161 protein-coding genes, 1 tRNA gene, 1 other RNA gene and 1 riboswitch are annotated in these 194,217 nt (G+C 68.5%); of the genes, 64 read left to right on the forward strand and 99 right to left on the reverse strand.

Annotated elements, in window-relative coordinates:
• Window positions 1-117 precede the first annotated feature (117 nt).
• From kdpB to MJ605_RS16505, 6 genes are all read right to left on the reverse strand, one after another.
• Window positions 118-2,199 (reverse strand): potassium-transporting ATPase subunit KdpB, encoded by a 2,082-nt coding sequence (gene kdpB / locus MJ605_RS16480; protein WP_243042560.1) that lies wholly within the window; start codon window positions 2,197-2,199, stop codon window positions 118-120.
• 14 nt (window positions 2,200-2,213) lie between these two features.
• Window positions 2,214-3,992 (reverse strand): potassium-transporting ATPase subunit KdpA, encoded by a 1,779-nt coding sequence (kdpA, locus tag MJ605_RS16485; protein ID WP_243042561.1) that lies wholly within the window; start codon window positions 3,990-3,992, stop codon window positions 2,214-2,216.
• Window positions 3,989-4,081, reverse strand: coding sequence for a K(+)-transporting ATPase subunit F (gene kdpF / locus MJ605_RS16490; RefSeq protein WP_114238801.1), 93 nt, complete (start codon window positions 4,079-4,081; stop codon window positions 3,989-3,991). Before kdpF ends, kdpA begins: the two co-directional genes overlap by 4 nt.
• Window positions 4,082-4,625: 544 nt before the next feature.
• Window positions 4,626-5,600, reverse strand: a complete 975-nt coding sequence (locus MJ605_RS16495; protein WP_243042562.1) for a DedA family protein/thiosulfate sulfurtransferase GlpE — start codon at window positions 5,598-5,600, stop codon at window positions 4,626-4,628.
• 92 nt (window positions 5,601-5,692) lie between these two features.
• Complete coding sequence (gene ggt / locus MJ605_RS16500; RefSeq protein ID WP_243042563.1) at window positions 5,693-7,483, reverse strand: gamma-glutamyltransferase; 1,791 nt, start codon at window positions 7,481-7,483, stop codon at window positions 5,693-5,695.
• Between the two features lie 163 nt (window positions 7,484-7,646).
• On the reverse strand, window positions 7,647-8,870 hold the full coding sequence (locus MJ605_RS16505; RefSeq protein ID WP_243042564.1) for an MFS transporter: 1,224 nt from the start codon (window positions 8,868-8,870) through the stop codon (window positions 7,647-7,649).
• A 133-nt stretch (window positions 8,871-9,003) separates the two neighbouring features.
• Between MJ605_RS16505 and MJ605_RS16510 the strand changes: the two genes are divergently transcribed.
• A complete protein-coding gene (locus MJ605_RS16510; RefSeq protein ID WP_243042565.1) occupies window positions 9,004-10,005 on the forward strand; it encodes a polyprenyl synthetase family protein in 1,002 nt (333 codons plus the stop codon).
• Between the two features lie 70 nt (window positions 10,006-10,075).
• Here the strand turns inward: MJ605_RS16510 and MJ605_RS16515 are convergent, their stop codons facing one another.
• From MJ605_RS16515 to ubiH, 3 genes are read right to left on the reverse strand one after another with little or no spacing between them, the layout of a single operon-like run.
• Entirely contained in the window at window positions 10,076-10,864 is a 789-nt protein-coding gene (locus MJ605_RS16515) for a dienelactone hydrolase family protein (RefSeq protein WP_243042566.1), read from the reverse strand.
• A 37-nt stretch (window positions 10,865-10,901) separates the two neighbouring features.
• Window positions 10,902-12,125, reverse strand: a complete 1,224-nt coding sequence (locus MJ605_RS16520; protein WP_243042568.1) for a UbiH/UbiF/VisC/COQ6 family ubiquinone biosynthesis hydroxylase — start codon at window positions 12,123-12,125, stop codon at window positions 10,902-10,904.
• On the reverse strand, window positions 12,122-13,357 hold the full coding sequence (ubiH, locus tag MJ605_RS16525) for a 2-octaprenyl-6-methoxyphenyl hydroxylase (protein WP_243042569.1): 1,236 nt from the start codon (window positions 13,355-13,357) through the stop codon (window positions 12,122-12,124). The genes MJ605_RS16520 and ubiH overlap by 4 nt, the downstream gene beginning before the upstream one ends.
• A gap of 91 nt (window positions 13,358-13,448) precedes the next feature.
• On the opposite strand from ubiH, the gene MJ605_RS16530 reads away from it, so the two are divergent.
• From MJ605_RS16530 to MJ605_RS16540, 3 genes are read left to right on the forward strand one after another with little or no spacing between them, the layout of a single operon-like run.
• On the forward strand, window positions 13,449-14,057 hold the full coding sequence (locus MJ605_RS16530) for a hypothetical protein (RefSeq protein WP_243042570.1): 609 nt from the start codon (window positions 13,449-13,451) through the stop codon (window positions 14,055-14,057).
• Between the two features lie 8 nt (window positions 14,058-14,065).
• Window positions 14,066-14,632, forward strand: coding sequence for a cob(I)yrinic acid a,c-diamide adenosyltransferase (locus tag MJ605_RS16535; RefSeq protein WP_243042571.1), 567 nt, complete (start codon window positions 14,066-14,068; stop codon window positions 14,630-14,632).
• A gap of 12 nt (window positions 14,633-14,644) precedes the next feature.
• Window positions 14,645-15,562: a histone deacetylase family protein gene (locus MJ605_RS16540; RefSeq protein WP_243042775.1), complete on the forward strand. Its 918-nt coding sequence runs from the start codon at window positions 14,645-14,647 to the stop codon at window positions 15,560-15,562.
• Between the two features lie 13 nt (window positions 15,563-15,575).
• Here MJ605_RS16540 and msrB read toward each other — a convergent pair whose 3' ends face one another.
• Window positions 15,576-15,974: a peptide-methionine (R)-S-oxide reductase MsrB gene (msrB, locus tag MJ605_RS16545; protein WP_243042572.1), complete on the reverse strand. Its 399-nt coding sequence runs from the start codon at window positions 15,972-15,974 to the stop codon at window positions 15,576-15,578.
• Window positions 15,975-16,078: 104 nt separating this feature from the next.
• On the opposite strand from msrB, the gene MJ605_RS16550 reads away from it, so the two are divergent.
• The 6 genes from MJ605_RS16550 to MJ605_RS16575 all read left to right on the forward strand — a co-directional run bounded on the left by MJ605_RS16550 (window position 16,079) and on the right by MJ605_RS16575 (window position 23,158).
• On the forward strand, window positions 16,079-18,589 hold the full coding sequence (locus MJ605_RS16550) for an LPS-assembly protein LptD (RefSeq protein WP_243042573.1): 2,511 nt from the start codon (window positions 16,079-16,081) through the stop codon (window positions 18,587-18,589).
• Between the two features lie 39 nt (window positions 18,590-18,628).
• A complete protein-coding gene (locus tag MJ605_RS16555) occupies window positions 18,629-19,975 on the forward strand; it encodes a peptidylprolyl isomerase (protein ID WP_243042574.1) in 1,347 nt (448 codons plus the stop codon).
• A 7-nt stretch (window positions 19,976-19,982) separates the two neighbouring features.
• Window positions 19,983-21,020 carry a 4-hydroxythreonine-4-phosphate dehydrogenase PdxA gene (pdxA, locus tag MJ605_RS16560; RefSeq protein ID WP_243042575.1) on the forward strand — a complete coding sequence of 346 codons (1,038 nt, stop codon included), beginning with the start codon at window positions 19,983-19,985 and terminating at the stop codon, window positions 21,018-21,020.
• 37 nt (window positions 21,021-21,057) lie between these two features.
• On the forward strand, window positions 21,058-21,843 hold the full coding sequence (gene rsmA, locus MJ605_RS16565) for a 16S rRNA (adenine(1518)-N(6)/adenine(1519)-N(6))-dimethyltransferase RsmA (RefSeq protein WP_243042577.1): 786 nt from the start codon (window positions 21,058-21,060) through the stop codon (window positions 21,841-21,843).
• Window positions 21,844-21,923: 80 nt separating this feature from the next.
• Window positions 21,924-22,307 (forward strand): Co2+/Mg2+ efflux protein ApaG, encoded by a 384-nt coding sequence (apaG, locus tag MJ605_RS16570; protein ID WP_243042578.1) that lies wholly within the window; start codon window positions 21,924-21,926, stop codon window positions 22,305-22,307.
• On the forward strand, window positions 22,307-23,158 hold the full coding sequence (locus MJ605_RS16575; RefSeq protein WP_243042579.1) for a symmetrical bis(5'-nucleosyl)-tetraphosphatase: 852 nt from the start codon (window positions 22,307-22,309) through the stop codon (window positions 23,156-23,158). The genes apaG and MJ605_RS16575 overlap by 1 nt, the downstream gene beginning before the upstream one ends.
• A 262-nt stretch (window positions 23,159-23,420) precedes the next feature.
• On the opposite strand, the gene secA is transcribed toward MJ605_RS16575, so the two are convergent.
• Together secA and MJ605_RS16585 are read right to left on the reverse strand one after the other, a co-directional pair.
• Window positions 23,421-26,156: a preprotein translocase subunit SecA gene (gene secA / locus MJ605_RS16580; protein WP_243042580.1), complete on the reverse strand. Its 2,736-nt coding sequence runs from the start codon at window positions 26,154-26,156 to the stop codon at window positions 23,421-23,423.
• A gap of 234 nt (window positions 26,157-26,390) precedes the next feature.
• Window positions 26,391-27,320 (reverse strand): M23 family metallopeptidase, encoded by a 930-nt coding sequence (locus MJ605_RS16585; RefSeq protein WP_243042581.1) that lies wholly within the window; start codon window positions 27,318-27,320, stop codon window positions 26,391-26,393.
• A gap of 29 nt (window positions 27,321-27,349) precedes the next feature.
• On the opposite strand from MJ605_RS16585, the gene MJ605_RS16590 reads away from it, so the two are divergent.
• A complete protein-coding gene (locus MJ605_RS16590) occupies window positions 27,350-27,835 on the forward strand; it encodes a DciA family protein (protein WP_243042582.1) in 486 nt (161 codons plus the stop codon).
• 220 nt (window positions 27,836-28,055) lie between these two features.
• On the opposite strand, the gene lpxC is transcribed toward MJ605_RS16590, so the two are convergent.
• The 17 genes from lpxC to rsmI all read right to left on the reverse strand — a co-directional run bounded on the left by lpxC (window position 28,056) and on the right by rsmI (window position 46,478).
• A complete protein-coding gene (lpxC, locus tag MJ605_RS16595; RefSeq protein WP_243042584.1) occupies window positions 28,056-28,970 on the reverse strand; it encodes a UDP-3-O-acyl-N-acetylglucosamine deacetylase in 915 nt (304 codons plus the stop codon).
• A gap of 455 nt (window positions 28,971-29,425) precedes the next feature.
• Window positions 29,426-30,607: a cell division protein FtsZ gene (gene ftsZ, locus MJ605_RS16600; RefSeq protein WP_243042585.1), complete on the reverse strand. Its 1,182-nt coding sequence runs from the start codon at window positions 30,605-30,607 to the stop codon at window positions 29,426-29,428.
• Window positions 30,608-30,727: 120 nt separating this feature from the next.
• Window positions 30,728-31,960 (reverse strand): cell division protein FtsA, encoded by a 1,233-nt coding sequence (gene ftsA, locus MJ605_RS16605; RefSeq protein WP_243042586.1) that lies wholly within the window; start codon window positions 31,958-31,960, stop codon window positions 30,728-30,730.
• Complete coding sequence (locus MJ605_RS16610) at window positions 31,957-32,694, reverse strand: cell division protein FtsQ/DivIB (RefSeq protein WP_243042587.1); 738 nt, start codon at window positions 32,692-32,694, stop codon at window positions 31,957-31,959. The genes ftsA and MJ605_RS16610 overlap by 4 nt, the downstream gene beginning before the upstream one ends.
• Window positions 32,691-33,614: a D-alanine--D-alanine ligase gene (locus MJ605_RS16615; RefSeq protein WP_279237640.1), complete on the reverse strand. Its 924-nt coding sequence runs from the start codon at window positions 33,612-33,614 to the stop codon at window positions 32,691-32,693. Before MJ605_RS16615 ends, MJ605_RS16610 begins: the two co-directional genes overlap by 4 nt.
• A gap of 8 nt (window positions 33,615-33,622) precedes the next feature.
• Window positions 33,623-35,071, reverse strand: a complete 1,449-nt coding sequence (gene murC / locus MJ605_RS16620) for a UDP-N-acetylmuramate--L-alanine ligase (protein WP_243042589.1) — start codon at window positions 35,069-35,071, stop codon at window positions 33,623-33,625.
• Window positions 35,068-36,135: an undecaprenyldiphospho-muramoylpentapeptide beta-N-acetylglucosaminyltransferase gene (gene murG / locus MJ605_RS16625; RefSeq protein WP_243042590.1), complete on the reverse strand. Its 1,068-nt coding sequence runs from the start codon at window positions 36,133-36,135 to the stop codon at window positions 35,068-35,070. Before murG ends, murC begins: the two co-directional genes overlap by 4 nt.
• Window positions 36,132-37,373, reverse strand: coding sequence for a putative lipid II flippase FtsW (gene ftsW, locus MJ605_RS16630; RefSeq protein WP_243042591.1), 1,242 nt, complete (start codon window positions 37,371-37,373; stop codon window positions 36,132-36,134). The genes murG and ftsW overlap by 4 nt, the downstream gene beginning before the upstream one ends.
• A 126-nt stretch (window positions 37,374-37,499) precedes the next feature.
• Window positions 37,500-38,600, reverse strand: coding sequence for a phospho-N-acetylmuramoyl-pentapeptide-transferase (mraY, locus tag MJ605_RS16635; protein ID WP_243042592.1), 1,101 nt, complete (start codon window positions 38,598-38,600; stop codon window positions 37,500-37,502).
• Window positions 38,590-39,960 (reverse strand): UDP-N-acetylmuramoyl-tripeptide--D-alanyl-D-alanine ligase, encoded by a 1,371-nt coding sequence (locus MJ605_RS16640; RefSeq protein WP_243042593.1) that lies wholly within the window; start codon window positions 39,958-39,960, stop codon window positions 38,590-38,592. The genes mraY and MJ605_RS16640 overlap by 11 nt, the downstream gene beginning before the upstream one ends.
• The gene (locus MJ605_RS16645) at window positions 39,957-41,429 is read right to left on the reverse strand and encodes a UDP-N-acetylmuramoyl-L-alanyl-D-glutamate--2,6-diaminopimelate ligase (RefSeq protein WP_243042595.1); all 1,473 of its coding nucleotides are present in this window, start codon (window positions 41,427-41,429) and stop codon (window positions 39,957-39,959) included. Before MJ605_RS16645 ends, MJ605_RS16640 begins: the two co-directional genes overlap by 4 nt.
• Window positions 41,426-43,240, reverse strand: a complete 1,815-nt coding sequence (locus tag MJ605_RS16650) for a peptidoglycan D,D-transpeptidase FtsI family protein (RefSeq protein WP_243042596.1) — start codon at window positions 43,238-43,240, stop codon at window positions 41,426-41,428. Before MJ605_RS16650 ends, MJ605_RS16645 begins: the two co-directional genes overlap by 4 nt.
• The gene (gene ftsL / locus MJ605_RS16655; protein ID WP_243042597.1) at window positions 43,237-43,509 is read right to left on the reverse strand and encodes a cell division protein FtsL; all 273 of its coding nucleotides are present in this window, start codon (window positions 43,507-43,509) and stop codon (window positions 43,237-43,239) included. The genes MJ605_RS16650 and ftsL overlap by 4 nt, the downstream gene beginning before the upstream one ends.
• Window positions 43,506-44,432 carry a 16S rRNA (cytosine(1402)-N(4))-methyltransferase RsmH gene (rsmH, locus tag MJ605_RS16660; RefSeq protein ID WP_243042598.1) on the reverse strand — a complete coding sequence of 309 codons (927 nt, stop codon included), beginning with the start codon at window positions 44,430-44,432 and terminating at the stop codon, window positions 43,506-43,508. Before rsmH ends, ftsL begins: the two co-directional genes overlap by 4 nt.
• A gap of 53 nt (window positions 44,433-44,485) precedes the next feature.
• On the reverse strand, window positions 44,486-44,932 hold the full coding sequence (gene mraZ, locus MJ605_RS16665) for a division/cell wall cluster transcriptional repressor MraZ (RefSeq protein WP_243042599.1): 447 nt from the start codon (window positions 44,930-44,932) through the stop codon (window positions 44,486-44,488).
• A 291-nt stretch (window positions 44,933-45,223) separates the two neighbouring features.
• Window positions 45,224-45,590, reverse strand: an RNA gene (rnpB, locus tag MJ605_RS16670) — RNase P RNA component class A.
• A gap of 60 nt (window positions 45,591-45,650) precedes the next feature.
• Complete coding sequence (gene rsmI / locus MJ605_RS16675; protein ID WP_243042600.1) at window positions 45,651-46,478, reverse strand: 16S rRNA (cytidine(1402)-2'-O)-methyltransferase; 828 nt, start codon at window positions 46,476-46,478, stop codon at window positions 45,651-45,653.
• Window positions 46,479-46,570: 92 nt separating this feature from the next.
• On the opposite strand from rsmI, the gene MJ605_RS16680 reads away from it, so the two are divergent.
• The 3 genes from MJ605_RS16680 to MJ605_RS16690 are packed head-to-tail and all read left to right on the forward strand — an operon-like array spanning window position 46,571 to window position 50,204.
• Window positions 46,571-48,430 carry a penicillin-binding protein activator gene (locus MJ605_RS16680; protein ID WP_243042601.1) on the forward strand — a complete coding sequence of 620 codons (1,860 nt, stop codon included), beginning with the start codon at window positions 46,571-46,573 and terminating at the stop codon, window positions 48,428-48,430.
• On the forward strand, window positions 48,430-48,786 hold the full coding sequence (locus MJ605_RS16685; protein WP_243042602.1) for a YraN family protein: 357 nt from the start codon (window positions 48,430-48,432) through the stop codon (window positions 48,784-48,786). Before MJ605_RS16680 ends, MJ605_RS16685 begins: the two co-directional genes overlap by 1 nt.
• 47 nt (window positions 48,787-48,833) lie before the next feature.
• The gene (locus MJ605_RS16690) at window positions 48,834-50,204 is read left to right on the forward strand and encodes an FAD-binding oxidoreductase (protein WP_243042603.1); all 1,371 of its coding nucleotides are present in this window, start codon (window positions 48,834-48,836) and stop codon (window positions 50,202-50,204) included.
• A 10-nt stretch (window positions 50,205-50,214) separates the two neighbouring features.
• On the opposite strand, the gene MJ605_RS16695 is transcribed toward MJ605_RS16690, so the two are convergent.
• From MJ605_RS16695 to MJ605_RS16735, 9 genes are all read right to left on the reverse strand, one after another.
• On the reverse strand, window positions 50,215-50,844 hold the full coding sequence (locus MJ605_RS16695) for a DUF6348 family protein (RefSeq protein WP_243042604.1): 630 nt from the start codon (window positions 50,842-50,844) through the stop codon (window positions 50,215-50,217).
• An 18-nt stretch (window positions 50,845-50,862) separates the two neighbouring features.
• Window positions 50,863-51,189, reverse strand: coding sequence for a hypothetical protein (locus MJ605_RS16700; RefSeq protein ID WP_243042605.1), 327 nt, complete (start codon window positions 51,187-51,189; stop codon window positions 50,863-50,865).
• A gap of 18 nt (window positions 51,190-51,207) precedes the next feature.
• The gene (locus MJ605_RS16705) at window positions 51,208-52,572 is read right to left on the reverse strand and encodes a tryptophan--tRNA ligase (protein WP_243042606.1); all 1,365 of its coding nucleotides are present in this window, start codon (window positions 52,570-52,572) and stop codon (window positions 51,208-51,210) included.
• 29 nt (window positions 52,573-52,601) lie between these two features.
• On the reverse strand, window positions 52,602-53,516 hold the full coding sequence (gene rocF, locus MJ605_RS16710) for an arginase (RefSeq protein WP_243042607.1): 915 nt from the start codon (window positions 53,514-53,516) through the stop codon (window positions 52,602-52,604).
• Between the two features lie 9 nt (window positions 53,517-53,525).
• Complete coding sequence (locus MJ605_RS16715) at window positions 53,526-53,936, reverse strand: rhodanese-like domain-containing protein (protein ID WP_243042608.1); 411 nt, start codon at window positions 53,934-53,936, stop codon at window positions 53,526-53,528.
• A 14-nt stretch (window positions 53,937-53,950) separates the two neighbouring features.
• Window positions 53,951-54,026: transfer RNA gene (locus MJ605_RS16720), tRNA-Thr, on the reverse strand.
• A gap of 34 nt (window positions 54,027-54,060) precedes the next feature.
• A complete protein-coding gene (locus MJ605_RS16725; RefSeq protein WP_243042609.1) occupies window positions 54,061-54,747 on the reverse strand; it encodes an SPOR domain-containing protein in 687 nt (228 codons plus the stop codon).
• 36 nt (window positions 54,748-54,783) lie between these two features.
• Complete coding sequence (locus MJ605_RS16730) at window positions 54,784-55,542, reverse strand: type III pantothenate kinase (RefSeq protein ID WP_243042611.1); 759 nt, start codon at window positions 55,540-55,542, stop codon at window positions 54,784-54,786.
• Complete coding sequence (locus MJ605_RS16735; RefSeq protein WP_243042612.1) at window positions 55,539-56,510, reverse strand: biotin--[acetyl-CoA-carboxylase] ligase; 972 nt, start codon at window positions 56,508-56,510, stop codon at window positions 55,539-55,541. The genes MJ605_RS16730 and MJ605_RS16735 overlap by 4 nt, the downstream gene beginning before the upstream one ends.
• Window positions 56,511-56,812: 302 nt before the next feature.
• On the opposite strand from MJ605_RS16735, the gene MJ605_RS16740 reads away from it, so the two are divergent.
• Together MJ605_RS16740 and MJ605_RS16745 are read left to right on the forward strand one after the other, a co-directional pair.
• Complete coding sequence (locus MJ605_RS16740) at window positions 56,813-57,055, forward strand: hypothetical protein (protein WP_243042613.1); 243 nt, start codon at window positions 56,813-56,815, stop codon at window positions 57,053-57,055.
• A 12-nt stretch (window positions 57,056-57,067) separates the two neighbouring features.
• Window positions 57,068-57,835 (forward strand): M90 family metallopeptidase, encoded by a 768-nt coding sequence (locus MJ605_RS16745; RefSeq protein WP_243042614.1) that lies wholly within the window; start codon window positions 57,068-57,070, stop codon window positions 57,833-57,835.
• 109 nt (window positions 57,836-57,944) lie between these two features.
• On the opposite strand, the gene MJ605_RS16750 is transcribed toward MJ605_RS16745, so the two are convergent.
• The 5 genes from MJ605_RS16750 to MJ605_RS16770 form a co-directional block, all read right to left on the reverse strand.
• Window positions 57,945-59,360, reverse strand: coding sequence for an ATP-binding protein (locus tag MJ605_RS16750; RefSeq protein WP_243042615.1), 1,416 nt, complete (start codon window positions 59,358-59,360; stop codon window positions 57,945-57,947).
• Window positions 59,326-60,018, reverse strand: a complete 693-nt coding sequence (locus MJ605_RS16755; RefSeq protein ID WP_243042616.1) for a response regulator transcription factor — start codon at window positions 60,016-60,018, stop codon at window positions 59,326-59,328. Before MJ605_RS16755 ends, MJ605_RS16750 begins: the two co-directional genes overlap by 35 nt.
• The gene (locus MJ605_RS16760; protein WP_243042617.1) at window positions 60,018-60,341 is read right to left on the reverse strand and encodes a hypothetical protein; all 324 of its coding nucleotides are present in this window, start codon (window positions 60,339-60,341) and stop codon (window positions 60,018-60,020) included. The genes MJ605_RS16755 and MJ605_RS16760 overlap by 1 nt, the downstream gene beginning before the upstream one ends.
• Window positions 60,342-60,435: 94 nt before the next feature.
• Window positions 60,436-61,416 carry a tRNA dihydrouridine(20/20a) synthase DusA gene (gene dusA, locus MJ605_RS16765; RefSeq protein ID WP_279237628.1) on the reverse strand — a complete coding sequence of 327 codons (981 nt, stop codon included), beginning with the start codon at window positions 61,414-61,416 and terminating at the stop codon, window positions 60,436-60,438.
• A gap of 88 nt (window positions 61,417-61,504) precedes the next feature.
• Complete coding sequence (locus tag MJ605_RS16770; RefSeq protein ID WP_243042619.1) at window positions 61,505-62,617, reverse strand: AraC family transcriptional regulator; 1,113 nt, start codon at window positions 62,615-62,617, stop codon at window positions 61,505-61,507.
• A gap of 72 nt (window positions 62,618-62,689) precedes the next feature.
• Here MJ605_RS16770 and MJ605_RS16775 point away from each other — a divergent pair, with 72 nt between their 5' ends.
• From MJ605_RS16775 to MJ605_RS16795, 5 genes are all read left to right on the forward strand, one after another.
• On the forward strand, window positions 62,690-63,640 hold the full coding sequence (locus MJ605_RS16775; RefSeq protein WP_243042620.1) for an alpha/beta hydrolase: 951 nt from the start codon (window positions 62,690-62,692) through the stop codon (window positions 63,638-63,640).
• A 337-nt stretch (window positions 63,641-63,977) separates the two neighbouring features.
• Entirely contained in the window at window positions 63,978-64,496 is a 519-nt protein-coding gene (locus MJ605_RS16780; RefSeq protein WP_243042621.1) for a hypothetical protein, read from the forward strand.
• 415 nt (window positions 64,497-64,911) lie between these two features.
• On the forward strand, window positions 64,912-65,688 hold the full coding sequence (locus MJ605_RS16785) for a ferredoxin--NADP reductase (RefSeq protein WP_243042622.1): 777 nt from the start codon (window positions 64,912-64,914) through the stop codon (window positions 65,686-65,688).
• Window positions 65,689-65,855: 167 nt separating this feature from the next.
• Window positions 65,856-66,338 carry a DUF456 domain-containing protein gene (locus MJ605_RS16790; protein ID WP_243042777.1) on the forward strand — a complete coding sequence of 161 codons (483 nt, stop codon included), beginning with the start codon at window positions 65,856-65,858 and terminating at the stop codon, window positions 66,336-66,338.
• A gap of 80 nt (window positions 66,339-66,418) precedes the next feature.
• On the forward strand, window positions 66,419-68,185 hold the full coding sequence (locus tag MJ605_RS16795) for a DUF885 domain-containing protein (protein WP_243042623.1): 1,767 nt from the start codon (window positions 66,419-66,421) through the stop codon (window positions 68,183-68,185).
• Window positions 68,186-68,263: 78 nt separating this feature from the next.
• On the opposite strand, the gene trhA is transcribed toward MJ605_RS16795, so the two are convergent.
• Window positions 68,264-68,935, reverse strand: coding sequence for a PAQR family membrane homeostasis protein TrhA (trhA, locus tag MJ605_RS16800; RefSeq protein WP_243042624.1), 672 nt, complete (start codon window positions 68,933-68,935; stop codon window positions 68,264-68,266).
• A 103-nt stretch (window positions 68,936-69,038) separates the two neighbouring features.
• The gene (locus tag MJ605_RS16805; RefSeq protein WP_243042625.1) at window positions 69,039-69,470 is read right to left on the reverse strand and encodes a hypothetical protein; all 432 of its coding nucleotides are present in this window, start codon (window positions 69,468-69,470) and stop codon (window positions 69,039-69,041) included.
• Window positions 69,471-69,736: 266 nt separating this feature from the next.
• Here MJ605_RS16805 and MJ605_RS16810 point away from each other — a divergent pair, with 266 nt between their 5' ends.
• A complete protein-coding gene (locus tag MJ605_RS16810) occupies window positions 69,737-70,600 on the forward strand; it encodes a universal stress protein (RefSeq protein ID WP_243042626.1) in 864 nt (287 codons plus the stop codon).
• A 176-nt stretch (window positions 70,601-70,776) separates the two neighbouring features.
• A complete protein-coding gene (locus MJ605_RS16815; protein WP_243042627.1) occupies window positions 70,777-71,448 on the forward strand; it encodes an energy transducer TonB in 672 nt (223 codons plus the stop codon).
• Between the two features lie 76 nt (window positions 71,449-71,524).
• On the opposite strand, the gene MJ605_RS16820 is transcribed toward MJ605_RS16815, so the two are convergent.
• Window positions 71,525-71,935, reverse strand: a complete 411-nt coding sequence (locus MJ605_RS16820) for a hypothetical protein (RefSeq protein ID WP_243042628.1) — start codon at window positions 71,933-71,935, stop codon at window positions 71,525-71,527.
• Between the two features lie 121 nt (window positions 71,936-72,056).
• Between MJ605_RS16820 and MJ605_RS16825 the strand changes: the two genes are divergently transcribed.
• Window positions 72,057-72,623 (forward strand): cysteine dioxygenase, encoded by a 567-nt coding sequence (locus MJ605_RS16825; protein ID WP_243042629.1) that lies wholly within the window; start codon window positions 72,057-72,059, stop codon window positions 72,621-72,623.
• 39 nt (window positions 72,624-72,662) lie between these two features.
• Window positions 72,663-74,030, forward strand: a complete 1,368-nt coding sequence (locus MJ605_RS16830) for an FAD/NAD(P)-binding protein (protein ID WP_243042630.1) — start codon at window positions 72,663-72,665, stop codon at window positions 74,028-74,030.
• Window positions 74,031-74,078: 48 nt separating this feature from the next.
• On the opposite strand, the gene MJ605_RS16835 is transcribed toward MJ605_RS16830, so the two are convergent.
• Genes MJ605_RS16835 through MJ605_RS16845 form a run of 3 tightly spaced genes read right to left on the reverse strand, consistent with a single transcriptional unit; the run spans window position 74,079 to window position 77,435 of the window.
• On the reverse strand, window positions 74,079-75,092 hold the full coding sequence (locus tag MJ605_RS16835) for a zinc-binding alcohol dehydrogenase family protein (RefSeq protein ID WP_243042631.1): 1,014 nt from the start codon (window positions 75,090-75,092) through the stop codon (window positions 74,079-74,081).
• A gap of 24 nt (window positions 75,093-75,116) precedes the next feature.
• Window positions 75,117-76,172 carry an SDR family oxidoreductase gene (locus MJ605_RS16840; protein WP_243042633.1) on the reverse strand — a complete coding sequence of 352 codons (1,056 nt, stop codon included), beginning with the start codon at window positions 76,170-76,172 and terminating at the stop codon, window positions 75,117-75,119.
• Between the two features lie 42 nt (window positions 76,173-76,214).
• Window positions 76,215-77,435 carry an MFS transporter gene (locus MJ605_RS16845; protein WP_243042635.1) on the reverse strand — a complete coding sequence of 407 codons (1,221 nt, stop codon included), beginning with the start codon at window positions 77,433-77,435 and terminating at the stop codon, window positions 76,215-76,217.
• A 99-nt stretch (window positions 77,436-77,534) separates the two neighbouring features.
• Between MJ605_RS16845 and MJ605_RS16850 the strand changes: the two genes are divergently transcribed.
• Together MJ605_RS16850 and cls are read left to right on the forward strand one after the other, a co-directional pair.
• Window positions 77,535-78,464, forward strand: a complete 930-nt coding sequence (locus tag MJ605_RS16850) for a LysR family transcriptional regulator (protein WP_243042636.1) — start codon at window positions 77,535-77,537, stop codon at window positions 78,462-78,464.
• 66 nt (window positions 78,465-78,530) lie between these two features.
• Window positions 78,531-79,934: a cardiolipin synthase gene (cls, locus tag MJ605_RS16855; RefSeq protein WP_243042638.1), complete on the forward strand. Its 1,404-nt coding sequence runs from the start codon at window positions 78,531-78,533 to the stop codon at window positions 79,932-79,934.
• Window positions 79,935-80,191: 257 nt separating this feature from the next.
• Here the strand turns inward: cls and MJ605_RS16860 are convergent, their stop codons facing one another.
• Both MJ605_RS16860 and MJ605_RS16865 read right to left on the reverse strand, forming a co-directional pair.
• Complete coding sequence (locus tag MJ605_RS16860) at window positions 80,192-81,388, reverse strand: MFS transporter (protein ID WP_243042639.1); 1,197 nt, start codon at window positions 81,386-81,388, stop codon at window positions 80,192-80,194.
• Between the two features lie 68 nt (window positions 81,389-81,456).
• Complete coding sequence (locus tag MJ605_RS16865) at window positions 81,457-81,828, reverse strand: hypothetical protein (RefSeq protein WP_243042640.1); 372 nt, start codon at window positions 81,826-81,828, stop codon at window positions 81,457-81,459.
• 198 nt (window positions 81,829-82,026) lie between these two features.
• Here MJ605_RS16865 and pncA point away from each other — a divergent pair, with 198 nt between their 5' ends.
• On the forward strand, window positions 82,027-82,674 hold the full coding sequence (gene pncA / locus MJ605_RS16870) for a bifunctional nicotinamidase/pyrazinamidase (RefSeq protein WP_243042641.1): 648 nt from the start codon (window positions 82,027-82,029) through the stop codon (window positions 82,672-82,674).
• 14 nt (window positions 82,675-82,688) lie between these two features.
• On the opposite strand, the gene MJ605_RS16875 is transcribed toward pncA, so the two are convergent.
• The 3 genes from MJ605_RS16875 to MJ605_RS16885 all read right to left on the reverse strand — a co-directional run bounded on the left by MJ605_RS16875 (window position 82,689) and on the right by MJ605_RS16885 (window position 83,846).
• Window positions 82,689-82,877 carry a CPXCG motif-containing cysteine-rich protein gene (locus MJ605_RS16875; RefSeq protein WP_243042642.1) on the reverse strand — a complete coding sequence of 63 codons (189 nt, stop codon included), beginning with the start codon at window positions 82,875-82,877 and terminating at the stop codon, window positions 82,689-82,691.
• A gap of 28 nt (window positions 82,878-82,905) precedes the next feature.
• Complete coding sequence (locus MJ605_RS16880) at window positions 82,906-83,325, reverse strand: hypothetical protein (RefSeq protein WP_243042643.1); 420 nt, start codon at window positions 83,323-83,325, stop codon at window positions 82,906-82,908.
• A gap of 77 nt (window positions 83,326-83,402) precedes the next feature.
• Window positions 83,403-83,846, reverse strand: a complete 444-nt coding sequence (locus MJ605_RS16885; RefSeq protein ID WP_243042645.1) for a PIN domain-containing protein — start codon at window positions 83,844-83,846, stop codon at window positions 83,403-83,405.
• An 81-nt stretch (window positions 83,847-83,927) separates the two neighbouring features.
• Here MJ605_RS16885 and MJ605_RS16890 point away from each other — a divergent pair, with 81 nt between their 5' ends.
• Window positions 83,928-84,200: a hypothetical protein gene (locus tag MJ605_RS16890; protein ID WP_243042646.1), complete on the forward strand. Its 273-nt coding sequence runs from the start codon at window positions 83,928-83,930 to the stop codon at window positions 84,198-84,200.
• Between the two features lie 197 nt (window positions 84,201-84,397).
• The gene (locus MJ605_RS16895) at window positions 84,398-85,318 is read left to right on the forward strand and encodes a sulfotransferase family protein (RefSeq protein ID WP_243042647.1); all 921 of its coding nucleotides are present in this window, start codon (window positions 84,398-84,400) and stop codon (window positions 85,316-85,318) included.
• Window positions 85,319-85,321: 3 nt separating this feature from the next.
• Here the strand turns inward: MJ605_RS16895 and MJ605_RS16900 are convergent, their stop codons facing one another.
• The gene (locus MJ605_RS16900) at window positions 85,322-86,599 is read right to left on the reverse strand and encodes an aspartyl/asparaginyl beta-hydroxylase domain-containing protein (RefSeq protein ID WP_243042779.1); all 1,278 of its coding nucleotides are present in this window, start codon (window positions 86,597-86,599) and stop codon (window positions 85,322-85,324) included.
• Between the two features lie 186 nt (window positions 86,600-86,785).
• Between MJ605_RS16900 and MJ605_RS16905 the strand changes: the two genes are divergently transcribed.
• On the forward strand, window positions 86,786-88,363 hold the full coding sequence (locus tag MJ605_RS16905; RefSeq protein WP_243042649.1) for a tetratricopeptide repeat-containing sulfotransferase family protein: 1,578 nt from the start codon (window positions 86,786-86,788) through the stop codon (window positions 88,361-88,363).
• Entirely contained in the window at window positions 88,360-89,928 is a 1,569-nt protein-coding gene (locus MJ605_RS16910) for a tetratricopeptide repeat-containing sulfotransferase family protein (RefSeq protein ID WP_243042650.1), read from the forward strand. Before MJ605_RS16905 ends, MJ605_RS16910 begins: the two co-directional genes overlap by 4 nt.
• A gap of 4 nt (window positions 89,929-89,932) precedes the next feature.
• On the opposite strand, the gene MJ605_RS16915 is transcribed toward MJ605_RS16910, so the two are convergent.
• The 3 genes from MJ605_RS16915 to MJ605_RS16925 all read right to left on the reverse strand — a co-directional run bounded on the left by MJ605_RS16915 (window position 89,933) and on the right by MJ605_RS16925 (window position 95,917).
• On the reverse strand, window positions 89,933-91,765 hold the full coding sequence (locus tag MJ605_RS16915) for a tetratricopeptide repeat-containing sulfotransferase family protein (RefSeq protein WP_243042651.1): 1,833 nt from the start codon (window positions 91,763-91,765) through the stop codon (window positions 89,933-89,935).
• A gap of 65 nt (window positions 91,766-91,830) precedes the next feature.
• Window positions 91,831-94,773 (reverse strand): TonB-dependent receptor plug domain-containing protein, encoded by a 2,943-nt coding sequence (locus MJ605_RS16920; RefSeq protein ID WP_243042653.1) that lies wholly within the window; start codon window positions 94,771-94,773, stop codon window positions 91,831-91,833.
• A gap of 352 nt (window positions 94,774-95,125) precedes the next feature.
• Complete coding sequence (locus MJ605_RS16925; protein ID WP_243042654.1) at window positions 95,126-95,917, reverse strand: AMP nucleosidase; 792 nt, start codon at window positions 95,915-95,917, stop codon at window positions 95,126-95,128.
• A 183-nt stretch (window positions 95,918-96,100) separates the two neighbouring features.
• On the opposite strand from MJ605_RS16925, the gene MJ605_RS16930 reads away from it, so the two are divergent.
• The 3 genes from MJ605_RS16930 to MJ605_RS16940 all read left to right on the forward strand — a co-directional run bounded on the left by MJ605_RS16930 (window position 96,101) and on the right by MJ605_RS16940 (window position 100,235).
• On the forward strand, window positions 96,101-98,518 hold the full coding sequence (locus MJ605_RS16930; RefSeq protein WP_243042656.1) for an acyl-CoA dehydrogenase: 2,418 nt from the start codon (window positions 96,101-96,103) through the stop codon (window positions 98,516-98,518).
• A 101-nt stretch (window positions 98,519-98,619) separates the two neighbouring features.
• Window positions 98,620-99,564: a DegV family protein gene (locus tag MJ605_RS16935; protein WP_243042657.1), complete on the forward strand. Its 945-nt coding sequence runs from the start codon at window positions 98,620-98,622 to the stop codon at window positions 99,562-99,564.
• Between the two features lie 41 nt (window positions 99,565-99,605).
• A complete protein-coding gene (locus MJ605_RS16940; protein WP_243042659.1) occupies window positions 99,606-100,235 on the forward strand; it encodes a DUF4124 domain-containing protein in 630 nt (209 codons plus the stop codon).
• Window positions 100,236-101,143: 908 nt separating this feature from the next.
• On the opposite strand, the gene MJ605_RS16945 is transcribed toward MJ605_RS16940, so the two are convergent.
• Window positions 101,144-101,926: an SDR family oxidoreductase gene (locus MJ605_RS16945; RefSeq protein ID WP_243042661.1), complete on the reverse strand. Its 783-nt coding sequence runs from the start codon at window positions 101,924-101,926 to the stop codon at window positions 101,144-101,146.
• Window positions 101,927-102,041: 115 nt separating this feature from the next.
• Between MJ605_RS16945 and MJ605_RS16950 the strand changes: the two genes are divergently transcribed.
• Window positions 102,042-102,866 (forward strand): ABC transporter ATP-binding protein, encoded by an 825-nt coding sequence (locus MJ605_RS16950; RefSeq protein ID WP_243042662.1) that lies wholly within the window; start codon window positions 102,042-102,044, stop codon window positions 102,864-102,866.
• 29 nt (window positions 102,867-102,895) lie between these two features.
• Window positions 102,896-103,126: riboswitch (cobalamin riboswitch) on the forward strand.
• 214 nt (window positions 103,127-103,340) lie between these two features.
• Window positions 103,341-105,632 (forward strand): 5-methyltetrahydropteroyltriglutamate--homocysteine S-methyltransferase, encoded by a 2,292-nt coding sequence (metE, locus tag MJ605_RS16955; RefSeq protein WP_243042663.1) that lies wholly within the window; start codon window positions 103,341-103,343, stop codon window positions 105,630-105,632.
• A gap of 58 nt (window positions 105,633-105,690) precedes the next feature.
• Here metE and sppA read toward each other — a convergent pair whose 3' ends face one another.
• Together sppA and MJ605_RS16965 are read right to left on the reverse strand one after the other, a co-directional pair.
• Window positions 105,691-107,556, reverse strand: coding sequence for a signal peptide peptidase SppA (gene sppA, locus MJ605_RS16960; protein ID WP_243042664.1), 1,866 nt, complete (start codon window positions 107,554-107,556; stop codon window positions 105,691-105,693).
• A gap of 135 nt (window positions 107,557-107,691) precedes the next feature.
• Window positions 107,692-109,044 (reverse strand): MATE family efflux transporter, encoded by a 1,353-nt coding sequence (locus tag MJ605_RS16965; protein ID WP_243042665.1) that lies wholly within the window; start codon window positions 109,042-109,044, stop codon window positions 107,692-107,694.
• Window positions 109,045-109,157: 113 nt separating this feature from the next.
• On the opposite strand from MJ605_RS16965, the gene MJ605_RS16970 reads away from it, so the two are divergent.
• The 3 genes from MJ605_RS16970 to tal all read left to right on the forward strand — a co-directional run bounded on the left by MJ605_RS16970 (window position 109,158) and on the right by tal (window position 113,953).
• Window positions 109,158-110,279, forward strand: a complete 1,122-nt coding sequence (locus MJ605_RS16970; protein WP_243042666.1) for a DUF3667 domain-containing protein — start codon at window positions 109,158-109,160, stop codon at window positions 110,277-110,279.
• Between the two features lie 470 nt (window positions 110,280-110,749).
• Window positions 110,750-112,918: a primosomal protein N' gene (locus tag MJ605_RS16975; RefSeq protein WP_243042667.1), complete on the forward strand. Its 2,169-nt coding sequence runs from the start codon at window positions 110,750-110,752 to the stop codon at window positions 112,916-112,918.
• A 45-nt stretch (window positions 112,919-112,963) separates the two neighbouring features.
• Window positions 112,964-113,953 (forward strand): transaldolase, encoded by a 990-nt coding sequence (gene tal / locus MJ605_RS16980; RefSeq protein WP_279237629.1) that lies wholly within the window; start codon window positions 112,964-112,966, stop codon window positions 113,951-113,953.
• A gap of 139 nt (window positions 113,954-114,092) precedes the next feature.
• Here tal and MJ605_RS16985 read toward each other — a convergent pair whose 3' ends face one another.
• From MJ605_RS16985 to MJ605_RS17035, 11 genes are all read right to left on the reverse strand, one after another.
• Entirely contained in the window at window positions 114,093-115,556 is a 1,464-nt protein-coding gene (locus MJ605_RS16985) for an efflux transporter outer membrane subunit (protein WP_243042670.1), read from the reverse strand.
• Window positions 115,543-116,742 (reverse strand): efflux RND transporter periplasmic adaptor subunit, encoded by a 1,200-nt coding sequence (locus MJ605_RS16990; RefSeq protein WP_243042671.1) that lies wholly within the window; start codon window positions 116,740-116,742, stop codon window positions 115,543-115,545. Before MJ605_RS16990 ends, MJ605_RS16985 begins: the two co-directional genes overlap by 14 nt.
• Window positions 116,735-119,938 carry an efflux RND transporter permease subunit gene (locus tag MJ605_RS16995; RefSeq protein ID WP_243042673.1) on the reverse strand — a complete coding sequence of 1,068 codons (3,204 nt, stop codon included), beginning with the start codon at window positions 119,936-119,938 and terminating at the stop codon, window positions 116,735-116,737. Before MJ605_RS16995 ends, MJ605_RS16990 begins: the two co-directional genes overlap by 8 nt.
• A gap of 113 nt (window positions 119,939-120,051) precedes the next feature.
• Window positions 120,052-121,482, reverse strand: a complete 1,431-nt coding sequence (locus tag MJ605_RS17000; RefSeq protein ID WP_243042674.1) for a sensor histidine kinase — start codon at window positions 121,480-121,482, stop codon at window positions 120,052-120,054.
• Entirely contained in the window at window positions 121,479-122,174 is a 696-nt protein-coding gene (locus tag MJ605_RS17005; RefSeq protein ID WP_243042676.1) for a response regulator transcription factor, read from the reverse strand. Before MJ605_RS17005 ends, MJ605_RS17000 begins: the two co-directional genes overlap by 4 nt.
• 111 nt (window positions 122,175-122,285) lie before the next feature.
• Window positions 122,286-123,143: an RNA polymerase sigma factor RpoH gene (rpoH, locus tag MJ605_RS17010; protein WP_243042678.1), complete on the reverse strand. Its 858-nt coding sequence runs from the start codon at window positions 123,141-123,143 to the stop codon at window positions 122,286-122,288.
• A gap of 183 nt (window positions 123,144-123,326) precedes the next feature.
• A complete protein-coding gene (gene ung / locus MJ605_RS17015; protein WP_243042679.1) occupies window positions 123,327-124,028 on the reverse strand; it encodes a uracil-DNA glycosylase in 702 nt (233 codons plus the stop codon).
• Window positions 124,025-124,867, reverse strand: coding sequence for a response regulator (locus MJ605_RS17020; RefSeq protein WP_243042681.1), 843 nt, complete (start codon window positions 124,865-124,867; stop codon window positions 124,025-124,027). The genes ung and MJ605_RS17020 overlap by 4 nt, the downstream gene beginning before the upstream one ends.
• Window positions 124,868-125,003: 136 nt before the next feature.
• Complete coding sequence (gene ftsX, locus MJ605_RS17025) at window positions 125,004-125,987, reverse strand: permease-like cell division protein FtsX (protein WP_279237631.1); 984 nt, start codon at window positions 125,985-125,987, stop codon at window positions 125,004-125,006.
• Between the two features lie 2 nt (window positions 125,988-125,989).
• Entirely contained in the window at window positions 125,990-126,667 is a 678-nt protein-coding gene (ftsE, locus tag MJ605_RS17030; protein ID WP_243042684.1) for a cell division ATP-binding protein FtsE, read from the reverse strand.
• A 219-nt stretch (window positions 126,668-126,886) separates the two neighbouring features.
• Complete coding sequence (locus MJ605_RS17035) at window positions 126,887-128,623, reverse strand: DEAD/DEAH box helicase (protein WP_243042685.1); 1,737 nt, start codon at window positions 128,621-128,623, stop codon at window positions 126,887-126,889.
• A 511-nt stretch (window positions 128,624-129,134) separates the two neighbouring features.
• Here MJ605_RS17035 and trxA point away from each other — a divergent pair.
• Together trxA and rho are read left to right on the forward strand one after the other, a co-directional pair.
• Complete coding sequence (trxA, locus tag MJ605_RS17040) at window positions 129,135-129,461, forward strand: thioredoxin TrxA (protein ID WP_243042687.1); 327 nt, start codon at window positions 129,135-129,137, stop codon at window positions 129,459-129,461.
• A 154-nt stretch (window positions 129,462-129,615) separates the two neighbouring features.
• Complete coding sequence (rho, locus tag MJ605_RS17045) at window positions 129,616-131,334, forward strand: transcription termination factor Rho (protein ID WP_243042688.1); 1,719 nt, start codon at window positions 129,616-129,618, stop codon at window positions 131,332-131,334.
• A 72-nt stretch (window positions 131,335-131,406) separates the two neighbouring features.
• Here rho and MJ605_RS17050 read toward each other — a convergent pair whose 3' ends face one another.
• The 7 genes from MJ605_RS17050 to tsaD form a co-directional block, all read right to left on the reverse strand.
• Complete coding sequence (locus MJ605_RS17050) at window positions 131,407-132,018, reverse strand: OmpA family protein (protein ID WP_243042690.1); 612 nt, start codon at window positions 132,016-132,018, stop codon at window positions 131,407-131,409.
• Window positions 132,019-132,271: 253 nt separating this feature from the next.
• Window positions 132,272-132,517: a hypothetical protein gene (locus MJ605_RS17055; RefSeq protein ID WP_243042692.1), complete on the reverse strand. Its 246-nt coding sequence runs from the start codon at window positions 132,515-132,517 to the stop codon at window positions 132,272-132,274.
• Window positions 132,518-132,638: 121 nt separating this feature from the next.
• Complete coding sequence (locus MJ605_RS17060; RefSeq protein ID WP_243042693.1) at window positions 132,639-133,442, reverse strand: ribosome small subunit-dependent GTPase A; 804 nt, start codon at window positions 133,440-133,442, stop codon at window positions 132,639-132,641.
• Between the two features lie 275 nt (window positions 133,443-133,717).
• Complete coding sequence (locus MJ605_RS17065) at window positions 133,718-134,770, reverse strand: LacI family DNA-binding transcriptional regulator (protein ID WP_243042695.1); 1,053 nt, start codon at window positions 134,768-134,770, stop codon at window positions 133,718-133,720.
• A 215-nt stretch (window positions 134,771-134,985) separates the two neighbouring features.
• Window positions 134,986-135,468: a 2-amino-4-hydroxy-6-hydroxymethyldihydropteridine diphosphokinase gene (folK, locus tag MJ605_RS17070; RefSeq protein ID WP_243042696.1), complete on the reverse strand. Its 483-nt coding sequence runs from the start codon at window positions 135,466-135,468 to the stop codon at window positions 134,986-134,988.
• 2 nt (window positions 135,469-135,470) lie between these two features.
• Window positions 135,471-135,830 (reverse strand): dihydroneopterin aldolase, encoded by a 360-nt coding sequence (folB, locus tag MJ605_RS17075; RefSeq protein WP_243042697.1) that lies wholly within the window; start codon window positions 135,828-135,830, stop codon window positions 135,471-135,473.
• Window positions 135,831-135,952: 122 nt separating this feature from the next.
• A complete protein-coding gene (tsaD, locus tag MJ605_RS17080; RefSeq protein WP_243042699.1) occupies window positions 135,953-137,020 on the reverse strand; it encodes a tRNA (adenosine(37)-N6)-threonylcarbamoyltransferase complex transferase subunit TsaD in 1,068 nt (355 codons plus the stop codon).
• Window positions 137,021-137,089: 69 nt separating this feature from the next.
• On the opposite strand from tsaD, the gene rpsU reads away from it, so the two are divergent.
• The 3 genes from rpsU (at window position 137,090) to MJ605_RS17095 (ending at window position 138,254) form a co-directional block, all read left to right on the forward strand.
• Window positions 137,090-137,305: a 30S ribosomal protein S21 gene (gene rpsU / locus MJ605_RS17085; RefSeq protein WP_038621768.1), complete on the forward strand. Its 216-nt coding sequence runs from the start codon at window positions 137,090-137,092 to the stop codon at window positions 137,303-137,305.
• A 168-nt stretch (window positions 137,306-137,473) separates the two neighbouring features.
• Window positions 137,474-137,920, forward strand: coding sequence for a GatB/YqeY domain-containing protein (locus MJ605_RS17090; protein ID WP_243042701.1), 447 nt, complete (start codon window positions 137,474-137,476; stop codon window positions 137,918-137,920).
• A 163-nt stretch (window positions 137,921-138,083) separates the two neighbouring features.
• Window positions 138,084-138,254, forward strand: a complete 171-nt coding sequence (locus MJ605_RS17095) for a DUF1328 domain-containing protein (protein WP_243042702.1) — start codon at window positions 138,084-138,086, stop codon at window positions 138,252-138,254.
• Here MJ605_RS17095 and MJ605_RS17100 read toward each other — a convergent pair.
• On the reverse strand, window positions 138,241-138,909 hold the full coding sequence (locus MJ605_RS17100) for a GNAT family N-acetyltransferase (RefSeq protein ID WP_243042704.1): 669 nt from the start codon (window positions 138,907-138,909) through the stop codon (window positions 138,241-138,243). The genes MJ605_RS17095 and MJ605_RS17100 overlap by 14 nt on opposite strands.
• Window positions 138,910-139,050: 141 nt before the next feature.
• Between MJ605_RS17100 and dnaG the strand changes: the two genes are divergently transcribed.
• Together dnaG and MJ605_RS17110 are read left to right on the forward strand one after the other, a co-directional pair.
• Entirely contained in the window at window positions 139,051-140,805 is a 1,755-nt protein-coding gene (gene dnaG, locus MJ605_RS17105) for a DNA primase (RefSeq protein ID WP_243042705.1), read from the forward strand.
• Window positions 140,806-140,997: 192 nt separating this feature from the next.
• Complete coding sequence (locus MJ605_RS17110; protein ID WP_243042707.1) at window positions 140,998-141,624, forward strand: DedA family protein; 627 nt, start codon at window positions 140,998-141,000, stop codon at window positions 141,622-141,624.
• Window positions 141,625-141,646: 22 nt separating this feature from the next.
• Here the strand turns inward: MJ605_RS17110 and MJ605_RS17115 are convergent, their stop codons facing one another.
• From MJ605_RS17115 to MJ605_RS17125, 3 genes are all read right to left on the reverse strand, one after another.
• Entirely contained in the window at window positions 141,647-143,296 is a 1,650-nt protein-coding gene (locus MJ605_RS17115) for a Na/Pi cotransporter family protein (RefSeq protein ID WP_243042709.1), read from the reverse strand.
• A 272-nt stretch (window positions 143,297-143,568) separates the two neighbouring features.
• Window positions 143,569-146,238 (reverse strand): magnesium-translocating P-type ATPase, encoded by a 2,670-nt coding sequence (gene mgtA / locus MJ605_RS17120; RefSeq protein ID WP_243042710.1) that lies wholly within the window; start codon window positions 146,236-146,238, stop codon window positions 143,569-143,571.
• 169 nt (window positions 146,239-146,407) lie between these two features.
• Entirely contained in the window at window positions 146,408-146,632 is a 225-nt protein-coding gene (locus MJ605_RS17125) for a hypothetical protein (protein ID WP_243042712.1), read from the reverse strand.
• 453 nt (window positions 146,633-147,085) lie between these two features.
• Here MJ605_RS17125 and MJ605_RS17130 point away from each other — a divergent pair, with 453 nt between their 5' ends.
• Both MJ605_RS17130 and MJ605_RS17135 read left to right on the forward strand, forming a co-directional pair.
• Complete coding sequence (locus MJ605_RS17130; protein ID WP_243042714.1) at window positions 147,086-148,465, forward strand: leucyl aminopeptidase family protein; 1,380 nt, start codon at window positions 147,086-147,088, stop codon at window positions 148,463-148,465.
• Window positions 148,466-148,558: 93 nt separating this feature from the next.
• Window positions 148,559-150,274 (forward strand): M1 family metallopeptidase, encoded by a 1,716-nt coding sequence (locus MJ605_RS17135; protein ID WP_243042715.1) that lies wholly within the window; start codon window positions 148,559-148,561, stop codon window positions 150,272-150,274.
• A 108-nt stretch (window positions 150,275-150,382) separates the two neighbouring features.
• On the opposite strand, the gene MJ605_RS17140 is transcribed toward MJ605_RS17135, so the two are convergent.
• Together MJ605_RS17140 and MJ605_RS17145 are read right to left on the reverse strand one after the other, a co-directional pair.
• Window positions 150,383-152,569 carry a beta-galactosidase gene (locus MJ605_RS17140; protein ID WP_243042717.1) on the reverse strand — a complete coding sequence of 729 codons (2,187 nt, stop codon included), beginning with the start codon at window positions 152,567-152,569 and terminating at the stop codon, window positions 150,383-150,385.
• An 88-nt stretch (window positions 152,570-152,657) separates the two neighbouring features.
• Window positions 152,658-153,986 carry an APC family permease gene (locus tag MJ605_RS17145; RefSeq protein ID WP_243042719.1) on the reverse strand — a complete coding sequence of 443 codons (1,329 nt, stop codon included), beginning with the start codon at window positions 153,984-153,986 and terminating at the stop codon, window positions 152,658-152,660.
• Window positions 153,987-154,173: 187 nt separating this feature from the next.
• Here MJ605_RS17145 and dinB point away from each other — a divergent pair, with 187 nt between their 5' ends.
• On the forward strand, window positions 154,174-155,286 hold the full coding sequence (gene dinB, locus MJ605_RS17150; RefSeq protein ID WP_345779546.1) for a DNA polymerase IV: 1,113 nt from the start codon (window positions 154,174-154,176) through the stop codon (window positions 155,284-155,286).
• 84 nt (window positions 155,287-155,370) lie between these two features.
• On the opposite strand, the gene lpdA is transcribed toward dinB, so the two are convergent.
• The 3 genes from lpdA to MJ605_RS17165 all read right to left on the reverse strand — a co-directional run bounded on the left by lpdA (window position 155,371) and on the right by MJ605_RS17165 (window position 160,002).
• Window positions 155,371-157,215, reverse strand: a complete 1,845-nt coding sequence (lpdA, locus tag MJ605_RS17155; RefSeq protein WP_243042721.1) for a dihydrolipoyl dehydrogenase — start codon at window positions 157,213-157,215, stop codon at window positions 155,371-155,373.
• A gap of 95 nt (window positions 157,216-157,310) precedes the next feature.
• Window positions 157,311-158,993, reverse strand: a complete 1,683-nt coding sequence (gene aceF, locus MJ605_RS17160) for a dihydrolipoyllysine-residue acetyltransferase (RefSeq protein WP_243042723.1) — start codon at window positions 158,991-158,993, stop codon at window positions 157,311-157,313.
• 133 nt (window positions 158,994-159,126) lie between these two features.
• Entirely contained in the window at window positions 159,127-160,002 is an 876-nt protein-coding gene (locus MJ605_RS17165) for a mechanosensitive ion channel family protein (protein WP_243042725.1), read from the reverse strand.
• Window positions 160,003-160,435: 433 nt separating this feature from the next.
• Between MJ605_RS17165 and MJ605_RS17170 the strand changes: the two genes are divergently transcribed.
• Window positions 160,436-162,094 (forward strand): FAD-binding dehydrogenase, encoded by a 1,659-nt coding sequence (locus tag MJ605_RS17170; RefSeq protein ID WP_243042727.1) that lies wholly within the window; start codon window positions 160,436-160,438, stop codon window positions 162,092-162,094.
• Complete coding sequence (locus tag MJ605_RS17175; RefSeq protein WP_243042728.1) at window positions 162,091-163,119, forward strand: 2-dehydropantoate 2-reductase; 1,029 nt, start codon at window positions 162,091-162,093, stop codon at window positions 163,117-163,119. The genes MJ605_RS17170 and MJ605_RS17175 overlap by 4 nt, the downstream gene beginning before the upstream one ends.
• A gap of 153 nt (window positions 163,120-163,272) precedes the next feature.
• On the opposite strand, the gene MJ605_RS17180 is transcribed toward MJ605_RS17175, so the two are convergent.
• The 5 genes from MJ605_RS17180 to rsgA all read right to left on the reverse strand — a co-directional run bounded on the left by MJ605_RS17180 (window position 163,273) and on the right by rsgA (window position 172,592).
• Window positions 163,273-164,490, reverse strand: coding sequence for a low temperature requirement protein A (locus MJ605_RS17180; RefSeq protein ID WP_243042730.1), 1,218 nt, complete (start codon window positions 164,488-164,490; stop codon window positions 163,273-163,275).
• 132 nt (window positions 164,491-164,622) lie between these two features.
• Entirely contained in the window at window positions 164,623-167,316 is a 2,694-nt protein-coding gene (gene aceE, locus MJ605_RS17185; protein ID WP_243042732.1) for a pyruvate dehydrogenase (acetyl-transferring), homodimeric type, read from the reverse strand.
• A 380-nt stretch (window positions 167,317-167,696) separates the two neighbouring features.
• Window positions 167,697-169,988 carry an NADP-dependent malic enzyme gene (locus MJ605_RS17190; RefSeq protein ID WP_243042734.1) on the reverse strand — a complete coding sequence of 764 codons (2,292 nt, stop codon included), beginning with the start codon at window positions 169,986-169,988 and terminating at the stop codon, window positions 167,697-167,699.
• Between the two features lie 143 nt (window positions 169,989-170,131).
• On the reverse strand, window positions 170,132-171,406 hold the full coding sequence (locus MJ605_RS17195) for a peptidase MATCAP family protein (protein WP_243042735.1): 1,275 nt from the start codon (window positions 171,404-171,406) through the stop codon (window positions 170,132-170,134).
• Window positions 171,407-171,539: 133 nt separating this feature from the next.
• Window positions 171,540-172,592: a ribosome small subunit-dependent GTPase A gene (gene rsgA, locus MJ605_RS17200; RefSeq protein ID WP_243042737.1), complete on the reverse strand. Its 1,053-nt coding sequence runs from the start codon at window positions 172,590-172,592 to the stop codon at window positions 171,540-171,542.
• A gap of 139 nt (window positions 172,593-172,731) precedes the next feature.
• On the opposite strand from rsgA, the gene MJ605_RS17205 reads away from it, so the two are divergent.
• The 8 genes from MJ605_RS17205 to MJ605_RS17240 all read left to right on the forward strand — a co-directional run bounded on the left by MJ605_RS17205 (window position 172,732) and on the right by MJ605_RS17240 (window position 184,020).
• Window positions 172,732-173,976, forward strand: a complete 1,245-nt coding sequence (locus tag MJ605_RS17205; protein ID WP_243042739.1) for an aminotransferase class I/II-fold pyridoxal phosphate-dependent enzyme — start codon at window positions 172,732-172,734, stop codon at window positions 173,974-173,976.
• A gap of 9 nt (window positions 173,977-173,985) precedes the next feature.
• Window positions 173,986-174,579 carry a GDSL-type esterase/lipase family protein gene (locus MJ605_RS17210; protein ID WP_243042740.1) on the forward strand — a complete coding sequence of 198 codons (594 nt, stop codon included), beginning with the start codon at window positions 173,986-173,988 and terminating at the stop codon, window positions 174,577-174,579.
• A gap of 204 nt (window positions 174,580-174,783) precedes the next feature.
• Window positions 174,784-175,641: a UDP-2,3-diacylglucosamine diphosphatase gene (locus tag MJ605_RS17215; protein WP_243042742.1), complete on the forward strand. Its 858-nt coding sequence runs from the start codon at window positions 174,784-174,786 to the stop codon at window positions 175,639-175,641.
• Between the two features lie 167 nt (window positions 175,642-175,808).
• Window positions 175,809-176,732 carry a Grx4 family monothiol glutaredoxin gene (gene grxD, locus MJ605_RS17220; protein WP_243042744.1) on the forward strand — a complete coding sequence of 308 codons (924 nt, stop codon included), beginning with the start codon at window positions 175,809-175,811 and terminating at the stop codon, window positions 176,730-176,732.
• 560 nt (window positions 176,733-177,292) lie between these two features.
• Window positions 177,293-180,361, forward strand: coding sequence for a TonB-dependent receptor (locus tag MJ605_RS17225; RefSeq protein WP_243042746.1), 3,069 nt, complete (start codon window positions 177,293-177,295; stop codon window positions 180,359-180,361).
• Window positions 180,362-180,536: 175 nt separating this feature from the next.
• Window positions 180,537-181,202, forward strand: a complete 666-nt coding sequence (locus MJ605_RS17230; RefSeq protein WP_243042748.1) for a response regulator — start codon at window positions 180,537-180,539, stop codon at window positions 181,200-181,202.
• On the forward strand, window positions 181,195-182,571 hold the full coding sequence (locus tag MJ605_RS17235; protein ID WP_243042750.1) for a sensor histidine kinase: 1,377 nt from the start codon (window positions 181,195-181,197) through the stop codon (window positions 182,569-182,571). The genes MJ605_RS17230 and MJ605_RS17235 overlap by 8 nt, the downstream gene beginning before the upstream one ends.
• Before the next feature lie 81 nt (window positions 182,572-182,652).
• Window positions 182,653-184,020: a glutamate--cysteine ligase gene (locus tag MJ605_RS17240; RefSeq protein ID WP_243042752.1), complete on the forward strand. Its 1,368-nt coding sequence runs from the start codon at window positions 182,653-182,655 to the stop codon at window positions 184,018-184,020.
• Between the two features lie 269 nt (window positions 184,021-184,289).
• On the opposite strand, the gene MJ605_RS17245 is transcribed toward MJ605_RS17240, so the two are convergent.
• Window positions 184,290-185,246, reverse strand: coding sequence for an AraC family transcriptional regulator (locus MJ605_RS17245; protein WP_243042753.1), 957 nt, complete (start codon window positions 185,244-185,246; stop codon window positions 184,290-184,292).
• A 75-nt stretch (window positions 185,247-185,321) separates the two neighbouring features.
• Between MJ605_RS17245 and MJ605_RS17250 the strand changes: the two genes are divergently transcribed.
• Window positions 185,322-186,317, forward strand: a complete 996-nt coding sequence (locus tag MJ605_RS17250; RefSeq protein WP_243042755.1) for an oxidoreductase — start codon at window positions 185,322-185,324, stop codon at window positions 186,315-186,317.
• A gap of 25 nt (window positions 186,318-186,342) precedes the next feature.
• Here the strand turns inward: MJ605_RS17250 and MJ605_RS17255 are convergent, their stop codons facing one another.
• The gene (locus tag MJ605_RS17255) at window positions 186,343-187,245 is read right to left on the reverse strand and encodes a LysR family transcriptional regulator (RefSeq protein WP_243042757.1); all 903 of its coding nucleotides are present in this window, start codon (window positions 187,243-187,245) and stop codon (window positions 186,343-186,345) included.
• Window positions 187,246-187,359: 114 nt separating this feature from the next.
• On the opposite strand from MJ605_RS17255, the gene MJ605_RS17260 reads away from it, so the two are divergent.
• Window positions 187,360-188,403, forward strand: a complete 1,044-nt coding sequence (locus MJ605_RS17260; RefSeq protein ID WP_243042759.1) for an aldo/keto reductase — start codon at window positions 187,360-187,362, stop codon at window positions 188,401-188,403.
• A gap of 44 nt (window positions 188,404-188,447) precedes the next feature.
• Complete coding sequence (locus MJ605_RS17265) at window positions 188,448-190,124, forward strand: PQQ-dependent sugar dehydrogenase (protein WP_243042761.1); 1,677 nt, start codon at window positions 188,448-188,450, stop codon at window positions 190,122-190,124.
• 66 nt (window positions 190,125-190,190) lie between these two features.
• On the opposite strand, the gene MJ605_RS17270 is transcribed toward MJ605_RS17265, so the two are convergent.
• The 3 genes from MJ605_RS17270 to MJ605_RS17280 all read right to left on the reverse strand — a co-directional run bounded on the left by MJ605_RS17270 (window position 190,191) and on the right by MJ605_RS17280 (window position 192,778).
• Window positions 190,191-191,348 carry an NAD-dependent formate dehydrogenase gene (locus MJ605_RS17270; protein WP_243042764.1) on the reverse strand — a complete coding sequence of 386 codons (1,158 nt, stop codon included), beginning with the start codon at window positions 191,346-191,348 and terminating at the stop codon, window positions 190,191-190,193.
• A 141-nt stretch (window positions 191,349-191,489) separates the two neighbouring features.
• Window positions 191,490-192,410 (reverse strand): LysR family transcriptional regulator, encoded by a 921-nt coding sequence (locus tag MJ605_RS17275; protein ID WP_243042766.1) that lies wholly within the window; start codon window positions 192,408-192,410, stop codon window positions 191,490-191,492.
• Between the two features lie 110 nt (window positions 192,411-192,520).
• On the reverse strand, window positions 192,521-192,778 hold the full coding sequence (locus MJ605_RS17280) for a metal/formaldehyde-sensitive transcriptional repressor (RefSeq protein WP_243042771.1): 258 nt from the start codon (window positions 192,776-192,778) through the stop codon (window positions 192,521-192,523).
• A gap of 50 nt (window positions 192,779-192,828) precedes the next feature.
• Between MJ605_RS17280 and dmeF the strand changes: the two genes are divergently transcribed.
• Window positions 192,829-193,779: a CDF family Co(II)/Ni(II) efflux transporter DmeF gene (gene dmeF, locus MJ605_RS17285; RefSeq protein ID WP_243042773.1), complete on the forward strand. Its 951-nt coding sequence runs from the start codon at window positions 192,829-192,831 to the stop codon at window positions 193,777-193,779.
• A 1-nt stretch (window position 193,780) separates the two neighbouring features.
• Here dmeF and MJ605_RS17290 read toward each other — a convergent pair whose 3' ends face one another.
• Window positions 193,781-194,056, reverse strand: coding sequence for a cation efflux transmembrane domain-containing protein (locus tag MJ605_RS17290; RefSeq protein ID WP_425601026.1), 276 nt, complete (start codon window positions 194,054-194,056; stop codon window positions 193,781-193,783).
• Window positions 194,057-194,217 lie beyond the last annotated feature (161 nt).

Raw genomic sequence — 194,217 nt, forward strand, 5'->3', positions numbered from 1 at the left:
CGGGCCATGCTGCAATTTTGCCACCCGCGAACCAGCCTTCAACCCGGTTTTGTTAGCGGCTCTAAGTGGTGGCGTCTCAGTTCGTCATCCCGGTGCAGGCCGGGATGACGGGAGAGATCACGCCAGTCCGATCAGTACCAGCAGCAGGTCGATCAGCTTGATCCCCACGAACGGCACCACGATGCCGCCCAGGCCGTAGACCAGCAGGTTGCGGCGTAGCAGTGCGCCCGCGCCCAGCGCGCGGTACTTCACGCCCTTCAGCGCCAGCGGGATGAGGAATACGATGATCAGCGCGTTGAAGATCACCGCCGACAGGATCGCGCTCTGCGGCGTGGCGAGCTTCATCACGTTCAGCGCGTTGAGCGCGGGATAGGTGGTGGCGAACGCCGCCGGGATGATGGCGAAGTACTTGGCCACGTCGTTGGCGATGGAAAAGGTGGTCAGCGCGCCGCGCGTGATCAGCATCTGCTTGCCGATCTCCACCACCTCGATCAGCTTGGTCGGGTTGGAATCCAGGTCGACCATGTTGCCGGCCTCCTTGGCCGCCTGCGTGCCGGTGTTCATCGCCACCGCCACGTCGGCCTGGGCCAGCGCGGGCGCGTCGTTGGTGCCGTCGCCGCACATCGCCACCAGGCGGTTCTCGGCCTGGATCCTGCGGATCAGCTTGAGCTTGGCCTCCGGCGTCGCCTCGGCGAGGAAGTCGTCCACGCCCGCCTCGGCGGCGATGGCCGCCGCGGTGAGCGGGTTGTCGCCGGTGACCATCACGGTCTTGATGCCCATGCGGCGCATCTCGGCGAAACGCTCGCGGATGCCGCCCTTGACGATGTCCTTCAATTCGATCACGCCCAGCGCGGAGACGCTTTCGGTGACGATCAGCGGCGTGGCGCCACGCCGCGCGATGTCCTCGGCCATGTGTTTCACCAGCGGCGGCAGGTGGCTGCCGTTGGATTCCAGGTAGCGTTCCACCGCGTCCAGCGCACCCTTGCGGATACGGCGCTCGCCAATGTCCACGCCACTCATGCGGGTCTGCGCGGTGAACGGCACAAACTCGGCGTAACCTTCTTCCAGCTGGCGCTCGCGCAGGCCGAAACGCTCCTTGGCCAGTACCACCACGCTGCGGCCTTCCGGCGTCTCGTCGGCCAGCGAGGCCAGCTGCGCGGCGTCGGCGAGGCGGCCTTCCTCCACGCCGGGCGCGGGCAGGAAGGCCACCGCCTGGCGATTGCCCAGGGTGATGGTGCCGGTCTTGTCCAGCAGCAGCACGTCCACGTCGCCCGCCGCCTCCACCGCGCGGCCGGAGGTGGCGATCACGTTGGCGCGGATCATGCGATCCATGCCGGCGATGCCGATGGCCGACAGCAGCGCGCCGATGGTGGTGGGGATCAGGCACACCAGCAGCGCCACCAGCACGGTGAGGGTGATCGGATGGCCGGCGCCGGTCGCCTGCACGCTGTAGATCGAGTACGGCAGCAGGGTGGCGCAGGCGAGCAGGAAGATCAGGGTGAACTTGGCCAGTAGAATGGTCAGCGCGATCTCGTTGGGCGTCTTGCGCCGCGCGGCGCCTTCCACCATCGCGATCATGCGGTCCAGGAAGCTCTCGCCCGGATGGCTGGTGATGCGCACCACCAGCCAATCGGACAACATGCGGGTGCCGCCGGTGACCGCGCTGCGGTCGCCGCCCGACTCGCGGATCACCGGCGCGGACTCGCCGGTGATGGCGCTCTCGTCCACGCTGGCCGCGCCGGCCACCACCTCGCCGTCGCCCGGCAGGGTATCGCCCGCCTCCACCAGCACGTGATGGCCCACGCGCAGTTCCGACGACGGCGTGAAGGTGATCGCGGCATCGCGATGCGGGCTGGCCAGCTTCTTGGCCACCACGTCCTTGCGGGTGCCGCGCAGCGCGGCCGCCTGGGCCTTGCCGCGGCCTTCCGCCAGCGCCTCGGCGAAGTTGGCGAACAGCAGGGTGAACCACAGCCAGAGGCTGACCCAGAAGATGAAGCCGGTGGGCGCCTCGCCGTGCCCGGCCAGCGCCTGCACCCACAGCAAGGTGGTCAGCACGCTGCACACGAACACCACGAACATCACCGGATTGCGGAACTGCCGGCGCGGCGACAGCTTGCCGAACGCATCGGCCATCGCCTTGAGGACCAGCGCGCGGTCGAAACCGCGCGCCGCATGGACAGGGGTATGCATACTCGTCATGGATCGGCGTCCTATCAGCGGACCGACATCAGGAATTCGGCGATCGGCCCCAGCGCCAGCGCCGGCAGGAAGGTCAGCGCGCCGACCACGATCACCACGCAGGCCAGCAAGGTGACGAACAAGGGCGTATGGGTGGGCAGCGTGCCCGCCGAGGGCGGCACGTGGCGCTTGGCGGCCAGCGAGCCGGCCATGGCCAGCATGGCGATCGCCAGCAGGAAGCGCGAGAAGTACATGCACACGCCCAGCAGCACGTTCCAGAACGGCGTGTTCGCCGAGAGCCCGCCGAAGGCGCTGCCGTTGTTGTTGGAGGCGGACGAGACGGCGTAGAGGATCTCGCTGAAACCATGCGCGCCCGGGTTGCCCACGGCGGCGGCGCCGGCCGGCGTCATCACCGCGATGGCCGTGCAGGTCACCACCAGCGCGCACGGCACCAGCACGGCCAGGCTGGCCATCTTCATCTCGTGCGCCTCGATCTTCTTGCCGAGGTACTCGGGCGTGCGGCCCACCATCAGGCCGGCGATGAATACCGCCACCACCGCGAAGGCGAGCATGCCGTACAGGCCCGAGCCGACGCCGCCGAAGATCACCTCGCCCAGCTGCATCAGCCACATCGGCACCAGGCCGCCCAGTGGCGTCATCGAATCGTGCATGCCGTTCACCGCGCCGCAGGAGGCAGCGGTGGTGATGGTGGCGAACAGGCCGCTGGCGGCGATGCCGAAGCGCGTTTCCTTGCCTTCCATGTTGCCGCCGGCCTGCAGCGCGGACGCCTGCTGGTCCACGGCCAGCCCGTGCAGCGCCGGGTTGCCGGCCTGCTCGGCGGCGATGGCGCCGACCGCGAGCGGAACGAAGATCAGCAGCATCGTGGCGAGGATCGCCCAGCCTTGGCGGCGGTCCCCCACCATGCGGCCGAACGTGACGCAAAGTCCCCCGGGAATCAGGAAAATCGCCAGCATCTCGATGAAATTGCTGAATGGCGTCGGGTTCTCGTACGGGTGCGCCGAATTGGCGTTGAAGAAGCCGCCACCGTTGGTGCCCAGCTGCTTGATCGCGACCTGCGACGCGGCCGGCCCCATCGGCAGGGTCTGCGTGGCCACCGGCGTTTCCCGGGTCACGCCCTTGCCCAATGCATCCGTCACCGTTTCCACCGCCATCGTGTGCTGCACCAGCGGCACGTCCACGTACGGCTTGAAGTTCTGCACCACGCCCTGCGAGGCCAGCAGCAGCGCGATCACCAGCGAGAACGGCAACAAGACGTAGAGCGTGCTGCGCGTCATGTCGACCCAGAAGTTGCCGATGCTGTCGGCGCTGCGGCGCGTGAAGCCGCGCACCACCGCCAGCAGCACGGCGATGCCGGTGGCCGCGGAGAGGAAGTTCTGCACCGCCAGGCCCGCCATCTGGGTCAGGTAGCTCATGGTGCTTTCGCCGCCATAGGCCTGCCAGTTGGTGTTGGAGATGAAGCTGATGGCGGTGTTCATCGCCAGGTCCGGCGCCAGCGCGCCGAAGTGCTGCGGATTGAGCGGCAGCCACTGCTGCACGCGCTCGAGCAGGTACACCGCCAGCAGGCCCGCCAGGTTGAACACCAGCATGGCGACGGCATAGCGGCGCCAGCCCATCGGTTGATCGGCATCGATACCCGCGAGACGGTAGAGCACGCGCTCCACCCGGCCGCCGGCACGCAGCAGCCCGTTCGGCGTGTCGGCGAAGGCCAGCGCCATGTAGCCGCCGACCGGCTTGACCAGCGCCAGCAGCACGGCCAGGAAGAGCACGACCTGGAGGATGTCGAAGGTAGTCATTCGAACCACTCCGGCTTGAGCAGGGCCACGCACAGGTAGCCCGTCAGGGCCACCGCGATGACGGCGGCCACGGCATAGATGACGTTCATGGGTTGAACTCCCGCAGGGAAAACGCAAACCGGGGCAAGGCCGCCGGCGCGGCGACGGTCAGGGGCGCCGGCCCAGCCGGTCGCAGATCAGCAGGAAGCCGATCGATGCCGCGAACAGCACCAGTGAAAACAGGAGATAGACGACGTCCATGGGGAACCGGCTCACCGTGTTATGCAACGGTGCGCATTGTCGGAACCGGCGCATAAGAAAGGGGTAGCGAAACCGCTACCCCGCGTATAAACCCCGTAAAATTTTGTCGCCCGCCCTGGAGGAGCGCACCCCGTGCGCGACCGCAGAGCCACGTCGTTGCCGCCAGGCAGGCTTGTCGCGCAAAGGGTGCGCTCCCACAAAAAAGCTCTCAGAGCCTGTTCAACATCTCGGTGTTATCCCAGCGTCCTCCCCCCACTGCACGCAGGGGGAAGAGTCAAAACATGCGCGCTCTGGCCCTCTCCCCTGCTCGTCCCGAGAAGGGACTCCCTACGGTCGCAGGGGAGGGTTGGGGAGGGGGTACTCTGTGGCCACACCGAGATGTTGAACAGGCTCTCAGGCCGCGGTCGAAATCGCGATGTCTTCCGCCAGCGGCAACCGATTAAGCGGGAAGCCCGCCGCATCCCACGCATCCAGGCCGCCCAGCAGCGGGCGCACGCGCTTGTAGCCCAGCGCCATCAGCGCCTTGGCTACCAGCGCCGCCGAGGCCTCGTTGGGGCAGTTGCAATAGATCACCAGCTCCGCGTCGAGCGGCACCTCCCTGGCGATGCGGTCCACGCTGTTGACGTCGGCCAGCAGCGCGCCGGGAATCACCCGCGTATCGACCGTGCGCGCCGCTTCCGAACGCACGTCGACGATGGCCAGGGTGCGGCCGCCCTGCGTCATGGCCTGGTTGAGCTCGTCCACCGTGATGCGTGCCATGCGCAGGGTGCGCAGCAGGCGATGGCGCTGCCACCACTTGGCGATGATGTAGAGCGCCAGCAGGCAGCCCAGCGACATCAGCGCCACGCTGCCCGCATTGGCCAGCGTATCGAGCACATGGTCGATTTGGCTGGCGAAGGCATAGCCCAGGCTCACCGCCACGCCCGCCCACAACAGCGAGCCGGCGCCGTCGAACAGCGCGAACGTCGTCGCCCGCAGGCCCATCGCCCCCACCAGGGGCGGCGCCACGGTGGACAGGCCCGGCACAAACTTGGCCAGCAGCAGCATGCCGCCGCGCCAGCGTTGGAAGCGCAGCTCGGACTGCTTCACGCAGGAATCGGGCGAGAGCGAGATGCGGCAGAGGGTGCGCATCACCCCGCCGCCGAAATGGCGGCCGGCCGCGTACCAGGCGAAGTCGGCCAGCAGGCAGGCCAGCACCGCCACGACGAGCACGCCGGCCAGCGGCAGCCGGTCGGCCGCCGCCAGGGCGCCGGCCACGACCATGGTCGGCACCGCCGGCACGGGCGCGCCGGCCTGCTCGACCAGCACGTTCAGGAAAACCAGCAACAGGCCGTACTGCGCGATCAGTTCGATGATGTGGTGCGCCATGGGAACCTCGGCCGGCGAAGCCAGGCAGGCCACAGATCATTGGGGCGGGCGGCCCCGAATGCAATCGATTTCGGAGCCGCCCGCCGGGCCCGTCAGTAGCCCACCACCTCGCCGTCCTTGCGCATCTCGGTGGCGCCCCAGTACACGTGCTGCCGGGGATCGAACAGGATGGCCTCGTAGCCGCCGAAGTTGCCGGTGCCCGGCACGACCTTGTAGCCGCGGCGCACCAGTTCCTCCTTCACCTTGGGGTCGAAGCCCGATTCCATCTCGACCGTGCCGATGCCCTGCGACGGCTCGCCGGTCGGCTCGGCGTTGCCGAAGTGGCGCCAGCGCGCGGCGTCACCGGCGTCCTGCACGTTCATGCCGAAGTCGATGATGTTGGTGAGCACCTGGATGTGGGCCTGGGGCTGCATGTCGCCGCCCATCACGCCGAAGGCCAGGAACGGTTCGCCGTCCTTCATCGCGAAGCCCGGGATGATGGTGTGGAACGGCCGCTTGCCCGGCGCGTAGACGTTCGCCGCCTTCGGGTCGAGCGAATACAGCTCGCCGCGGTCCTGGAACATGAAGCCCAGCCCGTCGGCCACCAGGCCCGAGCCCATGCCGCGGTAGTTGGACTGGATGATGGAGACCATCATGCCGTCCTTGTCGGCGGTGGTGAAATACGTGGTGTCGCCATCGAACAGCCGTGGGTCGCCCGGGCCGATGGCCGGGTTGGCATGGTCGAGGTGAATGTCCTTGCGGCGCTGCTCGGCGTAGCCCTCGGAGATCAGCCCCTTCATCGGCACGTGCACGAAGCGCGGGTCGGCATAGTACTTGGCCAGGTCCTCATAGGCCAGCCGCTTGGCTTCCAGCATCGCGGTGATGGCGTCGGCGCTGCCCACGCCCATCTTGCGCAGGTCGAAGCCCTTGAGGATCTGCAGCATTTCCAGCGCCGCGAAGCCCTGCCCGTTGGGCGGCAGCTCGTAGATGTCGTAGCCGCGGTAGTTGACCGACTGCGGGGTCACCCATTCACCGTGGTAGCCGGCGAAATCCTCGTAGCGCAGGTCGCCGCCGATGCGCTTGAAATAGGCGTCCATGGTGTGCGCGATGGCGCCCTTGTAGAACGCATCGCGGCCGCCCTCGGCGATCAGGGTCAGCGTGCGGGCCAGGTCCGGGTTGCGGAACACCTCGCCCTCGGCGGGTGTATGGCCGTCGATCAGGTAGGTGTGGCGCGCGTTGTCCAGTTCCTCGATCAGGCCGTGATGGCGCTCGAACGCGGCGAAGTTGCCCTTCCAGTACTTGGCCACCAGTTGGGTGATCGGGAATCCGTCCTTGGCATAGGCGATGGCGGGCGCCAGGTCGTCGGCGATGGGCAGCTTGCCGAACTTCTCGTGCAGCGCGAACCAGGCGTCCACCGTGCCCGGCACCGTGACCGGCAGCGAACCCAGGGCCGGGATGTAGTTCTCCGCAGGCATCCCGGCCTTGGCGTAGGCGGCCTTCACCTCCGCCCGCATCTTCGCCAGGTCGCGACCCTTGGCCGACGGGCCCGAGCCGTTGTAGCCGTAGAGCTGGTGCGTCTTGGGGTCCCACACGATGACGAAGCAGTCACCGCCGATGCCGTTGAGCACCGGCTCCATCAGGCCCAGCGCCGCGTTGGCGGCGATGGCGGCGTCCACCGCGCTGCCACCCTTCTTCAAGATGTCCACCGCCACCTGCGAGGCCAGCGGCTGTTCGGTGGCGGCCATGCCGTGCTGCGCGATCACAGGCGATCGCGAGGCCCAGGCCTGGCCGGAATAGCGGTCGCCGCGGCCGATGTCATCGGCGGCGGCGTGGCCAGCGAGCGCGCTGGCGAGCGCGGCCGCCAGCGCGAGGCGGCAGCAGCGCGTAAAGCGAATGGGGATCATGGAAACACTCTCTTTCAGGGTCGGTAGGTAGCGCGGCCCCCTCGACGGCCGCCCCGCGATGGACAGCGGCAGGCTGTCCCAACCACCCTGATACACCCATCGGGAACCGTCACGCCAGCGTCATCGCCAGCATGCGCTCGCGCATGGAAGTGCCGATGGCACGTCAGGCGCCCCGCGCGGCTCCCGCCACGGCATCGGCATCCATGGAGGCGTCCCCGGCGATGCGCCGCCGGCCGGCCAGCACCAGCGGCAGCCATACCAGCGTCAGCGCCGCCGCGCACAGGAACACGCCCTCGGTGCCCAGCCGCCCCAGCGCGATGCCGCCCACCGCCCCGCCCACGAAGGCGCCCAGGAACTGGCTGGTGGAATAGGCGCCCATGGCCGCGCCGCGCAGGCTGGCGGGCGCCAGCCGCGATACCAGGCTGGGCAGTGCCGCCTCCAGCAGGTTGAAGGCGGAGAAGAACACCGCCGCGGTCACACCCAGCAGCGCCAGATGGTCGCCCGACAGGCCGAAGCCCAGCAGCCCCAGCCCGGTCGCCACCACGCAGATCGCCACGATGCGCAGGCTCTGCGCCACCTCGCGCATGCGGTGCAGGCAGGCGCCCATCACGAAGGCGGCGATCACCATCACCGGCAGGTACAGTTCCCAATGCCGGTTCACCGGCAGGTGCAGCCGGTCGGCCAGCAGCAGCGGCAATCCCACGAAGCTCGCCGTGAGCAGCATGTGCAGGAAGAACACCGAGCCGTTGAGCACCAGCATGCGCCCGTCGCGCAGCATGGCCAGCACGCTGCCCAGCGCGGCCGCGGCCGGCGCCTTCCGCCGCGCCGGCGCCGGCACGATCAGCCACAGCAGCATTAGCGCGGCCAGGGCCAGGATCGAGGTGGCGGCGAACAGGCCGGACAAGCCGTCGATGGCTTCCAGCGGCGGCCCCAGGATCAACGCCAGCAGGAAGGCCACGCCGATGGAGACGCCGATGATGCCCATCACCTTGCCCCGGTTCTCCTCGCTGGTGAGGTCGGCGGCCAGGGCCGTGCCCGCGCCGGCGACCGCGCCCATGCCCTGCAGCGCACGGCCGACCACGATGCCCAGCAGGCTGTGCGAGCACGCCGCCACCAGGCCGCCCGCCGCGAACACCAGCAGGCCCAGGGTGATGGCCGGCTTGCGCCCGATACGGTCGGACAACAGGCCCAGCGGGATCTGCAGCAGCACCTGCCCCAGCCCGTACACGCCCAGCGCCAGCCCGATCAGCAGCGGGGTCGCGTCCGGCATGTGCTGCGCGTAGAGCGAGAACACCGGCATGATCAGGAACAAGCCGAACAGCCGCAGGCTGATCACGCAGGCGAGCGTCAAGGCGCTGCGCCGCTCGAGCGAGGAGAGTTTGCTCACGGGAGGGATCTATAGGCTCGGACTGGCCCGATTATACGTTTCACCCCACAAAACCAACCGTGGTGCCATGTCGCGGCGGATTCTTGCGCCCATCTCTCTCTATAATCCCCCGATACGCCGCCCCGATGCCCCCATGACCACGACCCACGCCGACACCCGCCGCACCGCCGACTTCGCCGCCGTCAAGCAGCTCGCCGCCGGTGACATGCAGCGCGTCGACGCCCTGATCCGGGCGCGGCTGTCCTCCAACGTGGTGCTGATCAACCAGATCGCCGATCACATCATCGCCGGCGGCGGCAAGCGCCTGCGCCCGATGCTGCACGTGCTGGCGGCGAACGCGGCCGGCTACCGCGGCGAGCACCACATCAAGCTGGCGGCGGTGATCGAGTTCATCCACACCTCCACCCTGCTGCACGACGACGTGGTGGACGAGTCGGACCTGCGCCGCGGCCGCAAGACCGCCAACGCGCTGTGGGGCAACGCCGCCAGCGTGCTGGTGGGCGATTTCCTCTACTCGCGCTCGTTCCAGATGATGGTCGAGGTGGACGACATGCGCATCATGCGCATCCTGGCCGACACCACCAACACCATCGCCGAGGGCGAGGTGCTGCAGCTGCTCAACATCGGCAACGCCGACGTGGACGAGGCCGCCTACCTGGCGGTGATCGAGCGCAAGACCGCCGTGCTGTTCGCCGCCGCCACCGAGCTGGGCGGCCTGCTCGGCGGCCTGCCTGCCGAGCACGTCGCCGCGCTGCGCCGCTACGGCATGGAGCTGGGCTACGCCTTCCAGATCGCCGACGACCTGCTGGACTACGTCAGCGATGCCGGCACCCTGGGCAAGAACATCGGCGACGACCTCGCCGAGGGCAAGCCGACCCTGCCACTGATCTATGCGCTGCAGAAGGTGGGCGAGGAACAGCGCCTGTCGCTGCGCCACGCCATCGAGCATGGCGGACTGGATTCGCTGGACCATATCGTCACCGCCATCCGCGACTCCGGCGCGCTGGAACGCACCCACGAGCGCGCCGTGCGCCACGCCAGCGCCGCCCGCGACGCCCTGCGCGTGCTGGCGGATTCGCCTTGGCGCGAGGCGATGGAGACGCTGGCGGATTATTCAGTGCAAAGGACGTTTTGAGAGCGGGGGTGGGAGATGGTTACCTCAGGTGGCAGGTTTTTGCGTCCCCGCCACCCAGCCCCCAGCCTCCTCACGGCGTCCCGCTGAACGCCCCGCGCAACCAATCCCGCATCAACCGATAGCTGCGCTGCGCCGCGCGCTCGTCATACGCGCAGCCCGGCGAGTGCTGATCGGTCTCGGTGAAGCAATGCACCGCGTTGCCCAGCACCACGAACTGCCAGTCGGCCTTGCTGCCACGCATCTCGTCCATGAACTTGTCGGCGTCGGGCATGGTGCCCTTGTCGTCGGCGCCGTTCATCACCAGCACGCGCGCCTTGATCTGCCGGGCCAGGGTGGGGTCGTCGGTCTGCAGGGCGCCGTGGAAGGACACCACCGCCGCCACGTCCGCGCCGCTGCGGGCCAGGTCGAGCACCGCCGAGCCGCCGAAGCAGAAGCCGATCGCGGCCAGCCTGGCGAGGTCGATCGGCGCGTCCTTGGCCTGCGCCTTGAGCTGTTCCAGGGCCAGGTCGACGCGCTTGCGCATCAGCGCGCGGTCGCCGTACAGCGGCTTCACCGCCGCCATCGCCTGCTGGTCGCTGGCGGGGCGCACCGTGGCGCCGTACATGTCGGTGACCAGGATCACGTAGTCCTTGCCGGCGATGCCCTCGGCCTTCTTCACGGCCAGGTCGTTGACGCCGTACCAGTTGGGCACCATCACCAGGCCGGGACGCTTGGCGGCGACGGCATCGTCGTAGACCAGCACGCTGTGGAAGGTGGTGCCGTCCTGGGTCCATTCCACCGGCTTGTGCACCATCTTGGCCTGCGCGGCGAAGGCCGCACCGGAAAACAGCAGCGCACAGCAAAGTCGGGCGATACGCATGAGCTTCACTCCTTCGGGATGGCGGGGATGAAACGCTTCACCGGCCGGCCGCATGCGCGGCCAGACGATGCTTGATCGGTGCCAGGCGGTCCAGCAGGCGCACGCCCAGGCCGCGTGCGGCGACCAGCGGCGCGGCGCGCCAGCCATAGATGCGCGCCAGCGCATCGAAGCCGAGCGCGTCCAGCGTGTCGGCGCTGCGCCGGCGGCGCGTATAGCGACGCAGCACGTGCGGCGCGGCGATATCCTGCCCCGCCGCGCGCGCGGCCAGCAGCACGTCGCGCAATTCGGCCACGTCGCGCAGGCCCAGGTTGACGCCCTGCCCGGCCAGCGGATGCACCGCGTGCGCGGCATCGCCAAGCAGGACGAGACGCTCGGCCTGGTAATTCGCCGCCAGTTGCAGGCGCAGCGGGAACGCGGCGCGGCGCGTGGCGCCGATGATGCGGCCCAGGCGGAAGTCGCTGGCCACGCCCAACTCGTCCAGGAAAGTCCGGTCATCCAAGGCCATCACCCGTTGCGCCTCGTGCTCGGGCAACGACCACACGATGGAGCTGCGCCCGTCGGCCAGCGGCAGCAGGGCCAGCGGGCCGGTGTCCAGGAAACGCTGCCAGGCGGTGCCTTCGTGCGGGCGCTCGGTGGCGACATGGGCCACCACGCCGCGCTGCGCGTAGTCGCGGCCCCGCGTGCCGATGCCGGCCAGGGTGCGCAGCGGCGAGTCGGCGCCATCGGCAGCCACCAGCAGGCGCGAGGAAAGCGTGTCGGCCTCCGCGCCGGACAGGGCCAGTTGCACGCGGTCTTCCTGCACCTCGTAGCCCTGGACCTGCGCCGGGCATATGCGGCGCACACCGGAAGCCTCCAGCGCCTGCCACAGGCGCCACTGCACCAGGCTGTTCTCCACGATGTGGCCGAGCAGGTCGCGACCTTCGTCCGCCGCGTCGAAATCGATCGCCGCACCGCTCGCGGCATCCCAGACATGCATGCGCGCGTAGGGGCCCGAGCGGGCATCGCGTATGGACGTCCATACGTCCAGCATGTCCAGCAAGGCGATCGACGAGGGCGCCAGGCCGACCACGCGCAGGTCCAGCTCGTCGTCCGGCGACCACGCCGCCGGTTCGCGCGCCTCGACCAGCGCCGTGGCGAACCCCGCACGCGCCAGCGCCAGCGCCGTGGCGGCGCCGACCATGCCGCCGCCGACCACCGCCACGTCCAGCGCAGGTCCGCGGCGGCGCACCGGCTCACCGCGCAAGGTCGTTACCGCGCTCATGGCAGGCGCTCCAGCACGGCGCGCGGCGGTGCGGCGCGGAAACCCATGCCGCGCCGCGCCAGCCATTGCTGCAGTGGCGGCACGCGGTCGAACGCCAGCATCGCCAGCGAGCGCAGCGGCGCCAACAGGGGCTGCGGCAGGCAAGCTAGTTGGATCAGCCCATGGCTCATCGCCATCGTCCCTTCGCGATCGGCGGCACGGCGCTGCGCGTAGTCCGCCAGCAGTTCCTCCGCGCCCGGGTCCGTGGCATCGGCGACCAGCTCGGCCAGGGTGAGCGCATCGCGCAAGCCTAGGTTGAAGCCTTGCGCGCCGATGGGATGGATGGTCTGCGCCGCATTGCCCACCAGCACCGCGCGCGCGGCCACCAGCTCGCGCGCGGCCACGCGCTGGATGGCATACGGATGCCGCCGCCCAGGCCGGCTGAGCCGTCCCAGGCGCCAGCCGAAGCGTTGCTGCGCAAGTTCGACGAAGGCCTCGTCGTCCATCGCCGCCACCGCCTCGGCCTGGCCGGCGGACACCGTCAGCACCAGTCCGCAACGGCGCCCGGCCAACGGCAGCAACGCCACCGGACCTTCGTCCGCGAAGCGTTCGTAGGCCCGTCCGGCATGGTCGCGTTCCGGCGTCACCGTGCAGACGAACAATGTCTGTCCGTAATCATGGCGCTCGACGCCGATGCCCAGCCGCTCGCGTACGAACGAACCGGTGCCGTCCGCGCCCACCAGCAAGGGCGTGCTGATCTCAACCGGCCCCTCGTGCGCCTGGATGCGTACGCGCCAGCCGTCCGCTTCCGCCTCCAGCGTCTCCACGCGGGCCGGTGCCAGCCGGCGCAACCGCGTGCATTGGTCGAGCCGGCGCAGCAGGGCCGCGCCCAGTTCGCGCGCGGGCAGGGTCCAGCCCAGGGCATCGACCCCATGCCTGGCGGCATCCAGCCGCACGCTGCCGAACTCGCCGGCACGCGTGACGTGGATATGGCGGATCGGCGTGGCCTGCGCCGAGGCGTGCGCCCATACGCCGATCGCCCCGAGTCCGTTCACGGTGGCGCGGGCCAGGGCCAGGTTGCGCTCGTCGTAGCTGGGCTGCTCGCCGATGCGCGGCGCGGCGGCCTCGACCATCACTGCGTCGATGCCCGCCGCATCCAGGGCGATCGCCAGGCTGGCGCCGACCAGGCCGCCGCCGACGATGAGCACCGGCCGCCGGGAGGTCGCGCCGGAGGGATAGGATGGAGTCGTCATGGGCCGGCATGATACGCGCTGCGGCGGCCAGGCCCTATCCAGTTGCGATAGACTGGCGGTCTGCCCTTGGCGCAACACTCTGGAGCAATTCATGGCTACGACGCAAAACCAGCGGCTCGGCATCTTCCTGGCCCTCGCCCTGGTCATGGCCGCCACCCGCGTGCACCTTTCGCTGTTCCATCACGACGTGTGGGACGCCTCGTGGGGCATCTTCTTCCTGGCCGGCTTCTGGCTGCGCGGCTCGGCGCGCTGGGCCTTCCCCCTGCTGATGGTCGAGGCGGTGCTGGTGGACTACGTAGTCATCAACAGCCAGGGCATCGATTTCTGGAACCACTACTGCGTGTCGGCGGCCTACTGGTTCCTGGTGCCCGCGTATTTCGCGCTGTGGGCGGCCGGCAGCTGGCTGGCGGACCGCCGTCCGGGCCTGAACCTGCGCGGCCTCGGCCAGGCCGCCGTGGCATTTCTGGCCGGCTGGGCCGCCTGCTACGTGCTCACCAACGGCAGCTTCTACTGGCTGAGCCATAGTGTGCCGCAGCCGCGCAGCGTGGGCGCGTGGCTGGCCAACCTCGGCGACTGGTACCTGTTCTTCCTCGAGGCCACCGCGCTGTACGTCGCGCTCGGCCTGGTGGTGCACGCCTTCGCCGTGCAGCTGTCGCGCACGCTCGGCCACGCTGGCGGCCATTCCAAGCTGTCGCGCTGAGGCGGCGCGTGGGCAACCGCCTTTCGAAGATCTACACCCGCACCGGCGACGACGGCAGCACCGGCCTGGGCGATGGCTCGCGCGTCGCCAAGGATTCGCCGCGGGTCGGCGCCTATGGCACGGTGGACGAGCTCAACAGCACCATCGGCATGGTGCTGGCCGCCGATGGCGTGCCCGACGACGTGCGCGAAACACTGACCCAGGTGCAGCACGACCTGTTCGACCTGGGCGGCGAGCTGTGCATTCCCGGCATGGCCATGGTGGATGATGGCGACATCGAGCGGCTGGAACAGGTGCTCGACGGCTTCAACGATCCGCTGCCTCCGCTGAAGGATTTCATCCTGCCCGGCGGCGGCATGGCCGCCTCGTGCTGCCATCTCGCCCGCACCGTCTGCCGCCGCGCCGAGCGCGAGGTGATCGCGCTCGGCCGCGTGGAAGAGGTGCGCCCGCAGGCGCAGCGCTACCTCAACCGCCTTTCCGACCTGCTGTTCGTGATTTCCCGCGTGCTGGCCCGCGCCAGCGGCCACGGCGAGGTGCTGTGGCAGCACGAGCGCCGCCGCAAGCCCAAGGACTGAGAGCCGAGCATGCTGCGGCTCTACACCCACGCCCATTGCCTGCAGCACGATCCGGGCCCGGACCAGCCCGAATCGCCCGCGCGCCTGCGCGCCGTGCTGCAGGCGCTGGACCAGGACCGCTTCGCCGCGCTGGACCGCATCGAGGCGCCCCGCGCCACCCGCGAGCAACTGCTGCGCGTGCATACGCCGCAGCACGTCGATCGCATCCTGGGTACCGTTCCCCCCAGCGGCACCGTGCGCCTGGACGAGGACACCCTGATGTCCCCCGGTTCCGCCGAGGCCGCCCTGCGCGCGGCCGGCGCGATGGTGGCGGCGGTCGATGCCGTGCTGGACCGGGGCGGCAAGGCGTTCTGCGCCGTGCGCCCGCCCGGCCACCACGCCACGCCCGACCGCGCCATGGGCTTCTGCCTGTTCAACAACGTGGCGGTCGGCGCCGCCCATGCCATCGCCGCGCACGGCCTCAAGCGCGTGGCCATCGCCGACTTCGACGTGCACCACGGCAACGGCACCCAGGACATCTTCGCCAGCGAATCCCGCGTGCTGTTCGTCTCCAGCCACCAGATGCCGCTGTATCCGGACACCGGCCGGGAAGACGAGCGCGGCGTGGGCAATATCGTCAACGCGCCGCTCTCGCCGGGCGACGGTTCCTACGCATTCCGCGAACTGTGGGACGGCGCGCTGCTGCCGCGCCTGCATGCCTTCAAGCCACAGCTGGTGCTGGTCTCGGCCGGCTTCGACGCACACCGCAACGATCCCCTGGCGGACCTGCGCCTGGGCAGCGAGGACTACGCCTGGATCACCGGCCGCCTGCGCGACCTGGCCGACGCCCACGCCAACGGCCGCCTGGTCTCCACCCTCGAAGGGGGCTACAACCTGCTGGCCCTGGCCACCAGCGTGGCGGCCCACGTCACCGAGCTGCTGGAAGCCTGACGACCGACCCGGCTCAGCCGGGCAGGAAATCCAGCGCCACCGAGTTGATGCAGTAGCGCAGGCCGGTCGGCTTGGGACCATCCGGAAAGACGTGCCCCAGGTGGGAGTCGCAGGCGGCGCAGCGTACTTCCGTGCGGCGCATGCCATGGCTGTCGTCCTGGTGCAGGGTCACGGCCGCGCGCATCAGGGGCTGGAAGAAGCTCGGCCAGCCGGAGCCGGAGTCGTACTTGCTTTCCGAGGCGAACAGCCGGGCCCGGCATGCCGCGCACAGGTAGGTGCCGGCCGCCTTGTGCCGGTACCACTTGCCGCTGAACGGCGGCTCGGTGGCCGAGCAGCGGCAGACGGCGTACTGCTCCGGGGTCAGGCGGGCACGCCATTCGGCATCGGTCTTGTCGATCTTCTGCTCACTCATGCTGAATCCTCGTCCCGGTTCTGGTCGCTGGATGGGCCGTCCAACTGCCGTCCATGGGGGCTTTCTGCTAGCTTTACGAGCCTCCCAGCCGACAGACTGCCATCGTGACGCCCAAGCTGACTCCGCGCCACCTGCCTCCGCGCCGCCTGCTGGCGGTTGCCGCCGCCCTCGCCCTGTTCGGCGGAACGGTCGAGGCCCAGACGGTACCGGATCAGTCCATGCCCACCACGCCCGCCAGCACGGGATCGTCCGCCGACACCACCTCGCCGACCACCGTCGCGCCGCCAAGCAACGCGCGCCCGCCGGAGGTGCCCAATTGCCCGCTCGGCTCGTTCCGCTGCCCGCCCCGGCCGCTCAACTATTCGATGTGCCGGCCGAATGCGATGCTGTCGTTCTACGACCCGACGCTGAGCAAGGACAGTTCGGTCCGCGACATCTCCAACACCTACGTGTGGGCGCAGCGCGTGGACAGCTCCAACCAGAGCGTCTATCACCTGGAAGGCGACGTGAAGATGCAGCGCGCCGACCAGCGCATGCAGTCGGACGTGGCCGACTACAACGACGACACCACCGACTACGACGCACGCGGCGGCGTGCACTATCAGGAAGTGGGACAGCTGGTGTCGGCCGACCACATGCGCGGCAACCAGGATGCCAGCACCGGCATCGCCGACAACGTCGCCTACCAGATGCTGACCAACCGCGGCAACGGCGTGGCCGTGCAGGGACAGATGCTGGACGACCAGCGCAGCCGCTACCTGCAGGCCACCTATTCCACCTGCGACGTGGGCAACCACGTGTGGGAGATCCACGCCAAGGACATCCGCACGGACAAGGAAACCGGCGAAGGCGTGGCCAAGGACGCCACCATGTACCTGTACGGGGTGCCGTTCTTCTGGCTGCCCAGCTTCACCTTCCCGATCAACGACGAGCGCAAGAGCGGCTTCCTGACCCCGACGATCGGCAACTCCAGCCGTTCCGGCTTCATGGTCAGCGCGCCGTACTACCTCAACCTGGCGCCCAACTACGACGCCACGCTGGACCCGCGCATCTACACCGACCGCGGCGTGATGCTGGCCAGCGAATTCCGCTACCTGGTGCCGGGCAGCATCGGCCAGCTGAATTTCGAGTTCCTGCCGAACGACCATGGCCCCAGCGATCCCGACGGCCTCGCCAACACCAAGGGCGACGATCGTTGGCTGCTGAAGTACAACGACGTCACGCACCTGTACGGGCCGTGGTCGCTGAACGTGTCGATCAACCGCGCCTCGGACAGCAGCTACCTGCGCGACTTCGGCAACGACCTGTACACCGCCACCATCGGCACGCTTAGTTCCAGCGCCTACATCAATGGCGGCGGCACCTGGGGCAAGGCCTACTGGAGCGCCTCGTTCGGCGCCGACGCCTACCAGAACGTCGATCCCGGCCTGCCCGACACGGTGGCGCAGTACAAGCGCTGGCCGCGCGCGACCTTCAACGTCGACTACCCGATCAACCGTTGGCTGGAAGTGGGCGCCAACACCGAGGCCGTGGCCTTCCGCAAGGAAGACTCGGTGGAAGGCAACCGCCTGGACGTGTATCCCTACCTGCAGGCGGACTTCCAGGGCACCGCCTGGTTCGTGCGCCCCCGTGTGGCCTACCGCTACACGGCCTACGACCTTACCGGCAACTACCAGCAGTATGGTTTCTACGGCCTGCTGGGGCAGGGCCAGACCTCGCCCTTCAACAGCGGCTCGCCCAGCCGCTCGCTGCCCGTCGTCAGCGTCGACAGCGGCCTGATCTTCGACCGCAGCACCTCGCTGTTCGGCACCTCCTACACCCAGACGCTGGAGCCGCGGCTGTATTACCTGTACGTGCCATACCGCAACCAGGACAACATCCCGCTGTTCGACACCAACCTGATGTCGTTCGACACCTGGCAGCTGTTCACCACGAACATGTACTCGGGCGCGGACCGCCAGATGAACGCCAACAACCTCAGCGCCATGCTGACCAGCCGGCTGCTGGACGACAACGGCGTGGAACGGCTGTCGGCCAGCTTCGGCCAGATCCGCTACTTCACCCAGCAGCGGGTGCAGGTGCCCAACAGCAACACCACGGTGCCCGTACCGACCGACTGGTCCGGTTCGGACTACGCCATCGACCTCACCAGCCAGCTCAGCGACGACTGGCGGCTGATGTCCCAGTACCAGTGGAACCCGAACACCCGTCTCACCGACCTGGGCTCCATCACCCTGCAGAAGCGCATCAAGACCGACGGCATCATCAACTTTTCCTACCGCTACCGCCGCTATCCCGGCAGCACCACGCCGATGCTGGAACAATACGACGCTTCCATTGTCTATCCGATCTCGGACCGCTGGCGCCTGCTCGGCCACTGGACCTACTCGACGCTGGACAAGAAGACCATCGAGGCCCTGGCCGGCGTCGAGTACGACAGCTGCTGCATCGCGCTGCGCCTGGTCGGCCGGCACTACGTGAATACCTACAACTACACCACCCAGCTGGGCTCGGCCAACACCGCGATCATGCTGGAGGTCGAGTTCAAGGGCATGGGCCAGTTCACCGGTCAGTCGGAAAACGCCCTGCGCAATGGTATTCTTGGTTATCAATAACTTCCCTGTCGCCTCCGGCGACTGAAGGCCCTGGACTAGATGAAGCAGCCTCTCGCGTTGTTCCTGCTCGCGGTCGCCACCGCGACCGCCCTGCCCGCCCATGCCCAGCTGTTGCCGCAGGCCCAGCAGGGCAACCAGTCGCTCGACCGCATCGTGGCCGTGGTGGACGAGGGCGTGATCCTGCAGAGCGAACTGGACGAGGCCGTGCGCTCGGTGCAGCAGCAGTACGCCAGCAATCCCGGGCAGTTGCCCCCCATGGACGTGCTGCGTCGCCAGGTGCTGGAGCGCCTGATCCTGATGAAACTGCAGGTGCAGCGCGCCGACGACCAGGGCATCCGCGTCTCCGACGCCGACATCGACCAGGCCGTCAACGCCGTGGCCCAGCAGAACCGGATGACCCCCGAACAGCTGCGCGCGGCCGTGGAGCAGGACGGATCCAGCTTCGCCGCGTTCCGCCGCCAGCTCGGCGACCAGCTGATCGCCCAGCGCCTGCACGACAGCGTGGTGCGCGACCAGGTGAACATCACCGACAGCGAAATCAACAACATGCTGGCCAGCCCCACCTACAAGGCGGGCGAGGTCCACCTGGCGCACATCCAGGTCAGCCTGCCGACCGGCGCCAGCGCCGCGGACATCAAGGCGGCCCAGGACAAGGCCACCCAGGCCATCGACGCCGTCAAGGGCGGCATGGACTTCCACGCCGCGGCCATCCGCTATTCCGACGCCCAGGATGCCCTGGACGGCGGCGACCTGGGCTGGCGCCGCATGGACGAGATTCCGCCGGCCTTCGCCGACGCCGTGGCCACCATGAAGCCCGGCGACGTGACCCCGGCCCTGCGCGGCCCCACCGGCTTCCACATCCTCAAGCTGATCGAGCAGCGCGCGCCCAGCCGCCAGGTCGTGCAGGAATTCCACGCCCGCCAGATCCTGATCAAGCCCAGCGAGCTGCTGACGCCGGAGCAGGCCCGCCAGAAGGCCGAGGACCTGTACAACCGCATCGTCAACAAGCACGAGGACTTCGCCACGCTGGCGAAGGAGAATTCCAAGGACGACACCACCGCCAACAATGGCGGCGACATGGGCTGGTTCATGCAGAACGACTGGGGCAGCACCATCGCCCAGCACCTGGTCGAACTGAAGGACGACCAGATCTCGCAGCCGTTCCAGAGCGAGGCTGGCTGGCACATCCTCGAACGCCTTGGCACCCGCCAGAGCGACCGCACCGACGAGATGGAACGCAACCAGGCACGCCAGGCCATCGGTAACCGCAAGGCCGACCAGGCCTACGACGACTACCTGCGCGAAATGCGCTCCAGCGCCTACGTGAACATCCTGGTCCCCGAGCTGCGCGATCCCAACGAGCAGCAGAACGCCAAGTCCTCCTGAGGCCGGGTTGAACGCCACTGCCCTGCCCCGGCTGGCCGTCACCGCAGGCGAGCCGGCGGGGATCGGGCCCGAATTGCTGATCCGATTGGCCGCCACGCCGCTGGCGGCCAATCTCATTGCGCTCACCGACCGTGGCCTGCTGGAACGCGCCGCCGCGCGCTGCGGCGAGGCCGTCGAGCTGATCGACGACGATGGCGCCCCGGTCGCCGAACGCCGCCCGGGCCAGCTGAGGGTCCGCCCCATCGCACTGGGCACGCCGGAAGTGCCCGGCCGTCCCGATCCCCGTAACGCCCGGCACGTGCTGGCCACCCTGGCCGAGGCCGCCGACGGCTGCCTGGCGGGCCGCTATGCGGCGGTGGTCACCGCCCCGCTGCAGAAGGCCTCGATCAACGAGGCGGGCATACGCTTCAGCGGCCACACCGAGTTCTTCGCCGAACGCACCCGGGCCGACGTGGTGATGATGCTGGCCAGCCCCGAACTGCGGGTGGCGCTGGCCACCACCCACCTGCCGCTGTCCGCCGTTCCCGCCGCCATCACCCGCGAGGGCCTGGAACGGGTGCTGCGCATCGTCCACCTCGAGCTGAAGGCCAAGTTCGGCCTGACCGGGCCACGCATCGCCGTGCTGGGACTCAACCCGCATGCCGGCGAGGGCGGCCATTTGGGCCACGAGGAAATCGATACCCTCATCCCGTTGCTCGACGCCCTGCGCGCCGAGGGCATGGCACTGATCGGCCCGCTGCCGGCCGACACGGCCTTCGTGCCAGCCCAGCGCGCGCGCTACGACGCCGTGCTGGCGATGTACCACGACCAGGCCCTGCCGGTGCTCAAGAGCGAGGCCTTCGACCGCACGGTCAACCTCACCCTGGGCCTGCCCTTCATCCGCACCTCGGTGGACCATGGCACGGCGCTGGACCTTGCCGGTACCGGCAAGGGCGATCCGTCGAGTCTGATCGCGGCGACGAGGATGGCGCTGGACCTGGTGGCGAGGCGCCGGAGCGCCTCCCTGGCGGCCGCTCGTATCCCCACGGCCGGCCATGACGCATGATCGTCGCGCCCCCGCTACTCCTCTCCCATCGCCAGCCATGAATGCCCGTCCCAAGAAAAGTTTTGGCCAGCACTTCCTGCACGAGAAGCGCTACATCGACCGCATCGTCAGCGCCATCTCCCCGCGCCCGGAAGATGTGGTGGTGGAGATCGGCCCGGGCGAAGGCGCGCTGACCCTGCCCCTGCTGGCCGCCGCGGGCAGGCTCACCGCCATCGAGCTGGATACCGACCTCATTCCGGGCCTGCAGGAGCGCGCGGCCAGCGCCGGCGAACTGGACATCATCCATTCGGACGTGCTGAAGGTGGACTTCACCGCCCTGGCGCACCGCCTGGGCGTGGCTCGGCTGCGCATCGCCGGCAACCTGCCCTACTACATCTCCAGTCCCATCCTGTTCCATTGCGTGGCGCACGCGCACGCCATCCAGGACATGCACTTCATGCTGCAGAAGGAAGTAGTGGACCGCATGGCGGCCGAGCCCGGCAGCAAAGTGTATGGACGGCTATCGGTGATGCTGCAGCTGGCCTGCCGGGTGGAATCGCTGTTCGTGGTGCCGCCGGGCGCGTTCCGGCCGCCGCCGAAAGTGGATTCGGCGGTAGTGCGGCTGGTGCCGCTGCCACCCGCGCAACTGCCCGACGCCGACCCGGCGCGCATCCACGCGATCGTGAAGGCCGCGTTCGCGCAGCGTCGCAAGACGCTGGGCAATGCCTTGAAGAATGTCATGGACGCCGGCGCCATCCTCGCCGCGGACGTGGACCCCAAGGCGCGCGCCGAAACGCTCTCGCCGCAGGACTACGTGCGGCTGGCCCGCATCGCCGCGGAGTGACGGCGCAAGCGGCCGGCCCCGATTCAGCGCGCCGCCCGCAAGCTTGCCCCATGCGGCACGACAACCCGTACAATCGCGGCATGAACGACAGATCTTCCTACACGATCGACGTGCAGGTCGAACCCCGCTTTGTCCCCGACCAATCCCGTCCCGGCGACAACCGCTATGTTTTCGCCTACACCATCACGCTGCACAACGCGGGCGACATGCCCGCGCGCCTGCTCACCCGTCACTGGATCATCACCGACGCCAATGGCAAGGTAGAGGAAGTGCAGGGTGAAGGCGTGGTCGGCGAGCAGCCGTGGATCCGTCCCGGCGACCACTACGAATACACCTCGGGCGCCGTGCTGGAAACCGCGGTGGGCGTGATGCAAGGGAGCTACCAGATGCTGGCCGACGACGGCACGCGCTTCGAGGCGCCGATTCCGCCCTTCACCCTGTCCATCCCGCGTACGCTGCACTGATGGCCATCTACGCAATCGGCGATGTGCAGGGCTGCCATCCCGAGCTCCAACGCCTGCTCGACAAGCTCCGCTTCGATCCCGCCAGCGACCGCCTGTGGTTCTGCGGCGACCTGGTCAACCGCGGCGGCCAGTCGCTGGCCACGCTGCGCCTGATCCACAGCCTGCGCGAGCATTCGGTGGTGACGCTGGGCAACCACGACCTCAGCCTGCTGGCCATCGCGCAGCGCAGGCCCGAGGCGCAGTCCAAGGTCAATCCCGAGCTGCGCGAGGTGCTGTTCGCCGACGATGCGCCGGTGCTGCTGGAATGGCTGCGCTCGCAGCGCCTGTTGCACCACGACGAGCAACTGAACTGGACCATGGTGCATGCCGGCCTGGCCCCGTCGTGGACGCTGCGCCAGGCCCAGCGCTCGGCGCAGGAGATCGAGCGGGAGCTGGGCAGTCCACGCCACCCGCGCCTGCTGAAGAACCTGTTCGGCAACCGACCCGCCGCCTGGAACAGCCGCCTGCAAGGCATCGAGCGCATGCGCGCCTCGATCAACACGCTGACCCGCATGCGCTATTGCGACATCCACGGCCGCATCGACTTCGAGAGCAAGGGCATCCCGGGCACGCAGAAACCGGGCATGTATCCCTGGTTCGAGGTCCCGGGCATGCGCCGGCGCGACACCCGCATCGTATGCGGCCATTGGTCGGCCCTGGGCCGCTTCGCAGGCATGGGCATCTACGCGATCGACACCGGTTGCGTGTGGGGCGGCCAGCTCACCGCGATGCGCCTGGACAGCGAGGAGCCGCAATACATCACCGTGAATGCCGAACCCTACCGCACCCGCCCGCCCGGCGGCGGCGACTGAGTCCCCCTCTTCTCGTAGACACCTTGCAGGAGCGCACCCTGTGCGCGACTGCGGCAGGATTAGGGGTTAGAGGCGAGTAGTCAGGGCGCCAAGTCAGACGGCCAGAGGCCAGTTTGCATGCCACGACGAACTTCCGGGCCTGCGCCCTCACTACTCATCCCTATCCCCTCCGTTCCGCCACACAGTCGCGCACAGGATGCTCTCCCACAGAAAAAGAAGAGACAAAAAGAAACCCCGCCTCGGCGGGGTTTCTTTTTCGAGATCAGTTCAGCTGACCGTGGCAGTGCTTGTACTTCTTGCCCGAGCCGCAAGGACAAGGATCGTTGCGGCCCACGCGCGGCCCTTCGTTCGGGCTCGGCAGCGGCGGCGCGGCCAGGCTGCCGGCGGCCACCGCTTCCGCGTCCGCCCCCAGCGCCGCCAGCGGGGCACCGCCGCCGCTGGCCAGCATCTGGCGCTGCAGGCGCTCGGCCAGGCGCTGCTGCTCGGCCTCCATCGCGGCCACTTCCTCCTCGCTGCGGATGCGCACGCGCGCAAGCATCTGCACCACTTCGACCTTGATGCGGTCGAGCATGCTGGAGAACAGCTCGAACGACTCGCGCTTGAACTCCTGCTTGGGCTGCTTCTGCGCATAGCCGCGCAGGTAGATGCCTTGGCGCAGGTAATCCATGCTCGCCAGGTGCTCCTTCCAGGCGTTGTCCAGCACGCTGAGCATGATGTGCTTTTCGAGCTGGCGCATGGTCTCGGGACCGATCTGCTGTTCCTTGGCCTTGAACAGCTGCTCCACCGCCTCGCGCACGTGGTCGAGGATCATCTTGTCGTCGATCTCGTGCTGCTGCTCGACCCATGACTTCACGTCGAGCGCCAGTCCGAATTCGCTTTCCAGCTCGCGGTCGAGCCCAGCCAGGTCCCACTGCTCGTCCACGCTGTCGGCCGGTACGTAGCGGCGCACCAGGCCGGTGACCACGTCATCGCGGATGTCGGCGATGGTCTCGGAGACGTCGTCCACTTCCAGCAACTCGTCGCGCTGGCTGTAGATCACCTTGCGCTGGTCGTTGGCGACGTCGTCGAACTCCAGCAAATGCTTGCGGATGTCGAAGTTGTGCTGCTCGACCTTGCGCTGCGCCTTTTCGATCTGGCGGCTGACCATGCGGTCCTCCAGCGCGTCGTCTTCCTTCATGCCGAACATGCGCATCCACCGGCCAACCCAGTCACCGGCGAAGATGCGCAGCAGGTTGTCCTCCAGCGACAGATAGAAGCGCGAGGAACCCGGATCGCCCTGGCGGCCGGAACGTCCGCGCAGCTGGTTGTCGATGCGCCGCGACTCGTGGCGTTCGGTGCCCACGATGTGCAGGCCACCGGCGGCCAGCACCTGCTCGTGGCGCTTCTTCCACTCTTCCTTGGCCTTGGCGCGGTCGGCCTCGGTGGCGTTCTCCGGCAGCGCGGCCAGCGCTGCCTCCAGGCTGCCGCCGAGCACGATGTCGGTGCCGCGGCCGGCCATGTTGGTGGCGATGGTCACCGAGCCCGGCGCGCCGGCCTGGGCCACGATGTGCGCCTCGCGCTCGTGCTGCTTGGCGTTGAGCACCTCGTGCGGGATCTTCTCCTTGCGCAGCAGGCCCGACAGCAGCTCGGACACCTCGATCGAGGTGGTGCCCACCAGCACCGGCTGGCCGCGCTTGTGGCAGTCCTTGATGTCCTCGATCACCGCGCGGTACTTGGCCTGCTGGGCGAGGAACACCATGTCCGGGTTGTCCTTGCGGATCATCGGCTTGTGGGTGGGGATCACCACCACCTCCAGGCCATAGATCTGCTGGAACTCGTAGGCCTCCGTGTCCGCCGTGCCGGTCATGCCGGCCAGCTTCTTGTACATGCGGAACAGGTTCTGGAAGGTGATCGTGGCCAGCGTCTGGTTCTCGCGCTGGATCGGCACGCCTTCCTTCGCCTCCACCGCCTGGTGCAGGCCGTCCGACCAGCGGCGGCCCGGCAGCGTGCGGCCGGTGAACTCGTCCACGATCACCACTTCGCCGTCGCGCACGATGTAGTCCACGTCGCGATGGTAGATGGCATTGGCACGCAGCGCCGCGTTGAGGTGGTGCACCACCGCCAGGTTGGTGGAGTCGTACAGGCCGCTGTCGGCGGCAATCACGCCGGCCTCGCGCAGCAACTCGTCGGCGTGCGACATGCCCTCCTCGGACAGGTGCACCTGCTTCTGCTTCTCGTCGACCCAGTAGTCGCCCGGGCCGTCTTCCTTCTCCTGGCGGATCATCCTCGGCACGATCTTGTTCACCGCGATGTACAGCTGCGGCGAATCCTCGGCCGGGCCGGAAATGATCAGCGGGGTCCGGGCCTCGTCGATCAGGATCGAATCCACCTCGTCGACGATGGCGTAGTTGAGGCCGCGCTGGTAGCGCTGGTCCTTGGACAAGGCCATGTTGTCGCGCAGGTAGTCGAAGCCGAATTCGTTGTTGGTGCCGTAGGTGATGTCGGCGGCGTAGGCGGCATGCTTGTCCGCATGGTCCATGCCCGGCCACACCACGCCCGTGGTCAGGCCGAGGAAACCGTACAGCCGGCCCATCTGGCCGGCGTCGCGACGGGCCAGATAGTCGTTCACGGTGACCACGTGCACGCCCTTGCCTTCCAGGGCATTGAGGTACACCGGCAGGGTCGCCACCAGGGTCTTGCCTTCGCCGGTGCGCATCTCGGCGATGCGGCCGGAATGCAGCACCATGCCGCCGATCATCTGCACGTCGTAATGACGCATGCCCAGCACGCGCTTGGCCGCCTCGCGCACGGTGGCGAAGGCTTCCGGCAGCAGCTTGTCGAGCGACTCGCCCGCGGCGACGCGTTGCTTGAACTCGTCGGTCTTGGCGCGCAGCGCCTCGTCGCTGAGCTTTTCGAACTCCGGTTCCAACGCATTGATGCGCGCGACAGTCTTGGAGAGCTGACGCAGCACGCGTTCGTTGCGGCTACCGAAAAGGCTCGTCAGGGCACGATTGAGCATCGATCTTCCGGATCTGGGGATTCATGAGCCGCCCGCCCGGCAAACCCGGGGCAGGACGAAAGGATTGATGATACTAGGGTCGGCGGGCTATCCCAAACGCCACGCCGCCAGTGGCGCGGGTCGGCGCCACGGCACGCGGCGAGGCCGGCCGGCACCGCGGACTCCCCCGATCATCGTCCCGGATAGGGAGTGGCGGCGGGCTTCCGGGCTTTCAAGGTCCGGTGGATAGGCCGCTCAGCGGTGGTTTTTCACAAAAGCCAGCGGATTGACCACGCGGCCCTTGTACCAGACCTCGAAATGCACGTGCGAACCGGTGGAACGGCCGGTGGAGCCGGCCTCGGAAACCACGTCGCCCACGTGCACGCGCTGGCCCGGGTGGACCTCCAGCCGGCTGTTGTGGGCATAGCGGGTCATATAGCCGTTGCCATGGTCGATCTCGATCACCTCGCCGTAGCCGCTGCGCTCGCCGGCATAGGTGACCATGCCTTCGGCCACCGCATGCACCGGGGTGCCCTTGGGCGCGGAGATGTCCAGGCCAGTGTGATACGCGGCGTGGCCGCTGAACGGATCGGGACGGCCGCCGAAGTAGGAGGAAATATAGCCATCCACCGGCATCCCGGTGGGCTTGAGATTGGATTCGATCTTGGCATCCAGCAGCAGGCTCTGCAGCGCCGAGAGCTGCGCCTGCTGGCTGTCGAACTGGCCGGCCAGCTGGTCGATGCTGGTATCCAGGGTCTGCGGCAGGGCATAGCCGCTGTCCTGGCCATCCTCGACGCCGCCGACCGCTGGCTGTTCGTCGAAGTTGAACTCGCCATCGTCCAGCTTGCCGACCTGGGTCAGGCGCTCGCCCAGCGCATTGAGGCGGGTCGATTGCGCCTGCAGCTGGCCGAGCTTCACCGCCAGCCCGTCGATATCCCGCTGGGCGTCCTTGCGCACCTCGGCCAGTTGCTGGTTCTGCTGCTGCACCTGTTGCCGCAGGCGGCGGATCTCCGCCAGCGCCCGGTCATGCGGGCTGGACACCGCCATCGCGATCGCCCCGCCCAGGCCCGCGCAGCCGAGCACCGCCACCGCCGCCATGCCGATCAGGCGGTAACGCAGCCGCCGGTCGGCCAGATTCAGGGTTTTCGGCACCTTTTTGGTGCGGGACACAAGTATGATTTGCATGTCTTTCTTCGTCGAAGATGTCGGCATCCATGCAGCGCGACGCTCCACCACCCTCCCGCCGCGCCGGTTCCGGACTCACGCCCATTACCGCCTTCGGCCCTATCGCCTCACTGGCCCGCAAGGCCCGTGAGCTGGATGCGTTGGATCGCGCACTGCGCCAGACGTTACCGTCACCACTCCGCGAGCAGGTTCGTTTCGCCAACCTGCAAGACGGCCGCCTCGTTTTTCTGGCTCCCACACCGGCCCTGGCCGCCAGGCTGCGCCTTCTCCAGACGCAAATCCTCTCGACCGCACGCGCCATCGGCACGTACGCCCGTGCAATCACCGTGAAAGTGGCCCCCCCTCCACCGACGGAAAACGCGCCGGATCGGTCAAAACCGCTTTCGCCCGCCGCCGCCTCTCACCTGAGAGCCGCGGCGGCCTCAACCACAGACCCCGAATTGCGGGCACTGTTCCTCGAGCTGGCGTCCGTCGCCGAAGTTTCTGTTTCCCGACCCGACGGGGCGGCGGACTGACATCCGGCCCTCGCCGACTCCATTGGCGTACTTTCCTGACACCGATCTTCGGATCGGCGTACGTCGGTTTATACCATGCCCCCACGGACCTGATAGACCCTGATGTCATCAGTACGTGAACAGCTGCCAATGGAAGGGGCGAGGTATATCACAAAACGAACGGCCGCGTCCCAAGGACGCGGCCGTTCAGTTTGTTCAGCCTGGATGCGGACTTAGGCGGTCAGATCGCCTGGGCCGGATGGGCGTAGGAGATCGGCGCGGTGGCCGGGTCGTCGGCGAAGCTCACCTCTTCCCAGGCCGAGGCGTCGGCCATCAGGGTGCGCAGCAGCTTGTTGTTGAGCTCATGGCCCGACTTGTGCGCGTAGTAGGCGCCCACCAGACTGTGGCCCAGCAGGTAGAGGTCGCCGATGGCGTCGAGGATCTTGTGCTTGACGAACTCGTCCTCGTAGCGGAGGCCGTCCTCGTTGAGCACGCGGTAGTCGTCGAGCACCACGGCGTTGTCCATCGAGCCGCCGAGCGCGAGGTTGTGCTCGCGCAGCATCTCGATGTCGCGCATGAAGCCGAAGGTGCGCGCGCGGCTGACTTCCTTCACGAACGAGGTGGTGGAGAAGTCGATCTCCGCCTTCGAGGCGCGCTTGCTGATGATCGGGTGGTTGAACTCGATCGAGAAGCCGACCTTGAAGCCCTCGAACGGCTCGAAGCTGGCCCACTTGTCGCCTTCCTGCACCTTGATCGGCTTCTTGATGCGGATGAAGCGCTTGGCGGCATTCTGTTCCTCGATGCCGGCGGACTGCAGCAGGAACACGAAGGGACCCGCGCTGCCGTCCATGATCGGCACTTCCGGCGCGGAAAGGTCCACGTAGGCATTGTCGATGCCCAGGCCAGCCATCGCAGAAAGCAGATGCTCGACCGTGGAGACGCGCACGTCGCCGTTCACCAGGGTGGTGGAGAGGCGCGTGTCGCCCACGTTGTCGGGACGCGCCGGGATTTCGACCGGCGGATTGAGATCGGTACGGCGGAACACGATGCCCGTATTCGGGGCAGCGGGGCGAAGCGTCATATACACCTTGTCGCCGGTATGCAGACCGACGCCCGTGGCGCGAATGATGTTCTTGAGCGTACGCTGCTTGATCATTTTTTTGGTACCTGTAAGGGGCAGCAGCCAAATTAGGGGAGGGATGCTAACACAGTCTTAACCTGTGAAAAGCCAACCGGCCCCACACACTCTGCGCACCCTTTCATCCTCCTTTCATTCATGAATGAGTTTCATTCATGGGGCGAGCAGGAATTTCCCTATAACTTTCAAAAACTTGGCTTCAGCACAGCACCCCGGACCGGGACGGGATCCGATCACGGGGCGCCGAACCCACCGGGGATTCGATACCTGGCGGGTCATGCGTCATCCCTGAGGCACAGCTTGTGTACTCAAGAACGGGCGCCGGACAGCGTCAGCCGAGCCACGTTCCCCGAGGGGAAAACGGCCCTTCCGCGCGCGGACCACCGGGGCGGTACCGTGCGCGATTCGTTACTGACAAGTGAAACCGGCGTTTTGTTCAATTTTTCTTCAAATTATTTGACCTGTCAGTTTTGTCAGTCCGCCTGGCGGCGCAGGAAGGCCGGGATGTCCAGGTAATCGAAGCTCGGATCGGCGCCCTTGGCCGGGCCATTCGCTTCCGTACGGCTACTGGTGACGGTTTCCGGCTGGGCGTAATCCACCACTTCGTTGCCGGTACCGGTACGCAGCACCACCGGACGCGGACGCTGGCGCATCTCCACCTGCTGGGCCACCACCGGACGGATCGGCTGGCGGGCCGCGGCACGGTTGAGGCCGGTGGCCACCACGGTGACGCGCACATCGTCCTGCATCTCCGGATCCAGCGAGGTGCCCATCACCACGGTGGCGTCCTCGCTGGCGAAGTCGTGGATGATGCGACCGATCTCGTCAAATTCGCGCATGGTCAGGTTGGGACCGGCCGTCACATTGACCAGAATGCCGCACGCGCCATTCAGGTTGACATCTTCCAGCAGCGGGTTGTTGATGGCGGCCTCGGCGGCGGCCTGGGCGCGATCGTCGCCGCGAGCGGTGCCCGAGCCCATCATGGCCATGCCCATCTCGGACATCACGGTGCGCACGTCGGCGAAGTCAACGTTGATCAGGCCCGGTGCGGTGATGAGGTCGGCGATGCCCTGCACGGCGCCCTGCAGCACGTCGTTGGCGGCCTTGAAGGCATTGAGCAGCGTCACTTCGCGGCCGAGCACCGACAGCAGCTTCTCGTTCGGCACGGTAATCAGCGAATCCACGTGCTGGGAGAGATCCTCGATGCCCTTGGCTGCCACCTGCATGCGGCGGCGTCCCTCGAACGGGAACGGCTTGGTGACCACCGCCACGGTGAGGATGCCCTTTTCCTTGGCCAGCTGGGCCACCACCGGCGCCGCGCCGGTGCCGGTGCCGCCGCCCATGCCGGCGGTGATGAACACCATGTCCGCACCCTCGAGCACTTCCTCGATGCGCTCGCGATCTTCCAGTGCGGCCTGGCGGCCCACTTCCGGGTTGGCGCCGGCGCCCAGGCCCTTGGTCACGTTCGCGCCCAGCTGCAGGTGCGTGCGCGAACCGCAGCTCTTCATGGCCTGCGCGTCGGTGTTGGCGACGACGAACTCGACGCCTTCGATGTTGGCATTGAGCATGTGCGCCACGGCATTGCCGCCGCCGCCGCCCACGCCGATGACTTTGATGACTGCATTTGGTGCGAGTTTTTCGATCAGTTCAAACATTTCCCGTCCTCCGTAGAGCATCGTTGTCGTTGTAACCGCGGGTGCCGACGTTCCTGTCGTTCCCTGGGTGGTGGACGAACGTCCATTCGTCCGTGGCTGAGCCTCCCTGCCCCGCCCGTATCAGAAGTTCTTGGTGATCCAGCCGCGCAGCTTGTCGACCAGGCCCCCTACGCTGCCGCCCGCCGGCCCGCTCACGCGCATGCCGCCGGTGCGCGCGCCATGCAGCAGCAGGCCCACGCCGGTGGAATGCAGTGGATTGGCGACGACCTCGCCCAGGCCCGAGACGTGCTGCGGTACGCCGATGCGCACCATCTTGTGGAAGATCTCCTCGGCCAGTTCCAGCGCACCCTCCATGCGCGAAGCGCCGCCGGTGAGCACGACGCCGGCCGCCACCAGGCTCTCGTAGCCCGAGCGCCGCAACTCGTCCTGCACCATCTCGAAGATTTCCTCGTAGCGCGCCTGCACCGACTGCGCGAGCGACTGGCGGGCCAGGCGACGCGGCGGACGGTCACCCACGCTGGGCACCTGGATGGTCTCTTCCGCGTGCGCCAGCTGGGCCAGCGCGCAGGCATACTTGATCTTGATCTCCTCGGCATGCGCGGTCGGCGTGTGTACGCCGTAGGCGATGTCGTTGGTGACCTGGTCGCCGCCCACCGGCAGCGACTTGGTGTAGCGGATCGCGCCCTGGGTATAGATGGCGATGTCAGTGGTGCCCGCGCCGATGTCGACCAGGCACACGCCCAGTTCGCGCTCGTCATCGGTCAGCACCGACTTGGCGCTGGCCACGGCCGAGGGCACCAGCTCGTCCACGGTGAGGCCACAACGCTGGATGCACTTGGAGATGTTCTGCACCGCCGCCGCCGCGCCGGTGACCAGGTGCACGCTGGCTTCCAGGCGCACGCCGCTCATGCCCACCGGCGAGCGGATGCCGTCCTGGCCGTCGATGCGGTATTCCTGCGACTCCTTGTAAAGTACCTTGCGGTCGGCCGGGATCGCCACCGCGCTGGCCGCCTCCAGTACCTGGTCGAGATCGCCCGGGGTGACCTCGCGGTCGCGGATCGCCGCGGTGCCGTGCGAGTTCCTGGTCTCCAGGTGGCTGCCGGAGATCGAGGCGTAGACCGAGCGGATGTCGCAGCCGGCCATCAGTTCGGCCTCCTCCACCGCGCGCTGGATCGAGTGCACGGTCGATTCGATGTCCACCACCGAGCCGCGCTTCATGCCACGCGACACGTGGGTGCCGATACCGATCACCTCGATCGGCTCGCCGGGTTCGTATTCGCCCACGATCGCCACCACTTTCGAGGTGCCGATGTCGAGGCCGACCACCAGTTGCTTATCGTTCTTGGGTCTCATGTGCGCGGCGAGCCTCCAGCGTTCACGGCATTCGCCTGTGGCGGCCATCGAACGGCAAATCCATTGGTGTAGCGAAGATCGGCATAGGCGAAGCCCTCGGCGTGGCCGGCCATCAATTGCGGGTAGACGTCCAGGAAGCGGCGCAGCCGGCGGCCGGCCTGCTCGCGGTCGCCCAGCACGATCAGCGCATCGCTGCTGGTGGTCAGGCTCCAGCTGCCGCGCTCGGTGAGCGACACGCCGGTGATCTTCAGGTGGGTATTGGCGAAAGCCTTCTGCGTCTCGGCATAGAAGCTCACCACTTCGGCCAGCCGCGCATCGGGGCCATGCAGGTCGGGTAGCCCGGTATTCGCCGCCGCGTCCGGCACGTCGAACACCTGGCCCTGGCGGCTGATCAGCTGCTTCTCGTTCCAGCGCGCGAACGGTTGGCGCTCGTAGATGCGCAGCACCAGGGTGTCGGGCCAGCGCTTGCGCGCCTCCACCGATTCCACCCACGGCAGCGTGGCCACGGCCTTCTGCACGCCGTCCAGGTCGAGCGCGAAGAACCCCTTGCCGAGGCGCGGCATGACCACCTCGCGGAGCTGCTCGGCGGTCACGTGCTTGAATTCGGCCTGCACCGTCAGTTGGGTCACCGGCCAGCGATGGGCCGCGAACCACCCGCGCAGCACGCCGACGATCGGCAGCGCCACGAGCGCGATGGCCAGTACCCAGGCAACGAGGCGGATGGTTCCCCTCACGCGCCCTCCCGGAAGCTCGTCTCGAGCACGCGCCAGCACAGCGTCTGGTAGTCGATGCCGGCGACGGCGGCGGCCTTGGGCACCAGCGAGTGCGAGGTCATGCCCGGCGCGGTGTTCACTTCCAGCAGCCAGTTGCGGCCCTCGCGGTCGCGCATGATGTCCACACGGCCCCAACCCGAGCAGGCCAGTGCATCGAACGCGCGCAGCGCCAGCGCCTGCATCTCGCGCTCGGCCTCGCCCCGCAGGCCCGGGCAGAGATACTGGGTATCCTCCGCGATGTACTTGGCGTTGTAGTCGTAGTACTCGCCCTTGGGCACGATGTTGATGGTGGCCAGCACCTGGCGATCGAGGATGCCGACGGTGTATTCGCCGCCCACGATCAGGGTTTCCATCAACAGGTCGCCCGGGTACTTCTGGGCCAGCGCCACGGCGGCGTCGAGGTCATCTTCCCTGAACACGCGGGTGACGCCCACGCTGGAACCCTCCCAGGCCGGCTTCACGATCAGCGGGAAGCCGATCTCGCGCGCGGCAGCGTGCACGTCGGCGCCGCGCGGCAGCGCCTTGAAGCGCGGCGTCGGCAAGCCCAGGGCCTGCCACACCAGCTTGGCGCGGATCTTGTCCAGCGACAGCGCCGAACCCAGCACGCCGGAGCCGGTGAACGGCACGCGCAGCGACTGCAGCGCGCCCTGCAGCTCGCCGTTCTCGCCGCCGCCGCCGTGCAGGATGTTGAACACGCGGGCGAAATGGCCGGCGCGCACCGCGTCCAGCAATGCGGGAATGCCGTCGATGGCGTGCGCGTCCACGCCGCGCGCCTGCAGCGCGGCCAGCACGTTGCGGCCGGAATCGAGTGAGACCTCGCGCTCGGCCGAACTGCCTCCCATCACCACGGCGACACGGCCAAACTGGGCGGGATCGGTCATCGTCTTCGTCACTTGGAAGTCTCCCTCGCCTTCAGGTGGCCGGCCTGGGCCAGCTCCACCGCCGCCGCGCCGATATCGCCGGCGCCCAGCAGCAGCAGCAGGTCGCCATCGCGCAGCAGCGCGGGCAGCGTGTCCTTCAGTTCGCGCGGGTGCTCGATCAGCACCGGATCGACCTTGCCGCGCGCACGCACGGCACGCGCCAGGGCGCGACCGTCGGCACCGGCGATGGGCGCCTCGCCGGCCGGATAGACGTCCGTCAGCACCAACACGTCGGCCTCGGCCAGCACGTTGGCGAAGTCGTCCAGCAGGTCGCGCGTACGGCTGTAGCGGTGCGGCTGGAAACCGACCACCAGGCGGCGCTCCGGCCAGCCGCCGCGCGCCGCGGCGAACACCGCCGCCAGCTCGCGTGGATGATGGCCGTAGTCGTCCACAAGCAGCACCGAACCCTGGTCCAGCGCGATCTCGCCGCGGCGATGGAAACGGCGGCCCACGCCCTGGAAGTTCGACAGCGCGCGGGCGATGGCGATCGGCTCCACGCCGAGCTGCCAGCCGATGGTGGCTGCGGCCAGCGCGTTGAGCACGTTGTGCCGGCCCGGCAGGTTCAGCTCCACCGGCAAGGCGCTGTCGCGGCCCGGCAGGTGGAGGTCGAAATGCATCCGGAAGCCCTGTTGCTGCACATTGCCGGCGCGCACGTCCGCATCGGCGGCATCGATGCCGTAGGTCATCACGCGGCGCGTGGTGTCCTTGGCCAGCGCGGCCACTTCCGGGTCATCCACGCACAGCACGGCCAGGCCATAGAACGGCAGGCGGTGCAGGAAGTCGGCGAAAGCCTTCTTCACCAGCGCGAAATCGCCGTGGTAGTTCTCCAGGTGATCGGCGTCGATATTGGTGATCGCGGCGATCACCGGCGACAGCAGCAGGAAGGAGCCGTCCGACTCGTCGGCCTCGGCCACCAGGTACTGGCCCGTGCCCAGCCGCGCGTTGGCGCCGGCGGCATTGAGCTGGCCGCCGATCACGAAGGTCGGGTCGTAGCCTGCCTCGGCCAGCACGCTGGCGGCCAGGCTGGTGGTGGTGGTCTTGCCGTGCGTGCCGGCGATGGCGATGCCACGGCGGAAGCGCATCAGCTCGCCGAGCATTTCCGCGCGCGGGATCACCGGGACGCGCGCGGCGCGCGCGGCCACCAGTTCCGGGTTGTCCTGGGCGATCGCGCTGGAGGTCACCACCACGTCGGCATCGCCGATGTTCTCGGCGGCATGGCCGACATGCACCTCGATGCCCAGCTGCGCCAGGCGCTGCGCGGTCGGCGAGTTGGCGCGATCGGAACCCGATACGGCATAGCCGAGGTTGTGCAGCACCTCGGCGATGCCGCTCATGCCCACGCCGCCGATGCCGATGAAGTGCACGCGGCGGAAAGTGCTCATCAAATCTTCATGCGCGAGCAAGCGGCGCGGCGTCATGCGGCCACCTCCATGCAGGCGCGCGCGATCACCTCGGCCGCGTCGGGCTTGGCCAGCGTGCGCGCGGCCTCGGCCATTGCCACCAGGCGGGCGCGATCATCCAGCAGCGCCTCCAGGCGCTGCGCCAACTGCTGTACGTCCAGATCCTTCTCCTGCATCAATTCGGCCGCATGCGCGGCGACCAGCGCCTCCGCATTGCGGGTCTGGTGGTCATCCACCGCATAGGGAAACGGCACGAGCACCGAGCCGAGCCCGGCCGCCGTAAGCTCGGCCAGGGTGAGCGCGCCGGCGCGGCATACCGCGAGGTCCGCCCAGGCATAGGTGCCGGCCATGTCCTCGATGAAAGGCACGATCTGCGCCTGAACGCCGGCCTTTTCATAAGCGGCGCGCGCTTCGTCGATGCCACGGTTGCCGCACTGGTGCAGCACCTCGGGGCGCTGCGCGGGCGACAGCAGCGCCAGCGCCTGCGGCAGCGCCAGGTTCAACGCGCGCGCACCCAGGCTGCCGCCCAGCACCAGCAGGCGCGGACGGCCGCCACGGCCGGCCATGCGCTCGCGCGGCGGCGGCAGGGCGGCGATAGCGCCGCGCACGGGATTGCCCACCCATTCGGCGCCCGGCAGCGCATCGCTGAAACCGGCGAGCACGCGCTGGGCATGGGCGGCGAGCTTGCGGTTGGTGAAGCCGGCCACGCGGTTCTGCTCGTGTACCAGCAGCGGGCGATGCAGCAGACGTGCCGCCACGCCGCCCGGCCCGGCCACGTAGCCGCCCATCGACAGCACGCTGCGCGGCTTGATGCGGCGAAGCGCGGCAAGCGAAGCCAGCAGGGCACGGGCAAGCATGAACGGCGCCAGCAAGCGCGTATTTAACCCCTTGCCGCGCAAGCCGCCCACCGGCACCGTCACCAGTTCGATGCCATGCGCCGGCACCACCTTGGTTTCCATGCCGCCCACGGCGCCCAGCCACACCACTGGCACGCCCTTGCCTTGCAGCGCCTCCGCCACGGCGAGGCCGGGGAAGATATGGCCGCCGGTGCCGCCGGCCATGATGAGGACCGGCGCGCTCATGCGGTCACCGCCTCGCGCGCGGGCGCACTGGCGGCCACGGCCGGATTGGCGTCGGGCACGGCGTTGGCGGGAATGCGCGCGGCCATCTGGCGCGCGTCGATCGCGCGGTTGATCTCATAGGTGGTGCGCAGCAGCACGCCCGCCATCGCGCAGGTCAGCACGATGGAGGAGCCGCCATAGCTGATCAGCGGCAGGGTCAGGCCCTTGGTAGGCAGCGCACCCAGGTTCACGCCGACCGACACCATGGTCTGCAGGCCCAGCATCAGCGATACGCCGCAGGCCACGAAGCCGGCGAAGCGCTGGCCGATCTCCATGCCCTTGAGGCCCATGGCAAGGCCACGCCCCACCGCCAGCGCGAACAGGCCCATCACCAGCAGGATGCCGGCCAAGCCCAGTTCCTCGGAGATCACCGCGAAGATGAAGTCGGTGTGTGCCTCCGGCAGGTAGGACAGCTTGAGCACGCTGGAACCCAGGCCCACGCCGGTCCACTCGCCGCGGCCGATCGCCATCAGCGACTGGGTCAGCTGGAAGCCGTCGTTGAACGGATCGGCCCAGGGATCGATGAACGAGGTCAGGCGACGCATGCGGTAGGGCTCGAACTTGGCCACGAACCACAGCAGGGCCACCACCGGCAGGCCCATGCCGCCCAGGTACACCGGCTTGGCGCCACCTAGCCAGATCATGCCGATGGTCACCGCGATCATCAGCGTGGCCGAGCCGAAGTCCGGCTGCAGCAACAGCAGCACCACGAACAGGCCCGCCACCATGATCGGCTTGAACAGGCCCCAGAAACTGGTCTCCACGCTTTCACGGTGGCGCACGAGGTAACTGGCCGTATAGACCACCAGGATCAGCTTCACCGCCTCGACCGGCTGGAAGGTGGTGATGACCAGGTGCAGCCAGCGCCGCGCACCGTTGATGCGCGCGCCGATGCCCGGCACGAACACCAGCAGCAGCAGCAGCACCGCAAGGCCCAGCAGCAGGTAGGCGTGCTTTTCCAGCAGCTTCAGCTCGGTGCGCATGGCGAAGCCCGCCAGCACGGCACCAAGGCCGAGGAACAGCAGGTGCTTCTTGAGGAAATAGAACGCGCCGATGTGCTGGCTGTCCGCCACCGCGATGGAGCTGGAGGTGACCATCACCACCCCGATGCATGCCAGGCCGACAAGCGCGACCACCAGCGGCATGTCGAAGCTGCCGCGGGGTCCCTGTCGACGCTTGGCCTGGGTGGTGTCAAACATGGGCTCGCTCCGCGAGCGGTGAACAGTGAATGGTGAACAGCGAATGGGAAAAAGCGCGCACGACGGTGCGCGGCGCGAGCACGCACTTCCTGTTCACCATCCCCCATTGGCTGTTCACTGTTCTCATCAGCGCACCTTCAACGTGGCGAGGCCGATCAGCACCAGCACGACGCTGATGATCCAGAAGCGCACGATCACGCGTGGCTCGGGCCAGCCCTTCAATTCGAAGTGATGGTGGATCGGCGCCATGCGGAACACGCGCTTGCCGGTCATCTTGAAGCTGGCCACCTGGATCATCACCGAGGCGGTTTCCATCACGAACACGCCGCCCATCACCAGCAGCACGATTTCCTGGCGCACGATCACCGCGATGGCGGCCAGTGCCGCGCCGATCGCCAGCGCACCCACGTCGCCCATGAACACCTGGGCGGGATAGGTGTTGAACCACAGGAAGCCCAGGCCCGCGCCGGACAGCGCGCCGCAGAAGATCGCCAGCTCGCCGGCCCCCGGAATGGAGGGAATGCCCAGGTATTCGGAGAACACGCGGTTGCCCGCCAGGTAGGCGAACACGCCCAGCGCGCCCGACACCAGCACGGTCGGCATGATGGCCAGACCGTCCAGGCCGTCGGTGAGGTTCACCGCATTGGAGAAGCCCACGATCATGAAATAGGCGATGACCACGAACATCACGCCCAGCGGCACCGCCACCTGCTTGAACAGCGGCACGTACAACGCCGTCTCGGCCACCGGCGCGTTGCCGACGCCGTGCGGCGCCGTGTAGTAGAGGAACAGCGCCGCGGCGAGGCCGAACACCGACTGCCAGAAGTACTTCCAGCGCGAGGCAAGGCCGCGGCTATCCTTCAGCACCAGCTTCTTGTAGTCGTCGTAGAAGCCGATCACGCCGAAGCACAGCAGCACGGCCAGCACCAGCCACACGTAGCGGTTGTGCAGGTCGGTCCACAGCACGGTGGAAAGCGTCACCGCCAGCAGGATCATCACGCCGCCCATGGTCGGCGTGCCAGCCTTGGACAGGTGCGTCTGCGGGCCGTCCTTGCGCACCACCTGGCCGGCCTTGAGCTCGGCCAACTTGCGGATCAGCGCCGGGCCGAACAGCAGCGACATGGCCATCGCGGTCAGCGCGGCCATGATGGTGCGGAACGTGATGTACTGGAACAGGTGCAGGGCGGTGAAGTGCCGCGCCATCCAGTCTGCGAGTTCAAGCAGCATCGGATGCGCCCTCCCCTGTTTTCTTGTCGTCGCGCAGCGCGGCTACCACTTGGTCCATGCCCGACGAGCGCGAGCCCTTGACCAGGCAGGTGACGCCGCCGTGCAGCTGTTGTTTGAGCGCAGCGGTCAATGCCGCCTTGTCGGCGAAGTGCTCGCCGTGTTCGCCGAAAGCCTTCACCGCCGCCACGCTCAGCGGCCCCACCGCAAACAGCCGGTCGATGCCGCGCTGTCGCGCGTGCTCGCCGATGCCGGCATGCAGGGCCACCGCGTTCTCGCCCAGCTCCGCCATGTCGCCCAGCACCAGCCAGCGCTCGCCCTCGGCCAGGGCCAGCGTGTCGATGGCCGCGCCGGCCGAGCCAGGGTTGGCGTTGTAGCTGTCGTCGATCAGCGTCCAGCCGCCGGGCATGCGTTCGAGCTGCAGGCGGCCGGCCACGCCGGGCACGTTCTCCAGGCCCTCCACGATGGTGTCCAGCGGCACGTCTAGCGCCAGCGCGATGGAGGCGGCGGCCATGGCGTTGGCGATGTTGTGCCGGCCGGCCAGCGGCAGGTGCACATCCGCATCGCCCACCGGGGTGCTCAATACGAAATGCGAGCCGTCCACGCGCTGGTCCACGATGTCCGCGCCCACGTCGGCCTTGTGGCTGAGCGCGAAACGCAGCTGGCGGCGCGAACCCGCCAGCCCGGTGAAGAAGCTGGCGAAGGCGTCGTCCGCGTTGACGATCGCCACGCCGTCGGCGGGCAGCGCCTGGTACAGCGCACCCTTGGTCTCCGCCACGCCTTCCACGCTGCCCATGCGCTCCAGGTGCGCCGGCGCGATGGTGTTGACCAGGCCGATGTCGGGCCGCGCGATGGCGGCGAGGTAGGCAATGTCGCCCGGCTTGCCCGCGCCCATCTCCAGCACCGCGTACTCGGTGTCGGCCGGCATCGACAGCAGGGTCAGCGGCAGGCCCAGCTCGTTGTTGTAGTTGCCGGCGTTGACGTGGGTGCGGCCATGGCGCGACAGGATCGAGGCGGCCAGCGTCTTGACCGTGGTCTTGCCGTTGGAGCCGGTGATGCCGATCACGCGCACGTTGCTCTGCGCGCGCACGGCGCTGGCCAGGTCGCCCAGCGCCAGCGCGCCGTCGTCCACCAGCACCTGCGGCAGGTCGAAATCGACCTTGCGCGTGACCAGGGCAGCAACGGCGCCCCGCGCCTTGGCCTCGGCGAGGAAATCATGCCCATCCACCCGCTCGCCCTTGATCGCCACGAACAGGTCGCCCGGCTGCAGCTTGCGCGTATCGATGGCGACGCCGCCGACGTCCACGTCCGTGCCCAGCAGCCGACCGCGCGTCCACAGGGCAATGGCGCTCAGGCGCATCATGCGAGCCCTCCCAGCGCATGGCGCGCCACCACCAGGTCATCGAACGGGCGCTTGCCGTGCGCACCCTCCTGATACGTCTCGTGGCCCTTGCCGGCGATCAGCACCACGTCGCCCGCGCGGGCCATGCCCAGCGCAAGCCTGATCGCCACGGCGCGGTCACGCTCGACGACGGCCTCGGACGGATGGCGCAGGCCGGCCACGATCTGGGCGACGATGGCGTCGCCATCCTCGCCACGCGGATTGTCGTCGGTGACGATGATGCGATCCGCCAGGCGCTCGGCGATGGCGCCCATCTGCGGACGCTTGCCGGCATCACGCTCGCCACCGCAGCCGAACACGCAGATCAGCCTGCCGTCGCAATGCGCACGCAGGGCCGCCAGCGCCTGCTCAAGGGCGTCCGGCGTATGCGCGTAGTCGATCACCACCAGCGGCAGGCCATCCCCGCCGCCCAGGCGGTTCATGCGGCCGGCGATCGGTTCCAATGCCTCGACGGCGGCCACCACGCGCTCGAATGCCTCGCCCAAGGCGCCCAGGCAGGCCACCACGGTGAGCAGGTTGGCGACATTGAAGCGACCTAGCAGGCGGCTGCGGATGGCCTGGCTGCCCCAGGGCGTATGCAGGTCGAAGGCCAGCCCTTCGGCTGAGGTCGCGACGCCGGTGGCGCGCACGTCCGCGACCGGATCGCCTTCCGCGCTCAGGCGCAGGACATGCAGGCCCGGCGACAGCCGGTTCGCCAGCACGCGACCGAAACCGTCGTCGATATTGATGGCCGCGGCACCGAGCGTCGGCCAGGCGAACAACCTGGCCTTGGCCTCGCCATAGGCCTGCATGCTGCCGTGGTAGTCGAGGTGGTCGCGGGTGAGGTTGGTGAAGGCAGCCACGTCGAAGGCCACCGCCGCCACGCGCCCCTGCTCCAGCGCGTGCGAGGAGACTTCCATCGCCACGTGCGTGGCCCCCTCGTCGCGGAACGAGGCCAGCAGCCCCTGCACATTGATCGCATCCGGCGTGGTGCGCTCGCCCTCGCTGATCCGGCCGTGCAAGCCCGCGCCCAGCGTGCCGATGGTGGCCGCGCGGTGCCCCAGGTGTTCCAGCGCCTGGGCCAGCAACTGCACGGTGGAGGTCTTGCCGTTGGTGCCGGTCACGCCGATCACCCGCAGCGATTCGGACGGCCGCCCGAAGAAGCGTGATGCGATCTCGCCCACCTGGGCATGCAGGCCCTCCACCCATAGTACCGGCGCATCGATGCCGGCGGTGTCGCTGGCCGGCGCCTCGGCCAGCACCACGCGCGCACCGCGCGCCACCGCGCCCGGCGCGAAGCGGATGCCGTGCTCGCGCGTGCCGCGCAGGGCGAAGAAGGCGTCGCCCGGACGTACCTGGCGCGAATCCAACGTGAGTCCCGATACGACGATATCGCCGACACCCGGGGTGTCGGCGATGCCCTTTAGCAGTTGGTCGAGCCGGGCGCTCATGGCGTCGCCTCCTCGACCGGTGCGTCGTCCACCGCTTCCACGGCGGGCTGCTTGTTGCCTGTCAAACCGTTCTGTCCTTGCAGCGGGCCGCCGACGTACCAGCGGCCGATGTTGTCGGGCGGCACGTCCATCAGGCGCAGGGCGCCGTCCATGACCTTGGCGAACACGGGTGCGGACACCAGGCCACCGTAGTAGCTGCCCTTCCTGGGGTTGTCGATCACCACCACCGCCGCCATGCGCGGGGCGGAAGCCGGCACGATGCCGGCGAAGGCGGCGCTGTAGTTGTTCTTCGAATAGCCGCCCGCGGTGGCCTTGTGCGCGGTGCCGGTCTTGCCGGCCACCGCGTAGTTGGCGATCCACGCATACGGCGCGGCGGTGCCGCCGGGCTGCGTCACCGCCTCGAGCATCTGCACCAGCTCGCCGGCGATCTTCGGGTCGATGATCTGCTTGGCCTCGTTGTCCGAGCCCTTCACGAAGGTGGGCAGGTGCATCACGCCGCCGTCGGCGATGGTGGCGTAGCCGTTGGCCAGCTGCAGCGGCGTCACGTTGAGGCCATAGCCGTAGGCCATGATGGCCTTCTCAAGCTGGCCCCAGCCGCGACCCGGCTTGAGGTAGCCGGAGGCTTCGCCCGGGAACCCGCTATTGGTGCTGTTGCCGAAGCCGAAGGCGCGGAAGGTGTCGTACAGCAGGCCGGTGTCCAGCGTGATGGCCACCTTCGCGGCGCCGATGTTGCTGGACTTGGCAAGGATGCCGGTGGGCGAGAGCAGGCCGTAGGCATGCGTGTCGCGGATGTCATGGGTCAGGTAGAAGAAATGCCCGTTGCCCGTGTCGACCATCGGGCCGGTCGGGGTGTACTTGCCGCTGGAAAGGGCCGCCGCCATGACGAACGGCTTCATGGTGGAACCCGGTTCCACCACGTCAGTCATCGCGCGGTTGCGGCGGCTCGACGGGCTGCTGCCGCGCAGCGCATTGGGGTTGTAGGTGGGCCAGTTGACCATGGCGAGGATCTCGCCGTTGCGCACGTCCACGATCACCATCGAGCCGGAGTCGGCATCCGCCTGCTCGATGGTGTTCTTCAGCTCGTTGTAGGCCAGGAACTGGATGCGGCGGTCGATGCTGAGCGTGATGTCGCGGCCCGGCTGCGGCGCACGCACCAGCTCCACGTCTTCCACGATGTGGCCCATGCGGTCGCGGATCACCCGCTTGGCGCCCGGCTTGCCGGCCAGCCAGTCGTCGAAGGCCAGCTCCAGGCCTTCCTGGCCGTGGTCGTCGATGTTGGTGAAGCCGAGCACATGCGCGGTCACCGGGCCGGACGGATAGAAGCGGCGGAATTCGCGCTGGCCATTCACGCCAGGCACGCCCAGGTCCAGCACCGCCTGCGCGGCATCGGGCGACATCTGGCGCTTGAGGTAGACGAACTCCCTCTCCGAGCGCTGCGCGAGGTATTGCTTGAGCGCATCCGCATCCATGCCGATGGCGGCGGCGAGCTGGGGCAGCTTGTCCTCGTTGTCCAGCACTTCGGCGGGATTGGCCCAGATCGACACCACCGGCGTGGATACCGCCAGCGGCTCGCCGTTGCGATCGAACACAGTGCCACGCGATACCGCGATGGGCACTTCGCGCAGGAAGCGGGCGTCGCCCTGGTTCTGGTAGAACTCCTTGCGCACCACCTGCAGGTCGAAGGCGCGCGCCACCAGGCCCAGCGAGGCAAGCGTGAGCACCCCGGTCACCACCAGCATGCGGCGGCGGGTGCTGGGGGCCGCGGCACGGCGGCGGGAAGATGGCGTCATCGTGCGCTGGCGCGGCTTCATCGGCGCACCAGCTGGATGTCTTGCGGCTTGGGATTGACCATGCCCAGCTTCTGCCGGGCCTCGTCGTCGACACGGCGCGGCTCGGCCCAGGTGGCCTGTTCCAGTTCCAGCTTGCCGTACTCGATGTTGAGTTCGTCTCGCACGTTCTGCAGGCGAGTCAGCTCGACGAACAGCACGCGGCTCTCATGGCGCGTCCACACCACGGCAATGGCGCTGGACAGCACCGCCGCGACCAGGATCAGCATGAAGAGGCCGCCGAGCACCTTCATGCGAGTTTCTCCGCCACGCGCAGCACCGCCGAGCGGGCGCGCGGGTTGGCGGCCAGCTCGGCCTCGGAGGGAAACTGCGCCTTGCCCACGGCCACCAGGCGCGCGGGGGCGGCGGCCACCGGTGGGCCGCGGCGGCTGCCCTGCACGCGGCCGGAATGGTCGCGGATGAACAGCTTGACCGCACGGTCTTCCAGCGAGTGGAAGCTGATGATGGAAAGCCGTCCACCGATCTTGAGCAGTTCGAGGGCCGCATCGAGGCCCTGCTCCAGCGCGTCCAGCTCACCGTTCACGCGGATGCGCAGGGCCTGGAAACTGCGCGTGGCCGGATGCTTGCCCGGCTCGCGGCGGCCGACGATGCGCTCGATCAGCCCGGCCAACTGGCCGGTACGGGTGATCGGGTGTTCCACACGGTCCTCGACAATGGCGCGGGCGATCTTGCGGCTGAAGCGTTCTTCGCCGTAGATCCACAGCACGTCGGCGATCTCCTTTTCCGAGGCATGCGCGAGGAAATCGGCCGCGCTCTCGCCCTGGGTGGTATCCATGCGCATGTCCAGCGGCGCATCGGCCATGAAGCTGAAGCCGCGCGCGGCCTCATCGAGCTGCGGCGAGGAAACGCCGAGGTCGAGCAGGATGCCGTCCAGGCCGCCGACGGCTTCCTCCCATTCGGCCATGCCGGAGAAGTTGGCGTGGCGAATGGCCACGCGCGGATCGCCGGCGAACTCGGCTTGTGCGGTGGCAATGGCCTGGGGATCGCGGTCCATCAGCAGCAGGCGGCCCTCGGGACCCAGGCGCGACAGCACGGCGCGAGCGTGGCCGCCGCGTCCAAAGGTGCCATCGAGATAACGCCCGCCAGCACGCACGGCGAGTCCCTCCACTGCTTCACCCAGCATCACCGGGATGTGCTTCAGCTGCTGCTCGGCCATGCCGCGCACTCCCGCTCCCGTCCCGTTACTACGCCGCGCCGCACCGTCGCCGGTTACAGCTGCAGCTCCGCCATCTCGTCGGTGATCTCGTCTTCGCCGATGGTCTGGCGGATCTTGGCCAGGTGGGCCTGCTCGCTCCAAAGCTCGAACTTGTTGCCCATGCCCAGCAGAACCGCCTTCTTCTCGATGCCGGTCGTCGCGCGCTGGCTGGCCGGCAACAGGATGCGCGCGGCGGAATCAGGTTCGACGACGGCCGCGGCGCCCACCAGCTTCATCTGCATGTCGCGATGGGCCGCCTTGACCTTGGGCAGCGCGTTGACCTGGTCGCGCACCTTTTCCCACTCCGCATGCGGGAACAGCCACAGGCAGCCCGACTCGAAGGGGTTGTAGGTAATCACCAGACGATTGGCGCAGGCGTCGGCCACCAACTCGCGGTACGCGGTCGGTATGGCCAGCCGGCCCTTGTCGTCAACGGTGATGGCGGTTTCGCCCTGGAACACGATCAATGGACTCCACGAATTCCCACGATTTCACACAGGAATCCACGATAGTCTCGCCCCCTGAGACTGTCAAGGGAATTTTGCTTGTGAATCAATGAGAAAGGCAGCGATCTGGCAGCATTTCCAGCCCTTTCTCAGGAAATGCGCAGAGGTACTTGAATGGCTGGGCTTTTTTGAAATCCCAACACTCCACCCGACCCTTGCCATGCGTCGATGGGAGATGAACCGCCCATGCACAGCGATCGCTACCACCCTGCCGGTGGGACAGGGTGGTAGCGAGTGGCCATGAAAGAGGGGAGTCGGCCTGTAAGCCGGGTTCTGTACGCCTTGCGGCGCGACAGTCATTCCTCTCGGCCTGGCGTCGCCGCCAGGCTCCAGCAACCTACCCGGGAACGGCACGGGCCGCGCCATCGTTCCCCTATTCGGTCTTGCTCCAGGTGGGGTTTACCGTGCCACGCGGCGTTGACCCCGCGCGCGGTGCGCTCTTACCGCACCCTTTCACCCTTACCACGCGCGCCCGAAGGCGCCGTTCGGCGGTCTGCTCTCTGTTGCACTGGCCGTCAGCTCGCGCTGCCCAGGCGTTACCTGGCACCTTGCCCTACGGAGCCCGGACTTTCCTCGACGCGCTTGCGCGCGACGCGACTGTCCGGCCGACTCCGGGGCACATTCTACTGGAATGTCGGCGTTCCTCGCTGAACCGCCTGCAGAAGCGCCCAGGTCAGCCCTCGTACAACAGCTTCCGCGGCGCGCCAGTGATTGCCGCCGCCAACTTGGCGGCCTTCGCTGGCGGCAGTTCCTCGCGCAGGATGGCGAAGACGCGGCGCCCTTCGGCTTCGCGCGCATCCGCCTCCTCGCCGCGGCCAGCCACCAGGATCACGCATTCGCCGCGCTGCTGGTCCGGATCGCCGGCCACCCGGGCGGCCAGTTCGCCCAGTGGCTCGCCGATCACCGTCTCGAACAGCTTGGTCAGCTCCCGCGCCAGCACGCCCTCGCGCGCCGCTCCGAACACGTCCCGCATGTCCGCCAGGCTCTCGGCCACGCGGTGCGAGGATTCATAGAAGATAAGCGTGCGCGCATCGCCCGCAAGTTCCTGCAGGCGCGCGCGCCGCGCGGTGGCCTTGGGCGGCAGGAAACCCTCGAACACGAAGCGATCGCTGGGCAAGCCCGCCACCGACAGCGCGGCGATGGCCGCGCACGCGCCCGGCACCGGCGCACAACGGATGCCCGCCGCCCGCGCCGCGCGCACCAGGCGGAAGCCCGGGTCACTGATCAGCGGCGTACCGGCATCGGAAATCAACGCCACCGAATCGCCACCCTGCAACCGCCGCACGATGGCATCGACCACCTCGCGCTCGTTGTGCTCATGCAGGGCCACCAGCGGCGTGCCGATGTTGTAGTGCACCAGCAGCGGGCGGCTGTGCCGGGTGTCCTCCGCCGCGATCACCGCCACCGAACGCAAGGTTTCGATGGCCCGCGCGGAAAAGTCGTCGCGATGACCGATGGGGGTGGCGACCACCCACAACTGGCCCGGCTGAATCTGTGACATCTTGCTGCTTCCTCGGCCGCGGGGCGGCGATTCAATGGGCTATCATCGCCCATCCGCCGACCATGTCGTCAAAAGCTCGAAGGGATTTGGCCATGCGCTTGACCCGCGCCGCAGGCATCGTCCTGCTGATTTCACTGGCACTGACCGCCTGCGTGCCGCCGACCGCGGAGCGCTCGCCCGCGGAAGTCGCGGCCGCCCAGCAGGCCGATGCGCTGGCCCAGCAAGGCAAGTTCGACGACGCGGCCCAGGCCTACCTCGCATTGGCGCAGACCGGCAGCAGCCGCGACCATTACCAGTTGCTCGCCGCCGAAGCCTACCGCCAGGAGGGCCAGCTCGATCGCGCCGCCCCGTTCCTCGACAGTGTCCGCCGCACGAAGCTGACCGGCGACGAACCCTCCCACCTGGACCTGCTGCAGGCCGAGCTGGCGCTGAAGCAGCACAATGCCCCGCGCGCGCTGCAGCTCACCACGCAACCCAGCGTCAGCGTGGCACCCGCACTGCAACTGCGCCTGCTCGAGCTGCGCTCGCAGGCCATGCAGCAGACCGGCGATCCCTGGGGCGCGGCGCGCAGCCGCGTGGAAATGGACGGCCAATTGACCGGCCTGGACCAGGCGCAGAACCGCAAGCAGATCGTGGCACTGCTCACCCAGCTCGGCGTCGAGCCGCTCAAGCAGCGTGCCGCCGCGATGCAACCGGGCGACCGCATGCTGCCGTGGGTGAACGAGGCGCTGTCCCAGCTTGGCGTCGCGGTGGCGCGTCCCGCGCCATCGCTGGACCAGGAAGTGGGCACCATGATCCCCGGCGAAGGCGCCAATGTGCGCGAAGGCTTCAAGATGCCCGCCCATGTGGCCCTGTTGTTGCCCACCAGCGGCAACCTCGCCGCGGCCAGCACCGCCGTTGCCGAAGGCTTCTTCGCCGCCTATGCCGACGATGCGCGCAATCATCTGCCGCGTCCGCCGGTACGCGTCTACGACAGCGGCGGTACTGCCGCCGGCGCGGTCAAGGCCTACCAGCAGGCCGTCAACGATGGCGCCCAACTGGTGATCGGCCCGCTGACGCGCGGCGAGGTGTCCGCCCTGTTCGGCCTGCCGCAGCTGCCGGCGGCGCTGCTCGCGCTGAACCACCCCGACGACAAGAGCCTGCCCGCCAACGGCGTCAGCGAGTTCGGCCTGTTGCCGGAAACCGAAGGCGCACAGGCGGCCGATCACATGGCCGAGCAAGGCATCCTCACCGCCTACGTCATCATCAGCGGCGACGACTTCGCCCAGCGCGCCGCCAAGGCCTTCCGGGCCGAGATGGAAGCCCGTGGCGGCAAGGTCGCCGGCATGGGCACCCTCGCGGGCAGCGGCGTCAACTATGCCTCGGTTATCGGCGGCCTGGGCATGCCCACCGACAACGGCGACGCCGGCGCACCGGCCACACCCAACACCAGCGGCATCTTCATCAGCATGCGACCGCAGCAGGCACGCCTTCTGCTGCCTCAGATCAAGCTGGCCCGCGTGAACCTGCCGGTGGTCGGCACCTCGCATGTCTACGCGGGCATCGACGACGCCGGCGCCAACCGCGACCTCGAAGGCGTGGAGTTCTGCGATGCGCCATGGCTGTTCGACGTGCAGCCCGGCCTGCCCAACCACGGCGACATCGCCGCCCAATTGGCTTCCGCGCGTGGCACTTCGGCCCGCCTGTTCGCCTTAGGCATGGACGCATGGAACCTGGCGCCTTATCTCGACTGGCTGCGTGCGCATCCGGGCAGCTACCTGCCCGGCGCGAGTGGCCAGCTGACATCCGATCAATTCGGCCGCATCCGCCGCGTGCTGGTATGGGCCAAGTTCCAGGACGGCCTCGCCCACCCCTTGAACGGCAGCCTGCAAATGGATAGCGCCCCGGCCCTGGCGCCACCGGTCGACAGCACCGCCCCGGCCAGCAACGAACCGCAGCCCGCCGGCCACTGATGCGCGCGGCCGGTGCGGTCTTCGAACAGCGCGCCTGCACCGAACTGCAGCGCGTCGGCCTGACGCTGCTGGCGCGCAACTACACCACCCGCTACGGCGAACTCGACCTGGTTATGCTGGATGGCGACACGGTCGTCTTCGTGGAAGTGCGCCATCGACTGGGTGCCAGCCGGGGCGACGCCGCCGCCTCGGTCAACCAGGCCAAGCAGTCCAAGCTCATACGCACGGCGGAGCTGTGGCTGGCGCAGCATCCCCAGTATGCCCTGCGCCCTTGCCGCTTCGACGTGGTCAGCTATGACGGCCCGGCGGAGCGGGCCTCCATGCAATGGTGGCGGCAGGCCTTCGAGGCGGGTTAGCCCAGCCCATGACGCCCCGGAATCTTCCGGGATGGGATACTAGCCGCATGAACCTGCCAGATACCCTGCTCACCACACTGGGCGTGCATTTCCCCGGTACCGCGATGTCCGTCGACATGGGCGACCGGCTTGCCTACGCCTACGACAATTCGCGCCGCAACGCGCTGCCGGACGCGGTGGTGTTTCCCACCGCGCATGAGCAGGTCGAGGTCCTGGTGCAGGCCTGCCGCGTCCATCGCGTGCCGGTGATCGGGCGGGGTCGCGGCACCAACACCACCGGCGCCACCGTGCCGGTGGACGGCGGCGTGGTGGTGAGCTTCGAGCGGATGAACCGCATCCTGCGCATCGATCCGGACAATCGCCTGGCGGTGGTGGAGCCGGGCGTGCTCAACGGCGACCTGCAGCAGGCACTGAAGCCGCACGGCTTCTTCTGGCCGCCGGACCCGAGTTCCTCGCCCTGGTGCAGCATCGGCGGTAACCTGGCTTGCAATTCGGCCGGCCCACGCGCCGTGAAGTACGGCAGCCCGCGCGAGAACACCCTGGGCCTGCGCGCCGTGGCCGGCACCGGCGAAGGCTTCCGTTGCGGCACCTACACCAGCAAGGGCGCCACCGGCTACGACCTGACGCGCCTGCTGATCGGCTCGGAAGGCACGCTGGCGCTGATTACCGAGGCCACCCTCAAGCTCACGCCCAAGCCCTCCGGCCTGCGTACCCTCCGCGCCACCTACCGCGACGTGGGCGCCGCGGCGCACGCGGTGGCGCGCATCATGGCGCAGCCGGTGACGCCCTGCGCGCTGGAGTTCATCGACGACGTGGCGTTGAAGCTGGCCCACGACCACGGCGGCGACAGCGTGCCGCTGGCCGGCGCCATGCTGATGATCGAGGTGGATGGCGAACCCGAGACCTTGCCCAGCGCGGTGGAGGCGGTATCGCGCGCCGCCCGTGGCGAGGGCCTGGAAGACCTCAAGGTGGCGCAGACCACCGAGGAAACGCAGGCGCTGTGGTCGGCCCGCAAGGCGCTCTCGCCGGCGCAGCGCACCATCTCGCCCAACAAGATCAATGAGGACGTGGTGGTGCCGGTAAGCCACTTGCCCGCGCTGGTCGATGGCATCAAGGCGCTGTCGAGGAAGCACGACGTGCTGATCGTGAGCTTCGGCCATGCCGGCAACGGCAACCTGCACGTGAACCTGCTGCCGCGCGACGAAGCCGAGCGCGAGCGGGCGCATGCCTGCCTGGCCGAGGTGTTCGCCCTGGTGATCGCGTTGGAGGGCACGCTGTCGGGCGAGCACGGCATCGGCCTGGTGAAGCGCGAGTTCATGCCGCTGGCCCTGCAGCCGAGCACGCTGCACCTGATGCGCAGTGTGAAGGCCGCCTTCGACCCGGACGGCATCCTCAACCCGGGCAAGCTGCTGCCCTGAAACGCCAAGCTCAGTAGTCGCGGATATCCAGCGCCACGAAGCCACGCAGGTTGTAGGCGCCAGCCACCGCCGGCCAGGCCAGCGAGGCGAGCCAGCGGTCCCCCGCCGCCCAGGATTCATTGTCGAGCCGGGCTTCCATGCTGACCCGCCCCTGCTCGTCGCGCCGATGGAACCAGCGTACCCAATGCAGTTCACCGCGCAGCGGCTCGTCCTGCAACGCGCTGCGCAGGGCCGGCAGCAACCCGTCCGGCGCGGCCACGTCGGTCCGGCTGGACAGCGCGGGCGCCACGAACACATCCCAGGTGCGCACACCCAATTCCCAGCCGAACAGCTGCATGTGCCGCTCGTCGGTAACGTACCAACAGGCCGCCAGGGCCACATGGAACATGCCCCGCTCGAAGGCTTCCAACGCATCGCGAGCGCCGTCGCGGCCAGCGAAGCTCTCCTCGATGTGCCGTTCCTCGCTCAGCACGATATCGACGTCCAGACGTCCAGGCTCGCCGGCAGCGCCCTCATGCCAGCTGGCCCGCACGGCGGGAAAATCACCGTCGGTCACCAGCCAGCCCTCATCGGCTTCCAACTCGACGTCGTGGCGCTCGAACAGGCGAAGGAGGTGGCGCTGTAGCTCGGTGTCCTGCATGGGATCTCGCTCCGGCAATCAGTGGCGTGGGCGCCGCCATAGCAATTGGCGCACGATCGTCGCCAGCACAAGTACCAGCACGCACGCGCCATAGCCGTACAGGGCCGGCAACACCTGTTGCCAGATCGCGCCGCTGGAAGGCCCGTATTGCCCCACGGCCGGCACGCTGGCCGTATCGAAGGCGGCGCTCGCGCATTGCACCGCGGCGAAGGCGGCCAGCAGCAAGGCCACCATGTCGAAGCTCCGTCGCAGGCGCGTGCGCGGCAAGTGCCTGGGGAATGTCCAGAATGCCCAGCCCAGGATCAGCAGCCAGGGGGCCAGCAACAGGATAGCGAGATAGCGCATGCGACGACGCCCCCGCGATCAGTCGAGCGCGGCGAGCTGGGCCAGCACCTCGCGCAACCGGGCATGTGCCTGGTCGCGTGCCGCCTCGTCGGCATATGCCGGCGAGGCAGCCACCGGCTCGCCATCCAGTTCCAGCGACAGCGACAACGGCTGTACCTGGACGATGGCGGACGAAGCGCCCTGCTCCTTGATGCGCTTCTGCAGGGCACCGGCCGCCTTCGGGTCGGCGAACGGCTGCGACAACAGCAACTCCTCGCCATCGGCCGAGAACAGGCGGAACCGGAAACGGCCGTCGCTGTCGCGGAAGCTGGCGAAGCGCGGCGGCTTGCCGGCTTTGGGCGCCGCCTTGCCGGCGGCCGCCTGCGGCGCGACCAACACGCCGGAGCGCAAGCCGATCGCATCGCGCAGCTCGGCCACCTTGGGCGCGGCGATGGCGCGCGCCTTGCTGGCGCCTTCCCGCAGGATCTCCTCGATCACCGCCGGGCGCGCGATCAGCGCGTCGTAGCTTTCGCGCATCGGCGCCACCTCCACCTCGATGCGCTCGAACAGCACCTGCTTGGCCTCGCCCCAGCCGATGCCGTCGACCAACGCCTGGCGGAACGCCGCCGATTCGGCCTCGCTGGCGAACGCGCGGAAGATGGTGAACAGCGAGGAGCTGTCCGGGTCCTTCGGCTCGCCCGGCAGGCGCGAGTCGGTGACGATGCGCAGGATGGCCTCGCGCAGGTGCTTCTGGCCGCCGCTGAACAGCGGGATGGTGTTGTCGTAGCTCTTGGACATCTTGCGGCCGTCCAGGCCCGGCAGCGTGGCCACCTGTTCCTCGATCGCCACCTCGGGCAGCACGAAGAACTCGCGGCCATAGATGTGGTTGAAGCGCTGCGCGATGTCGCGCGCCATCTCCACGTGCTGGATCTGGTCGCGCCCCACCGGGACCTTGTTGGCGTTGAAGGCCAGGATGTCCGCCGCCATCAGCACCGGGTACATGTACAGGCCCGCGGTGACGCCCGCATCGGCGTCCTCGCCCGCGGCCGTGTTCTTGTCCACCGCCGCCTTGTAGGCGTGCGCGCGGTTGAGCAGGCCCTTGGCGGTGACGCAGGTGAGGAACCAGGTCAGCTCGGGAATCTCGGGGATGTCCGACTGGCGGTAGAAGGTGACCTTGTGCGGATCGAGGCCCGCGGCCAGCCACGTCGCGGCGATCTCCAGGCGCGAACGCTCGATGCGCGCCGGGTCGTCGCTCTTGATCAGCGCGTGGTAGTCGGCCATGAAGTAGAACGCATCGACGTCATCGCGCCGGCTGGCCGCCACCGCCGGGCGGATCGCGCCGACGTAGTTGCCCAGGTGCGGCGTGCCGGTGGTGGTGATGCCGGTAAGTACGCGGGTCTTCATGGGGCTCGTTTCTTGGTATCGGTGAGGGGTCAACGGATCAGGGTGGACTTGCCGAACAGCGATTCGACCAGGTCCACCGCCAGGCGTGCGGTCTGGTTCTTCTTGTCGAAGGCGGGGTTCAACTCGACGATGTCCAGCGAGCCGACGCGGCCGGTGTCGGCGATCATCTCCATGCACAACTGCGCCTCGCGGTAGTTGGGGCCGCCGCGCACGGTGGTGCCCACGCCCGGGGCGATGGTCGGGTCGAGGAAATCCACGTCGAAACTGACATGCAGGTGGGTATTCTCGTCCACGCCGGCCAGCGCTTCCTCCATGGTGCGCTTCATGCCCACCTCATCGATATGGCGCATGTCGAAGATGCGCACCTTCGCCTCGCGCACCAGGCGCTTCTCGTCCTCGTCCACCGAGCGGATGCCGACCTGGCGGAACACGTCCGGCGTGGTGGCCGGCACGTGGCCGCCCAGTTCCACCAGCGCCATCGGTCCGTTGCCGCACAGGCAGGCCACCGGCATGCCATGGATGTTGCCCGAGGGCGTGACCTCGGCCGTGTTGAAATCGGCGTGCGCGTCCAGCCACAGCACGCGCAGCTGCTTGCCCTGCTCGCGGCAGTGGCGCGCCACCGCGCTGATCGAACCGATCGCCAGGCAATGGTCGCCGCCCAGCATCACCGGCAGGCGGCCCGCCACCAGTTCCGCATGGATGGCCTCGTGCACCGCCTGGTTCCAGGCCACCACCTCGGGCAGGTGGCGATAGCCGCCATGCGGCGGCAGCCAGGGATTGAGCGGCCCCTGCAGGTTGCCGCGATCGATCACCTCCAGCCCGCGCTTGGCCAGCCGGGCGACCAAGTTGGCCACGCGCAGGGCTTCCGGCCCCATGGACGCGCCGCGATGGCCCGCGCCGATGTCGGTGGGAACGCCGATCAGGGAAATTGCCTTGTTGACCATGAAAACCTGTCAGTGGGAATGATCGGGAGCGACGGCGCCTTCGCGCGCCAGCGGCAGACCCGCCTGCCGCCAGGCCTGGAGGCTACCCTCCAGGAGCCTCGCGCGGGTGTAGCCGAGCGCCTGCAATGCCTGCTGCGCCCGCCCCGCGCGGCGTCCGGAGACGCAGTACACCACGATCTCGCGATCACGCGGTACGCCCAGCGCGCCCGCGCGGCTGCCGAGCTGCTCCACCGGAATGTTCAGCGCGCCCGCGATATGGCCATCGCGGTACTCGTCGGCATGGCGCACGTCGAGCAGCAACGGGGCATGGCCGGCCTGCTGCCGTTCGACCAGTTGCCCCACCGTGAGCGGGGCATCCGTGGCCATCGCCACCGCCGCCACCGCCAGCAGGAAAAAGGCGGCCAGGAGCCGGTGTCGCATGCGGATTCCTCGAATGGTGCCGGCACCCGGATTCGAACTGGGGACCTACTGATTACAAATCAGTTGCTCTACCGACTGAGCTATACCGGCGTAGGCGTCGAAGTCTAGCAGGCCACGACGCGACTCAAAAACAGCCAGTGCTGTGCGAACCCACGCCGCGCACGCGGCTGCGCCAGTCGCCGTGGCCATCGGCCAGAACCACGTCCAGCCAGTATTCGGGAACGCTTTCGGTGCGCTCGACCATCTGGGCGGGGAAGCCGGCGGCCACCACCTGTTCGCGGCGGCGGCGGGCGTTGGCCGGGTCCTTGAACAGGCCCAGCGAGACGGTGTTGGGCTGGTCGCCGCCACTGACGATGAAGTACTCGCCCACGTTCGCGGCGCTGAGCCGACGCCCCAGTTCCAGGGCTTTCTCGCGGCTGCCGCCTCCCGGGAGATAGACCCACCAGCCGCTGGTCTGGGTGGTCTGCTCCTGGCGCGAGCGCATGCGCGCCGCCTGGCCGCCGAGCGCGCCGCGGGCGCTGCGCAGGTCGGCCTGGGTCGCGAAGGGGCCCAGCGCCAGGCAGGTGTAGGAAGTCTGGCGTGGCGTCGCGGCCGGCGGAGGCGTGGAGGCCGCGGGCGCCGTGGTGGTGGCGGGCGTCGGCACCGGCGGCGCCAGCGAGGGCGGCGTCGGCCGCTCGCTCAGCAGCCGCAGTTCCGGCACGCCGACATCGGTGGCGCTGCGGCCGTGCACGTCATCCTGGCCCAGCAGCAGCCACGCGCCCACCGCGATATTGAGTGCGATCAGCAATACGAAGAGCAGGCGCAGGAACATCGTCGATCCGTCAGGCAAACGGCGAAAGCCGGCATTCTAGAGAGCCGGCGCCAGGGGGGAATGTGCATCGGCCCACACGGCCAGTCCGCGCAGCACGCTGTCCGCGCTCAACCGGGAGGGCATCGACAGCAGCCCCCGCAGGGCCTCGGCGTCGCCGCCGCCCAGGATCAGCTGCGGCGCACCGCCGAGCGGCGGCGACATGTGCGCCATGAATCGCTCGACCAGCCCCGCCGCGGCCTGCCAGCATCCCGAGGCGACCGCATCGGGGGTGTTGTCGGCGGCCTCCAGTACCTTGCCGGGCCGTTCCACCCGCACGCGGGCGGTGGCGCCCAGCAGCGACTGCTGCATCAGCTGCGGACCCGGCGCGATCAGGCCGCCCAGATGCCGCCCGTCGCCGGCCAGCGCATCCAGGGTGAGCGCCGTGCCCACGCCCGCCAGCACGCAGGGCGACAGGCCTTCCGCATGGGCGGCCACCATGGCGAGGAAGCGGTCCACGCCCAGCCGCGAGGATTCCGCATAGGCATTGCGCACGCCGCAGGCCTGAGCAGGGGTGCGCAGCCATTCGGTCGGCCTGGCGAAGCAGGCCGAGACCACGGCGGCCACCTGCGCCTCGCGACCGGCATCGACCACCGAAGCGCCGAACGCGTCGCGCGGCACCGGCAACCCTCGCCAGGCATCGTGCAGGGCCAGCGCCACGTCGTCGCTCCAGTTGACCGCGCCCTGCGCGGCCCAGCCGGCGCCCTCGCGCAGCGCCCACTTCAGGCGCGTGTTGCCGAGATCGAGCAGCAGCCTCATGCGCGGCGCACCGTGACATCCGCGCTGTCGATCCTCCGCAACCCGTCGCCAGTCTGCAGCAGCAGCGCACCACGGGCATCGATGCCCGCGCCCACGCCGTCCTGCGTGCCTTGCGCTCCCAGCACGCGCAGGGCCTGGCCGCGCAGCAGGTCGTGCCTGGCGTATTCGTCGAGGAAGGCGGCAAAACCCTCGCGCTCGAACTGGACCAGCCCTTCGCCAAGCGCACCGACCAGGGCGGCCGCCACGCGATTGCGGTCGGGCGGCGTACCGCCGGCGAGCGCAGCCAGGTCGTCCGCCGGCTGCCCGGCCTGGGCCTGCAGCGCCGGCGTCAGGCGCACATTGATGCCCACGCCGATCACCGCCGCGCACGGCCCCTGATACTCGCCGCCAAGCTCGACCAGAATGCCGGCCAGCTTGCCAGCCTCGCTCAGGACGTCGTTGGGCCATTTCAGGCCGGCGCCCGCGATGCCGAGCGCATCCAGCGCCCGCATCACCATCACCCCGACCGCCAGCGACAGTCCCGACAGCGCGGCGAAGCCGGCCTCGAACCGCTTCAGGCAGGACAGGTAGATATTGAGGCCGGGGGGCGACAACCACTGACGTCCGCGTCGGCCTCGGCCGGCACTTTGTGTCTCCGCCATGACCATGCTCAGGTCAGGCAAGTCGCCGAGCCGGCGCTGGATCTCGCTGGAGGTGGAGTCGAGCTCCCAGTGCAGCTCCAGCGTGCCGAGCGAGCGGCGCAGCACGGGCGGCAGAGCTGCCTGGATCGCCGCGGCATCCAGCAACTGCACCGGCCAGGGCAACTGGTAGCCCGCCGTGCCGCGGGATTCCACCGGCACGCCCCGGGCGCGCAAGGCCTCTACCTGCTTCCAGATGGCGGCCCGGGTCACCCCGGCGCGCTCGGCCAGGGAGGCACCGGATACGGTCGCGCCGCCGGCCAGCGCCATCAGCAGTTCCTGCGCCTGCATCAGGGCGCATCCATGCCGGCCGGGCCACGGTCAGGGCCGCCGGTCGGGCGATCGGTCAAGGAGGGAGGGCAAGGCATCGAGGCATTTTAGCCCGCCAGGCAGGCGGGATGATGGCGGTGTCCCATGACTTCTGGGACTCGCTGGCCCTTCCAGCCCCTTGACTGGGGCACTGGCATCGGCCATCCATTTCTGCCAGCATCGAACTCTTCAATTGCGGATCAAGGGGTTGAGCCGCCATGGGCATCGGGAAGTTCTTGATTGGCTGCGTTCTGTGCGTCGGCGGCGTAGGCGTCGCATCGGCCATGGACGCGGACGGCCAGGACTTGGCCTCGATGCAGCACGACGGCGGCGCCGGCAGCCGCGATGGCGCCAGCAGCAGCAGCGGCGGCGATGCGCTGGGGCTGTCGCGCGAGAACACCGTGCCAGCCAGTAGCGGCTCCTCCTCCTGCAGCGACAATTGCCCCAGTGGCAGTCCGGTGGCGCCCCTGCGCAGTCGCCACGCCAACCTCGGCTGGCAGTCCCTGCTTCCCGGGTCCATCCAGTAACGCTCGCGGGCCGTGCCGGCGACCTTGTGGCGGCGCCTTCGCGCCTACCTGACACCTCCCCCGCTCCCCGATCCCGACTGGCACGATGCCGTGGCCGCCTGCCCGCTCGCCCGGCGCCTGGATGCCGCGCGCCTGGACGATCTGCGCCCGCTGGTGGCGGTCTTCCTGGCGCGCAAGCGCTTCGTGCCCCTGGCCGATGCCGAGCTGACCGGGCCGCTGCGCATCCTGATCGCCATGCAGGCCTGCCTGCCGGTGCTGCAACAGGGCCCGCGCGCCCTGCGCGGCTGGCGCGACATCCTGGTGTATCCGGGCGAGTTCAAGGTGCGCCGCAGCCATCACGACGACCGCAGCGGCGTCGTCACCGAGAGCGACGACGTGCTGATCGGGGAATCCTGGGAGCGCGGCCCGCTGGTGCTGTCCCTGGCTGACGTGCAGTTGGACCTGCGGCAGCCCTGGGACGGCTACAACGTGATCGTGCACGAGATCGCGCACAAGCTGGACATGCTGGACGGTCCGCCCGACGGCGTGCCGCCGCTGCCGCCCGCCCTGTCGCGGCGGCAGTGGATCGTGGCCTTCCAGCGCGCCTTCGACCACCTTTCCAACGATGTGGCGCGCGGGCGCGGGACGCTGATCGACCCCTACGCGGCGGAAGGCGCGGACGAGTTCTTCGCGGTGACCAGCGAGTTGCACTGGTCGCAGCCTGCGGTGCTGCGGCGCGCCGATGCGGCGGTGGCCGACCTGCTGGAGGCGTACTACGGGCCGTCGCCGGCGCCGGGCTAGAAAGATTCTCACCTGTGGGAGCGCACCCTGTGCGCGACAGCCACATGGCGCGATAACGACACATCGCTGCGGTCGCGCACAGGGTGCGCTCCTACAGAAATTTCTGGGTTCAGCCCGGCGGCAGCTTCACGCTGAAGCGCGCGCCGTTGAATTCCGGCGAGCGGTCGACCAGCAGCTCGCCGCCATAGGCGCGCACGATGTCCTGCACGATGGACAGGCCGATGCCGTGGCCCTGCACGCGCTCGTCGCCGCGTACGCCGCGCTGGAGCACGCTCTCGATCTTGTCGTCGTCGATGCCGGGGCCGTCGTCTTCCACGCTCAGCCACAGGCCGGGACGCTGGCGGCCCGCGACGGGGCGCATCTTCACCACCAGCAGCACGCGGTGGCGTGCCCACTTGAAGGCGTTCTCCAGCAGGTTGCCCATCAGCTCCAGCAGGTCGCCCTGCTCGCCGTAGAACGCGGCGTTGTCATCGATGTCGAACTCGCACAGCACGTTCTTGGCCGCATAGACCTTCTCCAGGCTCTGCACCAGGTCCTCGGCATGCTCGGCGATGGGAATCGCCGTCGCCGCGAAGGTCTGTCGGCCCGAGGTGGCCGCGCGCGCCAGTTGGTAGGCCACCAGCTCGTCCATCTTGCGCACCTGCTCCAGCACCGGGTCGCGCAGGCTCGATTCGCCGATGCTTTCCAGGCTGGAACGGATCACCGCCAGCGGCGTCTTGAGGCTGTGCGCGAGATCGGCCAGCGTGTTGCGCGTGCGCACGCGCTGCTCGCGCTCGCTGTCAATGAAAGCGTTGATGCGCTCGGTGAGGCCGGTCAGCTCGGCCGGGTACTGGTCCCCCAGGTGGTCGCGCTCGCCGCGCTCCACCCGCGACATCTCGTTGGCCACTTTGCGCAGCGGCGTCAGGCTCCAGCGCAGCAGCAGCAACTGCAGCAGGATCAGCATCACGCCCAGCGAGGCCAGCCAGAAAATCAGGCTGCGCCGGAATACCGCATTGCGGCCTTCGAGCTGGTCCTCCGTCTGCGCCACCATGAAGGTGAGATGCACCGACTTGCGCTCGGCCGTGTCCAGCGCCACGCCGTAGATGTAGTAGTACAGCCGCCCCATGCGCGTATCGACGGGACCGACGAACTGCCCCTCGCCGGGCGCGAGCGGATGCAGGAAGCTGAAGTCGCGGCCGATCGCCGAAGGCGATTCCCACTTGAAGCCGTTGTCGCCGATGGCCACGGCATACAGGCCCGAGCCCGGGCGCGAGAAGCTGGGATCGGGCAGCGAATCGGGCAGCAGCACCTTGCCGGAACGGCCGACCTCGGTACCGGCCAGGTAGGCCACGACGAAGTTCTGCAGGCGATCCTGCAGTCCCTTCAGCGCGCTGTCCGCCGCGGTGCGGGTGAGCGTGAGGCCCACCACGCCGAGGAATGCCGCCAGCACGAAGCCGGTGGCCAGCGCCGCGCGCGCCGCCAGTGAGAACGGGCGGCGCGGCGGCAGCGGATCATTCGTCTTCGCTTTCGCTGCGGGGGATGGCAAAGCGGTATCCGCGTCCACGTACCGTCTCGATGGGCTTGAGGTTGCCTTCCGGGTCCAGCTTCCTGCGCAGACGGCCGATGAAAACTTCCAGCACGTTGGAGTCGCGGTCGAAGTCCTGCTGGTAGATGTGCTCGGTGAGGTCGGCCTTGGAGACCAGCTCGCCGGCATGCAGCATCAGGTATTCGAGCACCTTGTACTCGTAGCTGGTGAGGTCCACCGGCTTGCCTTCCACCACCACCGTCTGCGCGGTGGTGTCCAGCTTGATCGGGCCGCAGGCCAGCACCGGCTTGGACCAGCCGCTGGCGCGGCGCACCAGCGCGTTGATGCGCGCCAGCAGCTCCTCGACGTGGAACGGCTTGACCAGATAGTCATCGGCGCCGTGCTTCAAGCCCTCCACCTTGTCCTGCCAGCCGCCGCGGGCGGTCAGGATCAGGATGGGGTAGCGCTGTCCGGCCTCGCGCAGCGACTTGATCAGGTCCATGCCCGACATCTTGGGCAGTCCCAGGTCGATGATGGCCAGGTCGAAGGGCACCTCGCGGCCGAGGTACATGCCCTCCTCACCGTCCTGGGCCGCATCGACGGCAAAGCCATCGCGCTTCAGGCGCGCGGCGAGCGTTTCGCGCAGCGGAGCCTCGTCCTCAACCAGAAGGATGCGCATCAGTGTTTCTCCTTGTTGCTCACGCCGTCCGAAGACGGGTTCTTGGTCGAATCGGCGGAGGCCGGCGCCTTGCTGGCCTCCGTGGTCACGGTCACCACGCGTACATGCCCGTCCGGCGTCAGTACCTTCACGCGATGCTCGAAAGTGCTGCGGCCGCGACGCACGGTACTGGCCGACAGCACCTTGCCGCCAGTCTCGTGCTGCACCTGGGTCACCGCCTGCTCCAGCGACACGGCCGGCTCGCCGCCGCTTTGCGCCGCGAACGCCACGGTGCCCGCCGACAGGCAGAGCAGCAGGGCCGACATGCGCAGGATTGTTTTCATTTCGTTAAGCAACCCGGATCACCTGCGGGACGGAACGCATCGCCGTTCAGACTATGGACTCGGGGCTGAATATTGACCGGATGAACGGGCGCCGTCACGCAGCCTCGCGCGGAGTAGCGACAGCCTGCTCAATCAGTGACCAGCCGGCGCCCGGCAGATGCGCGCCCTCGCTCAGGCGGCGACGGAAGCCACGGGCGCCCGGCTCGCCCTGGTACAGCCCCAGCAGGTGGCGGCTGATGTGCTTGAGCGCGGTGCCCCGGGCCAGTTCGGCCTCGACGTAGGGGCGCAGCCGGCGCAGCACGTCCTCGCGTGTGGGCAACGGCTCGCCGTACAGCACCGCCTCCAGCCGCGCCAGCACATAGGGATCGTGGTAGGCGGCACGGCCCAGCATGACGCCATCCACCCGCGCCAGGTGCGCCTGCACCGCCTCCACCGTGGCGATGCCGCCGTTGATTACCACGATGAGCCCGGGGAACTCGCGCTTGAGGCGGTACACCCGCTCGTAGTCCAGCGGCGGGATCTCGCGGTTTTCCTTCGGGCTCAGCCCTTGCAGCCAGGCCTTGCGCGCATGCACCACCAGCACCTCCACACCGGCGGCCAGCATGGTCTCGGTGAAGTGCTGCAGGTCGGCATAGTCGTCCTGCTCGTCCACGCCGATGCGGCACTTCACCGTCACCGGCACGTCCACGGCATCGCGCATGGCCTTCACGCAATCGCCCACCAGCGCCGGCTCGCGCATCAGGCAGGCACCGAAGCGGCCCGACTGCACGCGGTCGGAGGGGCAGCCTACATTGAGGTTGATCTCATCATAGCCGGCCGCCGCGCCATGGCGCGCGGCGACGGCCAGTTCCGCCGGGTCGCTGCCGCCCAGCTGCAGCGCCACCGGGTGCTCCTGCTGGCTATGCTCAAGCAGCCGCAGCTGCCTGCCGCGCACCAGCGCGGCGCTAGTCACCATCTCGGTGTACAGGCGGGCATGCGGCGACAGCAGCCGGTGGAAATACCGGCAGTGCCTGTCCGTCCAGTCCATCATAGGCGCCGTCAATAGGCGGAAATCGTTTCGATTGATGCTGCACATGGTAAATATTTTACCGCACAGCCTTTAGACGAGCGGGCTGAGGAGCCAGGAGTGACTGCCATGGGTCGGAGGCGAACATTCCCCAGGCCTACACTTTTCCGCGGACCGGTCTGCGGCGCACGGGTGAAAAGCTGGGTGCGTTGCCGGTCCACCGCTTATAGGCTTGGGAAAAGGAAGAAAGGTCACTGAAGCCCAGGCGGTCGGCGATCTCGGCCAGGGAATATCGCGGATTACCCAGCAGTCTGTCCGCCTTTGCACGTCGGCTCTCCTCGAGTAGCTCCCGGAACGATGTGCCGTCATCGCGGAACCATCGCTTCAGGCTACGCTCGCTGGTGCACAGGAAGGCGGCGACGTCGGCCAGCCTCGGTGTGCAGGAGTCAGGCGCCGCGGCCAGGTATTCGCGAACGAGTGTGGGCGTATCGAGCTGCGTTCTGCGCTGCTCGATCAGCTCTTCGCACATGCGTTCGCACATGGCTGCCGTGGTGGCATTGGCTTGCGGCAGCCCACGCCCTGTCAGCGCCCGTGGAATGGCAACAAGGTTTTCCGAAGCCCCCCAGCGTGGCGCGCACCCGAGCTCCCTGGCCAGCTCGTGCTTGATCGACGCCGGCGCAGGCAGACCACGCAGTTGCATGGCGACCACGGGTGCCCCGGCCCCGGTGATATCGCAAAGCACGCGCACTGTCGCGCCCACCGCTCGCTCAACAACAAAGCTCTGTACGTTGTCATCGATATTCGCAGGCGGCTCGAATCCCAACAGGTCGAGATCACCTTCGCGGCGATGAGTGATAGCGACATAACTATAGGTCAAGGGCAGGAAGCGCTGCACCAGACGCAAGGCGTCGAGGGCGGTCGCGCTGCTCATCATGCCCAGACCAAGTACACCGTAGGCCGAGAGGTGGTAACTCAGGCCCAGCTCCAATCCCATGCCCGCGCCTTCGGGACACAAACGCAGCAGATTGGCGATGACGGCGAGTTCCTTGCCTGGGCTAAGACTGACCTGTGCGTTCCCGACCTGTACCTGAGTCAGTCGCGTGCCGGCCAGCAACCGGGTCGCGGCAATGCCCCGGGCGCGTCCGAAATCAAGGAGCAGGCGGACACTTGCCGGACTGCGGGCGAAGTTCCAGTAGTTCATGCGCGGGGTGCCGAAGCCGTGGCCGGAGCCATTATAGACATGGCCCAACATATAAAGCCTTTGGCCCATGCGGCTCTCCGCCCACGGTCATGCACCGAATAGGCTGTGCAAGCATCAACAGCAGCCATTCCGGAGCGTTTCGTGAACTACACCGATCAAGCCGCATGGCGAAGAATCCAGTCGTTCCTGCCACAGGCCTATCAGCTTCAGCCCGGCAACGAACCCCGGGAGGAGTGGTGGTCGTGGCGGCAGCATCGCATCCACCTCGATTGCTATCGCAACTCCGCTGCGCCACTGAAGGTCATCCTGTTCCATGGCGTCGGCACCAATGGCCGGCAAATGTCGACCATCCTCGGCGCTCCGCTTGCCCGGCACGGCTTTGAGACCATCGCCATCGACATGCCAGGTTACGGCCTCTCCGACGTGGCTTCCGGCGTACCTGTGCGCTATGACGACTGGGTGCAGATCGGCAGTGACCTGATTGATGCCGAGCTGGCCAGAGACTCGCGTCCCATTGTGCTCTATGGACTGAGTGCAGGCGGCATGGAGACCTACCACGTCGCCTCGCTCAACCGCAGGGTCAAGGGCATTATTGGCATGACCTTCCTCGATCAACGCCTGCAACAAGTGCGCGATGAGACGGCGTTGAACAGGTTCATGAGCCGCATCGGCGGCCCCTTATTGACGCTGTGCGCCAAGACGCCACTCGCAGGCATGCGGTTGCCGATGTCCCTGGCGAGCAAAATGCACGCGCTGGTCAATGACAAGGCGGCATTGAAGGCCTGCATGGCGGATAGAACCTCCGCCGGCAACTGGGTTACGACCCGCTTCCTCGCCAGCTACATGAACTATGCACCGACTGTCGAACCGGAAGACTTCGAGGTATGCCCCATCCTGCTGACACAACCGGCGCAGGACCATTGGACCCCGCGGCACCTCAGCGAACTGTTCCTTCGCCGCATCCGCCATGTACCGGTTGGCAGGGTGATGCTGGACGATGCCGGCCACTATCCCATCGAGCTTGCCGGGCTTGACCAGATGGTCGCGGCCATTCGTGCGTTCCTTGACGATGTTGTGCAAGTGAAAGCCTGAGGCACGCCATCGAAAGCGGCCCCATGCATCCGGCTGCCGCTCGGGCGGCGACCAGTGGAAGACTTCCATCTATCCGCTTCCCGAAAACGTGCGCAATGTGAAATGCGATGTCAACGGAGGGGCGTAGCGGCCTTGCTCGATGCCCGTCGCATGCGGCATTGCGCTATCGGCAACTCGCAATTAATTGCGATCTTCCGCACGAAGTCGTCAATTATTTCGATTCACGAAAATCCCACTGCGGTGCTGGAATAAAACTACTTGCCCTGCGCAAGGTTGGTGCAAGCATCGCTCGGGGCGTATCAGGAGCAACTTCAAACCGCCATGCAAAGGAAACTGTATGAAAAAGTTTGGTAGTCCGCTTGCTCTCGCCATCGGCATCGCGGCGGGCTTCCCCACTGTGCTGTTAGCCGGCGCCGTTCAAGACCAGGTCGTCAGTGCATCCCAGCAGACGTATATCTTGACCCCGGGCTCTACGGCCTACTCGTCATGGGAAGCATGGATCAAGCAGCAGCAGGCCAGGAAAGATATTCCGCAACTGAGCGCGAAAGGTGTTGGCGTCATCACCATCAAGGTGGTGTCAGCGGACCCTACCCCTCGGGCGGTATCCGCTGCGCCGCTCCATGCCGTTGCCGCTCCCGCTGATGCAGGCGGCCCTCCGCCGGTGGGCTTGCCTATGACGGGTACGCCGGGCCAAAAAATCACGATCACCAACCAATTGCCTAACGGTACCTATCAAGTCTGGGAGTACCAGTACCAGGCTGGCGGTGCCGCCAGTGGCGATGGCTGGGTGGCGTTGGGTTCGGGAATCTGCTCCGTCCCTCATTGCAGCGTCACCATCACGACGCGACCTGACTGACGTTTTCGCTCTGCGTTTATGTGAAAAGCCTCGCTTTGGCGGGGCTTTTCTTCTTGAGCGAAGCGAAGCATTCGAATTGTCCGCCCTGGGAAGCGCCAGCCGTCTTGGAAAGCGGCTGACGAGACGAAGAGGCAGAAGCTGACATGCCGCCTAGTGTACCGACAGGCCTGGAAAGCCGTGACCCGGCCTGGCGACGTGGCCGGCGGCGCTTGCGGCAAGTTGACGCGCCCGTCAGTGCCCCGCTGGGAATACCCAGCCGCCGAGGCAACCTGCCATGGCATAATGGCGACTTACGCTGCACCCAAAGGCAGCACTCGTCAGGCGCAGCGGCTTATCGCCTCCCCACACGAGTCCGGTACCGGCCTAGTCGCCGGCGCCCTGCCTGCAACTTCACTCCTGGACGACGGTAACGGCAATGGTGGCATTGGCGACGGAGCACGTGATCGACGTGCACCACTGGAACGACAGTCTCTTCAGCTTCCGCACGACGCGCGAACCGGGATTCCGCTTCGACAGCGGCCAATTCGTGATGATCGGCCTGGAGGTGGACGGCCGTCCGCTGATGCGCGCCTATTCCATCGCCAGCGCCAACTACGAGGAGCACCTGGAGTTCTTCAGCATCAAGGTGCCCAACGGCCCGCTGACCTCTCGCCTGCAGCATCTCAAGCCCGGCGATCCGCTCATCGTCAGCCGCAAGCCGACCGGCACGCTGGTGCTCAACGACCTCAAGCCCGGCAAGCACCTCTACCTGCTGGGCACCGGCACCGGCCTGGCGCCGTTCCTGAGCATCATCCGCGATCCGGAAACCTACGACCGCTTCGAGAAGATCGTGCTCGTCCACGGCGTGCGCAACGTCAACGACCTGGCCTACCGCGACTACCTGGAAAACGAGCTGCCCCAGCACGAGTACCTGGGCGAGCTGGTGCGCGAGAAGCTGCTCTACTACCCCACGGTGACGCGCGAGCCGTTCCGTCACCAGGGCCGCATCACCGACGCCATCGTCGACGGCTCGATGTGCAAGGCGGTCGGCCTGCCGCCACTGGACCCGGCCACGGACCGCGCCATGCTGTGCGGCAGCCCGCAGATGCTGGACGACACCTGCGCCCTGCTCGACGCACGTGGCTTCCAGGTGTCACCGCGCACCCGCGAGCCGGGCGACTACGTGATCGAGCGCGCCTTCGTCGACAAGTAATTGTGGGAGCGCACCCTGTGCGCGACTTACGGTCGAATGGCAGCGCAATGAGGGCGCCAGTCGCGCACAGGGTGCGCTCCCACATGGCCGCGTCCATGCGCGGCTATTGCCATCCCGCTCCCGCCGTGCTTCCGTCAGTCGTATCGCTCCACGACGAGGACCGCATGCTGGACATCGCCCTCTACGTGCTCGCCGCCGCGCTGATGATCGGCGGGCTGGCCGGCAACATCCTGCCGGCGCTGCCGGGTATTCCGATGATCTTCGGCGGCATCTGGCTGGCCGCGGCGGTGGACCAGTATCGCCACCTGGGCCTGTGGTGGCTGGTCGCCATCGGCGTGCTGGGCACGCTGGGCGTCATCGTCGATTTCGTCGCGGGCACGCTGGGCGCCAAGCGGGTGGGTGCAAGCCGGCTCGCTCTCACCGGCGCGGCGCTGGGCACCCTGATCGGCATGTTCCTCGGTATCGCCGGCCTGTTGCTGGGGCCGTTCATCGGTGCCGTGCTGGGCGAGCTGGCCTCGGGCACCAGCGTGCTGCGCTCGGCCCACGTCGGCGCGGCGACCTGGCTGGGCCTGCTGTTCGGCACGCTGGTGAAGCTGGTGCTGTCCTTCCTGATGATCGGCCTGTTCGGCTTTGCCATGCTGGTGGGCTGAGCGGAAGCGACCTTCGGCACATGGTACGTTCCCGCGCCCCGCTTTAGGCTCGGCCCACACACATCCCTAGGGGAACCCACATGTCCAAACGCCTTGCCCTTGCCCTGGCGGTATCGCTGGCGGCCGCCGGATCGGCCCAGGCCGACACCAAGACGCCGAGCTGGATCGATCGCAGCAACGACGATGCCAAGGTCATGCTCGACGTGCTCGCCCGGTTCAGCCCGGAATTCGCCTCGCAGATCGGCCTGCCTGGCTACGACGACAAGGTGGCCGACCTCAAGCCGGGCGTCGACGAACGCTCGCGCGCGGCGCTGGTCGACGCCAAGGCCAAGCTCGAGAAAATGCTGGCCGCGGAGAAGGACACCAACGTCCGCCAGGACCTGCAGATCATGATCCGCGCCACCGACAGGCAGATCGAGGGCATCGACCTCAACCGCAAGTACATGCTGCCCTACCAGGACGTGGGCGACTTGGTCTTCTCCGGCGAATTCGCCCTGCTGAAGGATGACGTGGACGCCAAGCGCCGTCCCGCCGCGCTCAAGCGCCTGGAATGCTACGTGGGCAAGGCGCCCGGCTGCACGCCGATCACCGAACTTGCCAAGGCGCAGACCACGGCGCGCCTGGGCGACAAGAACCTGATCGGCCCCTACAAGGGCGAGGTGGAGCAGAAGCTGTCCAACACGGCGCGCTACACCCAGGGCATCCGCCAGCTGTTCGCCAAGTACAAGCTGGACAATGCCGAGGGCAAGGCCGCGCTCGATGCGCTGGACAGCCAGCTGAAGGACTACGACGCCTGGGTGCGCGGCACCATCGTGCCGCGCGCCCGCGCCGATTTCCGCCTGCCCGAGCCGCTGTATGCCTACAACCTCAAGCAGGTGGGCATCGACATCCCGCCGGAAGAATTGATCAAGCAGGCGCAGCTGGAGTTCGTCGAACTGCGCTCCACCCTGCAGATGATGGCGCCGGTGGTGGCCAAGGCGGAAGGCATCCAGGCCACCGACTACCGCGACGTGCTCAAGGCCTTGAAGCAGCAGCAGCTGGGCAAGGATGACGTGGTGCCCTGGTACCACGAGATCATCGGCAAGATCGAGGACACCATCCGCCGCGAGCACATCGTCACCCTGCCACAGCGCAAGATGCAGATGCGCCTGGCCTCGGAAGCGGAGACCGCCCAGGTACCCGCGCCGCACATGGACCCGCCGCCATTCATCAACAACCACGGCGAACAGGGCACCTTCGTGCTGACCATGGGCAATCCCGGCGGCGACAAGTCCGACGCCTACGACGACTTCACCTACAAGGCCGCCGCGTGGACGCTGACCGCGCACGAGGGCCGCCCGGGCCACGAGCTGCAGTTCGCGGCGATGGTGGAGCGTGGCGTGTCGCTGGCGCGCAGCCTGTTCGCCTTCAACAGCGTGAACGTGGAAGGCTGGGCGCTGTACGCGGAATCGGAAATGCTGCCGTACGAGCCGCCGGCCGGCCAGTTCGCCGCATTGCAGGCGCGCCTGATGCGCGCGGCCCGCGCCTACCTCGACCCGATGCTCAACCTGGGCCTTATCAGCAAGGAGCGCGCGCATGACGTGCTGCGCAACGACGTGGGCCTGTCCGAGGCGATGACCCAGCAGGAGCTGGATCGCTACACCTTCAACAGCCCCGGCCAGGCCACCGCGTACTTCTACGGCTACATGCGCCTGCAGCAGACGCGCCTGGACACCGAGCTGTCGCTGGGCAAGGACTTCAATCGGCAGGCCTTCAACGACTTCGTGATCGGCCAGGGCCTGCTGCCGCCGGATCAGCTCGCCGAGGCGGTGCGCACGCAGTTCATTCCCTCGCAGAAGAAGCCGTAGGCGCAGTACCGGCATCGCGTTGACGAGGCCGCGCCTTTGGGCGCGGCCTCTTGCGTTGCGGGACCGCGATCGCCGGGTTCAGGCCATCGGCACGTCGGGGATCACGTAGAGCAACACGGCCAGGTAATGCAGCACGCTGCCGGCCAGCACGAAGAAGTGCCATATCGAATGGTGGTAAGGCATCCTGCGCCACAGGTAGAACGGCACGCCCAGCGTGTAGGCCACGCCGCCGGCCAGCAGCAAGGCCATGCCGCCGGCCTGCAGGTGTTGCAGCAGTGGCTTGAACGCGATCACGCCCACCCAGCCCATGCCCACGTACATGAGCACGGCGAGCTTGCGGTATTTCTTCAACAGGCCCAGTTCGAGCGCGATGCCCATGACCGCCAGCGCCCAGACCGTGCCGAACAGGCTCCAGCCCCAGGCGCCGGGCAGCGCGATCAGGGTGAACGGCGTGTAGGTGCCGGCGATGAGCAGGAAGATGGCGATATGGTCCAGCGTGCGCAGCACGCCCCTGGCCGTCTGCCCTGGAATGGAGTGGTACAGCGTGGAGGCGGTGTAGCAGAGGATCAGCGTGGTGCCGAACACCGCGCTCGCCACGATGACGCGCGCATCGCCGTATAGCGACGCGAACGCCACCAGCGTGGCGAGCCCGGCGATGCTGAGCAGGATGCCGATGCCGTGGATGATGCTGCTGGCGAGTTCGTCGCCAAAGGCATAGCGGGGGAGAGCCGTGCCGGCGATGGCGGACATGGGGAGACCTCAGGGGAACGTACCGAAGCGTACGGCCTCCCCACGATAGGACGCCCGCGGTCTTTCAACAAGGCCGGCCGGCGCATGGAACACCACGCCGCGCCTACTCGATGATGAAGGCGCCGAAGGCCACGCCCAGGTCCCAGCCCTTGCCGGTGCCGCTGAGCGCCAGCGAGACGTTGCCCTTGGTCATCACCCGCGCGCCGGCGGACTTGGAGGCACCCGCGTGCACGCCGGCGTCGGCGTAATGACCCTTGATCTCGCCGATGCTGCCGACTCCGGTGAACTTGCCCACGCCGTCGTCGATCCGGCTCTTGCCGAAGGTGATGCCGCCGCCCTTCACCCGGATGTGTACGCCCATGCTCTGGCCGTTGCTGCAATGGACGGTGCCGCTGCCTTCGGCGGTCTGGTAGAACACCGACCAGCCGGACAGGCGGAAATTCATCTTGCACTCGAGCTCGCCCGCATGGGCCGGCGCCGCCGCCATCGCGGCCAGGGCCAATGCCACCACGCCGATGCTCTGCCATCCTGCCATGTCGTCTTCTCCTCTGATGAATGCCTGCCCCCGGGGCGCCGGATTCTGGCAAGCCGGCGCCGTCTCCGACGTGAATATGTCCTTCACCCGGGATGAACGCTAAATCAAGCCGTCGCTTTCGAGAATGGTTCGACCGGGCGTCCCCTCTCTCTCCCCCGACGTCCGGACTTGCCGCCCCGCCCCCTGTGCGGGGCTTTTTTTTGCCATCGCCCAGGCCGGCCCGCCATGCGACACCGCAGGCTACACACCCGGCGGCGGCTGACCTTATGCTGGATGCCAGCCAGGAACAGGAGAACCGCGCGATGCCCCCCATCGACCTGCTGTTGCATCTGGAGCATCTGGAACTGGATGCGGCCGCGCCGCGCGCCGCGATGGCGCTGGCCAGCCGCCTGGGCGCGCGGCTGGATGCGCTATACGTGGCCGACCTGCCCGCCACCGCCTTCAGCCTGCCCGAGGCCGTGCCCGTGCAACTGGAGGAAACCCAGCGCCGGGTGGCCGAAGCGCAGGCGCACGAAGGCGCCTGGCGGCAGGCCATGGCCAGCCGCTCGCTGCAAGGCGCGTGGCGGGTCACCCAGGGCGATACCGTGCAGACCGTGAGCCTGGCGGCATCCGGCTACGACTTCCTGGTGATGGAGCGCAGCCAGCAGCGCAGCGATGCGCCGGTCGGTTTCGGCTCGGTGTCGCGTTGCGTGTTCGCCAGCGGCCGCCCAGTGCTGGTGGTGCCGGATGTCGCGCCCGTGGCCGGCATCGGCGCCGACGTGCTGGTGGCATGGAATGGCAGCCGCGAATCCGCCCTGGCGCTGGCCGCCTCGGTGCCGATCCTGCGCCAGGCCAAGCGGGTGCATATCCTCGACGGCAGCGAGATGAACGCCGAGATGCTGCCGGTGCTGCCGCCGCCGGGCCTGCCCGACTGGCTGCGGCGGCACGGCATCCAGGCCGATATCGAGATCCTCCATGCCGGTCCCAGCCATGCCGCCGGTCCGGCGGTACTGGACATGGCGCACCAACGGGGCGCCGACCTCATCGTCATGGGCGCCTGGAGCCGCTCGCGCCTGGCGCAGATGGTGCTCGGCGGCACCACGCGCCACCTGTTCATGCACGGCGACGTGCCGATGCTGGTGGCGCACTGAAAAAACCCGTTTCGCGCAAGCGATGGGCGATCCGTACAGAATAGCCTTCCAGACGGCTGCTTGTGCAAGCGCTTTCGGGCGGCATAGGCTGGATCCGCACCCGCACGTTTCCTCCCGCGTCCCCACGCGGCGTGCCAGAGGTGTCAACCCAGCATCGAAACGTCAGGAGGTCGCCCATGTCGTCCGCAAGCCTGGCCGTACCCCGTCATGCCCACGCCCACCCCGACAGCGCGCGTGTCGCCGCGCTGAGCGGGGCCATCGCCATCAACCTGGCCGCTCTGCTGGCCGTGATGCGGCCCGCGGCGGCGCCATGGATCACGCAAGTCCAGCAGCATATGCCCGAAATGACGGTGCGCTGGATGTCGCCGCCGCCCAAGCAGGAGGTGGTGCCCACGCCGACGATCGAACTGAAGCCCTTGGTGCAGCCCAAGGCCGCACCGCATCCGCGCGTGCTGCCGCAGCCGCTATCGCCGCCGGTCGCCACGTCCACCGATGAAGGCAGCGTCGCCTCCATGCCGGCGATAGCGGACACGGCGCCGACCAGTCCCGAGCCCGTGTCGAACCCCACGCCGGAGGAAGCCACGCTGGCCTACCGCGCCGTGCCGCTGGCCTACCCGCCGATAGCGTTGCGCAACCGCATGCAGGGCACCGTCGTGCTGAAGGTGCTGGTGGACGAACACGGCACGCCGCTGGAAGTGGCGATCGAACAGAGCAGCGGCTACGCGCTGCTGGATCGCAGCGCCCGCGAGCAAGTGCGGAACTGGCGCTTCGAACCGGCCACCGCCCACGGCCAGCCCGTGCGCACCTGGGCGCGCGTGCCGGTGACGTTCAGCATCAACCAGTTGTAGCCCCACCGAGTCAGCACCAAAGGAAAGGCCCGGCCTGCATTGCCTGCCAGGCCGGGCCACTCCACGGCAAAACGAATCAATGCACGGCGGCGCCGGTCGGCGTCGCGTGGCGGCGCGAGCCGCGCGCGATCGCCCACACCACAGCCACCAGCAGGATCAGCGGCAGGCAGAACGGCAACAGGGCCAACGCCACGATCGGCGCCACGACTAGCAGCGCCACGCCGCCGAACAAGAGGCCCAGGACGGCGCCCACGAGACTGAACAAGCCGCCGATCAGGCCGAAGGCCAGCTTGAACACCAGCCCGACGAAAGCTGCCGTCAGCCATACACCGACGAACAACATCAACAGTACGCTCATGGCAATCATGACGCCCCTCCTCCGACTCCACTGCCGGTGAACCTTGCGCACCGTCGTCATGCAGGCGCCCGATGCGCTTTTCAAGGTCCTGTCGAAAACCATCGTGCGCTCCCGCAGCGCGCCGCGCATGTTTCGAAAGTCATGCCGCAACGCGTCTTTTGCGTTTGAACAACGGGTTACAGGACTTTAACGATGCGCATGCTCCACTGCGCCCCGTTATCCGTCGAGTAGCATCGCAATGGCCAAACACATGCAACCCCTCAAGGCGCTGCGTGAGATCGCGTTTGACTACGGCGTGGGTGAACACCCGGACCTTGCCACGATGGCAAGGGAACTGAGCCGCGCGATACTGCAGCACAAGACCTCGCTCCAGCACGACCTGGCCAGCCTGCGCACGCGCGGCAAAGGCTTCGAGCGCTGGCTGGTGGCGCAACGCAGCAAGCCCGCGATCAGCGTGCTGGTCATGGCGTGGCCCGCCAACTACGCCACGCCCATCCACGACCATGCCGGCCTGTGGGGCCTGGAGCTGGCCTTGCATGGCGCGCTGGAAGTCGAATCGTGGGACCGCGATCCCCACGGAAATATCTTGCGCCAGGTCGGCCGCGACTGGCTGGGTCCCGGCGACGCCAGCTGGTTCGACGCGGACGACCGCTACGCGCACCGCTGCCGCAACCTCTCCCGCCACGAAACGGCGTTGACGCTTCACGTCTATGGTGGCGATCTGGCACAGTACCTCACCTACGAAGAAGCCGGCTCCACCGGCCAGTGGCTCGCCAGGCCGCAGCTCAGCACCATTACGGGCCAGCTGTACGCCTGAGCCGCGCCAGACAATTCCGCCTTATCTTCAGGGAGTGGCATGTATCGACGGGTCGCCATCATCGGCGGCGGCGCTGCAGCGGCAGCGCTGCTGAGCGAGTTGCTGGAACGCCAGCTGCCGCAGCCGCTTCATCTGGACTGGTATACCGGCGGCGGCACACCGGCGCGCGGCGTGGCATACGGCACGTGCTCCGACCGGCACCTGCTCAACGTACGCGCGGCATCGATGAGCATGTTCGCGGCCAAGCCGCATGGCTTCCTCGATTTCGCCCAGCGGGGCGACGGCAGCATCGCCGGCACCGATTTCCTGCCGCGCCGCCTCTATGGCGACTACCTGGAAGCGGAAGTCGCGCACGCCTTGCAGCGCGCCCGTGCCGCGGGCCACGACGTGCGCGTGCTGCCGTTCGCGGTGGATGCCATGGTGCCGGAAAACACCGGCGTCACCGTGATCCATGGCGAGGAGAACAGCCGTGTCGATGCCGCCGTGCTGGCGGTGGGCTCGCTGCCGCCCCAACCGCTCGGCGGCGTGAGCGAGGCCGCGCTCGAAAACGGCCTCTACGTCACCGAGCCGTGGGGTTTCCTTGCCGGGGTGAAACCGGACGCGAAGCCGCGCAAGGTCGTGCTGATCGGCCTGGGCCTGACCGCCGTGGACGTGTTGCTGGAATTGTCGGCGCAGTGGCCGAACGCCGAGTTCACCGCGCTCTCGCGCCATGGACTGTTGCCGGAACCGCACCTGGAAACCGCTTCCGCACCCGCGGATGACAGCGGCGAACTGGTCGAGGCGATGCGCGAGGCGCCGGACATCCGCACCTGGATGCGCCTGCTGCGCGAGGCCATCGCCCAGAGCAGCGACTGGCGCACGGTGATCGACAGCCTGCGCCCGCATACGCCCTCGCTATGGGCGCTGTTGCCGGAAGCGGAGCGTGCGCGCTTCCTGCGCCATGCGCGCTGGGCCTGGGAACGCGTGCGCCACCGCATGCCGCCACAGGTGTTGACCGCCATGCAGCAGTTGGAAAGCGATGGCCGCCTGCACCGGCAGCGTGGCCGCCTGCAGGCGGTGGACATCGCCGATGGCAGGCTGCGCCTGGACATCCGCCTGCCGCATGGCGGCGGCGTCGAGACGACGGATGCGGACCTGGTGATCCAGACGGTGGGCCTCAACACGGACGTGCGCCGCACGCGGCATCCGCTGGTTCGCCAGCTGGCGACCAACGGCCACGTCACGCCAGATCCGCTCGGCCTGGGCTTCGTCGCCACCGGCGAAAGCCGCCTGCAGCACGACGGCCAGGCCTGGCCGCACTTCTACGCCATCGGCACGCTGCTGCGCGGCATGCTGTGGGAATCCACCGCGATGCCCGAGATCCGCCAGCAGGCGCGCCAACTGGCGGACCGCCTGCTGGCCGGCTAGGCCCGGAGAGCGGGAGGAAACGCGCCTCCCGCTTCGCCTCTCTGCACCTCAGAAGCCGCTGAGCACCAGCTTGCCGATGGTGCTCGCGCTTTCCAGTTGCGCGTGCGCACGGCGCAGGTTGGCGGCGTTGATGGTGCCCAGGTTCTCGCGCAGCGTGGTGCGCAGCATGCCGGCGTCCACCAGGTCCGCGGCCTCGTTCAGTATGCGGTGCTGCGCCTGCATGTCCTCGGTGTGGTACAGCGAGCGGGTGTACATCAGCTCCCAGTGCAGGGACAGGCTCTTGGACTTCATCAGGGTGATGTCCAGCGGCGTGGACGGGTCGTCGATGATGCCCAGCTTGCCCTGCGGCTTGAGCAGGGCCACCAGCGCGGGGAAATGCTGCTCGGTATGGGTCAAGGCCAGCACCGCGTCGACGCCCTGCGGCGCGACCGCCTTCACCGCGGCCTCCAGGTCGCCGCGATGGTCAACCACGTGGTGCGCGCCCAACCCGCTCGCCCAGGCGCGGCTGTCCTCGCGCGAGGCCGTGGCCACCACGGTGTAGTTGGTGAGGCGCCGCGCCAGTTGGATCGCCATGGACCCCACGCCGCCGGCACCGCCCACCACCAGCAGCACGCCGCTGCGTCCCGTATTGCCGCGCGGCACGCCCAGGCGATCGAACAGCAGTTCCCAGGCGGTGACGGTGGTCAATGGCAGCGCCGCGGCCTGGGCGAAGTCCAGCGTGGCCGGCTTGCGCCCGACGATGCGCTCGTCCACCAGCTGCAGCTCCGCGTTGCTGCCGGGACGGTCGATGGCGCCGGCGTAGTACACCGCGTCGCCCGGCTTGAACAGCGTGACGTCGGCGCCGACCGCCACCACGGTGCCAGCGGCATCCCAGCCGAGCACCTTGTCGGCGCCTTGCGGATCGGTGCGCCTGCGGATCTTGGTGTCGACCGGATTGACGGAAACCGCCTCGACCTTCACCAGCAGGTCGCGCCCTTGCGCCACCGGCGCGGGCAGCTCGACATCGAGCAGGCTCTGCGGATCGTCGATGGGCAGGCTATGACGGTAGGCAACGGCTTTCATGCAGTGCTCCTTGGCATGGGAAGGTCAGGGAATGATGTTGCGTCGGCGAAAGTCATCGAACAGCCGCGTGAACATCTCGAACGTATCCACGTAGGCATGGAAACCGAAGCGGCGCGCCTTGGCATCGTCGCCGAACATGTCGTAATTCCACGAGAATACGAAGTCCGCGAAACGCCACGACGACACGCCGGCATAGGCGTTCGGCGCCAGGCCATGCCGCTCGATCATCGCACGCCACAGCGGCTCCTTGTCGGCCATCGCGCTGTCCAGCGACAACGGCAGCGGAGGCGCCAGCTCCAGTCCGAAGTAGCGCGCGATGAACGGCCACATCTCGCTCCAGCGGAACAGGTCGCCGTTGGCGATGTTGAACGCCTGGTTGGCGCAGCGCGGCTCGGTGGCCGCCCATACGGTGGCCTGCGCCAGCAGTCCCGCATCGGTCATCTGCAGGAGTGGACCATAGGCGTCCGGACGGCCGGGAAAGCGCAACGGCAACCCGAGCTCCTTGCTCATCGATGCATAGACGGCAATGGCCAGCGCGAGATTCATGGGGTTGCCCAGGGCGAACCCGCCTACTACCGCCGGGCGAATCGCCGACCAGTTCCACGCCGCGCCCTGCTGGCGCTGTTCGAGGAACCGTTGCTGGTCATGCATGAATTCCGGCGGCATGAACACCGCATCGGTCTCGCGCGCCGGCGTCTTGAACGGGCCGAGATGGCCGCCGTAGACCTTGTAGCCCTGCATCAGGCTGATGTGCCGCAGGCCGGCGGCGGCGGCCTCGATGGCGTCGACCACGTGCACCAGCATGGCCAGGTTCGGCGGCACCAGTTCACTCCAGCTTGGCCGGTCCTGGTAGGCCGCATAGAACACGTGGGTGACCTCCCGCAATGGCGCCAGCTTGTCGCGCGCATCCGCGGCGTCGAGCAGGTCCACCGCCACGTGCCGCACGCGCCCCTCGGCATGCCCGCCACGGCGCGACAGGCCAATCACCCGCCAGTCGTCCAGCGTCGCCAGGTGATCGACCAGGTTGCGGCCGATCACTCCTTGCGCGCCCACCACCAACGCCACCTTCGATACGGCCATGACGATCCTTCTTGATGAAGCGAGGGAAAGGGGAAACGGCGCTCAGCTGGCCGTCGGGCAAGCAGCCATGGCGGCGGCGCCACGACGCTCCAGCAGCATGCTGAGCAGCGTGGCCAGCAGCCCCAGCACGCTCACCACGGCGCCGGCGATGCTCACCGACGGGAAGCCCAGGCCCAGGTCGATCATCGAGCCGCCGATGAAGGCGCCGATCGCGTTGCCCAGGTTGAACGCGGCGATGTTCAGGGTCGAAGCCAGGTGTGGCCCCTCGCTGGCCTGCTGCACCACGCGCATCTGCAGCGGCGCCACGGTGGCGAAGGCGAACACGCCCCACACAAACACGGTGACGATGGCGCCCATGGTGCCGTGCATGGTCCAGGCGAAGGCCAGCAGCACCAGCGCCAGCATGCCGAGCACGCCGGCCAGCGAGGGCATCAGGCGCCAGTCCGCCAGGCGGCCGCCCAGCATGTTGCCGACCGTGGTGCCTACGCCGAACAGGATCAGTACCCAGCCGGTGGCGCCCACGCTCACATGCGAGACCTGCTGCAGGATCGGCGCGATATAGGTGAACACGGTGAATACGCCGCCAAAGCCCAGCACGGTCATCAGCAGCGCCAGCAGAACCTGCGGTTGCTTCAGCACGCCCAGCTCGCGTCCCATGTGCGGCGCGGGCAGGTCCGGTAGCGGCGGCACCAGCCGCCATACGGCGATGGCGGCGAGCACGCCCAGGCCGGTCACCGCGACGAAGGTGGAGCGCCAGCCGGCCCACTGGCCGAGGAAGGTACCGAACGGCACGCCGAGCACGTTGGCCAGGGTGAGGCCGGTGAACATCAGCGCGATGGCGCGGGCGCCCTGCCCGCGCGGCACCACGTGCGAGGCCACCACCGCGCCGATGCCGAAGAACGAGCCATGGCAGAACGCCGCCACCACGCGCGCCACCATCAGCACGCCGTAGTTGGGCGCCGCCGCGCACAAGGCGTTGCCCAGGATGAACAGGCCCAGCAGCAGCAGCAGCGCGTTGCGCCGCTCCATCCGCGCGGTCAGCGCCGCCAGCAGGGGCGCGCCGGCCGCCACGCCCAGCGCGTAGCCCGAGACCAGCAGGCCGGCCGAGGGGATGCTCACGCGCAGGTCGGCCGCCACTTCCGGCAGCAGGCCCATGATCACGAACTCGGTGGTGCCGATGGCGAAGGCCGCCACGGACAGGGCCAGCAAGGCCAGCCGGGACGTGGCGGCGCCAGGGGAAGCAGGAGAGTCCGGGGAGGACATGGAAGGTATCCGTCAAGGAAAACGGCCGCCACTGTGCGCCTTGTCGCCGCCCACGTGAATTGAGCAAACTAGAGAGGCATCTTTTCCAAAAAGTTGAAGATGGTCGATTTCGAGGACATGCGGCTGTTCGTGCGCGCGGTGACCGAGGGCAGCCTGTCGGCCGCCGGGCGGGAGCTTGGCCTGTCGCCGGCGGCGGCCAGCAAGCGCCTGAACCGGCTGGAGCAGGCGCTGGGCGTGCGGCTGCTCCAGCGCAGCTCGCGCCGCCTGGCACTGACCGAGGAAGGCACCATCTACTTCGAGCGCTGCCAGGCCATCATCGCCGATGTGGACGACGCCAACTCGGCGGTGAGCCTGCGCCAGCTGGAAGTGGGCGGCCAGTTACACGTCTCCGCCTCGGTGGACATGGGCCGCCAGTACATCGGCCCCATCGCGGCGGACTTCGCGGCGCAGCATCCCCAGTTGCGGCTACGGCTGACCAACTCCGACGCCATGCTCGACCTGTTCGAGCACGGCGTGGACGTCGCCGTGCGCGGCGGCACCATGGCCGATTCGCGGCTGGTGTCGCGCCTGCTCGCCAACAACTTCCGCGTGCTGTGCGCCGCGCCGTCCTACCTGGAACGGCACGGCCGCCCGGCCGGCATCGACGACCTCGCGCGGCACAGCTGCCTGATGCTGCACCGCCCCGGCCACGGCATCCTGCCGTGGATTGCACAGACGCCCGACGGCCCGCGCCCGCTGCGGGTGGAGCCGAGCATCACCTGCGACAACGGCGACTTGATGCGAGCCCTGGCCGTGGCCGGCCACGGCCTGGCCTTCAAGGCGGCCTGGGATATCGCCGAGGACGTGCGTGCCGGCCGCCTGGTGCCCCTGCTGGGCGACGTGATCCTGCCCGACGCGCACATCTACGCGATCTATCCCAGCCGGTGCTACCTGCCTGCGCGCATCCGCCTGTTCGTGGATCATCTGCAGCATGAACTGCAGATGCGCGAGCGCGACGTGCTCGATACCGTGCGCCAAGCCATGCGCTGACAGCGACGAGGACGCGATGTCGAACCACGGCCAGCCCTTTTCCCCTCCCGCCCCCGGGTGCCTGGCATGCTGACCACCCTGGTCGGCGCTGTCGTCGTGCTGCTGCACCTGGCCGGTGTGCTGGCGGCCATGCACGCGGTGATGCATACGCGTACGCCGCAAGGAGCCTTTGCATGGGCACTGGGTCTGGTGTTCCTGCCCTACGTCACGCTGGTGCCCTATCTCTACCTGGGGCGCAGCCGTTTCCACGGCTACGTCGACCTGCATCGCCGCCGCCGTGGCCAGATGCAGGCCCTGGCCAATGGCCAATTGCCCACGGGCACGGCCTCGCAGCAGGCCTGCGAGCGCTATAGCGAGATCGCCCGCCTGCTCGGCGCGCGCTTCCACGACGGCCAGCGGCTGAAGCTGCTGGTCGACGGCGAGGCCACCTTCGAGGCCATCCTGGGCGCCATCGGCGAAGCCAGGCGCTGCGTGCTGGTGCAGTTCTTCATCATCCACGACGACGCGCTGGGACGCCGCCTGCAGCAGGCGCTGCTGGAACGCGTACGGGCCGGGGTGGAGGTCTGCGTGCTGTTCGACGGCATCGGCAGCCACGCGCTCCCGCGCCAGTACGTGGAGACGCTGCGCGAGGCCGGGGTGGCCATCCATCCGTTCGCCACGCAGCGGCGCAGCAACCGTTTCCAGCTCAATTTCCGCAACCACCGCAAGATCGTGGTAGTGGACGGGACGCGCGGCTACGTCGGCGGGCTCAACGTGGGCGACGAATACCTGGGCCTGAAGCCGCCGCTGTCGCCCTGGCGCGATACCCACCTGCAGATCGAAGGGCCCGCAGTGGCCGACCTGCAGCGCAGCTTCGCCGAGGACTGGCACTGGGTCACCGGCGAACTGCCGCCGCTGCTGCGCCCCGGCCCGGGCCATGGCGGCGCACGCACGCTGGTCGCCGCCACCGGCCCGGCCGACCGGCAGGAGACCTGCTCGCTGTTCTTCACGGCGCTGATCCACGCGGCCCGGCGGCGGCTGTGGATCACCACGCCCTATTTCGTGCCGGACCCCGCGGTGATGGCGGCCCTGCGGCTGGCGGTGTTCCGCGGCGTGGACGTGCGCGTGCTGATTCCCGCCCGCCCGGACCACCACACCGTATTCCTCGCCACCGGCCTGTACGCGCACGACGCCGTGCGCGCCGGCATCCGCGTGTTCCGCTACCAGCCCGGCTTCCTGCACCAGAAGGTAACGCTGGTGGACGACGACACCGCCACGGTCGGCAGCATGAACCTGGACAACCGCTCGTTCCGGCTCAACTTCGAGATCGGCTCGTTGCACGTCGACCGCGGCTTCGCGGGCGAGGTGGAGCGGATGCTGGACGAGGACTTCGCCCAGGCGCGCGAAGTGACGGAGGCGGAATACCTCCAGGCCCCGTACCTGCGCCGGCTGGCCATGCACGTGGCGCGGCTGTTCGACCCGGTACTGTAAGAGCCTGTTCAAAATCTTGGTGGGCCCTCCTCCCCCCTGCACGCAGCCTTGTGGGAGCGCACCCTGTGCGCGACGCCTTTTGCCTCATGGCTCGTGGTCCCGGCGCCTCCCGCCAAAGGGGGCAAGGGCCAGGATGACGAACCGTGCAGACCGAGGCAAAAGGAGGTCGCGCACAGGGTGCGCTCCTACAGAGGGGACCGATCAGCGTCAGCGGGGAGGGGCCGAGCGACGACTTTGAACAGGCTCTAGGTCCCCGGTCAGCCGCGGGCCTTGCCCCCATAGCCCAGGTACAGGCCGCCGGTCAGCGCCGCCGCCGCCAGCGAGAGCGCGGCGGCCACCACGAACATCGGCCCGTAGCGCCCGCCCGAGGCGATCCAGCCGCCCAGCGGGCCGGTGACGCCCAGCGCCACGTCGATGAACACCGAGTACGCCGCCAGCGCTGCCCCACGGTTGCTCGCGCTCACGCGTTCCACCGCTACCACGCCCAGCGCGGGAAAGATCAGCGAGAAGCCGATGCCGCTCAGCGCCGCGCCCAGCATCGCCACGCCGGCTTGGCCGGCGCCGGCCAGCATGGCCAGTCCGACCGCCTCCACCAGCAGCGAGCACAGCGCCACGCGGTAGCCGCCGAAGTGGGCGATGGTCCAGCCCAGCACCAGGCGCACGCCCACGAAGCACACGCCGAACACGCTGAGCGTCGGCGCGGCACCAGCCCAGCCCTGGCTGGCGTAGTACAGGGTGATGAAGGTGGCGATCACGCCGAAGCCCACCGAGCCCAGCGCCAGCCCCATGCCGTAGGGCGCCACGCGGCCGAACACGCGGTGCATCGGCAGGCGCTCGCCCCCTTCCGCCCGCACCGGCGGGCGTCCCCAGGCCAGCAGCAGCGCCAGCGCCATCAGCGCCACGCCAGACAGGCCGATCATGACGAAACCACCCGCCGCCACCAGCAGCACGCCCAGCGGCGCGCCGGCCGCCAGCGCGCCGTAGGTGGCGATGCCGTTCCAGGAGATGACCTTGGCGGTGTGCGCGCTGCCGACCCGGCCGATGCCCCATATGATGCAGCCCGTGGCCACGCAGCTCTCGCCCATGCCCAGCGCCAGCCGTGCCAGCAGCATCGTGCCCAGCGCTAGCGCGGGTTCACCGCGCAGGAAGGCCGCCACGGTCATCAGCAACCCGCTGCCGCCGCAGGCCAGCAGGCCGATCAGGGCCGCCCGCTTGGGGCCAGCCATATCGGAGGTGCGCCCGGCGAAGCCGCGGCTGAGCAGGGTGGCGACGTATTGCGTGCTGATAACCAGGCCGGCCAGCACCGCGCCATAGCCGAGCGTGTCATGCACGAACGGCGGCAGTACCGCCAGCTGCATGCCGATCACCAGGTAGGCCAGGAACGTGAAGCACACGACCTGGACGATGCGCAGAGTCAGCGGTGGACCGCTCCCGGTTTCGGCTTGGCTGGACATGGGTACGACGCGTGGAAAGGAAACGCTTGCAGGCGCGGGTCAGCGCTGGATGCCACGGCGACGCGCGATCACTGGCGACGCAGGCGGCCGGCGAACACTTGCCAACCCAGGAAAACCCCGACGCCGGCACCGATGAATTCGAACAGCACGCGCAACCCCAGGCTGTCCGCGTCGTGCACCTCGGCCAGGCGCGCACGCAGCAATTGCAGCGACTGCAGCCGGCCATAATTGAAATAGAACAGGTTCCACAAATCCTGGCCGCCAGCCAGCACCATGCCTGCCACATAGGCCCAGCTGACCTCCAGGCCCACACTCCAGCCTTGGCCGCGTCCGAACCAGTGCAGCAGGCCGAACGCCAGGAAACCCGCTACCAAGGCGATCGCACCGGCTTCCAGCCCACCGATCAGGCCATATCCCATCCACGACTGGTCGTAAGGCATGCCCCTGTTCCACCGTTATTGTGTTGTTGTGCAGGCATTATGCCTGCATGGAAGTGGAGCCGTCTTTTTGTGTAAGAAATCTCTTACTCTGAACCTCGGACATACCGTACAAGACGCACGTCGAACCCGTCACACCTCAGTCATACGAACGCCTACTAGACTTTTTGGACGTAGTCTCTTGCGAGCCAACACGCGTCCATGAATCCCACCATCAGCAGCCGCGCCGCCCTGATCCTGGTCGACGTGCAGCCGGACTTCATGCCCGGCGGCGCCCTGGCCTGCCATGAAGGCGACACCATCGTGCCGGGCATCGACCGGTTGCTGGGACGCCGCGCGTTCCGCCACGTGGCGGCCACCCAGGACTGGCATCCGGCCGGCCACGTCTCCTTCGCCAGCTCGCACGCCGGCCGGGCTCCCTTCGAGCGTATCCCGCTGTACGGCCATGCCCAGACGCTGTGGCCCGACCATTGCGTGCAGGACACGGCCGGCGCGGCGCTGCACCCGGGCATCGACTGGTCCGGCGTGGACACGGTGATCCGCAAGGGCGACGACCCGAAGGTGGACTCCTACAGCGGGTTCCGCGAGAACCATGGCCCCCACGGCACCCGCCCGGCCACCGGGCTGCACGAATGGCTGCGCGGGCGCGGCGTGGACGAGGTGTACGTGTGCGGCCTGGCGCGCGACGTGTGCGTGCTGTGGACGGTGCAGGACGCGGTGGAGCTGGGCTACCGCACCCACGTGCTGTGGGACCTGACCCGCCCCGTCTCGCCCGACACCGATCTCGCCACGCGCCTGCGCTACGAACAGCTGGGCGTGCAGGTGATCGAGCACGGCATGCCCGCCTGAAAGCCTGCCGGTGTTCAGCCGTCGTTCTCGGCGGCGACGCTGACCTGCGGCTCGCCGTCCCCATCGACGGTCACGCCGATCTCGATGGGACGGCAGCACACTTGGCAGTCCTCGATGTAGCGCTGGCTGCCCACCGAGCCATCGACCAGGATCTCGATGGCCTCGCCGCAATAGGGACAGTGGATGACGACCTCATCCTGCATGGCGCTCAACTCACGGCGGCGTCATGCGTCAGCGCTTGGCCTGCGACAGCGACGAGCCGCGTGCATTCACCTGCATGAGCACGCTCTCGCCCGCCGCCAGCGTGGTGTTCAGCTGGCCCTTGTCGCCCGGCTCGTGGCAGGCGCCCGAATTGCGCAGGGCCACCACGTGGGCGCCGCTGGGCAGGTAGAACGCGACCTGCTCGCCGGTTTCCAACTGCGCGGCGAATTTGTCATCGATCAGGATCTGGCTGGAGCAGCCGCCGCCGAAATGGCCGTTGTCGCGCACCACCTGCAGGGTGGCATCGCCGCCGCCCGGCGCCTGGTACAGGAACACCCGGTTGGACACCGCATCCCTGATCACCGTGTCGTGGTTGCTGGCTACTCCGCAACCCGCCAGGGCCAACGACCCCACCACCGCCATGCCCATTGCCCAATGCGCGATCTTCATGTCCAGCACTCCACGGGAACGATCCACGGCCTGCGAGCATACGCGAAGACGACGCGCCCGGCCTGTGCAGCAAGCCGCTATCCCTCGCGCGGCGGCCAGGCCGAGGGCGGCAGGATCCGGCACCAGCCCTCGCGCGCCACGCGACGCGACAGCTGCAGCACCGCCTTGTCCTTGCTGAGCAGCCATTGCGCTCCGGCGGCGTAGGCCAGCTCGAGGAATTTCTGGTCGTCCGGATCCGCGCAGCGCGGCAGCTTCACCCCGGGCGGAAGCGCGAGGCCATGCAGGCGCCGCACCCAGCGGTCGAACATCGCGCCAGCCTCGCCGCGCGCCACGGCATCCAGGGCCAGTGCGGGGTAGTCGAGCACGGCCAGCCATTCGTCGCGGCAGGCGTCGTCCACCACCGCCTGCACGAGGCCGCCGTGCAGGGCCTGCCGCAACGGCGCCACGGCCGGATCGCGGAACACGAACAGGTCGAGGGCGACATTGGTGTCGAGGACGAGCCAGGGTGGGGAGGCGGGCATGACGCGCATGGTGTCATACACGGGCTACGTGGAAATCGTGAACAGGCTCTAAGATGGCGTCCCATTTCCTGGACTGCCGACATGAGCGAACGCCTTTTCGACGACTACGTGGCCCGTTCGACGGCCGTCGCCGAGGGCTCGCGCTTCACCGCCTGCCTCGTGGTCACGCCGCGCCGCCGCAACGGCTTTCCGGTGTACTACGCCATCTGCGAGAACCGCAGCTTTCGCGATCGCGAACAGGCCGAGGCCGCCGCGGCCAAGTCGCTGGCGGCGATCGTGGGCCTGGAGGACGACGGCGCCCCGGTGTTCCCCGAGGGCTATACCGGCTTCGACGACGCAACGCCCGCCGGCTGAGGCCGCACGGGCCAGGATGGTGCCGGCCCCGAGACGCTGGAAACCCCGCCCCAGGCAGTCGGGCCAGCCGAAATGTGACCTCATCAGGTCATTTCCTTGCGGCAAACTGTACTTTTTCGTCAACCACGCGCAAGATCACCCGTTGTTCACGTCCATTAGCCGTGGTTTTCACGGCTCATGTATCGGGAGACAGCGCCATGCGGCGAACCTTTGTCGTGGGTTGTCCACGCTCTGGCACCACCATCGTGCAAGCCTTGCTGGCGCGGCATCCAGCGATCTACACCCTCCCGGAAACCGCGTTCTTCGAGCAGTTGCACGGCGATCTGGCATGGCGCTGGGGCGATGCCCAGGTCCGGCCGTCGCGCCGCCGCTGGCGGCAGCGCCTGGGCCTGACCCGCCGCCATATGCGCGAGGCCTTCGCCGCCCTCCACCTCCAGCTGACCGGCCGCCGGCCGATCCGCCCCACCGGGCTGCACCGCCGCACGCTCGCCCAGCGCTTCCTGGCGCTGCTGGACGGCTCCGCCGCGGCCGCCGGGCGCCAGATGTGGCTGGAGAAAACCCCCAACCACCTGCTCTACATCCCCGAGATCCAGGCGCTGGCCCCCGACGCCCGCTTCATCCACGTGGTGCGCCGGGGCGAGGACGTGCTCGCTTCGCTGATGGATGTCTACCTACGCTTCGAGAACGACGCGGCCTTCGGCGGTGGGGCGGTGCACTGGGCCCGGCGCTGGAACCGCGCCGTGGACATCCATGGCCGGTACGTGGGCCATCCCAGCCACCATTTCGTGTTCCTGGAGGACCTGGTGCACCAGCCGGAGGCCGAATGGGAACGGCTGTGCGCCTTCCTGGACCTGCCGGCCGACGTGCCGCTGGACAGCGCCTGCCAGCAGTCGATCGCCAACCTCGACTACGAGCCATGGAAGCTCTCCGCCATCCATGGCCAGTTGCGCCCCGCCGACCGCAAGGTGGACGGCCTGTTCGGGCCGAAGATGCAGCGCTGGCTGCAGACACACCTGGCCTCGTATGACGACCTGCGCGCGCTCTGCGGCGCCCACCGCCCGCGCACGGCCCCCCACCTGCGCCTGGTCGGCCAGGCCCGTACCGCCGAAGCGGGCTGAGCGTCAGCCGGCGGGCACCGGCGTTTCGCTGGCCTGGTTGAAATCGCCGATGGCCTCGACCAGGTCGGTGACGGCCAACCGCTCGACCTCGGTGAGATCCGGATTCCAGCTGTCCAGGATCATCACCACGCGGGTGCGGTCGCTGCGATTCCAGGCCTCGTGCTCGAAGGTGTCGTCGAAGGTGACGCAGCGCCCCTCCTGCCAGGCATGCAGCTCGCCGCCGACGTTGATGGCGCAGTCGGACGGCACGATCAGCGGCAGGTGCGTGACCAGGCGCGTATTGGTGACGCCGCGATGCGGCAGGATGTGGGTGCCTGGGCGCAGCACCGAATACAGTGTCTCCGGCGCGTGGTCGCGGATGCGTACCAGCGGCAGCGAATCGAGCAGCCCGGCCGTGCGCGGGCAACGCGCGACATGTTCGTCGAACCGCTCGCCATGGCGATAGAAGAAGTACGCGTCCCATGCCGCCGGCTGCTGGCCGGAGGCCGCCAGGTGGCCCTTGAGGCTCTCCGCGCTCTGCTCGCCCAGGAAGGGCTGCAGCGGCTGATTCTCCGAAAGCACGGCCAGCAGTTCCTCGCGCACGGCCTCGAAGGCGCCTTCGAGGTCCGCCTGCCAGGGAAAGCGTCCGGTGGGGTAGTAGGTCTGGCTGGGCACGCCGGGGAAATAGAGGAATTTCGGCTTCTGGCGGGGATCGGGCAGGTGGGCCGGCTGTTCGCCCAGGTAGATGGCCAGGCATTGCTCTACCCTCGCCAGCTCCGCACGGCCGTAGCGCTGGCGTAGCGGTTCGAGCACGGCATCGAAGGTTTGGCGCCGCCCGGCGTCGATGTAGCGGATGGCGTGCTGCACCGCTTCGCGCAGCCCCGGTGCGGTGGTGTCGTCGCTCATCCAGCGGCCTTGCGCCTGGGCCGCGTTGACCGCGCCGAAATAGGCCAGCAGCGCCCGTTGTCCCTGGCCAAGCTGTTCCAGCGAAATGGCCAGGCGCAGGCGCGCCACGAACAATTGCGGCGCCTGCGCCACGCAGCGCGCCAGGCTGTCGGCCGCGCCCCGGTAATCCCCCGCCGCCATCTGCGCCGCGCCCAACTGGTGCAGGAGCTCCGGCGTCGGCCGGGCCTGCGCGGCGGCCAGCAGCATGGCGACGGCGCGCAGCGCGTCGCCGCGCAGCAGGTGGCGGCCGGCCACGAACTGCAGCGCCTCCACGTCGCCGGGCGACTGCTCCAGCAGCCGGGCGAAATATTGCTCGGCCAGCATCGCATCGCCCTGGCGCAGGCCGTTCTGGGCCATCTCACGCAAGACCGCGATTCCCCCCATCACCTCGCTGTTCATGCTCGATCCACCACCGCCGTGTCGTTGCCAAGTCCACCGCCGGTTCCAATGCGGCGGCCATGGGCATAATAGACACGAACCGTACGCACTGCCTGCCTTCGCGGGAAGATGCGTGGCCACCAGTTCATCCCAACCGAGCCATTGATGAATCCCCGATTGCAAGGGCTGGACCCCACCGCCACCCAGCACGTCATGATCGCCGGCCAGGCCCTGGACGCCGGCCGCGTCGACGAAGCGGACCAGCAGCTTGCGCGCGTACTGTCCGCCTACCCCGACCATCCCGAGGTGCTGCGCATGAAGGCCGGCGTGCACAGCCTGCGCGGCCGGCACGCCGAGGCCATGGCCATGATGCGTCGCGCGCTGGCCCAGCGCCCCCAGGATGCGCTCTACCACAACACCCTTGGCACCCTGCTGGGCACCGCGGGCGAGTACGAGGCGGCCATCGATGCGCTGCGGCGCACCTGCGAGTTGCAGCCCGGCCTGGCCCTGGCCTGGTACAACCTGGGCGTGATGCTGACCAAATGCGTGCGCAACGAGGAAGCTACCCAGGCCCTGCAGCGCGCCGTGTCGCTGGCGCCGGAATACGCAGCCGCCCGTGCCTTGCTCGCCGACATCCTGCGCACGCGCGGCATGGCCGACGAGGCCGCCGCCGAATACCGCCGCCTGATCGCCGCCCAGCCCAACGCCGGCCTGGCCTGGTGGGGCCTGGCCGACCTGCGTACGCAGCGCTTCAGCGACGAGGACATGGCGCGGATGCGCGCCGCCCTGCAGCAGCCCGGCACCGCCGAGCACGACCGCGTCGCGATCGGCTTCGCCCTGGCCAAGGCCCTGGACGAAGCCGGGCGGTATGCCGAATCGCTCGACGCCCTGGCCGCCGCCAATGCCATCGCGCAACGCCGGCAACCCTGGAACGCCACCGCCTTCTCGGCCAGCGTGGCCGGCGTCCGCCAGGCCTTCACGCCACCGCCGCGCGGCGCCGGGGAACCGATCGGTGGCGAGGCCATCTTCATCGTCAGCCTGCCGCGCTCTGGCTCCACCCTGGTGGAACAGATCCTGGCCTCGCATCCCCAGGTGGGAGGCGCGGGCGAATTGCCCGACCTGCCGCAGGTGCTGGGGGAGGAGTCGCGCCGGCGCGGCAAGCCCTTCCCGCAGTGGGTAAAGGACATGCAGCCCGGGGACTGGCTGCGGCTGGGCCAGCGCTACCTGCAGCGCACCGCGCGCTGGCGCGGCGAGCATGCCTTCTTCACCGACAAGCTGCCCAACAACTGGATCTACATCGGCGCCATCCGCGCGATGCTGCCGCAGGCGCGCATCCTGGCCTGCCGGCGCGACCCGCTGGAAACCTGCTTCTCCTGCTATCGCCAACACCTGGACGGCAACAACGGCTATACCCGCACCTTCGAGGACCTGGCCCGCTTCTGGCGCGACTTCGACGAGTGCGTGCGCGCCGGCAAGGCGCTGCACCCATCGCACGTCTATGAGCACAGCTATGAGGCGCTGCTCGCCGATCCCGAGGCCAACATCCGCCAGTTGCTGGATTTCTGCGGCCTGCCGTTCGACCAGGCCTGCCTGGATTTCCACCGGAACACGCGGGAAGTGCGTTCGCCCAGCGCCACCCAGGTGCGCCAGCCGCTGCGGCGCGACACCGCCCGCGCCGAGCGCTACGGCGCCCTGCTCGATCCGCTGCGCAAGGCCCTCGGATTGCCGACGGCCACGGCATGACGCCCTCCCCGCCGGCCCGCGCATGGAAGCCACTGCTGGAGACGCTGGCGGGCGCGCCCGAGGCGGCCTGGCTGGAGCGCGGCCGTGCCCTGCAACGAGAGGGCGACGTGGCCGCCGCCATGGCCGTCTTCGCCGAGGCCGCCATCCGTTTCCCGGACTCAGGCGACGCTCGCCTCGGCATGGCCGGGCTCTGCTGGCAAAGCGGGCAGCGCGCGCAAGCCGAGGCCGTGCTGCGGGCATGGCTGGACGGCCATCCCGGGCACGCGGCCGCCACGTTTCTGCTGGTGCAATGCTTGCGCGAGGAAGGGCGCCTGCAGGCCGCCGCCGATGCGATGCATCGGCTGTTCGGGCACGGCCCCCACGATGCCGACACAGTGATCCAGGCGGTGGAGATGCTCGACGACTATGGCCGCCAGGCGGATGCCGCCGCCATCTGCGAGCAGGCCATCGCCGCCGGCGCGGAGGATCCCCGCCTGCACGCCTACGCCGGCATGCTGGCCCTGCAACTTGGGCAGTTCGAACGCGTGCGGGAACGCTATGCCTACGCGCTGGCCCGGAATGGCCAGGCGGTCGAATGGAACATCCCGCTGGGCCTGGCCAGCCTGCAGCGCTATCGCGATCCGCGGCACCCCGACCTGGCCTTCTTCCATGAGGTGCTGCAGCGTCCCGGACTGAGCGAACGGACGCGCACCGCCACGATGTTCGCGCTCGGCAAGGCCCATGATGACCTGGAGGATTTCCGGCAGGCCGCCGACTGGCTGCGCCAGGCCAATGCCCGCGCGCATGCCGGCAGCACCTGGTCGCGCAAGCGCTGGAGGCGGAGCATCGAGGCGCTTCTCGCCGCGCCGCCCCGGGCGCCGGCCTTGCCGCCATCGGAAGGTTGGGCGCCGCTGTTCGTCGTCGGCGTGCCGCGTTCCGGCACGACCCTGCTGGCCGAACGGCTGTCCCGCTATCCCGGGGTGCGCAACCGCGGCGAACTGGGCTGGCTGCAGGTGCTGGCGCAACGGCTTTCCCTGGCGCCGCCCGGCCAGCGCGCCCCATTCGAGGCTGCCGCGGCCCAGTACGCCGCACAGCTGCGGCAGGACGATGCCGATGGCCGCTGGTTCATCGACAAGCAGCCGTTGAACCTGCTGCATGTCGGGCTGATCCTGGCGCTATGGCCGAACGCCAGGATCATCCATTGCGAGCGCCATGCCCGCGATACGGCGCTCTCGCTATGGTTCCAGTCGTTCCACGATCCGGCGCACGACTACGCTTACGACCTGGGCGAGATTGCCACGGTGATCCAGGACTGCCGGCGGCTGGCGGCGCATTGGCGCCAACGCCATCCCGACGCTTTTCGCACCATCCACTACGAGGCGCTGGTCGGCTCGCCCGAGGACGAGTTGGGCAAGCTGGCGCACTGGCTGGGCCTGCCCGAGGCGGATGCCGCCGACGCGCCAGCCGGTAGCATCGGTACCGCCAGCGTCTGGCAGGCGCGCCAGCCGGTGTATACGCGCTCGGTCGGGCGTTGGCGGCACTACGCGGCGTACCTGCCGGAACTGCTGAAGATCCCGGACGCCTGACCCGCTAACCCGGCATGTCGGCGGTGTAGCCCCAATGCCGCAGCATCGGTTCGAGGATGGGCAGCAGCGGCTCGAATTCGTGGCGATAGCGCTGCCATCGGCCCAGTCCCTTGCGGTTGACCGGCTCGATGACCTGCGAATAGCTGGGCGTGGCGATGAACGCCTTGCCGCGCGCGTGCCGGTCGAACGCCAGCATCGGCGCCACCTCGTCCAGTTGCAGGAACCGCGCGATGCGCGCGGCCTGCCCGGAGACATCGTCGACCAGGCTCTCGTAGCGTGACACCAGCACGGTGGGCTTGAATACGTCCACATCCTCCAACCATTGCGTCATCGCTTCCACGTAGGCGTGCGCCAGCCGCTCCAGGCTGGCGCACGCCGCCGAGAGCATGCTGGAACGGAAGTTCTGCATGTAGCAGCTCAGGATCACATCGCAGGGATGGCGCAGAGCAAGGATGAACCGTGCCTCCGGGAACAGGCGGTGGATCAGCGGCAGCCACTGCATGTTCAATGGGTTCTTGTCGACCAGTTGCGTATCCTGGCGGCGAACGACGCGCTCGCCCGCCATGGCGTGGTAGCGCTTGCGCAATTCATCGCAGTCGTACTGCCTGAGCACGCTCAAGTCGTCGAGGATGCGCGGATCGTGCCGGCGCAGGATGCCGGCAAGGCGATTGAAAAAGGGATTCTCGTCCATCGACTGCAGGCGCGGATGCGCATCCAGCATCTGCTCCAGCAAGGTCGTGCCCGAGCGGGGAAAACCCACCACAAAGACCGGCGAGTCAAGCGCCTCGGGCGCGGCCAACCGTGGCCAGCGCCGGTACTGCTCCGCGGCGACGCGCGGAGCATCCGTGGGCAACGCCGGCGCATCCGGCGCGAAGTAGGCGGGAAAAGCCAGCCGCAGTTCCGCGGCATGGCGCCGATGCGCCTCGCGCAGGGCCTGCATCGCCGCCTCCGCTTCGCCGAGCTTGTCGCAGGCGGCCGCCAGCTCGAAATAATGCGCGTAGTCCTCGTCGTCGTTCGGACCGCACTGCTCCAGCAGACGCCGCGCCTCGGCCGGATCGTTCCGTCGCAGCGCCAGAGTGGCCAGGACGTGCCGCGCCTTGCCGCGCTGTGGCTCCGTCACACCCGAGGTCGCACGGGCTATCGGTGCCACGATCGACTCGGCATCGGCCAGGCGGTTGGAGCGCTCATAGGCGACGGCAAGTTGCAGCCCGGCATCCAGGTAACCCGGCTGGCGGGCCAGCAGGTCCTCCAGCAAGGCGACCGTCGCCGGCACGTCGCCGACCAGCGAAAGCGCCTGGGCCAGTTCCAGTTGCAGGCTGGCGTCGGCCAGGGGCAGCCACTTCGGCCAGGGAGCAAGCAACTCTTCCGCCCCTTCGAAGTCCTGGCAAAGGCAACAGGCCCGGGCGGCGTGGATCCTTGCCAGGGGAAATTCGCGGTCGAGCCGGTAGGCGTCGAGCAGCACCTCGCGGGCGGCCAGATAATCGTGCCTGCGGATCAGCAGGAGTCCCTGGTGGATCTTCGGCGATGCATTGCCGGGATCGAGCTGGCAGGCCCTGGCATAGGCGGCCTCGGCCTCGTCCAGCGCCCCGAGCTCCATCAGGATGGTGCCGTAGTTGCCCCAGTGCACGCTGCTTCGCGGACACAGTCGGGTCAATTCAGCATAGATCTCCCTGGCCTCGGGCCGACGCTGCTGCATATGCAGGCTGATCGCCAGCATCAGCAGCAGGTTCTCATCCTTCGGCTGGGTCGAGAGCCACGAGCGGCACAGCTGCTCGGCCTGCAGCGGCTGGCCCGCCTGTATCGAGGCGGCGATCTGGGCAAGAGCGTTGGCGGTCATGGTTTCCAAAAAAAGGGCCGCGTGATCGCCACGCGGCCCTCAAGGTTAACGCCAGTCGCGGCGGGTTAGAACTTGACCGTCACGCGAGCCCAGAAGTAGCGGCCCATCAGGTCGAAGTCGCTCGGGTCGGTATTGGCGTTGAGGGTGTTGTTCGCGTACAGCATGGGCGGCTGCTTGTCGAACAGGTTGTTCACACCGAAGTCCACACGGGTGTTGATCGGGGCGATGTTGTAACCCAGCGACACGTCGTTGTAGACGGTCGCGCCATACTTGAACACCGTGCCTGATACGAAATTCGGCGCCGTATCCTGGACCGTGCCCGCTGGGCCGCCGTTCTGGAAGCGGCCGATATAGCGCAGGCGCCACTCGGCGCTCCAGCCGCCCGCCTGCCAATCCACGAAGCCCTGCGCACGCCAGCGCGGGAACAGGCAGATGCCCGCGTTGTCCGGGCAGGCCGAGGCCTGCGCCGAACCATACGGCAGGAAGTGGCCCGCATCGTTGAACGTCACGTTGCCCGAGGTACCCGGCGCGGTCTCCTGCGTGTAGTACTTCAGGTAGGTGGCATTGAGGCCGATGTTGAACTGGCCGAACGAGAACTGCGGCAGCTTGTAGTTCGCCGACCAATCGATGCCGCCGGTGCTCAGGCTACCCAGGTTGGCGAACGGCTCGGCCGAGGCCTGCGTGAGCTGGCCGGCGTTCGGACCGGAGTCGAAGCGGCTGATGTACGGGCAGAACGCGGTCTGGCCGGCCGCGCAGAGGTTCAGCACGCTCTGCAGGCCCACCTGGACGATGGTGTCGTTGAGGTAGACGTGCCAGAAGTCCAGGGTGGTGGACAGGCCAGGCACATAGGACGGGCTGTACACCAGGCCCAGGTCGAACGACTTGCCGTGTTCGGGCTTGATCGGGAAGCCCGCCAGCGAGGCGCCCTGGATGACCGCCGAAGCCTGGGTCTGGTCGACCACGTTCACGTTCTGGAACGTGCCGTTGGTCGGCACGAACTGGCAGGCCAGTGCGAGCGGTGAACCCGCCGGCGCGCCGGTGTAGCCGGTACACGGGTCTGAGTGCAGCAGCGGCGCGTCGGAACCGGAAGAATACAGCTCGGCCAGGTTCGGGGCACGGAACACTTCCTGCATCGTGCCGCGCAGCAGCAGGTCGTCGATCGGCTTCCACTCCAGCGCGAACTTGAAGTTGTTCGTGCTGCCGAAGGTGCTGATCTTGGAGTAGCGGTCGCCGATGGTGACATTCAGCGACTGCACGCCGGGCAGATTGGAAAGCACCGGGATGAATGTTTCGGCGTACAGCTCCTTGGTGGTGTAGCCGCCGGACAGGTTGGCCACGCACTGGCTGCCCAGCACGCACGAGCCGGTCTCGGGATTGAGCAGCAGCTCCGGATCGGTGACGACCTTCTCATAGTCCTTGCGGAACTCGTAGCCCACCGCCAGTTGCACCGCACCGGCCGGCAGGTTGAACAGCTCGCCGCTCAGGCCCGCATGCCAGGTCTTCTCGATCGAATACTGGTTGCTGACCGCGATGGCCTGCGCCGCCTTCAGCGCCGCGATGCTGCCCGCCGAATAAAGGTCGAATGGATTGAACTGGCATGCCGTCGGATCGACACCAGCCGGGCAGGTTGCCGTACCGTCGGCATTGAGCGTGGACGGGCCGGTATACAGGTTGTTCTGGTTGACCAGGCCCGCGGTCGTGGTGGTTACGCTTTGGTGGCCGTAGTTGTAACCCAGGTCCCAGTTCCAGTTCTTGTCCAGAACGGTGAAGTCGCCCCTGAAGCCGGCGTTGATCTGGGCGTCCTGACGGCCGAATGCCGCGGTACGGTTGCCCAGCGCGGACAGGCGCGACCCCCAAGCGCTGCCGGCGGTACCGTTCTCGACACCGTACTGGTAGCCCTGGTTCGGATTGAACGCATTGAACGGGTCCAGGTAGGCGCCGGTGATGCTGCCGTAGACCGCCGGGGCCAGCTGGAAGTTGGACGAGGTCTTGTTGTAGATCGCGTCCACATAGGCAGTGACGTGGTCGCCGAGATGGTAGTCGCCCGTGATGAAACCGCCGGTGCGCTCCTGCGGAGTCATGATCAGATTGACCGTCGCGTAGTTGTACTTGTCGGCGTTGCCGTAGCAGTGGTAGTTCGCCGGCGTCATCGACGTGGCATTGCCACCCGGGTTCAGCGTCACGTAGCCGCAGGAGAACGCACCGGCCGCCGGGCTGCCCGGCGGCACCTGGATATGCCCGTACGGCGTGGACGACGAGCCGCCGATGGAGACCTGGCTGCCCGTGATGGAGAGCGAGTTCTTGGAGAACGCGCGATTGGCCGCCTCGACGCCATCCTGCTTGTTGTAGTTGATGCCGGCCATGATGCTGCCCTTGTCGGACGTCTGGCCGAAGGTGAAGGTGTAGCCGCTCTGGTCGCCGTCGTTGCGGTCGGACTCACCCACGTTCGCGGTGAAGGTCGCACCCTGGTAGTTCTTGCGCAGGATGAAGTTCACCACGCCGCCGATGGCGTCCGAACCGTAGGTGGCCGAGGCGCCGGTCGGCAGCACTTCGATGCGCTCGATGGCATCGGCCGGGATGGCGTTCGGATCCTTGCTCAGCAGGCGCTGGCCGTCGATCAGGATCAGGGTGCGGCGGGAACCGAGGCCGCGCAGATTGATCGACGATCCGCCGGTACCGCCGCCGTTGTTGGTCTGGGGGTTGACGTTGCCGCCGGTCATGGCGGGCAGTTGCTGCACCAGGTCGCCTAGCGTCTGCTTGCCGGTGGCCTGGATCTGGGCGCGGTCGATGGTGACGACCGGGCTGGACGTCTCCACGTCCACGCGGCGGATCAGCGAGCCGGTCACGGTGACCGTTTCCAGCGTCTTGCTCTTGCCCTGGTCCGGCGGCGGCGTGCCGGATTGCGCGTCCTGCGCGAATGCCGCCGTGCCGTAGGCGCTCACCGCGAGCATGCCCAGCGAAAGCGCCAGGCGTACCGACGTGCACAGTTTATTTTCCCCGAACTTCATGAGAACACCCTCCCGTTATTTATTTATGACTGGGCCTGAACACTTCCCCGCATCAAACCCGCGCCCGAACTACCCAAGAACAGGGTCAGACATTGGTCCACAGCGCTGCGCATTTATCACGCTTTACTTACACACAGTCAATAAAATCTATACGGCAAGAAATATCGCGATGCGGGCATTCTTCGCATCAAATTTCGATTATCTTGATAATGTCTTCACGCCAGAATCACCCCGTGCGACGCGGCGCTGCGATGACCATCGTAGGAAGGCGGTGAAGGGAGAGTGAAAATAACCTGACGACAAACTGACGGCGGCATTAATACCGCCGCCAACTCACTGATTGAACGGCATTTCAATGCTCCCCGTCGTCATCCTCGAAACGCAGGTGCTTTACGCTTCTCCCATTACGGCGAACTAGCCTCAGCGCCTCGATGCCGATGCGAATGTGACGCTCGACAAATTGCGCCGTGACATGGCGATCGCTTAATTCCGTCTTAACGCCCTCCGGGATCATCGGCTGGTCCGATACCAGCAACAGGGCGCCACAGGGAATCTGGTTGGCGAAGCCTGCCGCGAAAATGGTGGCCGTCTCCATGTCCACCGCCATGCACCGGGTCCGGCGCAGGTAATCCTTGAAAGCCTCGTCGTGCTCCCAGACCCGTCGGTTGGTGGTGTACACGGTGCCGGTCCAGTAGTCGTAGCCCAGGTCGCGGATCATGGTGGAGACGCCGCGCTGCAGTTGGAAGGCCGGCAGCGCAGGCACCTCCGGCAGCAGGTAGTCGTTGGAAGTGCCTTCGCCGCGGATGGCCGCGATCGGCAGCACCAGGTCGCCGATGGCGTTCTTCTTCTTCACGCCGCCGCACTTGCCCAGGAACAGCGCGGCCTTGGGCCGGATGGCGCTGAGCAGGTCCATCACCGTGGCGGCGTTGGGGCTGCCCATGCCGAAGTTGATGAGCGTGATGCCGTCGGCGGTGGCGTTGGGCATGGGCCGGTCGCGGCCCTGCACCTCTACCCCGTGCCATTGCGCGAACAGATCCACGTAATGGCCGAAATTGGTCAGCAGGATATGCTGGCCGAACTGCTCCAATGGCGTGCCGGTATAGCGCGGCAGCCAGTTGGAGACGATCTCCTGTTTGTCCTTCATATGACCCCATGAGGCCGGCGCAGCGTGGGTGTGCCGCTGCGCGTTACCGGCGACGCCACGCCGGCAAGATGCCAGATTAAGTGTGGGCATCTTAGCGGCTGCGGTGCCGGTCCAGGGAGCCTGCGCACACGTTATCTTGAAGCGGCACCGCCCACGATGCCCAAGCTCGGAGGAGATAGACCCATGCTGCTCATCGGTTGGCTTGTTGCCCTGGTCGCCCTGCTCGGTTTCGCTTTCGCCGGCCGCGGCTGGCTGGCCTGGGTATCGGCGGTGGCCGTGCTGTTCGCCACCTGGGCGCTGCGCGGCGTGGATTCGCCACGGCTTATGTATGTGTCGCTCGCCATCGCCGCCTTGCTCGCCCTGGCCACCGGCTGGCCGCCGCTGCGGCGCGCGCTGTTCGCGCGGGCACTGCTGCCGCGGCTGGGCAAGGTGATGCCCCGCCTGGGCGATACCGAGCGCATCGCGCTGGAAGCCGGCACCGTGTGGTGGGATGCGCAGATCTTCTCGGGCATGCCCGATTGGGAAGCCTTGCTGCGCTTCGAATGCAAGCCGCTGAGTCCGCGCGAGCAGGCTTTCCTCGATGGCCCGGTGACTCGCCTGTGCGAGATGCTGGACGACTGGCGGATCGAGCAGGACCGCGACCTGCCACCCGAGGTATGGGAGTTCATCAAGCGCGAGCGCTTCTTCGGCATGGTGCTGCCCGAGCAGTATGGCGGACTGGGCCTGTCGGAGCTCGGCCATTCGCGCGTGGTTACGCGCATCGCCACCCGCTCGGTGGCCGCGGCGGTGACGGTGATGGTGCCCAACTCGCTCGGGCCCGGCGAGCTGCTGCTGCACTACGGCACCGAGGAACAGAAGCTGCGCTACCTGCCGCGCCTGGCCGACGGCCGCGAGGTGCCCTGCTTCGCGCTGACCGGCCCCGAGGCCGGTTCCGATGCCGCGGCCACCCAGTCCGAGGGCATCGTGACCTGGGGCAAGTGGCAGGGCGAGGACGTGATCGGCCTGCGCCTGAATTGGAACAAGCGCTATATCACCCTCGCGCCGGTCGCGACCCTGATCGGCCTGGCCTTCCGCCTGAAGGACCCGGATGGGCTGCTGGGCGGCCCCGCCGACCGCGGCATCACCTGTGCGCTGATTCCCCGCGACCTGCCCGGCGTGGTGATCGGCAACCACCACGACCCGATGGGCGTGCCGTTCGCCAACGGCCCGATCGAGGGACACGACGTGTTCGTGCCGATCGACGCCATCATCGGCGGCGTGGCGCAGGTCGGCCATGGCTGGCGCATGCTGATGGAAAGCCTGGCCGCGGGCCGTTCGATCTCGCTGCCCGCGCTGGCGGTGGGCGCGGCGCAGATGGCCACGCGCATCTGCGGCGCCTACGCCACCGTGCGCGAACAGTTCGACACGCCGATCGGCCGCTTCGAGGGCATCGAGGAACCGCTGGCGCGCATCGCCGGCCTCACCTACCTGATGACGGCCACGCGCACGCTCACCTGCGGCGCGCTGGATGCCGGCGAGAAGCCGGCCGTGCTCGGCTCCATCGCCAAGGCCTACCTGACCGAGGCGATGCGCGAGGTGGTCAGCGACGCCATGGACATCCGCGCCGGCGCCGCCATCCAGCGCGGCCCGCGCAACGCGCTCTCGCGCATGTGGATGTCGGTGCCGATCGGCATCACGGTGGAAGGCGCCAACATCCTCACCCGCTCGATGATCATCTACGGCCAGGGCGCGATCCGCTGCCATCCCTGGGTGCAGAAGCTGATCGCGGCCATCGACGCGAAGGACCTGGCCGCGGTCGACCGCGGCGCCTTCGGCTATCTCAACTTCGTGTTCACCCGCGGCGTGCGCGCCCTGTTGCTGGGGCTGAGCGGCGCCCGACTGGCCCGCGTGCCGGCCGGCAGCGAGCTGCGCCGCCAGTACCAGCACCTGACCCGCTATGCCTCGGCGTTCGCCTTCGTCTCCGACCTGTGCATGGCCACCCTGGGCGGCTCGCTGAAGCGGCGCGAGAAGATCTCCGGCCGGCTGGCCGACGCGCTGGCCTGGCAGTACCTGGCCGCCGCCACGCTCAAGCGCTACCACGACGAGCCCAAGCTCGCCGCCAGCTACGACCTGGCCCGCTGGGGCGTGGCGCTGGCGCTGTTCCGCACGCAGGAGGCCTTGCGCGGGGTGCTGGACAACCTGCCCTCGCCCTTCGCCGCCGGCTTCGCACGCCGACTGGTGTTTCCGCTCGGCGCCCGTTTCCGCCCGCCATCGGACCGGCTGGGCCAGCGCGTGGCGCGCGCGATCCTGGAAGACCGCGAGGCGCGCATCCACCTTACCGGGGACATCCACGTGCCCGGTCCCGACGAGCCCGGCCTGGGCCAGCTGGAGGCGGCGCTGGACAAGGCGGTACGCGCCCTCCCGGTGGAAACCAAGCTGCGCGATGCCGTGCGCGCCGGCCAGCTCGACCGGGGCTCCCGCGACGACCTGGACCAGCGCGCGCTGGCCGCCGGCATCATCAGCGCCGAGGAGTACGCCGCGCTCGACGAGGCCAATGAGGCACGCGACGCGGCAGTGCAGGTCGATGCGTTCGCCCCCGACACCTACAAGCAATTGCGCTAACAGCCGACAGGAGAAACCGGCACCACCCTATTCCCATCGTCGGGGTCGGCAGCTACTCGGGCGCGTGCTATGTTGGCCGCGCCACAGACTGGGGGTGACCGATGCGGATGGGGCTGGCCATCGATGCGTCCTGCGACTTGCCGCAGGCGTTCCTGCAGAAGCACAACATCGCGGTGATGCCCATCACCATCCGGGTCGACGACGAGGTCTTCCTGGACAACCGCAGCCAGGTCGAGCTGCATCGCTTTCTCGACCGCAACCTTGGCAGCCGCAGCCATTCGGCGGAAACCGAGCCGTGCTCGATCGAGGACGTGCAGCGGCTGTTCCTCGACAAGCTGGTGCTGGAGCAGGACTGCGTGTTCTGCCTCACCATCACCGCCACGCGCAGCGCGATCAACGACCACGTGATCAAGGCCAGCTTCGCGGTGCTGAAGAACTATCGCGAGGTGCGCGAGAAGAACAACATCGCGGGCCCCTTCCTGATGCGCGTGATCGACACCCGCAGCCTGTTCGCCGGCTCGGCCCCCGCCATCGTCGAGGCCGTGCGCCTGATCGAGGCGGGCGAAACGCCGGCGGCGATCCGCGAGCGGCTCACCTACATCGCCAACAACTCCTACGGCTACATGCTGCCGCGCGACCTGTACTACCTGCGCGCCCGCGCCAAGAAGAAGGGCGACCGCAGCGTGGGCCTGGTCAGCGCCGTGCTCGGCTCCGCGCTGGACATCAAGCCGCTGCTGCGCGGCTATCGCGGCGAGACCGGCCCGGTGGGCAAGGTGCGCGGCTTCGAGCATGGCGCCGAGACGCTGTTCGACTACACGGCCAAGCGCGTGCATGCCGGCCTGCTGGTGCCGGTCGTGTGCGTGAGCTACGGCGGCGATCTGGCGGAACTGCCCAAGCTGCCGGGCTATGCCGGCCTGCGCGCGGCCTGCGAGGAATGCGGCGTGGAGCTGATGGAGGCCCCGATGAGCATCACCGGCATGGTCAACGTGGGCGAAGGCGCGGTGACCCTGGGCTTCGCCGCCGAGGAACACGTCACCGAATTCTAGGTCAAGCCATGCTCGGCTCCGGCATGGAATACTCCAACCTCATGATCCGACTGTGCCTGCTGATCCTGCTCGCCTGGCTCGCCATGCCGGCCGCCGCCGGCACGGCCTACCAGTGCACCGCCGCCGACGGCCGCACCGCCTACCAGGACAAGCCCTGCGCGGCCGGACAGCGCCAACAGGTGCTGCAACTGGACGATTCGCAGCCCGCGGCGCCAGCTTCCATTCCAGCACCGCCACCGGCCGCAACACCCCCTCCGCCGCCACCGCCCGAACCACAGGCGCCTCCCGCTCCGTTGCCGCTGATGTATGGCTGCGTGCGCGCCACCGACGGCAAGGCTTATATCAGCAGCAACGGCGATCCCCAGCCCTACCAGGTGCCCTACGGCATCCTCGGCGCCAGTTCGTTTTCCCTGTCGCAGGTCTACGGCCCGCCCGGCGCGGGCGCCTCGGCCCCCGAACTCAACCGGGGCCGCATCACCCCGGGCCTGATCGCCAGCCGCTACGTGTGGGTGCAGGACCAGTGCCGCGAACTCAGCCGCGCGGAAACCTGCCGCGCCCTGCGCGACGCCTACGACGACAACGCCACCCGGCTGCAGCACGCCTTCAAGAGCGACCAGCCGCCGCTGGAGCGAAAGGACCGCGAGCTGCGCGAGCAGCTGCGCAACTGCTGAATGTTGCGCATTCCTTGCGCAAAGCCATGCAAGTGCCCGCCACGCAAGGCCGCCGCGCGGTTATCCACATGGTTGCCACCAGGCTATCCCCGTTCGCTGTGGACAACCCGCCAGGCCATGGCGTGGATTTGACCAGGATGATGAAAGCCACGCGCCGGCAAGCACTTGGCGCACCTATCCACAGGCTTGCCCCACGGCCATCCACACAGGCTGTGGACAACCCGAGGCCAAGAACCTATTCACAGGGAGATGTCGAACGCTACGGCAAGTCCGCACCCTCACCCCAACCCCTCTCCCGACGGGAGAGGGGCTAGTCGAAGCGGGCGAGGATGGATGATCCGGCCAAGCGACGACTTCGAACAGGCTCTAAGCCCTCAGTCCATCGCCGCGCCGCGGGGTAGCCGCTGGGTGTAGCGGAAGGAGAAGCCGATTCGGCTTGCGAGGGCTGCAGGGCTTGTATCTATCGCAGTGCTGCGCTTCCTCTCCGCCATGGCGCGTTGCGGGGTAGCGGCGCCGTTCGAGGTAGCACGTCACTCATCAGGCTGGCCTCGGTCCACCGGGCTTGTATTCAACACGGCGCTGCGAGCCTGTGAGGCCATTCTCTTTGGGTTACTTTTCTCTTGGGCCAGCAAGAGAAAAGTGACTCGGCGGCCCCACGGGGACTAGCTTCGCGTCGCCGGCAGGGCGTCGAAACGCCCGCCGCGTCCCACGGGGACTCCCTTCGATCGTAGGCGGCAAACTGGCGATAAGGCGACAACCGGGAACCGGCGCTACTGGATCCCGGCCCTTGCCCCCTTTTGTGGGGTGCGCCGGGATGACGAGCCGTGGGAACCGGGGTGAAAGGCGGTCGCGCACAGGGTGCGCTCCTACAAAAAAGGGGGGAGGGCGATCAGCGTTGGGGCTCAGGTCTAGAACCCGTAGTTGAGGAAGCCGCCGTCCACGCCCAGCACCTGGCCGGTGACGTAGCTCGCCGCCGGCAGGCACAGGAAGGCGATCGCCGCCGCCACTTCCTCCGGCTCGCCGATGCGGCGCAGCGGCGTGCGGTCGAGCACCTCGTCCAGGTATTCGTCATTGGCCAGCGCCGGTTCCGAGCGCTGCGTGCGGATGTACCACGGCGCCACCGCGTTGACGCGGATGCCGTCGGCCGCCCACTCCGCCGCCAGGTTGCGCGTGAGCTGGTGCAGCGCCGCCTTGGTCATGCCATAGGGCGAGCCGGTGCGCACATGCGTGATGCCGGATACCGAGCCCACGTTGACGATGGCCGCGTTGGCGTGCTGCACCAGCTGCGGATGCGCCAGCCGGCACATCTCGAAGGCGGAGAACAGGTTCTGCTCGAAGATCGCGCGGTACTCCTCCTCGCGATAGGCCAACGTGGCGGCCGGCTGGTTGCCGCCCGCGTTGTTGACCAGCAGCGACAGCGGCGCACCCAGGTCGGCGATCCAGTCGAACACCGCCAGGCGTTCCTCCTGCTCGCCGAGGTCGGCGCCGAAGGCCAGCACCTCGATGCCGGGAAAGTCGTCCAGCAATTCGATGCGCACCTGTTCCAGGTAGTCGGCGTCGCGCGCCACCAACAGCAGGTTGGCGCCCAGCCCGGCCAGTTCGCGCGCCGTGGCGTAACCGATGCCCTTGCTGGCGCCGGTGACCAAGGCGGTATGTCCCTGCAATTGCCATGCGTCGATGCGTGCGTTCATGCCGATGAGCTTAGAGCCTGCCTCCCGGCCACGCCAGCAGATCGGCTCCCTGGCGAATGGACGTCCAGACCGTCGGGGCTTGGCAACGCCGTCCGCTGCAGGCATGGTGGAACGCATGAACGCCCACCGCCCTGACGAACTGGCCTCCGTGCCGCTGCTGCAGATCGACGGCGCCAGCGTGATGCGCGGCGACCGCCTCATCCTCGACGACTTCAGCCTGCGCATCGGCGCCGGCGAGCACACCGCCATCCTGGGCGCCAACGGCGCCGGCAAGTCGACGCTGGTCCGCCTGGTCACGCGCGAACTCTATCCTCTGGCGCGGGAGGACGGCACGCCTTCCATGCGCGTGTTCGGCCGCGACCGCTGGAACGTCTCGGAACTGCGCGGCCTGCTCGGCATCGTCTCGCCCTCGCTGCAGGACGACTGCACCAGCGATCCGTCGCTGGACGTGACCGAGGCGGTGCTGTCCAGCTTCTTCGCCGCGCGGCGGCTGGGGCTGGACCACCGCGTCACCGCCGCCATGCGCGAGCGCGCCGGCGAGGCGCTGGCCCAGGCCGGCGCCACCCACCTGCTCGGCCGCCACATGGCCAGCCTGTCCACCGGCGAGGCACGCCGCGTGCTGATCGCGCGGGCGCTGGTGCACCGTCCGCGCGCGCTGCTGCTGGACGAGCCCTGCGCCGGCCTGGACATGGCCAGCCGACGGCGCTTCCTGGAAGGCCTGCGCGGCCTCGCGCGCGGCGGCACCACCCTGCTGCTGGTGACCCATCACATCGAGGAAATCCTGCCGGAGATCGGGCGCGTCGTGCTGCTGCGCGACGGCCGCCTGCTGCGCCAGGGCCGCAAGGCCGAGGTGCTCACTGACGAGGCACTGTCGTCCACCTTCGGCATGCCGGTACGCGTGCAGCGCCACGGCGACTACTACAACGCCGCGCTCGAGTGACCGCCGCTTGACGCTCCTCCCGGCCGGGCGTACCGTGCGCGGGCTGGCGGTTTTTATCCTTTCATCGCGATGAAAGGATGGAATTAAAAGGGAAGCCGGTGCGGCCCTCTCGGGCCCATGCCGGCGCTGCCCCGCAGCGGTAGGTGGAAACGATCTTCGCCATACGCACTGGCCCCTCCGGGCTGGGAAGCGGCGAACCGTAGGCGAGGCCCAGCCTCACGTCCACGAGCCCGAAGACCTGCCCCAGCCGGGAGGCTTGCCGCCTCCCGCCAGACCTGGCGCTTCCGAGGGGAGGCGGCCCGGGCCCGCGCCACGGCCATCGCCGGGGCGCGTCGTCCCGTGCCCCTTGCCGCGGCGGCGCCGGTTCGCCCGAGGGGGCGAAGGTCGCTGTCGCCGCGGTCGGCGCCATTCCGGGCACCCGGCCGTGCGCGGTTCCTTCGTTCCTCATTCATCACGAATCGAGGACACGCACACATGACTACCGTTACCAACCTGGGCTTTCCCCGCATCGGCCCACGGCGCGAGCTCAAGCACGCGCTGGAGGCCTATTGGCGCGGCGAACACGATGCATCGCAGTTGCAGGCCACGGCGCGCGAGCTGCGGCGGCGCCACTGGCAGCTGCAACGCGACGCCGGCGCCGATGTGGTGCCCTGCAACGACTTCTCGCTGTACGACCACGTGCTCGACACCGCCTTCCTGTTCGACGCCATCCCTGAGCGCTACCGGCCGCTGGTCGAGGCGGATCCGCTGGCCGGCTACTTCGCGCTGGCGCGCGGCGTGCAGCGCGACGGGCTTGACCTGCACGCGTTGGAAATGACCAAGTGGTTCGACACCAACTACCACTACCTGGTGCCGGAGCTGCATGCCGGCCAGTCGTTCCGGCTGCGCGGCGACAAGCCGGTGGCGGCATTCCTCGAAGCCCAGGCGCAGGGCTTCCCGGCGCGGCCGGTGCTACTGGGACCGGTGAGCTTCCTGTTGCTTTCCAAGACGATGGACGGCAGCGACCGCCTGGCCCTGCTCGATCGCCTGCTGCCGACGTATGCCGAGCTGCTGGGCCGGCTCAAGGCCGCCGGCGCGGAGTGGGTGCAGGTCGACGAGCCCTGCCTCGCGCTCGACCTGGACGACGACGACCACGCCGCCTATCGCCGCGCCTACCAGGCGCTCGCCGCGGCGGACCGTCCCCACCTGCTGCTGGCGACCTATTTCGGCGCGCTCGCCGGCAACTTGGCACTGGCTGCCGGCTTGCCCATCGATGGCCTGCATATCGACCTGGTGCGCGCGCCCGAGCAACTGGATGCCGTGCTGGACAGCCTGGACGACAGCCGGGTGCTGTCGCTCGGCCTGGTCGATGGCCGCAACGTGTGGCGGTCCGACCTGGACCGGGCGCTCAAGACCCTGCGCCGCGCCCATGAACGCATCGGCGGACGGCGCCTGCAGATCGCGCCTTCGTGCTCCCTGCTGCACGTGCCGGTCGATGCCGCGGTGGAAGCGGCGCTGCCCGCCGACATCCGCTCCTGGCTGGCCTTCGCCACGCAGAAGATCGGCGAACTGCGCACACTGGCTGACGCGGCCAAGGGCCTGGTGCAGGCCTTCGACACGCTCGATGCCGCGCGCGAGTTGTGGCAGGCGCGCCGCCGATCGCCCCGCGTGCATCGGCCGGAGGTGGCCGAGCGGCTGGCGACGCTGAACGCGTCCTCGCTCGCGCGGCAGGCGGCATATCCGCAGCGCCGCCAGGCGCAGCGGCAGCGCTTCGGCCTGCCGGCCTTCCCCACCACCACCATCGGTTCCTTCCCGCAGACCCACGAGGTGCGCGAGGCCCGCGCCCGCTACAGGTCGGGCAAGCTCCCGCAGGCGGACTACGATGCCTTTCTCGCCGCCGAGACCGAGCGCTGCGTGCGCTTCCAGGAGGAGATCGGGCTGGACGTGCTGGTGCACGGCGAGTTCGAGCGCAATGACATGGTGGAATACTTCGGCGAACAGTTGGACGGCTTCGCCTTCACCCGGCTGGGCTGGGTGCAGAGCTACGGCTCGCGCTGCGTCAAGCCGCCGATCATCGTTGGCGACGTGCGGCGCCCGGCGCCGATGACGGTGCGCTGGTCGCGCCATGCGCAGGCGCTCACCCCACGGCCGATGAAGGGCATGCTCACCGGCCCGGTGACCATGCTGCAATGGTCGTTCGTGCGCGATGACCAGCCGCGCTCGGCCACCTGCCGCCAGATCGCGCTGGCCCTGCGCGACGAGGTGCTCGACCTGGAAGCCGCCGGCATCGGCATCATCCAGATCGACGAGCCGGCCCTGCGCGAAGGCCTGCCGCTGCGCCGCAAGGATTGGGAAGCCTACCTCGGCTGGGCGGTGGAGTGCTTCCGCCTCACCGCCTCGGGCGTGCGCGACGAGACCCAGATCCACACCCACATGTGCTACTCGGAGTTCAACGACATCATCGAGGCGGTGGCGGCGATGGATGCCGACGTGATCTCGATCGAGACCTCGCGTTCACGCATGGAACTGCTCGACGCCTTCGTGAGGTTCCGCTATCCCAACGAGATCGGCCCGGGCGTGTACGACATCCACTCGCCGCGCGTGCCCGATGCCGGCGAGATGGTCGACCTGCTGCAAAAGGCGGTGGCGGTGCTCAAGCCCGAACAGCTATGGGTGAACCCGGACTGCGGACTGAAGACGCGCGGCTGGCCGGAAGTGCGGGCCGCGCTCACCGCGATGGTCGAGGCCGCGCGACGCATGCGTACCGGGATGGCCGCCAAGGTCTGAAAAAAAACCGCCGCCGGCAACCCGGCGGCGGCTTCATCCACCTCTGGCGCGGCGCGTATCAGCGCGGCGAGCAGAAGCAGTAGGCGTACACGTTGGGCCGGCCGGCCTGCGCCGTGCGCAGCAGCTTCAGCTCCGGTGCCAGCGTGTCGATGCGTCCCATCCAGGCCGGCAGGCGCACGCCGTAGGCCTCGGCCACCTGCACCATCGCGCTCTGGTTGAGGTTGACCAGGAACTGCTCGAAACCGCTGAGCGGCTCCTCCACATAGCGCACCGGATACGTCTTGCCCAGCTTGGCGCGCGTGGCGGCATCGGCAATGGCCTCGCCCAGGCCGCCGAGCTGGTCGACCAGGCCGCGCTCCAGCGCCTGCTGGCCGGTCCACACGCGGCCCTGCGCGATAGTGTCGATGGCGTCGTACGGCTTGCCGCGCGCCTTGGCTACCTGTCCCACGAAATCGTGGTAGCCCTTGTCGATGGTGGCCTGGATCACCGTGCCCACCTTGGGATCGAGCGGACGGGTGATGTCGAACGCGCCGGCCAGCGGGCCGGTGGCGACGCCGTCGTTCTTCACGCCCAGCTTGTCCAGCGTGCCCGGCACCGTCATCACCAGGCCGAAGATGCCGATGGAGCCGGTGATGGTGTTGGGCTCGGCATAGATGCGGTCGGCATTCATGGCGATCCAGTAGCCGCCGCTGGCCGCCACGTTGCCCATCGACACGACCACCGGGATGCCTGCCGCGCGGGTCAGCGCCACCTCGCGGCGGACCTGCTCGGCGGCATACACCTCGCCACCGGGCGAGTTCACGCGCAACACCAGCGCCTTGGTGCGCTTGTCCTCGCGCGCGCTGCGGATCAGCGCGGCGGTGGAGTCGCCGCCCACCGAGCCCTGCGGCTGCTTGCCGCCGGAAATCTCGCCCTCGGCCACCACCACCGACACGCCCGGATCAGTGCCGCCGCTCATGTCCGGCAGGTTGGTGCCGTAGCGCTGCAGGGAGACCTGGCGGAAGCCCTCGCCCTTCTTGCCGGGGGGGACGCCTTCCTTGCGCATCATCGCTTCCAGGTCGGCCGGCGTCGCCAGGCCATCGACCAGGTGCTCGTCCAGCGAGAGCTGGGCAAGGTCGCCGCTGGTGCCGGCGATCTTCTCCGGCAGGCCATCGATGTCCGCGCGCAGCGTGGCCGGATCGAGCTTGCGCAGCCTGGCCACTTCGTCGACATAGGTATCCCACAGGCCGCCCATCCAGAAGCTGTCCGCCTCCTTGGCCTCGGGCGAGGCGTGGTCGAGGATGTACGGCTCGGCCGCGCTCTTGAACTGGCCAACGCGGAACAGGTGCACCTCCACGCCCAGCTTGTCCAGCAGGTCCTTGTAGAACAGGCGGTAGTTGGCCAGGCCGGTAATCATCACCCCGCCTTGCGGATCGGCCAGGATGCGGTCGGCATGCGCGGCCAGGTAGTACTGGCCCTGGTCGTAGCTCGGCGCCCACACGATCACCGGCTTGCCGGCGGCGCGGAAGCGGTCCAGCGCCGCGCCCACCTCGCGCAGCGCGGCGAAGCCACCGCCCTCCAGCTCGCCGGGCTTGAGCAGGATGCGGGTGATGCGCGCGTCCTTGGCCGCCGCGTCGATCGCCGCCACCAGGTCGCGCAGCTGGATCTGCTTGGGCGGGTTGCCCGACAGCTGGGTCAGCGCGCGCTGCATCGGATCGATGCTGTACTGCTCGACCAGCTCGCCCTTGGGCTGGATCACCAGCACGCTGTCGTTCTGGATGTTGCGCTCGGCGCGGCTGCCCACGAAACCGGCCAGCACGACCAGCAGCACGATGAACAGCAGGAAGAAGAACACCAGGTTGAGTATCACCAGCCTGACCGCGTTGATGCCGCGCCCAAGGGTGCGAAGAAAGGCCCAGAAACCGTGGGGGCGGCGCTCCGTCATGCGTAGTTCCTCAGAAGGTCGGTGACAGCGTAGCGTTTCGCGCGGTCGGGGTCATGGGCAGGAAGGGGGTGAAGGCGCAACAATCGGGGTTGCCTCGGGTCGACAGCCTTGGCGCCGACTGCCCATCCCCCCGCTTCATCCCAGCTTCCACGCACTCCGCCAGAAGCGCGCGAACAACATCAGCGCCGCCATGGTGAGGCCGGCGACCAGGCCCATCCACATGCCACGCGCGCCCAGGCCCTGGTGGAAGGCCAGCCACCAACCCACCGGCATGCCCACGCCCCAATAGGCGAACAGGGTAATCACCATCGGCACGCGGGTGTCTTTCAGACCGCGCAGGGCGCCGTTGGAGGTGACCTGGATGCCGTCGGAGAACTGGAACACGCCGGCCAGCACCATCAGTTGCGCGGCCAGCGCGATCACCGCCGCGTCGTGCGTATACAGCCGTGCCAGCAGGTGCGGGATGCCCAGCATCAGCGAGGACGAGACGGTCTGCACGCACAGCGCCAGCCCGATGCCGCACATCCCGGCATAGCGCACGCCGCGCGCATCGCCGCGGCCCACCGCGTTGCCCACGCGCACGGTGATGGCCATGGACAGCCCCAGCGGCACCATGAAGGCCACCGTGGCCACGCTCAGCGCCACCTGGTGGCTGGCCACCACCGTCTCGCCCAGCGTCGCGATGGCCAGCGCGACCGCCACGAACAAGCCGCCCTCGGCCAGCAGGGTCACCGCCATGGGGCCGCCGATCTTGAGCAGTTCCAGCAGCACCTTCGGCTTGGGCCAGGCCAGGCCCTCGCGCAGCCCGAGGTCGCGGTAGGCCGGATGCCTGGCCACGAACCATCCGAAGCCCAGCATTTCCAGCCACAGCACGGTGGCGGTGGCGATGCCGCTGCCCAGCGAACCCAGCGCGGGCAAGCCGAGCTTGCCGTACATCAGCACATAGCCCAGCGGCGCCAGCACCAGCAGGCCGCCGAAGCTGAAGTACATCGAGGGGCGCGTCATCGACAGGCCCTCGGACAGGCCGCGCAGCGCGAAATAGCTGGTCAGCGCCGGCCCCGCCCAGCTGATCGCGTGCAGGAAGCGCATCACGTCGCCGCGCAGCGTGGGCACCACGCCGATCCAGTCCAGCACCGGCGTGGCGTGGCGCACCAGGAACCACATCAGCAGGCCCATGAACCAGGCCAGCCATAGTGCCTGCACGAACACCGCGCCCACCTCGCGGCGCTTGCCCGCGCCGTCGAGCTGCGCCACCGAGGGCGGCACCGCCATCATCATGCCCAGCCCGCTCACCAGGGCTAGCGCCCAGATGCTCACCGCGGTGGTCACCGCCGCCTGCACGTGCGCGCTCAGGTGCCCGGCCAGCACCGCGTCGACGAAGTTCGGACCGACCGCGGCCAGCTGCGCGGCGATCAGGGGAAGGGCAAGGCGCACGGTGGCGCCGACCTCGCGCGCCACCCTGGCGCGATCGGGGCGTAATGACAACATGGCAGGGCTCCTGGGCCGGGCATTCTAGCGCACCCGCGCTACGCTGCCGGCGGCACAGGCCGGCGGCGACGCCTTGTGCCAAGATCGCGAGCCGATCGGTTCGGGGGAGAGGCATGAAGAAGGAAGTGGTGTCGTTCGAGGGCGTGCACTGCGCCAATTGCGGCGCGCCCATGCAGGGCGAGTTCTGCCACGAATGCGGGCAATCCATCCACAGCGTGCTGCGCCCCATGCACCACATGGTGGAAGACACGCTGGACATGGTGCTGCACATCGACGGCCGCGTGGTCCATACGATCCCGCCGCTGTTCATGCGACCGGGCTTCCTCACCCTGGAATACTTCGCCGGCCGCCGCCAGCGCTACGTGGCGCCGTTCCGCCTGATGTTCGTGCTGTGCCTGCTGACCTTCTTCGTCTGCCACCTGGCGGTAGACAACCTGCCCTTCATCCACGTCAACGTGGTCGGCACGGGCAACGGCGACTTCGCCAAGGATGCTACCCCCGAGGCCGTGCGCGCGCACTACCAGCAGCTGACCCAGGCGAGCGACGAGCAGCTTGCCGGCCATGCGCTGCATGGCGACGAACGCGCCGAACAGCTGGCGGCGCGCCGCAACCAGGCCAACCATCGCCTGGTCCAGCTCGGCGCATCGCCGCTGGACCGGCATGGCGAAACCGAGAATGACTTTCAGGGCATGGAGCAGCCCATCCATGTCGGCTGGCTGCCGGACGGCGTCAACGCCTCGCTCAACCGCACGGCGCGGCACATGGTCTCCAACCTGAAGCAGGCGAGCGAGGACGGGGACCGGGGCAGCGAGGCCCGCGAGCACCTGGTCGCCGCTACCTTCGGCGTGCTGCCGCAGACCATGTTCGTGGTGATGCCGCTGTTCGCGCTGCTGCTGAAGATCGTCTACCTGTTCAAGCGCCGCCTCTATATGGAGCACCTGATCGTGGCGCTGCACAGCCATGCCTTCCTGTTCCTGGCGCTGATGCTGGGCGTGCTTCTGGGCGGGCTGCGCGCCTGGCTGGCGCCGCACGCGGCCTGGCTACGGCCGCCGTTGTCGCTGGCGATCTGGGCGCTGGCGATCTGGATGCCGCTGTACCTGCTGCTGATGCAGAAACGGATCTATCGCCAGGGCTGGTTGATGACTACGCTGAAGTACCTGTTCGTCGGCTGGTGCTACGTGTTCCTGATGACCATCGCGCTAGTCGCCGCCGTGGCGCTGGGGCTTACCCGCTAGCCTTTCCGGACGGCGTCACTTCGTGACCTCACTCACACAAATCCTGCACAGCAAGGCCGCCAAACCGGGGGACCGCGGCATTCCGCATCGGGGTTTTGCACAGCGTCATGGACCTGTCAAGGCAAGTCCCGTGCCGATGGCAGTTGTGTGAACGCCTATCGGCCAAAAAATTTAAGTAATTGATTTAAAAAGGCTATCAAGGCTGGCTAAAACTTGAACAGCGCGTACGGAAAGCCGTTTTCATGCGCCTTCGGGGCCTTCCTTCAACGCTGCATCCACAGACTTATCCACAGTCACTGTGGATAAAGGCAAAAGCTCCCTGCTGATAGCCACTTAGCCCCGGTTCCTAGATGACAGGGCAGCAAGCCCCTGCAAGCGACGGACAACCGGCCGTTCGCCCCGGGAAAGCCGCTTCGGCCAACCCCGCTCGCGGCGATAGGCCGGTTACACTGGACCGCCACGAGGTCTTCATGCCCGCCGTCCTACGCATCGCCCTCCCGGTTCCCCTGCCGACCCTGTTCGACTACCTGCCGCCCGCCACAGGACCCGTGGCGGCGGGCAGCCGCGTGCTGGTGCCGTTCGGCAAGGGCAAGGCCGTGGGCATCGTGGTGGAGGCCGAGGCCGAGCCGGCGGTCGGCAGCACCCGCCTCAAGCGCGTGCTGCGCGTGCTGGACGATGCGCCCCTGCTCGATGCCGAGCTGATCGCCACCCTGGCCCGCGCCGCCGACTACTGGCTGGGCGCGCCGGGCGAGGCCTATGCCAACGCCCTGCCGCTGGCGCTGCGCGAGGACCGCCCCTTGCCGGACCTGCGCGAGGAAGCCTGGGCACTCACCCCGGCCGGACAAAGCGCCCTCGATGCCGGCAGCCGGCGCGGCGGCAGCCGGGCCTTGCTGGAAGCCCTGGCGCGCGGACCGCAAACCGCCGAACGGCTGCACGAGCGGCTGCCAGGCTGGCGCGACGCCGCGCGCCGGCTCGACCAGGCAGGACTGATCGAGCGCGCGGAGACCCTCGCCGCCGCGCCCGCGCCATCCAGCACGGCGCCCGCCTTGAGCACCGAACAGCAACAGGCCGTGGACGCCATCGGCGGCGCCCTGGGCCGTTTCCAGCCGTTCCTGCTCGACGGCGTCACCGGCAGCGGCAAGACCGAGGTCTACCTCGCCCTGATCGAGCAGGTGATCGCCCAGGGCCGGCAGGCCCTGCTGCTGGTGCCCGAGATCGGCCTGGCGCCGCAGACCGTGCGGCGCCTGCGCGAACGCCTGGGCGTGGCGGTGCAGGTGCTGCATTCCAACCTGGCCGAGGGCGACCGCGCGAGCGCCTGGCTGCGCGCCCGTTCGGGCGAGGCCAAGGTGATCCTGGGCACTCGCTCGGCGGTGTTCACCCCGTTGCCGCAGGCCGGCCTGATCGTGGTGGACGAGGAACACGACAGCGCTTACAAGCAGCAGGAGGGCTTCCGCTATCACGCGCGCGACCTCGCCCTGCTGCGCGCCCGCGCGCTGGGCGTGCCGGTGGTGCTGGGCTCGGCCACGCCCTCGCTGGAGACCCTGGCCAACGTGCAGTCCGGCCGCTACCAGGCCCTGCACTTGCGCGCGCGTCCAGGCGCGCTCCGTCCGCCCCAGGTGCAAATCGTGGACATGCGGGCGCAACGCCTGGACCATGGCCTGTCGCCCGCGCTGCTGGCTGCGGTGGCCGATACCGTGGCGCGCGGCGAGCAGGCGCTGGTGTTCCGCAACCGCCGTGGCTATGCGCCAGTGCTGTTGTGCCATGGCTGCGGCTGGCACGCCGAGTGCCCGCGCTGCGAACACCCGATGACCCTGCACGCCGGCCGCCGCCAGCTGATCTGCCATCACTGCGACTACAGCGCGCGCGTGCCTCTGCAATGCCCCGCCTGTGGCGCGCCGGAACTCAAGCCGCAGGGCCAGGGCACCGAACGCCTGGAGGAAGCCCTGGCCGCGCGCTTCCCCGAGGTGCCGGTGCTGCGCATCGACCGCGAAACCACCCGCCGCCGCGATGCCTTCGAGCACCTGCTCGACGGCCTGCGCGACGACCGCGCGGCAATCCTGGTGGGCACGCAGATGCTGGCCAAGGGCCACGACCTGCCCAATCTCACCCTGGTCGCCATCGTGGGCGTGGACGAGGGCCTGCACAGCGTGGACTTCCGCGCCAGCGAGCGGCTCGCGCAGCTGGTGGTACAGGTGGCCGGCCGTGCTGGCCGCGCCGCCAAACCGGGCCGTGTGCTGCTGCAGACCCACCATCCCGACCATCCGCTGCTGCGCCAGTTGCTGGCCCAGGGCTACGCCGCGGCCGCCACCGCCCTGCTGGAGGAACGCCGCAGCCTGCAGTTGCCGCCCTACGGCCACCAGGTGCTGCTGCGCGCTGATGCCCACCAGCGCGAGCACGTGGATGCCTTTCTTGCCGAGGCCGCGAGCGGACTGGCCGGGGCGCCCGTGCGGCTCGCCGGACCGATGCCGGCGCCGATGCCGCTGCGCGCCGGCCGCCATCGCGGCCAACTGTTGATCGAGGCCGACAGCCGCGCCGTGCTCCACGCCGCGCTGCGACCGTGGTTCCGTACCTTGTCCACGCTGCCCCCGGCGCGGCGCGTGCGCTGGTCGCTCGACGTCGATCCCATCGATCTCTACTGAACCGATCCGCCACCGCGCCGTCGCCCTTGCCCCGCGACGGATAGCATGGAAAATCGTGCCTTCACCCAGACGGATACCGCCGTGTCTTCCCAACTCGAACAACTGCGCCAGTACACCACCGTGGTCGCCGACACCGGCGATATCGAAGCCATCGCCCGTTATCGCCCGGTCGACGCCACCACCAACCCCTCGCTGCTGCTGAAGGCCACCGAGCTGCCGGCCTATGCGCCGCTGATCGACGAGGCCGTGGCCTGGGCCAAGGGCCGCAGCACGTCGCATGAGCAGCGCCTGCTGGATGCCAGCGACCACCTGGCCGTGGCGGTGGGCCGCAAGATCGTCGAGCTGGTGCCCGGCCGCGTCTCCACCGAGGTCGATGCGCGCCTCTCGTTCGACACGGAAGCCACCATCGCCAAGGCCGAGCGCCTGATCGAGCTGTACGAGCAGGCGGGCGTGAAGCGCGACCGCATCCTCATCAAGATCGCCTCCACCTGGGAAGGCATCCGCGCTGCCGAGCAACTGGAAAAACGCGGCATCCAGTGCAACCTCACCCTGCTGTTCTCGTTCGAGCAGGCGGTGGCCTGCGCCGAGGCCGGCGTATTCCTGATCTCGCCCTTCGTGGGCCGCATCATGGACTGGTACGTGAGCAACACCGGTACCAAGAGCTACGCGCCGGACGACGACCCGGGCGTGCGGTCGGTGCGCCGCATCTATGCCTGGTACAAGCAGCACGGCTTCGCCACCGTGGTGATGGGTGCGAGCTTCCGCAACATCGGCCAGATCCAGGCGCTGGCCGGCTGCGACCGCCTCACCATCAGCCCGGACCTGCTGGAGAAGCTCGACCACGAGAACGCCCCGCTGGCACGGGCGCTCAGCGACGGCGGCGCCACCGAGGCCAAGCCCGCGCCGCTCAGCGAGGCCGCCTTCCGCTGGGGCCACAACGAGGACGCCATGGCCACCGACAAGCTGGCCGACGGCATCCGCAAGTTCGCCGCCGACCAGCGCAAGCTGGAAACGCTGCTGGCCGGCAAGCTCTGAAAGCAGGAACGCCCCGGCTGACCGGGGCGTTCCTGTTCGCGCGATTTTCTGCAGGAGCGCACCCTGTGCGCGACAAGCCGGCGCAGCGTGAGGCGATGCCTGCGGTCGCGCACAGGGGCGCTCCTACAGGTGCAGGCCCTTACTTGATTCCCTTTGCCTTCGCTTCCTGCGCAAGGCGCTCCGGCGCGATCTCCTCGCTGGACCAGCCGCCGCCCAGCGCGCGTACCAGGCCCACGCTGGCGCGCAACTGGTCGGTCTGCAGGCCCAGCAGGGTCAGGTGCGCATCCAACGAAGCCACCTGCGCGGTCACCACGTCGAGGTAGCTGTTGGCGCCCTGCTTGTACAGCGCCAGCGACAGGTTCAGCGTGCGATCCGCCGCGGTGGTGGCATCCTTCTGGTCGACCAGCGCATTGCCATCGTTGACCAGCAGCGACTGGTTGTCCTCCACTTGCTGGAACGCGGTGAGCACGGTGCTGCGGTACTGCGCGCTGGCCTGGTCGAAGGCCGCGTGCGCCGCATCGACCTGCGCCCGGCGACGGCCACCGTCGAACACGTCCATCAGCAGGCTCGGTCCCAGCGCCCACACCTGGCTTGGCGCGGTCAGCAGGTTGCCCCAGCCGCTGCTGCCGAAGCCGCCGCCCGCGCTGAGCGTGAGCGACGGGAAGAAGGCCGAGCGCGCCACGCCGATCTGCGCATTGGCCGCCTCGGTGCGCCGCTCGGCGGCGGCGATGTCCGGCCGGCGTTGCAACAGCGTCGACGGCAGCCCGACCGGAACCACCGGCATCGCCGGCAGCTCGGTCTTCGATTCCAGTGCGAAGGTCGAGGCGGACTGCCCCACCAGCACCGCGATGGCGTGTTGCAGCAGTTCGCGCTGCGCCTTGGTCTGCGACAGCTGCGAGCGTGTGGACGACAGCTGCGTCTGCGCGCGGTCCACGTCCAAGCCCGACACCGCGCCGCCCTCGTGCAGCGTACGGGTCAGCTGCAGCGCGCGCTGGTAGGCGTCCACGCTCTTCTGCAGCAGGTCGATCTGGCGGTCCAGGCCCACCAGCACCAGATAGCTGTCGGCCAGCGAAGCTTCCAGGCTCAGCCGCACCGATGCCAGGTCGGCGGCGGAAGCCTGCATGTCGGCGCGGCCGGCGGCCACGTTGTCGTGCACGCGGCCCCACAGGTCCACTTCGTAGCTGGCCTGGCCGGTCAGCGAGTAGGCGTCGTACCAGGTCGGCGAGGTCGGGCCGCGCAGCGCCGAGTTGTCGGACTGGCGGTTGCGGATGGCGCTCGCGCCCAGCGATACCTGCGGGAACAGATCCGCCCGCACCTGCCGCAGGAAGTCGCGCGACTGCCGGTAGCTGGCATCGGCCGCGGCCAGATCGGCATTGTGCGCGATCAGCTGGTTTTCCAGCTCGTCCAGGCGTGCATCGCCATACAGTTTCCACCAGCCCTCGCGCGGCAGCTGGTCGGCCGGCGCGGCGCTGGTCCAGGGACCGGCCGACTGGTAGCTGTCGGCCACCGGCGCCGCCGGCGGCTTGTAGCTGGGCGCCAGCGAGCACGCGCCCAGCGCCAGCGTGGCCGCGAGCGTCGCGGCAAGGCTCTTAGGCTTTGTCATGGGGCTTCCCCGCCGGTTCCGGGCTCCTGGCGATGCGCACCTGGTCGCCATCGACCAAGCCGTCGGGCGGGTTGATGATCACGCGGTCGCCTTGTCCCAGGCCCGAGCCGATTTCCACCGTCTTGCCGTAGTCGCGGCGGATGGTCACCGCCTTGAAGTGCACGTGGTCGTCATTGTCCAGCGTGGCTACGTGCAGACCCTTGTCGTCGAAGATCAGCGCCTCGGCGGGCACCCGCAGCCCCAGGGCATTGGCGGCGATGTTGAAGCTCACGCTGGCGTAGCTGCTCGGCAGCAGCTTGCCGTCGGGATTGTTCACCAGCAGCTGTACCAGGGTCGTGCCCGAGGTGGGCGTGATCGCGCGCGCATCGGCCTCCACCTTGGCGGTGAAGGTCTGGCCAGGGTATTCCGGCACGGTCAGCGTGGCCTCGTCGCCGCGGTGGATGCTGGGCGCATACACCTGCGGCACGCGCACGTACACGCGCAGCTTGCCGGTATCCGATACCTGGAACAGCGGCGTACCGCCGGCGCTGTCCGCCGTCACCAGCGCGCCCACGTCGGTATTGCGCGCGGTCACGCGGCCATCGAACGGCGCGATGATGCGCGCATACGACTTCAGCGCCTTCAGGCGGTCGAGGTTGGCCTGCGCCGCATTGACCTGCGCCTGCTTGGCCGCGTAGTCGCCGTTGTACTGGTCCACCGACTGCTGCGACACCGAATCGGGATCGGTCGCGCGCAGCGCCTGCCAGCGCTTGGCGGTGGTAGCGGCCAGCGCGGCGTTCGCCTTGGCGCTGGCCAGGTCCGCCTGCGCCTGCAGCAGCTGCTGGTCGAGGTCGGGCGTATCGATCTCGGCCAGCAGGTCGCCGGCCTTCACCGGCGCGCCGATGTCCTTGTTCCATGACTTCAGGTAGCCGCTGGTGCGCGCATAGATCGGCGCGTTGGTGAACGCGTCCATCTGCGCGGGCAACTCCAGCGGCGCCTTGCCGTCGGCCGATTCGGGCTCGGACACGGTCACGGTGGGAATGGCCTGCTCGTCGGTCCATTGGCGCAGGCTGCGCGCCTCGGACAGGCGCGTGGCGACGCCGATCACCACGATCGAGCCGAACACGACCGCGCCGATCGCGGCGGCCAGGCGAAGCCGGCGCGGCGAAGGCGTCGACTCGGGAAGCGTAGTGAGATGCTCAGACATGGACAGGTTCTCCGGCAGCGGGAGCCGAATCAGGCGCGCGGCCACGCCGCGCATGCACGATGGAAAAGACGACGGGAACGAAGATCAGCGTGGCGGTGGTGGCGAACAGCAGGCCGCCGATCACGGCGCGGCCCAGCGGCGCGTTCTGCTCGCCGCCGTCGCCCAGGCCCAGCGCCATCGGCACCATGCCGATGATCATGGCCAGCGCGGTCATCAGCACCGGGCGGAAGCGGACGAAGCCGGCCTCGCGCGCCGCCAGCGTGGCGTCGCCGTGGATGGACAGGCGCTCGCGGCAGAAACTCACCACCAGCACCGAGTTGGCGGTGGCCACGCCCATGCACATGATCGCGCCGGTCAGCGCGGGCACCGAGAGCGTGGTGTGCGTGAGGAACAGCATCCACACGATGCCGGCCAGCGCGGCGGGCAGCGCGGTGATGATTACGAATGGGTCGGTCCACGACTGGAAGTTCACCACGATCAGCAGGTACACCAGCACGGCCGAGCCCAGCAGGCCGAACAGCAGGCCCGAGTAGGCATCGTGCATGGTCTGCACCTGGCCCAGCAGCGCGATGCTGGCACCCTTGGGCTTGGCTTGCTCGGTATCCTTCAGGACCTTCTGGATGTCGGACGCCACCGCGCCCAGGTCACGGCCCTGCGTGGTGGCGAAGATCTCCACCATCGACTGGATGTTGTACTGGCTTACCACGATGTTGCTGTGCGTACGCGTCACATTGGCCAGCGCGCCCAGCACCTGCGGATTGCCGCCGTTCTTGGCGGTGATCGGCAGGTTGCTCAGCTGGGCCAGCGAGTCGAGCCGATACTGCGGCACCTGCGCCGAGATCGGGTAGGTGACGTTGTTGTCCGGGTTGAGCCAGTAGGTCGGCGCCACCTGCGCGGTACCCGAGAGGTCGGCCACCAGGCTGCTGGTGACGTCGCCCTCGGTGAGGCCCAGCAGCTGCGCGCGGGTACGGTCCACGTCGATGCGGAACGTGGGCTCGGCCTGCGACTGCTGGATGCGTGCGTCGGCCACGCCGGGAATCTGGCGGATCTTGTTCAGCAGCAGGTTCGCGTAGGCGAAGTTGTCGGACAGGTGGAAGCCGCGGACCTGCAGGTCGATCGGCGCCGGCGAGCCGAAGTTCAGGATCTGGCTGACGATGTCCGCCGGCGGGAACGCGAACGTCGTGCCCGGGAACAGCCTGGGCAGCTTCTCGCGCAGGATTTTCACGTACTCCGCGCTCGGGCGATGGCCTTCCTTCAGCGAGATCTGGATGTCGCCGTCCTGCTCGCCGATCTCGCCGGTGTTGTTGTAGATCGTGTTGATCGAGCTGGAATACAGGCCGATGTTGTCGACCATCGCATCCAGTTCATCCGGCGGGATGATCTGGCGGATGGCCTTCTCCATGTCGGCGAACTGCGCCGAGGTCACTTCCACGCGACTGCCCACCGGTATGCGGGCATGGACCAGGATCTGGCCGCCGTCCACGTCGGGGAAAAAGTTGCTGCCCAGGCCCAGCACCAGCAGGAACGACAGCAGCACGAAACCGAGGAAGCCGGCCACGAACACCTTGCGATGATGCAGAGCCAGGTTGAGCACGCCGCTGTAGCCGGCGCGGAACGTCTCGAAGCGATCCACGAAGGCGCGCTGGAAACGGCCCAGCACGGTCTTAGGCGGCGGCAGCGGCAGGTGCTGGCCGTGCTCGTCCACCGTCGCCGGGTGCATCTGCAGCAGGTACTTGGCCATGGTCAGCACCAGCGTACGCGACAGGATGAACGAGAAGATCATCGCGAAGATCACCGCCTCGGCCATTGGCACGAACAGGTAGCGCGCCACGCCCGGCAGGAAGAACATCGGTACGAACACGATGCAGATGCAGCACAGCGACACGAACGCCGGCACGATGATCTGCGCCGAGCCGTCCACGATCGCGGTGATGACGTCCTTGCCCTGCTCCAGGTGCCAGTTGATGTTCTCGATGGTCACCGTGGCCTCGTCCACCAGGATGCCCACCGCCAACGCCAGGCCGCCCAGCGTCATGATGTTGAGCGTCTGGCCGATCGCCGACAGGGTGAACACCGAGCCCAGCACCGCCAGTGGGATCGAGGTGGTGATGATCAGCGTCGAGCGCCAACTGCCCAGGAACAGCAGGATCATCAGACTGGTCAGCGCCGCCGCGATGATGCCCTCGCGAACCACGCCGTCGATCGACGAGCGCACGAACACCGACTGGTCGCCGATCGGCGTCACCGTCAGGTTGTCCGGCAAGGCGTCCTTCAGCGCCGCCAGGTGCTCGCGGATGCCGGCGACGATCGCCAGGGTGGAGGTCGAGCCGTTCTTCAGCACCGACAGCAGGCTCGAGCGCACGCCATCGACGTGCACGATGTTGGTCTGCGGCGGCGCGCCGTCGCGCACGTGCGCCACGTCGCGGATGTAGATCGTGGTGCCGTTGGCGCTCTTGACCGGCAGGTCTTCCAGCTCATCCGCGTGGATGGCGGCATTGTTCAGTACCATCACGTATTCGTACTTGCCGATCTTCTGCGTGCCGATCGGGCTGATCTGCTGCTGCGCCGCCAGCGCGTTGGCCACGTCCTGCGCCGACAGGCCGCGCGCCTGCAGCGCGGCCGGATCCACGTCCAGCTGGATCTGGCGCGTCTTGCCGCCGAACGGATAGGGAATCGCCGCACCGGGCACCGTCACCAGCTGCGGGCGCAGCAGGTTGAGGCCAAGGTCGCCCAGCTGCTGCTCGGAAAGGCCCTTGCCCGACAGCGCCAGCTGCAGGATCGGCACCGTCGAGGCGTTGTAGTTCACGATCAGCGGCGGCGTCGCGCCCGGCGGCATCTGCTTGAGCAAGGTCTGCGCGATCGCGGTCACCTGCGCATTGGCCACCGCGATGTTCACACCCGGCTGGAAGAAGATCTTGGTGATGCCCATGCCATTGATCGAGGTCGACTCGATGTGCTCGATGTCGTTGACCGTGGTGGTGAGCGTGCGCTCGAACGGCGTGTTCATGCGACCCGCCATCTGGTCGGGCGTCATGCCGGTGAACTGCCAGGACACCGCGATCACCGGGATGTTGATCTCGGGAAAGATGTCGGTGGGCGTACGCAGGGCCGACAGCACCCCGAAGATCAGAATGAGCAGTGCGAAGACAACGAAAGTGTAGGGCCGCGTTAGCGCGATCCGGACGATGCCGAGCATGTGGGGAATTCCGTGCGCGAATGATGCGTCGCGGCAAATTTTCGCACGGGTTCAGCGCGCCCGGATCACCCGGACGCATGAAGATATTTTCATGTTCGCGCGGGCGCGAATGCTCAGGCGACGGCGGCCGTGACTTCCGGCACGGCGCGCGACAGGCAGGTACCCGGCTTCTCGCCCGGCGCGAGCGCATAGCAATACAGCGTGAGACGCGCGCCGCTGGTGGCCTGGCCGATGTCCAGCGCATAGCCATGCAGGCGCACGATCGCGCTGACGATGCTCAGCCCCAGTCCCGAACCGGCCGTGGTGCGGCTGTTGTCGCCGCGATAGAAACGCCGCGTGACAGCGTCGCGCTCGTCCGCCGGAATGCCCGGCCCGCTGTCGATGATGTCGATGCGCGGCCCGCGCTTGTCCATGCTCGCGCGCAGGCTCACCCGTCCGCCAGGCGGAGTGAACTTGATTGCATTGCCCACGAGATTGGCCAATGCCTCGAACAGCAGGTGCGCATCGGCACGCACCGGCGCGAGCGGCTGCACATCCAGGTCGAAGGGCTGGTTGCGATCCTCCGCCACCGGCGTGTAGAACTCATGCACCTGGCGCAGCACCTGGCCGACGTCGACCTCGTCGAAGCAGGCCGCGCGGTTGCGGTCCTCCAGCTCGGACACGCGCAGCAGCGCGCGGAAGCGCGTCAGCACCGCGTCGATGTCGACCATGCAGGCCTCGACCAGGGCCGCCTCCGGTTGGCCATCCAATTGCTGCTGGGTGCGGTACAGCCGCGCGCGCAGCCGGGTGAGCGGCGTGCGGAGGTCGTGCGCGATGTTGTCGCAAACGCCCTTCACTTCGTTCATCAGGCGCTCGATCTCGCCCAGCATGGTGTTGACGATGGCGGCCAGCTGGTCGAGCTCGTCGCCGCGCCGGCTGACTGGCAGGCGCTTGGACAGGTCGCCCTGGCGGATCGGGTCGGTGGCGTCCTGCAGGGCGCGGATGCGCTTCTGCGGTCCGCGCCGCAGCAGGAAGCCGCCCAACAGGCCGGGAATGATGGTCAGCGAGATGCCCCACAGCAACGCGCGCCGGATGATCGCGCCGATGCCGTCGATGGTGCTGGTGTCCTTGGCGATCACCAGGATGCTGCCATTGGGCAGCCGGGTGGCCAGGCCGCGCGCGCGCACGCGCTCGGCATCCCGGTCCGGGCGCGGCAGGCCATGCTTGAGCAGATGCACCTGGCCGTCCTGCGGCAGCGAGACCGGCAGGCGATCGATATTGCCGGCGACCGGGCGATGGTCGCGATCGAACAAACCCACCGACATGATGCCGTGCGGATCGATCGCGCTGGCCGCGTCCACCGTCGCCGGCAGGCGCTCGGGATCGGTCGAGGCGATGTAGTGCATGCGCTGCAGCAGCATCTGGTCGATCACGCTGTTGAGGTAGCGCGAGGTCTCCCACTGGATCGTGCCGACCAGCACGAAGCCCCACAGCGTGAACAGCGCGCCGTAGATCAGGATCAGCCGCGAGGTGGCCGAATGCCAGGCCTTGGGGGATGCGTTCATGACATCGTCGCCGTTTCGGAAGCCGCTGCGATCATATAGCCGGTGCCGCGCACGGTATGGATCAGCGCCGGCTGCCCCACGCCGTCGATCTTGCGCCGCAGGCGGCCGATATGGACGTCGATCACGTTGGTGCCCGGATCGAAGTGGAAGCCCCACACCGTCTCGAAGATCATGGTGCGGGTGAGTACCTGCCCGGAATTGCGCATCAGGAACTCGAGCAGGCGGTATTCAGTGGGCAACAGCGTCAGCGGCTGGCCGCCGCGATAGGCCACGTGGCTGACCAGGTCCAGTTCCAGGTCCGCCACGCGCAGGCGCTGCGCGGCCTGCGGCTGGCGGCGACGCAGCAGCACCTCGGCGCGGGCGGCCATCTCGTCGGGCGCGAATGGCTTGGTCAGGTAGTCGTCGCCACCGGCGCGCAGGCCACGCACGCGCTCGTCGACATCGCTCAGCGCGCTTATCATCAGCACCGGCGTATCGATCTGGGCCCGGCGCATCTCGGCCACCACGTCGATGCCGTCCAGGCCCGGCAGCATGCGGTCCAGCGTCACCAGGTCGTAATGGCCCTGCCGCGCGCGTTCCAGCCCCTCGCTGCCGTCGGCCACCCATTCGGCGACCATGCCGTGCACGCTCAACTCCGCGACGATCTCGCGCGCGGTGGTTTCGTCGTCTTCGATGACCAGCACTCGGGACATAGCGAGAGGAAAAACCGGGAATCCAGATCCAGGGGATGCGGAGCCTGCCCCGTCTCCGCACAGCGAAACGGCCCCGTGCGGGGCCGTTGGCATGTTACGCCGATCCGTCGCTTACGCGGCAAACAGGCTGCGCATCTTCTTCATGGCGTTGGCCTCGACCTGGCGGATGCGTTCGGCGGAGACGCCATACTCGTCGGCGAGGTCCTGCAGCGTGGCCTTATCCTCGTTGAGCCAGCGGCGCTGGATGATGTCGCGCGAGCGCTCGTCCAGCTTCTCCAGCGCGGCCGACAGCGTGTCGAGCTGGTTGTCGGCCTGGTCGGCGTCGGCCACGTTCTCGTACGGGTCGGCGCCGTCGTCGATCAGGAACGCCTCCGGCGCGGGCTTGGCATCTTCCTCGGCGTCGGCCGGGGCCTCGAAGCCGATGTCGCGGCCGGACAGGCGCGACTCCATCTCGCGCACGGTCGCTTCCGGCACGCCCAGGTCCTTGGCCACGGTACGCACTTCCTCGGCGTTCATCCAGCCCAGGCGCTTCTTGCTCTTGCGCAGGTTGAAGAACAGCTTGCGTTGCGCCTTGGTGGTGGCCACCTTGACGATGCGCCAGTTGCGCAGGATGAACTCGTGCATCTCGGCGCGGATCCAGTGCACCGCGAAGCTGACCAGGCGCACGCCCTGGTCGGGGTTGAAGCGCTTGACGGCCTTCATCAGGCCGATGTTGCCTTCCTGGATCAGGTCGGACAGCTGCAGGCCGTAGCCGTTGTAGCCGCGGGCCACGTGGACCACGAAGCGCAGGTGGGACATCACCAGCTTGCGGGCCGAATCCAGGTCGTTCTCTTCGTTGTAGCGGCGCGACAGCGCCTGCTCTTCTTCCTGGCTGAGCACCGGGATCCGGTGGACCGCCGCGATATAGGCATCCAGACTGCCAACGACACTCGGTACCGGCAGATTGGCGGTCACCAAAGCTTGAGACATGTTGGAACCTCCTGTGAGGGGATCAGCTTAGCACTCGCGTAGTGAGAGTGCTAAAGGCACCGGCAAGTTCCGGGCCTTTGATGTACTGAATAGTACAGGAATTTGAGACGCCTGTCCAGTGGGGCTTCCCAGGGGAGGTGCCACTATGCCGGCCAGGCGGTTCAGGAGGAGTGAAGAGCCCGTTCAGCCAAGTTCGGCGCGAGGTGGCAGCGACCAGTCGACCGGGAGCACGCCCCGGCTTTCCAGGTAGCGGTTGGCCGCCGAGAAGTGCCCGCAGCCCAGGAAGCCGCGGTGCGCCGACAACGGAGATGGGTGCACCGAGGTCAGGATGCAATGCCGCTGGCGGTCGATCAGCTGTCCCTTGCGCTGGGCGTAGGAGCCCCAGAGCATGAACACCAGCCCCTCCCGCTCCCGGTTGAGGGCATCGATGGCAGCGTCGGTGAAGCCCTCCCAGCCCTTGCCCTGGTGGGAGGCGGCCAGCCCCTGCTGCACCGTCAGCACCGCGTTGAGCAGCAGCACGCCCCGGTCGGCCCAGGGCGTCAGGCAGCCATGGTCGGGCGGGGCCAGGCCCAGGTCGCGCTGGATCTCCTTGAAGATGTTCTGCAGCGATGGCGGCGGCGGCACGCCGGGACGCACCGAGAAGCACAGCCCATGGGCCTGGTTCGGGCCGTGGTAGGGGTCCTGCCCCAGGATCACCACCCGCACCGCGTCGAACGGGGTGTGTTCGAAGGCGGCGAAGATTTCCGGCCCGGGCGGATAGATCACCTTGCCGGCCTGCTTTTCGGCGCGCAGGAACTCCCCCAGCGCCCGCATGTCGGGGCGCAGCAGGTAGTCGCCGATGCGCGCCTTCCAGGACGGCTCCAGCTTGATGCGGTCCTCGCTCATGCGGCCTCGCCATGTTCGCGCAGGTGCTGCGACACCCGCAGTTGGAACAGCAGCTTGGTAATCAGCAGCCTTTCCTCGATGGGCTTCTCGACCAGGTCGTTGGCGCCCGCGCGCAGCAGCGCCGCCTGGTTGGCCGGGTTCTCGTCGCCAGTCATCACCAGCACCGGCAACCGGCCCTTGCCGTAGCCATAGTCGCGGCGGATGCGTTCGAGCAGGTCGCCGCCGGTAAGCTCGCCCTTCAGGCTCACGTCGGTGAGCACGATGTCGGCTCCCACCCGGCCCTGGGCGCGGGAGGTCTCCAGCAGGGCCAGCGCGTCCTCGGCGCTGATCACGTGGTGCACGGTGAGGCCATGCTTCTCCAGGATGCGGCGGGTGGCCAGCGCCACCACGCGGCTGTCCTCCACGTAGAGGACCTCGCCCTGGGCCGAGGCATCCGGGTGCACGTAGCCACGGATGAAATCCGCCAGGGCCTGGAAGCCCAGCGACTTGTCGAAATAGTCGGTGACGTGCTCGCCCAGCGTGCGGCTATGCAGGCGGTCGTCCACGTCGCCGGACACCACCACGATCGGCACGTAGGCCTGGGCCGAGGATTCGCGCACGTGGCGGGCCAGCTCCAGGCCATCCATGTCGGGCAGGCGCAATGCGATGGTGATGAAGTCGAAGGCGCCGCCGTCGAGCAGCTCGCGCGCCTCCGCGCCATTGCCGGCGCCGACCACCTGGGCGTCGGGCAGTTCCGTCGTCAACACCCGGGCGATCAGCTGGCGCACCAGCCTGGAGCCGTCCACCACCAACACCCTGGGCGCCGCCCCCATCACTCGACTGCTGAAACTCGCACTCATCCCCTTAGCTTCCACGTCCAGGCCGGCGCTCCCTGCCGGCGATGTATCGACGACTCCCGCCGGCGCCCCGGTGCCCCGCGCCAGCCATGCCACACTCGCATGACCGGCCCGCCACGGCCGTGAGCCCGCGCACGCTTCATGCCACCTTGCGCAACTGCCAGGCGCTGACCAGGCGCGCGCCCAGCCAGCCCAGCACGGCCGCCGCCACCGGCACGGCGGCAAGCAGCCAGGGCGGCAGCACGTCGACCTGCAGCTTGCCGGCATACACCTGCCCCAGCCGCGCCACCGGCTCGGCCAGCGCCAGTTCCACCAGCACGGCGAATCCCACCGCCAGCAGGCCGCTGAACAGGCCATACCAGATGCCGGCATACAGGTAGGGCCGGCGCACGAAGGCGCGGCTGGCGCCCACCAGCATCAGCACGCCGATTTCCTCGCTGCGGCCGGCGATGTCCACGCGCACCGTGTTGCCCACCACCAGCAGCACCGCGATCACCAGCAACGCGGCCAGCACCAGCACCGCGCGCCGGCCCACGCCGAGCAACGCCTCCAGGCGCTGGCGCCAGGCGCCGCCGTCCTGCACCTGGTCCACGCCCTGCATGCCGCGCATGTCGGCCACCAGGCGCTCCACCGCATCGGCGCCTGCGTCGGGCCGTGGCAGCACTTCGAGCACATAGGGCAGCGGGTTGCTGTCCAGCGTATGCAGCGCGCCGGAGAAGCCCTGCATACGGGCCAGTTCGTCCAGGCCCTGCTGCGGCGTCCTCACCGTGACCGAGGCCACCTCGGCGCGGTCGCGCAGCTTCTTCGCCGTCAGCTCGGCGGCGGAACCGCCCTGCGTGGGCTGCAGGAACACGCTGACGGTCTGGTTCTGGCCCAGCGCCTCGCCCATCTTCTGCACGTTGCCGAGCAGCAGGTAGAAGGTGAGCGGCAAGGCCAGCGCGATGGCCATCACCGCCACCGTCAGCAGGGTGCCCACTGGACGCGACATCAGCCGGCGCAGGCTGGCCAAGGCGCTCCAGCCGTGGTGCTCGCGCCAGCTGGCCACCGGCCGGGCGCGGGAACGGCCACCGCGCGGATGGCTCTCGCCCAGCAGCGGGCTTTCGTTGAGAGGCAGCTCTTGCATGCTCACAGCACCTCCTCGGCGGCCACGTCGGCCACCAGCCGGCCATGATCGAGGACGATCACCCGCTTTTTCATGCGCTTGATCAAGGGCAGGTCATGGCTGGCGACCAGCACGGTGGTGCCCACCTGCTGGAATTCGGCGAACAGGCCCATGATCTCCACTGCCAGCGTGGGGTCGAGGTTGCCGGTGGGCTCGTCGGCGACCAGCAGCATGGGCTTGGCCACGATGGCACGGGCGATGCCCACGCGCTGCTGCTCGCCGGCGGAAAGCGTGGCGGGCAGCTGCCGCTCGTAGGCCAGCAGGCCTACCTTCTCCAGCGCGGCGCGCACGCGCTTGGCGCGCTCGTTCGGCGCCGTGCCGGCGATCATCAGCGGCAGCTCGACATTGGCGAACACAGTGCGGTCCATCAGCAGGCGGTGGTCCTGGAACACCATGCCCAGGCGTCGGCGCAGCTTCGGAATGCCGCCACGGCCGACCTTGGCCAGGTTCTGCCCGTCGAGCGTGATGACCCCGTGCGAGGGACGCTCGATCAGGCCGAGCAGCTTGAGCAGGGTGCTCTTGCCCGCACCCGAGTGGCCGGTGACGAAGGCCATCTCGCCCCCGCCCACCTCGAAGGAAAGCTGCGACAAGGCCTCGTGGCCACCTTCATAACGCTTGCTGACTTGGTCGAAGCGGATCACCGCGCGTCCCCGATCCTGGATGCGGCAAGGATAAGGGATGCTTGCACGAAGGTCAGGAGCCCGGCGGCAAGCGGCTACCGTGGATTCAGCGGCCGCGCGCCCACCATCCCCGCGGGGGCTGGGCAGGCGCGTAGCGCAAGGAACATCCGCAGAGCGGTCCCGAGGGCGCGTTCCCTGCGCCATCCCTTCCGACTTTCGCCGGAAGGGATGGCGCACGGCTCAGCGGCCGGTGAGGAAACGGCTGAGGCGACGGAAGAAACCGACCTTGGGCGGCGGCGCGACCGGCTCGGCCGCCGGCTTCGCCACGGTGACGGCCACCTGGCGCGAGGGGCGCGCATGGCTGTTGCCGCCTTCTCCATTGGCGTGTTCGCGCGGCGGACGACGCTCGCCGCGCGCGGCGTGGACGGCCTCGTTCGGTGTGTTGGCAGCGACGTCCATAGCCAGCGCCTCGCCATCGCGGCGGCGGTTGCGGCCGCCACGCCGGCGGCGACGCTTGCGCGCCACGCCCTCGGCCGACCCGTCCTGGACCAGCACCGGCGCCGGTGCGCTCTCCGCCGGCGCCGCCACGACGACAGCGGCGGTGGTTTCCTGGCCAGCCTCCGCGCGGGGCTTGCGCGGCTCACGCGGCTTGTCACCGCGCGGCCGGTCGCCGTCGCGGCCGCCGCGGTTGCGGGGGCCGCGGCGCGAACCGTCCTTCTCGCGCTGCTCCACCTTGTCGCCAAAGGCGGCGCTGTCGGCCGCGGCATCGGCCACGAACTGCGCATCCTGCTCGCGCGGCCTGGGCATCACCAGCATGTCCGGCTCGATATTCGCCACGGGAATACGCTGGCCGATATAGGTCTCGATGTCCGGCAGGCTCATCGCATAGAGGTCGCAGGCGAAGCTGATGGCATCGCCCTCGGCGCCCAGGCGCGCGGTGCGGCCGATGCGGTGCACGTAGTCCTCGGCGTCCTGCGGCAGGTCGTAGTTGAACACGTGGCTCACCGCCGGGATATGCAGGCCGCGCGCGGCCACGTCGGTGCACACCAGGATGTCGAGCTGGCCTTCCTGGAAGCGCTGCAGCAGCTTCTGGCGCTTGAGCTGCGGCACGTCGCCAGACAGCGCGCCCACGCGGTAGCCCTGTCGCTTGAGGCGGTCGGTGATGCGTTCGGCGGCGGCCTTGGTGTTGACGAAGATGATGCTGCGCGTCGGGCTGGTGCGCTCGAGCAGGTTGAGCAGCAGCGGCATCTTCTCTTCCTTGGCCGGGAAGTAGACGACCTGCCGCACGCGGTCGGCGGTGACGTTGTCGGTCTCCACCTCGAGCTTCTCGGCGTTGTGCATGTGCTCGTAGGCCAGCTCCAGCACGCGGTGGCTCAGCGTGGCGGAGAACAGCAGCACCTGGCGCTGCTCGCGCGCCGGCAGGCGGCGGAAGATGAAGCGCACGTCCTTGATGAAGCCGAGGTCGAACATGCGGTCGGCCTCGTCGATCACCATCACCTCGACGCTGTCCAGGCCGAACACGTGCTGCTTGTAGTAGTCCAGCAAGCGGCCTGGGGTGGCGATGATGATGTCGCAGCCATCCTTGAGCTGCTGGCGCTGCTTGTCGTAGTCCACGCCGCCGTAGATCAGCGCGGTGCGCAGGCCGGTGTAGCGGCCGATGGCCTTGGCGTCCTTCTCGATCTGGATGGCCAGTTCGCGGGTCGGCGCGATCACCAGGGCGCGCGGGTCGCTGTCCTTGCGCTCGGCCACGGCAGGCTGGGTGAGCAGGCGGTTCATCATCGCCACCAGGAAGGCGCAAGTCTTGCCCGTGCCGGTCTGCGCCTGGCCGGCGACGTCGCGGCCGGTGAGCGCGACCGGCAGGGTCAGCGCCTGGATCGGCGTGCAGCGGGTGAAGCCCGCCTCGTCGAGGCCTTGCTGGAGCAGCGGATGGAGGTCGAAATGGGTGAAGAAGGTATCGGTGAGTACGGTTTGTGACATTAGAGTTGTGAATTGGACGCTGGTCAGGCGACGCCATGGGGCGGCCTGGCTCCTTGCCGGTGAGACGCTACAAGGAACGGGTGGAAGGCCGGCGGGCCGGGAGGTGGCGGCAGGCCCCGGGCGAACCGATGGCGCGTGCCGGCGACACCTCTGCGCGGACCGGCGCCGGAGGAGTGGCGGCACCCGGCAGTTCCGCTGGCATAGGTCAAAGGGTTATGGAGCCTAAGGCCCTGGATCCCAAGGGAAACCCTCTCACCTATGTCAACGGAACCATCCGTGGCCGCTGTCGGGAGATCCTGCCCCAGCCAGCCCGGTGTCGCCGCGCCGAATGAGCCATGGGCCTCCCTTGAATCGCTTGAATCGTGCCCCGAGTTACGCTGGAATGGAGGCCAGCCGCAATGGCCAAAGCCTTCCTTCCCGGTACGACCCCGCGCTTCGTGGGCGCCCCAGTGTAGCCGATGCTGGGCGCGCGGTCGTGAAACCCTTCCCCCGCCTACCTTCGGAGACCCCGGTGAGCGACCTGATTACCCACGTGAGCGACGATGCCTTCGAGCAGGAAGTGCTGAAGTCCGATACCCCCGTCCTGCTGGACTTCTGGGCCGAATGGTGCGGCCCATGCAAGGCCATCGCTCCCATCCTCGACGAGCTGGCCAAGCAGTACGAGGGCAAGCTGCGCATCGCCAAGATCAACATCGACCACAACCAGAAGACGCCCCGCAACTACGGCGTGCGCGGCATCCCGACCCTGATGGTGTTCAAGAACGGCAAAGTCGAGGCCACCCAGATCGGCGCGGTCAGCAAGGGCCAGCTGGCCCAGATGATCGACAAGGCCATCTGAGTTTCGTGAATTGCCCCCGCCCGCGACGCTTTACGGCGCCGCGGGCGCAGTGATAGATTCCAAGTGTCCGTCGGGACTGTCCTGTCCCCCGCGCCGTCCGCGCGACGCAACCCTTCCCTCCTGTCAATCAACGGCGCCCCGCAGAGGTTTGCCCGTGTCCGATATCGAAAGCAAAGAAACCACCGACGCCCAGGGCGCCGAAGCCAAGCCCGTGTCCGAGACCCGTACCCGCGCACCACGCAAGTCCGCCGCCAATGCCATGACCGCCGAGGCCAAGGCCGAGCGCCAGGCTCAGCTGGACATGCCCTCGCTGCCGCCGGTCGAGCGCGCCGCACCGCCGGTCGAGACGTCCTTTTCGCCGGCGCCCGCGCCGGCCGCCGAATCCGCCCCGCAGGGCGAAGGTGGCCAGCGCCAGCCGCAGGAGGCCCGCGAAGGCGGCCAGCCGCAAGGCAACGGCAACGGCAACTTCAACCGCAACGACCGCGGCCGCCGTCGTCGCCACGAGCGCAACCAGCAGCGCGGCCAAGGCGGCGGCAACCCGCAGCACCCGCGCAACAACAACGGCCTGCCGGTGGACGACGACTACGCTGACGCCGGCAGCAACGACCGCCTGATCAACCTCACCGAGCTCAAGCGCAAGAACGCGATCCAGCTGCTGGAATTCGCCGAATCGCTGGGCATCCAGGAAGGCGTGGCGCGCGCCCGCAAGCAGGACGTGATCTTCTCCATCCTCAAGGCCCATGCCCGCTCCGGCGGCGGCATCTGGGCCGAGGGCGTGCTGGAGATCCTGCAGGACGGCTTCGGCTTCCTGCGCTCGGCCGACGAGTCCTACCTCGCCGGCCCGGACGACATCTACGTGTCGCCCAGCCAGATCCGCCGCTTCAACCTGCGCACCGGCGACTACATCACCGGTCGCGTGCGCCACCCGAAGGAAGGCGAGCGCTACTTCGCGATGCTCAAGGTCGACGACATCAACGGCGATCCGCCGGAGGCGTCGAAGAACAAGATGCTGTTCGAGAACCTGACGCCGCTGTTCCCGCGCAAGGCGTTCAAGCTCGAGCGCGGCAACGGCTCCACCGAGGACATCACCGGCCGCATCCTCGACCTGGTGGCGCCGATCGGTCGCGGCCAGCGCGGCCTCATCGTCTCCCAGCCGAAGTCCGGCAAGACGATGATGCTGCAGAACGTGGCCCAGGCCATCCAGTACAACCATCCGGACGTCCACCTGATCATGCTGCTGATCGACGAGCGTCCGGAGGAAGTGACGGAAATCGCCCGCACCGTGCGTGCCGAGGTGATCTCCTCGACCTTCGACGAGCCGGCCGTGCGCCACGTGCAGGTCGCCGAGATGGTGATCGAACGCGCCAAGCGCCTGGTCGAGCACAAGAAGGACGTGGTGATCCTGCTCGACTCCATCACCCGCCTTGCCCGCGCCTACAACACTGTGGTGCCGAGCTCCGGCAAGGTGCTCACCGGCGGCGTGGACGCCAACGCCCTGCAGCGCCCCAAGCGCTTCTTCGGTGCGGCGCGCAACGTCGAGGAAGGCGGCAGCCTGACCATCATCGCCACCGCGCTGACCGACACCGGCAGCAAGATGGACGAGGTGATCTACGAGGAATTCAAGGGCACCGGCAATATGGAAGTGCACCTGAGCCGCCGCATCGCCGAGAAGCGCGTCTACCCGGCCATCGACATCAACCGCTCCGGCACCCGCCGCGAGGACCTGCTGATCGAGCCGGACCTGCTCTCCAAGATCTGGATCCTGCGCAAGCTGCTGCATCCGATGGACGAGCTGGCCGCGATGGAGTTCATGCTCGACAAGATGAAGAACACCAAGTCCAACGACGAGTTCTTCAATTCGATGAAGCGCTGATCGCCCATCGCCCGCCGCAAGCAAAGGCCGCCCGAGGGCGGCCTTTGTCGTTCATGGCGTAACTGCCGCATCTCAGGTATGGCCAGCATCCGCCGTGCTTCCGGTGGCGCTGCCGGCAAAGTCGGTGACCAGCGACACGCGGCGATTGGGCAGCCCTTGGTCACCCGTCGCGCCCTTCACCACCTGGCGGTTGGATACCTTGCCGTAGCCCACGGCGCGCACCTGGTCGGCGTTGAGGCTGCCGTTCTGCACCAGGTAGTCGCGCACCGCCTGCGCGCGCTTGAGCGCCAGGCGCTGGTTGTAGCCGGCCGAACCCGATGGATCGGCGAAGCCTTCGGCGGTGATCACCGCACTCGCATGGTGTTCGCGCATCACCTTCGCGAAGTCGTCCAGGCGCTGCTTGTCCTCGTCGCGCAAGGTGCTCTGGTTGGTGTCGAAGTGCGCGATGGTATCCACGCTGATGCGGCCCTGCATGGCTGTGATCTGCGTATCGTACTGGGCGAACTTCTGGTGCATCTCCTGCGTGATCGCGTCGATCTCCTGCTGCTGCTTCTGGTCGTTGCTGCGTAGCTCCGCGATGGCCGCGTTGAAATCGCTCTGCTTGACGTACCCGGTGCAGCCGCAAAGCGCGGCGACGAAAATGCCGGCGCATCCACGACCGATTCGATAGCCTGCACTTGCCATGGCTGGTCTCCTCTTCGTTGGCGGCGCGCACGCATGCCCGCTTCGACGGCCAGCGTCCGCGCCGGGAAGTATCCGCCGGAGACGTCAAGCCGATGCAAAGAAAAGCGGCTTCACGCAGGACGTTGGACGTCCATTTCCGGCAATGGACAGCATGAAACGACGGCCCTCGCGAGCGGGCCACCGCGCAGCAACCATGCACCGTTCCAGTGAAACATCAGATGAACATCGGTCGCATCGCGGCGATGCGCCCGCATCAGGATCGGCCGGCCATCCTGTGGTAGCGGCGCTCCTGCACCAGCCACAAGGCGGCGCCGTAGCACGCGCCCGCCACGAGCCAGAGCAGGGCCGATTGCCCCGTGGACAGGCGCGGATGCGGAATCAGGTAAGTCATGATGACGAACATGGGTATGCCGTAGAACACCACCCCGCTGCGCATGACGAAACGCAGCATTCCTTGCTTGCGGATCTTGGTCCAACGCTGGAATTCGCTCGCGCGCATGCTTCCCCTTCAGTTTCAGACGCCAGTGACGAACCACGCATGGAACGCGCGAACACGCCAGGCGTTGGCCGGCGCAAGATCGTGAGGTTCCGCACGGCATGGGCGCCGGCTTTCACCGCGCTCAGGAATGCGCGAGGGGCATCCACGCCACCGCCGGGGCGCCGCCGCATCGCCTGGCGTGGCATGGCCCGCCACTCGTCACGCGCTGGCCGTGGCGCCGCACCATCAGGTCGACGATCCAGGCACCGGTCGCCGTGGCGAGCAATCCGCCCGGCACCCGGACCCGGGCATCGTCGCCCACGGAAGCCCGTGGCGACGCGCCGGCCGTGAGGCTGCGGATCAGTCCCCGCGTCGCGCTTCCCGAGGGACCGGCGATGGCGAGCGTATGGCCCGGCACCAGCCAGGACGCCAGTTGCCGCAGGACGCCGGCGCCCTCCGCGGACGCCACGATCGTCGGCGCGGCACGCAGTTGCGGCGACGGCAACCGCGCGGCGGTCCCCATCGCCAGCACCAATGGTTCGATGCCGGCATCCGTCGCCAGCGCCACGTGCCGCGCGGCACGCGTGACGGCGAGGTCGTCGTCGCCGCGCAGGACGACCAGCAGCGTATCGAGATTGGCTACGGCCATGCGCCCCGCGCCATCCGCCGAAAGACCTTCCAGCAGCGACCGGCGCGGCAACCGCCGCCGCACCGACGGCGATTCGCGCCCCACCATCAGCCAATCGCCGACGGCCACGTCCGCGCCGGCCAGGTGATCGGGCCGTTCCACCCGGCGGATGCCGCTGGAGGCATAGACCTCCAGCCTGGCGGCATGCACGGCGAGCACCCTGGCCGGTGTGCCGGCCTCGAAATCGTCGAGCGTCAGATGTTGCGCGTAGTCGGGCCGCCAGCCGAGCTGGTGCAGCGAAAACGTCCGGAAAGACATGGAGCCACCCTGGAAATAGGAGAAACGACGGCCTCCCGATGCGGGGCCGAGCGAAACGCCAGGGTGCGTGGGCAAGGGGATGAAGCGCGCCGGCGGCAAGCCAGCGTAATCTTCAGATGCGCGACGACCCGGCGGAGGCTGCTGCAACATTCATTGTCTGTTTCCTCCTTGTGGCTGGGTGGATGGGACGCGCAGGGTAGCCATGCGGCGCAGCGCGCGCAAGCGCTGATTTTCGTCAGCGATGACGGATGCGCGCGGCCGCCCGAAACGGGTGGTCATGCGCCTGTCTTGCGCCGCCCCCTGGCTTGGGCGGATCGCGGCGGCGCCGAGGTCGATTCGCGCAACTGCAGCGCATAGGGCACCTGCACCAGCAGGCCCTTGCCGCGCCCCCGCAATACTTCCATCAGCTGCAGGGCCGCGAGCTTGCCCATCTCGCGGCTGGGCTGCCGCACCGTGGTCAGCGGCGGCCACAGCTGGGTGGCCAGCGGCGTATCGTCGAAGCCGCAGACCGAGAGGTCGCGCGGCACCTTCAGCCCGCGCTCGTTCGCCGCCCACATGACGCCGGCGGCCATGTCGTCGTTGGCGGCGAAGATCGCGGTGGGAGGCTCGGGCAGCGCGAACAGCTGCCGCGCGGCCAGCACGCCCGAGCCGAAGGTGAACTCGCCCTGCGCCACGTAGGCCGGATCGAAGGCGATGCCCGCTTCCGCCAACGCGGCGCGGTAGCCGGCCAGGCGCCAACGACTCGCGCCATGGTTGGCGAAGCCGGCGATATAGGCGATGCGCCGATGCCCCAGTTCCACCAGGTGTCCCACCAGCGCCTTGGCGGCCAACGGCTCGTCCATGCACACGCCGATGGCATCGTCGTGATGCACCGGCGAGATGCTCGCATAGGGCACGCCACGCTCCTTCAGTCGCTGCAGCAATGGCGCGTAGTCGGTAAGCGGCGGCGTCACGATCACGCCGTCGATATGGTGGTCGGACACCAGCGCATCGACGCGCCGGATGAAATCCTTGCCACGCACCCGCAGCGGACAGGCCATCATGCTGTAGCGATGCGCGTCGCAGGCATCGAGCACGCCATCCTGGATCTCGGCGAGATAGGTGGAGGCCGGGTTGTCGTTGTTGTCGTACAGCATGGCCACCAGGAACGAACGGCTACCGGCCAACCCGCGGGCCGCGGGGCTGGGCCGGTAGTTCATCGACTCCATCGCGGCCAGCACTTTCTGTCGCGTGGATTCCTTGACCGACGGTTCCTCGTTGAGGACACGGGACACCGTCTTGGGCGAGACACCCGTCGCGCGCGCTACATCTTCCAGGCGTACCCGCATGTGTTCTCCCGGCCATGCCGAACTGCCGGTTGACTATGCCTCCCGCGCCCGGCCCTTACAAGAAGCGCCGGAGGAGACGCATCGCGGGATCCTGCGGCCTCATCCGGGACCCGACGCCTGGATTGTGGGAGCGCACCCTGTGCGCGACTTGACCCATCCGGCGCCACCGCGCCGCGCACAGGGTGCGCTCCCACATCAGGCGAGGCTGCATCGCTTCACAGCGGCTCGACCGCCAGCGGCTCGCTCTCCGCCGGGAAGGCGGCCCACAGCTCGGCCATGCTGCGGCCGTCGCGCGGATGCACCAGCTGCGGCGCGATGTCGGCAATGGGCTTGAGCACGAAGGCGTGGCGCAGTTCCTTGCGCGGGATGTCCAGGTGATCTTCGCCCTGCCGCACCAGGTCGTCGTAGAGCACGATGTCCACGTCCAGCGTGCGGTCGGCGTAGCGCGGCACGTCGCGGCGGCGGCCGTGGCGGTCCTCCAGCGCGTGCAGCCAGTCGTTGAGCGCCTCCGGGGACAGGTCCGTGTCCAGTCCCACGGCGAGGTTGACGAAGTCGGCGCCATCGAAGCCCACCGACTTGCTGCGATAGGCCGGCGACACCGTCAGCGTGCCGAAGCGCGCGCGCAGTTCCTCCAACGCGGCGCGGAGGTAGCGATGGGGTTCGAGGTTGGAGCCCAGGCTCAGGTAGACGCGCGCCATCGTCATTGCGGCCGGGTGCCGCGCTCGATGCGCACGCCCACCGCCCTGGCGCCGCGCACGGCGCCGGGCTTGGACAGCTTCAGGCGCACCCAGGCCACGCCGAACTCCTCGCGGATGATCGCCGCGCAGCGCTCGGCCAGCGTCTCCACCAGGCCGAAGCTGGACGCGCCGACGTACTCGATCAGCCGCTTGGACACGTCCTTGTAGTTGAGCGTGTGGGCGATGTCGTCGCTGGCGGCGGGCACGGTGTTGTCGAACGCCATCTCGATATCGAACGCAAGGGTCTGGCGCACGCGGCGCTCCCAGTCGTAGATGCCAATCACGGCGTCGATGCGCAGGTCTTCGATGAAAACGATATCCATGGCGGATAGCGTAACGGCGTCGTTGTGGGAGCGCACCCTGTGCGCGACGGCGACAGATTTCCGGGCTTGGGTCCCTCGCCGTCGCGCACAGGGTGCGCTCCCACAGGCAACCAGGTGATCGGTTAGGTCGCCGGCGGCAGGCTTTCCAGATCCCAGCGCGGGAATACCTGCACCGAGGCGTCCTGGTGCTGGCCATGAGCGAGACGGATCGCGCCGGCCAGCGCGATCATCGCGCCGTTGTCGGTGCAGAAGGCCAGGCGCGGGAAGTAGGCCTTGAAGCCGTCCTTTTCGCCCGCCGCCGCCAGCGCCGCGCGCAGGCGCTGGTTGGCGCCCACGCCGCCGGCGATCACCAGCCGCCGGGCGCCGCTGGCCTGCAAGGCACGGCGGCACTTGATGACCAGGGTATCGACGATCGCCTCCTCGAAGGCGCGGGCGATGTCGGCACGGGTCTGCTCGCCCTGGTCCGACTGCTGCCACGCCAGCAGTACCTGGGTCTTGAGTCCGGAGAAGCTGAAGTCCAGGCCGGGGCGGTCGGTCATCGGACGGGAGAAACGGAATGCCCCCGGCCGCCCCTGTTCGGCCAGCCGGGCCAGCGCCGGGCCGCCGGGATACGGCAGGCCCATCAGCTTGGCGGTCTTGTCGAAGGCCTCGCCGGCGGCGTCGTCCAGCGTGTCGCCGAGGATGCGGTACTCGCCGATGCCCTTCACTTCCACCAGCATCGAGTGGCCGCCGGACACCAGCAGCGCCACGAACGGCGGCTCGGGCGGGTCGTCCTCCAGCAGCGGCGCCAGCAGGTGGCCTTCCATGTGGTGCACGCCGATCGCCGGCACGCCCAGGGCCCAGGCCATCGCGCGGGCCGCCGAGGCGCCCACCAGCAGGGCGCCGACCAGGCCGGGGCCGGCGGTATAGGCGACGCCGCCCAGGTCCGACGGGGCCAGGCCGGCCTCGGCCAGCGCCTCGCGCACCAGCGGCAGCAGTTTGCGCACGTGGTCGCGGCTGGCCAGCTCGGGCACCACTCCGCCGTATTCGGCGTGCAGCTTGATCTGGCTGTAGAGGGTATGTGAAAGCAGGCCCCGGCCCGGCGAGCGCGGCTCCCAGCGCAGCAGGGCCACGCCGGTCTCGTCGCAGGAGGTCTCGATGCCCAGTACCGGCTTGCCGGGATGGGGCTTTGAAAATGCTGTCGTTTCCACGTTATACTTCGCGGCTCACCGTATTCCTACGGCTCGTCAAGGCGGGCCAGTCTACCACTTGGAGTTTCCATGCCCAGCGTAAAAGTCCGCGAGAACGAGCCGTTCGAGCTTGCCCTCCGTCGCTTCAAGCGCACCTGCGAGAAGGCCGGCATCCTGGCCGAGACCCGCAAGCGCGAGTTCTACGAGAAGCCGACCCAGGAGCGCAAGCGCAAGCGTGCCGCCGCCGTGAAGCGCCACCTGCGCCGCCTCTCGCGCGATACCTCGCGTCGCACCCGCCTGTACTGAGTCTTGCGTCCGCCTCGTCGCGGATGCTCCTGAAGGCTCCGGCGCCCCTGGCGCCGTGCGGGTAGCTCGGCAGCTGGCGCGTCCATTCGCTGCCACTGCCTTCGAAACCTTACACTGGCCGGCGTTGCTCCATGCGACGCCGGCTTTGTGTGTTTCCGAGGAAAGACCATGACTCTCAAGCAGCAGCTCACCGACGACATGAAGACCGCCATGCGCGGCGGCGACAAGGAACGCCTGGGCGTGATCCGCCTGATCCTGGCGGCGGTCAAGCAGCGCGAGGTGGACGAGCGCATCGAGCTGGACGACGCACAGACGCTGGCCGTGCTGGAGAAGATGGTCAAGCAGCGCAAGGACTCGATCAGCCAGTACGAGGCCGCCAACCGCCAGGACCTGGCCGACGTCGAGCGCGCCGAGATGGGCGTGATCGAGGGTTACCTGCCGGCCAAGCTCGGCGACGCGGAGATCGACGCGCTGATTACCGCCGCGATCGCCGAGACCGGCGCCAGCTCGCCGCGCGACATGGGCAAGGTGGTGGCCGCGGTGAAGGAAAAGGCCGCCGGCCGCGCCGACATGGGCGTGGTGTCCGGCCGCATCAAGGCGCGCCTGGCCGGCTGATCGACGCCGCCTTCACGCGCCACTTGGCGGCTGTCCGGCCGATGACCGGACCGGCCTGCCGGGACAACTTGCACGCCACCCGCAGCTCCTGCCTGCATGCCCTTCACATCCCGCTGCCTACAACTGGGCGGCCAGATCCCCTGGCGGATGCAAGGAGTGACGCATGCTCAAGTGGGCCATCATCTTCGCCATCGTCTCGCTGGTGACCGGCTGGATGGGATTCGGCACCGTCTCCGGCGTCGCCGCCACGATCGCCAAGGTCCTGTTCGCGATCTTCCTGATCCTGTTCCTGCTGGCCCTGCTGGCGGTGGTGGGCGTGTTCAAGGTGGTCTAGCCGAGACCGCATCGAGCCTGCGCTCCATGCGCCGATGATCGGCCACCCGGCCCTGCCCGTTGGCCAGGCGCGAGCGTCGCTCGCCTACCACGATGAAGCCGAGGCGGCGGTAAAGCGCCTCGGCGCGCGGGTTGCTGGTGGAAACATCCAGCGCGAGGCGGCGGCGCCCCGCCTCGCGCGCCGCATCGGCCAGCCAGTCGATCAAGGCGCGTCCGACGCCCTGGCCACGCAATGCCGGCGCCACGCCCAGGTGGGCGAGGTAATGCATGTCGCCGTCCGGCGGCCGGATCACCGCCTCCACGCGCAGGCCGCGCGCGATCACACCCGGCCCGGCACCGGCGCCGTAGTGCCCCAGGATCTGCCGGGCGGCCGCCAGGGTGAATGGCCACTTGCGGTCGGCGCCATAGCCGGCCCCGACCGCCACTACCCGGCCATCGAGCACGCCCACCGCATGGTTGCGCCAGCCGAACTCGCCCGCGCCGTCGATGAAGCAGCGGTGCAGGAAGGCCTGCGCGTCGCCGCCGCGCGCAGTGGCGAACACGTAGTCGAACGCCGCCGGCCCCGAGCTGTAGATCAGCGGCACCGCCGCTGCCGCATCCCCGGGCATGGCAGGGCGGAAACGCACCCGCTGGCCCGCCCCTGCCATGTCCGCCATATCGCCCCCGGAACCCGCCGGCCTCCCGCGGCAGCATAAGGACAGGCCACCGGCCGGCACAGTGGCCGGCGCGGCCCGGCAAGGGGGCCAAAGCGGCCATCGTGAACAGGCTCTCCCGGGAACCTCTACACTAGGCACCTCATGCGCGGACGTATCCCTGACAGCTTCATCGACGAATTGCTTGCCCGCGTCGACATCGTCGATGTGATCGAGCGGCGCGTGCCGCTGAAGAAGGCCGGGCGCGAATGGACCGCCTGCTGCCCGTTCCACAACGAGCGTACGCCCTCGTTCTACGTCAGCCCGGCCAAGCAGTTCTTCCACTGCTTCGGCTGCGGCGCGCACGGCAGCGCGCTGAAGTTCCTGATGGACTACGAACGACTGGAGTTCCCCGACGCGGTGGAGGAACTGGCGCAGTCGGTGGGCCTCACCGTGCCGCGCGAGGGCGGCGACGACCGCGCCCCGCGCGAGGACAAGACCGATCTCTACGCCCTGCTCGACGCCGCCGCCCGCTGGTACGAGGGCGAGCTGCCCAGGAGCGCCGAGGCGCAGGCCTATTGCCGCAAGCGCGGGCTCGATGCCGAAACCATCAAGCGCTTCCGCATCGGCTGGGCGCCGGCCGGCTTCGACGGCGTGATCAAGGCGCTGGGCGGCAACGACCGCCGCATGCAGTTGCTCAATGAGGCGGGCATGGTGGCCAGCAACGAGCGCGGCCACCGCTACGACCGTTTCCGCGAACGCCTGATGTTCCCCATCCTGGACCGGCGCGGGCGCGTGATCGCCTTCGGCGGAAGGATCATCCCCTCCGGCGATGGTGGCGCGCCGGACGCGCGCAAGAGCGATGGTCCGAAGTACCTCAACTCGCCGGAAACCCCGCTGTTCCACAAGGGCCGCGAGCTGTTCGCGCTGTGGCAGGTGAAGCAGGCCAATCCCAGCCTGTCGCGCATCGTGGTGGTCGAGGGCTACATGGACGTGATCGCCATGCACCAGGCCGGCCTGCCCATCGCGGTGGCCACCCTGGGCACCGCCACCACGCCCGAGCACACCGAGGTGCTGTTCCGCGCCGCGCCCGACGTGGTGTTCTGCTTCGACGGCGACCGTGCCGGCCGCGCCGCCGCGTGGAAGGCGCTGGAATCGGCGCTGCCGCGCCTGCGCGACGGCCGCCAGGCCTATTTCCTGTTCCTGCCCGAGGGCGAGGACCCGGATACGCTGATCCGCAAGGAGGGCAAGGACGGTTTCGAGCAGCGTCTGAAGGCGGCCACGCCGCTGTCGGAATACTTCTTCGGCGAACTCGCGCACGAGGTGGACGTCGGCAGCCTGGACGGCCGTGCCCGCCTGGCCGAGCGGGCGCGCCCGCTGATCGCCCGGCTGCCGGATGGCGCCTTCCGCGACCTGATGGCGCAGGAGCTGGAAAAGCGTACCGGCGCGCGCGCGGTGTTGCAGGCCGATCCCTCGTCGCGCCGCCCGGTGCAGCGGCCGACCGTGGTGCAGCGCTCGCTGGTGCGCAGCGCGATCGCCCTGCTGCTCGCGCAGCCGGGCATGGCCGACCAGGTGGAGCGGCCCTACGGCTTCCTGCGCCTGGACAAGCCGGGCGTGGAGCTGCTGGCCGAGCTGATCGACCTGGCCCGCTCGCGTCCCGGCATCAACCCCGCCATGCTGGTGGAACACTTCGCCGAGCGTCCCGAGTACGCCGCCCTGCAGAAGCTGATGGCGGCGATGGTGGTGGGCGAGCCGGAAGCGCAGCGCGCGGAATTCTTCGACGCGCTCAAGCGCATGGAACAACAGGCGGTGATCCAGCGGCGCGACTGGCTGACCGCCAAGAGCCGCGAGGGCGCGCTGGACAGCGCCGAGAAGGCCGAGCTGCGCGAACTGCTGGCCGCCAGGGCGGTGCCGGGCTGAATCCGCACGCCCTGTGACAGCGGCGTTCCAAAGAACAGGCTTCTAACCAACGACCCGGCAAGATGGCCGCCTCATCCCGCGTCCCCGGCGAGGGCGCCGGACACCTGCGCCACGGCAAACATGCCGACGCCTCCGTATGGGATCATCGACCGATACTCGAAGGCATGGCAACACACTCCGGGCCATACGTAGATGGAACTGCTTGAACGACTGGTGACCCTGTTCGCCGAGAACGGCTACCTCGCGGTGTTCATCGCGTTGCTGCTGTGCGGCGGGGGCCTGCCCTTGCCCGAGGACATCACCCTGGTCGCCGGCGGCGTGATCAGCGGCCTGGGCTACGGCAGCGTGCACGTCATGGTCGGCGTCGGCATGGCCGGCGTGCTGGTGGGCGATGCCGGCATGTTCCTGCTGGGCCACCACTACGGCGCGCGCATCCTGCAATGGCGGCTGGTGGCCCGCGTGCTCACGCCCGGGCGCTACGCCAAGGTGCAGGAGAAATTCGAGCACTACGGCAACCGCTTGATGTTCATCGCCCGCTTCCTGCCGGGCATGCGCACCGCGGTGTTCATCACCGCAGGCTCCACCCACCGCGTGTCGTTCCTGCGCTTCCTGCTGCTCGACGGCCTGGCCGCGCTGATCAGCGTGCCGATCTGGGTGTACCTGGGCTACCTGGGCGCCGACAACCACGAATGGCTGGCCATGTGGATCCATCGCGGGCAGAACGGCCTGTGGGTGGTCGGCGGGCTGGTCCTGGCGGTGACCCTGGCGCTGTGGTGGCGGCACAAGCGCCGGCTGGCCTGCGAGTCGGGCTCGCGCTGACGCCTTCCCCGCTCGAACCGCGTCAGCCCGCCGCCGGCTCGCGCACCAGCCGGTCCTGCAGCATCCCGGCCCGTTCCAATGGCAGGTAGGCCAAGGCCGCCAGATGCGAATGGACACGCTTGAGATCGCGCAGGATGCGCAGATAGACGTCCGCGCCGCCACCGCCGTCGCGGCGTTCGCGCAAGGCCTTGATGTGCCGCTCGGAGGCCTCGTTCTCCAGCCGCCACAGCGCCTCCTTGCGCGCCACCAGCTGCTGCGCCGCGCGCAGGTCGCCGCGCAGGAACACGGTGAGGCCCAGACGCAGGCTTTCCATCACCTGGGCATGCATGGCCGCCAGGTCCTGGATGTCCTCGGCGGAGAAGTCCTGCCCGGCCTGCGCCTTCTTGGCGGCGAACTCCATCAGGTTGTTGGCGGTGATGTCGCCGATGTGCTCGAGGTTGATCACGAAGGCCAGGATCTCCTGGCTGCGCTCGCCGTCCTCCTCGTTCAGCGCCTCGCCGCCGAGGTCGGCCAGGTATTCGCGGATGGCCATGCCCAGGCGGTCCAGCCACTGGTCGGTGCGGCCGATCGCGGTGGCGCGCGCACGGTCGTCCTTGCCGAACACCTCGACCAGGCCCTTGAGCATGCCCTCCACCATGTCGGCCATGCGCATGGACTCGCGCACCGCGTTGGCCAGGGCCACGTTGGCCGAATCCAACGCCCCTTCGTCCAGGTACTGCGGCACGCCGGGATCGTTCGGCGCGGGCGGCTCGGGCAACAGGCGCACCAGCAGGCGCGCCAGGCTCTGCACCGGCACGATGAAGGCCACGGCCAGCGCCAGGTTGAACGCGGTGTGGAAGTTCACCGCGATGCGCGCAGGGGAGGCCCCCAGCGGCGCCAGCCAGTGCGCGACCAGTGGAAGCAGCGGCAGGCAGACGACGCAGCCGGCCGCACGCACCAGCAGGTTGCCCATCGGCAGGCGCCGCGCCACCGGCGTATGCGCCTCCATCAGCGCGGGGATGGTGCCGCCGAGGTTGGCGCCCAGCACCAGGGCCAGCGCGCCGGCCGCATCCACCACGCCGGCATTGGCCAGCGACACGATCAGCAGCACCACCGCCACGCTGGAATGGCAGGCCCAGGTCAGCAGCGCGGCCACCAGCATCGCCAGCACCGGCTCGCTGGCCAGGCTCTGCAGGATCGCGCGCAGCACCTGGGCGTTCTCCACCGGCGCCATCGCGCCCACCAGCAGGTGCAGCGCCAGCAGCATCAGGCCCAGGCCGATCGACACGCGGCCGATGTTCTCGAAGCTCACGTCGTCGGTGCGGCGATGGATCGCGAAACCGACCAGGACCAGCACCGGCGCCACGATGGCGATGTCGAACGACATCACCTGCACGATCAGCGTGGTGCCCACGTTGGCGCCGAGCATCACCGCCAGCCCGGGCGCCAGGCCGAGGAAGCCGCTGGCGGCGAACGAAGTCGCCATCAGCCCGGTGGCCGTGCTGCTCTGCAGGAGCGCGGTGACGCACACGCCGAAGCCGAACGCGGCCGGGCGATGGGCCAGGTAGCGGCCCATCCAGCGGCGCAGCATGCTGCCGTAGCCACGCAGCACGCCGCTGGTGACCATGTGCGTGCCCCACAGCAGCAGGGCGACGTAGCCGGCGATGTCGAGCAGGGCGAAGGTGCCTTTCATGGCGCGGTCTCCTCGGGGCGGACGGAATGCACGCAGCATCCCCGTGCTCCCTTGCGGGAGGCGCTAAGACGGGATGCCCAGCGCGCCAGAGTACCCTCGCCGTCATTCCGGCGCAGGCTGGAATCCAGGTGCGCTGAAGGTGGATCGTCGCGTCAAGGCCGGTCAGCTCTTCGACGGCAACCGAATCGTGCCGCTACTGGATTCCGGCCAGCGCCGGAATGACGAGCGTTGTGTGTGGCGCGGCGGACGTTACCAGCCGCCGCGCCCTCACCTCACAGCCAGCGCCCGTAGCGCCGGATATAGATCAGCTTCATCAGCTGGGTCAGCACGCAGTAGGTCAGCACCGTCAGCGCCAGCCAGCCGAAGTACACGCCCGGCAGCGCCACCATGCCGATCTTCGCGCCCAGGCCGGTATAGGGCACCAGCAAGCCGACGATGATGATCGCCGTGGTGAGCGCCAGCACCGGCGCGGAGGCGATGCTCTGCACGAACGGGATGCGTCGCGTGCGGATCATGTGCACGATCAGCGTCTGCGTGAGCAGGCTCTCGATGAACCAGCCGGACTGGAAGAACGACTGGTGTTCCGGCGAGTTCGCGCCGAACACGTACCACAGCAGCAGAAAGGTGGTGACGTCGAAGATCGAGCTGACCGGGCCGATCCACACCATGAAGCGGCCGATGTCGCTGGCGTCCCACTTGCGCGGCTTGCGCAGGTAGGCATCGTCCATGCGGTCGAACGGAATGGACAACTGCGAGATGTCGTAGAGCAGGTTCAGCACCAGGATCTGCAGCGGCAGCATCGGCAGGAACGGCAGGAACGCGCTGGCGATCAGCACCGAGAACATGTTGCCGAAGTTGGAGCTGGCGGTCATCTTGATGTACTTGATGATGTTGCCGAAGGTGATGCGACCCTCGATCACGCCCTCTTCCAGCACCATCAGGTTCTTTTCCAGCAGAATGATGTCGGCCGACTCCTTGGCGATGTCGGTGGCGGTGTCCACCGAGATGCCCACGTCCGCCTCGCGCAGCGCCGGCGCATCGTTGATGCCGTCGCCCAGGAAGCCCACCGTGTGACCCTGGCGCTGCAGCGCCTTCACCACGCGCGCCTTCTGCAGCGGCGACATCTTGGCGAACACCGTGGTGCGCTTGACCAGCGCGTCCAGCTCGTCGTCGTCCAGCGGCTCGATATGCTTGCCCTGCGCGGAATGCTCCACGTCCAGGCCCACCTCGCGGCAGATCTTGCGCGTCACCGCCTCGTTGTCGCCGGTGATGACCTTCACCTCGACGCCATGGTGGTGCAGCGCGGCGATGGCGGTGGCGGCCGTATCCTTCGGCGGATCGAGGAAGGCCAGGCAGCCGATCGCCACCAGGTTGGCCTCGTCCGCCACGCCGTAGGCGCGCTCCGCCGGCGGCTGGCGCTTGATCGCCACCACCAGCACGCGCAGGCCGTCCTCGTTGAGGCGGCGCGTCATCGCCTTGATGTCCGCGCGCATCTCGTCGGTCATCGGCAGTATTTCGTCGCCTGCCTTGGCGTAGGCGCAGATCGACAGCATCTCCTCGACCGCGCCCTTGCACACCAGCAGCTCGTGGCCGTCGCCGTTGCCCAGTACCACCGACATGCGGCGGCGCTGGAAGTCGAACGGGATCTCGTCGACGATGCGGTAGTGCTGCGCGACTTCTTCCAGGTCGCGATGGGTCAGCACCGCCTTGTCCATCAGGTTCTTCAGGCCGGTCTGGAAGCGGCTGTTGAGATAGCCGTATTCCAGCGCCTCGTCCGATTCCTCGCCGTACAGGTCGAGGTGGCGCTCCAGCACGATCTTGTCCAGCGTCAGCGTGCCGGTCTTGTCGGTGCACAGCACGTCCATCGCGCCGAAGTTCTGGATCGCGTTGAGACGCTTGACCACCACCTTGCGCTTGGACATCGCCAGCGCGCCCTTGGCCAGGTTCGCCGTCACGATCAGCGGCAGCATCTCCGGGGTCAGGCCCACCGCCACCGACAGCGCGAACAGGAACGCCTGCAGCCAGTCATGCTTGTCCAAGCCGTTGATGACGAAGACGATCGGCACCATCACCGCCATGAAGCGGATCAGCAGCCAGCTGACGCTGTTGACGCCCCGGTCGAAACTGGTCTGCACGCGCTGGCCGACGATGGTGTGCGCCAGCGAGCCGAGGTAGGTGCGCGCGCCGGTGGCCACCACCACGGCGGTGGCGCTGCCGCTCACCACGTTGGTGCCCATGTAGCAGACGGTGGGCAGGTCCAGCGGGTTGTCGCCGTGCTGGCCGTTGTCCAGCTCGTCCTCGCGATGGCTGTGCGCGGGTGCCGACTTCTCCACCGGCAGCGACTCGCCGGTCAGGATGGCCTGGCTGATGAACAGGTCCTTGGCCGAGACCAGGCGCAGGTCGGCGGGCACCATGTCGCCTGCGGCGAGGTGCACGATGTCGCCGGCCACCAGTTCGCCCACCGGCACCTCGATGCGCTCGCTATGGCCGTCGGAAGCACGGCGCGTCACCGTAGCGGTGTTGCGCACCATCGCCTTGAGATTCTCGGCCGCCTTGGACGAACGGTATTCCTGCGTGAAGCTCAGCACCACGCTGATGCCCACCATCGCCGCGATGATGATCGGCCCGGTGAGATCGCTGGCATCGGTGGCCAGCTGTACCGCCGCCAGCACCAGCAGCACCACGATGAACGGATTCTTGAATGCGCGCAGCAACTGCAGCGACCAGTGCGGCGGCTTCTCGTGCGACACCTCGTTGGCGCCGTCGCGGTCCAGCCGCTCGGCGATCTGTTCTTCGTCGAGGCCGGCGGCGCTGGTGTCCAGCGCGGCGTACAGCGCCTCGTTGTGGCGGAACGCTTCCTGCGCGACGGCCACGCGCACGGGGGCCGTGGCAGCCTTGCCGGCCGCCTTGCCGGTGACGGTCTGGGTGGAGTGCTTGAGCATGACTCGCTTCCGTGAAATCGGTGACATCTGGGCCGGACCAGCGAGCCGGCGGGATCATCCCGCGCGTGACGCCAGGACCTGCGCTACGGACTTCGTCGCAGCCGCGTCCCCGGGACTGGCGGAGGCCAGCCTTTGCGAGGAAGCGGCTCGGGGCGCGACGAGGCCTTCATCAGTGACTGGATACCAGCTGCAGATGACGATGAGCTTGCGAAGCGGCCTGTTCGTGCCAGCGGGCGACCGGACGGCCGCGCGAGGCATCGGCATTCCAGCGCATGTCGAGCGCGGCCTGAGCCTGGACCTCGTCCAGGGGAGCGGGAACGGTGATCGTCCAGGAACGGCGGGTATCCGCGCGGCGACCCGGACGCAGACGGAAGAAATCGCGAAGGAGCTTCATGGCCCTTTCTCCTCGTTAACGGCGCCGACGGCGCCGTCAGAGGCGGGCCGGACTTCCCTAGTCGAGGAAAGCGCCAGCCGACCGCAGGCGGTCGCCGCAGCAGTTCAGCTTGTTATGCAATGCCGGCACCCGATGCTCGCGGATGTCGACGTTGCGACTAGGGTAAACGTCCATATGCCTTGGGTTGGTAGGACAGGAAGCCACCGGGCGCGACGCGCCGGGCGGCGCGCGCATTGTCTTGCTGCGATGCGCAAGTGTCAACCCCGTGACAGCGACCGGCGGGCCCAAAGCCGTCGCACGCTTCAGGAAACGCCAGGCCCGCGAGGGCCACGCACGGGCGTGCGATCACGGTCCGTCGACATAGGTCCACCTCGCCCCCCACGGCAAAAGCGCGCATCATGGAGGGTATTTCCCATCGCATCCCGGCCAGCACCTGCCGCGCCAAGGAACCTCATGTCCGCCTTGATCGAACGCAAGACCGGCGATCGCCACAGCATCGCCATCGAGACCACCGACGCCGCCCACTACACTGCCACCAAACGCCGCCTCACCGCCGCCCAGCGACGTTGGCTGGGCGACAGCGGCTTCGAGGCCGCGCCCGGCACCTTCGCCCTGCTCGCCGACGAGGGCGGCAAGCTGGTGCGCGTGCTGGCCGGCGTCGATGCGGGCGATGCGCTGGGTGCGCTGGGCGCCCTGCCCCGCACGCTGCCCGAGGCCACCTACCACCTGGCCGACGAAGGCGTGCTCAGGGACGTCCGGCAGGCCGCGCTCGGCTGGGCCCTGGGCGCCTACGAGTTCACCCGCTACCGCAAGCCGCGCCGCGCGCCGGCCCGGCTGGCCATCGCCGCCGCCGATCTCGCCGAGCTGGCGCCGCTGGTGGAAGCCACCACGCTGGTGCGCGACCTGGTCAACACACCGACCGAGGACATGGGCCCGAAGCAACTGGCCGAGGCGGTCAAGCAGTTGGGCAAGGCGCACAAGGCCAAGGTGCGCGAATGGGTGGGCGACGAACTGCTGGAAGCGAACTTCCCCACCATCCACGCGGTGGGACGCGGCAGCCATCGCGCCCCGCGCCTGGTCGAGCTGACCTGGGGCAAGGCCGGCGATCCCAAGCTCTCCTTGATCGGCAAGGGGGTGTGCTTCGACACCGGCGGCCTCGATCTCAAGCCCGCCGACGGCATGCGCTGGATGAAGAAGGACATGGGCGGCGCCGCGCACGCGATCGCGCTGGCCGGCCTGGTCATGCAGGCCAGGCTGCCGGTGCGCCTGCAGCTGCTGATTCCCGCCGTGGAGAACGCCGTATCCGGCGCCGCCATGCGCCCGGGCGAGGTGATCGTCACCCGCGCCGGCCTCAGCGTGGAGGTGGACAACACCGACGCCGAAGGCCGCCTGGTGCTGTGCGACGCGCTGGCCTACGCCAGCGAGCAGCAGCCCGAACTGATCGTCGACTTCGCCACCCTCACCGGCGCGGCGCGCATCGCGCTGGGCCCGGACCTGCCGGCCCTGTTCGCCAACCGCGACGACATCGCCGAGCAGGTACTGACCGCGGGCCGCGCGGCGAGCGATTCACTGTGGCGGCTGCCGCTGTGGCGCCCCTACCGCAAGATGCTCGAATCCTACCTGGCCGACCTTGCCAACTCCGGCACCTCGCGCCACGCCGGCGCGATCACCGCCGCGCTGTACCTGGAACGCTTCGTACCGGAAGCCACGCCGTGGATGCACCTGGATACCTATGCATGGAACGACGCGGATCGTCCGGGACGGCCGCGGGGCGGAGAGGCGCTGGGGTTGAGGGCGTTCTTTGCGTTCTTGAGGGGGCGCTACAAGCGCTGATGGGTCTTGGATTGCCGCCCGCCGATAGCCCCGCTATCCACCACGACAACAAGACCCCATCCTGCCCACGCGCAAAAAAAACCAAAACCACTCATGACGGTACCCCGCCTGCTCACCCTCGCCCTGTGCGCCGCGCTCGCCTCTCTCGCCCACGCCCAGGCCACCCAGCCCCCGCTCAGCGAGCAGACCCTGCGCTCGGGCGGCCCAATGCCGGTGGAGCAGCAGCGCGTGCGCTTCGAGCATGCCGAGCTGCACTTCAGCGTGGATCCGGCGCAGCAGACCCTGGATGCCACGGCGAAGCTCGCCTTCAGCGCCCGTGAGGCCACGGACGCGCTGCTGCTGGACCTGGACCCCAACCTCGCCATCCATCGCCTCAGCGTCAACGGCAAGACACTGGATGCGGGCCAGTGGAGCAATCCGGACGGACGCCTGCGCATCCAGTTGCCCAGGCCGCTGGCCAAGGATGGCAAGGCCACGGTGGAAATCCATTACGGCGGCAAGCCGCACGTGGCGAAGAAGGCGCCCTGGGATGGCGGCTTCGTGTGGAGCCACACCGAGGACGGCCAGCCCTGGATTGCCACGGCGGTGGAAGGCGAGGGCTGCGACCTGTTCTGGCCGTGCATCGATCATCCGCAGGGCAAGCCCGCCCTGGTCGATACCTATGTCACCGTACCCAAGTCGCTGGCCGCGCCGGGCAACGGCGTGCTGGTGGACATCAGGGAGCATGGCGCCACCCATACCTACCATTGGCGCGCCAGGCATCCCACTACCTATGCCGTCTCGATCAATGTCGGCCCGTTCGAGGTGCTCAAGGGCGATTACCACAGCCGCTACGGCAACACGATCCCGATGCAGATGTGGTACCTGCGCGGCCACGAGGCGCAGGCCAGGCGGCTGTTCGGCGAGTTCCCGCGCATGCTCGACTTCTTCGAGCAGGAGATCGGACCCTACCCGTTCGGCGACGAGAAGATGGGCGTGGTGGAGACGCCGCACCTGGGCATGGAGCACCAGACCATCAACGCCTACGGCAACGGCTACCCGCGCAGCGAGTACGGCTTCGACTGGCTGCTGCAGCACGAGTTCTCGCACGAGTGGTTCGGCAACCAGGTGACCAATGCCGACTGGGACGACATGTGGCTGCACGAAGGCTTCGGCACCTACATGCAGCCGCTGTACGGTCAGTACCTGTACGGCGACATGCCGTACTTCGCCATGCTGCAGAACGAGCGCGGCATGGTGCGCAACGCCTACCCCATCGTGGCCGGGCGCAGCCAGTTCGAGCACGAGGTGTACGACGCCGGCCACGGTCCCGCCAACGATATCTACTACAAGGGCTCGCTGATGCTGCATACGCTGCGGCAGCTGATCGGCGACCGGGCGTTCTTCGAGAGCATCCGCCGGCTCGTGTATGGACGTCCGGATCCCGAGCCCGGCAACTTCGCGCCGCACTACGCTACCACCGGCGACTACATCGCCATCGTGGACCAGGTGACCGGGCGCGACCTGGGCTGGTTTTTCGACGTCTACCTGCGCGAGGCCGCCCTGCCATCGCTGGAAACGCGCCAGGACGGCAACATCTTGCATGTGCACTGGAAGGTGCCGCACGACAAACCGTTCCCGATGCCGGTGGAAGTGCAAGTCGGCGATCGGTTGGTCACCCTGCCGATGGCCGGCGGCGACGGCAGCGTGGAAGCGCCGGCCGGCACGCTGGTGATCCTGGACCCGCGCAGCAAACTGCTGCGCGACCAGCCGCACGTCGCCGAATACCAGCAGTGGCGCAAGGAACAAGCGGAGAAGAAGCCGAAATAGCCGCCGGCTTTTTGTGGGAGCGCACCCTGTGCGCGACAGGCCTGCGCAGCGAAACCGGCAATGCCGTCGCGCACAGGGTGCGCTCCCACAGGAGAAACGAAACGGGCTCTAATAACCCGTCTTGCGATTGGCCTCGCGCACCGCGTCCACGAAGTCCTTGAACGGACGGTCGGTGATCGCCACCAGGCCGATGTGCGCGTTCTCGCCGTCGATCAGGCGTCCGGTGATCGGCTGGTCCACGTACTGGAACCAGTGCGCGCCGACGATCACCGGATCGGCCGCGGCCGCCGCGATGTAGCGCGCGTACGCCTCGCCGCGCTGCTGCTCGGTCCACACTGGCACCAGGCCCTTGCCGAACGGGCCGCGGTCGTCCGAGCCAAAGTGGAATTCGGTGATCAGCGCCGGCTTGTCCAGCTTGGCGAAGGCGGCCGCGTCGAACGCGTGCTCGGGTACGTCGGCGTAGGCGTTGAAGCTGACCACGTCGCAGAACTGCGCGCAGGAGGCCACCGCCTCGGGCGTGCTGGCCGCGAAGCGGCCGCCCAGGAACAGGTGGTGCGGGTCGTGCCGGTGGATGGCCTGCGCCACGGTGTGGAAATACTGGTCGGCGTACTGGCGCAGCCAGGTGCTGTAGTCCTCGGCGATGGCCGGATGCGCCTCGTCCGGCGTGGGTGCGGGGAAGTTGGCGGCATTGAGCGCCTCCCATCCATCCAACGCGATGCCCCAGGCGGCGGCGAGCTTGCCGGCATCGCCGTACTTGCGCTTCAGCGCCGCGATGAAGGCCTGCTTGGCGGGACTGCGCGCCTCGCCGCGCAAGGTGCCCTGTGCCAGTCCCCACCGGCCCTGCGGCCCCTGCCCGGCCCAGGCCAGTTCGTTGTCGGCGAAATAGCCGAGCAGCCAGGGATCGTCGCGCACTTCCCTGGCGGCCTGCGCCGCCGCGATGTCGACGGCCTGCGCAAAGCGCGGGTCGAACGGATCGGGCATGCGGCCCCAGTAGTCGTAGCCGCTGGAGACGTTGCCGAACACGCCGCTGATGTTGATCGGCCGCGTATAGGCGAAGCGGTGCATCTGCGCCAGCGCATCGTCGCTCCAGTCGCCCAGGGTGTTGAAGCCCCAGTGCGCCAGTCGCTCGACGGTGCGTGCACGCCAGGCCTGTCGCCAGCGGTGGCCGTCGGCGAGGAACAGGTTGGCCGAGTAGTAGTCGAACCAGTGCCCCTGGTGGAAGCCCAGCCCGGCGGAAGCCTGCTGCCCGCCAGCCGGCTTGCCGTCGCTGCCGTAGAACGGCGCCCAGCGGCCGTTGTGGTGCGGCAGGTCCTTGAACATGAACTCGCGGCCGTCGATGTAGGTACGGCCGCCGTCGTCGTCCACCACGTTCACGCCCAGCGAGAAGAACGCGTGCCCTTCCGGCGTGACCAGGAACCAGCGGCCGTCGCGGTGCTCGGTACGAAACCAGCCGCTGGGCTTGAACGCGGCCAGGTCGGTGCGGCCGCCGTAGCGGTCGAAGCCCTTGCGCACCTCCGGCGCCGGCACGGCCACGGTACGGGAACCATGGCGGTTGCCGCGCAGCGCCTCGTCCGAATCCACCTTGCCCGGCCACTGGCCACGCGTGTACTGGCCCCACGCATCGACGATGCCGGTATAGGCGTCGCGCAGCTCGTGGTCGCCGCGCGAGGTGTCGAGCTTGCCGAACAGCAGCGTCTGCGGCGCCGTGGGCGCGGGCATGCCCAGGCGCACCGCCTTCACGTGGGCGAGGTCGAGCGAACCCTCCACCGTGGTCGCCACGTAGACGCGCTTGCCGCCCGCCAGGTACGGCATCGGCGGGCCGACCTGCATGCCCATCGCGCGCGGCGAGGTCGCATGCAGGGGGATCACCAGCGTCTGCGGCGGTCCGGCCGGAATGCCGATGGTGGCATGCAGGCGCTCGCCCTCCTTCGCGCCGTCGATGTCCACCGTCAGCGTCACCGCCCAGGACATGGCGTTCTGCACGTCCACGCGCATGGCACCTTCCTTCGACCAGTCCCACTCGCCCTGGCTCAGCGATACCACCACCTGCGGCTGCGCCGCGGGCTGGAACACGTAGCGCTGCAGCGACATGCCGGTCACCGTGACCGGCGCGCCGTCGCGCTGTACATGGTCGAGCACGGTCTGCGTGACCGGCCCGGCGGCCGGCGACTGGGCCTGGGGCGCGGGAACCGGCGTGGCGGCCTTGCTGAGGTCCGCCCGGTCGGTGTCACTGGCCTTGTGGCAACCGGCCAGCACCAGCAGGCAGGACAGGGCAAGGGGAGCGATCCGGTTCATCGGCGGCTCGGCACGTGGAAATGGCGGCAGTATGCCTGCCTCGACTGAAGGCTGCCTTGCTGCCTGCCGCCGCGGCCGGGACGCAATTTCATGCCGTGTGGCGCTGCCACGCGCGCCATGCGTAGTACACCGGCACGCCGACCCCGATCAGCAGCAGGCTCATGCCCGCGTCGCCCGGCGAACGGATCGCGGTGATCACGATCACGCCCAGCACGGTGCCCACGAACAGCAGTGGCAACAGTGGATACAGCGGCACCCGGTACGGCGACGGCCGGTCGCGGAAACGCCAGCGGTACCAGAACAGCGTGGCGATGCCGAACGCATGCGACAGCCATTCGCCGACCGTGGTGTAGTCCACCAGCTGGTCGAAGCTGCCGGAGACCACCAGCACGATGGCCCAGCCGCCCAGCACCGCCAGCGCCACGCGCGGCGCGTGCGAGCGCGCGTCGATGCGGCCCACCGCGCGGAACAGCATGCCGTCGGCACCCATGGTCTGCAGCACGCGCGCGCCGCCCGCGATGGCGATGCTGCAATAACCGAAGGTGGAGCAGGCGATGCCTACCGCGATCACCGTGGCGCCGCGCTCGCCGAACAGGCGGCGCATCAGGTCAGCCGCCGGCGCGTGGCTGGCGGCCAGTCCGCCATGTCCCAGCCCCGCCAGGTAGGCGATGTTGACCAGCACGTAGCACACCACCACGCCGCCCAGGCCCAGGCCGAGCGCGCGCGGCAAGGTCTTTTGCGGATCGCGCACCTCGCCGGCCAGGTCGTTGAGGTAATGGAAGCCGCCATAGGTGAACAGCACCGGCAGCAGGGCGCCGAGGAAGGCGCCGGGCGGCACCGGGTGCGCGGCATCCGTTGCCAGCACCGCGCCGAACGAGCCGTGCGCCAGTACCACGCCGGCCACCACCACCAGCGCGATGGCCGAAAGCTTGAGCAGGGTGAACAGGTTGAGCATGCGCGAGCCGGCGCGGATGCCGAAGAAGTTCACGCCCACGATCAGCGCGATGGCGCCCGCCGCCACCGGCTTGACCCAGGGCGTCGGCAGGCCGATCGCGGCGCAGGCGTAGTTGGCGAAGGTGGTGGCCACCGCCGCCACGCTGCCGGGGTAGTTGATCAGCGCCATGGTCCAGCCGAACAGGAACGCAGGCAGCTGCCCGAACGCCTCGCGCAGGTAGATGTAGACGCCACCCGCCTGCGGCCGCCGCGCGCCCAGTTCCGCGTAGCACAGCACGCCGGCCAGGGTGAGCAGGCCGCCGATGGCCCACAGCGACAGCAGCTGCGCGCCGGAGGCGGTGCGCTCGGCCACCGTGGAGGCGCTGCGGAAGATGCCGGCGCCGATCACCCCGCCGATCACGATGGCGGCGGCATCCCAGGTGCCCAGGCGGCGCAGGTACGAGGGAGGAGTCTCGGCGATCATGGGGCGCGGCGGCCTGCTGGGCGGCGGATACGAAGCACGGACGATAGCGCGAGTACGCCACCCGCATCGACAGGCATCCGCAACTCCCGGAATGGATGGCTGTTTTTGCGCGAGCACGGCATGCGTCCCGCGCTTTCCCGCGCGTTTCGTGCTTGACTGTGCGCACCCGTCCACCCGCAAGCCCGTCGTGCCGCCTTCGTCCCGCAAGATCATCCATGTCGACATGGACGCGTTCTACGCCTCCGTGGAGCAGCGCGACGACCCCTCGCTGCGCGGCAAGCCGGTGGTGGTGGCGTGGCGTGGCGCGCGCTCGGTGGTGTGCGCCGCCAGCTACGAGGCGCGCCGGTTCGGCGTGCGTTCGGCGATGCCGGCGGTGCGCGCCGAGCGGCTGTGCCCGCAGGCGATCTTCGTGCCACCGGATTTCTCCCGCTACAAGGCGGTGTCGCGGCAGGTGCGCGAGATCTTCGCGCGGCACACCGGGCTGATCGAGCCGCTGTCGCTGGACGAGGCCTATCTCGACGTCACCGCCACCCGGACCGCCCTGCCCTCGGCCACCGCCACGGCGGAGGCGATCCGTGCGGCCATCCGCGAGGAAACCCGGCTCACCGCCTCGGCCGGCGTGGCGCCCAACAAGTTCCTGGCCAAGATCGCCTCAGACTGGCGCAAGCCCGACGGGCTGTTCGTGATACGCCCGCACCAGGTGGAGGCTTTCCTCGCACCGCTGCCGGTGGGCCGCTTGCCGGGCGTGGGCAAGGTGATGGAGCGCCGGCTCGCCGAACTGGGCATCGCCACCGTGGGCGAGCTGCGCACGCATCCGGCGCAGGAACTGGAGCAGCGCTTCGGCCGCTGGGGACGGCGCCTGCACGAGCTGTCGCTGGGCATCGACGAGCACCCGGTGCAGCCGGACCGTCCCACCCTGCAGGTCTCGGCCGAGGACACCTTCGAGCACGACCTGGCCCTGGACGAACTGGCGCCCCATATCCACCGGCTGGCCGAAAAGACCTGGGCCGGATACCAGCGCGAGACGCAGGGACCGCACGGGCGCGTGGCCCGCACCGTGGTGCTGAAGCTCAAGACCTCGGACTTCCAGACGCTGACCCGCAGCCTCACGCCGCCCCTGCTGCCCGTCTCCGCCGCCGAACTGGCGGCCATCGCCTGCGACCTGCGCGAACGCGTGGACCGGCCCGCCGACACGCGCTATCGCCTGGTGGGCGTGGGCCTGGCCGGCTTCGTCGATGCCGAGAGTTTCGCCGCGCAGAGCGACCTGTTCGGCATGCCGACGTCCGTCCGGGGTAGCTGACCGGCCCCGCGTTGTCGGCGCCGGCGCGGTAGCGGCGAAAAAAAGCCCGGGCTGGCCCGGGCTTTCTCGACACGGTCCCAGGACCTATTTTTTCTTCTTCGGCAGGTACAGGTCGGTGATGGTGCCTTCGTAGGCCTCGGCCGCCATGCCCACCGACTCGCTCAGGGTCGGGTGCGGATGGATGGTCAGGCCGATGTCGGCCGCCTCCGCGCCCATCTCGATCGCCAGCGCGATCTCGCTGATGAGGTCGCCCGCGTGCGGGCCGACGATGGCGCCGCCGACGATGCGGTGCGTCTCCTCGTCGAACAGCAGCTTGGTGAAGCCCTCGGTGCGGTCGATGCCGATGGCGCGGCCGCTGGCCGCCCATGGGAACTTGCCCACGCCGATCTTCAGGCCCTTGTCCTTGGCCTCGCGCTCGGTCACGCCCACCCATGCCACTTCCGGATCGGTGAAGGCCACCGACGGGATCACGCGCGCGTCGAAATGGCTCTTCATGCCCGACACGACTTCAGCCGCGACACGCGCCTCGTGGGTGGCCTTGTGCGCCAGCATCGGCTGGCCCACCAGGTCGCCGATGGCGAAGATGTGCGGCACGTTGGTGCGCATCTGCGTGTCGACGTTGATGAAGCCGCGCTCGGTGACGGCCACGCCGGCCTTGTCGGCGCCGATCTTGTTACCGTTGGGCGAGCGGCCCACGGCGACCAGCACGCGGTCGAACACGGTGGTCTCGGGGATGCTCTCGCCCTCGTAGCCGACCTCGATGCCCTTCTTGGTGGCCTTGGCCTCCACCACCTTGGTCTTGAGGTGCACGCCCTTGAGCTTCTTGCCCAGGCGCTGCGCCAGCGGCTTGACCAGGTCGGCGTCGGCGCCGGGGATGATCTGGTCCATGAACTCGACCACGGTCACCTCGCTGCCGAGCGCCGAATACACCGTGGCCATCTCCAGGCCGATGATGCCGCCGCCGACCACCAGCAGCTTCTTCGGAACGTCCTTCAACTCCAGCGCGCCGGTGGAATCCATCACGCGCGGATCGTCCCAGGGGAACGCGGGCAGGCGCACCGCCTGCGAGCCGGCGGCGATGATGGCCTGTTCGAAGCGGATCAGCTTGGTGCCTTCGGCCGTCTGGACTTCCATCTCGTTCGGCGAGACGAACGTGCCCACGCCCTGCACGGTGCGTACCTTGCGCTGCTTGGCCATGGTGGCCAGGCCGCCGGTGAGCTTGCCGACCACCTTGGTCTTGAAGTCGCGCAGCTTGTCCAGGTCGAGCTTGGGCGCGCCGAAGCTGACGCCGTGCTCGGCCATCGCCGCCGCCTCGTCGATCACCGCCGCGGCATGCAGCAGCGCCTTGGAAGGGATGCAGCCCACATTGAGGCACACGCCGCCCAGCGCGGCATAGCGCTCCACCAGCACGGTGTCCACGTCCAGGTCGGCGGCGCGGAACGCGGCCGTGTAGCCGCCCGGGCCCGAGCCGAGCACGACCAGCTTGCAGGTGATGTCGGGCGTGCGGCCGGAGGCGCCGGCAGCCTTCGGCGCCGCCTTTACTCCCTCTCCCCTTTGGGGAGAGGATTGGGGTGAGGGGACGGGGCTTGCGGGAGCGTTGCTCGCGCCGGCGCTTGAGCTGGACTGGGGCGCGGTCGGCCCCTCACCTCGGCCCTCTCCCCGCTGGGAAGAGGAAGAAGTGCCGGCGTCCGCTGCTTCCATCACGGCGATCACCGCACCTTCCGAAACTTCATCGCCGACCTTGACCTTCAGCTCCTTGATGACGCCGGCGGCGCTCGACGGGATTTCCATCGTCGCCTTGTCCGATTCGAGCGTGATCAGGCTCTGTTCCTTGGCGACCGTGTCGCCGACCTTCACCAGCACCTCGATCACCGGCACGTTGTCGTGACCGCCGATGTCGGGAACCTTGATTTCGATGGTGCTTGCCATGGGGAATCCTTGGAATTTCTATTCGCTACGCATGTGGGGCGACGCAAGAGCCGCCCCCTCACCCCAACCCTCTCCCCGCAGGGGAGAGGGAGCCATTAGAGGAGCAGGCGGCGGATGTCGCCCAGCTGCTGCGCGAGGAAGGTGGCGAAGCGCGCGGCGAGCGCGCCGTCGATCACGCGATGGTCGTAGGAGAGCGACAGCGGCAGGATCAGGCGCGGAGCGAACTCCTTGCCATTCCATACCGGCTTGGTGGATGCCTTGGAGACGCCCAGGATGGCCACCTCCGGCGCATTGACGATCGGCGTGAACGCGGTGCCGCCGATGCCGCCCAGCGAGGAGATCGAGAAGCAGCCGCCGGACATCTCGTTGGGGCCGAGCTTCTTGTCGCGCGCCTTCTTGGAGATCTCGCCCAGCTCGATGGCCAGGTCCAGCAGGCCTTTCTTGTCGCAGTCGCGGATCACCGGCACCACCAGGCCATCGGGCGTGTCCACCGCGATGCCGATGTGGAAGTACTTCTTGAGGACCAGCTTCTCGCCGGTCTCGTCCAGCGAGGCGTTGAACTGCGGGAACTTCTTCAGCGCCGCCACCACCGCCTTGATCTGGAACACCAGCGGGGTGATCTTGAGGTCCTTGTTCTCCTCGCCGAGCTTCTTGCGGAAGGCCTCCAGCTCGGTGATGTCGGCGTCCTCGTGCTGGGTGACGTGCGGGATCATCGCCCAGTTGCGCGCCAGGTTGGCGCCGGAGATCTTCTGGATGCGCGACAGCGGCTTCTCTTCGATCTCGCCGAACTTGCTGAAGTCGACCTTGGGCCACGGCAGCAGGTTGAGGCCACCGCCCGTGGCGACCGGGGCGCCGCTGGGGCGCGCGCCGGAAGCGAGCGCGTGCTTGACGTAGCCGGTGACGTCCTCGCGCTGGATGCGGCCGCTGCGGCCGGTGCCCTTCACCTGGCGGATGTCCACGCCCAGCTCGCGCGCGAAGGCGCGGATGGCCGGGCTGGCGTAGGGGGCGTCACCCGGCATCACGATGCCGGCGTCGAACGGCGGGCGCACGGTGGGCGGCACGTCGCCTTCCGGCGCATTGCCCGGCAGCACGCTGCGGCCGCCGATCGGGGCGGGCTTTTCCTCGACCTTGGGCGCTTCCACCTTGGCGGGCGCCGTGGCCTGCGGGGCCGGCACTGGTGCGGCGCCGCCGCCGGCGGCCTCGACCAGGGCGATCAGGGCGCCCTCGGAAAGCTCGTCGCCCACCTTGACCTTCAGTTCCTTCACCACGCCGGCGAACGGCGCCGGGACTTCCATGGTGGCCTTGTCCGATTCCAGCGTGATCAGGCCCTGGTCCTTGGCGATGGTGTCGCCCACCTTGACCAGGATCTCGATCACCGGCACGTCGCTGCTGCCGATATCCGGCACGCGCACTTCCCGCACGCCGCCGCCAGTGGCTGGCACGGTGGCGGGAGCCGGAGCGGGTGCGGGTGCGGGTGCGGGGGCCGACTTGGCGGGCGCCTCGGCCTTGGCCGGCGCCGCGGCGGCCGCGGCGGCCTCGCCCTCGGCTTCGATGATGGCGATCAGGGCGCCCTCGGACACCTCGTCGCCAACCTTGAGCTTCATTTCCTTCACCGTGCCCGCGAACGGCGCGGGCACTTCCATGGTCGCCTTGTCCGACTCCAGGGTCACCAGGCCTTGTTCCTTGGTGACCCTGTCACCGGGTTTCACCAGCACTTCGATCACCGGCACGTTCTCGCTGCCGATATCGGGAACGCGTGCTTCTTTGAGGTCGGCCATGGTTTCTCCTACGGGATGGCGATGGCGGGCCGGCGGGGATGACGGCCGCGCAAGGCGTCAATCATAGCGAACGACACCCGTTTTCGGTCGCTTTTGGATCGTTTAAATCGACCATGCGCATACGTATGCAGCCCTACCGGATGCCGTCCGGACCCACTGTCCCGGCCCGGTCGGGAGCGGCCGGCCGCACCGGCGCCTGGCCCTGGGTCCAGGTCACTTCCCGCTGCGGGTACGGGATGCTGATGCCCTCGGCGCCGAAGCGTTCCTTCACCGCGCGCAGCAGGTCGGTCTGCGCCGCCCAGCCGTCGGCGCTGCGGGTGTAGGCGCGCAGCACCAGCACCACGGCGCTGTCGCCCAGGCTCTCGGTCCATACGCCCGGCGCGGGATCGCGCAGGATGCGCGCGTCGGCGGCGAACAGCTGGCGGATCACCTCCATCGCCCTGCCGATGTCGTCCTGGTAGCCGATACCCACCCGCAGCTCGAAGCGGCGGGTGCCGCGCCGATTGAAGTTGACGATGGCGTCCGAGCCGATCTTGGCGTTGGGCACCACCGCCTCGCGGTTGTCGGGCAGCACCAGCAGGGTATGCATCAGGCTGACGCTCTCCACCGTGCCCTCGGTGCCCCCGGCCAGCACGTAGTCGCCCACCCGGAACGGGCGGAACACGATCAGCAGCACGCCCCAGGCCAGGTTGCTGAGCGAACCCTGCAGGGCCAGGCCGATGGCCAGGCCGCCCGCGCCCAGCGCGGCGACCAGCGGCGCCGAGGGCACGCCGGCCTGCTGCAGCGCCATCACCACCAGCAGCGCGATCAGCACGCCATTGATCAGGTTGCGCAGGAAGCCGCTGAGGGTTTCATCGACGTTGGCGCGGTGCATCGCGCGGCGCGCCAGATTGGCCGTGCGCGCGGCCAGCCACAGGCCGACCAGCAGCATCACCAGGGCGATGCACAGGTTGATGAGAGTGGTGACGGCGGTCTCGGAGAAATGCAGGCGGGTGAGCAGATCGTGCATGGATGGGCGACTCGTGCGGACAAACCGCCGCGAGACTAGCAGCCCGGCGATCAAGGTTCCGTTGCATGCCCATGTAAAAAAGCCGCGCCGAGGATAAGGACGCGGCCCAAGGTCGTGCTGGGGAGCAGGCGACCGGTCGATGCGTGCGCGGAGTCGCCTCAGCCGGCGCGCGCACGATCCTTGGCTGTTACCAGCTTCTTGTTATCCGTCGTGTTCTTGCGGCCGTTGCTAGCGGGCGGCATCCCCGATGGATCCGTCACCGCGCAGGCCAAGCCTGCACCATGCACCATGTTGCGGTGCGGGGGCATGGGCCTGTGGTCATGGCGTGCCATCGGTCATGGCCATCTTCCGCGCCATGACGCAGCGCGCATAGGAATGCCCTGGCCGGCACGCTACTTTCGACCGCAAGGATCGCCATGAGGGGAGTCGTGGGATGCGCGAGGGATGGGATGCGATCGTGGTGGGCGCGGGCCTGGCCGGCCTGGTCGCCGCCACGGAACTGGCCGGTGCCGGCAGGCGCGTGCTGGTGCTGGAGCAGGAGCCGGAACAAAGCCTGGGGGGACAGGCCTTCTGGTCGTTCGGCGGCCTGTTCTTCGTCGATTCGCCGGAACAGCGGCGCATGGGCGTGCGCGATTCGCACGCGCTGGCGCTGTCCGACTGGATGGGCACCGCCGCGTTCGATCGCGCGGAAGACCACTGGCCTCGCCGCTGGGCCGAGGCCTATGTCGATTTCGCGGCCGGCGAGAAGCGCGCCTGGCTGCATGCGATGGGCATGCGCTGGTTCCCCGTGGTGGGCTGGGCCGAGCGCGGCGGGCATGGCGCGATCGGGCACGGCAACTCGGTGCCGCGCTTCCACGTCACCTGGGGCACCGGCCCGGGCGTGATCGAGCCGTTCGTGCGGCGCGCCCGCGCGGCGGAGGCGAAGGGCACGCTGCGCTTCGGCTTCCGCCACCGCGTGGACGAACTGATCGTGGAGGGCGGCGCCGTGACGGGCGTGCGCGGCAGCGTGCTCGTCCCCGATGCGGCGGAACGCGGCAGGCCCAGCTCGCGCGAGGTGGCGCAGCCGTTCGAGCAGCATGCGCAGGCGGTGATCGTGGCTTCCGGCGGCATCGGCGGCAACCACGAGCTGGTGCGGCGCCACTGGCCGGAACGGCTGGGACCGCCACCCGCGCACATGCTGTGCGGCGTGCCCGCGCACGTGGACGGGCGCATGCTCGGCATCAGCGAAGCGGCCGGCGCGCGGCTGATCAACCGCGACCGCATGTGGCACTACGTGGAAGGCATCGAGAACTGGGACCCGATCTGGCCGATGCACGCCATCCGCATCCTGCCCGGGCCGTCCCCGCTGTGGTTCGACGCCACCGGCCAGCGCCTGCCGGGGCCGCTGTGGCCGGGCTTCGATACGCTGGGCACGCTTCAATATCTGCGCCGCACCGGCCATGACTACAGCTGGTTCGTGCTCGACCAGCAGATCATCCGCCGCGAGTTCGCGCTGTCCGGCTCGGAGCAGAATCCCGACCTCACCAGCAAGAGCTGGCGCCAGGTCGCCCGGCGCGCCATCGGCAAGGCCGCGCCCGCCCCGGTGGAAGCGTTCAAGCGGCATGGCCGCGACTTCGTGGTGCGCGACACGCTGGAAGAACTCGTCGCCAGCATGAACGCGCTGGCGGGCAATGGCCTGCTCGACGCGACCCACCTGCGCCGCGAGATCGAGGCGCGCGACCTGCAGTTCGACAACCCGTTCGCCAAGGACGGCCAAGCGATGGCTATCCACAACGCGCGCCGCTATCGCGGCGACCGGCTGGTGCGCGTGGCCAGGCCGCATCGCCTGCTCGACCCGGCCAACGGCCCACTGATCGCGGTACGGCTGAACATCCTCACCCGCAAGACCCTCGGCGGACTGGAAACCGACCTGCAGGCGCGCGTGCTGGGCCACGACGGCCAACCGCTGCCCGGCCTGTACGCCGCCGGCGAGGCGGCGGGCTTCGGCGGCGGCGGCTTGCACGGCTACCGCGCCCTGGAAGGCAGCTTCCTCGGCGGCTGCCTGTTCTCCGGCCGTATCGCCGGGCGCGCGGTGGCGATGGCGATCACATGAGCGCGCACGCCTTGCCGCGCATCGCCATCTATGGCGCGGGCAGCGTGGGTGGCTACCTGGCCGCGCGGCTGCACGAACAGGCGCGCGTCACTTGCATCGGCCGCCGCCGGGTGATGGACGCCTGGCGCCTGCACGGACTGGACTGGAGCGACCTGGAGGGCGGCCACGAGCACGTGGCGGCCCGCGAGGTGGAACTGAAGGCCGACCCGTTCGCCGCCGCCAAGGCGCACCTGGTGCTGGTAACGGTGAAATCCGCGGCCACCGCGACGGTGGCGCGCGAACTCGCCACGGTGCTGGCGCCGGGCGTGCCGGTGGTCAGCTTCCAGAACGGGCTGCACAACGCCGCGATCCTGCGCGAGGCGCTGCCCGGCCATCCCGTGCTGGCGGGCATGGTGCCGTTCAACGTGCTGCAGCGCGTGCCGGGCGATTTCCACCAGGGCTCGGGCGGCGCGCTGATGGTGCAGGCGCACGAGGCGCTGGCGGCCTACCTGCCGTTATTCGCCGCCGCCGGCGTGCCCTTGCTGCCGCGCCAGGACATGCCCGCCGTGCTGGCCGCCAAGCTGCTGCTCAACCTCAATAACGCGCTCAATGCGCTATCGGACCTGCCGCTGCGCGAGGAACTGTCGCAGCGCGCCTGGCGGCGCTGCCTTGCGATGGCACAACGCGAGGCGCTGGCGGCGTTCGCCGCGGCCGGCATCCGCCCCGCCCGCCTCACGCCGTTGCCGCCGCGCTGGCTGCCGCGCGTGCTGGAACTGCCGGATGCCGGCTTCCGCCGCATCGCCTCGCGCATGCTGGCGATCGATCCGCTCGCGCGTTCGTCCATGTGGGAGGACCTGCAACGCGGGCGGCCCACCGAGGTGGACGCGATCAACGGCGAGATCGTGCGCCTTGCCGAACGTCAACACCTGCCCGCGCCGGTGAATGCTCGCCTGGTAGCGCTGGTGCACGAGGCCGAACAGGCGCCGCGCCGCTGGGACGCCGCCTCGCTGCTCCACGAACTGCAGCGCCTCCCTTCCCCCCTGTAGGAGCGCACCCAGTGCGCGACCGGTGACGCGGAAACGCAGGACGAACGGCAATGCGCCATGTCGCATTCCGTGGATGCGGGGCGTATGTCTGGCGCGCCGCGGTCGCGCACTGGGTGCGCTCTTACATGGTTGTGTGGGCGGGGCGGGAAAGGGCTACTCCTGCGCCGCATAAAGCTCGCGTCGCAGGTTGCGCAGCGACAGCGTCTCCCACACGGCCACCAGCACGAGTACCACGGTCGTCAACACCGATAACGCAAGCGTGGGCAGCGAGGCGGCCGGCCATAGCAGCACCAGCAGCAGGGCAATGCCCACCAAGTGCGACAACGGCAGATGGGTTCGGTTGACGCTCTGCTTGAACAGCGCATTGCCCAGCAGGTACAGCGCCGGCCCGCCCAGCAGCACCGCGACCTGGGCCGGACCGGCATGGCCGTGGGGTTCGCTCAGGCTCAGCTCGTCGCCCACCGCGCCGACCACGATGCCCGCCACGATCGGCAAGTGCAGGTAGGTATAACCCAGCCGGGCGGCACGGCCAGGGTCGGCCGACTGACGGATCGAGCGGCTACCGCGCTCGGCGCCGAGGTCGAAATAGATCCACCACATCGCCACGCAGCCGACGAAGGCAATGGCGAAGGCCAGCCACGCCGCCGGCTCGCGCCCGCCCTCGGCGAAACTGCTGCCGGTCACCACCACCGACTCGCCCAGCGCGATGATGACGAACAGGCTGCAGCGCTCGGCCATGTGGCCGCCCTCCACGTCCCACTCCCGCGTGCTGGAGCGCCCCAGGCCCGGCACGTAGAAGAACGCCGCCGGCCCCAGGTATTCGATGCCCAGCGCGACGACCCACCAGTCCAGGCGCGCCTCGCCACCGGCCAGACCGCCGGCGATCCACAGCGCGCCCGACGCGCACAGCCACAGCGTGATGCGGTAGAAGTTGTAGCGGGCCTCGCGCGGCGAGCGGTGCAGGGCCCAGACCATGAAGCACGAACGGCCCACCTGCATGAACACATAGGCGCCGGCGAAGATCAGCCCATGGCCACCGAAGGCATCCGGCAGCGCGGTGGACAGCAGCAGGCCGGCGAACATCAGCACCAGCACCAGCAGGCGCACCGCCAGCCGCTCCGGGTCCAGCCAGTTGGTGATCCAGCCGGTGAAGATCCATACCCACCACACCGCCAGGAACAGCAGCAGCACGCGCGCGGCACCGGTCGCGTCCAAATTGTGCAGCAAGGTATGCGAGAGCTGGGTGACCGCATAGACGAACACCAGGTCGAAGAACAGTTCGACATTCGTGACCTTGCCATGCTCGCCCGGCTGGCGGGCGCGCAGCAGGCTCGGTACATGGTCTCCTTCGGCATGGGGCATCTCGGACATCGCGCGGCCTCCCGGTGGTCGCTTCCGTTATCGCACGGGCGGGGGCCGGGCCGGAATGCCCCGCCATCCAGGACGCATGAAAACGAAAGGCCCCGCACAGGGCGGGGCCTTTCGTGACCGTTCCTTCCCGGCTCAGACCGTCAGCGGATTGGGCTTGTCCGGATCGAGCTTGTAGGTCTTGATGGCGCGCGCCACGTCCTTGGCATTGACCTTGCCGTCCTTCGCCAGCGCGGCCAGCGCGGCGTGGGCGATCCAGTAGCGGTCCACCTCGAAGAAGCCGCGCAGGTGCGCGCGGGTATCCGAGCGGCCGAAGCCGTCGGTGCCCAGCACCGTGTAGTGCATGCCGTCCGGCACGAAGGCGCGGATCTGGTCGGCGAACTCGCGCACGTAGTCGGTGGCGGCGATGGCCGGGCCCTGGCGGCCCTGCAGCAGGCCGGTGACGTACGGCACGCGCTGCTCGGCTTCCGGATGCAGGCGGTTCCAGCGCTCGGCGTCGAAGCCATCACGGCGCAGCTCGGTGAAGCTCGGGCAGGACCAGATATCGGCGGTGACGCCGAAGTCCTTCTCCAGCAGCTCGGCCGCGGCGATCACCTCGCGCAGGATCGTGCCCGAACCCAGCAGCTGCACGCGCGGCTCGCCCTTCTTCGGCTTGCCGGCGTCCTTGAACAGGTACATGCCCTTGATGATGCCCTCCTCCACGCCCTGCGGCAGGTCGGGATGGCTGTAGTTCTCGTTCATCACGGTGATGTAGTAGTACACGTCCTCCTGCTCCTGCAGCATGCGGCGGGTGCCGTCCTGCAGGATCACCGCGATCTCGTAGGAGAACGTCGGGTCATACGACTTCACGTTCGGGATCGCGCCGGACAACAGGTGCGAGTGACCGTCCTCGTGCTGCAGGCCCTCGCCGTTGAGCGTGGTGCGACCCGAGGTACCGCCGATCAGGAAGCCGCGCGCGCGCATGTCGCCGGCCGCCCAGGCCAGGTCGCCGATGCGCTGGAAGCCGAACATCGAGTAGTAGATGAAGAACGGCAGCATCGGCTGGTTGCTGATGCTGTAGCTGGTGGCCGCAGCCATCCAGGCGGCCATGCCGCCGGCCTCGGAGATGCCTTCCTGCAGCACCTGGCCCTTCTGGTCCTCGCGGTAGTACAGCAGCTGGTCGGCGTCCTGCGGGCGGTACTTCTGGCCGAACGGCGCGTAGATGCCGATCTGGCGGAACATGCCTTCCATGCCGAAGGTGCGCGCCTCGTCGGCCACGATCGGCACGATGCGCTCGCCGATCTGCTTGTCGCGCAGCAAAAGGTTCATGCCGCGTACCAGCGCCATGGTGGTGGAGATCTCGCGCTCGCCAGTGCCGTTGGTGATCTGCGCGAACGCCGGCAGCTCCGGCGCCTTCAGCTTCACGTCGGCATGGCGGCGGCGCTGCGGCAGGAAGCCGCCCAGCGCGCGGCGGCGCTCGAGCATGTACTCCACTTCCGGCGAATCCTTGCCCGGGTGGTAGTACGGCACGTCGGCCAGCTTGTCGTCCGTCACAGGAATGTTGAAGCGGTCGCGGAAGTGGCGCACGGCGTCGGCGTCCAGCTTCTTCTGCTGGTGCGTCGGGTTCTGCGACTCGCCGGCCGCGCCCATGCCGTAGCCCTTGACCGTCTTGGCCAGGATCACCGTGGGCATGCCCTGAGTGTTCACCGCCTGGTGGTAGGCCGCGTAGACCTTGTGCGGGTCATGGCCGCCGCGGTTGAGGCGCCAGATGTCGTCGTCCGACAGGTTGGCGACCATCTCGCGGGTCTCGGGATACTTGTTGAAGAAGTGCTCGCGCGTGTACGCGCCGCCGAAGGCCTTGCACGCCTGGTACTCGCCGTCGACGGTCTCCATCATCAGCTTGCGCAGCACGCCCTTGGTGTCGCGAGCCAGGAGCGGATCCCAGTAGCTGCCCCAGATCACCTTGATGGCGTTCCAGCCGGCGCCGCGGAACACGCCTTCCAATTCCTGGATGATCTTGCCGTTGCCGCGCACCGGACCGTCCAGGCGCTGCAGGTTGCAGTTGATCACGAACACCAGGTTGTCCAGGCCCTCGCGGCCGGCCAGCGAGATGGCGCCCAGCGACTCCGGCTCGTCGGTCTCGCCGTCGCCCATGAAGCACCAGATCTTGCGGTCGGTCTTGGGCATCAGGCCGCGGTGTTCCAGGTACTTCCAGAACTGCGCCTGGTAGATCGCCTGGATCGGACCGAGGCCCATCGACACCGTCGGCACCTGCCAGTAGTCCGGCATCAGCCAGGGATGCGGGTACGAGGACAGGCCACGGCCGTGGCCGGCCACTTCCATGCGGAACAGGTCCAACTGCTCCTCGGCGATGCGGCCTTCCAGGAAGGAGCGCGCATAGATGCCCGGGCTGGAATGGCCCTGGTGGAACACCAGGTCGCCCGGATGGTCGGCACTGGGCGCGCGCCAGAAATGGTTGAAGCCCACGTCGTACAGCGTCGCCGAGGACGCGAAGCTGGCGATATGGCCGCCCAGCTCGCCCGGCTTGCGGTTGGCGCGCACCACCATGGCCATCGCGTTCCAGCGGATCAGGGTGCGGATGCGCCATTCCATCGCCGCATCGCCCGGCATCTTGGCCTCGTTGGCCGGGGCAATGGTGTTGACGTATTCGGTGGTCGGGTTGAACGGCAGGTAGCCGCCGGCCCGGCGCGTCGAATCGACCATCTTCTCCAGCAGGTAGTGCGCGCGCTCGGTGCCGTCATGGTTGATGACCGCATTGAGCGATTCGACCCATTCCTGGGTTTCGGTGGGGTCGAGGTCCTGGTGGAGGATGTCGTCGAGCTGATCCATGGGGAGCTTCTCTCTCCGCGGCGCCGGGGGATGGCGCGGCTGTAGGTGGACGCCTCGGGCTTGGGGAGGCGGGGAACTGGCCGAGTTTATCTCTGGCGGGGTTTTTCGCCAATTGGATCGTGGCAGTACGGCGGCGAATGGGGTTGGATGTTTTATGTTGCGTTGCCGCAAATTTCCATCGCGACTGTAGGAGCGCACCCTGTGCGCGACCGCCTTTTGCTCGTCATCCTGGCGCACCCCACAAAAGGGGGCAAGGGCCGGGATGGCGTCAAAGACCGAGGCGAAAGGAGGTCGCGCACAGGGTGCGCTCCTACGGAAAGCGGCATGGGGCGACACGCCAAAATAAGGAAACGGGGCCCGAAGGCCCCGCCCCTCCCCCATCAACTCCGCCGCTCACTCTGCGCCGCGCGGATCTGCGCATCCACCGCCGCGATCGCGGTCATGTTCACCACGCGGCGCGGCGTCGCCGCCGGGGTAAGGATGTGGGCCGGCTTGTTGATGCCCATCAGGATCGGGCCGATGGCCACGCCGTCGGTCATCACGCGCACGATGTTGTAGGCGATGTTCGCCGCGTCCAGGTTCGGCATCACGAACAGGTTGGCGCGGCCGCTCAGCGTGGTGTTGGGGAACAGGCGCTGGCGCAGCGCCTCGTCCCACGCGGTGTCGGCCTGCATCTCGCCGTCCATGTCCAGCTTCGGCGCGCGCTGCTTGAGGATCTGCCACACCTTGCGCATCTTGGCCGCGCTCGGGTTGTCGTGGCTGCCGTAGTTGGAGTGCGACAGCAGCGCCACCTTCGGCTCCACGCCGAACAGCTTCAGGCGGTAGGTGGCCTGCAGCGTGGCCTCGGCGATCTGCTCGGCGGTGGGGTCGCACTGCACGTGGGTGTCGAGGAAGAACCAGGCGCCCTGGTCGTTGATCACGCCGGTCATCGCCGAGGTGCATTGGATGCCGGGGTCGAGGCCGAACACGGTGCGCAGGTAGCCGAGCTTCTTGTGGAAACGGCCGACCAGGCCGCAGATCATCGCGTCAGCCTCGCCGCGCTCGACCATCAGCGAGGCGATCAGGGTGGGCCGCGAGCGCATCAGGTTCTTCGCCGCCGCCGGCGTCACGCCGCGGCGCTCGGTCAGCGCGTAGTACTGCTGCCAGTACTCGTTGAAGCGCGGATCGTCGTTGATGTTGGTGAGCTCGAAGTCCACGCCCTCGCGCAGGCGCAGGCCCAGGCGCTGGATGCGCGACTCGATCACGTCCGGGCGGCCGATCAGGATCGGGAACGCCAGGCGCTCGTCGACCACCGTCTGCACGGCGCGCAGCACGGTCTCCTCCTCGCCCTCGGCATAGACCACGCGCTTGCGGTCGGCGCGCGCCTGCTCGTACACCGGCTTCATCACCAGGCCGGTGCGGTAGATGAACTGGCCGAGCTTTTCCTTGTAGGCCTCCATGTCCACGATGGGGCGCGTGGCCACGCCCGAGTCCATCGCGGCCTGGGCCACGGCCGGCGCCAGCATCACCAGCAGGCGCGGGTCGAACGGGCGCGGGATCAGGTAGTCCGCGCCGAAGGTCGGCACGTCGCCGCCATAGGCGCTGGCGAGATCGCCGGCTTCCATCCGGGCCAGCCCGGCGATGGCGCGCACGCAGGCGGTCTTCATCGCCTCGTTGATGACGGTGGCGCCCACGTCCAGCGCGCCGCGGAAGATGTACGGGAAGCACAGCGCGTTGTTGACCTGGTTCGGATAGTCCGAGCGGCCGGTGGCGATGATGCAGTCCGGACGCACCTTCCTGGCGTCTTCCGGGTTGATCTCGGGATTGGGGTTGGCCAGCGCGAGGATGATCGGCCGGTCGGCCATGCTGGCGACCATCTCGGGCTTGAGGATGCCGCCCGCCGACAGGCCCAGGAACACATCGGCGCCGGCGACCACCTCCGCCAGGGTGCGCTTGTCGGTGTCGCGCGCATAACGCTGCTTGTCCGGATCCATCTGGTCGCGGCCGGTGTAGAGCACGCCGTCGCGGTCGTAGGCCAGGATGTTCTCGGGCTTGAGGCCCAGTGCCACCAGCATGTCCAGGCAGGCGATGCCGGCCGCGCCGACGCCAGTGGTGGCCAGCTTCACGTTGCCGATCTTCTTGCCCACCACTTCCAGCGCATTGAGCACGGCGGCGCCGACGATGATGGCGGTGCCGTGCTGGTCGTCGTGGAACACCGGGATCTTCATGCGCTCGCGCAGCTTGCGCTCGACGATGAAGCACTCCGGCGCCTTGATGTCCTCCAGGTTGATGCCGCCGAAGGTCGGCTCCAGCGAGGCAATGATGTCGACCAGCTTGTCCGGGTCGTGCTCGTTGATCTCGATGTCGAACACGTCGATGCCGGCGAACTTCTGGAACAGCACGCCCTTGCCTTCCATCACCGGCTTGCCGGCCAGCGGGCCGATGTTGCCCAGGCCCAGCACGGCGGTGCCGTTGGTGATCACCGCCACCAGGTTGCCGCGCGCGGTGACTTCGCTGGCGACGGTGGGATCGTCCACGATGGCTTCGCAGGCGTAGGCCACGCCGGGCGAGTAGGCCAGTGCGAGGTCGCGCTGGGTCAGCATCGGCTTGGTAGCCGAAACCTTGATCTTGCCCGGGCGAGGGAAACGGTGGTACTCGAGCGCGGCGTGGCGCAATTCTTCGGGGAGGGCCATGGGATGCGTTGATCGGATGAGGGGAAGCCGGTTGCCGGCCAGCGGCATGGCCGAATCTTAACACCTGCCTCCCCTTTCCCCGACGACGCATCGCAGCATGACGGCGTGGCGGCGACGTGAGGCACCGTCCCCGGCGGCGGCCGTCACAGGCTGAGCGACAGCGCCTCCGCCTGCACCTTGCCCATGTGGATGCGATTGACGAACAGCGAGAACGCCAGCTTACCGGCCAGGCCGTGCACGTGCTGCATCCACGGCGGCAACCAGCGCGGCGGCGCGATCACGCCGGACTCGAAATGCGGCTGCAGGCTGATGACGTCATGCAGCGCCAGCTTGCCCGCGAACATATGCCGCAGCATGTCCATGCGCCGCTGCCGCAGGGCCCAACGGAAGAAAGTGTGCACGGTGAGCAGGCCGGACAGGTAGACGTTGTCCTTGGCGAAGGCCGCGCCGCCGGTCAGCGGCACGCCGCGGAACACGCGCTGCGCCGAATGGAAGCTGTCCGCCGGGCTTTGCCCGCAGTTGCTGAAGAATTGGTAGACCTCGACGAAATCCGCGCCGTTGAGCGCCATGTCGATCGCAAGAATGCGCAGGCTGATGCGCTTCAGGCGGGCGATGTCGATGGCGCCGGAGATCAGTTCGGCGAACACCGCCAATCCCTCCTGGGTGGCGGTGACGCGCGGCGAGGTGCGCCCCAGCGAGGCCAGCAGCGGCTGCGCCCGGCCGTTGAGCGCGGTCAGCGAATGCACCAGCGCCTCGTGCGCCAGCAGTTGGTGGCGATCGTATTCGCTGAAGCGGGTGCCGCCGCGCAGGCGAATGCGCGTGGCGCCCGCCGCGGCCTTGGCGGTCAGCTCGGGGTCCACCTCCACTGAGATCAGCGGCTCGCCGAAGAAGGCGTCGAGCGACTTGGCCAGGTCGGCGCGCAGGTCGTCGGCGGAGATGCTCACGTCGACGTCGTCGGCCAGCAGGTCCGAGCCCAGTTCGTCGGACAGCTCCACGAAGTAACGCGCCGCGTCGACGTTGCTGCGGTCGCTGCCGGGGATGGCGTCGCCCGGCCGCCCGTACAGCACGATGGAGGGCGCGGTGACGCCGCCGGTGCCCACCGCCTCCAGCATCTCCGCCGCGATGCGCCAGGATTCGGCGGTGCGGCAGAGGTACTCGCCCAGCGGATCGTCGTAGCCGGCCTCGCGCTCGATCGCCGCCAGCTCCGCGCGTTCCGCCGCGAAATCCGGTCGCGGATAGCTCACTTCCGGCAACGAATAGCGCCCCTGGGCATAGGCCGCGATCATGCGGCCCTCCAGCGAGGCGGGCCAGGCCACCGTGGGCAGGATGCGGATGCCCTTCACCGCCGCCAGCAGGCGCCGGTCCAGCTCGGCGTAGCGCTGCAGCGCGGGCGATGCGCTGGCGTCGTTCGCGCTCATGCCTGGCTCCGCCGCATCGGCCTGGCCGCACGGCATGTCCGGTGGTCGAAGATCGAACGCGACGAAAGTCGCTGCATGCCTGCTCCCGTGGGCCATGACGCCCCGATAGTAGTGCCTTCTGCGCGGCGCAGGCCTATTCGCGGTCCCGCGTGCCCCGATGCCCATGGGGCCGCGCGATCGGGCGTCCGCCGCGCTGCCGGCGCAGCCGCGCCTCCAGGGTGGAGGCCTGTTCCTCGCGCTCGTCGCGCAGCTTCAGGTAATTGCGCCAGCGCTCCGCCGACAGCTCGCCACTGTCCAGTGCGGCCTGCACGGCGCAGCCGGGCTCGCTGCCGTGGCCGCAGTCGGCGAAACGGCATTGCTCGGCCTGCGCCTCGATGTCGGCGAACAGGTCGAGGTTCTCCTCCCCAGTGAGCTTGAGCTCGCGCATGCCTGGCGTATCGATCAGGCAGCCGCCGCTGGGCAACTGCAGCAGGGCGCGGTGCGTGGTGGTGTGGCGGCCGCGGCTGTCGTGGTCGCGCACGGCTCCGGTGGCCATCTTCTCCGTACCCAGCAGCGTATTGGTGAGGGTGGACTTGCCCGCGCCGGACGAACCGACCAGCACGGCGCTGTCGCCCGGCTGCAGGTAGGGCAGCAGCACCACCACGCTGGCCGGGTCCTTGCCGTTGATGGCATGGACCGGGGTGCCCTCGGGCAGGCGCCGGCGCAAGGCGGCCAGCAGTTCGCCGGCATCGCCACGGGTGTCGAGCTTGCTCAGCAGCACCACCGGCTGGGCGCCGGAGCCCTCGGTGAGCGAGAGATAGCGCTCGATGCGGGCGGGATTGAAGTCGCCGTCCAGGCCGGTCAGCACCAGCACGTAATCGATATTGGTGGCGATGATCTGGCGCTCGTAGCGCTCCCCCGCCGCCGCCCGCGACAGCACCGTGCGGCGCGGCTGCACCTTCGCGATATGCGGCGGCTTGCCCGGCTCCACTTCCACGAAATCGCCCACCGCCGGGCGCTCGGCCGGGTCCAGGCCGCGCTTGAGGAAATGGCCGGCCGGCTGAGCCCCGAACAGGTGCTCGCCATCGTGCAGCTCGTAGCCGGCACGATGCTGGGCCACCACCCGGGCCAGCTGCAGGCCGCCAGCCGGCAGGGCGTCGCCGCGCCAACCGATCCGGCGCAGTCGCTCGATGATCTGGGCATTCATGGCCGTCGATTATGCCTTGCCCGCGAAAAGCCCGATACGAGGCCGTTTCCGACTCCCACCGGGCGCCGGGACGCTGCTAGGATGCGGAAAAGCCCGGCGTTCGTGCGCCGCAACAACAGAAAAACGAAGGACGCTCGCGTTGGCCTCGATCAAACCCAGTGCGCACCTGGCGGACGTGCGCTATGAAATCCGTGGCGCACTCACCCGGCGATCGCGCGAGCTGGAGGCAGCCGGCCTTCCCATCATCAAGCTCAATATCGGCAACCCGGGCCGCTATGGCTTCCAGACCCCGGCGCACCTGCGCGAGGCCATCGCCCGCCACCTGCACGACAGCGAGGCCTATGGCCACGAACAGGGCCTGGAAGAGGCCCGCGAGGCCATCGCCGCCCAGCAGCGCCAGCGCGGCGCGCGCGGGGTGGAGGTCGAGCGCATCTTCGTCGGCAACGGCGTCAGCGAACTGATCGACCTGAGCCTGCGCGCCCTGCTGCAGCCGGGCGACGAGGTGCTGCTGCCCAGCCCGGACTATCCGCTGTGGAGCGCGGCCACCATCCTCAACGACGGCAAGCCCCGCTACTACCGCTGCCTGGCCGAGCACGGCCACCTGCCCGATCCGGCCGAGATCGAGTCGCTGGTGACCCCGCGCACCCGGGCCCTGGTGCTGATCAATCCCAACAATCCGACCGGCGCGGTGTACCCGCGCGCGTTGCTGGAGCGCATCGTCGCCATCGCGGCCAAGCATCGCCTGCTGCTGTTCTGCGACGAGATCTACGACGAGATCCTCTACGACGGCACGCCGTTCCAGCCGCTGGCCGAGGTGGCCGGCGACCTGCCTTGCGTGAGCTTCGGCGGCCTGAGCAAGGTGCATCGCGCCTGCGGCTACCGCGTGGGCTGGATGAGCCTGTCGGGCGATCCGGCGCGCAGCGCCGACTACCGCGATGCCCTGCAGTTGCTGGCCGCGCTGCGCCTGTGCGCCAACGTCACCGCGCAATGGGCGGTGCGCCCGGCGCTGCAGAGCGCCCCCACCATCCAGGCGCTGACCGCGCCCGGCGGGCGCCTGCACGAGGCGCGCCGCGCCGTGCTGGAAGGCGTGGCCGCCAGCCAGTTCCTCGACCTCGTCGCGCCGGCCGGCGCGCTGTACGCCTTCCCGCGCGTGCGCGCCGACCGCCTGGCCGAGTTCGACGACAACGCCTTCGCCCTGCGCCTGCTGGAAGAGGAATCGGTGCTGGTGGTGCCGGGCAGCAGCTTCAACGTGCCGCACAGCCGCCACCTGCGCCTGACCCTGCTGCCGCCGCCCGAGCAGATCCGCGAGGTGTTCGTGCGCATCGAGCGCGTGCTGACCCGCATGGCCGCCGCCCAGGCGCCGCGCACCGCCGCCGTGGCCTGAAGGCGGCGCGTGCGCTATCTCGCGCTGGGCGATTCGTACACGATCGGCGAGGGCGTGCCCGAGGCCGGGCGCTGGCCGGTGCAACTGGCCCGCCGGCTGCGCCAGGAAGGGCTGGACCTGGACGATCCGCACATCGTCGCCACCACCGGCTGGACCACCGACGAGCTGGCGGCGGCGATGGACGTGGCCGGCCTCATGCCGCCCTATCCCCTGGTCAGCCTGCTGATCGGCGTGAACAACCAGTACCGCGGACGCGGCGCGGAGGATTACCGCGCCGAGTTCCGGACCCTGCTCGGCCGCGCCGTCGAACTGGCCGGCGGCCGCGCCGGGCGCGTGCTGGTGCTGTCGATCCCCGACTGGGGCGTCACCCCGTTCGCCCATGCCGGCGGGCGCGACGCGGCGCGCATCGCCCTCGAACTGGACGTCTATAACGCCATCGCCGCCGATGCCGTGAAGGCCGCCGGCGCGCACTGGGTCGACGTCACGGGGCTTTCGCGCCGGCATGCCGGACTGCTGGCCGACGACGGGCTGCATCCCTCGGCGGCGCAGTACGCGCTGTGGGCGGAGGCGGCGTTGCCGGTCGCGCGAAACATCCTGGGCTGATCACGCTTGCCTGTGGGAGCGCATCCTGTGCGCGACTGCCGCTGCTCCGCATGAAATCTCCGGCAGTCGCGCACAGGGTGCGCTCCCACAAGGTCTATAGATATCGCAAGGAAGCGCTCGCAATGCTTCTGCAACCATTCCGCCATCGCACGGTGACGTGGACACGGCATCCTGGCCTCCCGGTAACCACCGGGAGAGACTGCCATGGCGACCTTCCACTGCCGCAGCGCCTTCATCTCCGACGTGCACTTGGGCACGCCCGACTGCAAGGCCGGCTATCTGCTCGACTTCCTGCGCAAGCTGCGCTGCGAAAAGCTGTACCTGGTCGGCGACATCATCGACATGGAGGCGCTGGCACGCCGTACCTGGTGGCATCCGGACCACGGCGCGGTGGTCGCCGAGCTGCTGGACATGGCCAACCGCGGCGTCGAGGTCGTCTATATCCCCGGCAACCATGACGCGCCGGTGCGCGGGCTGGCCGGGCAAAGCTTCGGCGGGGTGAAGATCGCCTTGGACGCGGTGCACGAGGGCGCGGACGGGCGCCGCTACCGCGTCAGCCACGGCGACGAATTCGATCCGGAGCAGGTCGGGCGCACATGGATGGTGCACCTGGGGGAGGTGATGCATCGCTTCATCTGCTGGACCAACCGCCGGCTCCACGCGATGCGTCGCCGGCTGGAACTGCCCTACCTGCCGCTGTCGATCATCGTGAAGTCGCACATCGGCCAGGCGCTGGCCTACATCCGCGCCTACGAGGAACGCGTGGCCGGCGATGCGCGCGAGCGCGGCTTCGATGGCCATATCTGCGGCCACATCCATTTCGGCCACGTACGCGAGATGGACGGCGTGCTCTACCTCAACGACGGCGACTGGGTGGAGCACTGCACGGTGCTGGTGGAAGACCATACCGGCGCCATGGAACTGATCCACTGGAGCGAGCAGTACGCCCCGCTGGGCCGCGCCAGCCGGGAACTGGTGCTGCCCTCCCCCGCCGCCGCCCTCGCGCTGGCGCCCCTGACCCGCAGCCGGCTGGACCTGGGCGAGCTGCGGCCGGCGGCGTAGGGGCGAGTAGCGAGGGCGCAAGTCCACACGCCCGTCGCACCATGCAAGGTCGCCCTTGGTGGTCGGACCTAGCGCCCTCGCTACCCGTCCCTACCCCTTGCTTCCCTCCAAACCGCCGGCATATGGCAGGGGGTACAATCCGCCCTCTTTGCCGGAGTCCCCGTCCCATGTCCCTCGACAGCGCCACCCGCGAACGAATCCAGTCCCTGCTGCAGAACCACCGCGTGGTGCTGTTCATGAAGGGCACCCGCCACCAGCCGATGTGCGGCTTCTCGGCCGCCGCCACCAATACGCTCAACGAGCTGCTGCCCGAATACCACACGGTCAACGTGCTGGAGGACCCGGAGATCCGCGAGGGCATCAAGGCCTACGGCGACTGGCCGACCATCCCGCAGCTGTACGTGGAGGGCGAGCTGGTGGGCGGCGCCGACATCATTCGCCAGATGTATGCCAGCGGCGAGCTGCACCAGCTGTTCGGCGCGACCCCGCCGGACCGCACGCCGCCGGAAATCACCATCACCGACAAGGCCGCCGAGGCGATCCGCCAGGGCACCGCCAACGCGCAGGGCCTGGCCCTGCACCTGGAGATCGGCCCGGACCACAGCGCCGGCTTCCAGCTGGCGCCGGCCGGCGACCATGACATCGTGGTCACCGCCAACGGCATCGAGGTGCACTTCGACCCGGGCAGCGCCCAGCGCGCCAAGGGCATCGTGATCGACTGGGTATCCACCGTGCAGGGCGAGGGCTTGAGCCTGAAGTTCCCCGGCGCCCAGGAGATCGGCTCGATGACCGTGCAGGAGCTGCAGGCCCGCCTGGCCGCCGGCGACATCACCCTGGTCGATGTGCGCCCGGCCGACGGCCGCGCCCTGGCGGCCCCGCTGCCGCAGGCCCGTATCCTGGATGAGGAGGGCTACGAGGCCCTGGCCGCCTTGCCCAAGGACACGCCGATCGCCTTCATCTGCCACCACGGCATCTCCAGCCGCGGCGTGACCGAGCGCTTCGCCGCGCATGGCTTCGGCAAGGTCTACAGCGTCGAAGGAGGCATGGATGCCTGGGCGCGTGAGATCGACCCCTCGGTGCCCCGCTACTGAACAACGCTCTGTTTTCGAGACAGTTCACAAAACGCCCGCATCCGCGGGCGTTTTTATTTCAGTTCGTGCGTGTAATGCTTTAGTTAAATTTAATTGGCGTTCATCTTTCTGGCGAATTTGCAACCAATCTTGCAGCTCCTCCCTGCGCACGACCGCAAGAACATGCGATACCTCTGCGACACGTCGCCCAAGGGCTTCGGGCAGCTATCGCCGTTCGACGTCATGTCCTAGGAATTTGTCCTAGGAATTAGAAAACCATCCGGCGATAGCCAGTCGATTATTGCGGCGTTTTCTTGCGCCACCACGCAAACCCCGCCATCGCCGTTGTATGCGCCTCGCAGGATCACGTAATGTCGAAATTGCGACGCGCCGTCATGCCTCGGGCATGAGCCGCTTTGCTGGGGAGCAACACGCCAATACCAGACGCTAGCCATCGCCTCCGAGGGTTCGGGGTGGTGCGGGTTTGTTTTGGCCAAAAAAACGCTTGCAGCGTCTTGATCGCTGCTTTGTGGGGACTCGCGGCCGGCGGCCACGCCGACCGCTTTAACGGGAGGATAGTCATGCAGTCACTTCAACGTTCGTACGTCCCGAGCCGGCGTGCGATCGCGCTCGCGGTCGGCCTGGCGCTCGGCGCCTCCGGCGGTGCCGCCATGGCCCAGAGCAACGCCACCGGCGTGATCTTCGGCCAGGCCGAACCGGGCACGGTCGTGCATATCGAAAACACCGGCACCGGCCTCAAGCGCGACCTGCAGGTCGACGCGGGCGGTCGCTACCGCGCTTCGGCCTTGCCGATCGGCGTGTACCACGTGACCCTGCTCAAGGACGGCAAGCAGGTCGATGCGCGCGACAACGTGCAGACGCAGATCAGCCAGGGCACGGAGGTCAGCTTCGTGGTCGCCAAGACGGCGCAGAACCTCGCCGCCGTGTCGGTCACGGCCAACGCCCTGCCCGCCATCGACGTCAGCTCGGTGGACTCGCGTACCGTGCTGGACGCCGACCAGCTGGCCAAGCTGCCGATCAACCGCACCTCGATCAGTTCCATCGCCCTGATCGCCCCGGGCACCACGCCGGCGGCGCGCGGCTACGGCAACGCGCTGTCCTTCGGCGGTTCGTCCGCTTCTGAGAACGCGTACTACATCAATGGCTTCTCGGTGACCAACCCGCTGACCGGCGTGAGCTCGCGCCAGCTGCCGTACGACGCCATCGACCAGGAGCAGGTGCTGATCGGCGGCTACGGCGCCGAATACGGCCGTTCCACCGGCGGCGTGATCAACGTGGTATCCAAGCGCGGCTCCAACGAGTGGGTCGGCGACGTGCAGGCCTTCTGGTCGCCCAGCGCCCTCGCGCAGGATCCGCGCAGCATCTACCGCAAGGACGGCACGCTGTACCAGAACGGCAACTCGTGGGCGATGCAGGACAACGGCGGCATGCAGTACTCCGGCTCCATCGGCGGCCCGCTGATCAAGGACAAGCTGTACCTGTTCGCCGCGGCCGACATGATCCGCTCGGCCGGCTACATCGACGGCCCGACCGACAGCGTGGTGCGCGGCCTGCCGGTGCTCAACGGCACCCAGGCCAACATCAACAACAAGACCACCCGCTGGCTGACCAAGCTGGACTGGAACATCAACGACAACAACATCCTCGAGTTCACTGCCATCGGCGACGACGAGCAGCAGGACCAGCAGCTGTACAACTACAGCCCGGACACCGGCCTGGGCAGCTACATCGGCCACCAGTACACCAAGAACTACAACGGCACCCAGACCAACGGCACGCCGGGCGGCAACATGTACATCGCCAACTACACCGGCTACATCACGGACGACCTGACCGTGACGGCGATGTACGGCAAGAGCAATTCGGACCACGTGCAGACCGTCACCGGCGGCAACGGCCTGGTCTGCCCGACCATCTCCGACCAGCGCGCCGGCCTGACCGCCCCGCACTGCACCGTGGGCACTGGTTCGATCCTGCTGCCGGGTTCGGAAGACCGCACCAACGGCTGGAACCTCAACGTCGAATACCGCCTGGGCGACCACGACCTGAAGGCCGGCGTGGACCGCTACGTGCTGCGCGCCACCTGGGGCAACTCGCCGGTGGGCGGCACCGGCTATATCTACCACGACGTCGGCGACGGCTCGCTGATCACCCAGCGCCTGCAGAACCTGGGCCTCGACCCGTCGCTGTTCAACCCGGCCGACTATCCGAACGGCTATTTCGTCGAGTCCACCGGCCTCACCACCGGCACCTCGGCCCGCACCGAGCAGGCCTCGCAGTTCGTCGAGGACAACTGGCAGGTCAGCGACCGCTGGCATGCCTACATCGGCCTGCGCAACGAGCAGTTCACCAACTACAACGGCGTGGGCGTGGCGTACGCCAAGTCGCGCCACCAGCTCGACCCGCGCCTGGGCGTGACCTGGGACGTGTACGGCGACAGTTCGCTGAAGGTCTATGCGAACGCCGGCCGCTACCACCTGGGCCTGCCCACCAGCGTGGCGATCCGCGGCGCCGGTCCTTCCAGCTACCCGTCGCAGTACTACGCCTTCACCGGCATCGACCCGGTCACCGGCGTGCCGACCGGCCTCACCAACACCTCGGCTTCCGGCCTGTTCTACCTCAACAACGAGAACGGCACGCCGCCGGACGGCAAGACCGTGGCCGCGCAGGACCTGCACTCGTACTACCAGGACGAGTACATCCTGGGCTTCGACAAGCAGCTGCCGGACAACTGGCTGGTCGGCGCCAAGGCGATGTACCGCAAGCTGCGCAGCCTGATCGACGATACCTGCGACAACGGCCTGGCCGGCTTCGAGGGCCCGATGCAGAAGTGGGGCGACGCCCACGGCCTGCGCGCCCAGGTGGACGCGGGCATCGCGGCCAGTACCGGCTGCTGGCTGTACAACCCGGGCCGCGCCAACACCTTCCTGCTGGCGATCGCGCCGGGCCAGTACCTGAGCGTGCCGCTCACCGCCGCGGAAATCGGCGAGCCCACGCCCAAGCGCGCCTACTACATGCTCGACCTGTACGCCGAGCACCAGTTCAGCAGCAAGTGGTACGGCAAGATCGAGTACACCTTCTCGCGCAGCTACGGCAACTCCGAGGGCCAGCTGGATTCGGACATCGTGCAGGCCGACGTGTCCACCACCGAGAGCTGGGACTTCCCGCAGATCATGGAGAACACCAACGGTCCGCTGGCGAACGACCAGAAGCACCAGCTGCGCGCGCAGGCCATCTACCAGCCGACCGAGGAATGGACCTTCTCCACGGTGACGCGCATCGCCTCGGGCTACCCGATCAGCTGCCTGGGCTACCGCCCGGAGGATCCGTACGGCTACGGCGGCAACTACTTCTGGTGCAACGGCGAACCCGCGCCGCGCGGCTCTTTCGGCCGCACGCCGTGGACCTACAACATCGACCTGAGCGCCGCGTGGAAGCCGGCCTTCTTCAACCACAAGGTGACCTTCTCGGCCGACATCTTCAACGTGCTCGGCAAGCAGGCCATCACGCAGGTGTACGAGAACGGCGAAACGGCGCTGGGCGTGGCCAGCCCGGACTACAAGATCGCGCGTTCGTTCCAGGATCCCCGCTACATCCGCCTGGGCGCCCGCTACGACTTCTCACTGTAAGTGAGAACACGTCCCGGCAGCCGTCTGGCGATAGGCGGACTGCCGGGGTATCTTCCCGAACTTGGCCACCGGGTCCCCGGTGGCCTTCTTTTTTGGGCTGCAGGCGGCCACGCCCGGTTAGCCGGGCCACCGGGCCGCCTGCTAGCATGTGGGCACCCATCCACCCTGATGCCTTATGCGTATCCTGCTGGTCGAAGATGATTCCCTGGTCTCCGATGCCATCACGCGGGGACTGGTTGACGGTGGCTACGTGGTCGATGCGGTGGGCAATGCCGAGGCGGTCAACTCCCGCCTGGCCGAGATCCACTACGACCTGGCCATCATCGACCTCGGCCTGCCCGGCGAGGATGGCCTGAGCCTGGTGCGCCGGCTGCGGCGCGGCGGCAACCCGCTGCCCCTGTTGATCGTGACCGCGCGCGACGGGCTGGATGACCGCATCAACGCGCTGGACCTCGGCGCGGACGACTACCTGGTCAAGCCGTTCGCCCTGCCCGAGCTGGCCGCGCGCTGCCGCGCGCTGATCCGCCGCGCCACCGCCGCCGCCGCCAACGAGATCGTGGTCGGCCGCCTGCGCATCGACCTGGCCGGCCGGCGCGCGATGAACGCCGCCGGCGAAGTGCTGGAACTGACCCGGCGCGAATGGTCCATCCTGGAATGCCTCGCCCACCACAGCGGGCGGGTGGTGAGCAAGGAACGGCTGACCCAGGCCATCACCGGCTGGAGCGAGGACATCTCCGGCAACGCCATCGAGGTGCATGTCTCGCGCCTGCGCGGCAAGCTGGGCGGCGCGGCCACCGTGCGCGGCATCCGCGGGCTCGGCTACCGCCTCGAAGATGGCTAGGAACACGCGTCCCGTCAGTGTCCACGGTCGGTTGCTGAGCTACCTGCTGTTGCCGCTGTTCCTGCTGCTGGTGGCGGGCGTGGCGGTGGACCACCACGTCATCGTCAGCCCCATCCACAGCGCCTTCGACCATTCGCTGTCGCGCTCGGCGCTGGCCATCGTGGCACGGGTGCGCCCCGGCACCGACGGCCATCCCGTGGTGGCGCTGCCGCAAAACCCGCCGATGCCGCTGCGCGCGATGAACGGCGAGCGTTTCTTCTATCGCGTGAGCCGGCCCGGCGGCGAGACCGTGGCGGGCATTCCCGACCTGCCGCTGGCGCCCGACAGCGGCTCGGCCGACGGCTTCAGCTACGCCAACATCACCTACCACGACGAGGCGTACCGGCTGGCCAGCTACCGCACCAGCGAAACCGGCACGCCGCTGATCATCACCGTGGCCGAGACGCCGCTGCGCCGTGACCGCGCCGTGCATCGCCTGGACGTCGCCTTCCTCATCAACGACACCGTGCAGATGGCCGCAGTGCTGATCATCGCTCTGCTCGGCATCCGCATCGCGCTGCGCCCGCTGCAGCGCCTGGGCGGGCAGATCGCCGGCCGTCCGCCCGAAGCGCTGGCCCCGCTGTCCACCCGCGAGGTGCCCACCGAGGTGCTGCCGGTGGTGGAATCGCTCAATACCCTGCTGCTCCGCGTCCGCGACTCGGTGCTGTCGCAGCAGCACTTCCTGGCCAATGCCGCCCACCAGCTGCGCACGCCGCTGACCGGGCTGAAGGCCCAGTTGGAAGTGCTCACTCACGAGACCGCCGGCACGCCAGTGCAGGAACGCATCGCCCTGCTGCAAGGCGGCGTGGACCGGCTGGCCCATACCGCCAACCAGTTGCTCACCCTGGCGCGCTCCGAACCTTCCGCGCACCGCGCCAGCCACTTCACGCCCATCGAGCTGCCCCACCTCGTCGGCGAGATGATCGATGCCTCGCTGGACCGCGCGATCGCCTGCGGCATCGACCTGGGCGCCGACAGCCGGCCCGCGCAGGTCACCGGCGTGTACTGGCTGCTGCACGAACTGCTGGGCAACCTGATCGACAATGCCATCCGCCATACGCCCGCCGGCGGCACCATCACCGTGCGCTGCGGCATCGAGGCAGGCCAGCCCTTCCTGGAGGTGGACGACAGCGGCAGCGGCATCCCGCCCGGCGAGCGCGAACGGGTGCGCGAACGCTTCTACCGGGGCCACGGCGGCGAGGGCGATGGCTGCGGCCTGGGCCTGTCCATCGTCGACGAGGTGGCCCGCGTCCACGGCGCCCGGCTGAGCATCCACGACGGCAGCGTCGGCATGGGCACGCGCATGCGCATCGACTTCCCGGCCGGCTGACACGGCCGCGTCATCGCCCGGCACTTTGAATTTGAACCTGGCACCCCCAAAGTGGGGGCAGCCTTTGCAAGGAGCTTCTCCGTGTCCATACCCAGTGCCGTCAAGAGCACGCCCATCGGCAGCCGCCAGCAGCTCACCGATTACCTAGCGGCCGGGGAAAAGCCGCGTGACGCCTGGCGCATCGGCACCGAGCACGAGAAGTTCGGCTTTCTTACCGACACCCTGCGCCCGCCCGCCTTCGAGGGCGAGCGCGGCATCCGCGTGCTGCTGGAGCGCCTCGCCGCCCGCTACGGCTGGGAGATCGCCCGCGAGGGGGACAACCCGGTGGCGCTGTCGCGCGACATGGCCTCCATTACGCTGGAACCCGCCGGCCAGCTGGAGCTGTCCGGCGCGCCGCTGGAAACCATCCACCAGACCTGCAGCGAGGTCAACGCGCACCTCGCCGAGGTGCGCTCCATCGCCGACGACCTGGGCATCGGCTTCCTCGGCATGGGCTTCCAGCCCAAGTGGCGCCGCGAGGAGATGCCATGGATGCCCAAGGGCCGCTACAAGATCATGCGCGAGTACATGCCCAAGGTCGGCAACCTGGGCCTGGACATGATGACGCGCACCTGCACCGTGCAGGTGAACCTGGACTTCGACAGCGAGGCGGACATGGTGCGCAAGTTCCGCACCAGCCTGGCGCTGCAGCCCATCGCCACGGCCCTGTTCGCCGACTCGCCGTTCACCGATGGACGTCCAAACGGCTATCTTTCCTACCGCTCGCACGTCTGGGAGGACACCGATCCCGACCGCACCGGCATGCTGGACTTCGTGTTCGAGGACGGCTTCGGCTACGAGCGCTACGTCGACTACATGCTTGGCGTGCCAATGTATTTCAGCTACCAGAACGGCACCTACGTCGATCTCTCGGGCCAGGACTTCAAGCGCTTCATGGCCGGCGAACTGCCCGCCCTGCCTGGCGTGCGCGCCACCCTGAAGGATTGGGCCGACCACCTCACCACCGCCTTTCCCGAGGTGCGCCTCAAGCAGTACCTGGAAATGCGCGGCGCCGACGGCGGCCCGTGGAACCGGCTGTGCGCGCTGCCCGCGCTATGGGTGGGCCTGCTGTACGACGACGATGCGCTGGCCGCGGCCTGGGACCTGGTCAAGGACTTCACCCGCGCCGAGCGCCAGGCGCTGCGCGACGGCGTGCCGTGCCAGGCGCTGAAGCTGCCGTTCCGCCACCACACCGTGCGCGAGCTGGCCAACGAGACGCTGAAGATCGCCACCCACGGACTCAAGCGCCGCGCCCGCCTCAACCGCAACGGCGCCGACGAGAGTGTATTCCTCGAACCGCTGATCGAGATCGTCGAGGCCAACCAGACGCCCGCCGAGCGCAAGCTGGAGCTGTTCAATGGCCCATGGCGGGGCAGCGTCGATCCGGTGTTCCACGAGTTCGCCTACTGAGCGCAGTTCCCCTTCCAGCCTCCCCCTGTCCACAGGGGGAGGCGCCAAGGCATGCACGCTTTGGCTCCCTCCGCCGCGGTCGCAGGGGTAGTTTGTGCTCGCCACCGGCGAACTTGCATGCGGGCGCAGCCATGGCGAGGCCGGTCAAAGGTGGTGAATTCCGCTTGTGCCACTCGTGATGTTGCGATGCCTCGCAACCCGCCATCACGACGCGGCCACGCGACGCTAGCCGCCTACAATCCAACCGTGAGCCTGATGGCCCTGAGCGCCTACCCGCCCAGGCGATCCAAGCGCACGCTGTCACCGTAGCGCTTCGGCGACAACCCGACGATGCGTTTGAAGGCGTGGCTGAATGCGCTTTCGGAGGCATAACCCAGCCGGTGCGCCAGCACGGCGACCGGCGTATCGCCCTGGCGCAGCGCGTGTTCGGCCAGGCGCATGCGCCAGCGGGCCAGGTAGGCCAGCGGCGCCTCGCCCGCCACCGCCTTGAACTGCTCGGCGAAGCGGGTGCGCGACATGGCCGTGGCGCGGGCAAGCTGTTCGAGCCGCCAGGCGCGGCCCGGTTCGCCGTGCATCAGGCGCAGCGCCGGGCCGATGTGCGGATCGGTGGCCGCCCGCAGCCAGCTCGCCGGCAAGGCGCCGCCGGTGGCGAGATGGGCACGCAGGACCTGGATGAACAGCAGCAGCGCCAGCTGCGTGGTGGCCATCCCGGCACCGGGCAGGCCCGCGCGCTCCTGCACCAGTTGATCCAGGATCCAGCGCAGTGCGCGAGCCTCCGGCGCGTTGCCGCGCACGTGGATAAAGGGCGGCAGCACGTCGGACAGCAACGCGCCATAGGCCGGATGCAGGCGCACGTGGCCGCCGATCTGCAGCACCTCGTCGTCGCCACCGGGCACGCCGACGTTGACGATGGCCTCGGTGCGCTGGGCGAACAGCGCCTTCGCTTCCATCGGCGCCAGCGTGAGGTCGCTGGCCAGCACGAAGCCGGCGCCGCTCGTGAGCAGCACCACATCGCCTGCTTCGAAACGGACCGGATCGTCGCCGCCATCCCGTTGCAGCCAGCAGCTGCCGCGCACGGCGGCGAAGAACTTGATCTTGTCGGGCAGCGGGAAACGGATCGACCAGCGTCCCGCCGCCAGGAAACCGCCGGACATCACCGATTGCACGTCCGCCAGCTTCAACACGTCGGAAAGAGGATCGTCGAGCATGCCCGAACGATTGCGCATGCATGGCGGACTTTCAAGTATTCATCGTCCGCCAACGGCTCCCTAGGCTAGGTCGCATTCCACAGGAGCTTCCCCATGTCCCCATTGCAGACCCCTATCCATTCCGGCTTCGGCGCCGCCTCCACCGCGATGGAGGTGCTTGCCGGCATCGACCTGTCCGGCAAGACGGCCATCGTCACCGGCGGCTACTCGGGCATCGGCACCGAAACCACCCGCGCGCTGCGCGCCAAGGGCGCGCGCGTGGTGGTGCCGGCGCGCGACACCGCCAAGGCGGAGGCGACCCTGGCCGGCATGGACGTCGAGATCGCGGCGATGGACTTGGCCGATCCGGCTTCCATCGACGCCTTCGCCGAGAGGTTCCTGGCTTCCAGCGCGCCGCTGCACCTGCTCATCAACAGCGCCGGCGTGATGGCCTGCCCGCTCGCCCGCGACGCGCGCGGCTACGAGATGCAGTTCGCCACCAACCATCTCGGCCATTTCCAGCTGGCCGCGCGCCTGTGGCCGGCGTTGCGGCGAGCCGGCGGCGCGCGCGTGGTCGCGCTCTCCTCGCTGGGCCATCGCTATGCGCCGGTGGACTTCGACGATCCGAATTTCGAGCGGCGCGACTACGACCGCTGGATCGCCTACGGCCAGTCCAAGACCGCCAATGCGCTGTTCGCGGTGGACCTGGATGCGCGTGGCAAGGCGCATGGCGTGCGCGCCTTCTCGGTGCATCCCGGACGCATCGCGACCGACCTGGCCCGTCACATGAGCACCGAGGAACTGCAGAAGATCGGTGCGCTCGATGAGCAGGGCCGTCCCATCGCCGATCTCGCGCGCGGCATGAAAAACCCCGAACAGGGCGCCGCCACCAGTGTGTGGGCGGCGACCAGCCCGCAGCTCGACGGGTTCGGCGGCGTCTATTGCGAGGACTGCGATATCGCCGTGCTGGCCGAGGATGCCGAACAGACGGCGCCGGGCAGCGCCAGCCTTTCCGCCGGCGTGCGTCCCTGGGCGGTCGATCCGGCCGCGGCCGAACGGCTGTGGACGCTGAGTGAGCAATTGACGGGCGTCGCGTTCCCCTTCGCCTAGGCGAGAACGACGACCGCGCGCCACGTCATGCCGCCATGGCGCGGGTGTCGTCCAGCAGCGCCAGGAAGGCCTGCGTCGCCTTGTCGACAGGCAGCGCATCCGAGACGCCGGCGGCGTGGGCCACCACCAGTTCCCAGCACATCTCCGGCTCGGCCAGCTCGGCGATGCCCAAGGCCGGCTGGCGCGCGCGGGCGACGGCCTCGGGCAACAGCGCGATGCCCAGGCCACGCCGCACCAGTTCCAGCAATGTTTCCAGGTCGCTGACCTCGAAGGCGATATGCCGCTCGATGCCCGCTTCCATGAAACCGCGGTCGATCAGCTTGCGCGTGCCGCGGTCGAGCTCGAAATCGACGAACGGCTGTCCCTTCAGCGCCATCATCGGCACGTCGACGCGCCCCGCCAGCGCATGGCCCGGCGCGCACACAACCACCAGCGCCTCGCAGGCGATCATGGTGGTGGCGACGTCTTCCGGCGGCTCGGACACCGGCACGAAGGCCAGGTCCAGGCGTCCGCTGCGCACCTGCGCCAGCAGGTCCGACGAGGCGCCCTGCGACAGGCGCACCTCGATGCCGGGATGGCGCGAGTGGAACTGCTCGATCAGCGCCGGCAGGTCGAGGAAGGCCGGCAGGCTCTGCATGGTGCCGATGCTCAGCGTGCCACGCCGCAATCCCTGCACGGCCGCCACCGCGTCGCGCGCGTCCTCGATGGCGGCCAGCGCCGCCTTCGCCTTGCCGAGGAATACCCTGCCGGCCGCGGTCAGCCGCACCTGCCGCGTGCTGCGCACGAACAGCGGCGCTTCCAGTTCGGCCTCCAGCTGGCGGATCGAGGTGGACAGCGCCGATTGCACGATGTTCACGCGCCTGGCCGCGCGGGTGAAATGCTGTTCCTCGGCGAGCGCGACCATGTGCTGCAATTGCCGGAGTTCCACGTCGCCACCTCCCAGGAAATATCTTCGAAACAGATCAATCGTATCAATATATTCAATTTGAACGATGGAGGACGGCTGACTACCTTTCCCCGGATACCTGCAAGGAGATTCCCCTTGGCCATCCCCGCCACCACCGCATCGATCCCCTCCGCCTTGCCCACGCGCCGCCTCGGCCGCACTGACATGCACATCACACCCGTCGGCTTCGGCGCGTGGGCCATCGGCGGCCCCGACTGGGCGGTCAGCTGGGGCGCGCAGGACGACAACGACTCCATCGCCGCGATCCGCCACGCAGTCGAGCGCGGCATCAACTGGATCGATACGGCGGCGATCTACGGCCTCGGCCATTCCGAGGAGGTCGTGCGCCGTGCCCTGGCCGGCTTGCCGCAGGACCAGCGCCCCTACGTGTTCACCAAGTGCGGGCTGGTCTGGAACGAACGCGACCGACACGCGGCGCCGCGCCAGGTCGGCGCGCCAGCCAGCCTCCGGCACGAAGTGGAGGATTCGCTGCGCCGGCTTGGCGTCGAGCGCATCGATCTCTACCAGATGCATTGGCCCGCCGAGGACGGCACGCCGCTGGAGGTGTACTGGCAGACCCTGCTGGACCTCAAGCAGGAGGGCAAGGTCCGCGCGGTCGGCCTCTCCAACCACAACGCGGCGCAGCTTGCGGACGCCGAGGCGCTGGGCCACGTCGACACGCTGCAGCCGCCGTTCTCGGCCATCCGCCGCAACACCGCCGTCGCGGAACTGCCGTGGTGCCATGCGCACGACACCGGCGTCATCGTCTACAGCCCGATGCAGGCCGGCCTGCTCAGCGGTGCGTTCAGCGCGGAACGCGCCAAGGCGCTGCCGAAGGACGACTGGCGCTCGCGCAACGCGGAATTCACCGGCGACAAGCTGGCCGCCAACCTGAAACTGGCCGACGCCTTCCGCGTGCTGGCCGAACGCCGCGGCACCAGCGCAGCGGCGGTAGCGGTCGCGTGGACGCTGGCATGGCCGGGCGTGACCGGCGCCATCGTCGGCGCGCGCAGCCCCGCGCAGGTCGATGGCTGGCTCGCCGCCGCTACGCTGGAACTCACCCGCGATGAACTAGGCTTCATCGCCGACACCATCGAACGTACCGGCGCCGGCAGCGGGCCAGCCCTGCCACCGGGCTGACATCCCACTCCCCGCCACTACCGACCGCCGAAGGGAACGCCATCATGACTCGCCGCTCGCATGCCTTGATCCGACGCTTTCCCTTCAGCTCCCGGGCCGCGCTTTGCGCGCTCGCCGCTGCGGGGCTTTCCTTCCCTGCATTCGCCCAACAGGATCTGGCGCGCTTCCACGACGCGCCAGCGTCCGTCGACCAGGCACGCAATCCCTACGCCGGCGCCGCCGATGCCGGCAAGGCATTGTTCGCGGCGCATTGCGCGAGCTGCCATGGCGCGTCCGCGCAGGGCAACGGCAACGTGCCGCCGCTGGCCAGTGCGCGGGTGAAGCAGGCTTCGGCAGGCGCGCTGTTCTGGTTCATCGGCAAGGGCGACGTCAACAACGGCATGCCCGCCTGGAACAGCCTGCCCGAACAGGAGCGCTGGGAACTGGTGAGCTACCTGCAATCGCTGGACAGCGCCTCCGCCAGCAAGAGCAATGCACCGACCGCAGTCGCCTCGACGACAGCGGGCAACTGGCCGCCACCCACCGCACCATTCACCGACTTCCGCTACGAAGCGCCGGGCACCGTCCGCAAGATCACCGTGGCCGACCTGCCCCAGCCATATGCCACGTCATCAGCGGGCAACGCGCCGCAACTGGTGGCGCGCCCAGCCGGTGCGTGGCCCAAGGCACCACCAGGCTTCAAGGTGGAACTGTTCGCCACCGGCCTGGAGAATCCCCGCCTGCTACGCACGGCGCCCAACGGCGATGTATTCGTGGCCGAGACGCGCGCCGGGCGCATCACCGTGTTCCGCGGCATCACCGCAGACGGGCATCCGAAGGAAACCCACGTATTCGCCACGGGCCTGCACCAGCCCTTCGGCATCGCCTTCTATCCGGCCGAACATCCGCAGTGGGTCTACGTGGGCGACACCGATGCGGTGCTGCGCTTCCCCTACCGGGACGGCGACCTGCAGGCCAGCGGAGCGCCCGAGCACATCGCCGACCTGCCGCACGGCGACCGCGGGCACTCCACGCGCGACGTCGCGTTCTCGCCCGACGGCAAGCGCATGTACGTGTCGGTGGGTTCCGCTTCCAACGTGGACGACCCGGATACCACGCCCGGCGAAAAGTATCGCGCCAACATCCTGGTATTCCGTCCGGACGGCTCGGACATGAAGGTCTATGCCTCCGGCATCCGCAACCCGGTCGGCCTGGCCGTCGATCCGAAGGACGGCACACTGTGGTGCTCGGTCAACGAGCGCGACGGCCTGGGCGACAACCTGGTGCCCGACTACATCACCCACGTGCAGGAGGGCGGCTTCTACGGCTGGCCGTGGTGGTACCTCGGCCCGCACCAGGACCCGCGCCATGCCGGCAAGCACCCGGAGCTGCGCGACAAGGCCATCGTGCCCGACGTGCTGCTCAATCCCCACAACGCCTCGCTGCAGCTCACCTTCTATACCGGCAGCCAGTTCCCCGAGGAATATCGCGGCGACATCTTCGCGTCGGAACACGGCTCCTGGAACCGTTCGGTACGCGTGGGCTATGAGGTGATCCGCCTGCCGCGCCACGGCACCGCACGCGCCAGCGGCGAATACCAGGACTTCCTCACCGGCTTCGTGCTGCCCAGCGGCCAGGCATGGGGCCGCCCGGTCGGTGTCACCACCGCCGGCGACGGTTCGCTGCTGGTGAGCGACGACGGCGGCAACGTCATCTGGCGGGTGAGCTACGGCAAGCCGTAGCGGCACGCCGGCCGGCCCTGGCAAAAAAGGGCGCCCCGGCCGTTTCCGGCCAGGGTGCCCGGCCGGTCAGCTGAGCTTGTAGGAATGCGCACCGGCGCCGGCGAGGTTGCCGCCGTCGACGATGAGGTATTCCGGCCGGATCGGCTGCTTGCCGTAGAAGTTCTGCAGGATTTCCAGCGTACCCGCCGCGTAGCGGGCCTGCGCGGAGAGCGACGAGCCGGAGATGTGCGGCGTCATGCCTTCGTTCGGCATGCGGCGCCAGGGATGATCCACCGGCGCCGGCTGCGGGTACCAAACGTCGCCCGCATAGCCGGCCAGTTGGCCCGATTCCAGCGCGCGCACGATGGCGTCCCGGTCCACCAGCTTGCCGCGCGCGGTGTTGATCAGGTAGGCGCCGCGCTTCATCAGCTTGAGCTTCTTCTCGTCGATGTAATGCTCGGTGGATGGGTACAGCGGCATCTGCAGGTTGAGCACGTCGACCTGCTTGATCATCGACTCGGCATCGGCATGGTAGGTGACGTTGAGTTCCTTCTCCACGTCGGCGGGCAGGCGATGCAGGTCGGTGTAGTGCAGGTGCACGTCGAACGGCTTCAGGCGTCGCAGCACGGCCAGGCCGATGCGGCCGGCGGCGATGGTGCCGAAATGCATGCCCTCCAGGTCGTAGCTGCGGCTGACGCAGTCGGCGATGTTCCAGCCGCCGTTCACGGCGTACTGGTGCGACGGCAGGTAGTTGCGCACCAGCGAGAGCACCATCATCACCACGTGCTCGGCCACGCTGATGGAGTTGGAGAAGGTGACTTCGGCCACGGTGACCTTGTGCTCGGCGGCAGCCTTGAGGTCCACGTGGTCCGAGCCGATGCCCGCGGTGATGGCCAGCTTGAGCTTCTTGGCCTTGGCGATGCGCTCGGCGGTGAGGTAGGCCGGCCAGAACGGCTGCGAGATCACCACCTCGGCGTCAGGCAGGTGGCGGTCGAACACGGAGTCGGCGCCATCCTTGTCGGAGGTGACGACCAGCTCATGACCCAGGCTCTCAAGGTAGCTGCGCAGCCCCAGCTCGCCGGACACGCAGCCCACCAGCTCGCCCGGCTTGAAGCCCAGGTCCTTCGGCGTGGGCGCGGTCTGCCCGTTCGGGTATCCGGCGATGGCGGGGATATCGTCGCGCGCGTACCTGGGCGGATAGCCCGTGACCGGATCGGGATAAAGAACGCAAAGCACTTTTGCCATGATCATTCTCCGAACGCATCGGCACGACCGGGATTGGCCGTGCGCGGTGGCGGAGTGTGGTCAGGCCCGGCCCCTGCGCCAAACCACGGCACTAACGTTCTGATAAGCGGCGCTTATGTCGCGCCCCTTTTGCTGCGCCGCTCAATCGAGCATGCCCGCGAGCGGGGCGTCCAGTTGCCCCTGCAAGTCCAGCCGCGAGGCCAACTGCCATGCTTCCTCGAGCAGGGGCGGGGCCATCTTTTGCCGCAGTCGCAGCATGCCCACGATGGCCGACTGCGCCGGCTCGATGGCATGCAGGGTGATCTCGCGTCCCAGGAAGTAGTCGGGCAACGCGCTGACCGGCATCACGCTGCACATCTCCCCGCTGCGCACCAGCGCATACAGCACGCTGATGGTGTTGGTATCGACGATCACCCGGGGCGCCACGCCTGCCTGCCGGAAGGCCTCGTCGATGATCGCGCGGTTGTGCATCTCGTGGTTGAACAGGCACAGCGGCAGGCGCGCCGCCTCGCCCCAGCTCAGGCGAGGCTTGAGCTTGCGCCCGGGATGCTCGCTGGCGACCAGCACGTAGCGTTCGGCATACAGCGGCTGCACCTCGAAGATCTGCTGCGGCACCTGGTCGAGATAGGTGACGCCCAGGTGAAGCTCCTGCCGCTTCATGCGCTGCAATATCTGGCGCGTGCTCAGCGAGTGCAGCCCCAGGCGTATTTCGGGAACGACGTGGCGGTAGGCCACCGTCAGCAGCATCGACGCCTGCAGGCCCGAGGGCACCGTGCCCACGGCGAGATGCCCGCCGGCCACCGAACGGGAAAACTCCGCTTCTTGCCGCAGTCCATCCAGCGACGCCAGCGTCTGGCGCGCCCACAGCAATACGCGCTCGCCTTCCGGCGTAAAGCCGATAAAGCGCCGGTCGCGCCGGATGATGGTGATGCCCAGTTCCTTCTCCAACTGCCGCAGGCCGGCCGACAGTGCCGGCTGCGTCACCTGGCAACTCTCCGCCGCCTGGGCGAAATGCCGGTACTGCGACAACGCAACGAGATAGGCGAGTTGGCGGACGAACAAGGCAACCTCCGTGGGCCGGCGTGCTTTCGTGTGCCTCGCCTACCGGGCGCGAGCACGCTGGAGACGCGACAGTGTGCCATGCCGCATGGACACCGGTGGTTTCGGCAACGTCACTTCAGGTAGCTGCGCAGCACCGCGAGCACCGGCGCCAGTTCCTCCTCGCTGCCTTCGAGGCCGACATGCGAACGCAGGTGGCCTTCCAGCACTTCGAGGATGAGGCCATTGACGGCGCCGCGGACAGCCGCCAGCTGCTGGAGCACCGCGCCGCATTCCGGCTCGCCGCCCAGCGCGCGCTCCAGCGAGGCGACCTGGCCACCGATCCGGCGCACGCGCGCCAATAGCTTCTTGTCGTGGACGACGTGCGACATGCCTGCATCCTCCTTATACTGGGGGGTAGTATATAGAATCAAGCCTGCCCATGTCCGCCAGCAACCTCGCCGCCTACACGCACAGTCACGTTTTCCATGACGGCAACCGCCAGGGCGAGCGCCGCACGCGCGTGGTGGTGCTCATCACCGCCGCGATGATGGTGATCGAGATCGCGGGCGGCTATGCGCTCAATTCGATGGCGCTGCTGGCCGATGGCTGGCACATGAGCTCGCACGCCGTGGCCATGGGCATGTCGCTGCTGGCCTATGTGCTGGCCCGGCGCTATGCCGGCGATCCACGCTTTGCTTTCGGCACCTGGAAGATCGAGATCCTCGGCGGCTTCGGCAGCGCCGTGCTGCTGGCCATGGTGGCGGCGCTGATGCTGTTCCAGTCGGCGGAGCGCCTTCTCTCGCCCGGGCCGATCCACTACGACGAGGCGATCCTGATCGGCGTGCTCGGGTTGGCCGTCAATGTCGCCTGCGCCTGGCTGCTGCGCGACGGGCATTCGCACGGCCACGGCCACGATCATGGGCATGGACACGGCCATGCCCACCATGACGTCAACCTGCGTTCCGCCTATGTCCACGTGATCGCCGACGCGGCGACCTCGGTGCTGGCCATCGCGGCGCTGCTGGGCGGCAAGTACCTGGGCGCCTCCTGGCTTGACCCGGTCATGGGCATCGTCGGTGCCCTGCTCGTCGCGCGCTGGGCTATCGGCTTGCTGCGTGAATCGGGACGCATCCTGCTCGATGCCGAGATGGATGCGCCCGTGGTGCAGGAGGTGCGCGACGTCGTACGCGATTGCCTGCCCGATGCCCGCATCACCGACCTCCATGTCTGGCGCGTGGGCCGGGGCGGCTATGCCTGCATTCTCGCGCTGGCCACGCCGGATGCGATCTCGCCGGAGGCCGTGAGGAGCCATCTGGCCGTCCACGAGGAACTGGTCCACGTCACCGTGGAAGTAACCCGCCTGGGTGACCAGGCCTCATTGCAAGGCTGACTCACGCCTGGGCCGTCCGCAGCGCCTGCGCGGAGGCCTTGAATACCCGGGCGGAAGAGCGCAGGAACACCACCAGCAGCGCCAGCGCGACCAGCAAGTCCGGCCAGCCTGCGCCGAACAACCAGGCCAGCAGCGCCGCAGCCAGCACCGCGATGCCCGCGCAGACGTCGTTGCGCGAGCATTCCCAGGCGGAAGCCAGGTTCACGTCGCCGTCCTGGTAGGGCGTGAGCAGCCTCAGGCAAACCAGGTTCGCGTCGAGGTTCAGCAGCGCCGCCAATCCCACGCCCCCCTGGCAAGCCCCGCCCCCAAAAGAAAGGGCCGGCATGCGCCGGCCCTTTCATGCAGCGAGACGGGAAGCCTCACTTCTTCTGCGGTGCTTCCTTCAGGCCACGGTTGAGCAGCATCGGCTCGATGCTCGGCTCCTTGCCGCGCCAGTCC

Source organism: Dyella sedimenti, assembly GCF_022760995.1.
Classification (GTDB): Bacteria; Pseudomonadota; Gammaproteobacteria; order Xanthomonadales; family Rhodanobacteraceae; genus Dyella; species Dyella sedimenti.

Bases quoted from the DNA above. Each gene is read 5' to 3' on its own strand.
- MJ605_RS17280 (WP_243042771.1), bottom strand. From the start codon at position 192,778: ATGTCGCACGTCGTCCACGACAAGAAGCTATTGGCGCGCGTGCGCCGG.
- apaG (WP_243042578.1), top strand. From the start codon at position 21,924: ATGAACGACAGATCTTCCTACACGATCGACGTGCAGGTCGAACCCCGC.
- MJ605_RS17050 (WP_243042690.1), bottom strand. From the start codon at position 132,018: ATGGCAAGTGCAGGCTATCGAATCGGTCGTGGATGCGCCGGCATTTTC.
- MJ605_RS17165 (WP_243042725.1), bottom strand. From the start codon at position 160,002: ATGCACGATCTGCTCACCCGCCTGCATTTCTCCGAGACCGCCGTCACC.
- MJ605_RS16615 (WP_279237640.1), bottom strand. From the start codon at position 33,614: ATGACCGATCCCGCCCAGTTTGGCCGTGTCGCCGTGGTGATGGGAGGC.
- MJ605_RS16910 (WP_243042650.1), top strand. From the start codon at position 88,360: ATGACGCCCTCCCCGCCGGCCCGCGCATGGAAGCCACTGCTGGAGACG.
- MJ605_RS16770 (WP_243042619.1), bottom strand. From the start codon at position 62,617: ATGGGCCAAAGGCTTTATATGTTGGGCCATGTCTATAATGGCTCCGGC.
- aceF (WP_243042723.1), bottom strand. From the start codon at position 158,993: ATGGCCGACCTCAAAGAAGCACGCGTTCCCGATATCGGCAGCGAGAAC.
- MJ605_RS16785 (WP_243042622.1), top strand. From the start codon at position 64,912: ATGGTGGCATTGGCGACGGAGCACGTGATCGACGTGCACCACTGGAAC.
- dnaG (WP_243042705.1), top strand. From the start codon at position 139,051: ATGCGCGGACGTATCCCTGACAGCTTCATCGACGAATTGCTTGCCCGC.
- MJ605_RS16845 (WP_243042635.1), bottom strand. From the start codon at position 77,435: ATGTCCTCCCCGGACTCTCCTGCTTCCCCTGGCGCCGCCACGTCCCGG.
- kdpA (WP_243042561.1), bottom strand. From the start codon at position 3,992: ATGACTACCTTCGACATCCTCCAGGTCGTGCTCTTCCTGGCCGTGCTG.
- MJ605_RS16880 (WP_243042643.1), bottom strand. From the start codon at position 83,325: ATGAAGATCGCGCATTGGGCAATGGGCATGGCGGTGGTGGGGTCGTTG.
- MJ605_RS17060 (WP_243042693.1), bottom strand. From the start codon at position 133,442: ATGTCTTTCCGGACGTTTTCGCTGCACCAGCTCGGCTGGCGGCCCGAC.
- MJ605_RS16920 (WP_243042653.1), bottom strand. From the start codon at position 94,773: ATGAAGTTCGGGGAAAATAAACTGTGCACGTCGGTACGCCTGGCGCTT.
- MJ605_RS16820 (WP_243042628.1), bottom strand. From the start codon at position 71,935: ATGCGCGGCGCGCTGCGGGAGCGCACGATGGTTTTCGACAGGACCTTG.
- MJ605_RS16935 (WP_243042657.1), top strand. From the start codon at position 98,620: ATGCGGATGGGGCTGGCCATCGATGCGTCCTGCGACTTGCCGCAGGCG.
- MJ605_RS17140 (WP_243042717.1), bottom strand. From the start codon at position 152,569: ATGAACCGGATCGCTCCCCTTGCCCTGTCCTGCCTGCTGGTGCTGGCC.
- MJ605_RS17180 (WP_243042730.1), bottom strand. From the start codon at position 164,490: ATGTCCGAGATGCCCCATGCCGAAGGAGACCATGTACCGAGCCTGCTG.
- murG (WP_243042590.1), bottom strand. From the start codon at position 36,135: ATGAGCGCGCCGGTCCTCATCATGGCCGGCGGCACCGGCGGCCATATC.
- rpsU (WP_038621768.1), top strand. From the start codon at position 137,090: ATGCCCAGCGTAAAAGTCCGCGAGAACGAGCCGTTCGAGCTTGCCCTC.
- MJ605_RS17090 (WP_243042701.1), top strand. From the start codon at position 137,474: ATGACTCTCAAGCAGCAGCTCACCGACGACATGAAGACCGCCATGCGC.
- kdpB (WP_243042560.1), bottom strand. From the start codon at position 2,199: ATGACGAGTATGCATACCCCTGTCCATGCGGCGCGCGGTTTCGACCGC.
- ftsX (WP_279237631.1), bottom strand. From the start codon at position 125,987: ATGCAAGAGCTGCCTCTCAACGAAAGCCCGCTGCTGGGCGAGAGCCAT.
- MJ605_RS16975 (WP_243042667.1), top strand. From the start codon at position 110,750: ATGCCCGCCGTCCTACGCATCGCCCTCCCGGTTCCCCTGCCGACCCTG.
- MJ605_RS17135 (WP_243042715.1), top strand. From the start codon at position 148,559: ATGACGGTACCCCGCCTGCTCACCCTCGCCCTGTGCGCCGCGCTCGCC.
- MJ605_RS16990 (WP_243042671.1), bottom strand. From the start codon at position 116,742: ATGTCTGAGCATCTCACTACGCTTCCCGAGTCGACGCCTTCGCCGCGC.
- MJ605_RS17065 (WP_243042695.1), bottom strand. From the start codon at position 134,770: ATGCGGGTACGCCTGGAAGATGTAGCGCGCGCGACGGGTGTCTCGCCC.
- MJ605_RS16645 (WP_243042595.1), bottom strand. From the start codon at position 41,429: ATGAGCGCCCGGCTCGACCAACTGCTAAAGGGCATCGCCGACACCCCG.
- MJ605_RS16590 (WP_243042582.1), top strand. From the start codon at position 27,350: ATGCAGCGCGACGCTCCACCACCCTCCCGCCGCGCCGGTTCCGGACTC.
- MJ605_RS17145 (WP_243042719.1), bottom strand. From the start codon at position 153,986: ATGATCGCCGAGACTCCTCCCTCGTACCTGCGCCGCCTGGGCACCTGG.
- MJ605_RS17265 (WP_243042761.1), top strand. From the start codon at position 188,448: ATGACTCGCCGCTCGCATGCCTTGATCCGACGCTTTCCCTTCAGCTCC.
- rsmH (WP_243042598.1), bottom strand. From the start codon at position 44,432: ATGGCCGAGCAGCAGCTGAAGCACATCCCGGTGATGCTGGGTGAAGCA.
- dusA (WP_279237628.1), bottom strand. From the start codon at position 61,416: ATGTGCAGCATCAATCGAAACGATTTCCGCCTATTGACGGCGCCTATG.
- MJ605_RS16740 (WP_243042613.1), top strand. From the start codon at position 56,813: ATGGACGCGGACGGCCAGGACTTGGCCTCGATGCAGCACGACGGCGGC.
- MJ605_RS16685 (WP_243042602.1), top strand. From the start codon at position 48,430: ATGCGCGCGGCCGGTGCGGTCTTCGAACAGCGCGCCTGCACCGAACTG.
- MJ605_RS17035 (WP_243042685.1), bottom strand. From the start codon at position 128,623: ATGTCACAAACCGTACTCACCGATACCTTCTTCACCCATTTCGACCTC.
- MJ605_RS16780 (WP_243042621.1), top strand. From the start codon at position 63,978: ATGAAAAAGTTTGGTAGTCCGCTTGCTCTCGCCATCGGCATCGCGGCG.
- ung (WP_243042679.1), bottom strand. From the start codon at position 124,028: ATGAGCGAGGACCGCATCAAGCTGGAGCCGTCCTGGAAGGCGCGCATC.
- MJ605_RS16755 (WP_243042616.1), bottom strand. From the start codon at position 60,018: ATGCGCATCCTTCTGGTTGAGGACGAGGCTCCGCTGCGCGAAACGCTC.
- rsmI (WP_243042600.1), bottom strand. From the start codon at position 46,478: ATGTCACAGATTCAGCCGGGCCAGTTGTGGGTGGTCGCCACCCCCATC.
- MJ605_RS16995 (WP_243042673.1), bottom strand. From the start codon at position 119,938: ATGCTCGGCATCGTCCGGATCGCGCTAACGCGGCCCTACACTTTCGTT.
- kdpF (WP_114238801.1), bottom strand. From the start codon at position 4,081: ATGAACGTCATCTATGCCGTGGCCGCCGTCATCGCGGTGGCCCTGACG.
- aceE (WP_243042732.1), bottom strand. From the start codon at position 167,316: ATGGATCAGCTCGACGACATCCTCCACCAGGACCTCGACCCCACCGAA.
- MJ605_RS16700 (WP_243042605.1), bottom strand. From the start codon at position 51,189: ATGCGCTATCTCGCTATCCTGTTGCTGGCCCCCTGGCTGCTGATCCTG.
- MJ605_RS17130 (WP_243042714.1), top strand. From the start codon at position 147,086: ATGTCCGCCTTGATCGAACGCAAGACCGGCGATCGCCACAGCATCGCC.
- MJ605_RS16970 (WP_243042666.1), top strand. From the start codon at position 109,158: ATGAAGAAGGAAGTGGTGTCGTTCGAGGGCGTGCACTGCGCCAATTGC.
- metE (WP_243042663.1), top strand. From the start codon at position 103,341: ATGACTACCGTTACCAACCTGGGCTTTCCCCGCATCGGCCCACGGCGC.
- ftsL (WP_243042597.1), bottom strand. From the start codon at position 43,509: ATGAAGGTGCTCGGCGGCCTCTTCATGCTGATCCTGGTCGCGGCGGTG.
- MJ605_RS16900 (WP_243042779.1), bottom strand. From the start codon at position 86,599: ATGGCCCAGAACGGCCTGCGCCAGGGCGATGCGATGCTGGCCGAGCAA.
- MJ605_RS16695 (WP_243042604.1), bottom strand. From the start codon at position 50,844: ATGCAGGACACCGAGCTACAGCGCCACCTCCTTCGCCTGTTCGAGCGC.
- MJ605_RS17115 (WP_243042709.1), bottom strand. From the start codon at position 143,296: ATGAAAGGCACCTTCGCCCTGCTCGACATCGCCGGCTACGTCGCCCTG.
- sppA (WP_243042664.1), bottom strand. From the start codon at position 107,556: ATGACGGAGCGCCGCCCCCACGGTTTCTGGGCCTTTCTTCGCACCCTT.
- MJ605_RS17235 (WP_243042750.1), top strand. From the start codon at position 181,195: ATGGCTAGGAACACGCGTCCCGTCAGTGTCCACGGTCGGTTGCTGAGC.
- MJ605_RS16895 (WP_243042647.1), top strand. From the start codon at position 84,398: ATGCGGCGAACCTTTGTCGTGGGTTGTCCACGCTCTGGCACCACCATC.
- MJ605_RS16650 (WP_243042596.1), bottom strand. From the start codon at position 43,240: ATGAAGCCGCGCCAGCGCACGATGACGCCATCTTCCCGCCGCCGTGCC.
- rsgA (WP_243042737.1), bottom strand. From the start codon at position 172,592: ATGAATGCCCAGATCATCGAGCGACTGCGCCGGATCGGTTGGCGCGGC.
- mraY (WP_243042592.1), bottom strand. From the start codon at position 38,600: ATGCTGCTTGAACTCGCAGACTGGATGGCGCGGCACTTCACCGCCCTG.
- rocF (WP_243042607.1), bottom strand. From the start codon at position 53,516: ATGGTCAACAAGGCAATTTCCCTGATCGGCGTTCCCACCGACATCGGC.
- MJ605_RS17005 (WP_243042676.1), bottom strand. From the start codon at position 122,174: ATGTCCCGAGTGCTGGTCATCGAAGACGACGAAACCACCGCGCGCGAG.
- MJ605_RS16930 (WP_243042656.1), top strand. From the start codon at position 96,101: ATGCTGCTCATCGGTTGGCTTGTTGCCCTGGTCGCCCTGCTCGGTTTC.
- ubiH (WP_243042569.1), bottom strand. From the start codon at position 13,357: ATGACGACTCCATCCTATCCCTCCGGCGCGACCTCCCGGCGGCCGGTG.
- MJ605_RS17000 (WP_243042674.1), bottom strand. From the start codon at position 121,482: ATGAACGCATCCCCCAAGGCCTGGCATTCGGCCACCTCGCGGCTGATC.
- MJ605_RS16850 (WP_243042636.1), top strand. From the start codon at position 77,535: ATGGTCGATTTCGAGGACATGCGGCTGTTCGTGCGCGCGGTGACCGAG.
- MJ605_RS16890 (WP_243042646.1), top strand. From the start codon at position 83,928: ATGAGCGAACGCCTTTTCGACGACTACGTGGCCCGTTCGACGGCCGTC.
- tal (WP_279237629.1), top strand. From the start codon at position 112,964: ATGGAAAATCGTGCCTTCACCCAGACGGATACCGCCGTGTCTTCCCAA.
- MJ605_RS16715 (WP_243042608.1), bottom strand. From the start codon at position 53,936: ATGCGACACCGGCTCCTGGCCGCCTTTTTCCTGCTGGCGGTGGCGGCG.
- lpdA (WP_243042721.1), bottom strand. From the start codon at position 157,215: ATGGCAAGCACCATCGAAATCAAGGTTCCCGACATCGGCGGTCACGAC.
- MJ605_RS16690 (WP_243042603.1), top strand. From the start codon at position 48,834: ATGAACCTGCCAGATACCCTGCTCACCACACTGGGCGTGCATTTCCCC.
- MJ605_RS16810 (WP_243042626.1), top strand. From the start codon at position 69,737: ATGCTGGATGCCAGCCAGGAACAGGAGAACCGCGCGATGCCCCCCATC.
- MJ605_RS16840 (WP_243042633.1), bottom strand. From the start codon at position 76,172: ATGGCCGTATCGAAGGTGGCGTTGGTGGTGGGCGCGCAAGGAGTGATC.
- MJ605_RS16985 (WP_243042670.1), bottom strand. From the start codon at position 115,556: ATGACAAAGCCTAAGAGCCTTGCCGCGACGCTCGCGGCCACGCTGGCG.
- dmeF (WP_243042773.1), top strand. From the start codon at position 192,829: ATGTCCGCCAGCAACCTCGCCGCCTACACGCACAGTCACGTTTTCCAT.
- MJ605_RS16510 (WP_243042565.1), top strand. From the start codon at position 9,004: ATGACCACGACCCACGCCGACACCCGCCGCACCGCCGACTTCGCCGCC.
- cls (WP_243042638.1), top strand. From the start codon at position 78,531: ATGCTGACCACCCTGGTCGGCGCTGTCGTCGTGCTGCTGCACCTGGCC.
- ftsZ (WP_243042585.1), bottom strand. From the start codon at position 30,607: ATGTTTGAACTGATCGAAAAACTCGCACCAAATGCAGTCATCAAAGTC.
- MJ605_RS16575 (WP_243042579.1), top strand. From the start codon at position 22,307: ATGGCCATCTACGCAATCGGCGATGTGCAGGGCTGCCATCCCGAGCTC.
- MJ605_RS17125 (WP_243042712.1), bottom strand. From the start codon at position 146,632: ATGAAGCTCCTTCGCGATTTCTTCCGTCTGCGTCCGGGTCGCCGCGCG.
- lpxC (WP_243042584.1), bottom strand. From the start codon at position 28,970: ATGATCAAGCAGCGTACGCTCAAGAACATCATTCGCGCCACGGGCGTC.
- MJ605_RS17250 (WP_243042755.1), top strand. From the start codon at position 185,322: ATGTCCCCATTGCAGACCCCTATCCATTCCGGCTTCGGCGCCGCCTCC.
- folB (WP_243042697.1), bottom strand. From the start codon at position 135,830: ATGGATATCGTTTTCATCGAAGACCTGCGCATCGACGCCGTGATTGGC.
- MJ605_RS16945 (WP_243042661.1), bottom strand. From the start codon at position 101,926: ATGAACGCACGCATCGACGCATGGCAATTGCAGGGACATACCGCCTTG.
- MJ605_RS17110 (WP_243042707.1), top strand. From the start codon at position 140,998: ATGGAACTGCTTGAACGACTGGTGACCCTGTTCGCCGAGAACGGCTAC.
- MJ605_RS17245 (WP_243042753.1), bottom strand. From the start codon at position 185,246: ATGCGCAATCGTTCGGGCATGCTCGACGATCCTCTTTCCGACGTGTTG.
- murC (WP_243042589.1), bottom strand. From the start codon at position 35,071: ATGACGCCGCGCCGCTTGCTCGCGCATGAAGATTTGATGAGCACTTTC.
- MJ605_RS16865 (WP_243042640.1), bottom strand. From the start codon at position 81,828: ATGCCTTACGACCAGTCGTGGATGGGATATGGCCTGATCGGTGGGCTG.
- trhA (WP_243042624.1), bottom strand. From the start codon at position 68,935: ATGTCCGCCATCGCCGGCACGGCTCTCCCCCGCTATGCCTTTGGCGAC.
- MJ605_RS16915 (WP_243042651.1), bottom strand. From the start codon at position 91,765: ATGACCGCCAACGCTCTTGCCCAGATCGCCGCCTCGATACAGGCGGGC.
- ftsW (WP_243042591.1), bottom strand. From the start codon at position 37,373: ATGTTTGACACCACCCAGGCCAAGCGTCGACAGGGACCCCGCGGCAGC.
- MJ605_RS17190 (WP_243042734.1), bottom strand. From the start codon at position 169,988: ATGGCCCTCCCCGAAGAATTGCGCCACGCCGCGCTCGAGTACCACCGT.
- MJ605_RS17020 (WP_243042681.1), bottom strand. From the start codon at position 124,867: ATGAGTGCGAGTTTCAGCAGTCGAGTGATGGGGGCGGCGCCCAGGGTG.
- MJ605_RS17175 (WP_243042728.1), top strand. From the start codon at position 162,091: ATGAGCGCGCACGCCTTGCCGCGCATCGCCATCTATGGCGCGGGCAGC.
- grxD (WP_243042744.1), top strand. From the start codon at position 175,809: ATGTCCCTCGACAGCGCCACCCGCGAACGAATCCAGTCCCTGCTGCAG.
- MJ605_RS16495 (WP_243042562.1), bottom strand. From the start codon at position 5,600: ATGGCGCACCACATCATCGAACTGATCGCGCAGTACGGCCTGTTGCTG.
- MJ605_RS16875 (WP_243042642.1), bottom strand. From the start codon at position 82,877: ATGCAGGATGAGGTCGTCATCCACTGTCCCTATTGCGGCGAGGCCATC.
- rpoH (WP_243042678.1), bottom strand. From the start codon at position 123,143: ATGTCTCAAGCTTTGGTGACCGCCAATCTGCCGGTACCGAGTGTCGTT.
- MJ605_RS16905 (WP_243042649.1), top strand. From the start codon at position 86,786: ATGAATCCCCGATTGCAAGGGCTGGACCCCACCGCCACCCAGCACGTC.
- MJ605_RS16735 (WP_243042612.1), bottom strand. From the start codon at position 56,510: ATGCAGGCGCAGGAACTGCTGATGGCGCTGGCCGGCGGCGCGACCGTA.
- MJ605_RS16965 (WP_243042665.1), bottom strand. From the start codon at position 109,044: ATGTTGTCATTACGCCCCGATCGCGCCAGGGTGGCGCGCGAGGTCGGC.
- MJ605_RS16795 (WP_243042623.1), top strand. From the start codon at position 66,419: ATGTCCAAACGCCTTGCCCTTGCCCTGGCGGTATCGCTGGCGGCCGCC.
- MJ605_RS16805 (WP_243042625.1), bottom strand. From the start codon at position 69,470: ATGGCAGGATGGCAGAGCATCGGCGTGGTGGCATTGGCCCTGGCCGCG.
- MJ605_RS16925 (WP_243042654.1), bottom strand. From the start codon at position 95,917: ATGAAGGACAAACAGGAGATCGTCTCCAACTGGCTGCCGCGCTATACC.
- secA (WP_243042580.1), bottom strand. From the start codon at position 26,156: ATGCTCAATCGTGCCCTGACGAGCCTTTTCGGTAGCCGCAACGAACGC.
- MJ605_RS16520 (WP_243042568.1), bottom strand. From the start codon at position 12,125: ATGAGCGCGGTAACGACCTTGCGCGGTGAGCCGGTGCGCCGCCGCGGA.
- pncA (WP_243042641.1), top strand. From the start codon at position 82,027: ATGAATCCCACCATCAGCAGCCGCGCCGCCCTGATCCTGGTCGACGTG.
- MJ605_RS16835 (WP_243042631.1), bottom strand. From the start codon at position 75,092: ATGAAAGCCGTTGCCTACCGTCATAGCCTGCCCATCGACGATCCGCAG.
- MJ605_RS16515 (WP_243042566.1), bottom strand. From the start codon at position 10,864: ATGCGTATCGCCCGACTTTGCTGTGCGCTGCTGTTTTCCGGTGCGGCC.
- MJ605_RS16705 (WP_243042606.1), bottom strand. From the start codon at position 52,572: ATGAAGACCCGCGTACTTACCGGCATCACCACCACCGGCACGCCGCAC.
- MJ605_RS16640 (WP_243042593.1), bottom strand. From the start codon at position 39,960: ATGATGCGCCTGAGCGCCATTGCCCTGTGGACGCGCGGTCGGCTGCTG.
- MJ605_RS16585 (WP_243042581.1), bottom strand. From the start codon at position 27,320: ATGCAAATCATACTTGTGTCCCGCACCAAAAAGGTGCCGAAAACCCTG.
- msrB (WP_243042572.1), bottom strand. From the start codon at position 15,974: ATGAGTGAGCAGAAGATCGACAAGACCGATGCCGAATGGCGTGCCCGC.
- MJ605_RS16950 (WP_243042662.1), top strand. From the start codon at position 102,042: ATGAACGCCCACCGCCCTGACGAACTGGCCTCCGTGCCGCTGCTGCAG.
- MJ605_RS16760 (WP_243042617.1), bottom strand. From the start codon at position 60,341: ATGAAAACAATCCTGCGCATGTCGGCCCTGCTGCTCTGCCTGTCGGCG.
- MJ605_RS16815 (WP_243042627.1), top strand. From the start codon at position 70,777: ATGTCGTCCGCAAGCCTGGCCGTACCCCGTCATGCCCACGCCCACCCC.
- rsmA (WP_243042577.1), top strand. From the start codon at position 21,058: ATGAATGCCCGTCCCAAGAAAAGTTTTGGCCAGCACTTCCTGCACGAG.
- MJ605_RS16825 (WP_243042629.1), top strand. From the start codon at position 72,057: ATGCAACCCCTCAAGGCGCTGCGTGAGATCGCGTTTGACTACGGCGTG.
- MJ605_RS16530 (WP_243042570.1), top strand. From the start codon at position 13,449: ATGGCTACGACGCAAAACCAGCGGCTCGGCATCTTCCTGGCCCTCGCC.
- MJ605_RS16940 (WP_243042659.1), top strand. From the start codon at position 99,606: ATGATCCGACTGTGCCTGCTGATCCTGCTCGCCTGGCTCGCCATGCCG.
- ggt (WP_243042563.1), bottom strand. From the start codon at position 7,483: ATGATCCCCATTCGCTTTACGCGCTGCTGCCGCCTCGCGCTGGCGGCC.
- MJ605_RS17215 (WP_243042742.1), top strand. From the start codon at position 174,784: ATGGCGACCTTCCACTGCCGCAGCGCCTTCATCTCCGACGTGCACTTG.
- MJ605_RS17225 (WP_243042746.1), top strand. From the start codon at position 177,293: ATGCAGTCACTTCAACGTTCGTACGTCCCGAGCCGGCGTGCGATCGCG.
- MJ605_RS17095 (WP_243042702.1), top strand. From the start codon at position 138,084: ATGCTCAAGTGGGCCATCATCTTCGCCATCGTCTCGCTGGTGACCGGC.
- MJ605_RS16885 (WP_243042645.1), bottom strand. From the start codon at position 83,846: ATGCCCGCCTCCCCACCCTGGCTCGTCCTCGACACCAATGTCGCCCTC.
- MJ605_RS17100 (WP_243042704.1), bottom strand. From the start codon at position 138,909: ATGGCGGACATGGCAGGGGCGGGCCAGCGGGTGCGTTTCCGCCCTGCC.
- MJ605_RS17230 (WP_243042748.1), top strand. From the start codon at position 180,537: ATGCGTATCCTGCTGGTCGAAGATGATTCCCTGGTCTCCGATGCCATC.
- MJ605_RS16680 (WP_243042601.1), top strand. From the start codon at position 46,571: ATGCGCTTGACCCGCGCCGCAGGCATCGTCCTGCTGATTTCACTGGCA.
- folK (WP_243042696.1), bottom strand. From the start codon at position 135,468: ATGGCGCGCGTCTACCTGAGCCTGGGCTCCAACCTCGAACCCCATCGC.
- MJ605_RS16830 (WP_243042630.1), top strand. From the start codon at position 72,663: ATGTATCGACGGGTCGCCATCATCGGCGGCGGCGCTGCAGCGGCAGCG.
- ftsA (WP_243042586.1), bottom strand. From the start codon at position 31,960: ATGAGACCCAAGAACGATAAGCAACTGGTGGTCGGCCTCGACATCGGC.
- MJ605_RS16555 (WP_243042574.1), top strand. From the start codon at position 18,629: ATGAAGCAGCCTCTCGCGTTGTTCCTGCTCGCGGTCGCCACCGCGACC.
- MJ605_RS17270 (WP_243042764.1), bottom strand. From the start codon at position 191,348: ATGGCAAAAGTGCTTTGCGTTCTTTATCCCGATCCGGTCACGGGCTAT.
- MJ605_RS16860 (WP_243042639.1), bottom strand. From the start codon at position 81,388: ATGTCCAGCCAAGCCGAAACCGGGAGCGGTCCACCGCTGACTCTGCGC.
- mgtA (WP_243042710.1), bottom strand. From the start codon at position 146,238: ATGCTCAAGCACTCCACCCAGACCGTCACCGGCAAGGCGGCCGGCAAG.
- MJ605_RS17055 (WP_243042692.1), bottom strand. From the start codon at position 132,517: ATGCGCGCGAGCGAATTCCAGCGTTGGACCAAGATCCGCAAGCAAGGA.
- MJ605_RS17195 (WP_243042735.1), bottom strand. From the start codon at position 171,406: ATGAGCGCGAACGACGCCAGCGCATCGCCCGCGCTGCAGCGCTACGCC.
- MJ605_RS16725 (WP_243042609.1), bottom strand. From the start codon at position 54,747: ATGTTCCTGCGCCTGCTCTTCGTATTGCTGATCGCACTCAATATCGCG.
- MJ605_RS16730 (WP_243042611.1), bottom strand. From the start codon at position 55,542: ATGAGGCTGCTGCTCGATCTCGGCAACACGCGCCTGAAGTGGGCGCTG.
- MJ605_RS17170 (WP_243042727.1), top strand. From the start codon at position 160,436: ATGCGCGAGGGATGGGATGCGATCGTGGTGGGCGCGGGCCTGGCCGGC.